This is a genomic window from Vibrio sinus, assembly GCF_023634645.1.
GTDB classification, from domain to species: domain Bacteria; phylum Pseudomonadota; class Gammaproteobacteria; order Enterobacterales; family Vibrionaceae; genus Vibrio; species Vibrio sinus.
This window is the reverse complement of record NZ_JAMKMR010000008.1, coordinates 1-203,739: the sequence shown is the minus strand read 5'-3', so window position 1 is coordinate 203,739 and position 203,739 is coordinate 1. Positions and strand designations below refer to the sequence as shown.

Annotated in this window: 144 protein-coding genes, 5 tRNA genes and 1 other RNA gene; 111 read left to right on the top strand and 39 right to left on the bottom strand. The window is 44.3% G+C overall.

What is annotated here, in order from left to right:
- Window positions 1-92 precede the first annotated feature (92 nt).
- The 10 genes from M9194_RS10830 to lolB form a co-directional block, all read right to left on the bottom strand.
- Window positions 93-177 (bottom strand) — tRNA-Leu (locus tag M9194_RS10830).
- A gap of 55 nt (window positions 178-232) precedes the next feature.
- Window positions 233-309, bottom strand: a tRNA-Met gene (locus M9194_RS10825).
- A gap of 92 nt (window positions 310-401) precedes the next feature.
- A tRNA-Gln gene (locus tag M9194_RS10820) sits at window positions 402-476 on the bottom strand.
- Between the two features lie 60 nt (window positions 477-536).
- Window positions 537-621: transfer RNA gene (locus M9194_RS10815), tRNA-Leu, on the bottom strand.
- Between the two features lie 33 nt (window positions 622-654).
- Window positions 655-731, bottom strand: a tRNA-Met gene (locus M9194_RS10810).
- A 274-nt stretch (window positions 732-1,005) separates the two neighbouring features.
- Complete coding sequence (gene ychF, locus M9194_RS10805; protein ID WP_250612653.1) at window positions 1,006-2,097, bottom strand: redox-regulated ATPase YchF; 1,092 nt, start codon at window positions 2,095-2,097, stop codon at window positions 1,006-1,008.
- A gap of 10 nt (window positions 2,098-2,107) precedes the next feature.
- The gene (pth, locus tag M9194_RS10800) at window positions 2,108-2,698 is read right to left on the bottom strand and encodes an aminoacyl-tRNA hydrolase (RefSeq protein ID WP_250612657.1); all 591 of its coding nucleotides are present in this window, start codon (window positions 2,696-2,698) and stop codon (window positions 2,108-2,110) included.
- A gap of 139 nt (window positions 2,699-2,837) precedes the next feature.
- On the bottom strand, window positions 2,838-3,782 hold the full coding sequence (locus tag M9194_RS10795; RefSeq protein WP_250612652.1) for a ribose-phosphate pyrophosphokinase: 945 nt from the start codon (window positions 3,780-3,782) through the stop codon (window positions 2,838-2,840).
- Window positions 3,783-3,792: 10 nt separating this feature from the next.
- Entirely contained in the window at window positions 3,793-4,683 is an 891-nt protein-coding gene (gene ispE / locus M9194_RS10790; protein ID WP_250612651.1) for a 4-(cytidine 5'-diphospho)-2-C-methyl-D-erythritol kinase, read from the bottom strand.
- Window positions 4,680-5,294 (bottom strand): lipoprotein insertase outer membrane protein LolB, encoded by a 615-nt coding sequence (lolB, locus tag M9194_RS10785; protein WP_250612650.1) that lies wholly within the window; start codon window positions 5,292-5,294, stop codon window positions 4,680-4,682. Before lolB ends, ispE begins: the two co-directional genes overlap by 4 nt.
- Before the next feature lie 180 nt (window positions 5,295-5,474).
- On the opposite strand from lolB, the gene hemA reads away from it, so the two are divergent.
- From hemA to M9194_RS10740, 9 genes are all read left to right on the top strand, one after another.
- The gene (gene hemA, locus M9194_RS10780) at window positions 5,475-6,734 is read left to right on the top strand and encodes a glutamyl-tRNA reductase (RefSeq protein WP_250612649.1); all 1,260 of its coding nucleotides are present in this window, start codon (window positions 5,475-5,477) and stop codon (window positions 6,732-6,734) included.
- A gap of 33 nt (window positions 6,735-6,767) precedes the next feature.
- Complete coding sequence (gene prfA / locus M9194_RS10775; RefSeq protein WP_250612648.1) at window positions 6,768-7,856, top strand: peptide chain release factor 1; 1,089 nt, start codon at window positions 6,768-6,770, stop codon at window positions 7,854-7,856.
- Window positions 7,856-8,716 (top strand): peptide chain release factor N(5)-glutamine methyltransferase, encoded by an 861-nt coding sequence (gene prmC / locus M9194_RS10770; protein WP_250612647.1) that lies wholly within the window; start codon window positions 7,856-7,858, stop codon window positions 8,714-8,716. The genes prfA and prmC overlap by 1 nt, the downstream gene beginning before the upstream one ends.
- 55 nt (window positions 8,717-8,771) lie before the next feature.
- Window positions 8,772-9,152: a SirB2 family protein gene (locus tag M9194_RS10765; RefSeq protein ID WP_250612646.1), complete on the top strand. Its 381-nt coding sequence runs from the start codon at window positions 8,772-8,774 to the stop codon at window positions 9,150-9,152.
- A gap of 22 nt (window positions 9,153-9,174) precedes the next feature.
- Window positions 9,175-9,984, top strand: a complete 810-nt coding sequence (locus tag M9194_RS10760; protein ID WP_250612645.1) for a SirB1 family protein — start codon at window positions 9,175-9,177, stop codon at window positions 9,982-9,984.
- Between the two features lie 19 nt (window positions 9,985-10,003).
- The gene (kdsA, locus tag M9194_RS10755) at window positions 10,004-10,855 is read left to right on the top strand and encodes a 3-deoxy-8-phosphooctulonate synthase (RefSeq protein WP_250612644.1); all 852 of its coding nucleotides are present in this window, start codon (window positions 10,004-10,006) and stop codon (window positions 10,853-10,855) included.
- A 356-nt stretch (window positions 10,856-11,211) separates the two neighbouring features.
- A complete protein-coding gene (ushA, locus tag M9194_RS10750) occupies window positions 11,212-12,873 on the top strand; it encodes a bifunctional UDP-sugar hydrolase/5'-nucleotidase UshA (protein WP_250612643.1) in 1,662 nt (553 codons plus the stop codon).
- Window positions 12,874-12,988: 115 nt separating this feature from the next.
- A complete protein-coding gene (gene ybaK, locus M9194_RS10745; protein WP_250612642.1) occupies window positions 12,989-13,462 on the top strand; it encodes a Cys-tRNA(Pro) deacylase in 474 nt (157 codons plus the stop codon).
- 160 nt (window positions 13,463-13,622) lie between these two features.
- Window positions 13,623-15,251, top strand: coding sequence for a methyl-accepting chemotaxis protein (locus M9194_RS10740; RefSeq protein ID WP_250612641.1), 1,629 nt, complete (start codon window positions 13,623-13,625; stop codon window positions 15,249-15,251).
- 75 nt (window positions 15,252-15,326) lie between these two features.
- Here the strand turns inward: M9194_RS10740 and M9194_RS10735 are convergent, their stop codons facing one another.
- Both M9194_RS10735 and M9194_RS10730 read right to left on the bottom strand, forming a co-directional pair.
- Window positions 15,327-17,342 (bottom strand): hypothetical protein, encoded by a 2,016-nt coding sequence (locus M9194_RS10735; RefSeq protein WP_250612640.1) that lies wholly within the window; start codon window positions 17,340-17,342, stop codon window positions 15,327-15,329.
- 139 nt (window positions 17,343-17,481) lie between these two features.
- Window positions 17,482-18,876 (bottom strand): aminotransferase-like domain-containing protein, encoded by a 1,395-nt coding sequence (locus M9194_RS10730; RefSeq protein ID WP_250612639.1) that lies wholly within the window; start codon window positions 18,874-18,876, stop codon window positions 17,482-17,484.
- Window positions 18,877-19,003: 127 nt separating this feature from the next.
- Here M9194_RS10730 and M9194_RS10725 point away from each other — a divergent pair, with 127 nt between their 5' ends.
- On the top strand, window positions 19,004-19,903 hold the full coding sequence (locus tag M9194_RS10725) for a DMT family transporter (RefSeq protein WP_250612638.1): 900 nt from the start codon (window positions 19,004-19,006) through the stop codon (window positions 19,901-19,903).
- 87 nt (window positions 19,904-19,990) lie between these two features.
- Here M9194_RS10725 and M9194_RS10720 read toward each other — a convergent pair whose 3' ends face one another.
- From M9194_RS10720 to M9194_RS10710, 3 genes are all read right to left on the bottom strand, one after another.
- Window positions 19,991-20,575, bottom strand: coding sequence for a hypothetical protein (locus tag M9194_RS10720; protein ID WP_250612637.1), 585 nt, complete (start codon window positions 20,573-20,575; stop codon window positions 19,991-19,993).
- 263 nt (window positions 20,576-20,838) lie between these two features.
- Window positions 20,839-22,095 carry a uracil-xanthine permease family protein gene (locus M9194_RS10715; protein WP_250612636.1) on the bottom strand — a complete coding sequence of 419 codons (1,257 nt, stop codon included), beginning with the start codon at window positions 22,093-22,095 and terminating at the stop codon, window positions 20,839-20,841.
- A gap of 117 nt (window positions 22,096-22,212) precedes the next feature.
- Window positions 22,213-22,857: a DUF998 domain-containing protein gene (locus tag M9194_RS10710; RefSeq protein WP_250612635.1), complete on the bottom strand. Its 645-nt coding sequence runs from the start codon at window positions 22,855-22,857 to the stop codon at window positions 22,213-22,215.
- Window positions 22,858-23,094: 237 nt separating this feature from the next.
- Between M9194_RS10710 and betB the strand changes: the two genes are divergently transcribed.
- The 21 genes from betB to M9194_RS10605 all read left to right on the top strand — a co-directional run bounded on the left by betB (window position 23,095) and on the right by M9194_RS10605 (window position 45,037).
- Window positions 23,095-24,552 (top strand): betaine-aldehyde dehydrogenase, encoded by a 1,458-nt coding sequence (gene betB, locus M9194_RS10705; RefSeq protein WP_250612634.1) that lies wholly within the window; start codon window positions 23,095-23,097, stop codon window positions 24,550-24,552.
- An 8-nt stretch (window positions 24,553-24,560) separates the two neighbouring features.
- Complete coding sequence (gene betA / locus M9194_RS10700; RefSeq protein ID WP_250612633.1) at window positions 24,561-26,234, top strand: choline dehydrogenase; 1,674 nt, start codon at window positions 24,561-24,563, stop codon at window positions 26,232-26,234.
- A 131-nt stretch (window positions 26,235-26,365) separates the two neighbouring features.
- A complete protein-coding gene (locus tag M9194_RS10695) occupies window positions 26,366-27,577 on the top strand; it encodes a BCCT family transporter (protein ID WP_250612632.1) in 1,212 nt (403 codons plus the stop codon).
- A gap of 146 nt (window positions 27,578-27,723) precedes the next feature.
- Window positions 27,724-28,785 carry a sensor histidine kinase gene (locus M9194_RS10690; RefSeq protein ID WP_250612631.1) on the top strand — a complete coding sequence of 354 codons (1,062 nt, stop codon included), beginning with the start codon at window positions 27,724-27,726 and terminating at the stop codon, window positions 28,783-28,785.
- Window positions 28,785-30,197 (top strand): sigma-54-dependent transcriptional regulator, encoded by a 1,413-nt coding sequence (locus M9194_RS10685; protein ID WP_250612630.1) that lies wholly within the window; start codon window positions 28,785-28,787, stop codon window positions 30,195-30,197. Before M9194_RS10690 ends, M9194_RS10685 begins: the two co-directional genes overlap by 1 nt.
- A gap of 104 nt (window positions 30,198-30,301) precedes the next feature.
- Window positions 30,302-30,613 carry a flagellar hook-basal body complex protein FliE gene (gene fliE, locus M9194_RS10680; RefSeq protein WP_250612629.1) on the top strand — a complete coding sequence of 104 codons (312 nt, stop codon included), beginning with the start codon at window positions 30,302-30,304 and terminating at the stop codon, window positions 30,611-30,613.
- Window positions 30,614-30,628: 15 nt separating this feature from the next.
- On the top strand, window positions 30,629-32,386 hold the full coding sequence (gene fliF / locus M9194_RS10675; RefSeq protein WP_250612628.1) for a flagellar basal-body MS-ring/collar protein FliF: 1,758 nt from the start codon (window positions 30,629-30,631) through the stop codon (window positions 32,384-32,386).
- Window positions 32,379-33,440 carry a flagellar motor switch protein FliG gene (fliG, locus tag M9194_RS10670; RefSeq protein ID WP_250612627.1) on the top strand — a complete coding sequence of 354 codons (1,062 nt, stop codon included), beginning with the start codon at window positions 32,379-32,381 and terminating at the stop codon, window positions 33,438-33,440. Before fliF ends, fliG begins: the two co-directional genes overlap by 8 nt.
- 65 nt (window positions 33,441-33,505) lie before the next feature.
- Window positions 33,506-34,306 carry a flagellar assembly protein FliH gene (gene fliH / locus M9194_RS10665; RefSeq protein ID WP_250612626.1) on the top strand — a complete coding sequence of 267 codons (801 nt, stop codon included), beginning with the start codon at window positions 33,506-33,508 and terminating at the stop codon, window positions 34,304-34,306.
- Window positions 34,306-35,631, top strand: a complete 1,326-nt coding sequence (gene fliI / locus M9194_RS10660) for a flagellar protein export ATPase FliI (protein WP_250612625.1) — start codon at window positions 34,306-34,308, stop codon at window positions 35,629-35,631. Before fliH ends, fliI begins: the two co-directional genes overlap by 1 nt.
- 7 nt (window positions 35,632-35,638) lie before the next feature.
- Window positions 35,639-36,091, top strand: coding sequence for a flagellar export protein FliJ (gene fliJ, locus M9194_RS10655; RefSeq protein WP_250612624.1), 453 nt, complete (start codon window positions 35,639-35,641; stop codon window positions 36,089-36,091).
- A gap of 131 nt (window positions 36,092-36,222) precedes the next feature.
- The gene (locus tag M9194_RS10650; protein WP_250612623.1) at window positions 36,223-38,223 is read left to right on the top strand and encodes a flagellar hook-length control protein FliK; all 2,001 of its coding nucleotides are present in this window, start codon (window positions 36,223-36,225) and stop codon (window positions 38,221-38,223) included.
- Between the two features lie 31 nt (window positions 38,224-38,254).
- A complete protein-coding gene (gene fliL, locus M9194_RS10645; protein WP_250612622.1) occupies window positions 38,255-38,755 on the top strand; it encodes a flagellar basal body-associated protein FliL in 501 nt (166 codons plus the stop codon).
- Between the two features lie 7 nt (window positions 38,756-38,762).
- On the top strand, window positions 38,763-39,812 hold the full coding sequence (gene fliM / locus M9194_RS10640; protein WP_250612621.1) for a flagellar motor switch protein FliM: 1,050 nt from the start codon (window positions 38,763-38,765) through the stop codon (window positions 39,810-39,812).
- Between the two features lie 12 nt (window positions 39,813-39,824).
- The gene (gene fliN / locus M9194_RS10635; RefSeq protein ID WP_250612620.1) at window positions 39,825-40,244 is read left to right on the top strand and encodes a flagellar motor switch protein FliN; all 420 of its coding nucleotides are present in this window, start codon (window positions 39,825-39,827) and stop codon (window positions 40,242-40,244) included.
- 3 nt (window positions 40,245-40,247) lie between these two features.
- On the top strand, window positions 40,248-40,649 hold the full coding sequence (gene fliO, locus M9194_RS10630) for a flagellar biosynthetic protein FliO (protein ID WP_250612619.1): 402 nt from the start codon (window positions 40,248-40,250) through the stop codon (window positions 40,647-40,649).
- Window positions 40,636-41,478 (top strand): flagellar type III secretion system pore protein FliP, encoded by an 843-nt coding sequence (gene fliP, locus M9194_RS10625; RefSeq protein WP_250612618.1) that lies wholly within the window; start codon window positions 40,636-40,638, stop codon window positions 41,476-41,478. Before fliO ends, fliP begins: the two co-directional genes overlap by 14 nt.
- Before the next feature lie 12 nt (window positions 41,479-41,490).
- Window positions 41,491-41,760 carry a flagellar biosynthesis protein FliQ gene (gene fliQ, locus M9194_RS10620; protein ID WP_250612617.1) on the top strand — a complete coding sequence of 90 codons (270 nt, stop codon included), beginning with the start codon at window positions 41,491-41,493 and terminating at the stop codon, window positions 41,758-41,760.
- 9 nt (window positions 41,761-41,769) lie between these two features.
- Window positions 41,770-42,558: a flagellar biosynthetic protein FliR gene (gene fliR / locus M9194_RS10615; protein ID WP_250612616.1), complete on the top strand. Its 789-nt coding sequence runs from the start codon at window positions 41,770-41,772 to the stop codon at window positions 42,556-42,558.
- Window positions 42,559-42,582: 24 nt separating this feature from the next.
- Entirely contained in the window at window positions 42,583-43,713 is a 1,131-nt protein-coding gene (gene flhB, locus M9194_RS10610; RefSeq protein ID WP_250612615.1) for a flagellar biosynthesis protein FlhB, read from the top strand.
- A 703-nt stretch (window positions 43,714-44,416) separates the two neighbouring features.
- A complete protein-coding gene (locus M9194_RS10605) occupies window positions 44,417-45,037 on the top strand; it encodes a DUF4303 domain-containing protein (RefSeq protein WP_250612614.1) in 621 nt (206 codons plus the stop codon).
- 170 nt (window positions 45,038-45,207) lie between these two features.
- On the opposite strand, the gene M9194_RS10600 is transcribed toward M9194_RS10605, so the two are convergent.
- Together M9194_RS10600 and M9194_RS10595 are read right to left on the bottom strand one after the other, a co-directional pair.
- Window positions 45,208-46,551 carry a hypothetical protein gene (locus tag M9194_RS10600; RefSeq protein WP_250612613.1) on the bottom strand — a complete coding sequence of 448 codons (1,344 nt, stop codon included), beginning with the start codon at window positions 46,549-46,551 and terminating at the stop codon, window positions 45,208-45,210.
- A 302-nt stretch (window positions 46,552-46,853) separates the two neighbouring features.
- The gene (locus tag M9194_RS10595; RefSeq protein ID WP_250612612.1) at window positions 46,854-47,324 is read right to left on the bottom strand and encodes a GNAT family N-acetyltransferase; all 471 of its coding nucleotides are present in this window, start codon (window positions 47,322-47,324) and stop codon (window positions 46,854-46,856) included.
- A gap of 131 nt (window positions 47,325-47,455) precedes the next feature.
- Between M9194_RS10595 and M9194_RS10590 the strand changes: the two genes are divergently transcribed.
- Complete coding sequence (locus M9194_RS10590; RefSeq protein ID WP_250612611.1) at window positions 47,456-47,860, top strand: hypothetical protein; 405 nt, start codon at window positions 47,456-47,458, stop codon at window positions 47,858-47,860.
- A gap of 68 nt (window positions 47,861-47,928) precedes the next feature.
- On the opposite strand, the gene M9194_RS10585 is transcribed toward M9194_RS10590, so the two are convergent.
- The gene (locus tag M9194_RS10585; RefSeq protein ID WP_250612610.1) at window positions 47,929-48,645 is read right to left on the bottom strand and encodes a riboflavin synthase subunit alpha; all 717 of its coding nucleotides are present in this window, start codon (window positions 48,643-48,645) and stop codon (window positions 47,929-47,931) included.
- Window positions 48,646-49,051: 406 nt separating this feature from the next.
- Here M9194_RS10585 and M9194_RS10580 point away from each other — a divergent pair, with 406 nt between their 5' ends.
- Window positions 49,052-49,477 (top strand): hypothetical protein, encoded by a 426-nt coding sequence (locus M9194_RS10580; protein ID WP_250612609.1) that lies wholly within the window; start codon window positions 49,052-49,054, stop codon window positions 49,475-49,477.
- A 28-nt stretch (window positions 49,478-49,505) separates the two neighbouring features.
- On the opposite strand, the gene M9194_RS10575 is transcribed toward M9194_RS10580, so the two are convergent.
- From M9194_RS10575 to smrB, 4 genes are all read right to left on the bottom strand, one after another.
- Window positions 49,506-50,195: a response regulator gene (locus M9194_RS10575; RefSeq protein ID WP_250612608.1), complete on the bottom strand. Its 690-nt coding sequence runs from the start codon at window positions 50,193-50,195 to the stop codon at window positions 49,506-49,508.
- Complete coding sequence (locus M9194_RS10570) at window positions 50,188-51,657, bottom strand: sensor histidine kinase (protein ID WP_250612607.1); 1,470 nt, start codon at window positions 51,655-51,657, stop codon at window positions 50,188-50,190. The genes M9194_RS10575 and M9194_RS10570 overlap by 8 nt, the downstream gene beginning before the upstream one ends.
- Before the next feature lie 82 nt (window positions 51,658-51,739).
- Window positions 51,740-53,602 carry a potassium transporter Kup gene (locus M9194_RS10565; protein WP_250612606.1) on the bottom strand — a complete coding sequence of 621 codons (1,863 nt, stop codon included), beginning with the start codon at window positions 53,600-53,602 and terminating at the stop codon, window positions 51,740-51,742.
- A 187-nt stretch (window positions 53,603-53,789) separates the two neighbouring features.
- A complete protein-coding gene (gene smrB, locus M9194_RS10560; protein ID WP_250612605.1) occupies window positions 53,790-54,317 on the bottom strand; it encodes an endonuclease SmrB in 528 nt (175 codons plus the stop codon).
- Between the two features lie 59 nt (window positions 54,318-54,376).
- Between smrB and prmB the strand changes: the two genes are divergently transcribed.
- Complete coding sequence (gene prmB / locus M9194_RS10555; protein ID WP_250612604.1) at window positions 54,377-55,309, top strand: 50S ribosomal protein L3 N(5)-glutamine methyltransferase; 933 nt, start codon at window positions 54,377-54,379, stop codon at window positions 55,307-55,309.
- Between the two features lie 226 nt (window positions 55,310-55,535).
- Window positions 55,536-56,621 carry a chorismate synthase gene (gene aroC / locus M9194_RS10550; protein WP_250612603.1) on the top strand — a complete coding sequence of 362 codons (1,086 nt, stop codon included), beginning with the start codon at window positions 55,536-55,538 and terminating at the stop codon, window positions 56,619-56,621.
- A 59-nt stretch (window positions 56,622-56,680) separates the two neighbouring features.
- Here aroC and M9194_RS10545 read toward each other — a convergent pair whose 3' ends face one another.
- Window positions 56,681-57,304: a trimeric intracellular cation channel family protein gene (locus M9194_RS10545; protein WP_250612602.1), complete on the bottom strand. Its 624-nt coding sequence runs from the start codon at window positions 57,302-57,304 to the stop codon at window positions 56,681-56,683.
- Between the two features lie 232 nt (window positions 57,305-57,536).
- On the opposite strand from M9194_RS10545, the gene M9194_RS10540 reads away from it, so the two are divergent.
- The 3 genes from M9194_RS10540 to M9194_RS10530 all read left to right on the top strand — a co-directional run bounded on the left by M9194_RS10540 (window position 57,537) and on the right by M9194_RS10530 (window position 58,984).
- Complete coding sequence (locus M9194_RS10540) at window positions 57,537-58,070, top strand: elongation factor P hydroxylase (protein ID WP_250612656.1); 534 nt, start codon at window positions 57,537-57,539, stop codon at window positions 58,068-58,070.
- Window positions 58,071-58,078: 8 nt separating this feature from the next.
- The gene (locus tag M9194_RS10535; protein WP_250612601.1) at window positions 58,079-58,342 is read left to right on the top strand and encodes a YfcL family protein; all 264 of its coding nucleotides are present in this window, start codon (window positions 58,079-58,081) and stop codon (window positions 58,340-58,342) included.
- Between the two features lie 117 nt (window positions 58,343-58,459).
- Window positions 58,460-58,984 carry an NADPH-dependent FMN reductase gene (locus M9194_RS10530; RefSeq protein ID WP_250612600.1) on the top strand — a complete coding sequence of 175 codons (525 nt, stop codon included), beginning with the start codon at window positions 58,460-58,462 and terminating at the stop codon, window positions 58,982-58,984.
- Window positions 58,985-59,048: 64 nt separating this feature from the next.
- Here the strand turns inward: M9194_RS10530 and mnmC are convergent, their stop codons facing one another.
- Window positions 59,049-61,073: a bifunctional tRNA (5-methylaminomethyl-2-thiouridine)(34)-methyltransferase MnmC2/FAD-dependent 5-carboxymethylaminomethyl-2-thiouridine(34) oxidoreductase MnmC1 gene (gene mnmC, locus M9194_RS10525; protein WP_250612599.1), complete on the bottom strand. Its 2,025-nt coding sequence runs from the start codon at window positions 61,071-61,073 to the stop codon at window positions 59,049-59,051.
- Between the two features lie 240 nt (window positions 61,074-61,313).
- On the opposite strand from mnmC, the gene fabB reads away from it, so the two are divergent.
- The 13 genes from fabB (at window position 61,314) to M9194_RS10460 (ending at window position 79,829) form a co-directional block, all read left to right on the top strand.
- Window positions 61,314-62,525, top strand: a complete 1,212-nt coding sequence (gene fabB, locus M9194_RS10520; protein WP_250612598.1) for a beta-ketoacyl-ACP synthase I — start codon at window positions 61,314-61,316, stop codon at window positions 62,523-62,525.
- Between the two features lie 168 nt (window positions 62,526-62,693).
- Window positions 62,694-63,827, top strand: a complete 1,134-nt coding sequence (locus tag M9194_RS10515; RefSeq protein WP_250612597.1) for a 4-phosphoerythronate dehydrogenase — start codon at window positions 62,694-62,696, stop codon at window positions 63,825-63,827.
- The gene (locus M9194_RS10510) at window positions 63,824-64,837 is read left to right on the top strand and encodes an aspartate-semialdehyde dehydrogenase (RefSeq protein ID WP_250612596.1); all 1,014 of its coding nucleotides are present in this window, start codon (window positions 63,824-63,826) and stop codon (window positions 64,835-64,837) included. The genes M9194_RS10515 and M9194_RS10510 overlap by 4 nt, the downstream gene beginning before the upstream one ends.
- A 218-nt stretch (window positions 64,838-65,055) precedes the next feature.
- Window positions 65,056-70,230: a FimV/HubP family polar landmark protein gene (locus M9194_RS10505; RefSeq protein ID WP_250612595.1), complete on the top strand. Its 5,175-nt coding sequence runs from the start codon at window positions 65,056-65,058 to the stop codon at window positions 70,228-70,230.
- A 275-nt stretch (window positions 70,231-70,505) separates the two neighbouring features.
- Window positions 70,506-71,306: a tRNA pseudouridine(38-40) synthase TruA gene (truA, locus tag M9194_RS10500; protein WP_250612594.1), complete on the top strand. Its 801-nt coding sequence runs from the start codon at window positions 70,506-70,508 to the stop codon at window positions 71,304-71,306.
- 202 nt (window positions 71,307-71,508) lie between these two features.
- Entirely contained in the window at window positions 71,509-72,435 is a 927-nt protein-coding gene (accD, locus tag M9194_RS10495) for an acetyl-CoA carboxylase, carboxyltransferase subunit beta (protein WP_250612593.1), read from the top strand.
- Window positions 72,436-72,480: 45 nt separating this feature from the next.
- Window positions 72,481-73,746 (top strand): bifunctional tetrahydrofolate synthase/dihydrofolate synthase, encoded by a 1,266-nt coding sequence (gene folC, locus M9194_RS10490; RefSeq protein ID WP_250612592.1) that lies wholly within the window; start codon window positions 72,481-72,483, stop codon window positions 73,744-73,746.
- Window positions 73,747-74,295 carry an SPOR domain-containing protein gene (locus M9194_RS10485; RefSeq protein ID WP_250612591.1) on the top strand — a complete coding sequence of 183 codons (549 nt, stop codon included), beginning with the start codon at window positions 73,747-73,749 and terminating at the stop codon, window positions 74,293-74,295.
- Between the two features lie 61 nt (window positions 74,296-74,356).
- Window positions 74,357-74,848 (top strand): CvpA family protein, encoded by a 492-nt coding sequence (locus M9194_RS10480; RefSeq protein WP_250612590.1) that lies wholly within the window; start codon window positions 74,357-74,359, stop codon window positions 74,846-74,848.
- Between the two features lie 33 nt (window positions 74,849-74,881).
- Window positions 74,882-76,396 (top strand): amidophosphoribosyltransferase, encoded by a 1,515-nt coding sequence (gene purF, locus M9194_RS10475; protein ID WP_250612589.1) that lies wholly within the window; start codon window positions 74,882-74,884, stop codon window positions 76,394-76,396.
- Between the two features lie 603 nt (window positions 76,397-76,999).
- A complete protein-coding gene (locus M9194_RS10470) occupies window positions 77,000-77,230 on the top strand; it encodes a FeoA domain-containing protein (RefSeq protein WP_250612588.1) in 231 nt (76 codons plus the stop codon).
- A 2-nt stretch (window positions 77,231-77,232) separates the two neighbouring features.
- Window positions 77,233-79,557 (top strand): Fe(2+) transporter permease subunit FeoB, encoded by a 2,325-nt coding sequence (gene feoB, locus M9194_RS10465; protein ID WP_250612587.1) that lies wholly within the window; start codon window positions 77,233-77,235, stop codon window positions 79,555-79,557.
- An 11-nt stretch (window positions 79,558-79,568) separates the two neighbouring features.
- Entirely contained in the window at window positions 79,569-79,829 is a 261-nt protein-coding gene (locus M9194_RS10460) for a FeoC-like transcriptional regulator (protein WP_250612586.1), read from the top strand.
- Window positions 79,830-79,895: 66 nt separating this feature from the next.
- Here the strand turns inward: M9194_RS10460 and M9194_RS10455 are convergent, their stop codons facing one another.
- Window positions 79,896-80,060: a hypothetical protein gene (locus tag M9194_RS10455; protein ID WP_250612585.1), complete on the bottom strand. Its 165-nt coding sequence runs from the start codon at window positions 80,058-80,060 to the stop codon at window positions 79,896-79,898.
- Window positions 80,061-80,264: 204 nt separating this feature from the next.
- Between M9194_RS10455 and M9194_RS10450 the strand changes: the two genes are divergently transcribed.
- The 7 genes from M9194_RS10450 to trpS all read left to right on the top strand — a co-directional run bounded on the left by M9194_RS10450 (window position 80,265) and on the right by trpS (window position 86,738).
- The gene (locus M9194_RS10450; protein ID WP_250612584.1) at window positions 80,265-81,137 is read left to right on the top strand and encodes a hypothetical protein; all 873 of its coding nucleotides are present in this window, start codon (window positions 80,265-80,267) and stop codon (window positions 81,135-81,137) included.
- 77 nt (window positions 81,138-81,214) lie between these two features.
- The gene (locus M9194_RS10445; RefSeq protein WP_250612583.1) at window positions 81,215-81,688 is read left to right on the top strand and encodes a type III secretion system chaperone; all 474 of its coding nucleotides are present in this window, start codon (window positions 81,215-81,217) and stop codon (window positions 81,686-81,688) included.
- Between the two features lie 376 nt (window positions 81,689-82,064).
- Window positions 82,065-82,559, top strand: coding sequence for a hypothetical protein (locus M9194_RS10440; protein WP_250612582.1), 495 nt, complete (start codon window positions 82,065-82,067; stop codon window positions 82,557-82,559).
- Window positions 82,560-82,571: 12 nt separating this feature from the next.
- The gene (locus tag M9194_RS10435; RefSeq protein ID WP_250612581.1) at window positions 82,572-83,366 is read left to right on the top strand and encodes an FTR1 family protein; all 795 of its coding nucleotides are present in this window, start codon (window positions 82,572-82,574) and stop codon (window positions 83,364-83,366) included.
- Window positions 83,367-83,375: 9 nt separating this feature from the next.
- Window positions 83,376-84,857: a 4Fe-4S binding protein gene (locus tag M9194_RS10430; protein WP_348772047.1), complete on the top strand. Its 1,482-nt coding sequence runs from the start codon at window positions 83,376-83,378 to the stop codon at window positions 84,855-84,857.
- A gap of 23 nt (window positions 84,858-84,880) precedes the next feature.
- Window positions 84,881-85,417, top strand: coding sequence for an iron transporter (locus M9194_RS10425; RefSeq protein WP_250612579.1), 537 nt, complete (start codon window positions 84,881-84,883; stop codon window positions 85,415-85,417).
- Between the two features lie 295 nt (window positions 85,418-85,712).
- Window positions 85,713-86,738 carry a tryptophan--tRNA ligase gene (gene trpS / locus M9194_RS10420; protein ID WP_250612578.1) on the top strand — a complete coding sequence of 342 codons (1,026 nt, stop codon included), beginning with the start codon at window positions 85,713-85,715 and terminating at the stop codon, window positions 86,736-86,738.
- A 51-nt stretch (window positions 86,739-86,789) separates the two neighbouring features.
- Here trpS and argS read toward each other — a convergent pair whose 3' ends face one another.
- The gene (gene argS / locus M9194_RS10415; protein WP_250612577.1) at window positions 86,790-88,523 is read right to left on the bottom strand and encodes an arginine--tRNA ligase; all 1,734 of its coding nucleotides are present in this window, start codon (window positions 88,521-88,523) and stop codon (window positions 86,790-86,792) included.
- 215 nt (window positions 88,524-88,738) lie between these two features.
- Here argS and M9194_RS10410 point away from each other — a divergent pair, with 215 nt between their 5' ends.
- Window positions 88,739-89,338, top strand: coding sequence for a VOC family protein (locus tag M9194_RS10410; RefSeq protein ID WP_250612576.1), 600 nt, complete (start codon window positions 88,739-88,741; stop codon window positions 89,336-89,338).
- A gap of 34 nt (window positions 89,339-89,372) precedes the next feature.
- Here the strand turns inward: M9194_RS10410 and M9194_RS10405 are convergent, their stop codons facing one another.
- Window positions 89,373-92,147, bottom strand: coding sequence for an insulinase family protein (locus tag M9194_RS10405; protein ID WP_250612575.1), 2,775 nt, complete (start codon window positions 92,145-92,147; stop codon window positions 89,373-89,375).
- A 296-nt stretch (window positions 92,148-92,443) separates the two neighbouring features.
- Between M9194_RS10405 and sixA the strand changes: the two genes are divergently transcribed.
- From sixA to M9194_RS10290, 23 genes are all read left to right on the top strand, one after another.
- Window positions 92,444-92,908 (top strand): phosphohistidine phosphatase SixA, encoded by a 465-nt coding sequence (gene sixA, locus M9194_RS10400; RefSeq protein WP_250612574.1) that lies wholly within the window; start codon window positions 92,444-92,446, stop codon window positions 92,906-92,908.
- Window positions 92,909-93,029: 121 nt separating this feature from the next.
- Window positions 93,030-95,123: a flagellar biosynthesis protein FlhA gene (flhA, locus tag M9194_RS10395; RefSeq protein WP_250612573.1), complete on the top strand. Its 2,094-nt coding sequence runs from the start codon at window positions 93,030-93,032 to the stop codon at window positions 95,121-95,123.
- A 53-nt stretch (window positions 95,124-95,176) separates the two neighbouring features.
- Window positions 95,177-96,688, top strand: coding sequence for a flagellar biosynthesis GTPase FlhF (gene flhF / locus M9194_RS10390; protein ID WP_250612572.1), 1,512 nt, complete (start codon window positions 95,177-95,179; stop codon window positions 96,686-96,688).
- A 13-nt stretch (window positions 96,689-96,701) separates the two neighbouring features.
- Window positions 96,702-97,589, top strand: coding sequence for a MinD/ParA family protein (locus M9194_RS10385; protein WP_250612571.1), 888 nt, complete (start codon window positions 96,702-96,704; stop codon window positions 97,587-97,589).
- Entirely contained in the window at window positions 97,582-98,316 is a 735-nt protein-coding gene (locus tag M9194_RS10380; RefSeq protein ID WP_250612570.1) for an RNA polymerase sigma factor FliA, read from the top strand. The genes M9194_RS10385 and M9194_RS10380 overlap by 8 nt, the downstream gene beginning before the upstream one ends.
- Before the next feature lie 44 nt (window positions 98,317-98,360).
- Complete coding sequence (gene cheY, locus M9194_RS10375) at window positions 98,361-98,729, top strand: chemotaxis response regulator CheY (protein ID WP_139281707.1); 369 nt, start codon at window positions 98,361-98,363, stop codon at window positions 98,727-98,729.
- A gap of 51 nt (window positions 98,730-98,780) precedes the next feature.
- Window positions 98,781-99,503, top strand: a complete 723-nt coding sequence (locus tag M9194_RS10370; RefSeq protein WP_250612569.1) for a protein phosphatase CheZ — start codon at window positions 98,781-98,783, stop codon at window positions 99,501-99,503.
- A gap of 9 nt (window positions 99,504-99,512) precedes the next feature.
- Window positions 99,513-101,804 carry a chemotaxis protein CheA gene (locus tag M9194_RS10365; RefSeq protein WP_250612568.1) on the top strand — a complete coding sequence of 764 codons (2,292 nt, stop codon included), beginning with the start codon at window positions 99,513-99,515 and terminating at the stop codon, window positions 101,802-101,804.
- Between the two features lie 26 nt (window positions 101,805-101,830).
- A complete protein-coding gene (locus tag M9194_RS10360; protein WP_250612567.1) occupies window positions 101,831-102,943 on the top strand; it encodes a protein-glutamate methylesterase/protein-glutamine glutaminase in 1,113 nt (370 codons plus the stop codon).
- Window positions 102,944-102,953: 10 nt separating this feature from the next.
- On the top strand, window positions 102,954-103,733 hold the full coding sequence (locus tag M9194_RS10355) for a ParA family protein (protein ID WP_250612566.1): 780 nt from the start codon (window positions 102,954-102,956) through the stop codon (window positions 103,731-103,733).
- Window positions 103,723-104,745, top strand: a complete 1,023-nt coding sequence (locus M9194_RS10350; protein ID WP_250612565.1) for a chemotaxis protein CheW — start codon at window positions 103,723-103,725, stop codon at window positions 104,743-104,745. The genes M9194_RS10355 and M9194_RS10350 overlap by 11 nt, the downstream gene beginning before the upstream one ends.
- A gap of 34 nt (window positions 104,746-104,779) precedes the next feature.
- Window positions 104,780-105,274 carry a chemotaxis protein CheW gene (locus tag M9194_RS10345; protein WP_250612564.1) on the top strand — a complete coding sequence of 165 codons (495 nt, stop codon included), beginning with the start codon at window positions 104,780-104,782 and terminating at the stop codon, window positions 105,272-105,274.
- Window positions 105,274-105,768, top strand: a complete 495-nt coding sequence (locus tag M9194_RS10340; protein WP_250612563.1) for a DUF2802 domain-containing protein — start codon at window positions 105,274-105,276, stop codon at window positions 105,766-105,768. The genes M9194_RS10345 and M9194_RS10340 overlap by 1 nt, the downstream gene beginning before the upstream one ends.
- Window positions 105,769-106,060: 292 nt before the next feature.
- A complete protein-coding gene (ccmA, locus tag M9194_RS10335) occupies window positions 106,061-106,681 on the top strand; it encodes a cytochrome c biogenesis heme-transporting ATPase CcmA (protein WP_250612562.1) in 621 nt (206 codons plus the stop codon).
- Between the two features lies 1 nt (window position 106,682).
- Complete coding sequence (gene ccmB, locus M9194_RS10330; RefSeq protein WP_250612561.1) at window positions 106,683-107,351, top strand: heme exporter protein CcmB; 669 nt, start codon at window positions 106,683-106,685, stop codon at window positions 107,349-107,351.
- A 151-nt stretch (window positions 107,352-107,502) separates the two neighbouring features.
- Window positions 107,503-108,258 carry a heme ABC transporter permease gene (locus M9194_RS10325; RefSeq protein ID WP_250612560.1) on the top strand — a complete coding sequence of 252 codons (756 nt, stop codon included), beginning with the start codon at window positions 107,503-107,505 and terminating at the stop codon, window positions 108,256-108,258.
- The gene (ccmD, locus tag M9194_RS10320) at window positions 108,258-108,464 is read left to right on the top strand and encodes a heme exporter protein CcmD (protein ID WP_250612559.1); all 207 of its coding nucleotides are present in this window, start codon (window positions 108,258-108,260) and stop codon (window positions 108,462-108,464) included. The genes M9194_RS10325 and ccmD overlap by 1 nt, the downstream gene beginning before the upstream one ends.
- The gene (ccmE, locus tag M9194_RS10315) at window positions 108,461-108,946 is read left to right on the top strand and encodes a cytochrome c maturation protein CcmE (RefSeq protein WP_250612558.1); all 486 of its coding nucleotides are present in this window, start codon (window positions 108,461-108,463) and stop codon (window positions 108,944-108,946) included. The genes ccmD and ccmE overlap by 4 nt, the downstream gene beginning before the upstream one ends.
- Complete coding sequence (locus M9194_RS10310; protein ID WP_250612557.1) at window positions 108,943-110,916, top strand: heme lyase CcmF/NrfE family subunit; 1,974 nt, start codon at window positions 108,943-108,945, stop codon at window positions 110,914-110,916. The genes ccmE and M9194_RS10310 overlap by 4 nt, the downstream gene beginning before the upstream one ends.
- Window positions 110,917-110,918: 2 nt before the next feature.
- Window positions 110,919-111,473, top strand: a complete 555-nt coding sequence (locus M9194_RS10305) for a DsbE family thiol:disulfide interchange protein (RefSeq protein WP_250612556.1) — start codon at window positions 110,919-110,921, stop codon at window positions 111,471-111,473.
- Entirely contained in the window at window positions 111,470-111,946 is a 477-nt protein-coding gene (locus M9194_RS10300; RefSeq protein WP_250612555.1) for a cytochrome c-type biogenesis protein, read from the top strand. The genes M9194_RS10305 and M9194_RS10300 overlap by 4 nt, the downstream gene beginning before the upstream one ends.
- Window positions 111,946-113,169, top strand: a complete 1,224-nt coding sequence (gene ccmI / locus M9194_RS10295; protein WP_250612554.1) for a c-type cytochrome biogenesis protein CcmI — start codon at window positions 111,946-111,948, stop codon at window positions 113,167-113,169. Before M9194_RS10300 ends, ccmI begins: the two co-directional genes overlap by 1 nt.
- Before the next feature lie 105 nt (window positions 113,170-113,274).
- On the top strand, window positions 113,275-114,060 hold the full coding sequence (locus M9194_RS10290) for an MlaA family lipoprotein (protein WP_250612553.1): 786 nt from the start codon (window positions 113,275-113,277) through the stop codon (window positions 114,058-114,060).
- 62 nt (window positions 114,061-114,122) lie between these two features.
- On the opposite strand, the gene M9194_RS10285 is transcribed toward M9194_RS10290, so the two are convergent.
- From M9194_RS10285 to M9194_RS10275, 3 genes are all read right to left on the bottom strand, one after another.
- A complete protein-coding gene (locus M9194_RS10285) occupies window positions 114,123-114,854 on the bottom strand; it encodes a DUF3379 domain-containing protein (RefSeq protein ID WP_250612552.1) in 732 nt (243 codons plus the stop codon).
- Entirely contained in the window at window positions 114,847-115,350 is a 504-nt protein-coding gene (locus M9194_RS10280; protein ID WP_284676564.1) for a sigma-70 family RNA polymerase sigma factor, read from the bottom strand. The genes M9194_RS10285 and M9194_RS10280 overlap by 8 nt, the downstream gene beginning before the upstream one ends.
- Before the next feature lie 509 nt (window positions 115,351-115,859).
- Window positions 115,860-116,396 (bottom strand): hypothetical protein, encoded by a 537-nt coding sequence (locus M9194_RS10275; protein ID WP_250612551.1) that lies wholly within the window; start codon window positions 116,394-116,396, stop codon window positions 115,860-115,862.
- Between the two features lie 269 nt (window positions 116,397-116,665).
- Here M9194_RS10275 and fadI point away from each other — a divergent pair, with 269 nt between their 5' ends.
- The 3 genes from fadI (at window position 116,666) to M9194_RS10260 (ending at window position 120,764) form a co-directional block, all read left to right on the top strand.
- Window positions 116,666-117,976: an acetyl-CoA C-acyltransferase FadI gene (gene fadI / locus M9194_RS10270; protein ID WP_250612550.1), complete on the top strand. Its 1,311-nt coding sequence runs from the start codon at window positions 116,666-116,668 to the stop codon at window positions 117,974-117,976.
- Window positions 117,973-120,093 carry a fatty acid oxidation complex subunit alpha FadJ gene (fadJ, locus tag M9194_RS10265; RefSeq protein WP_250612549.1) on the top strand — a complete coding sequence of 707 codons (2,121 nt, stop codon included), beginning with the start codon at window positions 117,973-117,975 and terminating at the stop codon, window positions 120,091-120,093. The genes fadI and fadJ overlap by 4 nt, the downstream gene beginning before the upstream one ends.
- 122 nt (window positions 120,094-120,215) lie before the next feature.
- The gene (locus tag M9194_RS10260) at window positions 120,216-120,764 is read left to right on the top strand and encodes an NAD(P)H nitroreductase (RefSeq protein ID WP_250612548.1); all 549 of its coding nucleotides are present in this window, start codon (window positions 120,216-120,218) and stop codon (window positions 120,762-120,764) included.
- A 75-nt stretch (window positions 120,765-120,839) separates the two neighbouring features.
- On the opposite strand, the gene M9194_RS10255 is transcribed toward M9194_RS10260, so the two are convergent.
- Window positions 120,840-121,715 carry a LysR family transcriptional regulator gene (locus tag M9194_RS10255; RefSeq protein WP_250612547.1) on the bottom strand — a complete coding sequence of 292 codons (876 nt, stop codon included), beginning with the start codon at window positions 121,713-121,715 and terminating at the stop codon, window positions 120,840-120,842.
- 245 nt (window positions 121,716-121,960) lie between these two features.
- On the opposite strand from M9194_RS10255, the gene M9194_RS10250 reads away from it, so the two are divergent.
- The 6 genes from M9194_RS10250 (at window position 121,961) to recR (ending at window position 127,355) form a co-directional block, all read left to right on the top strand.
- Window positions 121,961-123,061, top strand: coding sequence for a response regulator (locus M9194_RS10250; RefSeq protein ID WP_250612546.1), 1,101 nt, complete (start codon window positions 121,961-121,963; stop codon window positions 123,059-123,061).
- A 94-nt stretch (window positions 123,062-123,155) separates the two neighbouring features.
- The gene (locus M9194_RS10245) at window positions 123,156-123,542 is read left to right on the top strand and encodes a YbaN family protein (RefSeq protein WP_250612545.1); all 387 of its coding nucleotides are present in this window, start codon (window positions 123,156-123,158) and stop codon (window positions 123,540-123,542) included.
- Between the two features lie 32 nt (window positions 123,543-123,574).
- On the top strand, window positions 123,575-124,120 hold the full coding sequence (gene apt, locus M9194_RS10240) for an adenine phosphoribosyltransferase (RefSeq protein ID WP_250612544.1): 546 nt from the start codon (window positions 123,575-123,577) through the stop codon (window positions 124,118-124,120).
- A 22-nt stretch (window positions 124,121-124,142) separates the two neighbouring features.
- Entirely contained in the window at window positions 124,143-126,338 is a 2,196-nt protein-coding gene (gene dnaX, locus M9194_RS10235; RefSeq protein WP_250612543.1) for a DNA polymerase III subunit gamma/tau, read from the top strand.
- Window positions 126,339-126,412: 74 nt separating this feature from the next.
- Window positions 126,413-126,742, top strand: coding sequence for a YbaB/EbfC family nucleoid-associated protein (locus M9194_RS10230; RefSeq protein WP_250612542.1), 330 nt, complete (start codon window positions 126,413-126,415; stop codon window positions 126,740-126,742).
- A gap of 13 nt (window positions 126,743-126,755) precedes the next feature.
- Window positions 126,756-127,355, top strand: a complete 600-nt coding sequence (gene recR, locus M9194_RS10225) for a recombination mediator RecR (protein WP_250612541.1) — start codon at window positions 126,756-126,758, stop codon at window positions 127,353-127,355.
- A gap of 34 nt (window positions 127,356-127,389) precedes the next feature.
- On the opposite strand, the gene M9194_RS10220 is transcribed toward recR, so the two are convergent.
- Window positions 127,390-127,647 carry a YkgJ family cysteine cluster protein gene (locus M9194_RS10220; RefSeq protein WP_250612540.1) on the bottom strand — a complete coding sequence of 86 codons (258 nt, stop codon included), beginning with the start codon at window positions 127,645-127,647 and terminating at the stop codon, window positions 127,390-127,392.
- Between the two features lie 127 nt (window positions 127,648-127,774).
- On the opposite strand from M9194_RS10220, the gene M9194_RS10215 reads away from it, so the two are divergent.
- Entirely contained in the window at window positions 127,775-128,227 is a 453-nt protein-coding gene (locus M9194_RS10215; RefSeq protein ID WP_250612539.1) for a YcgN family cysteine cluster protein, read from the top strand.
- Between the two features lie 3 nt (window positions 128,228-128,230).
- Here M9194_RS10215 and M9194_RS10210 read toward each other — a convergent pair whose 3' ends face one another.
- A complete protein-coding gene (locus tag M9194_RS10210) occupies window positions 128,231-128,710 on the bottom strand; it encodes an Lrp/AsnC family transcriptional regulator (protein WP_250612538.1) in 480 nt (159 codons plus the stop codon).
- 137 nt (window positions 128,711-128,847) lie between these two features.
- Between M9194_RS10210 and M9194_RS10205 the strand changes: the two genes are divergently transcribed.
- Together M9194_RS10205 and M9194_RS10200 are read left to right on the top strand one after the other, a co-directional pair.
- On the top strand, window positions 128,848-129,828 hold the full coding sequence (locus tag M9194_RS10205; protein ID WP_431769402.1) for a hypothetical protein: 981 nt from the start codon (window positions 128,848-128,850) through the stop codon (window positions 129,826-129,828).
- Window positions 129,829-130,016: 188 nt separating this feature from the next.
- On the top strand, window positions 130,017-130,511 hold the full coding sequence (locus tag M9194_RS10200; RefSeq protein ID WP_250612536.1) for a porin family protein: 495 nt from the start codon (window positions 130,017-130,019) through the stop codon (window positions 130,509-130,511).
- Between the two features lie 21 nt (window positions 130,512-130,532).
- On the opposite strand, the gene M9194_RS10195 is transcribed toward M9194_RS10200, so the two are convergent.
- On the bottom strand, window positions 130,533-131,405 hold the full coding sequence (locus tag M9194_RS10195; protein ID WP_250612535.1) for a PilZ domain-containing protein: 873 nt from the start codon (window positions 131,403-131,405) through the stop codon (window positions 130,533-130,535).
- Window positions 131,406-131,531: 126 nt separating this feature from the next.
- Window positions 131,532-131,837: an MGMT family protein gene (locus tag M9194_RS10190; protein WP_250612534.1), complete on the bottom strand. Its 306-nt coding sequence runs from the start codon at window positions 131,835-131,837 to the stop codon at window positions 131,532-131,534.
- Window positions 131,838-131,891: 54 nt separating this feature from the next.
- Between M9194_RS10190 and M9194_RS10185 the strand changes: the two genes are divergently transcribed.
- The 13 genes from M9194_RS10185 to M9194_RS21830 all read left to right on the top strand — a co-directional run bounded on the left by M9194_RS10185 (window position 131,892) and on the right by M9194_RS21830 (window position 193,932).
- On the top strand, window positions 131,892-132,632 hold the full coding sequence (locus M9194_RS10185) for a VP0952 family biofilm-associated protein (RefSeq protein WP_250612533.1): 741 nt from the start codon (window positions 131,892-131,894) through the stop codon (window positions 132,630-132,632).
- A 194-nt stretch (window positions 132,633-132,826) separates the two neighbouring features.
- Window positions 132,827-132,923: signal recognition particle sRNA small type (gene ffs, locus M9194_RS10180), an RNA gene on the top strand.
- A gap of 718 nt (window positions 132,924-133,641) precedes the next feature.
- Entirely contained in the window at window positions 133,642-134,778 is a 1,137-nt protein-coding gene (locus M9194_RS10175; RefSeq protein WP_250612532.1) for a ParB family protein, read from the top strand.
- A 1,259-nt stretch (window positions 134,779-136,037) separates the two neighbouring features.
- Window positions 136,038-137,972 (top strand): ACP S-malonyltransferase, encoded by a 1,935-nt coding sequence (gene fabD, locus M9194_RS10170; RefSeq protein ID WP_250612531.1) that lies wholly within the window; start codon window positions 136,038-136,040, stop codon window positions 137,970-137,972.
- Window positions 137,973-138,012: 40 nt separating this feature from the next.
- Complete coding sequence (locus M9194_RS10165) at window positions 138,013-143,394, top strand: amino acid adenylation domain-containing protein (RefSeq protein WP_250612530.1); 5,382 nt, start codon at window positions 138,013-138,015, stop codon at window positions 143,392-143,394.
- Window positions 143,391-147,308: a beta-ketoacyl synthase N-terminal-like domain-containing protein gene (locus M9194_RS10160; protein WP_250612529.1), complete on the top strand. Its 3,918-nt coding sequence runs from the start codon at window positions 143,391-143,393 to the stop codon at window positions 147,306-147,308. The genes M9194_RS10165 and M9194_RS10160 overlap by 4 nt, the downstream gene beginning before the upstream one ends.
- A 56-nt stretch (window positions 147,309-147,364) precedes the next feature.
- Window positions 147,365-155,848 carry a non-ribosomal peptide synthetase gene (locus M9194_RS10155; protein ID WP_250612528.1) on the top strand — a complete coding sequence of 2,828 codons (8,484 nt, stop codon included), beginning with the start codon at window positions 147,365-147,367 and terminating at the stop codon, window positions 155,846-155,848.
- Window positions 155,849-155,850: 2 nt separating this feature from the next.
- Window positions 155,851-176,364, top strand: a complete 20,514-nt coding sequence (locus tag M9194_RS10150) for an SDR family NAD(P)-dependent oxidoreductase (protein ID WP_250612527.1) — start codon at window positions 155,851-155,853, stop codon at window positions 176,362-176,364.
- Window positions 176,361-188,513 (top strand): SDR family NAD(P)-dependent oxidoreductase, encoded by a 12,153-nt coding sequence (locus M9194_RS10145; RefSeq protein ID WP_250612526.1) that lies wholly within the window; start codon window positions 176,361-176,363, stop codon window positions 188,511-188,513. Before M9194_RS10150 ends, M9194_RS10145 begins: the two co-directional genes overlap by 4 nt.
- An 8-nt stretch (window positions 188,514-188,521) precedes the next feature.
- Complete coding sequence (locus M9194_RS10140; RefSeq protein WP_250612525.1) at window positions 188,522-192,010, top strand: alpha/beta fold hydrolase; 3,489 nt, start codon at window positions 188,522-188,524, stop codon at window positions 192,008-192,010.
- The gene (locus M9194_RS10135) at window positions 192,003-192,761 is read left to right on the top strand and encodes a 4'-phosphopantetheinyl transferase family protein (protein WP_250612524.1); all 759 of its coding nucleotides are present in this window, start codon (window positions 192,003-192,005) and stop codon (window positions 192,759-192,761) included. The genes M9194_RS10140 and M9194_RS10135 overlap by 8 nt, the downstream gene beginning before the upstream one ends.
- Before the next feature lie 2 nt (window positions 192,762-192,763).
- On the top strand, window positions 192,764-193,528 hold the full coding sequence (locus M9194_RS10130) for a metallophosphoesterase (RefSeq protein WP_250612523.1): 765 nt from the start codon (window positions 192,764-192,766) through the stop codon (window positions 193,526-193,528).
- A gap of 143 nt (window positions 193,529-193,671) precedes the next feature.
- Window positions 193,672-193,932, top strand: a complete 261-nt coding sequence (locus tag M9194_RS21830) for a phosphopantetheine-binding protein (RefSeq protein WP_431769401.1) — start codon at window positions 193,672-193,674, stop codon at window positions 193,930-193,932.
- A gap of 339 nt (window positions 193,933-194,271) precedes the next feature.
- Here the strand turns inward: M9194_RS21830 and M9194_RS10120 are convergent, their stop codons facing one another.
- The gene (locus M9194_RS10120) at window positions 194,272-194,751 is read right to left on the bottom strand and encodes a helix-turn-helix domain-containing protein (RefSeq protein ID WP_250612521.1); all 480 of its coding nucleotides are present in this window, start codon (window positions 194,749-194,751) and stop codon (window positions 194,272-194,274) included.
- A gap of 327 nt (window positions 194,752-195,078) precedes the next feature.
- Between M9194_RS10120 and M9194_RS10115 the strand changes: the two genes are divergently transcribed.
- On the top strand, window positions 195,079-195,744 hold the full coding sequence (locus tag M9194_RS10115; RefSeq protein ID WP_250612520.1) for a helix-turn-helix transcriptional regulator: 666 nt from the start codon (window positions 195,079-195,081) through the stop codon (window positions 195,742-195,744).
- A 466-nt stretch (window positions 195,745-196,210) separates the two neighbouring features.
- Here the strand turns inward: M9194_RS10115 and M9194_RS10110 are convergent, their stop codons facing one another.
- Window positions 196,211-196,609 (bottom strand): GFA family protein, encoded by a 399-nt coding sequence (locus M9194_RS10110; protein WP_284676561.1) that lies wholly within the window; start codon window positions 196,607-196,609, stop codon window positions 196,211-196,213.
- A 77-nt stretch (window positions 196,610-196,686) separates the two neighbouring features.
- Window positions 196,687-197,442, bottom strand: coding sequence for a substrate-binding periplasmic protein (locus tag M9194_RS10105; RefSeq protein WP_250612519.1), 756 nt, complete (start codon window positions 197,440-197,442; stop codon window positions 196,687-196,689).
- A 158-nt stretch (window positions 197,443-197,600) separates the two neighbouring features.
- Between M9194_RS10105 and M9194_RS10100 the strand changes: the two genes are divergently transcribed.
- Entirely contained in the window at window positions 197,601-198,599 is a 999-nt protein-coding gene (locus tag M9194_RS10100; protein ID WP_250612518.1) for a Gfo/Idh/MocA family protein, read from the top strand.
- Window positions 198,600-198,648: 49 nt separating this feature from the next.
- On the opposite strand, the gene M9194_RS10095 is transcribed toward M9194_RS10100, so the two are convergent.
- Window positions 198,649-199,863 carry a multidrug effflux MFS transporter gene (locus tag M9194_RS10095; RefSeq protein WP_284676560.1) on the bottom strand — a complete coding sequence of 405 codons (1,215 nt, stop codon included), beginning with the start codon at window positions 199,861-199,863 and terminating at the stop codon, window positions 198,649-198,651.
- A 241-nt stretch (window positions 199,864-200,104) separates the two neighbouring features.
- On the opposite strand from M9194_RS10095, the gene M9194_RS10090 reads away from it, so the two are divergent.
- Both M9194_RS10090 and M9194_RS10085 read left to right on the top strand, forming a co-directional pair.
- On the top strand, window positions 200,105-202,597 hold the full coding sequence (locus M9194_RS10090; protein WP_250612516.1) for a bifunctional diguanylate cyclase/phosphodiesterase: 2,493 nt from the start codon (window positions 200,105-200,107) through the stop codon (window positions 202,595-202,597).
- A gap of 109 nt (window positions 202,598-202,706) precedes the next feature.
- Window positions 202,707-203,705 (top strand): substrate-binding domain-containing protein, encoded by a 999-nt coding sequence (locus tag M9194_RS10085; protein WP_250612515.1) that lies wholly within the window; start codon window positions 202,707-202,709, stop codon window positions 203,703-203,705.
- Window positions 203,706-203,739 lie beyond the last annotated feature (34 nt).

The following is a 203,739-nucleotide window of genomic DNA, read 5'->3' as shown; positions in this document are numbered from 1 at the left end:
ACTCTCACACCTTGCGGCGCCAGAACCTAAATCTGGTGCGTCTACCAATTCCGCCACTTCCGCAGATTCATTTTTGACATTTTAGTTCGATATGGTGCGGAAGGAGAGACTTGAACTCTCACACCTTGCGGCGCCAGAACCTAAATCTGGTGCGTCTACCAATTCCGCCACTTCCGCGTATCGAAATGTCAATCAACCAGTTAATTGGTAAAAACTCGTTGACTTAAATTTATGGTGGCTACGACGGGATTCGAACCTGTGACCCCATCATTATGAGTGATGTGCTCTAACCAGCTGAGCTACGTAGCCATCTTTTTTGAGCGAGACAATATAATATAATCTCACTTTTAACGCCAATACTTTTTCAATCTTAGCGCTGTAATTTTTACTCTTTAAAAGAGTGGCTGGGCTACCTGGATTCGAACCAGGGAATGGCGGCATCAAAAGCCGCTGCCTTACCGCTTGGCGATAGCCCAACAAAGGACAGCTTAATTCAGCTTGTCGATTTCCAAACTATACGATGACATTTTAAAATATGGTGCGGAAGGAGAGACTTGAACTCTCACACCTTGCGGCGCCAGAACCTAAATCTGGTGCGTCTACCAATTCCGCCACTTCCGCGTATTTCAATAATGCTTTCGCATAGCTAAGAAATGGTGGCTACGACGGGATTCGAACCTGTGACCCCATCATTATGAGTGATGTGCTCTAACCAGCTGAGCTACGTAGCCATTTCTTAGCCCCAGAAGATGATTGCTCATCTCGTTGGGAACGGGCCGCATTATGCGGAGTTGAACGAAACCCGTCAACATTTTTTTTTAATAAATCTTGATATATCTACTGTTCGGTTTCTTTTTAAACAAAGAGCGGTGTTTATGATCGAAAACTGATAATAAATTGTCAGGATAAATTGTCGGTTATTTACTGAACTCTGTTGAGTGGTAGGCTGCAAAAACAACAAAGCCAGCATCTTAGCTGGCTTTGACATCGGTTAAACGCTTTTTGTTACACGTTAAAGCGGAAGTGAACTACGTCGCCATCTTTGACAATGTAATCTTTCCCTTCTAAACGCCATTTACCTGCTTCTTTCGCGCCACTTTCACCATTGAATTGGATGAAATCATCATAAGCAACGACTTCAGCTCTAATGAAGCCTTTCTCAAAATCGGTATGGATTTTACCTGCTGCTTGAGGGGCAGTCGCACCGACAGGAATTGTCCATGCTCTCACTTCTTTCACGCCAGCGGTGAAATAAGTCTGTAGCGTTAGTAGCTCGTAACCAGAACGGATCACTCGGTTTAACCCAGGCTCTTCAATACCCATATCGGCAAGAAATTCTTCTCTGTCTTCATCGTCGAGTTCAGATAACTCCGATTCAATGGATGCGCATACTGGCACCACCACATTGTTTTCTTTCGCAGCGAACTCTCGAACGGCATCAAGGTATGGGTTATCTTCAAAGCCATCTTCGTTGACGTTAGCGATATACATGGTTGGCTTTAATGTTAAGAAGTTAAGATATGCGATGGCGGCTAGCTCTTCTTTAGCAAGTTCGACCGTGCGAACCATGCCACCTTCAGTCAATACAGGAAGCAGCTTCTCTAGTACGGTTAGCTCGAACTTCGCGTCCTTATCACCACCCTTGGCTTTTTTGGTGTTACGTTGGATCGCTCTTTCGCAAGAATCAAGGTCGGCCAACGCAAGCTCTAAGTTAATCACTTCGATGTCTTCAATGGGGGATACTTTGCCAGCAACGTGGACAATATTTTCATTTTCGAAACAGCGAACAACGTGGCCAATAGCATCAGTTTCACGGATGTTGGCTAGGAATTTGTTGCCTAATCCTTCCCCTTTCGATGCGCCTGCTACCAAGCCAGCAATATCTACAAATTCCATTGTGGTAGGTAGAATTTTTTGCGGATTAACGATTTTTGCCAATGCATCTAGTCGTAAATCCGGCACAGGAACAATGCCTGTGTTTGGCTCGATAGTACAAAAAGGGAAGTTGGCAGCTTCAATACCTGCCTTTGTTAATGCGTTAAACAACGTTGATTTACCTACGTTTGGTAGGCCAACAATGCCACATTTAAAACCCATGATAATAACCTTATTCAGCTTTGAACGTGTGTAATCGATTTTGTGCTTTAGTTAAGCCATCTTTTAGTAAGATGTCTAGGCTGCGTACGGATTCATCCACAACGGCATTTAAGCACTCTTGTTCTTTTGCTGGGGCCTTGCCCAGCACGTAGCCTGACACTCTATCTTTGTGTCCCGGATGGCCGATGCCAATCCTTAGGCGATAAAATTCTTTATTGTTGCCAAGTTTGCTAATGGTATCTTTCAAGCCATTATGACCACCATGGCCGCCACCTTTTTTGAATTTGGCGACGCCTGGGGGTAAATCAAGCTCATCGTGGGCCACCATGATCTCTTCTGGCGCTATTTGATAAAACTTAGCCATGGCTGAAATTGCTTTACCAGATAGGTTCATGAATGTGCTTGGAATCAGCAGTCTAAGGTCGTGGCCGTTTAGCAGTATACGTCCAGTTAGACCAAAAAACTTGGCTTCTTGTTTTAGCGTAATGTTGTGGTTTCTAGCTAACTCTTCAACCACCCAAGCGCCAGCATTGTGCCTGGTATGCTTGTACTCTGGTCCCGGATTGGCTAATCCGACGAGAAGTTTGATGTGTTGACTCAAGATTATATTCTCTCTAGAAACTAAAAAGCGCGCCATAATAGCACACCGAGGTGATTGGGTATATATCAGTCCAAATAAGCAAAAAGCACTCTATGGTGATAGAGTGCTTTGAATTTGAAATCGACTCGAAGTGTAGTCGTTACTTAAACATTGCCGAGATGGACTCTTCGTTGCTGATGCGGCGAATGGCTTCAGCAAGCATGCGTGATAGGCTTAACGTTGTCACTTTGCCCGTCTTCTCCATTTCTGGCCTGATAGAGATAGAATCAGTAACGATGACTTGATCAAGCACTGAGTTTTTGATGTTTTGTTCAGCATTGCCCGAGAAGACGGCGTGTGTTGCATAAGCAAACACGCGTTTTGCACCTTGAGCTTTTAACGCTTCCGCCGCTTTACACAATGTGCCGCCTGTATCGATCATGTCATCAACGATGACGCAATCACGTCCTTCTACTTCACCGATAAGGTTCATGACTTCAGAAACGTTGGCACGTGGACGGCGCTTATCTACGATTGCGATATCAATATCATCAAGTGCTTTGGCGGTTGCACGAGCACGAACGACACCGCCCAAGTCAGGCGAAACCACAACAGGATTTTCTAGTCCGCGGTTTTTCATATCTTCTAGAAGCACAGGTGTACCAAAGATGTTATCCACTGGTACATCGAAGAAACCTTGAATCTGCTCAGCGTGAAGATCGATGGTAAGCACTCGGTCTACGCCGACATTGGAGAGAAAGTCAGCGACAACTTTAGCCGTAATAGGCACACGTGCTGAACGCACACGTCTATCTTGGCGAGCGTAACCAAAATAAGGAATAACGGCGGTAATACGGCCAGCAGAAGCGCGGCGCATTGCATCAATCATTACCACTAATTCCATTAGGTTGTCATTAGTTGGTGCACAGGTTGATTGAATAATAAATACATCACTACCACGAACATTTTCGTTGATTTGTACAGCGACTTCTCCATCGGAGAAACGGTCGACAGTAGCATCACCAAGAGAGATGTATAGACGGTCAGCAATACGTTGGGCTAGTTCAGGTGTTGCGTTACCAGCAAATAGCTTCATATCAGGCACGGTAAAAACCTCAGGGTTGCGTCCAGTTTTTAATTGAATGGTTATTAGCCGATTGGTAGTCGGCCAGTCTCGTTTTCAATGGCGATAGATTACGCCCTTGAGCGATAAACGCAGAGACATCGTCAGAGAGCTCGGCAAGAGCGGCATCTGCATCGAATTTACTATTAAATTCTGCAAAAACGCACGACCCGGTTCCCGTCAATCTTGACGGCGCATATTGTAGCAGCCATGAAAGTTGCTTATCAACCTCTGGGTAAAGCATTCGTACAATTTTTTCGCAATCGTTTACGTAAGGCTCAGACAAGAGAGAGGCTAGGGGGCGTTTCGGAGTGTTACGTGTCAAATTTGGGTGGGTAAATATGTCTGCGGTAGCAATGCTCACGTTGGGGCGTACTACCAAATACCACTTTTCTTCGGGACTCACTGGGGTAAGTTTCTCGCCAACGCCCTCAGCAAATGCGGCAAAACCACGAACAAAGACCGGTACATCGGCCCCCAGTTGGAGACCAATGTCAGCGAGTTCGTCATCGGTTAAACCCGTTTGCCAAAGATAGTTTAACGCGACCAATGTTGTTGCAGCATTGGAAGAGCCGCCACCGATACCTCCTCCCATAGGCAGTATCTTTTCTAAGTGGATATCCGCGCCAAAATCACATCCAGTGGCGTTTTTAAGCGCCATTGCCGCTTTATAAATAAGGTTATCTTCGACAGAGACACCTGCAATGGCTGGGCTAAGTAGGACCTCATCACAAGATGTTGCAGCGATGGTGAGCGTGTCTCCATAGTCAACGAATTGAAACAGAGTTTGCAAATCGTGATAACCTGATTCGCGTTGCCCAGTGATGTATAAGAACAAATTGAGCTTTGCTGGAGATGGCCAATGAGTTTGTCCAGTTATCATGGGTTTAACTTCCATTTAGATACCGTTATGTTCAACCTTGTATCGCCTTGTTTTAAGCTGAATTTGCTGGGTAGAGGTACGGTGTTTCCGTCAACAGTCTCATCGGTGTACGCTTGATACAGCAATGTCCAATGTGCGCCATCCACCACTTTGTCTAGTGAAGCCACGGTGTTGGTTGGGTTTAGCTGGTAGTTATCTGCGCCAGTTGGTTTACCTAGTAACCAATCTTGCAGTTGCTTGATCGGAAGTTCTAATCCGGTGAGTTTATACACCAAACGGCTTGGGTTGGTGTCTTTGTATACCGTATTGTTATAGGTAGTGACAGAAGACTCTTTAGGGGTAATGACAAGGTTGAGTACACTTTGCCCTAGGAAAGTTGTCAGCCTTAATTGACTTTTGCTATCAGAGTGCTTCCATTGAAAATACAGCGACTCTCTTTGTTTGGGTGAGATATAATTTAATTTTCCAATGGCTTGATAGCTTTTGATGGACGTTAATCTTGCTTGCTGTTGTTGCCATTGAACATTGGTGGAGCTCTTGGGAAGTGAGCTACAGCCAGATATCACCGTCAATGTAATGAGGAAAAAAAGTATTTTTTTTAGCTGTTTCATATTAGCTCGAAATTTATACTATCGAATATCGAAAATAAGTGCCACTATATCATTGATATCACGAAGTGGTGAAAACAAATTGCCGTTGCCCTTTTAATACACAAGGGCATAAAGTAAAATTCCCAACTTGTAAAAATAAACCAGGGTCGTGAGACCCGAATATCAGAGAACACTATATACATGTCCTTGCTTGCCATCGGAGTTAATCACAATACGGCGTCAGTAGAGTTGCGTGAAAAGGTGGCGTTTGGTCCAGAGAAGTTATCCGAGGCGTTAAATCAATTAGCAGCGGATTCTAACGTGAATGGCAGCGTCATTGTATCCACATGTAATCGAACGGAAGTGTATTGCGAAGTTAGCCCACAAAGTAAGAACAAGTTAATCGACTGGCTTATCGACTTTCATCAAGTCAACCCAGAAGATATTAAGCCATGTCTGTATATTCATGAAGATCAAGCAGCGATTCGTCACCTAATGCGGGTGTCGAGCGGCTTGGACTCTTTGGTATTAGGTGAACCGCAAATACTTGGCCAGGTAAAACAAGCTTATTCAGAGTCGAGAACACATAGTGCGCTAAATACTTCTGTTGAGAAGCTTTTTCAAAAGGCGTTCTCGGTCGCCAAACGTGTGAGAACCGAAACCGAAATTGGTGGTAGCGCCGTATCGGTCGCCTACGCGGCTTGTATACTGGCCAAGCAAATATTTGAGTCCTTGGACAATCTCACCGTTATGTTAGTCGGGGCTGGTGAGACCATAGAGTTGGTGGCTAAGCACCTTTCAGGTCATGGTAATTGCAAAATTATCGTCGCAAACAGAACCCGAGAAAGGGCGCAAAAGCTGGCTGGCGGTTTTGGTGGCCATGTTATTACTTTAAACGAGATTCCCGATCACTTGCAGCAAGCGGATATCGTGATTAGCTCGACTGCAAGCCCGCTACCTATTATTGGTAAAGGCATGGTGGAATGTGCGTTAAAAGCTCGCAAACACCAGCCTATGTTTTTAGTAGATATTGCTGTACCACGTGACATTGAAGCTCAGGTGGCTGAGCTCAGTGATGCGTATCTTTACAGCGTGGATGATTTACAATCGATCGTCGATAGTAATATGGCCCAACGTAAAGTAGAAGCGATACAAGCCGAAGCGATCGTCACTGAAGAAAGTGCGTCCTTCATGAGCTGGTTGCGCTCATTGCATGCCGTTGACAGTATTCGAGAATATCGAAAAGCATCGAATGATGTGCGTGAAGAGCTGTTAAGTAAAAGTTTACAAGCTTTAGCGCTCGGCAATGATCCAGAAAAAGTGTTGCTAGAGCTGAGTAATAAGCTCACCAACAAGTTGATTCATGCGCCGACTCGAGCACTGCAAAATGCGGCCGAACAAGGTGAACCTACAAAACTGAGTGTCATTCGGCAAAGCCTAGGCCTTGATGATCTCAACTAAATTTTCCCTAAATTTCCTAAATTAAGAAGTAATATGAAAGCGTCAATTTTAGCAAAGCTTGAAACCCTAGTTGAACGTTACGAAGAAGTTCAGCATTTACTTGGCGATCCAGATGTTATCGGTGATCAAGACAAGTTTCGTTCTCTGTCTAAAGAGTATTCTCAGCTCGAAGAAGTCACCAAGTGTTTTCAAGCTTATCAGCAAGCTCAGGAAGACCTTGTTGCTGCGGAAGAAATGGCCAAAGAAGATGACGCTGAAATGCGTGAAATGGCGCTTGAAGAGATCGATGAAGCGAAATCATCCATCACTCGACTTAATGAAGAGCTGCAAATTCTACTGCTACCTAAAGACCCTAATGATGAGCGTAACTGTTTCTTGGAAATTCGCGCCGGTGCTGGTGGTGATGAAGCCGGTATTTTCGCAGGTGATCTGTTCCGAATGTACAGCCGCTTCGCTGAGAAAAATGGCTGGCGTATCGAAGTGATGTCTGCCAACGAAGCAGAGCATGGTGGCTATAAAGAGATGATTGCTAAGGTCAGTGGTGACGCGGTCTATGGCGTACTGAAGTTTGAATCTGGCGGTCATCGTGTACAACGTGTCCCAGCTACAGAGTCGCAAGGTCGAGTGCATACTTCAGCCTGTACGGTCGCTATCATGCCAGAAATTCCAGAAGCTGAAATTCCTGAAATCAAGGCAAGCGATCTAAAAATTGACACTTTCCGTGCATCTGGAGCCGGTGGTCAGCACGTCAACACGACAGATTCTGCGATCCGTATTACTCACTTACCAACCGGTACCGTGGTTGAGTGTCAAGATGAGCGCTCTCAGCATAAAAATAAGGCCAAGGCGATGTCAGTCTTGGCAGCGCGTATTATCCAGGCTGAAGAGGCAAAACGTGCAGCAGAAGTGTCTGATACACGTAGAAACCTTCTTGGCTCGGGTGATCGTAGCGACCGTATTAGAACCTATAACTACCCACAAGGGCGAGTTTCCGATCACCGTATTAACTTGACGCTTTACCGCTTAGCAGAAGTCATGGAAGGTGACTTACAAAGCTTGGTCGATCCGGTTATCCAAGAGTATCAAGCCGATCAACTTGCTGCGTTGGCTGAAAACAACTAATGAAACCAGTGACCATTGAGGACAACCTCAAGTCTGCCACTCAGCAGCTAAGAGAGGCGAATAGCGACTCTCCTTGTATTGATGCGTCAGTATTGTTGTGCCACGCACTAGATAAACCGAGGTCGTATCTGCTGACATGGCCCGAGAAAACGTTGACTCAAGAAGAACAAGATAAGTTCTCCCGAGCAATGGAACTTAGGTTAGCGGGGCAACCTATAGCTTACATAACGGGCGAGAGAGAGTTTTGGTCACTGCCTCTCGAAGTGTCTAAGTCAACGTTAATTCCTCGTCCTGATACCGAGCGCCTGGTTGAGGTGTCTTTGGATCTGCTTTCGAATTACAACGGCTCTGTGCTTGATTTAGGAACGGGAACGGGGGCAATAGCGCTAGCGATTGCTTCTGAAAGGCCGGACCTTAACGTGCTAGGCGTTGATATGCAGCCAGAAGCCGCATCACTGGCAACTCGCAATGCGCAAAAGCTTACTATTCACAATGCTACTTTTCTTTGTGGTAGCTGGTTTGAGCCCATTGTGCAGTCAGAACATAAAACCTTCGCCCTGATTGTGTCGAATCCACCGTATATCGATGAAAAAGATCCTCACTTACAACAGGGTGATGTAAGATTTGAACCTTCCTCTGCATTGGTGGCCGGGGAAAATGGATTAGCCGACATTCGTTATATTGCGTCACAAGCAAAAGCGTATTTACAGCCAGAAGGCTGGATTGCTTTTGAGCATGGATATGACCAAGGAGAGGCAGTAAGGCAGCTTCTTTTGCAGTTTGGCTATCAAGATGTCAAAACCGAAAAAGATTACGCTGGAAATGATCGCGTTTCTATTGGTCAGAAACCATTGGAATAGCGGATTTTCAGTCAACTTACAGCGAAAGCGTTACTTATGTGCTAGGAAGGGATTTATGTATGAGGCCATAAAGCATTTTCACCTGATGACGGTAGCAATCAGTGCCGTTATGCTTACGATTCGATACGTCATGATCATGGTTAATTCGCCAATGATTGAACGTAAGTTTATTAAAATTTTCCCTCATGTGAATGATACGTGTCTACTTTTGTCTGGAGTCGCGTTAATTTTCATCACAGGGTTTATTCCATTCACGCCTGCCGCCCCTTGGCTGACGGAAAAGTTAATGTGTGTGCTTGCTTATATCGCGCTTGGCTTTTTTGCGATAAAGTTGGGCAAAAATAAATTTATCCGCTCAATCGCGTTTTTTGGTGCTCTTGGGTGGTTGGCGATGGCAGGTAAATTAGCGGTGACGAAAACACCGATGTTCTTTTAATTGTTTCTATTGGTCGCAATACATGCTTAATTTAATTGATGAAGACTTTGATGCAATGGATCTTGCCCATGGTGCACTGGCTTTGAATAAAGCAGTTAACCCAGAAACAAATTCAAAATGGGCTAGGGAAGAGCTCAAACGCTTACTTGAAGAAGCCGAGTTGGCATTAGCTCACGAAGCTGATGACAAACGGAGGTTCAGCGCACTCATAAGACTGTTTTATGGAGAGTGGAACTTCCAAGGTGATAAAGACGCCTATTATGACTCTAGCAACGCTTTTTTGGATAAAGTGTTGCAATCTCGTAAAGGTATACCTGTTAGCTTAGGATCCATTTTATTGTATTTGGGCGGTAAACTCGGTTTGCCAATGGAAGCCGTTTCCTTTCCAACTCAATTGCTTATCAAGCTCACTTGGCCAGGGGAAAAACCACAGTACATCAACCCTTTCGACGGTGAAGTGGTGACTAAGCGCACACTGCAGGCTTGGCTTATTGGCCACCGCGGACCATTGGCGTCGATTGAAACAGCTGATCTTGAATGTGCGGATAACCCGACGATCATTGGCCGTTGGTTAGCCTTGATAAAGACAGCTCTCCTGCGTGAAGAGCGATACACGTTAGCATTACGTTGCACCGATCTGGCGCTGACCTTTGTACCCGATGATCCTTACGAGATTCGAGATCGTGGCTTTATATACCAACAGCTCGATTGCCATCAGATCGCTTTGACCGATTATCAATACTTTATTGACCAATGCCCTGATGACCCGGCTGCTGAACTGCTCAAAAGCCAAGTGAACGTTATGAGCGAAACAAGCATTACAGTACATTAAGACGAAAAGAGAATTTATCATGCAACAAAAAGTCGTGCATATTGGAGACATGCCAGTCTCAAACGACAAGCCTTTTACACTATTCGCTGGCATGAATGTGCTGGAGTCACGCGATTTGGCTATGCAAATTTGCGAGCACTACGTAAAAGTTACCGACAAATTAAACATTCCTTATGTTTTTAAAGCGTCTTTTGATAAAGCGAACCGCAGCTCGGTGCATTCCTACCGCGGCCCGGGTATGGAAGAAGGGATGAAAATCTTTGAAGAGCTTAAACAGACCTTCGGCGTAAAAATTATTACCGATGTTCATACTGAGGAACAAGCGAAACCCGTCGCCGATGTGGTTGATGTGATTCAACTTCCTGCTTTTTTAGCAAGACAAACTGATTTAGTCGAAGCAATGGCGCGAACTGGCGCAGTGATCAACGTGAAAAAGCCCCAGTTCATGAGCCCAGGTCAAGTGGGTAACATCGTTGAAAAATTCGCTGAATGTGGCAATGAGAACGTGATCTTATGTGAGCGTGGTTCCTGCCATGGTTACGATAACCTAGTGGTTGATATGCTTGGTTTTGGCGTAATGAAAAAAGTGTCTAAGGGAAGCCCGATCATCTTTGATGTCACTCACTCATTGCAAATGCGTGACCCATCTGGTGCTGCATCAGGTGGCCGAAGAGAGCAAACCGTGGAGCTTGCGAAAGCTGGCTTAGCAACGGGAATTGCAGGTTTGTTTATTGAAGCTCACCCGAACCCAGATAAAGCACGCTGTGATGGCCCTTCTGCATTACCACTTGATAAGCTAGAGCCATTTTTAGCGCAGATGAAGTCACTCGATGATTTGATCAAAGGTTTTGAACCGATCGATATAAAATAGCAGTCACTATCCAAATACTTGAATACTTGCCAATGTTAGCCAGCCTGTAGTGCTGGCTTTTCTGTTCTTATGCAACCGCAACACCGTGCTTAAACGAATGAGCGTCACGTGTTTTTGAGTTTGCTTTGTCTCTACTTTTCTTCGCTCACCGTGTGACCGTTACGACAAATTTATCAATTATACCGAATGTTAGCTAGGTGGATAATTTAGACTTAGCCCGTCGCTATGAATCATTGACAATGCATTACATCACTTCTGACTATCAAAACCTTGTCTGTTTTGCTGGGAATTGCATTTTGAAGTGGCAAGGTATTGAGCAATGAATAAGCACTAGATTTAATGTTAAGGATTTCACCATGAAACAGGGTCGTTGGCTAAAGTTAGCCGTTAGCTCTGCTGTATTCGCAGCACTCGTCGGATGTTCACCTGAACCAAGCCATGACTGGCAAAAAGACAAAACCTACCATATCACCGTACTTCATACTAACGATCACCATGGCCGATTCTGGCAAAACAAATATGGCGAATATGGTATGGCTGCACGAAAGACGTTGGTTGATAATATTCGCCAAGAAGTTGAACAACAAGGTGGCACGGTTCTACTTTTATCCGGTGGCGATATTAATACTGGCGTACCTGAGTCCGACCTACAAGATGCTGAGCCAGACTTCAAAGGAATGAATAGGATTGGCTATGATGCGATGGCCATAGGCAACCACGAATTCGATAATCCACTTGATGTATTGAAGAAGCAGGAAGGTTGGGCCACATTCCCTCTTCTTTCCGCCAATATCTATGATAAAACGACAGGTAAACGGCTATTTGAACCCTACAAAGTGTTTGATAAACAAGGGGTAAAGATTGCCGTGATTGGTCTGACAACCGAAGATACGGCAAAAATTGGTAATCCAGAGTACTTAGGTAACGTTGAGTTTCGCGACCCGAAAGAAGAAGCAAAAATCTTAATTGAAGAAATTGAGCAAAAAGAGAAGCCTGATCTGATTTTTGCAGTTACCCATATGGGGCATTATGAAGACGGCAAACATGGTATCAATGCGCCAGGCGATGTTGCATTGGCTCGCTATCTTGATGAAGGCTCTCTTGACATGATCGTCGGTGGTCACTCGCAAGAGCCGGTCTGCATGGAATCTGCGAATCATGTTAACACGGCATTTAAACCTGGCGATGAGTGTCAGCCAGACATTCAAAACGGCACTTATATTGTTCAAGCTCATGAATGGGGCAAGTATGTAGGCCGCGCCGACTACACCTTTAAAAATGGTGAGTTGAATATGGTGAGCTACAACTTGATTCCAGTAAATCTGAAGAAAAAAGTGAAAGTAAATGGTGAAAGCCAACGCGTCTTTATCGAGGAAGAAATTCCGCAAAATAAAGAAATGGTTGAATTCCTGACACCTTATCAAGAAAAAGGCCAAGAGCAACTCAATGTAAAAATTGCTCAATCAGATGGTAAATTGGAAGGCGACAGAAATGTCGTAAGATTTAAGCAAACCAACCTTGGGCGTTTGATCGCTCAAGCGCAGATGGAGCGAGGCAAAGCCGATTTTGGTGTCATGAACTCGGGTGGTGTGCGCGACTCTATTGAAGGTGGTGACATTACTTATAAAGATGTGCTCAAAGTACAACCTTTTGGCAACATCATCACTTATGTTGATATGAATGGTAAAGAGGTGCTGGATTACCTCAATGTGGTGGCAACCAAGCCTGTGGACTCTGGTGCATACGCCCAATTTGCTGGCATATCCATGCAAGTTGCCAACGGCAAAGTATCGGATGTGAAAATCAATGGGAAGCCACTAGACGAAAGCCAAACCTATCGCTTCACGATACCAAGTTATAACGCGGCTGGTGGTGACGGTTACCCTAAACTGACTGAACACCCAGGTTACGTCAATACCGGCTTTGTTGATGCAGAGGTGCTTAAGGAGTACTTGCAGTCCCATAGCCCAATTAAGGTCGATACGTACAACCCATCTGGCCAGATCGTCTATAAATAATCTTATCTCACCCCTTACAGTGCGTCCCTAGAAAACAAGTGGACGCACTGCCTTTTCTGCCTCAAGATTGGCTGTATGGAGCTTTGTTTCGGTAGGTGACGATTAGGACAGTACAATGACGCCCGCAATAAATTTAGCCAAAAAGAAAAAAATACCTCATACCATCCATCAATATGACCATGATCCAAGATCAGAGAGCTACGGTTTGGAAGCGGTGCAGCGACTTGGTTTGGATGCCAACACCGTGTTTAAGACTTTGCTGTATTCCACTGATGGCAAGGAGAAAGAACTTGCTGTTGCTGTGATTCCAGTAAACTGTAAACTCAATTTGAAGTTTGCTGCAAAAGCGGCAGGAAAAAAGAAAGCTGAAATGGCAAACCCAGATATTGCGCAAAAAATAACAGGGTATGTAGTGGGAGGCATTAGCCCACTGGGCCAGAAAAAACGATTGCCCACTTTCATTCATGAATCTGCGCTGCAATATGACACCATACACGTAAGCGCTGGAAGAAGGGGCGTGGAAATTGAACTGTCTGCCAACGATCTAGCCAGTATCGCACAAGCGAGTTTTTATTGTTTATGTGATTAATCTAACACTGAGTATCTCAACTTACGCTTGCATTTTCATTATTAATTTTAACTGACTTAATTATCATTTACATGAATGTTTTCATCGCCTAGTATTGCCGCTCTTTGAACAATAAGCCATCAGAATGTAAGCCTGAGGCATGTTTAGTTGAGGCAGAGACGTGCGTACATCACTTAAGAGTTTATCTATTCGTAAACAGATACTGGTTCCCGTTGCGATTACGGCAATAGCGCTACTTGTTGCACTTTGGATGACTGAAAATGCTCTTGAAAAACAACAAATTAAAGTTGAAACGAACAGTAACTCATTGATGTATTATAAAGATGCATTAGCTGAAGTCGATGACTTAATTTATCCTTTGCGTATCAACGCAGTATACGCAATATATGATGCCTCACGACGTCAAGCGTTTGTCGATCAGCTGGACAGCGTAATGGAAAAAGTACATAGCATTCTAGATGATATGGCTGGTCGTAAGACCTTTGCAACTGATGTTAATGAGGTTAGGAAAAGGGTGGATAGTTACTACCAATTCTCACAGCGTGCGAGTCACATTTTTAGTGGTCATGAAAAGGGGCAAATTTCAGAGCAAGAGTATCAGCAGTTTGTCTCCAACTATAGATTGGCGGGCAATGCTATGGTTAACCAGTTGCAACAATTGTCTAAGAAGGTCAGTACTTTTTCAGATAACGCGGTTGCTCAGACGGCAAGTGAGGGCAGAGATGTCCGAACAAAGGCTTTGATTGTCATTAGTTCTGTGTTGATCGTAGCGCTAGTGATTGCGTGGTATATTGCTGGTTATATCGTTACCCCTATTCAACATCTTCAACAGGTGATGCGCAGACTTGCTAATGGCCACTTATCCATTCGTGCACAGCTTGATGGGAATAACGAGCTAGGTATGCTGGCTGGAGATATCAACACAACCGCAGATCGCCTTCACAACACGGTCGAGCAACTCATCGTTATCACCGATGAAGTGGCTTCAGCATCCAACCAACTCATGGGAGCAATGCAGCAATCAGAGCAGAATGCTCAACAAGAACTGGTGGAAATTGAGCAGGTAGCTTCGGCAGTGAATGAATTGGCATGTACAGCAAACAATGTCAGTGACAACGCCGTTCAAGCTGACTCTATCGCGCGAGATACCGACGCGTTGGCGAACTCCGGACGTGCCATCTTCGATGAAAATAGTAAAGCCAGTGAAAAAGTATCCATCGCGATCAATAAGGCGGCTCAAATTATTGTTCAGCTAAAGGAACGATCTGAAGAAATTAATCAAGCTGTAGAAGTCATTAAGGGTGTATCAGAGCAAACAAACTTACTGGCTTTGAATGCCGCAATTGAAGCTGCACGAGCTGGTGAATATGGCCGTGGGTTTGCTGTGGTCGCCAATGAAGTCCGTACGCTAGCCTCTCAGGCGCAAGAATCTACGGTAGAAATCCAAACAGTGATTGACGGTTTACAAGTGCAAGCTGGCCTTGCCAATGATGGGATGCAAGAGAGTTTAGAGCGACTGGCTCAAAATAATGCGCTATCTAGCCAGATGAACGATGTATTAAGCAATATCAATGACGCTGTCACTAATATCACCGATTCAAACGCTCAGGTGGCCACAGCTGCAGAAGAGCAATCTCAAGTGACTCAAGATATTAATCGAAATGTATCCAATATCTCAAATTTGGTGCATGAAAACGTGTCGGGTATCAGCCAGAGTGCTGCAGCAAGTGCGCAACTATCTAAGCTGGCTGAGAAACAAAAGCTGCAACTATCTTTCTTTAAGTTGTAAAGGTTCTTCAAACTGATGACAGCATCGCTGTTTCTAGATTCAGGCCCTTTTCAGGGCCTTTAAAATGTGAAATTTTTATATTTTATACAAAAAATCTTCAATCCAATGTAAATAAGCGAACAAGATACTTTGATAGCCAGATTGTAGTGATTTATACAGATAATGGCTTTTATTCAATTGGAAGTTCTTAATGTTTTTATTGAACAATATTTTACTGCTTTCTTCTATTTTTGAAGCAAATGTTGGGTGAGACAGTTTGCTATTATACCAATTCTCAGAAAAAATATCTCTTAACGTATTGGTTAATACTTTTTGTTGCTTCAGTAAAATCTCCGAAAATGGCGTTATGATTATTTCTAGATCTTTATAGTTTGTTATTTTTTCGTTGAAGTAATCATGTTTGTATTCACTTTTTAAAAGAATGGACATGATATTGATAGCCATCTTTCTTGATTTGGTGCCTAGCTTGTTCAAATGATGATGTATTGCATGAACAACTGGCTTGATTAGATAACAATCGATAAATATATAGCCCTGTGTTCTCAATGATTTTTCGTTCTCTCTAATATCATTTAGCTTTCGATGAAAATCAGGTCCAACCTTGCTATTCATGCTGCCGTGGATAGTTTTATTTAACCCTGTATAGAGGTAATTATTGTCTTTGAGCAAAGCAGTTTTTTCTTGATAAGGCCTGCTTTTTACGCTCTCTAGCAATTTTTTATTACTAACCAGATAAAGAAAGTAACTCGCCTCTTTTTTTATACAGCTAATAAGAAGTTTTAGCGGAAAATCGAAGAATATATTCTTGTCACGTCTTTGCATATCATATGTGTAACCTAGTTTATCCATTGCTTGATTAAACTGGAACTCTCTGTACGGCTCGAACATTTCATAATAGGAATGATAGCCATGCTTTACGTATACAGACGCAAAAAATGTGTTGACGCAGCGAATGAAATTTTTGGAAAAATAGGCAGATTTGGTCGTTTTACGTTGCTCTTCAAGGGTTGCTTTCATCATTGAGAAGATTTTAAAGCATGTTCCTGAATAACCTGCGGTGGGATACTCAAAGCCACTTTTGTGCAATCTCATCTCAGAAGAGTTAAATTGAAACCGATCCGGTCCTCGGTTCCACATAGGTTCATCAGAAAGTTCATCGTAATATACTCGATCGGTCGACTTCATTAGTCCACGATGGCGACTATAGATAAGTCCAGACGGCGTAGAGCACACATCATTTAGTCCAGGATAAAATTTAGTAATCAAAGGATTACCAAAAAAGTCACCCTTTTTGCTTACCACAATATCTTTTTTGTAGTCTCTATTCTTGTGCGTCTCGAAAAGTCTGTGCGAACCTTGTTGCATGCTTTCAAACTCTTTAGAGAATAAATGGGCATAATTCAGGATATATCTGCCAACAAATGCCTCTGCTTCGTTGCGAGATAAAACATTATTGACGCTTCTCGACTTTACCTTATTAGGAAAAAGCTCTTGGTTTAAGGATAAGTCGATATTGTCCGTCATCTTTTTGGTTAGCATTTTTTTTTCGTGCAGAATATTCATCAACCCGGACACATCGTTGAGGCCAGAGAGTACGTCACTGCTATGCTGGTCAATAAAGTCTTTATTCTTATTTAAATCATCAATCCCCTTGTTACAGAAGTTATGGCATATCGTTAGCAGCTGTAAAACTGGAAGAGAGCAGGACTCGATATAAGACATAGACAGTTGAGATTCAAAATAGCGCCTTGACTGTCTATCTAATGAGATGATTTTTGATGCCTTCGTTTTTCTATGTTTAAAGAAATCCCGTGCGCAATTTAACTTCTGATTCAAGTCTTTTTGTCCACTCTTGAGCGTGGTCTTAAAGTATATGGTTTTGTCGCTTTCTTTAAAGATTTTTGATAACTGACTAGTTAATACAGAGTTAGAGTTTTTTACGTAAAGGTCTATTAAGTACTTACACTCACTCTCCTTGAGGTGGTTTTCCAGTAAGCATATGGTAAAAACCACGTACGCTTTAAGGTTTATTTTTCCGCTGTCAAACTTCTGCAGGTTATTAATGATTAACTTGTATTCGTTGATATCCATTTAATAGCTGTTCCTAGCTTCCCAATATAATTAACATTTCATATGAATATATGAGGTGTGGGATTGTGTACATATGGAATTAAATATCAATGAATAAGTTTATAGATAAGATCTATTAACTCTGTTGGCTAACTCTGAGTTACTTCGAGATGCGTTGCTCGAGTATAAGATCACTCAGTGTCTTTATTCCATGAACAAAAGCGTTAGAATTAATGTAGTGGGCATAGTTTAGCCTTACAAAATGCTGGTAATGTTGAGTGGTACTAAACAGGCGACCAGGAAACACACTCACTCCTGCGCTCTTTGCGTTTTGATAGAGCTCGAAAGCATCAAGGTGTTTGGGCAGTTGGAGCCAGGATAAAAATCCACCTCTGGACCTAGTTATATCCACATTAGATCCTAAGTTTTCACTTAGTGCTTCTAGAAGACTAGCTTGGCGAGTACGATATGCTCGACGTATTTTGCTTATATGTTTTTTGTACTGGCCTGATGCCATAAAGTTGGCGACGGCCTGTTGATGTAGATTGTTACCACCGAGGTGGCGGACCAACATGTGCCGACGAATTTGTTCGTTGTATAGGCGGGAGACTAGCCAGCCCAACCTTAGTCTAGAGTCCAACGATTTGGAAAACGAGCCGCAATACACCACTCGTCCTTGCTCATCCAAAGAATGCAAGCTGCACATTTTTCCATCGAACGCTAACTCCCCAGATACATCGTCTTCTATGATGGGTATGCTCCCAGTTAATTTAAGCAATTCAATGCGGTTTTCTATTGGCATAAACGCGCCAGAGGGGTTAGTAAAGCTAGGATTGATAAGTAGGGCACTGATGGGCCATTTCTTTAACGCTTGGGAAAGCGAATCTAAGTCCATTCCTGATATTGGGTGACTTGGTATTTCTAACACTTTCAAGCCTAGTGACTCTAGCAGCAAGAGATTGCCAAAGTAGCAAGGTGAGTCTACAGCGACGATGTCACCGGGTTTACACAATACCTCCAACGCACAAGAAATTGCGTGTTGAGCGCCATATGTGATGTAAGTATGTTCAACCGAGATATGATGCCCATAGGATGCAGCATTGATAGCGATTTGCTTACGTAGTGCTAGGTTACCTGGAGGAAGCTGGTAGTGGCTAGTTTGTAGTCCCTGATATCGGCTGACTCGACCGATCTCTGCATACAAGCTTTTGATGGCAGGAAAATCAACACATGGGTGAGCCGATCCTAGAGGCAAAAGGGATTGGTTTGCGGCTTCTTCCATGCCATCCAAGCTAAGAGAGTAAAGGTTTACTTCGCTGGGGGCTGGCTCTTTGAAAGATAATTTGGGAGCAATACAAAAACGATACCCTGAGCGAGGTTCAGATTTAATGTGGCCGGAAGCTTCAAGTAATTCATAGCCGTGAATCACCGTATTGAGGCTTAGTTTTAGAGATCGACTAACACTTCTTAAAGATGGGACTTTATCACCGTCAGACACTTGCATGTTGTTAGCAAGGGACAGTACGTAGTCAGCCACTTGTTGGTATTTGGTCATCACTCCTCCCGCCTTACTAAACGAATCTTGATTTTAACTGTACCCATTTAAATGGCACTTTCTGTATCTTTTCTCTTAAATTGTACCCAAGTACATTGCCCTAAATTTATCAATAAAGGAAGTAGCTATGCTTCGTCGATTATCTCCTATGCTATTTGTGTTGCTTTGGAGTACCGGGTTTGTCGGTGCAAAATATGGGCTGCCGTATGCACCTCCTGCAACGTTTCTATCTTTACGAGTACTCATTAACCTAGTGATATTTATGTTTTTGATTAGCCTGTTTGGCCGTGGCCTGACGACGCGTTCACAAAAGTTAAAATCCATATGGGTGGGCATGTTAGTGCATGGGTTGTATTTAGGAGGCGTTTACTATGCAATCTGGTATGGCTTTCCAGCGGGCTTAGCGGCATTGATAGTGGGTTTGCAACCCATACTGACGGCAGTGATACAATCTGTGCTCTACAAAAAGACACTCAATAAACTACAGTACCTCGGCTTGTATTTAGGCTTGTTCGGCGTCTATTTAGTCCTGCAAGGCAATATCTCTTTTACGGGCAATATTCATTGGGGGGCTGGATTAGCATTTATTATTGCAGCTTTGCTAGGGATCACTTGCGGCACGTTATATCAAAAAAAGCACTGTAGTGAGTTTGATTTAATTTCGGCGACCACTTGGCAATATTTGGGTGCGCTGATAGTGTTTGCGCCAGCCTCATTTTTATTTGAAAATCAAACTATTACTTGGAATCCAACGTTTGTTCTAACCATGGCTTGGCTGGTGATTATGGTGTCAGTTGTCGCGGTATTGCTGCTGCTCTATCTGATTCGATGTGGCGATACAGAAAAAGTCACGTCACTATTTTATTTGGTGCCAGTGGTGACGGCGCTAGAGGCCCATTTATTATTTGGTGAACCCTTCAGTTTAACCGCTGTGGTTGGTTTTGTTGTAACCGCGATAGGTGTATATATCGTCAACAAAGGAATCGCTTTACCTTCAGTGATTCTAAAATTACGAAAGTCACAATGATATCGTCGATTTACAAATAAGTTTGATCGCTTTGTGGCGTCAAAGGCGTGATTAGCTAGACGCTAGCTATCTAATTTCTGTCCAAACCTACTGATTTATAATCTCCCAATCTAAAGCTTTGGATGTTATTTGACTTGATCCGCTGTTTTTCGTTTCTTGTTCGTAAAATTTCCAAGAATTGTTTTCAGATACGCCAATGATTGTTTTTGTGAACCCCTTTTTAGATTTGACTTCTATCATCCCATCGATCAGCTGTGATATTAAATTGGTGTGCGCAATGTTACCCAAGATCGGCTGTGTGACGTCTAACATTGAGTTGAGACATGAATATCCTGTTTGAAATGGTTGGAGGTGTACCATTGAGTATTTGTGTCCTTTTTTCACAATACTCAAATAACACCCAGTTAAAGGTGGAGTAATCCAAATGTCAGCAATACCAGGAGTAAAGGTTTTGGTTCGTTCTATTTTATCGTCGTACCCTTTTCGCATCGGTGTTGTGATCGTCTTTACTTTTCCGCCTTTCATCAAACAAAAATTCGGCTCCGTACTCGTTCCACCTTTGGTTAATTTGAGGCCCTCAATTTTTGACTCAATGGGATGATATGAACTAAATAAGTTTATGCATTTATTTTTGCTCAAAAACTTCAATGGGTTAGATTGTAGCTCTGCCAATACATTACACATGATATCTTATCTCACTAGCCTGTTTGTTTTCTGTTCGACATAATGCATCTGTTTACATAATAAAAAGCAGGTAAGCAATAAAGTTTTATGAATGTTATGAAGGAAAGCGCCATTAACTGGCTTAAATGCAACCAATGGTTTTTAGAGTACCTCCCAGTCTGATCTCACTGCCAAAATTTGGCCGTTTTAAGGACAAAAGCGACCAAACCTTATTGTCATCGGACAGACACTGATTAACTAGTGTATTGGTTTTATTTCTGGTCAGGGTCCTTTTCCATTTGTGCGTTATCAACGATGTGACTTTCCCCTATATCTTTGGGCAATACAAGGTTGAGTATGATAGCGACGATACCGGCAAGGCTTACGCCTTGCAGACTGAAATCACCAATGCCGAAAGCCATGCCACCAATACCAAAAACCAGTGTGACGGCTACGATGACCAAGTTTCTAGACTGGTGTAGGTCAACCTGGTTTCTAATCAAGGTGTTTAATCCAACTGTCGCTATGGAGCCAAACAATAAGATCATGATACCACCCATGACGGGGACTGGGATGGTCTGCAGCAACGCGCCTAGCTTACCGACGAGTGCCAGTATGATGGCAGTCACTGCAGCCCAAGTCATGACGATGGGGTTGAATGCTTTTGTCAGCATTACCGCTCCAGTGACTTCACTATAGGTGGTATTGGGTGGTGCGCCGACCATGGTTGCTGCCATGGTCGCAATGCCATCTCCTGAGATGGTTCGATGTAGGCCTGGTTTTTTGAGATAGTCTTTCCCCGTAACATTAGAAATCGCCAAGATGTCTCCAACATGTTCAACGGCTGGGGCAATAGCGACGGGAATCATAAATAAGATGGCATTGAGGTTAAACTCGGGAAAGGTGAAATTTGGTAGTGCAAACCATGGCGCAGTCGCTAGCGCTGAGAAGTCCACCACGCCAGTAAATAAGCTGGTGACGTAGCCAACGACAATTCCACCGAGAATTGGGATGAGTTTAAAAAAGCCTTTTGAAAACACGCTAAAAATGATGGTGGCAAGCAGTGAAAGGCAGGAAATTAACATGGCGAGATTGGTATCAATGAGCTGGGTGCCACCATCGCCCGTTTTGCCTAAAGCCATGTTGACGGCAACCGGAGCTAAACCAAGACCAATGACAATAATAACAGGGCCGACAACAACGGGAGGAAGCAGGTTATGAATAAACTCATTGCCGCGAATTTTTATGAGCACGCCGAGTAATACGTACATTGCGCCTGCAGCCATTAGGCCACCAAGCGTAGCGGGCACGCCCCAAGCTTGCACGCCATACATAATTGGCGCGATGAAGGCGAACGACGAAGCCAAAAAAATGGGCACTGAACGGCGAGTCACCAGTTGGAATAACAATGTCCCCACACCCGCACCGAACAATGCCACGCTAGGATCAAGCCCGGTTAATAAAGGGACTAGCACCAATGCACCAAACGCGACAAATAGCATTTGCATGCCCTGAACCATGTTTTTCATCCCTAAGCCCCTGTTATCTGAAAAATCCTTTGTGCGAAATAGTAGACGCAATAGGGTATGGAATAAACGACATGTCGCGACATCTGTGATATTGCCATCGTCTGGCCACAACAAGCTCTAAATAAGTGATAGGCGTTCGTTGGGCGCAGTGATAATAGGCAGCTTTCGACTTGCAACTAGCCAGGCGATACCAAATGACATTAATCCAATGGTTTCCCAGCAAAATACAAATCGAGAAAATTTTTCTGGATGACTGGGTTTGTCGATTAGCCCATTGATAGCCAGCGCAATGAGCGAAGCGATTATTCCTAACGAACAAGCCGCATAGATGAAGGCGCGCACTTTGGCTTGATACGTATGTTTGCTTGAGGCCCGTTTGTAGAAGGATATACAGAAATAGGCCAAGATTACGAACATGATAGTAGCAGAAACATAGTGAACATAAGGCAGTGTTTCTCCGCCTACATTACAGTCACAGGGGAAAATAGCGATGCCAAGGGCACTGATGCCAGCCAGTTTGCTTAGTACCGATTCAACGTGCGAGTATCCGTTGTACGAGAGTAAAAACGCAGAGATAGCAAACAGGCAACCAACAAAAATATCACGGCTAATCCCTCCACGTTGATAAGCTTCACTTATTGAGGCTATCGGCGGATTTCCTGAGAAATAACTTACGATTGCAGGTAAAGACACAGCGATTATCCCAACGATCAACTTGAGGGTGTGTTGGTCGATTTCATTTCTATGTATTTGGCCGGTCACATTTCCTCCACAAGCTCTGGTTCCTGCATTTTGACATAACCCGAATATACTACGGTATTCATATTGAGCGGAGGCAAGGGATATTTGATCCATTTTGTCAGTCGCGGTTTGGATTCTTGGAATAGATCACTTTCTATTGGTTTTTTATTTTCAGTTTTGAAAATAAGAGTGTCATATTTGAATGTTTATAAGTGCTAGCATAGAATGAGTTCATTTTATGAATTGATAGGGTCATTCATGCAACGCTATAAAAATTATGTTCATGGTCAACCTCTTAGTAACCAGTCTGGCGAAGTTTTTGAAGTGATTAACCCGGCTACGGCAGAAGTCATTTATCAAGTTGAAGTGGCGGATGAGTTTATTCAAAACGCTGCTATTCAAAGTGCCAAGCAAGGTTTTGCCAAATGGTCGGCAATGAGTGGTATGGAACGCCAAAGAGTTCTTAATAAAGCGGTGCAGCTGCTTCGCGAGCATAATGATGAACTGGCTAAAATAGAGGTTTTAGATACAGGGAAACCTTGGCAAGAGGCATCCGTTGTCGATGTAGTGACAGGCGCAGATTCCATTGAATTTTTTGCAGGTTTGGCCCCGAGTATTGAGGGAACACAGCAAGATTTAGCGGGTGATTTTTACTATACACGTAAAGAGCCATTGGGTATTTGTGCCGGTATCGGAGCTTGGAATTATCCTTTACAAATAGCTTGCTGGAAGTCAGCCCCGGCTCTTGCTTGCGGTAATGCGATGATATTTAAGCCTTCTGAAGAAACGCCGCTTGGCGCGATTAAGCTAGCTGAAATTTTTACCCAAGCAGGTTTGCCTGATGGCGTGTTCAACGTTGTTCAAGGTGATGCGAATGTCGGTCAATGGCTTACTCACAATCCAGAGATTGCAAAAGTATCCTTTACCGGTGAAGTGTCAACCGGAAAGAAAGTCATGCAAGCATCGGCAAGTAGCCTTAAATCGGTTACGATGGAGCTCGGTGGGAAATCGCCACTGATCATCTTTGATGATGCCGATATCGAACAAGCAGTTTCGGCGGCCATGTTAGGTAACTTTTACACTCAAGGCGAGATTTGCACTAATGCGACTCGCGTCTTTGTCCATCAAGATGTTTACCCGGTGTTTGTAAAGCGTTTACTTGAGCGCATTGAAAATAACATCATCGCTGGTGACCCTATGGATCCTAAGGTGAATTTTGGCGCGCTTATTTCTAAAAAGCATCACCAGTTAGTCCTTGATTACATTCGTTCAGGGCTTGAAGAGGGTGCTTCTTTGCTAACGGGTGGTGAAGCAATACAGCCACACAGCGCACCCCACGGCTATTTTGTTGCGCCAACGGTGTTCGCAGATTGTCGCGATCAGATGAAAATTGTTCGCGAAGAGATATTTGGTCCGGTCATGTGCTTGCTAACCTTTTCCGACGAACAAGAAGTCATTGAACGAGCAAACAATACCGATTATGGCTTAGCCGCGGGTGTGTTTACCCAAAACATCCAAACGGCACACCGTGTGATTCATCAGCTCCAAGCTGGGATTTGTTGGATTAATGCTTACGGCGCATCGCCAGCAGAAATGCCAGTCGGAGGTTACAAGCTCTCTGGTATTGGGCGAGAAAATGGCATGGAAACTTTGCAAGCCTATACGCAGACTAAATCTGTGTATGTTGGACTCAACCCTCTAGAAAGCCCGTTTTAGGATCAATCATGACGCCTGATTATATTATCGTTGGTGCGGGCTCTGCTGGGTGTGTCTTAGCCAATCGCTTAACTGCTAACCCAGAGAATAAAGTGGTGCTGTTAGAAACGGGCGGTAGCGATAAAAGCATATTTATCCAAATGCCTACCGCACTCTCTATTCCTATGAACAGCAGCAAATACGCTTGGCAGTTTCACTCCGAGCCTGAGCCTTATCTCAATCATCGCCGCATGCATTGCCCAAGAGGAAAAGTTTTGGGTGGTTCATCGTCGATTAACGGCATGGTCTATGTAAGAGGTCATGCAAAGGATTTTGATGAATGGGAGCAGCACGGTGCGAAAGGTTGGGGATATGCCCATTGCTTACCGTATTTTAAAAAGGCCGAAACTTGGTTTCATGGTGGTGACGACTATCGCGGAAGTGAGGGGCCTTTGAAGGTCAATAATGGCAACCAAATGAAGAACCCTCTTTACCAGACTTTTATCGATGCTGGTGAACAGGCGGGATACTTTAAAACCGAAGATTATAATGGTCGTCGCCAAGAGGGATTTGGCGCTATGCATATGACGGTCCATCAAGGACGTCGTTGGTCGACCGCAAATGCCTATCTAAAACCTATTAAGAGTCGCCCAAATCTTACGATTATTACGCATGCTTTGGTTCATAAAGTATTGCTAGAAGACAAGAAAGCAGTCGGTATCGTATATGAAAAAGAGGGTGAAAAGCATACATTGAACTGCGCTCGAGAAGTGATCCTTAGCGCGGGCTCCATTGGTTCGCCACATTTGTTACAGTTATCAGGAATTGGGCATCCAGAAGTACTAAAAAAGGCGGGAATCCCGATTGAACATGAGTTACCTGGTGTTGGGGAAAACTTACAAGATCATCTTGAATTTTACTTCCAGTACAAATGCAAACAGAAGATCACCCTCAATGGAAAGCTCGACCCTTGGAATAAGTTTAAAATTGGTCTGAATTGGGCACTATTTAAAAAAGGTCTGGGGGCTACTAACCATTTCGAATCTTGTGGCTTTATTCGCTCCAAAGCAGGAGTAGAGTGGCCTGATCTACAATATCACTTTTTGCCCGCCGCTATGCGTTATGATGGACGCAGTGCTTTCGACGGTCACGGTTTCCAAGTTCATATTGGTCACAATAAACCGAAAAGTCGTGGATTTGTCCATGTTGTGAGTTCTGATCCTCATCAAGCACCTAAAATTCAATTCAACTATTTGCAGCACCAAGATGATATTGAAGGTTTTAGGCAATGCGTCCGCTTAACTCGTGAAATTATTGAACAAAAAGCGTTTGATGAATACCGCGGAGATGAAATCCAACCGGGCGAACAAGTACGAACTGACGAGCAAATAGATGCTTTTGTCCGCGAAACGGTAGAGAGTGCTTATCACCCAAGTTGTTCATGCAAGATGGGAACCGACGAGATGTCAGTGGTGGACCCTGAAACTCGGGTACATGGGATCGCGAATTTACGAGTGGTTGATTCATCTATTTTCCCAACGATTACTAACGGAAACCTCAATGCCCCCACCATTATGCTGGCAGAAAAAGCCGCAGATATGATCTTGAATCAACCCCCTTTACCCCCGTTACATAATGTGGAAGTGTCCACGTCAACTGTCTGGTCAGAGAGCCAGCGATCTACTTTAGTAGCCGAGAGTTAATCTCGGCTTTATTTTTGCCTCTGGAACTAGTCTAGAGGCTTTTATTACAAGGTTTACTGATTTCCAGATAAGCGATCTGAAATTCATTAAGCTTTGTTCCGATTTAAGTTCGGTTACAAGGAGAAATAACCATGAACTTATGGCTGAGTCTTGGTCTTATTTTCACGTTTACTGCTATTGTGTTTATTCTGCTGCGTTGGGGAAATCTCACCTGTATCGGTGTTACGCCAGCGAGGACCTTCACTTTTATCACCATACTCTTCACCTCTGGGCTGGATGTCGGCCTGATTATGTTTCCACTGACCGAGTTTGGTAGCTACGCAAACCTTGTCTCGCACCCTGAATATGGCTTTACCAACCCGTTAGCGATTGAATTTGGATTTTGGGGTTTTTTGATCTGGGGTTTTTATTTTTTGACTTGCTTTTATTTTTGTATCATTGAGCCGAAGGTAAAGTTTTTCGAGATACCCATCATCAAGTGGATAAACAATGTCGTTATCATAGGCACTTGTGCGTTTACGGCTTATTTGCTGCTAGCCAATCTCCCTTGGTATATGCCAGAGATTGGTGATGGCAAAACCATCATCCCGACCTTCTATCTGATTGTATTTATCGCTATCGCAATCTCTGTCTACTCCAGTACCAGCCTGCGTTACGTCAAATACCTTAGTTTAGGCTCCACTTGGTTATTTATCGCGTTGATTGCATTTATGTGGATCAGCGCTTTCGGCCATCAAGGGGGAACGGAAGAGTTTTTCCAGACGCTGTCACTAATAGGCGGCTATTTTACCCACATTAACCATTTTATCTTGCCAATGAACGATAACCATGCCTTTTATCTACTTTGGTGGTTTTCATGGAGCTTGATGATTGGTCAATTTACGTCACGGTTTGTTGGCGGGCTAAAAACGTGGCAACTATTTATCGCCATGTTGGTATTCCCATCTATTCCAATCGCTGTTTGGTTTGCCATTTTGTACTATTACCACCTGCATGATCTCAACGCGACGGGTATCTACAATATCGCTATGATTACAGTAGGTATCTTGTTTGTTATCAACTCTTTGGATTCTCTGGTTCGCCTTTATACCGACAACTTAAACATTACGATTACGCGCTTAGGTAAGGTGCCTTATGTCTTGTTTAACATAGTCTCACTGTCACTTCTGACTTTACTGTTTAAGCTGAACTTTTTGCAAATTCAGTGGGTTGGGGCGCTTGTCATTGGGTTATTTTTTGCCTGCTTTATTTATATTTTGCGTTTTAAAAGGCGTGAAGTCATGCGGATACAGTCGTCACCCAAAGAGAATACCCTCGATTACAGTAAGATTGAGCTGGCTTAAATGTTGGACTTCGCGTTCCGATACAAACGTCAAAAATCTAGGGTCAAAATTTTGTCTGTCCATTAACATCATGAAATAAATGGATAAATACTGTGGCCTGCTTTTTGCAGCTCCGGTGTTTATCTATTCATTGACGAAATGATGACATGGAATTAGCACAGACAACGGAAAGTCAGTCTCACCTTGGTTCTTTGCAAGAACAAGTCGAGCGCTACAAGCAGGTGTTAGATGTAATGCCTGCCGGTGTCATTTTATTGGATACGCAAGGGATTGTGCGCGAAGTAAACCCAGAAGCGGAGCGCATTCTTGAAGTCCCATTGATGGGCGAAAAGTGGCTGACGGTGATTCAATGTGCTTTCGCCCCACGCGAAGATGATGGCCATGAGATTTCTCTGCGCAATGGCAGGAAAGTTCGCTTAGCGATTTCTGCATCTGTAACGGGTCAGCTGATACTGGTTACCGACTTAACCGAAACTCGATTGCTTCAATCCCGAGTCAGTGATTTACAACGCCTTTCTTCATTAGGAAGAATGGTCGCGTCTTTAGCGCATCAAGTTCGTACGCCGCTTTCGAGTGCCTTGCTTTACGCATCCAACCTTACCGCTGCCAATTTACCAAACGCGACCAAACAACGTTTTCAGGGTAAATTGGTCGATCGGTTGAAAGATTTAGAAAAGCAAGTCAATGACATGCTGCTATTCGCCAAAGGTGGCGATAACAAAGTGGTACAGCACTTCTGCTTAAAAGAGCTGGTCAATGAGTTTACCCCTATGGTCGAAACGGCATTGAAAAGTAATGCGATCGACTTTGCGTTAGAAGTTGAACAAGAAGACACCACTTTGCTAGGCAATCCTAATGCCATCGCATCGGCGTTGAGCAATCTAGTCTTAAACGCTATCCAAATCGCGGGAAAACAGTCGCAAATTGACGTCTTTTTCCGCCCTGTGAATAGCGAACTCAAAATTTCTGTCCAGGACAATGGCCCTGGCGTAGCCAAACACTTACAAAGCAAAATCTTAGAACCATTTTTTACCACGCGCTCTCAAGGTACTGGTCTTGGTCTAGCGGTGGTTCAGATGGTTTGTCGAGCCCACGATGGTCGGTTAGAACTCGTATCAGAGCAAGGTGAAGGTGCGTGTTTCACCATGTGTTTACCTCTTAACCGAGAGAAACCAAGCAACAACCATCCGAACATTGGAGAAGAATAATGGCCCAAAGCAAAGTATTGATCGTTGAAGATGACGAAGGTTTACGTGAAGCCCTTGTGGATACCCTTGCTCTGGCAGGTTATGAGTGGTTGGAAGCCGATTGTGCCGAAGATGCGATTGTGAAGTTAAAGACCAACAGCGTGGATATCGTTGTGTCAGATGTACAAATGGCAGGGATGGGCGGATTAGCGTTGCTGCGTAATATTAAGCAGCATTGGCCAAATCTACCGGTTTTATTGATGACTGCGTACGCCAACATTGAAGATGCGGTGTCGGCAATGAAAGAAGGAGCCATCGACTATATGGCTAAACCCTTTGCGCCAGAAGTGTTGCTCAATATGGTAAGCCGATACGCCCCAGTAAAATCAGAGGATAACGGCGATGCGGTGGTGGCTGATGACAAGAGCATTAAGTTGCTCGCATTAGCAGACAAAGTCGCGAAAACCGATGCTAACGTGATGGTATTAGGGCCAAGTGGCTCGGGTAAAGAAGTCATGTCTCGTTATATCCACAATGCTTCTAATCGAAAAGACGGGCCTTTCGTGGCGATTAACTGCGCCGCTATCCCAGACAATATGTTGGAAGCGACGCTATTTGGATATGAAAAGGGGGCCTTTACGGGGGCCGTACAAGCATGCCCTGGTAAATTTGAACAGGCGCAAGGTGGCACGATTCTTCTCGATGAAATCAGTGAAATGGACCTTAACCTACAAGCTAAGCTACTGCGGGTCTTACAAGAAAGGGAAGTAGAACGGCTGGGCAGTCGCAAGAGCATTAAGTTAGATGTTCGTGTGTTAGCGACCAGCAACCGGGACCTGAAACAATATGTTCAAGAAGGCAATTTCCGTGAAGATTTATATTACCGCCTAAATGTTTTCCCAATTGCTTGGCCAGCCCTGTGTGACAGAAAAAATGACATTGAACCCTTGTCCTTGCACCTCGTTGAGCGAAATTGCAAAAAACTGGGCATGCCAGTGCCAAAAGTTAGTGCACAAGCGGTTGAAAAGTTAAAGAGTTACCAATGGCCCGGCAATGTACGTGAGCTTGATAACGTGGTGCAGCGAGCCCTTATTTTAAGTGACAACAATACCATCATGGGTGAGCATATTTTGCTGGAAGGGGTAGATTGGCAAGATGCTAGCAGTTTACAGCATGTTGTCCAAACAGGTGATGCCGTTGTTCCTAACGTTGCTCCAGTTGCTGCCGAGGCAATAGCGAGCGTAGAAAATTCTCCAAGTTCGTATTGCTTAGGCGGTGAGCTTAGAGACCAAGAATTTGCCATTATTCTCGAGACCTTAACCGAGTGTGGCGGCAGACGGAAAGATATGGCGGAGCGGTTAGGCATTAGCCCCAGAACGCTGCGCTATAAGCTCGCCAGAATGCGCGATGCAGGTATAGACATTCCAGGTTAGCTCTGGCCTAGCCAGTTGTTAGTAGGGAATATTTGCATGGCATATTACTTGCTTTATTAGGAATAAATGGACGAAATGTCAGAGAGTTGACAGCAGGAGCAGATATGAATGTTGGAGAGATTCAAGGCGATATGCAGACGATGATGTTGGAAGCGGCCAACACCAAGCCTGCTGCAACTGGCCATACTGTCAGCTCAGACTTTGGTGATATGCTCAGCAAAGCGATTCAAACCGTGAACGGCTTACAAAAAACCTCTGGTGATCTTCAAACTCGTTTTGATCGCGGTGATGAGAACGTTTCCCTGTCAGACGTCATGATCGCTCGTAATAAGTCCAGTGTGGCTTTTGAAGCGACCATTCAGGTGCGTAATAAGCTTGTCGAAGCTTATAAAGAGCTGATGAACATGCCAGTGTAAATTTAGGGATGAATTGTGGCGGACGATAATCATTCAACCGATCTTGCTGTATCGGATATGGGTTCAGACAGTGGTGCATTGATGGCGGATGCGGGTGCCGATATGGATACCTCGACGCAGAACCCTGATGCAGGTGAAAAGAGCTCTTCCAAGTTTGATATGGCAGTGGGCGATTTAGACTTACTTCGACAAGTGGTTTTAGTCTTATCCATATCTATCTGTGTTGCACTTATTGTCATGTTGTTTTTCTGGGTCAGAGAACCAGACATGCGTCCACTGGGCACTTATGAAACCGAGGAGTTGATTAAAGTTCTCGATTATCTTGACCAGCAAAAAACGGACTACAAGTTAGAAGGGAACACCATCTTAGTCCCCGCTTCGGAATATGGCAGCATGAAGCTGGATATGGTGAGAGCGGGTCTGAATCAAGGCTCGCAAGCTGGTGATGATATTTTGATGCAGGACATGGGTTTTGGTGTGTCACAGCGGCTTGAGTTGGAAAGGTTGAAGTTAAGCCGAGAACGCCAGCTATCAAAAGCCATTGAACAGCTTAGTCAAGTCAATAAGGCGCGAGTGTTACTCGCACTTCCCAAGCAAAGCGTTTTTGTCAGGCACAACCAAGAAGCGTCCGCCTCCGTATTTCTAACGCTTAGAACAGGAGCCAGTTTAGATCAGGAAGAAATAGACTCGGTAGTGGATATGGTCGCCAGCGCCGTCCCCGGAATGAAACCGACTCGCGTTACCGTAACTGATCAATATGGCCGGTTGTTAAGTTCTGGTTCACAAGATGCAGCGTCCACTGCTCGTAGAAAAGAGCAAGAGATTGAGCGCAAGCAGGAGCAGCAGCTACTAGAAAAAATTGATTCGGTACTTATTCCTATCCTAGGCCTTGGCAATTACACCGCCCAAGTTGATGTTCAGCTCGACTTTAGCACCATAGAACAAACCCAAAAACGATTTGATCCTAATACCCCTTCAACACGCAGTGAATATACGCTGGAGGACTATAATAATAGTAATGTGGTTGCGGGTGTTCCGGGAGCATTGAGTAACCAACCTCCGGCTGATGCGTCAATCCCTCAGGATGTCGCACAAATGAAAGACGGTTCTATGCTCGGTCAAGGTTCGTCACATAAAGAAGCGACGCGAAATTTTGAGTTGGACACCACGATTAGCCACGAGCGTAAGCAAACAGGTGTGGTGACAAGGCAAACAGTCGCGGTAGCGATTAAAGATAAAGCGGTCGTCAACCCCGAAACAGGAGAAACCACCTATACGCCAATACCGGAGAGCCAGCTTAACGCGATTCGTCAGGTATTGATTGGCGCTGTAGGCTTTGACGCGAAGCGTGGTGATTTGCTCAATGTGCTAAGTATGCAATTTGCCAAGCCTGAAATTGAAACTCTGGCTGACGTACCGGTTTGGGAGCATCCATCATTTAACGACTGGATACGCTGGGGAGCAAGTGCGCTGGTCATTATTGTTGTGATTTTAGTGCTAGTGCGCCCAGCGTTGAAGAAACTGCTCAACCCAGCGGCTCAAGAAGAGGAAGATTCCATGTATGGGCCGGATGGTATGCCAATTGGCAGTGATGGAGAAACCAGCTTAATTGGTGGTGATATTGATACCAGCGAACTATTTGAATTTGGCTCTGGTATTGATTTACCGAACTTGAACAAAGATGAAGATGTGCTGAAAGCGGTACGGGCGTTGGTGGCTAACGAGCCTGAACTATCGGCACAAGTTGTGAAGAATTGGATGGAAGATGCCTGATGATATTGTCCCTCAACAAGAGGGTGGTGACATTGCTGAGCAAGGTGCTGAGGTCGATATTTCCGATATTCCCGGAGAAGAGCGCGCCGCAATATTATTGCTTAGTTTAAACGAAGAAGATGCTGCTGGAATTGTACGCCACTTAGAGCCGAAACAGGTTCAGCGAGTGGGTAGTGCCATGGCACGAGCTGCGGATTTAAGCCAAGACAAGGTGAGTGCGGTTCACCGTGCGTTTCTTGAAGATATCCAGAAATACACCAACATTGGTATGGGCAGTGAAGACTTCATGCGTAACACCTTGGTGGCTGCATTAGGTGAAGATAAGGCGAATAATTTAGTTGACCAGATATTGTTGGGCACAGGCTCAAAAGGTCTGGATTCGCTGAAATGGATGGACCCACGCCAAGTTGCCAATATCATCATTAATGAGCACCCTCAGATCCAAACCATAGTACTTTCCTACCTTGAAGCCGATCAGTCAGCTGAAATACTCACTCAGTTTGCAGAGCGTGACAGGCTGGACTTAATGATGCGTATCGCCAATTTAGAAGAAGTACAGCCTTCGGCTTTGGCTGAGTTAAACGAAATCATGGAGAAACAGTTTGCCGGTCAAGCTGGTTCACAGGCAGCAAAAATTGGTGGTTTGAAAGCCGCAGCCGAAATTATGAACTACATGGACAACAGCATGGAAGGTGTGCTGATGGACCAAATTCGAGATCAAGACGAGGACTTGGCCACGTCTATCGAAGATCTGATGTTTGTGTTTGAGAACCTCATCGAGGTGGACGATCAAGGCATTCAAAAACTCTTGCGCGATGTACCTCAAGATGTGTTGCAACGTGCGCTTAAAGGTGCCGATGAAGATTTGCGAGAGAAAATATTCAAGAATATGTCCAAACGTGCGGCAGAGCTTATGCGTGATGACTTAGAAGCTATGCCACCAGTGAAAGTTTCGGACGTTGAAGCCGCTCAAAAAGAAGTGCTGGCCATTGCACGACGTATGGCTGACGCGGGAGAAATTATGTTGTCTGGCGGCGCAGACGAATTCTTGTAAGCGATAAATGTTTAGCGGTGTGGAGATGATAAAGCCACGGGTTTGCATGAGAATTGGGGAATAGGATGTCAGGGAAGAGGAAACGCGGCTACTTACGCTTAAATGAAGATGACGCGGTGAAAGAAGCAACGGTTTGGGGTCTGCCTGATTATGGCGCAGAGGAAGCCAAAATTGCCAAAGATACGGCAATGAATTATGACCCCGGGTGGGTGCCCAATTTCGAAACTGAAGCACCTGAAGAGCCTAAAGAACTCACCGAAGAAGACATTGAGGCAATCAAGCAAAATGCATTTCAAGAGGGGTTGCATCAAGGACAAGAAGCTGGCTTTAAACAAGGCTACGATAAGGGCAAAGAAAAAGGTCTCGAAGAAGGGCAAAAGGAAGGTTTTGAAATTGGTCATAAAGAAGGACTGGATGCTTCACAAGAGCTAATTCAACAGCAAGTGCAAAACTTCGTCTCCATTGCCAATCAGTTTGCGCAACCTCTAGAGCTGATGAATGCGCAAGTTGAAAAACAGCTTGTCGACATGGTACTGACGTTAACTCGTGAAGTCGTCCATGTAGAAGTTCAAACTAACCCCCAGATCATATTAGATACCGTGAAACAGTCGGTTGAGTCACTACCCATTACGGGCCACCAAATCACCATTAAGCTGCACCCCCAGGACGTAGAGATTGTGGAGCAAGCTTTTCCTCAGGACCAGCTCGAACTCCGCAACTGGACGCTACTTTCAGACCCAGCTTTGAATGTCGGCGATGTACAAATCGAAGCGGGTGAGTCGAGTGTTAACTATCAAATGGAAGAAAGAATTCGCACCGTCTTGAGCAATTTCTGTGGCACTAATCGCCATCAAGGGGACAGCTGATGCTGGCGTTAGCGGATAGACTCGGTCAATACAAAATCCAAGGATTGAAAGGGCGGCCTGTTGCCTCAGGAAAGCTGGTGAGAGTGGTGGGGTTGACGCTTGAAGCTACGGGGTGCAGAGCACCTATTGGCAGCCTTTGTTTAGTTGAGACTATGTCCGGTGAAATGGAAGCTGAGGTGGTTGGCTTTTCAGGCGATAATTTGTTTCTTATGCCGAGTGAGCAAATTACTGGTGTACTTCCTGGCGCAAAAGTTACTCCATTAACAACGGAAGCTGGCTTACCTGTGGGTATGGAGTTACTCGGAAGGGTCATTGATGGGGTCGGTAATCCACTTGATGATCTCGGTCCTATTTACACCGATCATCACGCTACCTTCAACTCTGAGCCGATTAACCCATTAATGCGAAAACCCATCTCTGAGCCCTTGGATGTGGGTTTAAAAGCGATGAATGGATTACTGAGTGTCGGTAAAGGCCAACGTATAGGTTTGTTTGCAGGGTCTGGAGTGGGTAAGTCCGTTACGTTAGGCATGATGACTCGTGGTACAACCGCGCAAGTAGTGGTGGTTGGATTAGTGGGTGAGCGTGGCCGAGAGGTAAAAGAGTTCATCGAGGAAATTTTAGGTGTTGATGGTCGCCAGCGCTCTGTGGTGGTTGCCGCTCCAGCAGACTCCTCTCCGCTTATGAGATTGAAAGGATGCCAAACCGCATTAACGATAGCGGAATACTTCCGTGATCAGGGCTTGGATGTTTTATTGCTAATGGATTCATTAACCAGATTTGCCCAAGCACAACGTGAAATCGCCTTGTCTGTTGGCGAGCCTCCAGCAACCAAAGGTTATCCACCTTCCGTGTTTGCTAAGTTACCCGCATTGGTTGAGCGAGCAGGCAATGGTGGAGAAGGCAAAGGCTCGATTACGGCATTTTTCACCGTATTAACCGAAGGTGACGATCTGCAAGACCCTATCGCAGATGCCGCAAGAGCGATACTTGATGGTCACGTAGTGCTATCGAGAGAGCTTGCCGATGCGGGCCATTATCCCGCAATTGATGTAGAGAAGTCCGTCAGTCGGGTGATGCCTCAAATTGTATCTGAAGAGCATATGTTGATGTCTAAGGCAGTAAGACAAGTCTTGTCGATATGCCGTAAGAATCAGGATTTGGTGTCTATTGGTGCGTATAAACTAGGCACGGACCCAGCTATCGATAGCGCATTCACCCTCAAACCCAAAATCGACCAATATTTGCAGCAGCATATGCAAGAAAGTGTTCCCTATGATATGTGCGTAAACATGTTGAAAAGCATCTTACAGCCAGAAGAGTAGCTAACTTATGGAAAATACGCTCGAATTTTTGCTAGGTCAGGCGCAAGAATGTGAAAAAGACGCCGTGCTTTCACTGAGCAAAGCACGCAATGAGCTGGAAGATTACTATGTGCAATTGTCTCAAATTGAACAGTACCGATTAGATTATTGCGCCCAGTTAGTACAGAGAGGAATGGATGGACTCACCGCAAGTCAATATTCCCACCTTAATCGCTTTTTGACTCAGTTAGATGAAACACTGAAGAAGCAGAAAGAAGCAGAAGAGCATTTTAAAAACCAAGTCGACAACTGCGAATCTCATTGGTTGGAGATGCGAAAACAGCGCCGCTCATATCAATGGTTAATAGAAAAAAGGCAGAAAGAAAAGAGCCAACAAATTGAACGGCAAGAGCAGAAACAACTGGACGAATTTTCCACCATTATGTACGCCAGGCGCACCATTCAGGCATCTAAACGATAATTCAAACTAGTGCATACCTTAAATATGGTTCACTTTTTGCATTGATTCGGCTAACGGTCGTTGAAATCTGTAGTTGGAGCATAGAGACAGTAAAGGCGGCGAACTTCACTATTTGAATGAGTGTTATCAGTATGAACGTTAACTTAACCACTGCTACCGATAGTCCGAAAGCCAGCAAAGTCATTGGAGAGGTTGGGGAAATCTCAGCAGAGTCCACCGAGGTTGGGGAAGCTGAAGAAGGCTTTTTCTCCAAACTAGCCGCATTCATCCTTGGTGAGAGCAAATCCAATAAGGTCTCGCCAGAATCTGAAGTTGATGCAAGTGATCAAATTGCCGCTACTACAGGAGAGGATTCGGTTGATGCGTTGCTAAAAAGCGAACTGCTCTCAGATGAGGGAGTATCGGACGTCGAAGTGGATGATGTCAATACGGAAACCTTGTCAGATTCACTACTTAGTAAAGTCCAGAGTGACGATGCATCCGAAGAGCCACTTGCTTCATTATCCAAAGGCACAGAATTTTACTCCTCTCAGGTGATGAATGATGGTGATGAAATACTGGCAAAACTAAATGATGCGACAGAGTCTCTTAAAACGAAAAACGGCAATAACTTGCCTATGGAAGATATCCAGCCTCACGCGACGATGCAGGATAAAAATCAGGGAACGTCTGCCCAGCTGGTGGTTCAGGCTGAAGAAGACTCATCACCTAAACCACCGTTAACCACGCAAATCGCCGATGCAGAAACAGTGGAACAAAACTCCCAGTCTTTGTCTAATCAAGGTGCAAAGGCAACTGATGTTGCCAGTGGAATTGATCAAGCTACTGCGCAAAAAAGTGATACGGTTCCAGAACATATTGCTTGGCGCTCTATGCAAGAATCTAGTACAGATGCACAAACTAAAGACAATCTTCATGTTATCAAGGCAGTCACTGAGCTGGACGAACAAAGCGGAAAAAACAAACCATCAACACAGGCAAGTGATATTGCCGTATCAGAAAACATGGTTTCTAATTTCGCTCCGCAGGCTACTTTGCAGGCAGGTGTGACCTCATTAACTGATGAACTCGTAGATGAACACGCGCTTATCGCCGCAAAACAACAGCAAGTATTAAATAGTGCCAAAGCAGAACAGGCGTCAAGGTTAAGTAAAGACATGCTGAACATGTCTCAGCCTATTGTTACTCAATCGGAAATGAAGCCAGAAGCGGCCAAACAAGTCTCTCCAGAGATGTTTGCACCTGTGCAAGGGCAACCCACAACGCTGAAATCGGATTTTTTGCCCGACGCTATGCTGAATAATGTCCAGCATCATTCGAAAGCTCAGCAAGTTCATTTGGCGCAATCCGTGCAACAAGCGCTAAATGCACAGCCTATGGCACACATGAACTTAGACAAAGCCATCACGCCAGCAATCCCCCATAATGCAGAAATAAACCCGACACAGCTACAGCATTTAGCGGCATTAGCTGCGACGCCTGCCGCTGTTAATGTCGCTCATCAGCAAATGGGTAGTCAAGCGGCGTTGAGAACGGCGTTGTCTGCGAAATCGGGAGACAACTTGCTTGATGGGCAAATGGTTCGAGACGGCAAAGACTCATCGGGCCTTGCTAATCAAATAGCGGGTGCTAGCGGCCAACAAGGTGGTGGAGGTGTTAATAGCTTGCGTGCTGATTCAAGCCAAGCTGTGAACAGCCCCCTTCAGCTGACACGTGACAATGTGAGCGATCAGATGGCAGAAAAAGTCCATATGATGATGTCGAAGAATTTAAAGAATATCGACATTCGCTTGGACCCACCCGAGCTAGGTCGACTGCAAATACGGCTGCACATGAATGGTGAGGGAGCGGGTGTACACTTTACCGTTGCCAACCATCAAGCCCGTGATGCTATTGAACAATCTTTACCTAGGCTACGGGAGATGTTGTCTCAACAAGGCGTTCAACTTGGTGATACGTCGGTTCAACAGCAAAGTGCTGGTCAGCAGCAACGCTATACGGCGTCTAGTGAGGGAGGTTTCTCTCAGGGAATCGAAGGCAATGGTGGCGCTGAAGATGAAAATCTTGAAGCAGGCGTCAATCTTGATCTGAATGTAACCTCAAAACGTGATGGAATCAGTTATTACGCTTAAACTATGAAAAAACCAAAAGATAGAGATGGTTATGGCGGACGAAGAAAATGAAGCAGCGGAAGCTGGTGGTGGAAAAAGTAAACTCATTCTAATTATTGTGGTTGTGGTGGTGCTAATAGCGGGAGGTGCGGGTGCCTTCTTTATGTTGGGATCGTCAGACGAATCACCGGAAGCGGCAGAAGCGGAGCAAGAGAAAGCTGCGGTACCTGTTAACCCGGTTGCTTATGTGAACATACCTCAGCCTTTTTTATTCAACGTTACCGGGGATAAAAGAGATCGGTTGGTGCAAATTAAGGTTCAACTTATGGTTCGGGGTATTGAGAACGAAGATTTAGCCAGATATCACTCTCCGTTGATTGAAAGTTCGCTGCTCGGTACTTTTGCTTCCGCGACCGTAGAGCAGCTAAGAACCGCGACCGGACGTGTCGAGCTTAGAGATAAAGCGACGGAAGATATTAAAGCGAGTTTGAACCGGGCTGTCGGTAAGCCGGTGATTGAAAGAGTATTATTTACCGACTTTGTCATTCAATAGGTGATTCGTGACTGATTTATTAAGCCAAGACGAAATTGATGCTCTGCTTCATGGAGTCGATGATGTTGAGGACGGCGAAGAAGAAACTGAGGTAGTCAATGACGATGCCACTAATTTTGACTTCTCCTCGCAAGACAGAATCGTCCGTGGTCGCATGCCGACCCTGGAGCTTATCAATGAACGTTTTGCACGGCACCTACGAATTAGCTTGTTTAACATGCTTCGTAAGCAAGCTGAGGTGTCCATCAATGGCGTACAAATGATGAAATTTGGTGAATACCAAAACACCCTGTATGTCCCAACCAGTCTTAACATGGTGAGATTTAGGCCGTTAAAAGGCACCGCGCTAATTACCATGGAAGCCAGGCTGGTGTTTATTTTGGTGGAGAACTTTTTTGGTGGCGACGGCCGGTTTCATGCCCGGATTGAAGGGCGAGAATTCACGCCCACTGAACGAAGAATTGTTCAGTTATTGCTTAAAATCGTATTTGAGGACTACAAAGAAGCATGGTCACCCGTCATGGGGGTTGAGTTTGAGTACTTAGATTCAGAAGTTAACCCAAGTATGGCCAATATTGTTAGCCCGACTGAAGTGATAGTAGTGAGTTCATTTCACATTGAAGTGGATGGTGGCGGCGGGGACTTCCACGTTGTCATGCCATATTCCATGGTCGAGCCTATTCGTGAATTATTGGATGCGGGTGTGCAATCGGACAAGATGGAAACCGATGTTCGTTGGAGCTCGGCGTTACGTGAAGAAATCATGGATGTTCCCGTCGATTTTCGAGTTAACTTGCTTGAACATGACATGTCACTACGAGATTTGATGGAGTTGCAATCAGGAGACGTTATTCCCGTTGCTATGCCAGAGCATGCGACCATGTTTGTAGAAGAATTACCGACGTTTAGAGTAAAAATGGGGCGTTCAGGCGAGAACCTAGCGGTTCAAGTGTCAGAAAAAATCAAACGTCCTGATGTTGTAAAAACCGACATTGCCTTCCTAGGCAAAGACATCATGTCTGAGTTCGAGGAAGATCAAGGTGATGACGAAGAATAAAAGGTGTAAGGAATGGAACCGACCGATGAAAATGATGATCAAAAGCTAGCGGACGAATGGGCTGCGGCTTTAGGGGAAGACCCAGATGCACCTGAAGTGGACGTTGATGAAGTATTAGCTGCACCTTTAGATGAGCTTAAAGATACCGCGTCGCCAATTTCAGAAGATGAGCGGCAAAAGCTCGATACCATACTCGATATCCCAGTAACGATTTCGATGGAAGTGGGGCGTTCGCAGATCAGCATTAGGAACCTATTGCAGCTCAACCAAGGCTCAGTGGTAGAGCTAGAGCGCGTCGCTGGTGAATCGTTAGATGTTCTCGTCAACGGTACATTGATTGCTCACGGCGAAGTGGTTGTGGTAAATGATAAATTCGGGATACGCTTAACCGATGTGATTAGCCAAACTGAACGTATTAAAAAGCTTAGGTAAACCATGAAGTATTCTTTATCGGGGCTGTTGTTTGTCCCGGCTCTTGCCCAAGCCTCAGAAGCAGCCACTGAGACAACAGGTAAACAACTCGATTTAGCGACCACATTAGGGTCGCTTTTGTTCGTTATCGTTTTCATACTAGTGTTAGCTTGGCTGCTTAAGCGTATGAAAGTACCGAATTTAGTCAACCAAAAAGGATTATGCGTAGTTCGTCAACTTCCGGTGGGGGCGAAAGAGCGTATTATGATTATTCAGGCTGGAGATGAGCAATATCTTGTTGGTGTCACGACCCAATCTATTCAGCTCATATCTAAATTGGACAAGCCACTTACTCAGGAGGAGTTGGAGAGTAGCTCGTTTTCTACTCAGTTTTCCCAGCTATTTAAAAAGAATGATCAAACCTAGCCATGCCTTAAGTTTTATCGTATTTTTGACGCTGTGCCTTTTCTCCATCGTGAGCTTCGCCGCTGACGACCTAGCCAATCAAACATCCACAACCGTTGCCATGCAAAGTGACACTGGCGCAAGCAAAACAGTAGCATCGGGATCTTCGTTTGGAGCTGGGATCCCAGCACTGACGCTCACCACTAACCCGGATGGTAGCGAAGAATATTCCATCAACCTGCAAATACTTGCCTTGATGACCATGCTGGGCTTTTTGCCGGCTTTGGTCATTCTCATGACCTCATTTACACGTATTGTAATCGTCATGTCGATTTTGCGACAGGCGATGGGCTTACAACAAACTCCTTCAAACCAAGTGATTGTTGGTATTGCCCTGTTTCTCACCTTTTTCATCATGTCGCCTGTGTTTAGCAAAATCAACGAGCGGGCAATCCAGCCTTATATTCAAGAAAAAATTTCGGCCAAAGCTGCTTTTGATCAGGCTCAGCAGCCGATGAAAGCCTTCATGCTCAAGCAAACACGCTTGAAGGATTTAGAAACGTTTGTGAATATTTCTGGCTCTAAGGCGAAAGATCCATCAGAGGTGTCCTTGGCGGTGCTGATTCCCGCGTTTATTACCTCAGAGCTAAAAACGGCTTTCCAAATTGGCTTTATGCTGTTCTTACCGTTTCTCATCATTGATTTAGTAGTAGCATCCGTTCTGATGGCTATGGGTATGATGATGCTGTCACCCATGATTGTTTCATTGCCGTTTAAGTTAATGCTGTTTGTGTTAGTGGATGGATGGAACTTGATTCTATCTACCCTTGCAGGCAGTTTTGCGTTGTAGTGAGGAGGGCTCATGACACCAGAAATGTTTGTTGAGTTATTCCGAGAAGCCTTGTGGATAGTGCTCATTATGGTGTGCGCCATTATTATCCCAAGCTTGCTGGTGGGTTTGATTGTCGCTGTTTTTCAAGCGGCCACCTCAATCAACGAACAAACATTGAGCTTTTTGCCCCGTCTTGTCGTCACTTTATTGGCGCTTATGTTGTTTGGCCACTGGATGACGCGAATGTTGATGGAGTTCTTTTTTTCTTTGGTTGAGCGACTGCCTCAGGTGTTGTACTAAGGGTAGTCTATGGAATATCCAACATCGGTAATACTCGATTGGATCGCTAACTATTTTTGGCCCTACACCAGAATCGCTGCGATGTTGATGGTGATGTCGGTAACCGGTGCTCGCTTTGTTTCCAATCGGATTCGGTTGTATTTGGGATTGGCGATTACTTTTGCCGTTATGCCGGCAATCCCAGCTGTTCCACAACACCTTGAGCTGTTGTCGTTCAATGGTTTTCTAGTTCTGCTTGAACAGATCATTATTGGTGTGGCGATGGGTACGGTGACCCAATTTATTATCCAAACCTTTGTCATACTTGGTCAAATTCTCGGTATGCAGTCGAGTTTGGGCTTTGCTTCCATGGTCGACCCAGCCAATGGGCAAAACACGCCCTTGTTAGGTCAACTGTTTATGTTCTTAGCCACAATGTTTTTTTTATCTACCGATGGGCATTTAAAAATGCTGCACTTGGTCGTGATGAGCTTTAAAACGTTACCGATTGGTTCCGGAGCGCTCAATGCCATTGATTTTCGCGAACTTGCTCTGTGGTTAGGTATTATGTTTAAAGTGGCGTTGAGTATGTCACTATCGGGCATTATTGCCCTGCTGACTATCAATTTGTCATTTGGTGTTATGACCCGAGCCGCTCCACAATTGAATATCTTCTCCCTAGGTTTTGCGTTTGCATTGTTGGTCGGGATCTTGCTTTGTTGGTATATCGTGGCTGGCTTATATAGCCAGTATGATACTTTCTGGAATCAAGGGCAGGAGCAGGTATGCCGATTTATTCGTATCAACTGTGTACCTTAAGTGCTAAGTGGATGGTGAGTGCTAATGGCTGAATCCGATGGTCAAGAGCGCACCGAAGCTGCGACCCCCCGACGGCTTCAACAAGCAAAAGAAAAGGGGCAAGTCGCACGCTCTAAAGAGTTAGCTTCGGTATCGGTATTGGTCGCTGGTGCCGTTGCGCTGATGTGGTTTGGCACTATGCTAGCCAAGGCACTTTATAGCGTGATGGGTCGGCTTTTTAGTTTGAGTCGTGAGGAGATATTTGATTCAAGTAAGCTCTTCGACATCATTGGCGGCTCGCTTGGGCATCTTGTTTTACCTCTAATATTGATTTTGGTTATGCTGTTTATCGCCGCGACTTTAGGCAATGCGGCTGTTGGTGGGATCAGCTTTTCCGCTGAAGCTGCTAGGCCTAAATGGTCTAAAATGAACCCACTGAGCGGATTAAAACGAATGTTTGGTTTGCAAAGCTGGGTTGAGCTGGTTAAGTCTATTCTCAAGGTCACCTTAGTGGCGGGTATGGCGTTTTACCTTATCAATTCTGCGACCGCTGACTTGTTTCAATTGAGCTTCGACGTTTTTCCGCAAAATATTTTTCATGCGCTTGATATATTGCTCGACTTTATTTTGCTCATCAGCTGCTCGCTACTTATTGTCGTAGCCATCGATATCCCGTTTCAAATTTGGCAACATGCGAATCAGCTAAAAATGACTAAGCAAGAAGTGAAAGACGAATACAAAGATACTGAAGGTAAACCAGAAGTCAAAGGCCGAATTCGTATGTTGCAAAGGGAAGCGGCTCAACGTCGTATGATGGCCGAAGTGCCACAAGCCGATGTGATCGTCACCAACCCAGAGCACTTCTCGGTGGCCTTGCGCTACAACCAAAGTACTGATAAAGCCCCTGTCGTCATCGCAAAAGGCATCGATCATATGGCACTGAAAATTCGTGAAGTGGCACGTGAGCATGATATCTATGTGATCCCAGCTCCGGCTCTGGCGCGGGCTCTATACCATACCACCGAGCTAGAGCAAGAAATTCCCGACGGCCTTTTTACCGCAGTTGCGCAAATACTGGCTTATGTATTCCAGCTCAAACAGTACAGAAAACAAGGGGGTAAGCGACCAATTCTAAAACAAGAAAACATCCCGATTCCGGCGAATTATCGCTACTAGAATTTGATGTTGGTTATTAGAATCCCTTAATTAAGTGTCCTGAAGTAGTTGCGTCAGATATGCTCGATAACGAGCTGACTGGAGTATCTATTGCTCAAATGCCGCTATATTATTTCCTTAAACTGATGTATTTCGCTGAGTGGCAATGCGCGAGTACCATTAAGAATGCCCACAGACGTTCCACTCCAAATATACTATACCCAAATAGGTGTTGATTCTGAGCTAGTATCATATACCCCCCTCCCAAATTTATGGTTATAAGTGCATACAAAATCACTGTCCAATTTGGATATGAATGAAGTATGCGACCCGCTTTTAGGGTCACATACGTAGTAATCAGTGATGCTGGAAAAAATATATGGAAAGGAATATGGGTCATTTTTTGTCTCTTGACTTAGCCTTATCAACAACATCTTAAAGCGCAGGAAAATCAGCAAGTGGCTCGAATGTAAGTGACTTCTTGGGCATTTGCGTGGTTTTACGCATGATGCACAATCGGAGTGAGCATCTCTATTCTTTAGTGTTCAGTTGCTTACCGGGTGCGCTGATGAATGATTACAGTCACTAGCGCGTGTTGATGGGGTGTGCTCGAGTTAGAGTTCAGGCTACTTTAGAAACTGAACAAAGTTAAAGGCGATAGAAAAGAGATCACTGGTGTATCAAAAGAATAGGCAAAAATCTGTCAGGAAAAGGTCGAAGAAGAATGAAAATAAACGACATGCAATCTAAATTGGCTGATGTCTTATATCAAGAATGCTTGTTGCATGTAGAAAAATTAAAAATTGATTTAAAGGAATATACCGTTTTTTCGTATACTTTTTATTGCTCCTCTGGTTGCGAAGATATTGGAGCTGCGGCCTGTACTCGTGAGTACTTAGATAGACATGGAAAAGAGAAATACGCTCCACCTCTGTGGTTTTCTGAAGTGAATGCTTGTGAGTGGGACTACATCAACAAACACTATAATCTATTTGGAAAATCTGGTGAGTATGTGGAAAAAATACATTATCTAATTGATAATGAACCAGAAGATGGAGAAGAAGAAATCGAAGAAGTAGATTTAGATGAATTTACCGTTGAGGAACTTTCTCAGTTTACATACGACTTTTTTAGTGCAGTAATGATTAAAGTACAAGAAAGGTTGCTTCAAGACGGTATCCTGTCAGCGGCACCATTTGAAGAATCGTTACTCTTGGGAATTCAATTTAGTGACCCTAGCGAAGAAGCGGAAAGGGCTGTTAAGCGCGCATCTAAACAACTGAATAATGAGAAGTGGCATAGAAAAATAGTATCCAACTATAATGCTGTCTACACACATCTTTAGCCTATGATCTACATAAATGTGTGATTCATGAAATTAAAATGAAAGGGACAGCGGCTTTAAGCGAGAACACCTCTATGTTGGGGCAAACTGACTTTGCCCCAACTTATTGTAGCCACTTGGGCTAAATCAAACCATTTGTGGTGTGTGTCTGAGTAGGTGAAGCCACTATTTTAGTACTCAAAATCTTGTGGTTTGGTTCCGAGTTTACGGTGATACCATCTTTTAATCTGATTGTGGTTATACCAGTGCCTGTCCTTACGATCTGGTGCCCGAATAACTAAATTATCGTCGGCAAAGACCATTTTATTTAGTACCGTACACCGGTGTTTTCCGCTAAAAGCACGATAGATTTCATGATCGGTTACGTGATCAGGGTTTGGTCGATTGACAGGGTCATTGTATGTTGCTTTTCGGCCTTTGCTGCCAGACAAGTAGGCGTAGATAAAGTCATCATGATTCTTGATATATTGGTTCTTCATTAACACTGCTGGAGCATGCTTGACTCTGAGGCCTGACGTTTCGTGAATATCTTCTAAACGTGCTTGCTTGCGTACACTACCACTTCTTTTTCCCCACACACTAATGCCATTGTCACTGATGATCTTGCCCATAAAATCTTCTCTTTCAGGATGCAGCATTACTCGACGTTGGTTATATTTTTCTTTCTTTTGTAACCATGACGCTTCTTTTTCAATTGCTTTTCTTGATTGAAAGCCGTACTTTTCGGGGTATATCCTATAGTTGTCGTGTTTAGTACCGAACACGACCATCCTTTCATGTTCACCATGTGGCCTTATGGTAATACTGGTGATTCGTCTTTGCTCAAGCCAATTATACATCGTTATGTCTGGGATTAAGATATCTCGTCCTTTGTAATCCTTGATGTCGAATACTTGCATGTTCCAACGTATTTTGTTGCCAAAGACGGCAAGTGGGTGACTACCCAACTGAAAGTTTTGACCATTCCGAAATACATTATTGTTGTATACTCTTACCGCTGGCACCGTATACAACTCGGCATTGAACCGATATTTCCATTTCACGTTGCAGTTAAACTTATGATCAGATCTCAGTCTCGCATCTTGCTCAGTTCGTGCAGTTGAATCTTTTACCCATTTGAGTGCTTGATGTAGATGTTCTCCGCGTAATACGCCGTAGTTGTTAACGATATTGCGGCTTTCTCTATTTATTTGGTAAAAGAATAACTGTTCTAGTTTGTGCCGTAGGTCTGAATGCTCTTTAGGGATTAACTTTGATATTCCTTCGTACACAAGCTGGGTAGCTAGATCATATTTGCTCTGTCGTAAATGGTATTTAGAGTGCAGGGTAGTGGCTGAAGTATCTGTAATTCGCGTTTTACTGTAGAATAAAAATTCATCTTCTCTATGACTAGTGAACCAACTTGAGTTGGCCATATGTTTTGCTCTAATTTCTACATTTCCATGAAACCTACCACACATTGTGGCTAATGTTTCAATAGTGAAATCATCATTCTTATAATAGGTGAACTTCATACATAGGTAACCTAAGATTAGTGAATTTATGACGTTGAATTATTGTTTAACTGAAGTAAATATTATTGATCAGTTGATTAATAATGGCCAATTTCTTCTAATTTTAAGTAATTGAAATATAAGCTATTCCTTGTTTTTTTGAATATATTCCTACATTTTCCAGTATATGAACCCACTTAAAAGAAATTAAAAGGACATACATCGCAAACATAGAGCCAACCATTTGTCGTGCATGTCTAAGTTGATGCTAGTCGCCGTGCTCTAAAACAAGAAAATACTCCTATCCTGGAGAGCTATCGGTACTAATTATTTTTAATAATAAGCTGTTTTTCCCAGTGCAGGATATTTTCATTCTTCGTGGACAGATCACTGAAACCACAGGAATGATATAGATTTTGGGCCGCGGTATTCTTTTCGTTTACTTCTAAAGTGATTTTTCCATAATCATGTTCACGGCAAAAGTTCTCGATATGTTCTAAGAGATATTGGCCCAATTTCTGATTGCGACAATGCAGAGTGATCATGAAGTCGTGGATATTGAGTACTTTCTTTCCGGTATAGGTAGAAAATGATTCATAGCAGATAGCGAACCCGGCTGGTCTGTTATCTGAATAACAAACAAAGCCGTGGAAATAGGGTAAAGCAAGTAGTTGTTCGACCATTAACTCTATTGCAGCATCGCTGAGTTTAGAGTTGTACTCTTGAAAAAGAGTACGAAAATGTGTGCATTGCGCTGGATTTTCAATGTGTATCTTGAGTACTTTCTTTGTCATAACTTCTCTCTTAGTCAAGGTTTGTCGGGCATTTGAAATACTATTGCTAACAAATCATTAAGCCTACCCAAAACGATTTGTGCTTTACTACAATTGAACAAGAATACACATTGTGCGGGTGAAAGAGTGAAATGGCTAACCGTAATATTCACGGCAATTGGACAATGAGTTTTGAAGATCGGCTGTTACAATCCAAAGTGGATGGAGCCTTCAATATAGAAGGGAACCTAGCTTGGCTGGAAGAGGTAAAATCTTTGGTTGGCTCTTCGAAAGGAGGAAATACCAAGCCTTGGGTTGCATTTGTTGATGGTAGAGGCTGGGACATGAGTCCCGATGACGCCACTGAGTCAACAAACGAAATGATTAATTGGATGGCAGACAATAATTGTGCCTTATTAGCCATCCTTCACAGTAACAGAGTTCAACGATATGCGGCAAAACAAAGAACGAGCGGTCAGGGTATCATCCAGTTTTTCTTTGATTACGACGAAGCTTATCAAGCCAGCATCGATAAGCTTCAGGAACTTCAAAACTAGTAATGGCCGTTTTAGCTCTGACACAGACGAAGTTATGACGCCTTATTCTCCTTATCTGCCGCTAAATATTACAGAGTTTTAGATAACGATTTCGTCGTATTGTGTGCTATTGAATCGACGTCTGTTCCATTTTCAATGAGAAACTGTTCAAACAAAGGCATTAAAGGGCCAAGTGTTTCTTTTATTGTGTCTCTGACGGTGTCTACCACCACCTGAGTGCCTCGTTCGATCTCGATATTGACTTTGTCTTCAATGGATTTGAGTTCGAACGTTGTGGCTCGTCTGGTTTCTGGAATTAACCACACTTCAAACCAGCCCTCACTTTTGCTGACGTCTGAAACGGTCAAGCTTGCACCATTGATCGCAATATAGCCTTTCGCAAAGACGTAACTTTTCCACATGTGAGGCAATTCAAAGCGTATGCAGTAGTTGCTCTCATGCTGGCTGATAGCACTTATTTTTGTACTGAAATCAATATGACCTGATAGCGGATGTCCGCCAATCTCGGCACCATCTTTTGCCGCCCTTTCCACATTCACTTTTTTGCCAACGGTCAGCTCGTTCAGCGTTGTAATTATTAAGCTCTGTAGCATCACATCGAATTTTACTAGTCTGGCTGAGAGTATTTCTGTGACGGTTAGGCACACACCATCGACAGCTACACTGGCACCGATCTCTAAATGTTCAGTGAAGCCTTCTTCAAAGCAGATTTCGAACGTTTTAATCCCACCAGACTCTCGCACACTTTTTATCACGGCAATAGAAGAAACGATTCCAGTAAACATAAATCCCCTTTAGTAGTTAATACTTTCAAATAACCACTAGCCTATGGATTGATTTGATAAAATCAATAAGTTTCATCACTGACTCGTATACCTAATGAGAGCCCGTTTACTTTTGGCTTCATCAGATGGCTTGGTCATGAGCGGTCAGCTAGCACCCGAGTGAACCTACACAATACGCCGCCAATATACGAATTTGGTTGAAATGCAATGACATTCATTTTCTAATATGTTGCATAGGTTTAGAGCTAAATGATAATGAGTTAATTTCTAAATAAGGCTTGGGTGTTTAATTTCGGCACCCTGAGAAGTAAGAAAGGCCTGAGTCGTCTTTGCGGCTCGGGCCATGACAACATTACAAATAAAAAATACAAATAGTTAGTAAGAAGCGTTTCAGTTGGTGGTTGATATGAAAATGGAAGGTTATGAGCTTAAAGCCAAAGTAAGGGCAGGGTGCCTAGTGCTTGTCGGGTTTTTTATTATCGATATCGTGATGAAAAGCCTCAACCCAGACTCCTTACCGATGGTGATAGATAATTTAGCGTATATTCTTGTTTATCCATCGGTGACGTTGTTATGTATTCAGTTTTTGCCCCTCTGGCAAAAAAAGCAAAGTACTTCAAAATCGACGTTCAACTATGAGGTATCAAAAGGGCTAAAAGCGGGCTTACTTATCTTGGCGTATGCTGCTGCGATCATTTTAATTGCCAGCTTGTTTTTTGATGTCCCGCCATTGATGGGAGCGATTAGCGCTAGCACTGTTATCGTCGTTTTTACCGTTATAACAAGCCCTGATTTTTCAATCTGGCATCAAAGTAAAGGTGGGCGGCACTAGGCAGACTTTTGATAGCCCTATTGATGTTCTAGCTTATTAAACGATATCCAACGCCATTTTCGGTAATTAAATGTTCTGGCTGAGCAGGAGTGTACTCAATTTTGTGCCTGAGTTGGGCGATATGAATGCGGACATAATGGGCGTGTTCGGTGTAATTCGCACCCCATACTTCTTTCAGGATTTGTTTGTGTGTCAGTACCTTGCCCATATTTTTCGACAGCAGAGCCAGTATTTTGTATTCCTTTGGGGTCAGTTTGATGCTTTTTCCCTGACGAGTGACGGTTTGCATGGCTAAATCGACTATCACATCGCCAAATCGATAGCTGCTGGCCTCGGTATGTTGTTGCTGGCTGGTTATTCTGAGTGCGACTCTCATGCGAGCGAGAAGCTCTTCGCTGCCAAAAGGCTTTGTCAGGTAATCATTGGCACCAGCATCAAGTGCTAACACTTTATCGGCTTCTTTATCACGTGCTGAAATGACGATAATAGGCGTGTCCGTCCACGTTCTTAATTCACGCGTTAAATCTAAGCCATCGATATCAGGCAGCCCAAGGTCGAGTAGAATCAAGTTAGGACACCAACGGGTTATCGCTTTGATGCCATCACTAGCATTGGTGACGCTTTTCACTTGATGGCCATGTCCGGTCGCTAAAATTTCTAAAAAACGCCGAATTGGCGGTTCATCTTCGATAATTAGTACTTTGATGTCACTATTCATAAATATCTTTTAAGTAATACTTTTTACATGGAATTTCGACGGTAAAAGTTGAGCCGCCACCTTGCCTGTCCGTCACAAAGATGATCCCGCTATGGGCACTAATGATAAGCTTACAGATGGCCAAGCCAAGTCCTGTTCCTTTAATATTATGATGGTCAGAGCGGTAAAAGCGTTCAAAAATACGCTGTTTTTCATCTTGAGCAACTCCGCATCCCCTATCAGACACTTGGAGAATAAAGTGATTGTTTCTATAGCTTGTCTGAACATCAATAGCGGTATCTTTTGAGCTATATTTAGCCGCATTTTCAATGAGGTTGGTGACCACCTGCTCCATTAATGAGTAATCCATAGAGACCAACATGGGATCTCCAGATAGCTCTACCGAATGATGTTGTAACAGTCGTTCGATGCGCTTTAGAGCACTGCCAATCATTTCTTCTGGCTCCACCCACTCCCTTTTAGGCGTCAGTGTTTTGATGCTAAAGCGGCTAATATCCAACAGTTTGGTTAAACTTCGGTTGAGGTTGTAACCTTCCTCAGCAATCGATGACAACAATTCTCGACGCATCTTATCCGGTAGCTGGATTTGCGGGTCATTAAGGGTAGTCGCTGAGCCGATGATAGAGCCTAGGGGCGTTTTTAAGTCGTGAGATACCGCAGCCAGCAAGGTGTTTCTCATCTTTTCTACTTGGTTGGTCTCAATCGCTTGAGTGAGTGCACGGTTTGCCTCTGAGCGAGCTAAAGATAAACTAATCAATGAGCTAAGGATTGGGTTGAAAGCGTCAAGGTTAGCTGACTCTACCACCAATACACCAAGAAGATCAGTATGTCTCGCCAAAGGGTGCAGCTCTAAAGTATCGCTGATTTTCTTTGCCGCTAGGCCATTTTCAGCAATAAAGTTGTTGACCTCTGTTTGGTACTGTTCTAACCAAACCTCTGGGTGGTAATTCAAGCAATATAGCTCGGGTTGCGCCAGCCAGACTTGAGCTTTGATTTGGTAGTGATTGGCTAAATGCTGTATCGCTGCTTGGGCGATCTCTAGGCTTTCATTTTTGGAAGCAAGCACAGAAGCCAGACTATAGTGATTCTTCAGTTCTCCTCTTAGCCTACGGTTCTTTTTTAGTTCAGCTTGCTGAGATTGGGTTATCCGCACCGCAGCTAGACCATTAAACGCCATCACAATAAAGGTAATGAGGTGTTGGTAGTCCTTAAACTCAAATGAGTTGTGCTCTGGCAAGACGAAGAAATAAAAGGCCACAATACTTGCCACTGCAAGAATGTAGGCATTTCTTTCTTTGAGCCAAAAGCCCCCCACAATATTGAGTAGCATAACGAGTAGCGCTGTATCCGTTTCAACTATCACCGCGTTAAACCCAACGCCGATGTAGATAACCGTGGTGTACAAGGCTAACAGACAAAGAAGTTTACTGGACTCGGTCCAACCCAAGAGTAACGTATTCATGACTTATTGATACTGCCTATTTGTCGCAAATCCTATCAGCGATACTGAACGCTTGTGTTGGTCGAGTGTCAGAATCATTGGACTAGATTTCGTGATGTACGCCAATCTCAATCAATTTATCTTGAGGAACAGACAAACGTTCTGAGGTACGTAAAGCGTTGCGACTAAGCAGAATAAATACTCTAGCCTTTAAATCATGCCACAGGTTTTTAGGCTTAACTTTAATGCGCTCGGCGGACATGAAAAATACCGTGTCAGCAGGGCAAAGGCACAACTCTTTTGTGCAACATGCATCGAAGATTTGCTCAATATCGAGTGACTCTTTATAGCCCACATGAGCGATCATTTGCCAGAATGTTTCGGAAAGCTGTTTGAACTCTACGCGTTTCAGCGGATGAACGTATGGCGCATCTGAGTATTTAAAGGTCAGCAAAATATTCCGATCATGTAATGTTTCGTTGTATTTTAAATTGTTGATCAGAGACGAAGGCGCTTGATGCTCATTACGTGCTAGATAGACGGCGGTCCCAGATGCTCTTGTCCATCGTTTCTTCTCTAACCCTTTAACCATGGCATCCACCGCTAACGGGTGTTTGCTGAGCAAGCTTAAGCGTTGTTTCTCTTGGTACCAGTTGACCATTAACATGAATACTATCGTACCTATGGTCAGTGGTAGCCAACCCCCATCGGTGAATTTGAGTGAGGTCGATGTAAACATGAGAGCGTCGTAAGTCACCACAATGCTCGCGTAACAAATAACCTGAACGCTTGACCAGCGCCAGTGGTATAAGGCAACCACCATCAAGAGTAGCGATGAAATAAGAATCACGGAAGTTACGGCAATACCATAAGCGGCGGCCAGTCGAGCTGAGCTGCCGAATGCAGCCACAACCATGATCACCAACGCAAGCAAAAGAAAGTTGGCGATTGGCACGTAAATCTGCCCTTGCTCTTTCGCGGAGGTGTGAAAGATGCGTACCGGTGGCAAGAAGCCTAAGTTAATGGCTTGGCGCGTCAATGAGAAAATCCCAGAAATAACCGCTTGTGAGGCAATGACCGTAGCAAAGGTGGCCAAAAGCACTAAGGGTAGTCGTAAGTCAGATGGCACCAGCAAGAAAAACGAATTGCTGATAGCAGCGTGATCGTTTAGCACCAGTGCACCTTGTCCAAAATAATTGAGAACAAGGCAGGGAAGAACTAGGAAGAACCATGCCAGCCGAATAGGGGTAATACCAAAATGTCCCATATCGGCGTAAAGCGCTTCGACACCGGTTACTGCTAACACAACCACACCAAGGGTAAAGAGGGAAGCAATACCATGAGCCAAAATAAACCGCAGCGCAAAGATTGGATTGAGGGCATGCAATACGAAAGGACTATGGTAAATGGACGCCAGCCCACTAAGACCAATGCATACAAACCACGTTAGCATGACGGGTGCGAAAAATTGCCCAATTTTGCCAGAACCATATTTTTGAATTGCAAACAAGGCAACAATAATGGTGATAGAAATCGGAATGATAAACGAGTGCAAGCTTGGATTGACGACATCAATCCCTTCCACCGCGGATAACACAGACATGGCGGGCGTGATTATGGCTTCACCAAAGAAAAAGCCAGCAGACAGCATTCCTAAATATAGTACGGCTTTTTTTAGCGTATTTGGCGCCACACGATGCGCTAAGGAGGCAAGAGTCAATATTCCGCCTTCGCCATTACTCGAGGCTCGCGTCACCAAGGATAAATACTTGATTGAGACAGTAATGATGAACGTCCAAAAAACTAAGGATAAGGTGCCGAGAATGTTGGTGTGAGTAATGGCCAGCGAGTGCTCTCCATCAAACATAGCTTTAAAGGCATATAAAGGACTGGTTCCAATATCGCCATACACAACCCCAATACATAGGTAGGTTAACACCAGTAAAGATTGCTTTTTCTTTTGCATTGTATGCCAAATCTGTGCCTTAACTTAATGGTCGGCACATTACCTCATAACATGATTATCGGCAGGTAGGGTAACAAGGAGAATGTAAAGTAGGAGTAAATTCCTGAGGTGAAGATATAAAGAAAATATAAAGTTTTTGCTAAAACGCGCCCGTTATTCAGGCAAATTCGGGCGCTAAGTGAGCGGACTATTTTTCAGGGATTGACAGCAAAACCAGCAACGCGCCATCTCCTCCAAACTCTAGCGGCGCTTGGTGAAATGCCATCACGTCTGGGTGTTGGGCGAGCCACAATGGTGCTTTTTGTTTAAGAATATGTTTACCTATACCATGTTGGACGCATGCGCAATGCACATCATTTTTCACGCAATAAGCGATCATCGCCCCTAGCTCTTTTTTGGCTTCTTTTTGTGTCATGCCGTGCATGTCTAAAAATACATCCGGTACATATACTCCGCGGCGTAAGCGCTTGACTTCGTAGTGGGAAACATCATCTCTGGCATATCGTGTTGGCCCCTCTTCATTGAGTAAGGGAACAAACTCGTCGGAGAAATAAAACTCGCTATCACTGGCTTCTCTCGCCGATTTGATTGCCTGATTTTGTTTAACATTTTTTTTTGGTTGCTGGATTATGGTATCCTGACGCAACTTTTTTACGCCCTTTACTGCGTCTCTAAACAAGTCGAAGTCGTCGTTATCGTTGTCGTTTTGGCTCATAAGGATAAAATTAATAAGAGATCGAATTAACAGTATTGTAGCGCTTTTGGGAGGAAAATTTGGATAAGATTTTTATAGAAGAAGCGGTATCGGAATTACACACGCTTCAGGATATGGTTCGTTGGACGGTAAGTCGTTTTAATGCGGCGAATTTATTTTATGGACACGGTACAGATAACGCTTGGGACGAAGCCATTCAGTTAATTTTGCCCACATTGTACTTACCCATTGACGTGCCAACGCATGTCATGAATTCACGCTTAACCAGCAGTGAACGGCTGCGCATTGTCGAGCGTGTCATCGAGCGCATTAACGATCGCACGCCTACGGCTTATCTGACGAACAAAGCGTGGTTTTGTGGCTTAGAATTTTTTGTTGATGAGCGAGTATTGGTGCCACGCTCTCCTATTGGCGAGTTGATTGAAGCACAATTTCAACCTTGGCTTGTTGAAGAGCCTGTTCGTATCATGGATATGTGTACGGGCAGCGGATGCATTGCCATCGCTTGTGCGCACGCTTTCCAGAATGCGGAAGTGGATGCTATCGATATTTCTGCTGATGCGTTGCAAGTGGCCGAGCAAAATATTCAAGACCATGGTATGGAACAGCAAGTGTTCCCAATTCGTTCTGACTTGTTCCGTGATCTACCAGTAGAAAAATACAACTTGATTGTGTCGAATCCACCATATGTGGATGAAGAGGACATGAACAGCTTGCCTGACGAGTTCACTCATGAGCCAGAACTTGGCCTTGCCGCAGGCACTGATGGATTGAAAATTGTTCGTCGAATGCTTGCTAATGCGCCGAACTACCTCACAGACAAAGGCATTTTAATTTGTGAGGTGGGTAATTCTATGGTTCATATGATGGAGCAATATCCACATATCCCATTTACTTGGTTAGAGTTTGAAAATGGTGGACACGGCGTCTTCATGCTAACTCGTGATCAGCTTCTAGAGCACGCAGAAGAGTTCTCACTTTACAAAGACTGATCGTAACAAAACTTTCAAAAGGTCAACATCCTAATAATGAACGCCAAGTTATCGATGACTTGGCGTTTTTCGTACTGGCGAACGAAGCCTTTCTCCCCCACCTTTGCCTGACTTGTGCATAAACGCTTTACATCAAATGTTAATAACGCCACTATGTGGGCACGAAGAATAGAAAACAGACACTCTGAATTCACTTAATTCAGGAGAATATGTAACAGAGGACATAATGGCAGGAAATAGTATCGGACAACATTTTCGAGTGACGACATTTGGTGAGAGCCACGGAATCGCACTTGGATGTATTGTAGATGGCTGTCCTCCAGGACTGAGTATTACCGAAGCAGATCTGCAAAAAGACCTCGATCGTCGCCGACCTGGCACCTCAAGATACACCACTCAACGCCGTGAGCCAGATGAAGTGAAAATTTTATCTGGGGTATTTGAAGGGGTTACAACGGGTACTTCGATTGGCCTTTTGATTGAAAATACGGATCAACGCTCGAAAGATTACTCTGAAATCAAAGATAAGTTTCGTCCAGGCCATGCTGATTATACTTATCACCAAAAATACGGCGTAAGGGACTATCGTGGCGGTGGTCGATCTTCGGCGCGTGAAACCGCAATGCGAGTAGCAGCGGGCGCGATTGCTAAGAAATATCTTAAGCAAGAATTCGATGTTGAAATCCGTGCGTATTTGTCGCAAATGGGCGATGTATCTATTGAGAAAGTAGACTGGCAAGAGATCGAAAATAACGCATTCTTCTGCCCCGATGTGGATAAAGTCGACGATCTTGATCAATTGATTCGCGATCTTAAAAAACAAGGCGATTCGATTGGTGCCAAGCTGCAAGTGGTCGCAACTAATGTGCCTGTTGGTTTAGGTGAGCCTATTTTCGACCGATTGGATGCTGATATTGCTCATGCACTGATGAGCATCAACGCGGTAAAAGGGGTTGAAATCGGAGACGGGTTTGATGTGGTTTCACAAAAAGGCAGTGACCACCGCGATCCACTCACGCCTTCTGGCTTTGCGAGTAATCACGCTGGCGGCATTTTAGGCGGCATTTCAACTGGGCAAGATATCGTTGCTAATCTTGCATTGAAACCAACATCCAGTATCACCGTACCTGGTGAAACGATTGATAAAACGGGTGAGCCGACTCAGGTAGTGACCAAAGGGCGTCATGACCCATGTGTTGGGATTCGAGCCGTACCTATTGCAGAAGCCATGTTAGCCATTGTGCTATTGGATCATCTATTGCGTCATCGTGGACAAAACCATGGTGTTGTAACCGAGACGCCAAAAATTTGATTGGTACAGAAAACCGTTGAAATGAGTACAAGCCCTTGATATGCGTCAAGGGCTTGTTTTTAATGTAGGGATTCTTCCACATCGAGGTGGAAAGTGGGTAGGCGCCAGTGAAAATTAAGCGCAGACATTCTAACGGTGTAGCCAATAACCAGTGTTACTATCGTGGCGTAGACATCTGCAACATTTAAAGCCAGTAAGCCCATATAGAGCCCAGAGGATAAAAAAGCCACCGAAGCGTACAATTCCTTATGCAAAATCAAAGGAGTGCGTCTGCAAATTAAGTCTCTTAGTAAGCCACCGAATACACCAGTGACCACCGCTGATACCAAACAAATGAGCACTGGATGGCCCGTGGTCATGGCGACTTTGGTTCCGATAATACTAAATACCACCAAGCCTAACGCATCAAGCCTAAGAAATAGCCCTTTCATTTTGATGACCCACTTTGCCAGCACAGTCGTGGTAATACCTGCCACACAGGTGATAGCGAGATATTCCGGGTGCGCAACCCATGACACAGGAAAGTGTCCTAAGAGGATGTCACGAGCTGTGCCTCCACCAATCGCAGTGACACTGGCTACTAACATAACGCCAAACCAATCCATTTTTTTCTGGCCTGCATTTAAAGCACCAGTCATGGCTTCTGCCGTAATTCCAATAATATATAAAATACTCAAAAGCATATTGGCTTCCCCACAGTGAAAGGTTTACCTGGAGGTAATAAGGTATAAAAAATGAAGCGAGAGTGTATTCGCTAATGGTGTATTTGACGAATGATATTTTATAAGGGAAAAGGCCAATTTCGCATAAGAATAGCTAATCAATAGCGGTATCTCGCTGAGGCTTGAGCATATAGGTTTACCTAATGGGAGAAAAAAGAGAGAATACTTGCCGGAAAAGGTAACTGACACGACTATGATTCACCAATATCAAGACCTCATCGCGCTTTTTAACGATACGTTTTTTGGCCAATACAATACCAAGCTGGAGCTCGGTGGCGAAGAGCCCGTTTATTTACCGGCCGATGAAGCAACGCCTTATCATCGAATCGTGTTTGCACGTGGGTTTTATGCATCGGCTCTCCATGAAATATCACACTGGTGTGTCGCTGGACCGCAAAGAAGGCTATTAGAAGACTTTGGTTATTGGTATGAGCCAGATGGGCGAGATGAAGCAAAACAGCGACAGTTTGAACAGGTTGAAATTCGTCCTCAGGCCTATGAATGGATATTATCCCAAAGTGCTGGATTTCAATTTAACGTCAGTTGCGATAATTTACATGGCGAATTTGAGCCTGACCGAGTGTCTTTTATGCATAAAGTACATCAGGAAGTTTTAAAGATACTTAAAGCGGGTTTACCGACAAGAGTTCAGATGCTGTCTGATGCCTTGAGGCAGTTTTACTCAGTCCCGAATCTGACCATCAACAATTTTAAAGTAAGTGAATAAGAGTCCACATGATCATTGAGTTCGAAGAAAAATTATTAGATTTAATTGATGCAAGAATAGACAGTGCCTCAGACGATGAGTTATTTGCTGGGGGCTACCTAAGAGGGCATATTTCGCTGTCGGCTGCTACCTGTGAAGAAGAAGGCATCGGGGATTTGGATGAGCTAAAACTCCGTATCGTGCAAAGCTTAGAAGGTGCCCGAAGCGAGCTTACGCCTGCCGATCAGCAAATCGTACATGATCTTTGGCAGGAACTGGCAAGTCAAGTTTAGCTCGCTGAAAGCTAATTGTTCGAAATTATTGAACATGATTGTGGAATTTCTTTGATTGTCGCGTGTTATGATTTTGCTATTCTAACAAGCAAATAATCAGTGTGTAGGAGTAACATCATGAAAGTCGTCGCATTTGGAACCAGTACCAGTTCAACATCTATCAACAAAACTTTAGCTAGTTATGCAGCTAACTTAATCGAAGGAGCTGAAGTTACTGTTCTTGATTTGAACAAGTATAACGTTCCTATGTTCAGTGAAGACTTAGAAAAAGAGATCGGTCAAGCTGAAGGTGCTAAAAGCTTTTTAGATGATTTATCATCTGCAGATGTGTTTGTCATCTCGCATGCAGAGCATAATGGTCACCACCCAGCCGCTTACAAGAACCTGTTCGACTGGGCGACCAGAATCGAAAGAAATGTTTTCAATGATAAGCCAGCTATCTTTCTAGCGACATCTCCAGGTCCAGGCGGAGCACAATCTGTGTTGTCAGCAGCGGCTCAGTCCGCACCTTATTTTGGTGCACAGGTGAAAGCGTCTGTTTCTGTTCCTAGTTTTTATGACAACTACGACTTTGAGCAAGGCGAAATCACTAACGAAGAAATCCGTGAGAAAGTGAAACAAGCGACTAACTTGATTGCTTAGAATTAGATTGATTCGCTAAAACTTAACTATTTCAACGCCAGCGCAATCGCTGGCGTTGTTATTTTCAATGACTTAAAGACTTTCGAATGGGTTTGCCCTTCATTAGTTTTCGTATCCACATTTTACTTGGGTGAATGCTTTCTAATACGTCTGCTGGAAGTGGCAGTGGGTTACCGCAGATTTGTGAGGCAAGCACTTCTGCCATGAGTGGTGAAGAGCTAAGCCCTCTTGAGCCAAGTCCTAGTAGGCAAAACAGATTGGTATATTGTGGCAGAGTTGCACCTGACTTCGACGCTTCGCCATCCGCCTCAAAATATTTGACGATATGTTCGAAATCACCCACATTGCCGACGAAAGGCAAATGATCACGGCTCACGCAGCGTATTCCTTGCCTCGATTCATTATCAGAAATATCCACTTCTTTTGGCCAGCTTTGATCAGGCAAACAAGCCATCAGTTTATCGGCGTTGTCCAGTTGAGCTTGAGGGTCAAATAGTTGATCGATATGGGTTCTGTCGTAGCTAGCACCGATGCAATGTTGATTCGATGTAGGGTTGCGTGGCGTCATATAACCGTCGTAGCACAACACAGATTTTAGTTGCGATAGAGTCTTTGTGGATGGAATATGACTCACTTGGCCTTTGACTTTGCCAAGTGGCAGAAATCGTGTTTGCTCAAAGGTGTCAAATTGATGTCCATTGGCAATCACCACCGCCTGATGTTGGAAATGCTTTCCATCCGCTTCGAGTGACCAAGATTGTTGGTCACTATGCCAGTTCAATGTCTCTATATGGGTGTTCCAATGCACAGAAAGACAACCACTTTCAGTGAGAGAATGGATAAGATTACGCGTAAATTCGGCCGGACATAGCCATCCGCCCTGGGGAAAGTGAAGGCTTTCCATATTAACAGGTAAACCCACTGCTGAGTTGGTCTCTTCGGCCGATAGCTTGCGGACAAAGGCTTCAGGTAATTGACAGTCAGCAACTTTGCTGAGTTTTTGTCTGCTTTTCTCATCCCACATCAATTGAGTCACACCACACCAGTCATAATCAAATGGCAACTGGTGTGCACATTGATTAACAAACTGTTTTGCGAATAACATACCAGGCGCGAACACCCGAGCTACGCCTGTGTGAGACTCATTTAATAACGGATAAATAGCACCTTGTTTGTTGCCAGAGGCACCCAAAGCGGGCTCTGAATCCGAACAATAAAGAGTGACATGTATTCCTCTTCGACTGAGCGCTTTGGCTAAGGTAGCACTGGCAATGCCACCTCCTATAATGGCAACGTCTTTTACATTGTCGACTTTGGCGCGATGAAATTGTGGGCGAATGGTTCGAGTTTGCGAAGGTTGGTTAATTTCGCCTGCTATCATTTCTCGTTTGGTACCAAACCCTTTGACTTTTTTCATAGAAAAGCCCGCATCTATCAGGCCGCGGCGAACAAAGCCAGCGGCGGTGAAGGTTGCACAGGTGCCATTCGGTTTGGCCAGTCTGGCCATATTATTAAATAAGGCTTGATTCCACATTTCAGGGTTCTTACTTGGCGCGAATCCATCTAAAAACCACGCATCAACAACGCCGTTTTCTAATGTTGGTACCATTGGCATGCAATCTTTAATATCACCAAACCACAGATCCAGTGTTACCGCGCCGTCGTCAAAAATAAGACGATGACATTCTGGAATGGCCAGTGGGTAGCAATCATGCAGCTTTTTCGCATACGAACTAAGCTCTGGCCACATTTCATGCGCTTTTTTCAAGTCCTCTTGACTCAGTGGGAATTTCTCAAAGCTGATAAAGTGCAGCTCTTGAGTTTGAGCTGAAGGGTTTGTGTTACGAAATGCATCAAACGCTTGCCAAGCGGCAAGAAAGTTTAGCCCGGTTCCAAAACCCGTCTCGCCAATCACAAACCGACGTAGGTTACCTTGAGACCAACGCTCTGGTAGGCGATTTTGTTGCAAGAAGACGTATCGAGTTTCTTCTAAACCGTTTACATTAGAAAAGTAAACATCATCGAACTCATCTGAGACCGGTGTCCCAGAATCATTCCAATCTAGTTTGGCATTATGAATAGACGTCATTATGAATTGTGTTTTGTCGATAGAGGCGATATAAGGTGTGATTGTATACCCAAACGACCTGAAGGTGCGAGTTTCGGTGAAATGAGTAGGCCTCTACTAAAAAGATAACTCAAGGCGATAAGGTTCAGGATAGCATTCTGTGCTGAGCATCGGTAGTATACGAGTTAATAGGAAAGCTGACCACTTGAGTTGGTCTTCTTCGTTATCATTTAGCAGAATTTAGAATAATAGGATTGTCACATGAAACGTGTCGTAATCACCGGTATGGGTATAGTGTCGAGTATCGGTAACAACGTCGAAGAGGTTTTAGCGTCTCTAAAAGCAGGTAAATCAGGCATTAACGCTTCAGAGCAGTTTAAAGAAAATGGTTTACGCTCTCAAGTTTGGGGTGACCTAAAAATGAATCCTGCTGACCATATCGATCGCAAAAAAATGCGTTTTATGGGTGATGCGGCGGCGTTTGCATATTTGTCGATGGAACAGGCTATCGCTGATTCAGGCCTAACTGAAGAGCAAGTTTCCAATGATCGTACTGGCCTGGTTGCAGGCTCTGGCGGTGCATCATCAATCAACCAAGTCAATGCGGTTGATATCCTAAGAGAAAAAGGTGTTAAGCGTGTCGGTCCATACATGGTGACACGTACGATGGCGTCTACGGTTTCCGCATGTCTAGCGACACCATTTAAAATTCGCGGCGTGAACTACTCAATGAGTTCTGCCTGTGCAACATCCGCGCACTGTATCGGCCACGCCATGGAGCTGATTCAACTTGGCAAGCAAGACGTAGTGTTTGCCGGTGGCGCGGAAGAGCTAGATTGGACGATGTCCATGATGTTTGATGCGATGGGTGCACTATCAACCAAATACAACGACACGCCAGACAAAGCCTCACGTACTTATGATGCAGATCGTGATGGTTTTGTTATCTCTGGCGGTGGCGGCATGGTTGTGGTCGAAGAGCTGGAACACGCCTTGGCGCGTGGTGCCAAAATCTATGGCGAAATAGTAGGTTATGGTGCGACGTCTGACGGTTACGATATGGTAGCACCTTCTGGTGAAGGTGCCGTTCGCTGCATGAAGATGGCGATGCAAGATGTTGACGGTGTTGATTATGTGAATACTCATGGCACATCAACACCAGTAGGTGACGTAAAAGAGTTAGGTGCGATTCAGGAAGTCTTTGGCGACAACAGCCCTGCAATTTCAGCAACTAAAGCGATGACGGGGCACGCTCTTGGCGCAGCTGGCGTACACGAAGCGATTTATACTGCCTTGATGCTAGACAATAACTTTGTCGCGCCAAGTATTAATGTCGAAAATCTAGATGAAGCCGCTGCTGGTCTAGATATTGTGACGGAAACTCGCGAACAAGAATTGACAACTGTCATGTCAAATAGCTTTGGTTTTGGTGGGACCAACGCCACCTTAGTGCTTAAAAAATATAAAGGTTAAGGACGGTTGAGTTTATACAAGCGATTGTAAGCTTGCCAAACTAGCTGAGTATATGCCCACTTTCTTCTGAAGGTGGGCATTTTTAGTTGTTATGATAGGCAAGCTTTTACTCGACAGGCCCAGCGCTTTTTAGCACAATCCCTTTATTCCCACTCTTTGAGCACCGAAATGAAAATTCTAGTCGACGAAAATATGCCCTATGCGGAGCAGCTTTTTAGCCAGCTTGGCGACGTTATCCTAAAACCCGGACGTTCACTCACTAGCGACGATTTAATAGATATTGATGCCTTGATGATTCGCTCTGTGACGAAAGTGAATCGAGTACTATTGGAGAAAGCCAATAAGTTGAAATTTGTCGGTACAGCAACGGCGGGAATGGACCACGTTGACCAAGCATTGCTGAGAGATAAAGGGGTACATTTTACCGCGGCTCCAGGTTGTAACAAAGTGGGGGTGGCAGAGTATGCGCTAAGCGTGATGATGGTACTGTCCCAACAACAGGGCTTTTCTGTGTTTGATAAGACGGTGGGCATTATTGGCGCAGGGCAAGTAGGCAGTTATCTATACGACTGCTTGACAGGCCTTGGACTAAATGTACTGCTCAATGATCCACCTAAACAGCAGGCAGGCGATACACGACAATTTACCGAGCTTGAGTCGCTATTGCAGCAATCAGATATCATTACCTTGCACGTCCCTATGACTAAAGACGGTGAACATCCGACTCATCATCTTATTGATGAAGAGAAATTGAATAGCTTGCGTGCCGATCAGATTTTAATCAATGCCGCTCGTGGTCCAGTCGTCGACAACTTGGCATTGAAAAAGAGATTGGAGAAACATGACGGTTTTACAGCAGCGTTAGATGTTTTTGAGCACGAGCCAGAAGTCGATATGACGCTCTTGCCTTTGTTGGCTTTCGCCACACCTCATATTGCAGGTTATGGATTAGAAGGTAAGGCTCGTGGGACCACTATTATATTCAATCGTTTTTGTGAATTTCTTGGTAAAGATTTGAGTGCTAGCGCGAACGATTTACTTCCTACGGCTCCCGTCCCACAGGTGAAACTGGATAGAGCATGGGATGAAGATACGTTACACAAACTGACACAGCTAATTTACGATGTGAGAAAGGACGATGCACTTTTTAGGCGTGAAATAGATAAGCCGGGTGCATTTGATAGTATGAGAAAAAATTACTGGGATCGCAGGGAATTTGGTGCGGTGACATTGCAAGGCAATGAAGAATGCAACTTACTTCCGTTACAAAAGCTGGGATTCCAAATAGAGGTAGACAAATGAGCCAACAATTTAATATTGCCATCTTAGGTGCAACAGGTGCCGTTGGAGAAACACTCATCGAAGTGCTTCAGGAAAGAGATTTTCCGGTCGGTGAATTATTTCTGCTTGCGAGTGAACGAAGTGAAGGTAAGAGCTATCGCTTTAACGGCAAAAGTGTCGCAGTACAAAACGTAGAAGACTTTGACTGGTCTCAAGCGCATATTGCGCTATTTTCTGCGGGTGGCGCTTTGTCTGAGAAGTGGGCACCTATCGCAGCTGATGAAGGTGTGGTCGTCATAGATAACACGTCACATTTCCGCTATGAGTATGATGTTCCTCTGGTCGTGCCTGAGGTAAACCCAGAAGCGATTGCAGAGTTTCGTAACCGAAATATCATTGCTAACCCGAATTGTTCAACAATCCAAATGCTTGTGGCGCTAAAGCCTATTCATGATGCAGTGGGCATTGACCGTATCAACGTATCTACTTATCAATCGGTCGCGGGCGCAGGCAAGTCAGGTATCGATGAGCTAGCGGGTCAAACGGCTAAGCTACTCAATGGTAAACCTGCTGAGCCAGAAGCTTTTTCGCAACAAATAGCGTTTAACTGCATTCCTCAAATCGACAAGTTTATGGACAACGGCTATACCAAAGAAGAAATGAAGATGGTTTGGGAAACCCAGAAAATCTTCAATGATGCTTCTATCATGGTGAACCCAACGTGTGTACGAGTGCCTGTTTTTTATGGTCATGCTGAGTCTGTTCATATTGAAACTCGTAGTCCGATTGATGCTGAAGAAGTGACACAGTTGCTTGAAAACTTTGACGGTGTTGAAGTTTTTTATGGTGAAGATTTCCCAACTCAGGTTCGAGATGCTGGTGGCAAAGATCATGTGCTTGTCGGTCGTATTCGCAATGACATTAGCCATCATAGTGGCGTTAATCTCTGGGTTGTTGCTGATAACGTGAGAAAAGGCGCGGCCACTAATGCGGTGCAAATTGCGGAAGTGCTAATCCGTGATTACTTTTAGTTAATCAAACAATCTAGTCGATAAATCTGGCCTCGCTCGAAAAGCGGGGCTTTTTTGCAACTGTGCAGCGTTATGCGCCTAAAATGTGTGAGATTGCCGAGGTAATTGCTTTTGTCCAATAAAATTTGCCAAGCATCCTATAGTTTTAACAAGTTTATCCGATATATTTAACAGTTCATATTATTATTAATTATATAGAGCACATAGCTGAGCCTTATATGCGTCGACTTTTTAAGCGTCTACTGTTATTACTTACTGTCATCGCCGTTACTCCAGTATCTCTCGTTCAAGCAGAAGGAATTCGCGTCACGGGACCAAGCGGTGAAATTCAGTCGTCCCCTCAGTATTACGAGCCAATCAATAGAAATAACCAAAATCTTGGACCTTCTCGATTCTATGGCCCGACTGGTCAGAATGAGACGCTTTGGAGTATCGCTTCTCGTATAAGACCAAATACCAGTGTGACCGTTCAGCAGACCTTGCTCGCTATTTATCGATTGAACCCTCAGGCTTTTGAAGACCAAAATATTCATGATTTGATACCTGGTAGTAACCTTCGGATTCCATCTTTGGCCCAAATTCGCTCGGTGTCTACACAGCAGGCGGTCAACATCATGCGCTCGCATCAAGAAAGGTTAACCGGTCGAGTTCAAACGAATACAGTACCTAGGCAGCAAGAAAATCAAGCCACAACTACCACCCAGCCGCCAGCATCGACTCAAGCAGTAGCGACACCGGTTACTCAGCCTGCAACTAAACCTCAAGTTCAGCAGACTACGCCTAGCCCTACAACGAAACCTTCACAAGTGGTTAAGTTAGAAGAGCAGCTGGAGCTTTCTGAAAGTGAATTGTTAGCACTTGAAGAAAGGAACCATAAACTGCACTTAATGCTGGATAATGTGCAGTCTGAAGTAGACACCTTAAAGTCCGAACTTTCTGATGAAGGTCGTATTCGCTCTGAGGTTGAAAAGCTATTAGAGCAAGAACGATCTCGAATAGAAAAACAGCAAAAACTTGCCCCAACTCTTGCAGACAACTTGTTGTCGAACTTTTGGTTTGTGGCGGCATTGGCCATTATTCCGGGTATTCTTATCCTTATCATCATTCTATTGCTACTAAGTAAACGGCCTGCTAAAGAAGCGCCGGCAGCCGAGCCTGAGCCAGAAGCTGAGAAGATGGTGGATATTGCACCTGAGTCGCAGCTTGATGACGATGATATCCAATTAGGGGATGACTTATTCGGTGAGTCAGACGATGACACTGACCAACTGTTTGACGAAGACTTTGATTTAGAGGAAGAACAAGAAGAAAACGATGTCTTTGCTGACCTGGATGACAAAGATCTCGACTTTAATTTAGAAGGCGATGATGGAGAAGACCCATTTGCCAGTATCGGTGACGACGGAGATCTAGACACTGGGCTAGCTGATATTGATAGTGCCAATGGCAATAGTGTCAATGCCGATGACGAAGCGCTTGGCCTAGATGATATGGAAAGAGCGCTAGATGAAGTGGCCAATGGTGATAGCGCTTCTGAGTCGCTTGGATTAGATGGAGAACTAGATTCGCTACTTGCTGAAGACGGCGACGGTGAGCCTCTACCAGACGGCGGCTTAGATCAGTCTATGCTGGACGACTTGCTTGATGACTCAGAGCAAGGCGATGGTTTAGATTTGGATTCATTGCTTGATGATGGTGAAGGATTTGATTTAAGTGATGAAACTCCGGAGAGCGATAAAGGTTCAGAGTCGTCGGCTCCCGAGCCAGAGCTGGCTTCTGATAGTGAGTTAGATGATCTCTTTGCTCATGTTGAAGCGCAAGCCGACTTAGAGACGTTAGAGGCAGAAGCGCAAGATGAAACTGCCTTGCTGGATGAAATGGTTGATTCAAGTGATGTCACCGTTGACGATGACAGTACAGAATTACTTGACGAATTGCTTGAAGAGGTCGAAAACCTGGTTAACGACCAACCAGACTCAGAGAAAATTGAGTTAGGTAATACTGACCAGTTCGATGAGTTAATCTCAGCAGACGATGACTCACCTATTGATGAAGGCGATGTTGATTTACTCGATGACATTGTAGAGAGTGAAGGTGTTGGCGATGAACTGCCTGATCTGTCTGATGATGCAACAGAAACTCTTGATGAACTATTGGATGGTGCGCAAGAAGAATCAGAACTCGATATCACAGATGATAGTACGGAATTACTTGACGACTTAATTGATACTGATTCTGAAGAAGAGCAAGAAGAAATAGAGCTGACTCAAGATCCCGAATTGGAAACAGCACTCGACATTGACCCAGATGGTACTGATCTGTTTGATGAGTTAGCTGAAATAGAAAATCAATCGACGCAGGAAGCACAAGATCAACTTGCAGAAACTGCAGACGAAGCTAATGCTTTACCAGAACCAGAACCAGAACCAGAACCAGAACCAGAACCAGAACCTTTAGTTGATGTTGTCGATGAACAACAAGAGATAGAGCATCAGGACTTTGATCGTGATGACTTCATTGAGGATCTTGCCAACGCAGCACCTAATGCAGATCCTTTGCTTGATAGTGAGCTAGACCTTGAGCCGGAAACTGTTGACGATGTAACGTCTCAACTGGACACTGAAGAGCCAGAGCCAGAGCCAGAGCCAGAGCCAGAGCCAGAGCCAGAGCCAGAGCCAGAGCCAGAGCCAGAGCCAGAGCCAGAGCCAGAGCCAGAGCCAGAGCCAGAGCCAGAGCCAGAGCCAGAGCCAAATGAATTTGGTGTGCCGCAAGATTCGGATTGGGACGTTGACGTATTATCGGATTCGCCTCAAGGAGAAGAATTAAGCACGCAAACTCAGGTTTCCTCTGATACACAACTGGATGAGGCGGATAAAACTAGTGATGAAGATACAGAAGAAGAATCCCAACTAGCAAGCCTTGAAGGTGAACAAGATACCGACGAATTAGACTTAGGACATTTACCTACTTCGGACGCTGAAACCGAGCAACCCGACACCGAGCCTTCCATTGAGGAAGAAAGTTTATACATTGACTCTGAACTTGCCGATACCGAGAATGCGCTCGAGCCTGAAGATATCAGCGAAGCACCAGACGAAGCGGACTTCGACTTACCAGACTTAGATGATTCTGCTGTGATAGAAGATGAGCAGCCAGAGCTCTCAATGGATGCTCCTTCTCTTGATGAACTCACTGAAGCAGAAGAATTTTCCGAACCATCTGACCCCGATCTTGATGTAGCGCCTACTGATGACACTGAAATAGAATTACCTGAAGCTGAAACTTCAATCGAGGAAGCGAGTTTAGACGCTGAAGCTGAACCTTCTGATACTGATGAGGTTCCAGAGCCTGAAGATATAAGCGAAGCGCCAGACGAAGCGGACTTCGAAGTGCCAGATTTAGTTGATTCTTCTGCGATAGAAGACGAGCAGCCAGAACTATCAATGGATGCGCCTTCTCTTGATGAACTCACTGAAACAGAAGAACTTGCCGAGTTATCAGAGCATGCCCTTGATGAAGCGCCTACTGAAGACACTGAAATAGAATTACCTGAAGCTGAACCTTCAATCGAGGACGAAAGCTTAGACGCTGAAGCTGAACTTGCCGATACCGAGGATGAGCTGGAGCCTGAAGATATCAGTGAAGTTCCAGAGCTTGGTGACATTGATATCGATGACCTGTCTGAACCAGAAGTTGGCGACATTGAGTTAGACGAATCGGATGAGTTAGATATTGACGAGGCGGAGATATCCATAGAAGAAACACCACTAGATGATGTGTCTGCTCAGGATGAGTCTTTAACTGAGTTTATTGAACATGATATCGATGACTCTATTGACGCATTAGCAGACGTAGATGAAGGGTTAGATCTGGGAGATATCGATGTCGACGATCTGCAATTGCCAGATGTGGGAGACGTTGAATTAGAAGAGGACGATTTTGATCTGCCAGAGCTAGATGACATAGGCGAGGCTGGGGCGGAATCTCAACATGATGAACCGATTGTTGAAGATGTTGCCGATGAAGAAATATTGACAGATGAGTTGGCAGCGGAGTCAGGTGCAGAGACGGTTAATGAGAATTCTGAACATTCAGGTATCGAAGTCGATGATCTGGCTGTCCCTGAAGTGGGAGAAGTAGAGCTTGATGATACCGATTTTGATTTGCCTGATATCGGAGAGGAAGAAACACTTAGCACAGAGGTAGATTCACCAGTCAACGAGGCGTCATTGGAGGAGACAGCGCAGGAAGAACCAATAGAAGAACTCGATGACTCAGACTTACCCGAGTATAACGAAGAAGACGCACTTGCCGACGCGTTTTCAGATGATGATCTGCTTGACGCAGGTGATATTGATGCACAGAGCCTGTCTATACCTGAGCCAGAAACTCATGCTGAAGCGGGCCCAATTGAACTGTCAGAAACTGAGCTGCCAGAATACAGTGAAGAAGATGCCCTTGCTGACTCGGAACCACACAGTGTAGAAGAGGAAGGTGGTGACGTTGAGGCGGACTTTAAACTGGAAAGTATCGACCTGCCAGATATGGAGGAAATAGAACCTCCAACATCATCCTATTCCAGCGAAAGTGAATTTGAGTCTGATGTGTCGGCACTGCTTGATGAATCTGAAAGTAACGCTCACCCCATGTCAGATCAGGACATAGAAGCCATTGCGGAGAGCTCGATAGAAGACTCAATTCGCACGGCTTTGTCTCCCGAGAGTGATAGTGATATTCCTGAAGTGCGGGACGAAGATATCTTGGATGTTGCTACCGCTAATGAGATGGATGAGAGCCGTCTACATGAACTGTTGGCTGAGCCTGAAACGCAACAACCGCAAAGCTTTTCCATTGACCCAGTCGATGACGATACATCTCATAGTGCTGGTCTCGATCTCGATGCGATGCTAGAGGTAGGTGGAGAAGATTGGAACGGTTTTAATTTATCTCAAGAACAGCAAGCAACCATCCCAGATGACATTCCCGATGAAGAGAGAGGTGTTTGGGATGAACAAAATCAACCGGAAGAAGCCAAAGCTCTAGACGAAAACTGGGAAAATCAAAGCGACTTAGATGAGCTTGAACCTGAGTCGGGAGAGTACAAAACCATCGATGAGTTAATGGCTGAAATGGATGATGGTGAAGGTGATGATGCAGAAGAAGATATCGATTTAAATGTGGGGCTGAATGAGTTCCCCGATGTGATTGGTGAGATAGACGAGACTGATGTAGATTCGAACTCTGAAGCCGCGGGCAAGCTCGATCTTGCCAAGATTTATATCGAAATGAATGATCTCGATGGTGCAAGAAGTTTGCTAGAAGAAGCTATTGTGGATGGAAATGATGAGATTCGTCGTGAAGCGAAAAACCTAATTGATTCATTAAAAAAATAGTATAAATTGGGCTCGTGCTCGTGTGCGGTATAAAGCTAAGGTATCTGACGGAAATTTTTCTTAATTAAAACAAGCTGCTTTTAAACATAGATACAATACGTTAGCTCTAATTCAAGATGCCAGATTAAGAGTGAACTTGGAGGCTCAAATTCAAGAAAATTGCTGCCTCCACCGTGATTTTTTAATTACGCAATTTTACGTATATACATAAGCAAAATTGGCATCTTATACTGGTTTAGGTATACTTCTCGCCCTGTTTTTAAAGAGTACTCGGAATGAGAATTGCGTTAGGTATTGAGTACGACGGTACTCGTTACTTTGGCTGGCAGAGGCAAAAGGACGTATGCAGTGTACAGCAAGAGCTCGAGAAAGCGCTGAGTGTTGTTGCAAATCAAGATATTGAAGTGTTGTGTGCGGGAAGAACAGACGCGGGTGTACACGGCACAGGGCAAGTTGTTCACTTTGAGACTACAGCGGTTAGAAAGCCCGTCGCATGGACAATGGGAGTCAACGCCAACTTGCCACGAGACATCGCGGTTCGCTGGAGCAAAGAAGTTCCTGAAGAGTTTCACGCTCGCTTTTCAGCAACAGCTCGTCGCTATCGGTATATTATACACAATAGTAATCTCCGCCCCGCGATACTAGGGAGTGGAGTCAGTCACTATCATGGTGACTTGGATGCAGAAAAAATGCACATCGCTGGTCAATACCTATTGGGTGAGAATGACTTTACCTCTTTTCGAGCGGTGCATTGCCAGTCGCATAGTCCCTGGCGTAATATTATGCATCTGGAAGTGACTAGGCATGGACAATATATAGTCATCGATATAAAAGCGAATGCTTTTGTACATCATATGGTTCGAAATATCGCTGGTAGCTTAATTGTTGTTGGCAAAGGGGAGCAAGCTCCCGAATGGATTGAATGGTTGCTTCAACAAAAAGACCGAAAGCTGGCTGGTGCGACGGCCAAAGCGGAAGGGCTTTATCTGGTTGATGTTGATTATCCAGAAGAATTTTGTTTGCCAAGGGTGCCAATTGGACCACTGTTTTTGTCAGACAATTTGCTGGCTAGGTGAACTAGCCTGTAATATATCGCTCAGTAATACACTGGGCGATTTACTCCTTAAGAGTTAAGGTTGGTGCGAGAGAATAAGTGTCACATATAGGTACAACCAGTTTTTTGTCTACAGGTTGCTCTATATATGATTTAATCCTGCGCATTAATGTCGAATGAATTTCTCCCGCATTGCGCGTGAGATGAGAAAGAAAAGGTCTTCCATGAGTTGGCTTGAGAAAATTTTAGAGAAAAGCAATATTGTTAGTTCACGCAAAGCGTCGATTCCTGAAGGAATTTGGACCAAATGTACTTCGTGTGAACAGGTTCTATACCACGCTGAGTTAGAGCGTAACCTAGAAGTATGTCCGAAATGTGACCATCATATGAGAATGAAAGCGCGTCGCCGTTTAGAAACGTTCTTAGATGAAGGTAATCGTACAGAAATCGCCAATGAACTTGAGCCAGTAGATAAGCTTAAGTTTAAGGACTCAAAACGATACAAAGATCGTATCTCAGCTGCGCAAAAGAACAGCGGCGAGAAAGACGCACTCGTTGTTATGAAAGGTGAGCTTCTTGGTTTACCTGTTGTTGCATGTGCCTTTGAATTCTCCTTTATGGGCGGCTCAATGGGTTCAGTGGTTGGTGCGCGCTTTGTTCGTGCCGTTGAAGCTGCAATCGAAAAGAATTGTGGCTTGGTTTGTTTTTCTGCAAGTGGTGGCGCGAGAATGCAAGAAGCATTAATGTCATTGATGCAAATGGCTAAAACCAGTGCTGCGCTTGAACGCTTATCCAACAAAGGCCTGCCGTTTATTTCTGTTATGACTGACCCAACTATGGGTGGTGTATCGGCAAGTTTAGCCATGCTTGGCGATGTGAATATCGGTGAACCGAACGCTTTGATTGGTTTTGCTGGACGTCGTGTTATCGAGCAAACCGTTCGTGAAGACCTGCCAGAAGGCTTCCAACGCAGTGAGTTCTTACTAGAGCACGGTGCAATCGATATGATTGTCGATCGTCGTGAGATGCGTCAAAGAGTGGGTAGCCTATTGGCAAAATTGACGAATAATAAGTCACCTTTGGTGGTTTCTATGAACGATGCACCAAATGAACCCTCTTATTCTGTACCAGAACCTGACGAAAAAGGGTAAAGTAGACACTAACGTATAACCTACTAAAATTTTGGTTAAAGTTAGATGACGGACTCTTCTATTCCCAATGCCACATCCAGTCTACCGATGTGGCTTGATTACTTATCAAACATTCATTCCAGTGCTATCGATCTCGGCTTAGAACGCGTTGAGATTGTGGCGAAAAAAGCCCAACTTACCCATCCAGGAAAAAAAGTAATTACCGTAGCCGGGACGAACGGTAAAGGTTCGACTTGCGCGCTAATGGAATCCATTTTGCTTGAAGCGGGTTACAAGGTTGGGGTTTACAGTTCTCCCCATTTGATTCGTTATAACGAACGTGTACGCATTAATGGTAAAGAGCTGCCTGATGAAGAACACACCCAGGCTTTCGACTTCATTGAAACTCAGCGTGAAGATGTGAGCTTAAGCTTTTTCGAATATGGTACGTTAGCAGCACTAGCGCTGTGTAAAAATCACGATGTTGATGTTGTTTTGCTTGAAGTTGGTTTGGGTGGGCGACTTGATGCAACCAATGTGGTGGAACACGATGTGTCTGTGGTGACCAGTCTCGCGATTGACCATGTGGATTGGCTAGGTGATGACATTAACGTTATCGGCTTTGAAAAAGCGGGCATTTTCCGATCAGGGCGTCCTGCAATCTGCGGACAGCCTAAACCTCCAAGCACAGTTCCTGCTCACGCGGATGATATAGGCGCAGAGTTCTATCAAGTTGGAATTCAGTATGATTATCAACTGATTGGCGACAACAAATGGCGATGGAACAGTGGCTCATTTATTATTGATGACCTGCCTTTACCCAACTTACCACTACAAAATGCTGCAACCGCGCTGATGGCATTGGGTGCTTCAGAGTTGGAAATAAGCGACTTGGATGTGGTGAATGGCTTATCAAAAGCTCAGTTACCTGGGCGAATGCAAGTGCTTAGCCAAGCGCCTACCGTGATACTGGACGTAGCGCATAATCCGCATTCTGCACAATACCTGAGTCAAGAGATCCAGGCTCGTTATCCCGGCAAGGTTGTTCATACGGTGGTTGCGATGCTTGATGACAAAGACATTGCATCTACATTACAAGAGCTTACACCCATTACAACCCATTGGTACCCTGCAAGCTTGAGTGGACCACGTGCTGCAAGCCACCAAGAGTTATGCCAGTATCTTCCAAGTAATGTGGAAGGACATACTGATCCTGTTATTGCATTTCAATCTGCGTTGACACAAGCACATGAAGATGACGTCATTATTGTTGTAGGTTCATTTTTTACCGTTGGTATGGTTTTAGAGTATTGGGAATCGAAAGGAAGTTAGATGGCGAGTAAGTTTCAAAACCGCCTGGTGGGCACAATTATTTTGGTTGCGATTGGGGTGATTGTGCTGCCTGATTTTTTAGACGGAAAGAAAACGCACTATCAAGATAGTATCGCGAGCATCCCGATCAAGCCAGCGACAACTGTAGATAGTGAAAGCTATAAGGTGGTCAACCCTGTGCAGGATAACGCGACCTTACCCAAGCAGCCTGTGAAAGTGGTTGACGTACCGACAAGCCAAGCTGGGAACACCTCGAGCTCGGATAAAGTTGAAGTGGGTGTAAGGCAAACCGCAGAGAATCCAAAGTTAAAGGAAAGCGGCTGGATCATTCAACTGATGGCTCTCAAGAATGCAGATAATGCAACGAATTTAGTAAAGGACTTACAAAAACGGGGATATCAAGCCCATACTAAGAAGGAAAATGGGTTTACTCGAGTCATTGTGGGGCCGAACCTTTCCAAGAAAAAGTTAGAGCGTGAGATTGTCGAATTACAGAAAATCACTGGCTCTAAAGGTCGTTTACTCAAATTTAATCCGTTAAATCCATAAGAAAACGTTTGCGTCGCGCGTTTTTCTGTTAAAATGCGCGCCAACTTAAGATGAAGAACTCATGAATTGGTTAGATATTGTCATTTTAAGTGTGATCGGCTTGTCCGCTGTGATCAGTTTAATACGTGGTTTCGCGAAGGAAGCGTTATCACTTGTCATTTGGATTGGTGCGTTTTTCATTGCTAGTGAATACTACGCTAAGTTAGCGGTCTATTTCACTCACATTGAAGATAACACTATCCGCAATGGCGCAGCGATAGCGGCACTGTTTATCGCGACTTTGATTGTCGGTGCCATCGTTAACTACGTGATCAGCCAGTTGGTTCAGAAAACTGGGCTGTCAGGGACAGATCGAGTACTAGGTGTTGTGTTTGGTGCAGCAAGAGGGGTGTTGGTCGTCTCGGCTATTCTCTTCTTTATGGATGCGTTTACCAACGCTGCCAATACAACCTGGTGGAGTCATTCTGTTCTCGTGCCCGAATTTAGTCGCATTATTGCGCCATTTTTTGAACATCTACAAGCATCATCAAGTTTTTTATCTGGCGCTGCTTAGCGCCAGCCATTATCGAATATCGAGGGTTAGCACATGTGTGGTATTGTTGGAATCGTGGGTACATCGCCTGTAAACCAGTCAATTTATGACGCCTTAACGGTATTACAGCATCGTGGCCAAGATGCCGCTGGTATTTGTACCATAGAAAGCAATCGTTTTCGTTTGCGTAAAGCGAATGGTTTAGTGAAAGATGTGTTTGAAGCACGACACATGCAACGCCTTCAAGGTACTGCCGGAATAGGGCATGTCCGTTACCCAACCGCAGGGAGCTCAAGCGCTTCAGAAGCCCAACCCTTCTATGTAAATTCCCCATTTGGTATCACACTTGCGCACAATGGCAATTTAACTAATGCTCATGAAGTGCGTGAGAAATTAATCGAAAAGGACCGACGCCACCTCAACACCACGTCGGATTCAGAAGTGCTTCTCAATGTGCTTGCACATGAAATAGACACAGTGAAAGGGAACGTTAACTCGGAAGATGTATTTAGAGCCGTAACCAATGTTCACCATGCCATCAATGGCGCTTACGCTGTTGTGGCGATGATCATCGACCACGGACTTATCGCTTTTCGTGATCCAAATGGTATTCGTCCACTGTGTTTGGGTAAACGTGAAGTTGACGGCCGCACAGAGTATATGGTGGCATCGGAGTCTGTGGCTCTGGATGCTGTCGGTTTTGATTTTGTACGTGATGTAGCCCCGGGAGAAGCGGTTTATGTGACGTTTGAAGGCGAACTCTTTACTAAGCAGTGTGCGGATAACCCCAAGCTGAACCCATGCATCTTTGAATTTGTTTACTTTGCTAGACCAGATTCCTTTATCGATAAAATCTCAGTCTATAGCGCTCGGGTTGAAATGGGCAAAAAGCTTGGCCAACGGATTCGTGATGACTTCAGCCATCTAGATATCGATGTTGTTATCCCAATCCCTGAAACCTCTTGTGATATTGCGCTGCAAATCGCTCAGATGATTGATAAACCTTACCGACAAGGGTTCGTCAAAAACCGATATGTTGGTCGCACCTTCATTATGCCTGGGCAACAACAACGGAAAAAATCGGTGCGACGTAAGCTCAATGCCATTCGCTCAGAATTCAAAGGGAAGAACGTACTTTTGATTGATGACTCTATTGTGCGCGGAACCACTTCTGAGCAGATTATTGAAATGGCAAGAGACTCGGGGGCAGAGAAAGTCTTTATGGTGTCAGCAGCGCCTGAGATCCGTTTTCCGAATGTTTATGGTATTGATATGCCAAGTGCAAATGAGTTGATTGCACATGGTCGTGACAATGAAGAAATTCGTAAGCAGATTGGTGCGGATGAACTCATTTTCCAATCTTTGGCTGATCTGGTAGACGCAGTTGGTATGGGTAACCCAGATATTGCCAAATTCGAAACATCCGTATTCAGCGGAGAATATGTGACTGGTGATATAGACCAAAAGTACTTGGAGTTTATTGAGTCGATGCGCAATGATGATGCGAAGACACAAAGGGAAATTCAACAAGACTTAGCCAACTTAGAGCTTCATAACGAAGGCGCTTAGGCTGCTCTACACCATACACTACCATTAAAGCTCCCATCGGGAGCTTTTTAGTATGTGTGTCATTAACATCAACAGCCAGTACTAGATCTTTTGGGCCAGTTAAACCCGCATTGATTGATGTGGCTCAATAGATAGAGTCATCACTAAGGGTATAAGTAACCAAAATATTAACGTTTCTCATTACTACTCTAGTTAAGGCTAGAAGCCTTACCATTCATTGGTGAACCTTAGCTATTTACTAAACGAATGAGTGAAATTTTAATCCATCAACCTTAATTGTACGGTAATCATTTATATGTCAGGAAAGGGTTAAAAGAGGAATTTTTTTCGTGACAGAGGCTTATTGATAAGTAGAATGAGAACCGTTCTTATTTTTAGTCTTTTTGAGACTAGCATTAACTATTGACACACGTGATGTTCCATAAGGTATCTGGCAGTTAAGGCTAAGCATTTAGATTGCTGGCAACGGGAATGGCCCGCTATCAATACGATTTGGTATATCTAGTGTAATTATTAATAAACATGTATTTGTTTCTTCAAGCACGTTTCACGCAATGCATCGATTGCATAACAAGTACGTTGCCTGCTATTTAAGAGGTTGATATGTCTTCACTACAGCCCGGTCAATGTTACGTCGTTGACAAGTATTCAAAAGAGATGAGCCTCGATTTTCGCCAGCGCCTTATGGCCATGGGCATGATTCCTGGCTCTACATTCCAAGTCGTTCGTAGTGCTCCTCTTGGCGATCCGATAGAAATAGAGGTGAAAGGCTTTTTGCTTAGCTTAAGAAAAAAAGAACTTTCTCTTCTCAATATCTCGCCGAGGAACAACTGACCATGTCTTCACCTTGCAAAATTGCCTTACTAGGTAACCCGAATTGCGGTAAAACCACTTTATTCAATCTTCTTACTGGCGCTAAGCAACGAACAGGGAACTGGTCTGGTGTCACTGTTGATCGCAAAGAGGGGAGTTTTCATGTCGGTGAGCAACCTGTCACCGTGGTCGATCTACCAGGCACTTACTCTTTATCTTCTGTTACCGCCAAAGGTGGTATAGATGAGAGGATCGCTTGCCAATACATATTGAGTGAAGATGCGGATGTCATCGTCAATATCATTGATGCAGCCAACTTGGAAAGAAATTTATATCTCACCATGCAGCTTTTGGAAATGAAAGTGCCCGTTGTCGTTGCATTAAACATGGTGGACTCTGCCAAGAAGAAGAACATTCATATTGACGCAGACAAGCTATCTCAATTATTAGGTTGTCCTGTTATTCCTATGATTACAACGCGTAAGAAGGGGATTCAAGAGCTTAAACAAGCGGCTGTTACGCAATTTACTTCACCAAAAACGAGCGATTTCAATGTAGATTATTCACGCAATATTGAATCATTTCGTGAAGAGCTGTGTAATCAGATAACGAGTCACGCACCCAATATCAAGCGCGCGAATTGGTTAAGCTTACGCTTGATGGAGAACGATCTGCTAAGTCGTGATCTAGTTTTAGAAGCAGATCAAAGTGGTCAATTAGAGGAATTCTTGTCTCAAACCACGCGCAACCTTGATGATATGGACCTAGAAATCGCAGATGCGCGTTATCAGGCGATCAGTCGTTTATATCAGCAAGTGGTTGAGAATAGAGTAGCGACAAAAGATAAGCTGACCCATGTTATTGATAGCATTGTTCTAAACAAATATTTGGGTTTGCCGATCTTCCTTTTCGTCATGTACCTGATGTTTGTTGTATCCATTAACATCGGTGGGGGGCTACAGCCCATCTTTGATGAGGGCTCAGCGGCAATCTTCATTGATGGTACAACTTGGCTTGGGCACTTTATTGGATTACCAGCGTGGTTAACTGCGATTCTTGCGCAGGGAATTGGTGGCGGTATCAATACGATTCTGCCGTTTGTTCCGCAGATCGGTTTGATGTTTCTGTATCTGTCTCTATTGGAAGACTCAGGCTATATGGCTCGAGCAGCCTTCGTTATTGACCGCTTTATGCAAGCTATCGGCTTACCTGGGAAATCTTTTGTGCCACTGATTGTTGGCTTTGGTTGTAATATCCCGACTGTGATGGCGACTCGTACACTGGATACGCCAAGAGACAGGATCATGACAAGCATGATGGCACCCTTTATGACATGTGGTGCAAGATTGGCAATCTTTGGTGTTTTTGCCGCCGCCTTTTTCCAAGGTGTTGGCAGCTTTGTGGTCTTTTCGCTTTACTTGCTTGGTATAGTGGTTGCCGTGCTAACAGGGTTGATTTTAAAGAAAACACTATTGGCGGGCGAACCTCATCCGTTTGTTATGGAAATGCCGGTGTACCATCTGCCAAACCCATTTACTGCCCTTATCTTGACCTGGAGCAGACTAAAAAGATTCCTATTTAAAGCTGGTAAAATCATCATTCCAGTGTGTGCGATTGTTCTTGGTCTGAACAGCATTACCTTCTCTGGCCAAGTGATTAACCCAGGTGATCAGCAGCAATCGGCATTGGCACAAATTGGTAAAACGGTAACGCCAATTTTTGAACCAATGGGTGTCCATAAAGATAACTGGCCAGCGACTGTAGGCTTATTTACTGGTTTCTTAGCCAAAGAAGTGGTTGTCGGAACGCTCAACTCACTATATACCGCTCAAGCGGCAAGCGAGCAGCCTTTTGACTATAAGAACTTTGACCTTGGTGCAGAGTTAAAACAAGCACTTGAAGATACTTGGAGTGGTCTAAAAGACAGTGTGTCAATTCAAACTTGGATTAACCCGATCAAAGCTGGCCAAGCGGACGCCTCTATGGAAGGCTCTGCAATGGGGCACATGCGTTTATTGTTTGGCACCTCATTTGCGGCTTACGCTTACTTGATATTCGTTTTACTCTATGTGCCTTGTGTTGCCACGGTAGGGGCAATAGCCCGAGAAGTGGGGCGTAACTGGGCGAATTTATCTACAGCATGGGGTTTGTTGGTGGCATACGCGGTCGCGGTTATCTTCTATCAGCTTGTGACTATTATGTCTCACCCACTATCAAGTGTGAGTTGGATTGTGGCGATGCTGGTTCTGATTTTTGCTTTCCTTTATGGCTTACGACGATACAGCAAAACAGGTGTTGACTGGGAGCTGCCAGAAGTATCAGCCAGTAATAAAGGCTGCTGTGGATAATTGGAGGATATATGAATTCTTTGTTAGGGCTACGTAACTATATTCGCAAGCAGCATCAAGCAACATTAGCGGATTTACAACGTCAATTTGATGGCAGTGCTCAAATGCTAGATGCGCTGTTAGATGAATTGGAAGTACGCGGAAAAATCATCAAGTCAGACACCGCAGTAGGATCTTGCAGCCAAAAAACGTGCAAAGGATGTGTTGAAGGACAAAGTGATGTTCTATATAGATGGTACGAAGCTGAATTAGCGGTTTGCCTCGTGAGCTAGGCATAAAACCTTCCACCTGAATCGCTCAAGCTGGCCTTAAGCCACTTGGGCGTTTTTTATGTTTGGTTAAGACAACTGCGCATTAGGCACTAAAATCCATTTCCCTGCTTCTACAGAGGCAGCCCTTCCTGACTGAGTATGCAGTCGATATTCTTCTCCCTCACTCTTCTCAATCAACTCAAATCGTTCTATCTCTGTTTCACTAAGTGGTCTTACTAATACTTGATCCATTTTCGTTTGTCCCTACGCACATTTGATAACAATTATCATTATCAAATGTGCGTAGGTTAGTGTAAAGAGGGTGATGTTGAAACTTTAAGCCAGTTCAAAATCCTTCGTGAATTGCCAAATTCTATAGCGATATCTTTTTTTGATAGAGAGATAAGGGCGAATCTCTTATTGTTAGTTTTGTTAATTTTATTGGTCGGTAAATAAATGGATAATGTTTTTGACAAGCTTTCGTCGTTAAAAAGCCATAGCTATTCAATGCCACAGTTAGAAAGCATGGATAGTATACAGGTAGGAACTAGCACTTATTCTGTATCTAAAACAGATAATGGCTTTGAGGTAGAGCGTGACAATATACCTGAAGGGCCATCAGGCATTTCCGATTGGAGAGGTGCTAGAGACTCTGTGAAAAATGCAGTTTCAACTTTCTTTACTCATAAAGTCTCGCATGGAACGTGGAAGTCACAAGCGAATCAGATTAAGGAAGTATTGACTGATAAATACCAGGCTAAGCAGGTTGAAAATCAAAAAATAGCCAACGTCATGCGCGAATTTGAAGATTTTACTTCCATGACTATGCTAGCGTTTAAGCATGGTTATATGTATCACACAGGCAATCAAATTGAGTTTATGACCGCGCCAAAACATATGAGGTCAATACTTGCTCTGGAAGATGACGACGAAGTCTCTTCTAAGGTAGAAAAATACATCGGTGACAACCCAGGCGGGGACACTCCTGAAGATGCATGGAATACTATTCGTGAGGACAAAGTAGCCAATTGTCTCTCTCAAGCTCGTGGCATGAAGTATTTGCTCGAGCAACAAGGAGTCACAGGGTTTGAAGAAGTGAAACTTGAAGGAATCGACCACGGATTATTGGTCAAAGGAGATAAAGTGGTTGATCCTTGGTTGGGGGTCGTGGCAGATAGCAAGGAAGAATATCTTGAAATCTTAAAAAATAAAGTTAGACAGAAAGCGCTAGACACTTACATAAGCAGTGGTTCTGGTAGCGGTTCGGTGGCTAAGAAAATGCACATGACAAATATTATCAAGAAGATAGATAACATTCGCTTTCCCTAACGAAATAACGATAGTGGACTATTAGCTGTGCTAATAAAAACTTCAAGCAAACGTTAAGTGTAATCCTTGGGTGTTTCATGAATATATATGAAGAGTTATTAAGCGGCTTAGGCAAAGATATATCTTTTAACGAAGAAGGTATTTTTAGCCGTGAGCTCAAGAAAGAAGGTGCAGAGAATTTGCCACTTTTACTAACCATTTATAACGATATGCAAGATATGAGCTTTCGCATTTCAGTTATGTCTTTGAGGGCTCTCTCAAACAACCTGTCGCCACAGCTTATGCAAGCATTTATTGAAAAATCGCTAGAACCATTGCGAGGTGGCATAGGTATCGGTGTTTATCCAGACACAAGGTATTTAACAGTTTACCAAACGCTTCCGCTTGCCGGGTCTAACAAGGATGTGGTGATGGAGGTCATTACATCGCTTGTTGATGAAGCTGAATCTTGGCTGATAAAGCTACGAGAGAATGAAATGAACATGGGGTGTGAATTAGTCGAATATGGTAGTGAAGCTAAATTTGGTGGCGTAATGAATTTGTGCGTATAGTCAGTGGTCTCCTCGCTCTGATGATGCAGACATTCCACTTAGAGGCCTAATGTAGCGTCCGGTATTATCAATTGCCACCTGATTAATAACATACTTAACCAAGGAAAATTGCCAACTAATTATCCAGAAGTCGGAATATAAGTAAATTTATCCATAGTAAGGTATCCCACACTAGTTCCCCATATATGGAATCAAAGATTCCGATTGAATTTCATCAAGATCTGTAACGACTTTCATTGTAATAAATAATTTAAATATCAATATGTTAAATGTCATCATATTCCACCTGTGGCACTTTTTCTGATTGTCAAATAAAAATTGTAATGAGAATTATAGTCATTTAGAATCTTGATCTCGAACTAGGGCGGGATTCATAATGATAAAAAAAATAGTGTTATTTTTCGTGGTGTTGCTTGTTATTTTTGCAGTAGCAAGCTTTTTTATAATGCACGGGAACAAAAAGAGTAATTTAAGCAATCAACCTTCAAATCAGCAAGAAATATCAAAAACTTCTCAAACACATAAAGTTAACGATAACGACTCAATTTATACACAAAAAGCAAAACAAATATGCAATATGATGGACCAGTCCTATGCGTTGTTGGAAAACGGCAAGGTTAAAGAGGCCAAGAGCATTGCATCGAGCGCGTATTGGGACGTTTATGATGGGGTAATAGAGATCAAGTATCGTTCTTATGCATCTCCAGCTCAAATCTATGACGTAGAACAAAAGTTCCATACGCTTGCCAATCTAATTGAGCCACCCGTGTCAAAGCAAGAAGAACAGAAAATCAAAAGCAAAATGGACGATGTGTGCAATGAAGTGATCAGGGAAGCCAATCTACTTAATAAAGAACTCAATAATAATTAAAAGGTAGCCCAGATGTTTGATGTAAACTTTATTTCTGCAATGTCATCTTCTTTCTGGATTATTCCGAGAGAAGGAACAGAAGCTCTACTGGTTGTAATTATGCTCATCTCTGCTCTGAATAAATCAGGTAGAGAAGAAAAAGTGGGAGTGATTTACAAAAACTGCATCGCCGCACTGGTCGCTGGGTTATTATTAGCATTCGGCTGTATTTATTTAAGTTCGATATTTACTGGGCAAGCGAGAGAAATTAGTGAAGGTGTCGCCAGCTTGCTTGCCATGAGTATGCTTTTGTATGTCAATTTTGAAACTTTTTCTAAGCGAGAGAACTTACATCAGCTCAGTTTGTTTGGTCTGGGTGCGCTGGCCTTTGTCAGTGTGTTTCGAGAGCTAGCCGAAACCATTTTGTTCTACTATGGGCTATTTCAAGGTAATGCATCTCAACAATTTGGCACCCTATCTGGCTTGATGTTAGGCATCGTCCTTTTCTCCTTATTACTGCTTCTCTACAAGTACTCGTCAGATAGATATAGAAAAGTAAACCGAGTGATATTTTCCCTGACACCATGGTTCATCTTTATTCTTGCGGTGATGTGTGTAGGAAATGCAGTCAATGCTTTCCAAGAAGCGAACTTGCTCGGATTCACACCAACAAAATGGATGTTTAATAACTCAATATTAAAAACTCAGTCAAGTGTTGAGTATTTGTTGAGTATCAGCATGTTCTTGGTTTCAACTGGATTTTTGTTTTTAAAACAGTTTGGTAAGTCAGTCAAAGACTTCACTTTATATCTGGCAAAAAGCCATTAGGTTGAAAATATGCCATCCAGTGAAAGAATAGAAATAAGGGACATAACCAATCAGGGATTTCAGAAGCACCGATTAATTGGATTAGAAAGACTTTATATAAAAACCAGAAAGTACTTTTACCTAGTACAAGCAGTCATGTTCCTTCTATTTTTATACTTAAGCATTGGACCACTGTATGCTCCAATTCCAAAGTCACACGATACGATATTTTCCAATTTGACATTACTGAGTCAGTTTGCATTTTGGGGTATCTGGTATGGATTTACACTTCTTTCCGTCATTTTCGTCGGGAGGTTGTGGTGTGGTTTGTTATGCCCTTTGGGTGCATTGTCTGAGTGGGTAGGAAAATTTGGCTTAAAGAAAGCTACGCCTTCTTGGGTGAAATGGAATGGCTGGCTGGTCATTATGTTTGTGGTGGTTACCATCCTCGGTCAAACCATGGATGTAAGGGATGATCCAAAAGGGCTAGCACTTTTATTTTTGTATATTTTTGCGCTTGCGGCGTTAATTGGATTCGTATTTGGCAAAAAAGGTAGCCGGCCATGGTGCCGATACTTTTGTCCCATTGGTAAAATTCTTGGGGTGGTATCTCGTATTGGTATGTTGGACTTTCGGCCAAACAAGCAACGCACCAATGCTGACAAACTGCCTGAATATATAGAAAGTGGTTTATGTCCGACGGATTATAACTTATCGATTAAGTCGTCGACGTTAAATTGCATTGCTTGTGGCAAATGTGTGCATGCCAAACCCAAGGCCATGTTAGGTTTATATTTGAGGAAACCTGGTGAAGAAGTTAAACAAATAAAGTCGCGTGGAGCAAATTGGTCGGAAATATTATTTATTTTACTTGCACCTGGATTAGCTGCTGGTGGTTTTTTATGGACAATTCTGAATAACTATACTGATTATCGAAATGCAGTCGGTGGGTATTTTCTAGATAACAATATGCTATCGTGGTTCAACCATGCATCACAATTAGTGTCATCACAAACGTGGAATCAACATTACAGCTGGCTGGATGTAACCACAATAACAACATATATGTTGTTCTATGGAGTTGTTATCGCTCTATTTTTGTCTTTATCAAATTCAGTGGTCGCTAAACTTCTTACTTACAATAGAGCTGACTTTATCGATTGTTTTAAAGGATTGGCCTACCAATTCATACCGATTGCTATTTTATCCATCATCATCGGGCTGTGCGGTAAGTTTTTCCAAGTCTTAAACTCAGACTTTCATGTGCCGAATAACGTTGACGTTTGGATTAAAGCAATCATGCTTCTTGCGAGTATGATTTGGAGCTTAATTTTAAGTTACCAGTTTATTAAAAATTATAAGGAAGTAAGCGTAGCAACTAAATTTATTGCTTACTTGATAATTATATTGAACGTTGGTGTTCTGTTATATCTTTGGTGGCCCGCCATATTAGGTCAAGGTCCCATGTCAGAAGTAGAAATGATTAGGAAACATCTGATTGTTCCTAGTTAATAATTAAATAAAAAGGTTTCAAGATGAAAAAGCTTATTAAGCCAGTGACCTGGACTGTTCCACTATTAGCTCTTGCTTCAACCGCAGCGTATGCCGATCACCCAATCGCTCCGCCAAAAGTGTATCAAAATAAAATTGAGACGGCGCTAATTTGGGTTGAGCCTGTTTCTATGGCACCTAAACCAACCATGGATAACGAGAAGTGGGACATCCACAATGAAGTGGATATGCATGAGATCAAAGGCTCGACGATGGGCTTTGGCGCTGGAGGCTGGATACCTTATGCGAACGTTGCCTGTACTATCGGTAAAAAGAATTCTGACTGGCGCATTGTGTTCGATATGATGCCAATGGTGGCTAATGATGGTCCTCACTATGGACGCAATATTAAGCTTGATGGCCCTGGAGTGTACGACGAAATGTGCCACATTGATCCGCCAGATTGGAATGGCTTCTTCAGACACACCGATAAAGAAACGGGTACGTCGCCATACTTTAAGCCTTATACCATTAAAGGCAGCTTTAAATGGTTAGGTAGCGGTAAAGCGGGCGGATACTAATTCTGCCCTTAGCCCAAGGTAACCAATAAAGGTGAAGTGAGGTTTACTTCACCTTTACTCTTCTTGCTACAGCTATCTCTTTGATTATTAAATGCTATGCTTGAATCACATTACTAGTCTTGATATGGTTTGCCACATGAACCTATTTAACACCTTTACATTCACATCTACATTTTTCTGGTGGTGCTCTCAATAGAGCGGCACAGAATTCTCACATTCTTTAGCTGCTGGTTGGGTAGCAAAGAATAGACAACTTTTTTATCTCCAGCAGCAATCTATTTTAGGAGATAAATAAGTGATACCGAACAATCTAGCAAATCCACAAGAAGTCATACTCACAGGCGACAGAGCGACAGGTCCACTGCATTTAGGCCACTATGTAGGCTCTTTAAAGCAACGAGTAGCGTTACAAAAGGATCATGAGCAAACCATTCTTGTAGCGGATATGCAAGGCTTAACTGACAACGCATTCAACCCTGCTAAGGTTTCTTCTAATATCCTTAATGTCGTCGCCGACTATTTGGCGGTTGGCATAGACCCTAAACAAACAACCTTATGTCTCCAATCGCAACTTCCAGCGCTTGCCGAGCTTACCATGTACTACAGCAATTTAGTGTCGGTTGCTCGCTTGCAAAGAAACCCGACGGTTAAAGCAGAAGTGAAAGACAAGAATTTTGAGCGGGGTATTCCAGCTGGCTTTCTCACCTATCCAATCTCGCAAGCAGCGGACATCACTGGGTTTAACGCAACGATAGTTCCAGTTGGTGAAGACCAAATTCCGATGTTGGAACAAACCAACGAAATTGTACGAAAAATTAATGCGTTGGCGGGAGGTGAAATATTAAAAGAATGTCGTCCAATGCTCAGCAAAGTGCCACGATTACCTAGTACGGATGGCAAAGCTAAAATGTCAAAATCGCTGGGGAATGCAATAAACCTAGGCGCATCTGAGCAAGAGATCCGCGTGGCGGTGAAATCTATGTATACCGATCCGAGTCACTTGAGAGTAGAAGATCCGGGACAAACAGAAGGTAATGTCGTATTCACCTACCTAGAAGCGTTTCACCCAGATCAGGGCTATGTTGACAGATTGAAAGTTCAGTACCGGCAAGGTGGGTTAGGAGATGGTACGACAAAAACAATATTGGAAGAGTGTTTACAAGAAGTGCTAAGGCCAATTCGTCAAAAACGAGCAGAGTTTTTAGACGACAAAGGTCAGTTAATCGAGCTTTTAAAAGCAGGAAGCGACATCGCGAGAGAAAAAACAGAACAGGTAATGTTTGATGTTCGAGGTGTGTTTGGTTTGAATATCTTTAGTTAACGAACAAACCAGCACCGGGAGGGTGCTGGTTTAACCATAACTGAAAGGTGATTACATACGCTCTAGTGTTTCAATACCTAGTAGCGATAGACCTAGTTTGATGGTCTTGGCCGTCAATGCTGCCATCTTCAAGCGACTGTTTTTCACAGACTCAGTGTCTGCATTCAGGATAGGACAAGCTTCATAGAAGCTAGAGAACTGGCCTGCAAGCTCAAATAGGTAAGTGCACAGTAGGTGAGGTTGACCTTCGCGAGCGACCGATTGAACGGCTTCTTCAAATTGCAGTAGCTTAGCGACCAGTGCTTTTTCCTTCTCTTCGCTAATGATTAACTCACCTTGGATATCGTCCATCGATACACCAGCTTTAGCAAATATAGAAGCGACACGAGTGTATGCATATTGCATATATGGCGCCGTGTTACCTTCAAATGCCAGCATGTTATCCCAGTCGAACACGTAGTCTGTGGTACGGTGTTTAGATAGGTCAGCGTATTTGACGGCAGCAGTGGCAACTGCTTTGGCAATTTGAGACTTTTCGCTGTCGCTTAACTCTGGGTTCTTAGACTCAATCAGCTTGCTTGCACGCTCGTCAGCTTCATCAAGCAAGTCTGCTAATCGTACGGTTCCACCAGCGCGAGTTTTAAATGGGCGGCCATCTTTGCCCAGCATCATACCGAATGCATGGTGCTCTAGCGTCACGTTCTCTGGCACGTAACCAGCTTTACGTACAATTGTCCAAGCTTGCATTAGGTGCTGATGCTGACGTGAGTCAATAAAATACAAGACACGATCCGCGCCCAGTTTTTCGTAGCGGTATTTGGCGCAGGCGATATCGGTTGTCGTGTACAAGTAGCCACCATCGCGTTTTTGGATGATGACTCCCATTGGCTCACCGTCTTTGTTTTTGTACTCGTCTAAGAAGACAACCAATGCGCCATCATCTTCTTTGGCTAAGCCTTTATCTTTAAGGTCGGCAACAATGCCGGGTAGCATGTCGTTGTACATGCTTTCACCCATAATGTTGTCGTTAGACAAAGACACATTGAGGCGATCGTAATTACGCTGGTTTTGTACCATGGTGATTTCGACCAGCTTTTTCCACATGTCGACGCAATATTCGTCGCCACTTTGCAGCTTCACCACATAGTTTCGGGCTTTCGCTGCAAACTCTTCATCTTCATCGTATAGGACTTTTGATTCGCGGTAAAAGCCTTCTAAGTCAGACAGTTCCATTGAAATTTCACTACCAGACTTTTGTTTGCGCTCAAGGTTTGCGATCAGCATACCAAACTGAGTACCCCAGTCACCGATATGATTAGCACGGACAACGTTATGGCCTAAAAATTCCAGTGTTCTAACCACTGCGTCACCGATGATGGTCGAGCGAAGGTGGCCTACGTGCATCTCTTTGGCTACGTTAGGAGCGGAATAATCGGCCACTATGGTCTTGGTTTGTTCTTGCGCGACACTGAGGCGAGGATCGGCGAGCGCTTGCTCTGCTTGTTCTGCTACGAACTTTGTATCTAGAAAAATATTAATAAAGCCAGGGCCCGCAATTTCTGTTTTGCTTGCAATACCATCAAGATCCAAAGCATCAATCACTTTTTGCGCAAATTCTCGAGGGTTAGTACCCAGTTTTTTTGCTGCGCCCATTACACCGTTGGCTTGGTAATCACCGAATTGAGGTTTCGCCGATTGTCTAACTGCCGCAGGTGTTCCCGCTGGTGCACCAGCGGCTTCTAAAGCTTGTGAGACTTTGTCATTAATTAATGCTTGGATATTCACGCATATTTCTCCGAATTCTTTGCAATGCGATAGGGAACTGCCCTATATCAGAGTAATTTTCACCTTTACTCTGATGTATTGATAAACTGTGGCCAATAATATCAACTTTAATGATTAGCTTGTAGGGAATTCACAGGAATTTTTTCGCCAATCTACTTATAAATACTGGCAAGTTTGCTAGTATTGCGCCAAATCAGCATGTTGGAACCGTCACTATGTTAACGTCATTGTCCGATTTGGAGCTTTTACCTGAGCAACTTAAATCCAAATTCCCCATGTTTATGGAACAAATCCTACAACTTGGCGCATTGCTAAAAGTTGATTTGACTCAATATCAAGCGGATCATATTGCATTTAGAGTGAATGATGAAAATTTGGCCATGCAAGCAAAAGAGGCATGGAGCAAAGAAGCCAATGTCATTTCCGAAGCGACAATAAATGGTCGCCCGATTTATGTATTGCAGTTTGCTGAGCCAATGATATTTGGTTCTTGGCAAATAGAGTGCTTAGAATTGCCATTTCCTGCAGTCAATAATAAAGTCCATCCGGTTCAAAGTTGGGAACACGTGGAATTTGTGGTTCCTTCAGAAGCAAACAGCGCGCAAGAGTACTTACAAGACGTGACATCGAAATGGCCAGATTTTGCAGCACAATTTCCTTATTTAGAAAATTTAGGCGTAAAAATAAAACTCTCCAGTCCCAAAGGGGAAGGAGAGAGGCTGAATAACCCAACAATCTCCTTTAAGTGGGAGAATATTTGCATTAAATTTCACCCACATTCTATCAAAAAGATTGTCGAGTCAGAGCGTCAGTAAGGGCGCTCTAGAGCCTTCTATTAGTGAACGATATTTAACCGAGGTCGTAGTCTTTCGGCCGAAGTTGAAATTCTTCAATTGAGCCAATTTCATTACCAATGTTGAGTTTTTCTGCATCGACATGAGCTTGTCCCTGCGTATGCAGAACAAGTCGATTTGCCGTTCTGGGCTTAAGCTCGTTGACGACAAAGCGGATCATGTCACTACGACTGAGGTTTTTGAGCTCCTCAAGTACTTTATCTCGATAATCAAAATGTGAGTCCTTATTACCAATCGCCACCCAGAGCCTTTGAGCTCGGCTTCGTAGGGTTTTATCTGGGATAGAAATCTGGTTCCATAAGCCTCGCTTACTGCTGTGCCATTCATATTCATTGAGTTCGAGCAGCACCATGTAGAAGGCGTTGAGAAACTCATCAATCGAACGAATAAGGTCAACAGGTGCCGCGTTGGGAGATTGTACGTATAAAACGATGCCGGGATGTCTATTCAACGGCATATTTCCTGTGCCTACCATGTAACCCAATTGCTGCTTAGTTCGGATTTCATGAAAAAACGTAGCTGACATGAGGTGGTTAGCAAGGGAATACAAAGCAACGTTGTGCGGATCAATGTGCTCAGACTGGTAGTAGACCACAATCGCAGAGTCATTTTGATTGCATGTCACTTCATGTTGAAAGGTTCCGTTTTTGCCCAGCATTACTAGAGGGCGGAATGATTCTTCATATTTTTGGTTGGCGACTCTTAACGCATCTTTTAGGTCGTTTCCAAGCTCAAGCGCGCCGTCTTTCGTCCAATCGCCATAAACGAACATTTCTACTTGGAGTTCCGCCAGAATATAGTCAACAAAAGGGGGAAGCTCGGCCATATCGATGCTTTCACACTCCCTAATTAAAGTGTGAAATGGTGGGTTATTGGGTTGCAAAATTCCCGTCATGGCATTGAACAGTTGGGATACCGGGCGGTCTTTTTGGGCATTGCTCCATCGGCGTAGCATTTGCTCTTTGATGAGATTAAATCGGTTTTCTTTAAAGTTGCGTATGCTGAAGCGGCGAAGAATCAACGTTAACAGCTCTGCCTGTTTTTGTGCAAATCCAGAAATGATCAGAGTGACCCCGCCTTGGTGGGCATACAAGTTATACCCCATTCCCGCGATTTCTGCCTGATAAGTGTCATCACTCAAAGCGTCCAAAAACATTTCGACACATAGGCGCGTTTTCACAATATTACGTGGATTTGCGACCGCGACCGGGCTATCGATAGCGATGTAAATCACGCCTTTTGGGACTTGAAATTTATCATCTTGCTGGTGCCATAATCGAAACCCGGGAAGATCTTCGATGACTTCTGGATGATCGGTTATTTTTTCTACTGCTTTGGGTTCGAAATCATACGCAATAAAAGGGTTTTTATCTGGTAATGAAAAATTAAGGTGGCTAGCTTGGCTAAAAAAGCTTTTGCTTTCATCAGATAACTTCTGTATGGAGTATCGTGTGAAATACCATTTAGCCGTTCTATCAAAATCTTGGTCTTTGGCGATGACGGTCATTCTTAAGTTGTCAGGAACAAAGTATTTCGCGCTTTCAATTAACTGAGCCTGCTGATATTCCTCCATCATGTAGTCGCCATAGAGAAAGTACTCGGCATCGTAGTGCTGCATATTCACTGAAAGATGACTCGCTAACTCAATAGGGCGAAATGCTTCTTGATATCGAAATGCAGATTCGAGAACGGCGCTTTTTTCTTGGTAACGCCATTGGTCCATACCTTGTTGTACGATCATGCGGATATAATCAAAAATCGCCTGAGCAATATCATTAATATGATTTAAACCACGAGGCTCCAGAGTGCAGCTAACGGTAAATTCACGATAATTGCTGCCGCTTGCCCCACCACCTGCTGAAAGTGAGGTTACCCAACCTTTGCTTTTTAGCGCTGCGGTGAGGCTGCCTTTTCCTTCATAACCCACCAAATGAGCAAAATATGATAAAGGCTTGGTTCGATAGCTTTGGTCAAAATTATCAAGGGGAAAGGTTAATATGAGCTTGCGTATCTCCTTGATAGGCTCAACGTGAATCACGACGCCCGTATGTTCTGAATTGACATATGGCGCGTTTACCTTTTTCCCTCGCAAATTATGGTTTTGTATAGCGCTGAACTTTTCTTTTGCCCAGCTTTGCAAGTCATCTAAAGAATGATTTCCCACAAGGGTGAGGGTCATGAGATCGGCAGAATACTGCTGAAAATAAAAATCAACGATTTCATCGCGAATGGATACGCCATCACGATCGCTAAGTGTTTCTGTATTACCTACAGAAAATTTGGCGTATGGGTGCGCTTGATTTATGGTTTCTTTGTGTACCTGATAGAGCCTGCGCGAATCGTCATTTAACTTCAGCTTGTACTCTGATTCTATGGCTTGACGCTCTTTTTCTAGAGATTCAGGGTTAAAAAGAGGTGCGATAAAAAACTGACTAAATCTATCCAAGGATCGTTCAAAGGCATTTGCTGAGACATCGAAGAAAAAGCTGGAATGTTCTGTGCCTGTCCAAGCGTTGTTGGTGCCACCTTGTTGGTTTATGTAGGATTGAAATTCACCAGATTGTGGGTACTTGTCTGTGCCGAGAAACAACATATGCTCGACAAAGTGAGCTAAACCTTCTCTGTCATTCGGGTCGTCAAAATGGCCAACGTTTACCGTTAAGGCCGCGGCGGATTTTCTTGCAGCACCATCGGAGACCAGCAATACTTGTAGATTATTGTCTAACGTTATGTATCTATAGCTGTTTTTATCATTTGGGCTTATGTGCACTGTGTATCTCCGAAGAAAATCATTTATATGTAAGACGGTGAAGTATTTCGCTGCGAATATTCCGTGTAGAATCAGGAGCAGCAAACCCGAGTAGATAAGATAGATTTTACTTGGTTTGTAGTCTTTAGTATTAGTAGATTGTTATTAAACTCTGAACCTTTATCAAGACGGATTGCTATTATCGTGTCTATATGAGAGCTCAAACCTATATGACGAGTTAATTTTTCTTGGTATAACGACGTAAAGACGTTGGACCCAGCGTGACTAACTTAGTCATAAGCATTTAGGATTGTACAATGAAAATTTATATTATGCGTCACGGGGAAGCAGAAAATCGAGCGCCAAGTGATGCGGAGCGTGCATTGACTGGACGAGGTAAGCAAGACTCAGTGTCAGTGATGACTGATGGAGTAAAACATGGACTTCGTCATGTCGATTTGGCCTTAGTAAGCCCTTACCTTCGTGCTCAGCAGACTTTTCAAGCGATTTCTCATTTGTTTGATTATACAAAGCAAGAAACTTGCAAAGGTATTACGCCCTATGGTGAATCTGGCGATGTGTTCGAGTATGTTCAAGCCCTAGTAGAAGTACAAAAACTTGAAAGCCTACTCCTTGTTTCTCATCTGCCACTAGTGGGCTTTTTGACCTCTGAATTTGTACCGACGATTGCTCCCCCAATGTTTACTACATCTGGGTTGGTGTGTATTGAATTTGATCCAGCAACGCGATCCGGTGAGGTATTGTGGCATTTGCACCGGTGACGCTAGCTAGACACTGAAGAGATCAATGTAGAAGAGCCAGTAATTTGACATATAGGCTGGACTAATAATTGCATTCATAAGCTAACCTATTCAAAGCTGAAGAATTTATTTAAATTCGCTTATGAAGTTCTCTTTACCGTTTGCAGACAAGTTACCACCACTCCCGCAGAGAGCAATGCCTGCGATTGGTGCGCCTATTATGGTATTGGCAACCCTAGCTATGGTGGTATTGCCAATTCCTGCGTTTCTTCTCGATTTGTTTTTCTCTTTCAACATCGCTCTGGCCATGGTGATTCTTTTAGTCACTGTTTATACAAGACGTCCATTAGATTTTGCCGCCTTTCCAACCGTTCTCTTGATTTCTACCTTACTTCGCTTGGCCTTGAATGTAGCTTCTACTCGTGTGGTTTTGTTGTATGGTCACGAAGGGCCAGGAGCTGCGGGTAAAGTCATTGAATCATTCGGTAGTGTGGTTATCGGTGGCAACTACGCCGTGGGCCTAGTCGTCTTCTTAATTTTGATGATCATCAACTTCATGGTGGTGACGAAAGGTGCGGGAAGAATCTCTGAGGTGAGTGCAAGATTTACTTTGGATGCCTTACCGGGCAAGCAAATGGCTATCGATGCTGATCTCAATGCTGGACTTATCGATCAAGAGCAAGCACGAACCCGGCGTTTCGAAGTGACTAAAGAGGCAGATTTTTACGGCTCGATGGACGGTGCCTCCAAGTTCGTTAAAGGGGATGCAATTGCAGGTATTCTAATCCTATTTATTAATATTATCGGTGGGCTTTCCATCGGTATGTTGCAATACAATTTGAATTTCAATGAAGCGATACGCATATATACCTTATTGACCATTGGTGATGGATTGGTGGCACAAATACCATCGCTACTCTTGTCCATCGGCGCTGCCATCATGGTGACTAGGCAGAATACTGAAGAAGACATGGGGCAGCAGGTCGCTTTTCAGATGTTTGATAACCCGAGAGCGCTCGTTATTACGGCATGCATTTTGGGTGTATTAGGCTTAGTGCCAGGGATGCCTCATTTTGCATTTTTGCTGCTGGCTGCCATTGCCGGAGGGCTTTCTTACTGGCTGATTCGCAAACAGAAGAAAGCCAAAGAAGAGCCCGCAACCCCGGCGACTACTGAGTCAGAAACCGCGCCACAGAAAGAGCTATCATGGGACGATGTCCAGCCGGTTGATATTATCGGCTTGGAAGTAGGTTATCGACTGATTCCTCTAGTGGACAGAGAGCAGGGTGGTGAGCTTTTAGAAAGGGTGAAAGGGGTGCGTAAGAAGCTCTCTCAAGATTTTGGCTTTCTTATTCCAGCCGTGCACATTCGAGATAATTTGGAGCTGACACCAAATAGTTATCGAATCACCTTAATGGGAGTGGCGGTCGGTGAAGCTGAAATTCGACCCGATCAAGAGCTTGCCATCAACCCTGGGCAAGTCTACGGAATGATTGAAGGAGAACAAACGGTCGATCCGGCGTTTGGATTAGAAGCGGTGTGGATTCGGGAAGAACAACGAGAGCACGCGCAAGCGTTAGGCTATACCGTGGTGGACTCTTCGACAGTACTTGCGACTCACTTAAGCCAACTGCTGACCAACAACGCTTCACAGCTATTAGGTCATGAAGAAGTACAAAATCTACTGGAGATGCTGGGTCGCAGTGCTCCTAAATTGATTGAGAACTTTGTACCAGACCAATTATCACTTGGGGTAGTCGTGAAAGTGTTACAAAACTTGCTCAATGAAGCTATCCCCATTCGAGATATTCGAACCATCATCCAAACGCTGTCGGAATACGCCAGTAAAAGTCAAGAACCTGACATCTTAACCGCGGCCGCTAGAATTTCTCTAAAACGATTAATTGTACAAGAAATCAATGGTATAGAGCCTGAGTTGCCAGTAATTACGCTGATACCTGAGCTGGAACAAATATTGCATCAGACTATGCAGGCAGCAGGAGGTGAATCGGCTGGAATCGAACCCGGTCTCGCAGAAAGGTTACAGGCTTCTCTCAGTCAGGCGACTCAGGAGCAAGAGCTAAAAGGCGAACCCGCGGTATTGTTAACATCAGGTGTATTGCGCTCAACATTAGCCAAATTTGTCAAAAATACGATTCCTTCGCTGCGAGTACTATCCTATCAAGAGATACCTGATGAAAAGCAGATTCGGATAGTGCAGGCGGTGGGTAACTAGTTTTTAAACAATCTAGACTCTCCTATCGATCAACGTAGAAATGGATATTTATTTTGAAAATCAAACGCTTTTTTGCCAAGGATACGCGAACAGTACTACTTCAGGTTAAAGAGGAGTTGGGCTCTGACGCGGTCATAATGTCGAATAAAAAAGTTGCTGGTGGCGTTGAAGTCGTTGCGGCGATAGATGGAGAGCAGGTAGCTAGCAATGCGTCTGGGGCCACTAAACGAGCGGCAACATCGGCAAATACCTCTAAGTCTCACCAAGCAAACAGTAAGCAAAATACCAGCGCAGTGACGGCCTCTCGTCCTCGACAGCTCGAAGGGGATCGAGTGAGCTTACAAGGGAAATCGCAAGCGGCACCCTCAATGACAAAACGCTTTGCGTCTATGCTTCAGCAGTATACGCAAAATGGACAAGAATCTGAGGCGGAAAGCCAATTTGACGAACAAGATTCGTTGGCGGCGCTAATGGAGCGACAGTCCAACGCTAGAAATGGCTCAGACAACGCCATGAAAGTAAAAGAAGGCTCGCCATTGGCTCGATTAATCGCTGAAGATAGAAAGAGCGACTCTCGTCCATTTACCCCCAAACTTGATCCGACACGCTATGACCGCAAACAGCCACCTGAACCAACCATCGGTAATGATGAATTGGAGGAGATGCGAGAAGAAATGACATCCATACGTCGGCTGTTAGAACATCAGGTATCGGGACTGATGTGGCAGGAAGTTGAACGTCGTGAACCTCTGCGTGCTATGCTGATCAAACGATTGGAAAGAATGGGCGTATCCCTCGATTTAGCTGACCAATTAGCCTGCTATATTCCAGAAGATACGCCGCCGCCCAAAGCATGGAAGGCGTTGCTGGGCTTAGTCTCTGATCAAATCCCAATAACGAAACAAGATATTTTAAAACGAGGTGGTGTGGTTGCTCTACTAGGGCCAACAGGCGTCGGCAAAACTACAACTATCGCAAAACTGGCGGCGAGAGCCGCAATGGAGTATGGCTCGGATAATGTCGCTTTAGTGACAACCGATACCTATCGTATTGGGGCGCATGAACAGTTATCAATTTACGGAAGAATTATGGGTTGCCCGGTAAGAGTTGCTAAAGATTCCAAAGAGTTAGCCGATGTAATTTATCAATTACGCAATCGCCGTCTCGTGCTGGTGGATACGGCAGGTATGGGGCAGCGAGATGTTCGCTTGTCAGAGCAACTAGATACCTTAATGCAGGAAAGTGGAGAAGTGATTCACAGTTATTTAGTGTTGCCTGCGACGGCACAACGTAAAGTTTTGCAAGAAACAATCGAACATTTTCGAAGAATTCCGTTATCCGGATGCATTATGACCAAGTTAGACGAATCGCTCAGCCTTGGAGAATTTCTCAGTGTCGTTGTGCAAAATGCACTGCCCGTGGCTTATGTGGCCAATGGACAGCGAGTCCCAGAGGATATTGTGATTGCACAGCCGAAATATATGGTGGCTAAAGCAAATGAGTTGCTAGAAAAGTCGACTGAAAACGAACCTCATTATTGGAACAGTGAAGTAGAAGGGTTCTAACCGGCATATAATTATGACAAACGATATGATACATGACCAAGCAAGCGGCTTACGTCGTTTAACTCAACCCTCTCTTACCAAAGTCATTTCTGTTACAGGTGGCAAAGGTGGTGTTGGAAAATCGAACGTTACACTAGGGCTAGCAATTTGCATGGCTAAGCAAGGTAAGAAAGTGATGGTCCTTGACGCAGACCTAGGGCTTGCCAATATTGATGTTATGTTAGGTATTCGACCCAAAAAGAATCTAGGCCACGTACTAGAAGGTGAGTGTGAACTAAGCGATGCCATTGTTGAGGGGCCATTTGGCATTAAAATTATCCCGGCAACTTCTGGCACACAAGCGATGACAGAACTGAGTCATGCACAGCATGTTGGATTGATACGGGCATTTGGTAGCTTAGAAGACGAAATGGATGTCTTATTGGTTGATACTGCAGCAGGGATTTCTGACATGGTGGTGAGTTTTTCTCGAGCCGCTCAAGATGTGGTTGTGGTGGTGTGTGATGAGCCAACATCCATCACAGATGCCTATGCCTTGATTAAATTATTGAGTAAGGACCATCAAGTTCAGAGATTTAAAATTGTAGCAAATATGGTTAGGAGCTATCGTGAAGGTAGGGAATTGTTCGCAAAATTGACATTGGTCACAGAGCGATTCTTGAATGTAAGTTTAGAACTCGTAGCATGTATTCCATTGGATGATAAAGTACGCCAAGCTGTTAAAAAACAAAAGATTGTCGTGGATGCTTTTCCTCGCTCGCCCGCTTCTCTCGCGATAGGATCATTGGCGAATAAGGCCTTAACATGGCCAATTCCTAAAACACCGAGTGGACATCTTGAGTTCTTTGTAGAACGCTTACTTAATAGGACTGAGACCTTAGAGGAACCTTTTGGTGAATAAAGCGCTGACATATGACCAGTATGCAAAACAAACGAACCAAAGAGCATTTTTAGAAAAATACTCGGTGTTAGTAAGGCGTATTGCGCACCATTTACTGGGTCGTTTGCCACCAAGTGTTCAAGTTGATGATTTGATTCAAGCAGGCATGATAGGCCTGCTTGAAGCGCAAAAGAACTATGATAGTACCAAAGGGGCGAGTTTTGATACCTATGCGGGTATTCGGATTCGAGGTGCTATGCTTGATGATATACGTCGTGGAGATTGGGTTCCTAGATCAGTTCACAAAAACAATCGGGAAATAAGCCAAGCAATCTCTATACTTGAAGGAGAGCTCAATAGAGACCCAACAGATGCTGAAGTGGCGGCGCATCTAGAAATGACCTTGGAGCAGTACCATAATGCATTGACGGATATCAATTGCTCAAGGCTTGTAGGTATCGAAGATTTAGGTATTTCTGATGATGCTATTTCACCGGTGGATGAGGAAGAGGATAGCTCTCCTTTCCGTGGGGTCGCAGATGAGTCTTTTCGTACCTCTTTGATTGAGGCGATAAAAACGTTACCAGAGCGAGAAGCATTAGTACTTTCGCTTTATTACGATGAAGAGTTAAACTTAAAGGAAATTGGTGAGGTAATCGGGGTTAGCGAGTCTCGCGTTAGTCAGATACTAAGCCAATCAATGCAGCGTCTACGCGCTAAACTTAGTGCATGGACTGAACATGAATAAAAACACTGACATCGAACTCAGTGGAGGCAATTTTGAATAAAAACATGAAGATCCTTATTGTTGATGACTTTTCAACAATGCGCCGTATTGTGAAAAACCTACTTCGTGATTTGGGCTTTAATAATACCCAAGAGGCCGATGATGGTTTAACGGCATTGCCAATGCTCAAAAAAGGTGACTTCGAGTTTGTGGTCACAGACTGGAATATGCCAGGTATGCAAGGAATTGACTTGCTGAAAAATATTCGCGCAGATGATGAGCTGAAACACTTGCCCGTCTTAATGATTACGGCCGAGGCAAAGCGAGAGCAGATCATAGAGGCGGCTCAAGCTGGTGTTAACGGTTATATCGTGAAGCCTTTTACTGCGGCTACTCTTAAAGAAAAATTAGATAAAATCTTTGAGCGTTTATAGCCCGAGGTGATAGTCGGATTAATTTAATACGCGCGGAAAGGCCAATTAAGGATGATTTCATTAGAACAGGCAAAACAGCTGGTTGAGCTGTTAGAAAATGAAAAACAAAAAGAAGCGGACTCTTTTGTAACGGAAATTTATGAGGGCTCAGTTTCTAGCCCTATGCTTCAAGAAATAGGGACGTTGACTCGCGACTTACACGAATCTCTCAAACAGTTCAGCCTTGATGACAGGATGAACGAAATCGCCAACGACGAAATTCCCGACGCTCGAGATCGCCTTCAATATGTTATAGATAAAACGGAGAAAGCAGCGAACAAAACCATGGACGCGGTTGATCGTTGTATGCCCATTGCAGATAACCTGCATGAGGGTTTATTAAAAGTACGCCCACAATGGAATCAGCTGATGAAAGGGCGTATAGAATTAGCGGAATTTAAAGCATTATGTCACCGAATAGACGGGCTACTGGGGCAAGTAGAAGGAGATAGCTCGGAGCTACGAGGACAGTTAACAGAAATTCTGATGGCTCAAGACTTCCAGGATTTGACTGGGCAAATTATTAGCCGAGTTATCACTCTGGTCAATGAAGTCGAAGGACGGTTAGTAGAAATACTCACCGTATTTGGAGCGAGCCAACTGGAAGAATCGGCAGGGAAGAAACAGAAAAGTTCGATTGATGCAGAAGGACCTATTCTCAATCCTCAAGAAAGAGCCGATGCGGTTTCATCACAAGACGAAGTCGATGACTTGTTGTCAAGTCTTGGTTTTTAGGGGAAGTGTATGAGCTACGATTTAGACGAAGATATTCTTCAGGATTTTTTAGTAGAAGCTGGTGAAATTCTTGAGCTGTTATCTGAGCAGCTGGTGGAACTAGAAAATAATCCCGAAGATAAAGACTTATTGAACGCTATATTTCGCGGATTCCACACGGTAAAAGGTGGAGCAGGGTTTTTAGCCTTAACTGAGCTAGTTGATACCTGTCATGGCGCGGAAAACGTGTTCGATATTCTTCGTAATGGACAAAGATCGGTGACGGCAGGTTTGATGGATACCATGCTACAAGCATTGGACACCGTTAATGAGCAATTCCAAGCAGTTCAAGATAGAGAAGAGCTGACGCCAGCAGACCCAGCGTTGTTAGAAGAGTTGCATCGACTATGTAAACCAGAGTCTGAAGACGAGGCTGAGCCTGAAACTAGCGCTGAAGTTGAAGAAGAGCCAGCGCCTGAGCCTGTAGCTGAAGCCCCCGTTGTGGAAGAGCCGCCAGAAGAACCCGCACAGCCCGCGGCTGAATCGGCCGATGTCGATCCCAATTCCATCGATGAAATTAGCCAAGATGAATTCGAGCAGTTGCTCGATGAATTGCATGGGCAAGGTGCCGCGCCAGGTACAGAAACGGAGGCGCCATCCCCAGCCGCTTCTACCGCAGCTGCTCCTGATCCAGACAGTGATATTACCGATGATGAATTTGAGAAACTCCTTGATGATCTTCATGGCTCAGGGAAAGGCCCATCGGTAGATACTCCTCCCTCACCCCCTTCGGAGGAATCGAAACCCGCTGAAGCGTCAAGTAAACCAGCACCTGCCCCTACTGGTGGTGACGATGGGCTGATGACCGATGATGAGTTCGAATCATTATTAGACAATTTACACGGTTCAGGAAAAGGGCCGTCTGTTGAAGAGCTGGAAGCGGCCACTAAGCCCGTTGAAAGCCCAGCAAAAGAAAGCAAAAAAGCACAGCCCGCAGCGGCAAAAGAAACCAAACCGAAAGACAAGCCAGCCGCCGCTAAACCCGCTGCAAAAGCACCGGCTAAAGCGCCAGCGAAAGACAGTGCGAAGCCTCCTGCAAAAAGTGCCGAAGCGTCACCACCCGCCCAAGCGAAAAAACCACAAGCTGAAGCAACCGTTCGTGTCGATACGTCTACATTAGACATTATCATGAATATGGTCGGTGAATTGGTTCTGGTTAGAAACCGTTTACTCAGCCTTGGCCTTAATAGTAATGATGAAGAGATGGCGAAGGCGGTATCAAACTTAGATGTTGTTACAGCGGACCTTCAAGGCGCGGTGATGAAAACTCGAATGCAGCCAATCAAGAAAGTATTTGGTCGCTTCCCTCGAGTGGTACGGGATCTTGCAAGAAGCTTAAACAAAGAAATTAACCTTGAAATGCGTGGTGAGGACACTGACCTTGATAAAAACTTGGTTGAAGCTCTAGCGGATCCGCTGATTCACTTGGTCCGCAACTCGGTAGACCATGGTATAGAAATGCCAGCAGATCGAGTAGCGGCGGGTAAACCAAGAGGCGGTAAAGTTATTCTTTCAGCTTCGCAAGAAGGTGACCACATTGAATTGTCCATTGTCGACGATGGCGGCGGTATGGATCCAAACAAGCTACGTGGTATTGCCGTCAAGCGTGGCATTATGGATGAAGATGCGGCGTCTAGGCTGACCGATAAAGAGTGTTTTAACCTCATCTTTATGCCCGGCTTCTCCAGTAAAGAACAGATATCTGATATCTCAGGGCGGGGTGTAGGTATGGACGTGGTGAAAACGGCCATCAATACACTTAACGGTTCAATCGATATTGATTCTGAGTTGACCAAAGGCACTAAGATCACCATCAAAGTGCCATTGACACTGGCTATTTTGCCTACCTTGATGGTAGGAGTAGCGGGCAACCCATTTGCTTTGCCACTTGCGAGTGTTAACGAAATTTTCCACCTTGACCTAAGTCGAACTAACGTGGTTGATGGCCAGCTCACCATTATTGTACGAGAGAAATCTATCCCATTATTTTATTTACAGAACTGGTTAGCACCGCAAGCAGGTGTTGTTGAGGCACGAAAAGGTCATGGTCATGTAGTGATTGTTCAGTTAGGAAGTCAGCGCGTTGGTTTTGTGGTTGATACCTTGATTGGGCAAGAAGAAGTGGTGATTAAGCCTCTTGACAATTTGTTGCAAGGCACACCAGGCATGGCTGGTGCGACGATTACGAGTGATGGTCATATTGCTCTAATTTTGGATGTACCAGATCTACTTAAGCAGTACGCTGCAGCGTCTAGAGTCTAACTTGGACTGTATTGAAAAGGACATATATGGCGATTAAGGTATTAGTAGTTGATGATTCAAGTTTTTTCCGTCGTCGTGTGAGTGAAATCATTAACTCTGAATCGCGTCTAGAAGTTATTGGTGTCGCCACCAACGGCAAAGAAGCGGTCGATAAGGCTATTGAGTTAGAGCCTGATGTCATTACCATGGATATTGAGATGCCAGTGATGGATGGCATTACTGCGGTAAAGAAAATCATGGCGCAATCTCCTGTGCCAATTCTGATGTTTTCGTCTCTTACCCATGAAGGCGCAAAGGCCACATTAGATGCCCTGGATGCTGGGGCATTAGACTTCCTACCGAAAAAGTTTGAAGACATTTCAAGAAACCGAGATGAAGCGGTCACTCTATTGCAGCAGAGAGTGATTCAAATTGCCAGTAAACGCCGCTCAATAAGGCGTCCTGTTTCAGCACCTCAAGCCACTCGTCAGCAACCCACTCCGCCTCCGAAGCCAGCTAGCAGCCCGGCAAAACCGAACAAGTTTAACGCGTCCTCTGCTCAGCGTTTTCGTTCTAGTGGCAAAAGCTACAAATTAACCGCAATCGGAACCTCGACAGGTGGACCGGTCGCTTTACAAAAGATTCTAACTAAATTACCCGCCAATTACCCCCATCCCATTGTTCTTGTTCAGCATATGCCAGCCGCATTTACCGCAGCATTTGCGAGCAGGTTAAATACGCTATGCAAGATCGAAGTCAAGGAAGCTCAAGATGGTGATGTATTACGTCCCGGAGTGGCGTACTTAGCACCTGGTGGTAAACAAATGATGTTTGATGGTAGGCCAGGCTCTACCAAACTCAAAGTCATTGATGGCGGTGAGAAAATGAACTACAAACCGTGTGTCGATGTGACATTCGGTTCAGCCGCGAAAATATTCTCGGATAAGGTACTGTCGATGATTTTAACAGGCATGGGAGCAGACGGAAGAGAAGGTGCTCGCATGTTAAAGTCGGCAGGCGCAACCATTTGGGCTCAGGATGAGGAGAGCTGTGTTGTCTATGGTATGCCACAAGCGGTCGCTAAAGCGGGAATTTCTACTGAGGATCTCCCGTTAGATCGTATCGCAGAGCGTATGTTGGTTGAAGTTGGCCTAACATAGAGGTACAGCAATGATTGTATGGAGTGTAGCAAACCAAAAGGGTGGTGTGGGAAAAACGACAACAACCATCACGCTTGCGGGTTTACTAAGTAAGCAAGGAAAGAGGGTATTGTTGGTTGATACCGATCCCCATGGTTCATTAACCACCTATTTGGGATATGACCCTGACAGTGTGCCAGCAAGTTTATTCGATTTATTTCAGCTCCGAGATTTTACCACGGAGCTAATCACCCCTTTGATTAGCGAAACCAATGTCGAGGGAATTGATATTATTCCCGCCCATATGTCACTTGCTACGCTAGATAGAGTGATGGGCAATCGAAGTGGAATGGGGCTCATTTTGAAACGCTCTTTAGAGTGTTTAAGTGAGATGTACGATTACGTACTTATCGATTGCCCACCGATCTTGGGGGTCATGATGGTCAATGCGCTTGCAGCAAGCGATCGAATTTTAGTCCCGGTTCAAACTGAGTTTCTGGCGATGAAAGGCTTAGAGCGAATGATTCGCACGTTAGCTATCATGCAAAAATCTCGACATCAGCCTTTCAGGGTGACTATTGTTCCGACCATGTATGACAAGCGAACCAACGCTTCGCTTAAAACCCTGACACAGCTTAAAAAAGATTATCCTGAACAGGTCTGGAAATCTGCGGTACCTATTGATACTAAATTTCGCGATGCCAGCTTAAAACATTTGCCAGTGTCACACTTTGCGGCGGGTAGCCGAGGTGTGTTTGCCTATAAGCAATTACTTATATTCTTAGAGAGGTCAGCATTTGATGAGCAATGACTCTTGGTTATCAAGTGAACAAGCTCTGGATGATTATTTCTCATCCTTATTGGACGAGGAGACCGTTGTTAACATTAAAGAAAGGCCAGTAGAAGCGGTAACACCTGCAGAAAATTATGAGTTAAAACCGCAACCTATAGAAGAGAGTCAATCTTCTTTTAATGAGCCAGATGATGACGCGGATGTACCAAACCTTCAAGATGTGGAGAGGTTACTCGAACAGTTAGAAACGGAAAACATAGTTGATAAGTTAAACCTAGAAGAAATTTTAGAACAAAACACGGATCAGATAGCAGCCAGCAAACCGCAAGTAGATACAATTGTAGAAACGGTAGTTGACGAGCAGGTTAAAGAGGAAAAACAGTTAGAGTCTGAGGCATCTGACAGTGCAATTGAGCAAACGTTAGAAGCGTTACAAGTTGATATTACAGAAGATGATGTCGTTGCTGTTGAAGAGGTTGTAGTCGAAACCGTCGACGTTGAACTAGAGACTGAAGTTGTTTCGGAGCCGCAGACTCAGGCTGGAGATGGAACGGAACAGGAATGGCACAATACAGTCAGGTCGGAAGACTTTCAGGTGTTATATTTTGAAGTGAATGCCATTACCTTTGCTGTTCCACTAGATGAACTGGGTGGCATCCATAAAATGGGAGAGCTCAACCATCTTATTGGTCGTCCAGAATGGTATTTAGGTTTGCTGACAAACAATGAAAACCAACTAGATGTAGTGGATACCGCTCGTTGGGTCATGGCAGAGAAACTGCATGATGAAAGCTATAAAGACAACTATCAATATATTGTAATGCTTGGTAGTAGCCTTTGGGGGTTAGCGAGCACTCAGCTTAAAGGTACTGAAATACTTAACTCAGACAAGGTTCGTTGGCGTGAGCAAGCAGGAAAACGCCCATGGCTTGCGGGTATGGTAAAAGAAAAAATGTGCGCTTTAATACATGTTGAAGCATTGATAGCTATGCTTAATGCAGGGCTCGATGTAAAAGCGCTCGAAGAATAGGGAATAGGTCGGCAACGACGAGAGAGGAAAAGGTATGTCTCAAACAAGCGAAGTAGAAGTAAGGAAAGACCAGTCTAACGACGAAGTGCTTCAGTGGGTGACGTTCCAACTAGAGGAAGAGACTTACGGAATTAACGTAATGCAGGTTCGTGAAGTCTTACGTTACACTGAGATTGCACCCGTACCAGGTGCACCAAACTACGTTCTGGGAATTATCAACCTTCGGGGTAATGTGGTTACCGTTATTGATACTCGTTCACGGTTTGGCCTGACTGATGGGGAGATCACTGACAATACGAGGATTATCGTCATTGAATCTGAACGTCAAGTCATTGGTATCTTAGTCGATAGCGTTGCCGAAGTTGTGTATCTACGCTCTTCAGAAATCGATACGACGCCAAGTGTGGGTACTGATGAAAGTGCGAAATTTATCCAAGGGGTCAGTAACCGCGAGGGCAAGTTATTGATATTGGTTGACCTGAATAAACTTCTATCTGATGAAGAGTGGGATGAAATGGCTCACCTGTAATGATTATGTCGTTTATAACAAGTGCTCCAGGTTTGGCTGGAGTTGCAGTCTTGGTTGTTTTGCTACTGGTGTTAGCAATTTATAAACTGAAAAGAAAACTTGTGTCAGTGGCTGACGCAAGTCGGCAGCAAGTACGTTCGCTAGATAGAGAGCTTAAGAAGTCCAACAAACAGTTGCTCGAGGTGCGTTCTGTCGTCGTTGGTCTTGGGCAAAAGGTGACTGAGCAACAAGAAATCATCCAACATCTAAATGAACGTATTGTGGAGCTTGAGCAAGACGACAACGATGGTCGGCTATACTCAAGAGCGACCAAAATGGTTCGTCTGGGTGCCGATGTCGAGGAGCTTATCGAAGAGTGTGAGCTTCCTAAAGCGGAAGCTGAGCTGATGATGTCGCTGCAAAAAAAAATTGCTGGCAAAGAACACATCCCACCATTGGAAAGTAGTCCAGAGAAAACATCAAAAATCAGAAAAAGGGCGGCCGGTAGAAAATAACGCTATATATTTTGAGTGGTATCAAATCGCAGAACCCCTTCCCCTATATAATCGAAACCCGGCGGACTTAGAGTTACGCGTGGTTGTTTCATGTTCAATATGCTCTGAATCCTGCATCTAAAAGTAACTTGGGTATAAACGTTAATATATTCTTACTAAGTTTCGTGATTGAGAATGGTTGTGACTCACTGTAGTCACAACTTGTTTGTGATAGACTAGGGCGGACATTCGAGGGCAAGAAATTGCCAACGTGCTGCCACAAAATACTCTCAAATTATCAACGTAATGGAATATGTTAGACGTAAATCAACTCACTGCGATTCGAGATGACAGAGTTCTATTTGAAGCATTGACATTTCAAATCGATGCTGGAGAAATAGTTCAAGTTGAAGGCCGCAATGGTGCCGGAAAAACGACACTATTGAGGATCATCGCAGGTCTAGCTGACTATGAGTCTGGTGATGTCTATTGGAATGGAGAGTCAATCAAATCCTCGCGAGACGATTATTACTCGCAATTGATTTTCTTAGGCCATCATACTGGCATTAAGAAAGAGCTTACGGCGTATGAAAACTTACGCTTTTTCCTTGCTATCCACTCATCGCACAAAACCAGCAAACAAGATATTTATCACGCCTTGACCAAAGTTGGATTGGCTGGACGAGAAGACATGCACGTATCACAGTTGTCTGCAGGTCAGCAGCGCAGAGTTGCCCTTGCTCGGCTTTGGTTGAGCAATCAAAAAATTTGGATTCTAGACGAGCCACTTACTGCTATCGATAAACAGGGAGTAAAAGTTCTAGAGTCTTTATTTTTGTCTCATGCCGAAAATGGAGGGATGGTATTGCTGACGACTCATCAAGACATGTTTGCCCAATATGACAACCTCAGAAGAATAAAATTAGGGGCCTAACATGATATCTGCAATGATGACGGTAGTGCACAGAGAGTTATTAATTGCTTATCGAAGACAAGCAGATATTTTTAACCCTCTTTGGTTCTTCATTATTGTTATTACCTTATTTCCTTTAGGAATTGGACCTGAACCCAGTTTACTTGCCCGAATTGCACCTGGCATTATTTGGGTGGCAGCATTGTTGTCCTCACTCCTATCTCTGGAACGACTGTTTCGTGATGACTTCCAAGATGGCTCTCTGGAGCAAATGATGTTAACGCCACTTCCCATCCCAATGGTTGCCATTGCAAAGGTGATTGCCCACTGGGTTTTGACGGGGTTGCCTTTGCTATTGATTAGCCCATTACTGTCCATATTCCTCTCTCTTGATTTTAATACCTGGTTGGCGGCTTTTTGGACCTTATTAATTGGAACGCCAACATTAAGTTTTATTGGAGCAATAGGTGTGGCTCTAACGGTAGGGTTGCAAAAAGGCGGAGTCTTGCTGAGTTTATTAGTGCTTCCATTGTATGTGCCGATTTTGATATTCGCCACATCGGCTATTGAAGCGGGTTCTCTAGGTATCGCCTACAACGGTCAGATAGCCATACTCGGAGCCATGCTAGTGGGATCTATCACGCTGACACCCTTCGCCATTGCTGCGGCGTTAAAAGTTAATGTGAACTAGCAAAGATTCTAGACGCTTAATGAGCGTGCTTTCTAAGGGATAACGTATTTTTAAACTAAGTAAATAAAAACAAAACGGATAGTCTGCCTAATAACAAGATCATGCTAAATGCCAAAGGCAGAATGTTCTAACACAATAGTGAGTACGAGCAATGTGGAAATGGTTACACCCTTACGCTAAACCCGAGTCGGCTTATCGACTTTGTGGCAAGCTCTTGCCATGGTTTGCCATGTTGGCAATAGCGTGTTTATTAATAGGAACAATATGGGGCCTTGCGTTCGCCCCTGCTGATTACCAGCAAGGTGATAGTTTTAGAATCATCTATATACATGTACCTGCGGCCATTTGGTCGATGGGGGTGTACATGTCGATGGCGATTGCGGCATTCATAGGGATGGTGTGGCAAATTAGAACCTCCGACCTAGCAGCATCGGCTATGGCACCAATTGGCGCAGTTTTTACATTTATTGCTCTCGTCACTGGGGCTATTTGGGGAAAACCCATGTGGGGAACTTGGTGGGTTTGGGATGCTAGGCTGACCTCAGAGCTCATCTTGTTGTTTCTATATCTTGGTGTTATTGCTTTGTATCACGCCTTTGACGATCAGAAAACGGCAGCAAAAGCGGCAGGTATTCTCGCCTTAGTTGGTGTTGTTAATATTCCGATTATTCACTATTCCGTAGAGTGGTGGAACACGCTTCATCAAGGCGCAACCATTACTAAATTTGATAAACCTTCCATCGCAACTGGTATGTTGTGGCCACTTTTGCTCAATATCTTGGGGTTTGCTTTCTTTTTTGCCACGGTCACCATGATTCGTCTTCGGAGTGAAATTTTAACGCAAGACAGTCATCGTCCTTGGGTAGAGAAATTGGCAATGGATAAGCTTGGTGAGGGAGTCGAATAATGTATTTTCAGACATTGAATGATTTTATCAACATGGGCGGGTATGCCATTTACGTATGGAGTGCATTTGCCATCACATTTGGTGCCTTGTTGCTTCTTCTTATCGTGAGTATTTGTCATCAAAATAGTGTCCTGAAGCACGTGAAAAAAAGGAAAGATCGCTTGGCTCGAATTGAAGCGGCGAAGGATTTGGAGAACACCTTATGAATCCACGGAGAAAAAAACGGTTAGGGATTGTGTTGTCTCTGATAATCGGTGTCGGAGTGACGGTTGGTTTAATATTGTACGCATTAAGTCAAAATATGGATTTGTTTTATACGCCAACTGAGCTTGTAGACGGAAAGCCAGATGGAACTAAGCCAGAAGTAGGCCAGAGATTACGAATTGGTGGGATGGTGGTAGCAGGTTCAGTTAAGAGAGATCCGAACTCTTTGTTGGTCAGTTTTCAGCTTCGTGATGTTGGCCCCACAGTGATTGTGACATACAACGGCATCCTACCTGATCTGTTTCGCGAGGGGCAAGGTATTGTGGCCCAAGGTGTACTGAAAAACGACAATACGGTTGAGGCATTTGAAGTGTTGGCGAAGCACGATGAAGAGTACATGCCACCAGAGATTGCCGAAGCAATGAAAAAGAACCACCAACCGCTCAAATACACAACACAACAAACACAAGGAAGCGTTCAATGATTGCTGAAGTAGGTCAATTTGCATTGATTGTTGCGCTTTCAATGGCGTTGCTACTAAGTGTGTTACCTTTAGTTGGAGCGTCAAAGAACAATCGAATGCTAATGGCTACCGCAAGGCCGTTATCATTTGGAATGTTTACTTTGATTCTTTTGTCTTTTTGTATATTACTTTGGTCGTTTTACACCAATGATTTTACGCTGCAATATGTTGCGAGTAACTCCAACAGCCAATTGCCTTGGTACTACCGATTAACGGCAGTGTGGGGAGCACATGAAGGCTCGTTACTTTTATGGGTATTAATTCAAGCGGCCTGGACAATAGCCGTCGCGACATTTAGTCGCGGAATGCCACAAGAGTCGGTCGCGCGAGTGCTCGCCATTATGGGTTTGATTAGTGTTGGCTTTTTACTTTTTATCATTGTTACCTCCAATCCATTCGTACGCACTTTGCCTTTCTTCCCTGTTGATGGCAGAGATCTCAACCCACTTCTTCAAGATCCGGGGCTTATCATACATCCGCCAATGTTGTATATGGGCTACGTAGGCTTTTCTGTTGCTTTCTCTTTTGCTATAGCATCACTTATGACCGGACGACTAGATACCGCCTGGGCTCGTTGGTCTCGTCCGTGGACAACAGCCGCGTGGCTGTTTTTAACTCTAGGTATTGCGCTCGGCTCTTGGTGGGCATATTACGAATTAGGCTGGGGGGGCTGGTGGTTTTGGGATCCGGTAGAAAACGCATCTTTCATGCCCTGGTTGGCAGGGACCGCTCTAATGCATTCTTTGGCGGTGACTGAAAAACGTGGCACCTTCAAGGCTTGGACCGTGCTGCTTGCCATCTCCGCATTTTCACTGAGTTTATTGGGTACATTCCTAGTGCGTTCCGGCATTTTGGTGTCCGTACATGCGTTTGCTTCGGATCCCGCAAGAGGAATGTTTATTTTGGCGTTCTTGGTTGTGGTTATTGGCGGGTCACTATTGTTGTTCGCCCTCAAGGGTGGCGCGGTCCGGGCGCAAAGTAACTTTGAGCTAGTATCCAGAGAAAATGCCCTGCTAGGTAACAATGTCATACTTATTGCCGCCCTTGTGGTGGTACTCATCGGTACACTGCTACCTCTAGTTCATAAACAACTCGGGCTTGGCTCCGTCTCTATTGGTGCTCCGTTTTTCAACATGTTATTTGCCTGGTTGATGGTGCCCTTTACACTTCTATTAGGAATAGGTCCGCTGATTCGTTGGAAAAAAGATAATCTCAGTAAGCTTGTTAAACCGTCTATTGTATCTGCGGCCATTGCTCTTTTAGGCGGTGCTCTGTTTGTCTTTTTATTGGCGGACAGCTTTACGTTTATGGCTTATCTAGGCTGGATCATGGCATTGTGGATTATTAGCATGCATGGCTTTGAGTTATATGAAAGGGCGACGCATCGGCATTCATTTTGGCAGGGTGTGAGAAAACTTCAGCGTAGTCATTGGTCAATGATGCTGGGGCACATCGGCTTGGCGGTAAGCGTCATTGGTATTGCTATGGTGCAAAACTATAGCATTGAAAGAGACGTTAGATTGGCACCGGGTGAACATTTCCAAATCGAAGGTTATGACTTCTATTTTGCTGGCTTACGTAATCATGATGGGCCTAATTATGATGGCTACATCGCAGACTTTAATGTCACTCATAATGGTAAACCTGTGAATACGCTGCATGCTGAAAAACGCTTCTATCGCACTGCGCGATCCATGATGACAGAAGCGGCAATCGATCGTGGTTTTACTCGAGATCTGTATGTTGCGATGGGGGAGCGGCTAGACGATGGAAAATCTTGGGCGGTGCGCATTTACTATAAGCCATTTGTACGCTGGATATGGGCTGGCGCGTTACTCATGGCTATTGGTGGAGGATTGGCGATAAGTGATAAACGTTACCGGTTTAGAAAGGCTTCCGCTAACATCGCAGCCCAAGAGCAGGAGGCGTAACCATGAATAAGAAAATACTCTTTATCCCCTTAGCGGCTTTCTTAATCCTTTTTGCTGTGTTCGCTGTTCAACTGGTCCGAAATTCAGAAGGGGATGACCCCACCAAGCTTGAGTCTGTGCTAATAGGTAAACCTGTTCCTAACTTTCGTTTAGAGGATTTGGCCGAGCCAGGAAAGTTGTATGATCAGAGTATATTTAAAGGTGAGCCACTTCTTCTTAATGTTTGGGCAACCTGGTGCCCAACGTGTTACTCAGAGCATCAATATCTCAATGAACTGGCAGGCCAAGGGGTGAAAATTATTGGTCTGGACTATAAAGATCAGCGGGAGAAAGCGGTCAATTGGTTAAATAAACTGGGTAACCCTTATTTAATCAGCCTTTATGACGGGAACGGAATGCTTGGCCTAGATCTTGGTGTATATGGTGCACCCGAAACCTTCTTCATAGATGCTAACGGGATTATTCGTTATCGACATATTGGCGATGTAAACCCGAAAAACTGGAATGGCACGTTAAAGCAAATATACGAACAAATGAAGGCAGAGGCGCAGTCATGAAAAAATTTCTGTTGGCGATATTAGTGTGGGTCTCTTTTAGCTCAATCTCATACGCTGCAATTGAAGTGTATGACTTTGATTCTCAGCAGCAACAAAAACAGTTTCAAGAGTTAAGCAATACATTGCGTTGTCCGAAATGTCAAAACAACACCATTGCTGATTCCAACGCACCTCTTGCACAAGACTTACGCCAAAAAGTCTACCAAATGACAAAAGAAGGCCAGTCTAAACAGCAAATTGTCGATTACATGGTTGCCCGTTACGGCAATTTTGTCACTTACAATCCTCCTTTTAATTGGTCCACGGCAATCTTATGGGTTGGTCCTGGGTTGGTGCTCATTATAGGGTTTGGTTTGATATTGTTACGTAGCCGAAAAATGTCCAAAGCGACTCAGGTGGGCGGTTGGGATGAGGATAAGGAGTCCAAACTCAACGAACTTCTCGATAAAAAGCAAAAAGGAGAAGAGGAGTAATGGCTATATTTTGGTTTGCGACTGTCGCTATCGTTTTATTTGGCTGCCTAATTGTCGCTTTTCCTTTGTTTAAGAGAAGCGATGTAAGAGATCAGGCGGCACGAGACGAGTTAAATAAAGCTTTCTATAAAGATCGCCTTGGCGAGTTGGCTCAAGAAGCCGACGCTGGTTTGGTGGGAAACAATCAGGAAATGGTGAATGACTTAAAGCAGTCATTATTGGATGATATTCCGGAAACATATTCTGTTGGCAAAGCACCCAATGCAGCACCCAAAGCCATTATTGTATTGTCAATGGTGTTTGTTGTCGTTGTGTCATACAGCCTGTATTTGGTTTATGGCGGTCTCAAGCAAGTACAGGATTGGCATCAGGTATCCGCACGGTTACCAGAATTGTCGAAAAAATTGATGACAGAATCTAGTCAGCCAATGACAGAGCAAGAGCTAAATGATCTCACTCTAGCCCTTCGAACTCGATTGTTTTATCAGCCTGGTGACGCAATGGGATGGCTACTGTTGGGTAAAATTGGTATTGCTAGTAGAGATAGCAATACGGCCGTTGATGCCATGCAGCGTGCTTACAAAATGAACCCTAACAGTCCAACCATACAGTTGGGATACGCTCAGGCATTAATGACATCGCAAGAAGAGAGCGATCATAACTTGGCGCGTAAGCTATTACAGGGGTTAATTGAGCAAGGTTACGCAAATTTGCAGGTGTTATCGATGATTGCCTTTGATGCGTTTGAAGGCCAGCAATATCAAAGAGCAATTGAGTATTGGCAGCAAATGCAGCGATTGATTAGCCCAGAAGATGAGCGTTACGCGATGCTAGAAAAAAGCATTGCGCTTGCCAAGCAAGAGATATCCGGTAAGACTAAGGACATAAGCCAATCGGTTCCCGTGACGGTGTCTCTTGGGCAGGGTGTAGTCGTCAAGCCTAATTCCGTGTTGATTGTTTCTGTCCATACACCCGATGGGGCGCCCATGCCAGTAGCAGCTGCTCGCTATCCAGCTAGTCAGTTTCCGGTGAAAATGGTTCTTGATGATAGCAATAGCATGATTCAAGGCCGGAAAATATCAGATCTTAGCGCTGTGATAGTAAAAGCCAGAATCGATACCGATGGGAATGTGTCGACCAAGAAAGGGGATTGGTATGGTGAGAGCTCTGTTGTAAAATTAGGGCAACCTATTAATATAATAATAGATAAACAGTTTAGGTAACCTAATAACTTCTGATTACCACAGTAGATTTTTAGGTTGTTTAGGTATATATCTTAAATAAGTAGGCCGGTTTAATAACCGGTCTTTATTTTATGGAAAAGTGTAATGAAGACTCGACGAACCAAGGTATGGCTGCTGCTACTCTTTGCATTCACACTCTCTGGTTGCGCCAGCGGCCCAGATAAAACAGCAGACGATTCTACTAACCAAGCTTCATCAGGGACTCATGTGAGTGACCCATTTGAAGGCTTTAACCGCGAAATGTGGGACATTAACTACAATTATCTCGACCCATATTTTGTCAGGCCAGTTTCTTTAGCCTACGTGAATCATGTTCCTTCACCAGTTCGTACTGGCATCTCAAATTTCTTGTCTAACTTAGATGAGCCATCAAGCATGATAAATAGCTTGCTGATGGGTAACGGCAAGCAAGCACTGGCGCATTTCAACCGCTTTTGGATCAACACCACACTTGGGCTACTTGGCTTTATTGATGTGGCTGGCGAAGCTGGCATCACCAATTATGGCGACAGAAGTTTTGGCGATGTGGTAGGCCACTATGACGTTGGTAATGGCCCTTATGTGATGGTTCCGGGATACGGGCCGTGGACAGTAAGAGAATCAACCGATTATGTTGACGATTTATACGCACCTTTGTCGCTACTCAATATTTGGGCAGCCGTTGGCAAATGGGCGCTGCAAGGTATGGAGTCTAGAGCCGCATTAGTATCCCAAGAGCCGATGATCAACAATTCGCCTGATCCATATGCATTGACTCGGGATATGTTTATTCAACATCAAAACTTTAAAGCGGAAGTTACCCCGCCAAAACCAAAAGAGAGTACTGAAGACGACGCGCTTATCGATCAGTATATGGATGGTAGCTATTAGCAAGAGGCGGGACCAATACAAAGGGCTGAATGTTCAGCCCTTTGAGTTTTGGATCAATAGCATCAACTAGGCATAGGAAATAGCATAGCGGAAAGTTGCTTCGCGATTTTGTTTACGTTTTCGCCTTGTTCACCAACTAAAATTAAGCTGCTTGAGCCAATGGGTTCGACAATGCCAGACATACCGTCTTTATTAAAATCGATGGCTTGCTTTGATTCTATATTGGTGATGAATAAGGTGACCTTACCTTTCTCTCCTTGAAACACCATATGTAAAGCATTGGAAGTGCCAAAACCGCAATGATTTAGGTAGTACACATGGTAGGGGAAAGCTTTATCAAACTGATAGGCAAACGGCTGCAATTTAGCATTGATTTGCTGTGAACTGACTTTTTCGTCTAATTTATTCACAAATGGCTTTTCATCAATCACGTGTTTCATAGCGGTGGTTTGCAGGCTCGCTTGAGCGGGAGTAACGAATACGCCGCTCCATTTGACCTGACCGACAACAAGCCCGACTACAAACGCGACAGAGGCCGCTGTTGCCATTGCTCGTTTGGTAAAATTAGCCTTAACAACGTTGTTACTGCCAGATGAGCTTTGGTTGAACAATATGCGATCGGCGAGATCGTCAGGCACATCCACATTCATTGCGTTTGCTACTAGGCTATCAAGCTCTAGTATGTCATCTGCAAATTTAGTGTTTGCGTCACTTCTTTTGAGCGCCTCCAAAACTTCATTATCCCGATATTTGGGATCTGACATTATTTGGCGGCGAAATTCTAAATCATCCATTTTGCTGCCCTCGGTTGTCTTGTGAATCTAACATTTCCTTTAGCTGGTTACGTGCTCGAAAAAGTCGAGTCATCACGGTATTTTTGTTTAAGCCCAAGATGTCACTGATTTCTTCACCACTAAATCCACCAACGACTTGCAAAAATAATGGTTCACGATAATCGACATCGAGCTTCATAATCTGAGCTTGAACCCATTCTGACTGATGGTGTGGCTCATCGCTCACTTTGGCATCGTTGCCATGTTCATCAATATCCACTAAATCAAACTGCTTTCTTTCAAATCGTCTCGCGTTTTCTCGCCTGAGTATGGTGATTAACCAAGACTTCGCGGCCTTTTCATCCTGCAAACTATCAAGAGATTTCCATGCTCTCAGGCACGTCTCTTGGACCAAATCCTCCGAGATACTTTTATCTTTACACAGCCAAAAAGCGTAACGAAAAAGGTCTCGATGATAAGCCCTGACGAGGGCTTCGTATTTTCTTTGTCTGTCCATATCTAACCGGACCGGACCATTTGGGTTTTTCTTTCCAAATATTTTTCCAAATGCCACGTGAGCCTCCGTTTTGCTCTAGAGAGAACGAGTAACAACTAGATTGACTAACTATATCCTAGCTCAACTCGAAGGGTTTATAGGGGGATAAATATGCAAGCGACAGCGTCTCACATTTAACAGAACAAGGAGAAATTGATCCTTCTCAAAGTCATCATGTGATAGCAAACTTAATTACATGCAAAATTGATCTATTTCAAAATTTATTCATGGCGACAGGTTATAGTAGCTCCTGTCATCTGGTCAGTTGTTATGACTGGCACGTTGAGCAAGATGACACTTCCTTTTGAAGGCTGACTTTACTTTCTCCTAATCAGGAAACTGATTTTTCAATTGGCGTAAGTTAATTGCTTTATATTTCTGACCACACTTTCTAGTGTGGTTTTTTTTGTTTGAAACACGAGACCGATAAGAAGAAAAGCGCCTATGACAGGATAGGCGTTGTACAGTTTTTACCATGATGCTTGGCCATAATGAACATCGGTAAGTAATCGGTTGATGCCTTTCACTTCGCTAATCGTCTTAGTTTCAACAAGCAACGTATGTTTGCCGCCTTGCAGGTAGGGAGCATCATGGCCGAAAGTGATGACCTCGTCATCGTTTCCAGTTGCAACCGCAACATGGGCAAAATACTTATTACCATTGCCTTTGGCAGAAAAAAATACAATATCTCCTCTGTTCGGTGGGTCTGAAAACATACCTTTTTTAGTTAATCCTCCTTGCACCCAAGCATCGGGAGTACCGCCTGACATGCCACTTTGCATCTGCGCGATAATTAAATCGCCCGCTTGATCTTTGGTTAAGCGTCCGGTTTCGATCCCAGCGGCGATTGGCAGGTGAAAACAGCACAGCCCACATGTCATAAATTCAGGTTGCTGGTTATTTCTGGAGTCGGTTACCCAATGGTGGAACCCTCCAGTGCCAGCAGCAATCCATTTGAAACCAAAATTCTCAAACTGTTCGAGCTTTCTAGTGACGACCTCACTCATATAAAATCTCCGATGTTATAACCTTGTTATAATGTCGTTTAAAACGTTTGCTATGTGCTTACACGCGCCTTTCAATTCTATTAATCAACTGGATAAAAATAAAAGTATAATCATTTTAAAAAGATAAGCAGGTTACACTTTGCGTGGTATTTAGTGTTGAGCATCAACAAACTGTGCGCTGAAACCACGTTTTTTTAAACGGTTGTTTGAATGATGTAACAAATCCTCTACAATGTGACCAGGTCAGACCTCTATAACAAGGAGATTTCATGAGCACGCTGGATGTAAAAACGCGCTCAGGTGAGCGAGTGGCGATTGTCGCGGGTCTTAGAACGCCATTTGCGCGCCAAAGTACAGAATTCATACAAGTTCCGGCTGTGGATCTTGGAAAAATGGTAGTCAGTGAACTAATGGCTCAAACCGATCTATCCCCAGAACTCGTCGATCAAGTCGTGTTTGGTCAAGTGGTACAAATGCCTGAAGCTCCAAATATCGCACGAGAAATTGTGTTGGGAACGGGAATGAATGTCGCGACAGATGCATACAGTGTTACGCGAGCATGTGCAACAAGCTTCCAATCTGTGGTTAATGTTGCTGAAAGTATTATGGCCGGCTCAGTGGATATTGGTATTGCTGGTGGTGCAGACTCTTCTTCGGTGTTACCCATTGGAGTATCAAAAAAATTGGCTGCAGGGCTCCTTGCGTTAAGCAAAACCAAAACGCTGACTCAAAAATTAAAAGTCCTTAAAACGCTATCATTCAAAGATTTGGCACCTGTACCCCCCGCGGTTGCTGAGTATTCAACTGGATTATCGATGGGCCAAACCGCAGAGCAAATGGCCAAATCTCATACTATTACTCGTCAAGAACAAGATGCGCTGGCGCATCGCTCTCATACTCTAGCGGCTGAAGCTTGGGAGAGTGGAAAGATCTCTGGAGAGGTGATGACGGCATTCCCTGAGCCGTATAAGAAATGGCTAGAGAAAGACAATAACATCCGTTATGACTCTACCTTAGAAGGGTATGCCAAGCTTCGTCCAGCATTTGACCGTCAGTATGGTAGTGTAACGGCGGCCAATAGTACGCCCCTGACGGATGGGGCTGCCGCTATCATGTTGATGCGAGAAGGGAGAGCGAAAGAGCTAGGTTATACTCCATTGGGATATTTACGCTCTTACGCATTCTCGGCTATTGGCGTTGAGCACGATATGTTAATGGGACCATCGTATGCGACACCTATTGCGTTAGATAGGGCGGGCCTTGCTCTCTCTGATCTTGATTTAATTGATATGCATGAAGCGTTTGCCGCTCAAACTCTGTCCAACGTCAAAATGTTTGCCAGCAAATCTTTTGCCAAAGAAAAGCTGGGCCGCTCAAAACCAATTGGTGACATTGATATGGACAAGTTTAACGTTTTAGGCGGCTCGATTGCTTATGGTCATCCATTTGCTGCCACTGGTGCAAGAATGATCACTCAGACATTACGCGAGCTCAAACGTAGAGGCGGAGGTTTGGCATTAAACACCGCTTGTGCAGCGGGAGGGTTAGGTGCTGCAATGGTATTGGAGGCAGAAGCATGAGCACGAAAACAGCGTTTAGCTTAACCATTGATGACACTGATATAGCTTGGCTTGCGATAGATGTGCCGGGTGAAAAAATGAATACCTTGCAAGCTGAGTTTGTTGATCAGATGCAAAACATTTTTCAGCAGTTGGATGAAAAGTCTTCAGTGCTAAAGGGGATGATCGTCCACTCCAATAAACCCGATAATTTTGTGGCTGGTGCTGATGTTCGAATGCTGGAATCATGCAAAAGTGCAGCAGAAGCTGAAAATTTAGCTAAACAGGGTCAGACACTCTTTCAGCAATTGTCAGACTTACCTTATCCAGTTGTGGCTGCCATTCATGGCCCATGTTTAGGTGGTGGATTGGAACTTGCCTTAGCGTGCGACCACCGTGTTTGCAGTGATTCAGATATTACTCGTTTAGGGTTGCCCGAGGTACAACTTGGCATTTTGCCGGGCTCAGGTGGAACGCAACGTTTACCGAGGCTGATTGGTTTACTGCCCGCTCTAGACTTAGTCCTCACTGGCAAGCAATTAAGGGCGAAGAAAGCCAAGAAGTTGGGTCTGGTCGATGCCAGTGTACCGGAGAGTGTTTTACTCGAGGTAGCCAAAAAGCTTGTAGAGAAACACTCAGCCAAAAAAAGAAAGCCGAAAAAAGTCCCATTAAAAGAAAACCTAATGACCAATACCAACTTGGGACGAAAGGTCATTTTTGAACAGGCTGCGAAAAAAAGCAGCAAAAAGACACGTGGTAACTATCCTGCTGTGCCTGCCATCTTAGAAGTAATGCGTACGGGCTTTGAATCGGGAATGAACAAAGGCTTAAACATAGAAGCTAAACGTTTCGGTGAGCTTGTGATGTCCTCTGAATCTAAAGCGCTGCGTTCGATTTTCTTTTCAACCACTGAGATGAAAAAAGATAAAGGGGCAGACGCCGATCCTGTCAAGGTGATAAAGGCTGGAGTTCTCGGTGGTGGTTTGATGGGAGCGGGCATTAGTTATGTGAGTGTGAACAAAGCTGGTGTACCTGTACGAGTGAAAGACGTATCCAGTGATGGGGTGCTGAACGCCTTATCGTATAGTTATAAACTGCTTGAAAAGCAAAGAAAACGTCGAATCCTGTCTAAATCACAGCTGCAAAAGAAAATGTCGATGTTGACTGGTGGTACCGACTTTACTAGCTATAAAAACACCAACATTGTGGTTGAAGCGGTGTTTGAAGATCTGGCGTTAAAAAAACAGATGATTGCAGACATTGAAAGCCATACCAACAAAAATACCATTTTTGCCACCAACACGTCTTCGTTACCCATTCACCAGATAGCTGAAGGGGCGAAAAGGCCGGAAAATATTGTCGGTTTACACTATTTCAGCCCAGTTGAAAAAATGCCCCTGGTTGAAGTGATTCCTCACGAAACTACATCGCCACAGACCATTGCAACAACGGTCGAGTTTGCCCGAAAGCAAGGGAAAACGCCTATCGTAGTCAAAGATAAAGCCGGATTCTACGTCAATAGGATTTTAGCACCTTATATGAATCAGGCAGCATTTGCCTTACTGGAAGGGGAAGAGATAGAACGTCTCGATTCAGCTTTGCTTAACTTTGGTTTTCCGGTTGGTCCTATCACCTTACTCGATGAGGTAGGCATTGATATTGGTGCCAAAATCACGCCTATCCTAGTTAAGGAGCTTGGAGTGAGATTTCAGGGCCCAGATGTATTTGACCAACTACTAAACGACGGCAGGAAAGGGCGTAAGAGTGGCAAAGGATTTTATCTGTACAAAGGGAAAAAGAAGCAGGTTGATAAATCCGTATATAAATTATTGTCACTGAGTCCACAATCTAAATTGTCGGAAGAAGAAATCTCGATGCGATGTGTACTTCCCATGCTAAACGAAGCGGTTCGTTGTTTAGATGAAGGGATTATTGCAAGCGCAAGAGATGGTGATATTGGTGCTATTTTTGGGATTGGTTTTCCCCCTTTCCTAGGAGGCCCATTCAAATATATGGATAAGATTGGGGCGAAAAAGTTGGTGGAGATAATGAACGAGCACGCGCAAAAATATGGCGACGTATTTGCCCCTTGCGACGGTCTGTTAACTCGAGCTGGAAAAGAGGAGTCATTCTACTAACGCTGAGGTAGGGCTCACTATTTATCCGATGGACAGGTAACGTAGGCGAACGTATTAGCGTTCGCCTTTTTTCTTTTGTGGCGTTACTATTCTGAAAAACTAAGTAGAAAGAAGGATTGAAAATGGAAGCGTTAGATTTGCTTTTAAATCGCCGCTCAATTGCTAAGTTAATCGCGCCCGCTCCAGAGGGAAAAGCCTTGGAGAATATCATTCGAGCAGGTTTAAGAGCGCCTGATCATGCGGGACTTACGCCTTGGAAGTTTGTTATTTCCCAAGGTGAAGGGCTACAAAAGTTAGCAGATATTCTTGTCAACGCTGCTCAATCAGAAAGTCGTGAAGAAGCGGTTATAGAAAAGCTGAAAAAGGCACCATTTAGAGCTCCGATGGTGGTTACCGTCATTGCTAAAGTTAAGCAGCACGAGAAAGTTCCACCTCTTGAACAGTATTTGTCTGCGGGCTGTGCTGCCCAAGCGATGCAGCTGGCAGCGTGTGCGCAAGGCTTTCAGGGCTTTTGGCGCTCGGGTGAGTGGATGTTTCATCCACAGGTGCATAAAGCCTTTGGGTTAGAAGCTGGTGATGAAATCGTTGGCTTCCTGTATTTAGGTACGCCAGATTGTTCGCCAATGAAAGTACCGGATAGGGATCTCAGCCAATTCGTTGAGTTTATGTAATGTTGCTTTTGAAGTTGTTGAAAACTCGTTAAAAGAAAAAGACCCAGCTCGGGTCTTTTTCAGTGTGTGTGCCGGTTAGTGAATCTTATAAGCGATGACAAAGTCGATGAATAAGCGCACTTTCTCTGGTAAATGATCTTTGTGGTTATACAGCATATAGATATCGCGCGGGTTAGCACTCCAGTCTTCCAATACTCGTACTAGATCGCCTGCCTCAATATATTCCTTCAACATGACGTCTGGCATAAGAGTAATGCCTAGCCCTTCTGAGCAGGCGATTCTGACCACATCCAAGGTATTGGCTTGGAAGCGTCCTTTGTCGTTATTAACGATGGTCTCACCAGAAGAGTTAGTCAGTTGCCACTTCAATAACGGGTGGCCTTTTAGCAAAGAGTGGCTAGAAAGATCTTCGGCGTGTTTTGGCACTGGGCTGTTCGCCAAATAATCTGGGCTAGCGACTAGGATATCTTTGACTTCACTGATTTTTCGAGCAATTAAACTTGAATCTCGTTGCGGGCCAACACGGAATATGACATCCCACTCTGTTGGGTCAAGCTGATCGGCGTGGTTACTCGTTGTAAGCTCAATATTAATGTCTGGATATTGACGCATAAACTCGTTATACATCGGCATCATAGTGCGCTTGGTTAAGTTCGATGGCGCAGATATTTTTATCTTTCCTGCCGCGCCACGGCATTCATCAGTGAGCTCTTCCGCTGTCACCGATAAACGCTGAAGCAAAGGTGAACACTCTTGAAAAAAGCGCTCTCCGGCTTCCGTCAACGACAATTTGCGAGCATGTCGATTGAGTAGTCTAAGGTTTAACGAATCTTCTAGCGCCTGAACTCTCCGTGTAATAGTTGCTACTGGAATCATTGTTTTTCGGGACGTCGCGGTATAACTACCATTTTCCACAACCAGCCTAAATAAGTTCAGATCGTCTAATTTCATTTTTCCTGACACATTTTATTGCAAATTGACATAATTTATATGTATATCAGAACTCGAGGCTTGAGTCACTTGAAGTAGCTATAATTATCGCGTATCTGTACATATGATCGTACATATAGTATTTCACGCTGAGCAAAAGCGGAATATTTGTATAATTTCCATTTCAGGACTACTTTTAAATGAGTGCTCTAAAAAAATTAAAACCATAATAATTAACATGAAATGAGAACTAGAGGCGAAAGCTTATGTACGGAACTCATAAAATGGCTACTGTGGACTCGGTAAAAACTTCTGAAAATCAGAAACTTATAATGTTGGTTGATGATGACCCTATTTTCCGTCGAGTAACGAGCGGGTACTTAACTGCTCAGGGTTATGAAGTATTGGAAGCAGAAAATGGCTTGGACGGACTTCAGAAACTGCGTACGGCAGAACCTGATTTAATATTATGTGACATCGCAATGCCTGTACTTGACGGTATTGAGTTTGTCGAAGAAGTGAGTTTGGAATACCCCTCACTCCCCTTAATCGTCGTATCCGCGACAGAGGATATGTCTGATGTTGCTAAAGCTCTTAGATTTGGCATTAAAGACTTCCTACCTAAACCTATAGGAAACCATGAACACTTAACCAGTGCGATAGAAAACACCTTGGATGACACTTTCAATCATATTGCAGATCAACGCGATTTTTCTAGTCAATGGTTCCGCGTCGATGCTGGTGATATGCCGGAAGAGCAAGAGTTGCACTGGCACCTAGACTTTTTGCAGAAAAACCCAAGTGCGGCACGGGATTTACTGCATGCTCTGTTGCCTGAAAAAGACACATCTCAAGGCGCATGGAAATGTAGCTACCGATTACTTCAATCGACTGATATCATGCCGTTGGTGTTTGATTATGCGTGGTTGATGAATGGTCAGTTTGCGTTCTATTTGGTTGACTCCGCCAATGAAGACGGGCACGGAGTAGCGACTACACTTCTAGTGCGCGCTTTGTTCCACGATTATCTACGCAATTTAAAAAGCTTTAACGCTGATTTAAAAGATATGACGTATCTTTTGGAGAAAGGCATTGAATGCTCCGATTGTGCAAGCCCAGTAAAAGCACTATTTGGTATTGCTGACCTTTCTGAGGGCACAGTATCAATCTTACCTGCAGGGTTAGATGCACAGTGGTCGAACGGATATATTTCTCAGCACATTAGCGCTGGGACGTTACTGGGAGAAAACTGTACTAAGAACTTTATTGTGTCTGATTTGCCAGTTAATAGCGCAGGCCAACTATCCTTAAATCGGTTAGGCTCAAGCAGCTTTAGCATGGATATCCATCAAGCAAATAGCGCATAAATGCTCTGAGAATCTCTTTAACAATCACACTAGGGGCCAAATTTTCAATGGCTCCTTTTTATTGGAGAACAGTTGTATTGGAGACAAAGCTTTGGTGAAACGTTGGCTGTATACCAGTCTCGGTGTTTTCTTTGTTATCTTAGGTGGTATTGGTATCATTCTTCCGCTTTTACCTACGACGCCATTTCTGTTGCTGGCAAGTGCCTGCTTTTTGCGTGGTAGCGATAAATTTAGCCGCTGGTTACACTCTCATTCGCTATTTGGTCCCATGATTTCCGATTGGCACGAGCATCGGGCGGTGGCACGTTCGACAAAAAGATGGGGATTGGTTGTCATCACTGTATCATTTGCGGTATCCATTTGGCTGGTAGCGAATCTTTGGCTACAAGCATTTCTCGTATTGCTGTATCTTGTGCTGATTTGTGGATTTATCCGCTTACCGACTCTTGAGTTTGTTGCGAACAAACGCGAGAATATCTAGCACTACCTTTTCAGAGCGACTCGTCCAATATTATGACAACAGACAACATATCATTAATCAAATCTAGCATTAAAAGCATTCCAGATTATCCCAAGCCGGGCATCTTGTTTCGCGACGTGACTAGCCTTCTTGAAGATGCCGACGCGTATAAAGCTACGATTCAACTGTTGGTTGAGAAATATAAACAGTTTGGATTCACCAAAGTGGTCGGAACGGAAGCGCGTGGTTTCCTCTTTGGCGCGCCGTTGGCACTGGAGCTTGGTATTGGTTTTGTGCCCGTGCGTAAACCTGGCAAGCTACCAAGAAAAACGATTGGCCAATCTTATGACTTGGAGTATGGCACGGACGAGTTACACATCCATGTTGATTCAATTTCGTCACAGGATAAAGTGTTGGTTATCGATGATTTGCTTGCAACCGGAGGCACGATTGAAGCGACGGTCAAATTGATTCGCCAACTGGGTGGTCAAGTAGAGCATGCTGCGTTCGTTATCAATTTACCTGAGTTAGGTGGAGACAAACGCGTTGAAGCCTTGGGCATAGACGTATTCAGTATTTGTGAGTTTGAAGGTCATTGATGTCGATGAATTGGAAGCGTTCATGAGTTACCTTGCTTTAGCACGAAAGTGGCGACCGACAACATTCCAACAGGTTGTTGGTCAAACCCATGTTTTGACTGCACTGGAAAATGCGCTAGCGCATAATCGTTTGCACCATGCCTATTTATTTAGTGGGACGCGTGGCGTAGGAAAAACCACCATTGGTCGGTTGTTGGCGAAAGGTTTGAATTGTGAGACTGGCATCACTGCCACGCCGTGTGGTCAATGTGATACCTGTATGGAGATCGATCAGGGCCGATATGTTGACTTGTTAGAAATCGATGCGGCGTCACGTACCAAAGTTGAGGACACACGAGATCTACTGGATAACGTTCAGTACAAGCCAGCTCGTGGACGGTTTAAAGTTTATCTTATCGATGAAGTACACATGCTCTCGCGGCACAGCTTTAACGCTTTGCTTAAAACGTTAGAAGAGCCGCCCGAGTATGTGAAATTCTTATTGGCAACAACCGATCCACAAAAGTTACCAGTAACGATTCTATCTCGTTGTCTACAGTTCCACTTGAAACCGATTAGTGTTGATGACATACATCAACAGTTGGAATCAATTTTAAGCAAAGAGTCGGTGCCGTTTGAGCAAAGAGCGCTTGGGCTTCTTTCTCACGCTGCTGATGGCAGTATGCGAGATGCGCTTAGTTTAACGGACCAAGCGATAGCACTTGGCAATGGGCATATCAAAGCTGCGCTCGTTGCCGACATGCTAGGCACATTAGATACAGCACAAGCGATTCACTTGCTTGAAGCGATCAGCCAAAAGCAACCGCAAGCTGTAATGGAACAGATCCAACACTTTGCGGAAAACGGTGTGGATTGGGATGGCCTTCTTCAGCAGTTAGCAGCTCAGCTGCACCGAATAGCCATGTATCAAGCCCTGCCTACAACACTAGACTCGTCCCAACCAGACGCGGAAAAAGTGGCATTGCTCAGTCGGGCGTTAAACCCGCAAGACGTTCAACTGTTTTATCAGATCGCGATAAAGGGCAGAGACGACCTACCACGCTCACCCACAGAGCGCGCTGGCATCGAAATGATCGTGCTTAGGATGATGGCATTTCGGCCAGCAAAGACGATAAGTGCTAATGTTATCAGCACGGCTACTACCGAATCTGTGGCTATCAATGAATCTCAACCGATTCATGTTGAGAGGCCTGAAGCCGCCAGTTCATCTCTATCTCAAGTTTCGTCTCCATCTCAAAGTTCAACTGAGCTTGGGCATAGTCAGGCTTCATCAATGGAGCAAAATCAGTCCATGCCCGAGCCTTCTTATCCACTAGATGAGCAGCCCCCACTGGATAGTTATCATGACATTGACACCCAGGATACTGAGGTCAATGCATCTTCTTACACACCAGAGTCTTACGCCGTTGAATCAAATCAAGGTATCGCGGAAGAGATTCCAAGGTCACAGTCAACGACGGAACAGCCTAATGAGGATGGAGAATCACAAGCTTCGTCGATTGGTAGCCTAAGGCACCAGCTACGCTCTCGGAGAAAGGGGCTTAACACAGGGGATAAAAAAGGCGGAACTGGCGGAAAAAAGTTTGAGGCGGCACGGCCTTCGCGAGATTCTGTTCTACAAAGAGTCTCACAAAAGCATGACGGAACTTCTGTCGTGTCGCAAGTGTCAACAGAACAGCAGGTTGTTGAAATTGAAACACCTGTGGAGCCATATCAGTGGAAACCCTCTCAAGTTGTAGAGGATCTCCAATCTAAAGATTCTGATCTGACTCCGAGTCAGATTAAATCCGCATTGGAGCACATCAAAACGCCAGAAATGATGGAAAAACTTGTGCAAGAGTCGGTAGAGAAAGATGAATGGGCAGCGATTATTAGCCAGTTGAATACATCTAAGCTAGTAGAGCAGTTGGCACTCAATTCTTCTTTTTCCAAGTCAGGAACGTCAATAGCGCTGGCACTAAGGCAGAGCCATGCACATTTGAATACGGATAAAGCGAAACAGGAGCTGGTTGAAGCGATTGAAAAAGTGACAGGCAATCAGCATCAGTTGACCATCGAAGTAGGAGATACAGGTCTTACACCGTTTGAGCTTCGAGAAGAAATTTATCAACACAAATTGAAGTCTGCAATCCATACTTTAGAGAATGACGAAAACGTTCGATTTTTAAAGCAACGGTTTGTAGCGAACTTAGACACAGATAGCGTACGACCTATCTAATTAGTCTGTGGGGTTGAAAATGTGATGTTTCTCCCCCATAAACAGGATGTAACCATTAAATCAGAGAGATAAACATGTTTGGTAAAGGTGGCATGGGCAATTTAATGAAGCAAGCCCAGCAGATGCAAGAGCAAATGCAAAAGCTTCAAGAAGAAATCGCAAATATGGAAGTGACTGGTGAGTCAGGCGCTGGACTTGTAAAAGTCACCATTACAGGTAGCCACAGCGTTCGTCGTGTAAACATCGACGAAAGCCTAATGGAAGACGACAAAGAAATGCTTGAAGATCTTATCGCTGCAGCATTCAACGATGCAGCTCGTCGCGTCGAAGAGACACAAAAAGAGAGAATGTCTTCACTAACAGGTGGCATGCAATTACCACCTGGTATGAAAATGCCATTCTAACGACGGTTGTTTAATGCGTACCAGTCATATGCTGGAGCAATTGATGGAGGCCTTGCGTTGCTTACCTGGGGTTGGCCCCAAGTCAGCCCAACGCATGGCCTTTCATTTGTTACAGCGAGATAGAAAAGGTGGTTTACAATTGGCCGAGGCGTTAAGCCAAGCCATGACGGAAATCGGCCATTGTTCAGAGTGTCGAACTTTTACCGAACAAGATACTTGCCACATTTGCACCAACCCTAAGCGACAAGAAAACGGTCAAATCTGTGTGGTTGAAAGCCCTGCGGATATTTCAGCAGTGGAAGCAACAGGGCAGTATTCGGGTCGATATTTTGTACTCATGGGGCACCTATCGCCACTTGATGGAATTGGCCCAAGTGATATCGGACTCGATGTATTGGATTACCGATTGGGCCGAGGCGATGTTTCGGAAGTTATTCTGGCAACCAATCCCACGGTAGAAGGTGAGGCAACGGCTTACTATATCGCAGATTTATGTAAGGCTCACGAGGTGCACGCGACGCGTATCGCTCATGGTGTGCCGGTTGGGGGAGAGTTAGAGTTGGTAGATGGTACCACACTGTCTCATTCGCTATTAGGCCGTCAGAAATTGTAAGTTCTACATGAGCGGGTGGCAAAAATGATATCAATTAATCTTCTTTTGTCACCGATTCCAGCTCAATCAATGTCAGATACGCGTCGTCATTCGAACTCCCACAAATATCCGCACAAGGTGTAAATTCTAAGCAGACTTTAGGCCGCTCTGCCTTGCCAAATAGCCTGCACAAGTTTTCTTCGTTAAGCTGAATACAACGCTGCCCAGCTGGTTTACCATTCGGCATGCCGGGTATCGGAGATGAAATGCTTGGGGCAATACAACATGCGCCACAACCTAGCCGACAATTCATAATTAGCCTCACTTATTAAGGGGAGGCGGATAGTAACAAAAATTGTTCTCGATCACACGCGACTTGCACTTTTATTCATAGAGAGTTATAAAGCCAGGCAGAATCAACCGATACAAGCAACAGTCTTATGAGTAAACCATTTTGGCAGTCTAAATCCCTCGAGCAAATGAATGAGAAAGAGTGGGAGTCACTTTGCGATGGCTGTGGAAAATGTTGCCTACATAAGCTTGTCGATGAAGATACGGAAGAGCTGTATTACACCAATGTGGCTTGCAGTTGGTTAAATAGCGACACCTGCTCTTGTAAAGACTATCCAAATCGCTTTCAATCTGGAGAAGAGTGTTTAAAACTCACTCGTGAAAGTATCCCGCAATTTAATTGGCTACCAGATACCTGTGCTTATCGATTGCTTGCTGAAAATAAGCCATTACCCGTTTGGCATCCGTTGATCACTGGTTCCAAAGATGCGATGCATAAAGCCGGAGAAAGTGTAAAAAACAAAGTGGTGTACGAAATTGAGGTAGTGGATTGGGAGCAGCACATCGTAAACCATCCTTCAAAAAATCACAGCGCGAAATAATGGCTACCGATCCTTTGTTAGCCCCTTCAAGTCCACCTCTGTGGAGAACTTAACGGTACGCAGTGATACCGAGGTGTGAAATTTTCTAATGTTAAGCTGCGTGTGTAATACACGATCGACAAACTCTTCATACGCTTGAATGTCTTTCACGCATACGACGAGCAGGAAATCATAGTTGCCAGAGACTTGATAGCACTGGGTAATTTCTGGTGCCTGATCCATGGATCTTCGAAAGCGCTGGTAAATATCGGCCTGGTCTCTATCCATTTCCACTGACACAATCATGGTCAGTGTGTTACCGACCAACTTCGGGTTGATAATCGATACATCATCCACAATAACCTTTTCTTTCCTCAAGCGCTGAACTCTTTTAAGGCATGCTGGGGCAGAAAGGCCCACTTGATCAGCCAGTTCTATGTTAGAAAGTCGGTTGTTTTTTTGCAAAATCGCTAGAATTCGCAAATCCAGTCGGTCGATATCCATAAATTCCCTTCTTGGCTAATATCACCATAAATATTTCTTAGAATGATGAAAATAAGAAATAATGATAATTAAAAACTAACATTAAGAAATTTTGTAATCCACTCCAATAGTAGAATTTCAGCATGATTTGAAATGAAATGGAGTCCGCTATGGTGAAGTTTAATCAATTTTTCTACGAGCTAGGTTGTGAAATTGTCGAGGTTACCTTAACGCTGTTTAAGATCATGATTCCCGTTATGTTGATCATGAAAGTCGTGGAGGAAATGGGTGGCATTGACGTGATTAGCCGTGTACTTAGCCCCGTGATGAATATGGTGGGTTTACCAAGTGAGACCGGGATTGTTTGGGCGACGGCCCTACTCACAAATAACTATGCAGGCGTTGCGGTTTTGCTCAATCTGGGTATTTCTCTGACCATAGCTCAAGCTTCGGTGCTTGGAAGTATGATTCTTATTGCTCACTCATTACCGATTGAAGGTGCCATTGCTAAAAAAGCAGGGGTGAGCCTTTGGAGCACCGCTTTGCTTCGTTTAGGAGGTAGCGTGCTTTTTGGCTGGATACTGAGTCAGATATATTTATATTCAGGTGCCTTGAGTCAGCCTGCTGAACTGATTTGGCAGCCAGAAGTGGTAGCGGATCCCAGTTGGTCGGTATGGCTTGTTGAACAGGCAAAAAGCTTTGCTCTTATTGCTGCGGTGATTTCAGTGCTTATGTTGGTGTTAAAACTGCTTAAAATGATGGGTGTTGAAGCGCTAATTGCCGTACTGCTGAGGCCATTGTTTCGTATTCTTGGTATCAGTACAGAATCTACGAATTTAACAATGATAGGAGTGACATTGGGGATATCTTTTGGTGGCGGTTTGCTGATAAACGAAGCCGAGAAAGGGCATATTCCAGCAAGAGAGGTATTTACATCGGTTATGTTGTTAAATTTACTCCATAGCTTAATTGAAGATACACTGCTTATCCTTCTGATTGGTGCTGATTTTTACGCAATTTTTTGGGGCAGGATAGTATTTTCGGTACTCTTGGTTGCCATTATCTCTGCCGTGGTCCGAAATTTAGACACTAAATTTTGTGAAAAATACATTTATCGCAGTGTTTCCAACACGATTTAACTCGGTTGTAAAGCGCAAGCGGTTCCTTCTAATAAGCGGGTCGAGTTTAGCTCTCCAATGGGCTAAATTTGACCATAACTTGACTTTTAATGGGAGGTCATCTCCCTATTCAGCACTTTTTTCGATCAATAAAATACCCTTCTTATTTTGCCGGACTAAGGCATATTATTTATTTATGAAGGTTTACAATGAAAAAAGCCCTACTTGCGATGACGCTAGTGGCAGCCTCCACAGCGGCATGCGCAGATACTACATTTTTTGGTGGCTCGCAGCTTGGCGTAGCGAAGTTAGGAGATAACTCCTCGGCAACTTATGGCTTTCACCTTGGGGCTAGCTTGACTCGCTATTTGGGTGTTGAAGCGGGCTATCAATTTAATGGAAAGTTTGATCAATCGGGCTACAACAATACTTCTGACGACATTAAAGTAAAAGCGAGATATTTGGCTTTACGGCCAAACGTGGACATCGGTCGGATGAATATCTATCTTATTGCTGGTATGGATGATTATCAGATAACAGGTGCTCAAAACTACACTGAGACTCACACTGATCCTATGTATGGTGCTGGTGCTGAATATCACTTTACGCCAAGATTCTCACTTGGTTTGGGCTATACAACCTATCAGATGGAGCACGATGACATCCACGCTTTGACAATGAACTCTAGTTTCCATTTTGGTTAATGGAACATGAGTCAAGGTGATTTAAAGTTGATAGCGACTTAGGCTTTCATCGAACGATAATCGATTTAACAGCTCACAGGATGTCTCACAGCTTTCTTCTTTGAATTGGACGCCGTACTTCCAATAGTGGTTGCTGCGTTTCTTATTTTTGATGGTGCCGTGTAGAACAGTTTCATTTTCCTCTTCGTCATCGAGTTTGATTTCAATGCTGTCGCCAAGTTTATAACTCTTGTTTTCAAGGTCGATGACTACCTGGCAGCCACTGGCGGAAAAGTCACGGATGACACAAGCATGCTTATCCTCTTCAGGATTGATAATGCCGGGTATCAAAATTTCTAGACGTGCTTCAGCTCGTAAACCGAATACAGCGTCTGCTTCGGTAGGCAGGGTGATGAAAACGATGCTCTTGCCTGAACCCTCTAATGGCATAATAAATTCAAGTTGGCTCTTGAAATATATCCGAGCACCTTCTCCCTTCTGAGAAAGGGCACAAGCTTTGATCGGATTACCTTTTTGAAAATACAATTGAAATTGCTCTTGAGTGATATCTGGCGTTTCAAAAAGCACGTAGTTGTGAGAATGCATGCCGACGTACTTAGAGCGGCATTTAAGCGGTTTTTGGTTTGCGGTTGCGATGTAAAAAGCTAAGTCGCTTAAAGGTGAGACCAGTGACAGTGCATCTTCTCCTTTCATGACGGAGTTTTCTTTTGGGCCTTGATCGGCCGAAGTTTTTTCTTGTTCTGTTTCAGTCTCTTGGTCTTGTGCCTTTTCGGCTTCTTCTGCTTGGTTGCTTTCAGGTGCCGAGTCCGCCTCCTGCTTTGTTTCAGTCACAGGTTCCCCTGCCTCTGGTGCGGTTTCTATCTCTTGATCTGATTCATTAGCTAACTGAGTCATCTTTCATTCTTATTCTTGGCAAGCCATGTATAGTAAAGATACGACAATTTAACAAAATTTGGTGAAAAATAACTCAATTTGTGAGCTATTTTGGCTGGCTGCGAAACGAGTTTACCGAATTTCGTTTTACTCGGGATGCCATCGATATTGCTTGAGTCGAATTCGGCCATTTTCACTGATATTGACCTCTTCTTGTTCTAATAATTTTCTTTGCCTAGACGCAGCCTCACCTTTTAAGGAGATTTTCCCTTGGCTATTAATGACTCTAAACCAGGGTAATTTCGAGTCCCTTGGCATTTTGCTGAGGGCTTTTCCAACATGTCGTGCATAGCCCGGATAGCCTGCCATACGAGCCACTTCCCCGTAAGTGGTTACTTTCCCTTGAGGAATTTGAGAGATCACAAGCATGATCTGCTGTAAAAACTGGTCCATACTAAAAAAGTCCTAATTCAAAAAAGCTGCCAAGGATAGGTATAAGGAGAGGGCATGGTATTATCGATGTTTCAATTTGTATTCACCACTTTTCTTGCTGTTGTATGTGCTCGAGCTATCAGTTTAGGCGAAGGGGATATCCCAGTGTTAGCCATGCTTATTCCCGCATTGTGGATAATGCCTGAGCGAAAAATTGCTGGCGCGGTAATGATAGTAGCAATGACTGCCTACGGATTTACTTTGCCCAATCAGCCCGCCTCTGTATCGATTGCTGTCTGGATTATAATGCCATTATTAATGGTCATTTTCTCGAAAAGAAGCAGTGTGGGTGTGGTTTGGACCGCAGCACTTATTGTCGTCACGTTGCAAATTGGTCTAATGGTAACTCAGTCTTCAGGCAAAGTGTCTGGCAGTGCAATGATGACGGCTATCCAGACCTTTTCTATTGTCGCCATTTGGTGGGCAGCGAATAATTGGAAACCGACCAAACAACGCAGGTGGTGGTCTCTGATTTTAATTTTACCGCTATGGGTAGCTGGTTTATCCTTTGCAGCCGTTTTGTCTATTGCCCTGATCGGTATTATGGCTTCAATGGAAAGCTACATTAAGCCCAAATTCGAAGGATGGAATGAGCTGCTGTGCTGGGTCTTGCCGACCATCGCATTTGCATCCATGGTCGTGTCACTGGACATTGATGTACCGAGCCCAGTATTTGTTGTGTGGATCTGCTTGCTAGCCACTGCATGGATGACAGACTATATCCTGCGTGCAGAAGAAGAAAATGAAGAATTGTAAGTTAAAGTCGGTTGGTAGTGCGGTGTGCATGGCGTCATTTGGCGATAATCCATCCCGGTTTGCACATTTGCTAGTCAGTCGTACATAATTAGAAGAATTTTCTTTGTTTTAGTCTTGATTTGAGCTTACGTATGCTTGATAATCCTCACCACTTGCTAAGCGTTAAAGCGCTATCAAAACAGAATCTATGGAGGCTCTGGTCCTCCCGCAACAATAGCTCGTGAACTCGGTCAGGACCGGAAGGTAGCAGCCGCAGCGTGTGACTTGTGTGCCGGGATGTGGCTGGAGCTTCCACCCTTTCTATTATCGCCATGCTACATATCTATAATAATGGCGACTTTCGTTTATAGCTCTACGTATCAACCAGTACATAGTCTCTTCTTTTGGGTATTATTTACCTCGATAAAATTTTATTATTAAATTAATCAAAAAAGATTCATTCATCTAGTTTATTGCGTGACTGTCTGAATACAAATTGTTCAGTTTATTATTAGACTTTTCTTGACTTCACTCCCTTTCACACTCATCATACCAGTTAATAACTCATTGTACTGACACCATTATCCGATCGAAACAGTTGGTATGGTTCAAACAACAAATGCTCTTAACGTGATTTTCTACGTATAATTAATATGCGCCACTTATTGCATATTTGACCAAAACTGTCTGTCCTATGTATTCTAAATTGCATATGGCAAATTAAATTGGGTGAGTAAGCTTAATAACACCCAAGTCTAAGCCAAGAAGAGCGTGTTTTTACTGAAAACCAACCTGAACCCATCGCTACTACTCGACTATTTCGATTCCGTGAGCTTGAACGTTTACTGTTAGGTGGCAGGAAGGTGATGCCAATTATTACTCTGACGAGTATGAAGTTGCCCAGTAGAGCCTCTTCGGCTTCTTACAACGAAGCGCATGGAAGCCTTAGTATGCGCAGTTAGCTCGATGATATCTTTTTATCGTGAAGCTAATGCTCAAATTTCTACACGTGAAATTCAAGGTTAACATTATGGTTAATTTATTTACCAAATCCAAAGATGACCAAGCCAACGCCGCCTCAAAACAATCTGAAGAACAACTAAGGGTGAATAACCTTATTTCAGAAAACGATAGCCTCTTCAAAAATGTTCAAAAGGTGATTAGTCAGCTTGGTGAAGGCGTAACCAAAGATAAGCTGTCGAAACTTCTTGGAATTTCTGTAGAAAATGCGGGAATTGAGTTTCCGATGAAGGATGGACGTATGGTCGTTTTCGATTTAGTGACGGTGGATCCAGAATCAATTCTTAAACGTACCCATGTTCATGGTTCCAATGATCGGGAGCAAGAAGCTCTACACAATCCAGAATCGCTAAGTGATTTGATGTCAAGCATCGGCCATACGGGAAACTTTCTACCTGGTGTAGCCAATTTGCGGGATGACGGTGATTTTGATGTTATGGATGGTTCACGACGCCGATTGTCTACTTATTATAAACGGGTACCTTACCGCCTATATGTTCCTCGCGAGCAAATTAGTATGGCTGATGCAAAGTACGTTGCGGACTTATCGCTGTTGCAAAAAGCTCTATCTTATCGGGAAAAGGGTAGGGCTAATGCTAAAGTGATGCAAAACAATGGGTTCACAGAGGTAAAAGAACTGGCCGTCTATCTTTATGGAAATGGCTACGATAGAAGTGAGTATGAGACATTACGTGTACAGATAAGTGCCGCACAAATACCACTGTCCTTGTGTGAGTTGATCCCCGACTACAACAACTTGACGGTTAGGCAGTATAAAGTACTCATCAAAGTTAACGACACTTTCCAAGAAAAGCCCAACGATTTACTTGAGTTTATACATAGTTTGAAAAGTCGCTTAGATGGGGTCGATCCTGGAAAAGCCTTAACGGTGAAAAAGCGCAAAGCGGCGTTAGTTTCAGAAATTGAGACGGCAAGGCTAGAGTTTCTAAACAAGAGTAAATCTGGAGAGAATACTACGGGCACGGTTGTCACGACTTTGGCTAAATTCAAAGACAAGAATAAAAGTATCAAAAAGGTTACCAAAGGAGAAAGTACTACATTTCAGTTTAAGCGAGGCGATAAGGCGCTGATTGAAGAAATTGAACAGCTTATCGAACAAAGAACGAAATTCAACCGCTATACATAATATTTTTGTATCTTTTTGTTCTTTGTGATTGTCCGTATGAATACAAACTGTTTGTATCCCATACGGTTTCATTAAAACCAGTAATATTTATGAATCGATATTATAAAACTCGCTATTTTAGCCAAGGCGCTCGCAAAGTTTGAATTTTTATTTTTGAGTAAAGTTGAGTGATTGTCACGTTTATCGTTAGGACTGTTCATATACTAAATATCTGCGTTATCAGGACGTTTTGATGACGCATTTTATTAGCTAGATAAGCAACTTGATTCTTTGCAATAGAGTTCACTGTTGGGTATCCAATTTAGGCGTAATTCCTATTTTTTATTGTGATAATTTTTTGACGGACTTTGCCCTACGAAAGAGTTGTTAGGTATATAGACCAGATATATCTAAATATTGAAGTTGAGCCAATACATTAAAATGTAAAATAGTTAGAGAATGTAAATACAGTATACTATTTCTGGAACTGGTTTAACGAAAATCAAGTGTTCTACTATTTATCCAGGCTCTATAGAGCTCTTTATCGAAGTAAAAAATAAAAAACCATGTAATGCTTATGTTAACTTTTGGAGTGATTTTGATATTAGTTATGACAAGTATACTAGATATTATTTTCTGGATTTTATTTTAAGGAACAGTCAATGCACTCATATAATAATTTTATTCTATTGTTATAAACTTATACTGATTATATAGCGTTGTATATATCGCTATGGAAACATTTCTCCTGGGCATAGCTTATTCTACTTGTCCTGCGTTATGAGTCGAGGATATGAGATTAAATTGAGTATTATGACTAAGGTTTTCCAGAAAGGTTCAGCTCGTTCTGTATGTTTTTTATGAATTTTTGTAAAAATAATATAAAGGTAATTATGCCATAAAGCTAATGATTAAATATTATTATGATGATTGATTTATCTTATCATTAAAACTGGCATCTTTGCTGGCTCTATTATTTGTTAGCTTTCAGTTATTTTAATGTGATTTTGGTTTGGTGTTAGTTGATAATTCTCGTATTTGGAATTTAAAATACTATTATTGTTCACTTACTTTTTTGTTATTAATTCATATAGAATAAAATTAAAGTAAACGTTAACCTTATTAAACCGTAAGGTTCGTCTTATTTTTACTCATTAAAAAACACTAGGTTGTGATCCAGCAATCTTGCTCTGTGTTTGTATTGCTTCAGTGCAATTATCAAAAAGTATTGTCAACTATCAGTTGAGACATAATTCATTCATTATGAGGATACAGCTATTATGACCAAAGCCATTGTATTCCCCGGGCAGGGATCTCAAGTACTCGGTATGGGAAGAGAGCTATTTGAGTTATTTCCTGAATTAATAAAATCCGCCGACTCGATACTTGGGTATTCCATTGTGGATTTATGTCTCAGAGACCAAGATGGGCTGTTAAATAAAACTGAATACACTCAACCCGCACTATATGTAGTTAACATATTAAATTACCTAAGAAAATGTCGATTACAAGGTGAGGATGAGTTAGTTACGTATTTGGCTGGACATTCTCTAGGAGAGTATTGTGCACTCTTTGCTGCTGGAGCATTCGACTTTGATGTTGGCTTACGACTGGTTCAACGTCGAGGTGCTCTAATGAGTCAGGCTCCTAAGGGAGGAATGGCAGCAGTATTAGGGCTATCCGTTGATGCTATAAAAGACATTCTCTCACAAAATCAAATTGATAGCATTGACCTGGCCAATATTAATTCCTCAGAGCAAATCATTTTGTCTGGCCTTAAAGATGATATAGAGAGCCCGTTAATTAATCGTCTCTTTACTGCAGCGGGAGCGAGTTACTTCCCTCTGAATGTTAGTGCGGCCTTCCACTCTCGATACATGAAAGGAGTAGAGAAAACATTTGCCGACTTCCTTGCAAGCTTTGAACTGCGCCCTTTACAAAAAAAGGTCGTCGCCAACGTTACGGCAAGGCCATATCCTCAACAAGGATACGCAGACCTGCTTTGTAAGCAGATCTCTAGCCCAGTTAAATGGTATGAATCGTTATCCTGGATGCTGAAGCAGGGTGTGAACAAGTATGAAGAAATGGGGCCAGGTACAGTATTAACCAAGCTAACCGATCACATCCTCAAATCACCACTGCAGATAAAAGAAACGCCGGTTAAAGATTCACGAACCCCAGATTTACACCAATCTCAACGACCGCAAAACCTGCCTATAGAAAGAGGGATCGTGTTCATGTTTGGTGGCCAGGGAATGCAATATTTTCAGATGGGTAACGAGCTATATCAAAAGAATGAAGTTTTTCGCCGTCAAATGGTCGCTTGCGATGCACTCGTTAGGAGTGAGATGGGTTACTCAGTCATTGACGTTATTTATAACCCGTCAAGTACGATGGACGAGTCGTTTGACAACATACTTCATACCCATCCAGCGCTTTTCTGTGTGGGATATAGTTTGCACGCCATGATGCAGAGTCTAGGCGTCCATCCAGACAGTATTTTGGGCTACAGCTTGGGAGAGTTTGTTGGCTTAGTGGTATCTGGATGCTTGTCTTGGCAAGAAGGCCTAATGGCAACTATTCGGCAAGCTCAGCTGTTAGTAGAACGTGCTCCTGATGGCGGCATGATGAGTATTCTAACCCCAGTTTCTCACTATGAACAACGACCAGATCTCTACGGAAGAGCAGAGGTGGCTGGCGTGAACTTCTCTGATAACTTTTGTATTTCTGGCACCACTGATGAATTGCAATGGGTTAAGCAAAACCTGGACAGGGAAGGAATCACCTCCTTGATGCTTCCAGTGCGCTATCCCTTTCATTCAAGTCAAATGGAACAGCTTAAGCCTAAGTGGCACACCATATTTGACGGGATTACTGCCTCTGCTCCTAGGATTCCCTGTTTTTCTTCGGCTCATCGGCGTGCGGTTACTGCTGAGGACATGCAGGATATTACAAGTTTTGCTTGGAATATTATGCGCCAAAGTGTGTCTTTTTATCAGTCCATCAATCAAAACTTTAGTGATAGCGCGGATATCACCTACATCGATCTGTCACCCAGCGGGACACTGAATAATTTCATTAAATACTCGAACAAAAAGCACAGCCACAGTTGCGCAACCATTAACCCGTATGGGAGAGATGTGGCAAGTGTTGAAAAGGTTGTTTCAAGTCTGGCTAACCTTGTCGCTACAAAACCTGATCCAGCAGTACTTTGATAAGCAAACCACCTGGAAGCAATAGAGAGGCTCTACGACAATGAAATCATTTTATCAGCTTTTCAGCGAACACGTTTTACGTTGCCCGGATGCGATAGCAGTTCAAGATGAACATGAAAGCTTAACTTATATACAGCTTGACCGTCGAAGTATTCAATTGGCCAGTTATTTGCAATCTCACTTGATCACAAAGGGTTCCAGAGTTGCATTGTTGATGAATAGATCCGTTGACCTCGTTGTCAGCATGTTAGCCGTTGCCAGAATGGGAGCCGCGTATATTCCGCTGGACCCAACGTTTCCCGCTGAACGGCTTATAAGGATGCTAACAGATAGTCAGGCTGACCTAGTTATTACCAAAGACGACTTTACTGGAATTGATATTGAGCGCCTGAAGCAAACCAATCAGCACTTAGACCTTCGCCAATATAGTGCTGAGGCTTTCAAACACGAGCATCAATTTCAAGAAGTGGAGAGCTTTGCTAATCAGCTTGCTTATATCATATACACATCTGGTAGTACTGGGCAGCCTAAAGGGGTGATGATATCTCATGGTTCCCTAAGTAACTTTTTGCTTTCTATGGCAAAAGAGCCAGGTCTTGTACAAGGTGACTTGCTGCTCTCTGTGACCACTCATAGCTTCGATATTTTTGGCCTTGAAATATGGTTGCCTTTAATCACAGGTGGGCAATGCTATTTGTGCCCAGATAAATCGGTCAATGATGCTCAAAGGCTTGTTGCGCTAATTCGTGACCTTAGCCCGGCATTAATACAAGCGACACCAGCGACTTGGTCGATGTTATTTCAAGCTGGTTGGACTAATGAAGAAAAGGTGAAAGTCTTGTGTGGCGGCGATGTAATGCCACGTACTTTGAAAGAGCATTTTGACCGTCATGGCTGCAATGTTTGGAATATGTATGGCCCGACAGAAACAACGATATGGTCAACAATATGCCAGCTACCATCAGGCAAAGACATTTCTATCGGTAAACCTATCGACAATACTCAGGTCTATGTGGTTCGAGATGATATCAGTTTGTGCGATACAGAAGAGCCAGGTGAGCTTTGTATCTCGGGGATGGGGCTTGCGATGGGGTACTGGAACAATCCTGAGCTGACGGCAGAGAAGTTTATCGATAACCCATTTGAACCTGGTGAGCGATTGTATAAAACCGGCGATCTGGCTTATTGGGATAAGCAGGGCGATCTTATGCACTTAGGACGTTTGGACCATCAAGTGAAAGTGCAGGGCTATCGCATTGAGCTAGGCGACATTGAAGCGAGCCTCGATCAACACTTAAGTATTGAAAGTGCTGTTGTGGTTGCAAGGAAAAATAGTACTTCAACCCAACTGGTTGCTTATTTGGTCTCTGCAGATGGCACAGAAGCGGTGAACAGGCCTGATGCTAAGGCACTTAAGCAATATTTGTTGGATCGCTTGCCAGCTTATATGGTACCAATGTTCTTTCAGTACATAGATTCAATCCCACTCACACCTAACGGCAAAGTGGATAGAAAAGATCTCTCACAACGCTCAATTTCTTTGCGAGAGAATGATGTCCCGTCTGTCTCAAACATTACACAGTTCATCGTATCTGAATGGTCATCACTTCTGGATTTGGAAGGCATTGATGATGAAGCAGTATTTACTGAAATTGGCGGAAATTCTATCGCTGCCAATGCTTTTATTATCAGGTTAAATTCCCAATTCGCGATCGAGATGACGCTCGAGGGTCTTGTTAGGTATGAGACACCGAAATCGATTGCCAATCAAGTTCAGCTGATGATTCGTAACGGTGCTAACAAGTGTGACAAGAGATCTAAAAATACCGGGTCTACCTCTTTGGATGCATCTCAATCGGAAGCTGAGTCCATCGGAAGTAAAGACGTCGCTATCATAGGTATGGCAGGCCGTTTCCCAGGAGCTTCCTCGTTAGATGAATTCTGGAACAATATAGCGACAGGAAGGAGTGTCATTACTGAAGCCCCTGAGGATAGACTCTTTTGGTTGAAAAAGGACACGACCGACAACTCGACTCCTTTTTGGGGAGGGTTTATCTCTAATGCATTTGATTTTGATCCCGGCCATTTTCACATATCACCCAAAGAAGCTGCCATCATGGACCCCCAACAGCGTCTTATGTTGACATGTGTTTGGCATGCCCTCGAAGATGCGCGAATTGCTCCAGCCGAATTTTCTAAAAACAAAACAGGGGTTTTTATTGCAGCGGCGCCAAATGCTTACGCTGAACGTGCAATACGTAATTCGGACAATGTCGGCTATTTTGCGACCTCTCATCTCTCCTCTATGATCCCGGGTCGAGTATCCTATGTATTTGATCTTATTGGGCCTAGTGAAGTGGTTGAAGCGACGTGTTCATCATCGTTGCTTGCCGTTCATCGAGCCGTTAAATCCATTCGAGAAGGCGAATGTGAACAGGCTATTGTTGGCGGTGTTAACCTGCTTTTGTCAGCTGACTATCACAACAGTTATGATACAATGGGATTGCTGAGCCATGACGGAATGACTCGATCTTTTCAGCAGGATGGCCGTGGATACGTACGATCCGAAGCTGTCGCGGCTATCATACTTAAACCTTTGCACAAAGCGATTGAAGATGGTGACGAAATTCATGCGGTGATTAAAGGGACAGGAGTGAGTCATGGAGGCAAGGCGAGCTCTTTGGCTGCCCCTAACCCAAGAGCGATTAACATGGCGTTATCAAGTGCGCTTCAAGACAGTGGGCTTCCCGCGGAAAGTATCGATTATCTTGAAATGCATGGTACAGGTTCAGTCATTGGGGACAACGTTGAGTTTGAGGCGACCAATAATGCTTATGTACGCCAGTCTAACAATACTGAATATCACACTCTAGGTAGCCTTAAACCCGTTATGGGGCACGCGGAAGTTGCATCTGGTATGGCCGCTTTATTTAAGGTCATACTCGCTATGCGTCATGGTGTCATGCCAGCTATTCCAGGGCTGGCGAACAGTGCAAAATCTGTTTCTGGTGCTGACTTCCATCTTTCAGATGAAAATAAAGCTTGGAATAAAAACCTTAGACGTGCAGGGATAACCAGTTATGGTTTTGGCGCCGCCGCCCACCTCATTCTGCAAAATGCTTCTACTCCGCATTCTCAAAATGCTAAACCAATAAGTACTCTTAAGTCGGATATAAATTCCTATCTATTTGTGTTTTCTGCTCGCACAGAGACTCAGCTTGAAGTTCTTCTTGATGATATACTGAGCTTTTTTAAAGCTAGCCAGGATTTACGTGCTTTGGATTTGGCTTATAGCTTAGCGGTTGCACGCCAGCCTATGAAGATGAGATTTGCAGTACTTGCTTCTTCCGTCAAAGAGTTAGAAGAACAAATACGTTGCTACCTACACATATTGCGTGCTCAATCCGATCCTGATCATTTCAATCTTCCTAAATTCTTATTCTGTTCGAAAGGATTACCCGGCGCTATGGGCGCGTATGTTAATGCATCTGGACAAGAGGCAAGCTTGGCTATTGATTGGGTGGGTGGTGGAGATGCGTCATTTTCTTCCCTGTATCAGGATAAAGGCGCGGCTCGGATTGCATTACCGCCATATCCGCTACAGCAGAAAACATACCGTCTTACTCAACACCATCAAGTCCACGTATCGCGCAGCAGCGCTTTAGATACGCAAGACAATCAGAACAAAGCCAAGAGAATTTGTGTTATTGGCGCTGGCCCTGGTGGACTGGTCATGGCGAAATCATTACTAGAAGAAGGCCAACTGCCTACGATTTATGAGAGCCAAGTGCAATTAGGTGGGGTCTGGAATCTCTATCAACACAAAAACAGCGGCGTTTACAAAACGACTCGATTCCAAAATTCTAAAGACACTAGCTTCTTTTCTGACTTCTATCCTGAGATGGCAAAAGACATGTTTCCTGGAGTCTCCGATGTTCGTGCTTATCTTGAAGCGTATGCCGAGCATTTTGATTTAAAGCGTTATATCACACTCGATACTCGAGTTGTTTCAGTCAAACAGCAAGGTGAAAAGTGGAAGGTAGTGGTTGAAAGCGGCGGTAGCCAGAGGACAGAAACTTATGATGGTGTGGCACTTTGTGCGGGACGTTACCACACTCCACGTAAGGCTAGGATACCGGGTTTAGATAATTTCAAAGGTCAGGTCATCCACGCTGGGCAATATTATGACAACGATCTGTTCAAAGGGAAGCGTGTTCTTGTTGTAGGTAATGGTGTAAGTGGGATGGATATTGCTGGTGAAGCCAGCAAAGTTGCGGATAAAGTGTTTTGGAGTATCCGGTCCAAAAAATTCATTTTGCCACGTATGGTCGGTTTTTTACCCAATGATTTTGTTTCACCGGCCTACCTATTGATGCCTGAAAGAGATAGAGCGCAACGAAACTTAGATAGGCTGGAGCAAGCCGTTCCTGACTACCATAGCTCTATGCAGGGTAGCGGTATGATGCCTAGCCTAGAAGAATTTCGCGTGCACCCTTTTATCCATATCAATGAAGAAGTCGCCGGGTTGGTTGATTCTGGGCGCATTACTACGCTCTACGGGCAGGTAGAGCAGTTTAATGAAACATCTTGTATTCATGAAGATCGCTCTCAAGTGATTGCTGACATTGATATTGTTGTTTTATGCACAGGTTACGATACCCGCGGTGGTATGCGTTGCCTTGAAGGCATCGATCCGGCTAAGGACTTTGCGATGGGACTGTTTTACCGAGAAGAGCCCATGCTGTTTAACCAGAGCGCATTGCAGGAAATAGGCGTCATTGGCACATTTCCTTATCTAGAAATCGTCTCTCGTTGGTATGCGCAGGTAGCGTCTGGAAACTATCGCTTGAGCCAAACGGAGCTTTCAAATCAAGTGGATCCCAATGCCATCATCATGGTGCCAGTCACTTGTCTTATTATCGGTATCAAACTGGGCTTGGTACCTGATCCAAGAAAGGCGTTTAAATCCTTCTGGTCTTATCTCGCCTCGCCTTGTTTCCCCGCTCAGTATCGGTTGTACGGTGCACACACCAGTGCCAAAGCGACTGATGTACTAGAGAGAAGTCGCAAACGAGCATTTATTGATGACGAAGCTCGTGAACCCGAAATCCTCAACGTAAAACTCCGGATTATCGCGGGTTTAGGCGATGAGGCTATGGGGTACCTACATGAAATTGGCGAGATATCCGCTGAAGAATACTCTGAGGCTAAGGCTTTGGCTTCGGAGGCAATCACCCTTGATTGGGATAGTCAGTTTTTGCACCCAATTGCTCCGTCAAAAGGGCAGCTTGGGCAACCCAACGCCATAGACCCTTCAACTATCCGATTTCATGAATTGGCACGACGCCTGGCGAACAAGGAGTTGTCTGCTCAGGACTTTGTAAAAGAACTGGAGCTTCAAGTAACAGAGGCAACACTATGACATATATAGACACTTTCGTAGCAGATGTTCAAAACGGTTTGATAAATTTTGAAGATTCGGTTTCCATCATCGCCAATATCTCTCAGGCAATGGATAAGGTTACAAGAGAGGAACAACCAGAACCGGGGTTGGATATGGAAGCCATTGTCGATGATGTTATGGCAATATTATGCATGACATTAGGCATCACCGACGAGGATGTTAGTCCAGATTCTAGTTTGTCAGACTTTGGTTTTAACTCTATTTCTCTCACTGAGTTTTCCAAGCTGCTCTCGCTGCGATATGGGCAACTCAACCTACCGCCATCTTTCTTCCTAGAAAATCCATCCATAGAAGCGGTTGCTGGTTTTATAGCGCAGTCATGTGGAGCTAAACTCAACGCCAATGAATCCACTCACAGTGAGTCGGTACACGACCTTATTAGTGACAAGATTAAAGAGCACTATGAGTATCGAGCTGCTCATCAGAACATAGAGCTAGATCTTGAACCGAACGAGGCGTTTCATCCGGTTAGTGAAAAGAAGAAAGGCATCAGTGATATAGCCATTATCGGTATGGGCGGACGCTTCCCTCAATCCAACGATATTGCAGACTTTTGGCAAGGCCTATTAGACAACCGCTCTTTTATTTCGGAGATCCCGAAACAAAGATGGGATTGGCAAGCCATATTTGGTGAGCCTGAATCGCCCAACAAAACCGACTGCCACCACGGTGCTTTTATAGATGGCATTGACGAGTTTGATCCGCTTCATTTTAATATCGCGCCAAGCGACGCAGCCCTGATGGATCCTCAACATCGGCTAGCCATGGAAGTGGTGTGGGAAACGTTGGAAAATGCAGGCTATAACCCTGATCAGTTGCGCCGTGAGAAAATCGGCGTATTTCTGGGTATTGAGCGTAAAGATTATGCTGACCGTATCCGGGAGCAAGGGATTGAGGTCGACGGATATCTCAATACCGGAAATGCCCATGCGATGTTGGTTAATCGTATTGCCCATTTTTTTGATTGGACGGGGCCTGCTCAAGCGGTAGATGCCGCATGCTCTAGTTCGTTTGTCGCTCTCGATGAAGCGATACATGCTGTACGTTCAGGAAGAGCCAATGTGGCGTTGGCAGGAGGGGTTCACCTTACGTTGTCTCCAGATGTGAACATCTATAACCGCAAGCTTGGGCTTTTTACGGGTGAAGGGGTGGTTCGTCCGTTTGATAAGCATGCAGACGGACATTTCTTCAGTGATGGCCTTGGCGCAGTGTTGATAAAGCCATTGGCTGATGCTGAGCGGGACGGTGATGAAATATACGGTGTGATTCGTGGCATGTCTGTTCGTCATGGTGGGCAAAGCCTGTTCCTCACTGCACCTAACAGTGAAATTCATGAAACGGTTATCAAAGATGCGTTAACGGAAGCCCGTTTAGAAGCTCGAGACATCGACTATATTGAAGCTCAGGGGACGGCAAACCCTATTGGTGATGAAATTGAGCTCAAGGCGTTTAGCTCTGTTTATACTCAAGAAAGTGCCCCTCACTTGGGCTCCATCAAAGGTCACGTAGGCCATTTTTCTGGTGCTTCTGGGATCATCTCTCTCATAAAAAGCATCTTATGTTTGAAAAACGATACGTTGGTGAAAACGGCCAACTTCACTGCTTTGAACTGGAATGATGAACAGGGAACCTTTCCTTGCCAAATAGTGACAGAAACCACGCAGTGGTCACCCAAGCTAAGTAATGGTAAACGTGTTCCTCGTCATATTGGCGTTCACAATTATGGATTTGGTGGTATCACCGGACACGCAATCTTGGCTGAGTACCTAGGCGATAAAAATCAAGCTGCCACTGAGAAAGGGAGCAAAGAAGAGCATGCTGTCGTTTTATCTGCTAAAAGCAAAGCACAGTTAAGCACTCAAGCCAAACAACTGTACGCGTATTTAAAAAATGGAACCAGTAACATCTTTGGTCAGAACGATACTGACCTTCGAGATCTTGCGTTCACCCTTCAAACAGGGCGCAAAGCCTATGAATACAGGTTGGTTATTTTTGCCGTATCAACAGAAGAGCTTCAACAGCGACTGGAACGTTATTGCGAAAATCATATCGACGAGCGCTATGTTTTAGAGCGTTCGGCTAGCACAGGTAAAGACGTGCGAGCACTGTTTGGTTCAAAAGAAATGGTAGCAACGCTTGCGACTTGGGTTACCGATAGAAATATTCGCGGCTTAGGCCAAGTATGGTCACTTGGGGTATCGGTAGATTGGAGCGGTCTTTATTCTCATGCGCCTAAGCCAAGGAGAGTGGCACTTCCAACCCATCCTTTTGAGCGTAAGAAGCTTTGGTTTACTCAAGTTGAAAGCGAGATAAATCGGCGTACAGACATCAAAACAGAAAGTGCTTCAGTCACTCCCATGTTGCATGTCAATACTTCAAGCTTCTTCGGTCAGTCTTATCTATCACATTTTTCTAGCTACGATAGCTGCTTTGATCAAACCAATCATAATGGGACGACTGGCTTTCACTCACTGTGTTATTTGCAGATGGCCGCAGAGGCTGTGAGCCATGCTCTTCAAGTCAATGGTGAGTTAGTCAATTTGTCTGTTTTAGATGTGACTTTTGCTGAGCCTCTTGAATTAGAACAGGGTAATCAGGTTTCGCTCATTACTCGTGTGGAGCCAAATGCTGATCAGTCAGTGAATTGCCGCATTCTCCGTCATCAGCCAATGGATTCACCCATAGATGAAGAAGAGATGTTTAGTGCTACCCTAGTGCTGGAAGAGACATTGGCCCCCCCTCAAGTAGATAGAGACAAATTAGCGGCTGGTTTCGAACAGTGTGAAATCAAGCTTTATGAAATTGATCAGCCGGGCTGTGTTGATACAACAGACGCTTGGATATCCAAGGTTTTGCTTCCAGCACTCGCGTTGCCGAACACTCACATACAATCTCTTAACAACGCGGTTTTCTATGTACCTGTGGGTCAATTGACCAAGTCGGCCGCTTTTGTCATCAGTGTGATTGATACCGATAATGGCAATTGGTTGAACGTGAATGTTTGCGATAAGGAGGACCATTTACTCTTAAGCCTTCATGGCTTATTGGTTATTGAAGATTCGGCTCAAAAAGCGATAACACAAGAGCCGACTCTAGAACGCATGCCTGAGGAGTTCCGGGGCATGATCCCTACGTTAAACGGGACTGGTGCCATGACAACGCGCTTACCTGCCTGCTCAGGTATGTTTGTTGATTACGCCGCTTCTACGGGAGACGAAGTGTTGGATATGGGTTGCGCCTATGGCGTCGCTTCTATTGCTGCGCTTGAACGTGGTGCGCGAGTTTTAGCTGTGGACATTGAACAACAGCACCTATCCATCTTATCAAACCTAGTCGAGCCGAAATTACAAGACCGTCTAGAGCTGCTATGCGGCAAACTTCCAGGGCTGAACTTACCACAGAATCGTTTCTCAGCGATCCATGCCGCGAGAGTACTTCATTTTTTATCACCGGATGATTTCTCTGCTTCCATTCGCAAAATGGCGACTTGGTTAAAGCCAGGGGGCAAGTTGTTCATTGTTTGCGATTCTCCCTATTTCCCACATTGGGCCGCAAGGGTGAGCGAGTATGAAAACCTCAAAGAAGCGGGTCATTCTTGGCCAGGCTACATCGACGATATCGCTGCCTTTTTTGCTCAGCAAGTTCATGTGGATGGCCTTTCTTCATCAGAAGGCGATCATGCTGAAGATGCCTTGAAGGGTACCCCATTCATAAACCTCGTTGACCCAGATGTTCTTGCCCGGGAGTGTGAGGCTGCAGGCCTTCTTGTTGAAATGGCGGGCTATGAAGGTTTGGCGTTAGATGTGGACGGTACTCAATCTGACAGCGGTTTAGAGCACGCTAGTATCATTGCGGTCAAGCCACTTTCATGACATCTGAAAAACTAGCAATGCTACAAGAAATAACAAGCTAAATTAAGGGGATAGGAATGAAAGAACATTTTGATCTGCAGTCCATTCGTCACACAGTTCGCGAGCTTCTTGCACAAGCACTTGGTACTTCAGTAGATGAAATTGCCGAAGATAAATCATTCTTTGAGTTGGGGCTAACATCGAGAATAGGAGTGCAATGGATGGCACGAGTGAATGAGCAATATCAATTGCTTATTCCTGCTGTGCGGGTCTACAACTATCCTACTTTGGAAAAGTTGTCTGAACTTATCTACCAACAACTGAATGAACAGGCAGGTGAGCCTGTATCGAAGGCTAATAGACCTCCAACGACCAAGTTCAAGCTATTTGGCCAACCTGAATCCACAAACGGCTCTGAAAAACGCATTTCCAATATAGCCGCCTCTTCAGGAATATCATCAGAACGTCCCCAAAGTGGCAGCATTAGCGGGAGAAGCACTGCTAATAAGAGTAAGGTTAGTCAGGCGATACGTAGTGCCGCCAATAGAAAAGCCTTCACCCAGAAGACTCAAGGCTTAAGCATCTCGCCACAAGAAAAACATACCGATGAGGCGATTGCCGTTGTCGGTCTTTCTGGGCGTTTCCCCGGCGCTCGAAATACAGCAGAATTTTGGCATGGTATTGTCGAAGGTCGAGACAGCATAAGCCGGGTAAACCGGGAATACTGGTCAATGGATAGTATTTTTGACCCCAAAATGCATGCTGGAAAAACCTATTCAAATTGGATTGGGGCCGTCGATGGTATCGACGAATTTGATCCTTTGTTTTTTAATATCTCGCCTGCTGATGCTGGTGCAATGGATCCTCAGCAGCGTCTATTTCTTGAAGAGTCTTGGCATTGTCTTGAAGACGCAGGGTATCGTGGCGATAGATTATCTGGGGAGCGTTGCGGAGTATTTGTTGGTTGTGGCTCATATGGTCAAAGTCAAAATGGTTTCGATTTGTCTGCGGCAGGTTTCCTTGGCGCTAGCCCATCAATTTTGGCTGCACGTATTGCTTATTTGCTTGATCTTCGAGGGCCTTGTCTGACCATAGACACGGCATGTTCTTCGTCTTTGGTCGCGCTGGCGAAAGCGTGCGACAGCATCAACGCACGCGAATGTGACTTGGCATTGGTTGGCGGGGTGTCTGTGTTAGCCGATCCAAGTATTCATATTATGGCGAGTCAAGCCGGAATGCTGTCTGCAGATGGTCGCTGTTTCAGTTTTGATCAAAGAGCGAATGGCTTTGTGCCAGCAGAAGGGGTTGGCGTTGTGGCTCTTAAGCGTTTAAGTGATGCGTTGAGAGATGGTGACCATATCTATGCCAGCGTTATTGGTTGGGGTATCAATCAAGATGGGCGTACTAACGGCATTACAGCGCCGAGCCAAACTGCCCAAGCAGAACTGCAGAAGTCTGTGTTTGAACGGTTTGGCATTAATCCTCGCTCTATTGAATTGGTAGAGGCTCATGGTTCTGGAACTAAATTAGGTGATCCTCTCGAAGTTGAAGCTCTCCAAGATGCTTTCACCTCTTATACCTCTGATGCCAGATTTTGTGCGTTGGGCTCGGTGAAGAGCAATGTCGGGCACCTTTTGGCAGCAGCTGGCAGTGCTGGTTTTTTTAAAGCCGCTCTATCGCTAGCAAACAAAACTTTGCCGCCAAGTATCCACTTCCAACAGCTCAATGAGCATATTGATCTTAACGGCTCCCCCTTTTATATCAGTGAACAAGCCCAAGAGTGGAAAGCAAAGCAGGGACAGTTACGTCGTGCTGCGGTTAGCTCTTTTGGATTTAGCGGCACTAACGCCTATCTCGTCCTGGAGGAAGTAAAAGCACCGCGCATTGCTAACGGTAAGGTAGCAGTACCGTCAGAGGAAGTCGTCGTACTGTCTGCAAAAAGCGAAGAGCGTCTCCAAGCTTATGCGTCACAGTTGCTTAATTTTCTGGTGAATAATGAGCCAAAACCGGCATTGTCTGATATCGCGTATACCTTGCAGTCTGGCCGAGTGCCCATGGATTGGCGTGTGGGATTGGTTGTGTCTTCACTAGATTCGCTGATTGGTATGCTTGAAGGGTTTGTCCAAGGCCGAACTCAGGAAGGGGTTTTCAGTGGTTGTGTTGAAAAACAAAACGCCCCGTTTATCGTAGAAAAAGGTAACCAATACCTAGCCAAAGAGCTCGCCAAGCTTTGGATTGAGAGTAAGCCATTTGACTGGTCTGCTATACATCATGAAAAACGCCGCAATCACCAAGGTAGACATTGGGCAAAACTGATAAGCCTGCCGGGATATCCTTTCGAACAAAGACAATTTGCAATGCCCGTGTTCAAGCCTCAAGGCGCAGACGGCTATCAGACATTGACGCCTTTGGTCCATCACAATGTATCGACGCTTGATTACGTGGCGTTTCGCTCGGAATTCCACGGCTCAGAATTCTTTTTCTCAGAACATGTTATTGCTGGTCGCAAAACACTACCTGGTGTCGCCGTTATTGAAAGTGCCTTAATGGCGGCAGTATTAGCCAACGCTGGAGTGCCACTTGGCCTGCGCAAACTAATCTGGATTCAGCCAGTGTTAGTAGAAAATGGGCCAGTTATTACAGAAATTCGCATCATAAAAACGGTACAAGCCGTTCGGTTTGAGCTCTATCAAATCGAAAAAGGGGCCGACAAGCTTTGCGCGCAAGGCGAGCTGATCGATTCAGAGGTTAGTCAAGCTGCTCCGATTTATGACAATGTCGTTTTAGATGATGCATTACATGTTGATGAACTCGCCTCTTGTTATGAAAAGTTTGATAGGCAGGGGTTTGCTTACGGGCGTAGGTTCCGGAATTTGAAAGCGCTCTACCGACGTGATCGACAAATAATAGGGAAGGTGGAGTTTGATGATAGCGCTCGTGCGCCAAAGCAAAGTTGGCCTTGGCCTGTGACTCGCGCGGATGGCTTTTATCTACACCCGGGAATACTAGATAGTGCATTCCAACCTTGTATTCGATTTTGCGAAGATCATGATACGACTAAAACCTATATCCCTTTCTCGTTGGAAGAAATTCATGTTTATGCGGGTCTGCCGGATAAATTCTATAGTGTGGCTACGCTGAAATCGATTACAGACGATAGCGCGAGTTTCTCACTGCATATGGTGGATGAATCTGGTCGCTGCCTTGTTCATATCAGCGATCTGACATTGCGACCAGTCACTTTGAAGAACGCTGAGACTGATGATTGCTATTTTTACGGCCTTAATTGGCAGCCAATAATTCAGCATGAAGCAGCTCCTGTCATTGCCAATGAATCAAGACTATTTTTTCTTCCCCAAGCCAGTGAGTGCATCGTCGAGCCTCGTGGCGTCAAAGATATCGTGGTTTATCCAGGGGAAGGGTTTGCACAGCACAGCACTCGCTGTTTCACCATTAGAGCTGACAAGCCAGAGGATTACATTCGCCTTTGGCAACAAGCCTCTCTTCAGGACAAAGAGGTGCATATCGGGCATTTTTGGAGTCTGTTGGCAACAAACACGGCAAATGATAGTAAACAGGAAGTTCAGCAGCTGGAATATGGGATCTATGCATTAACCACCTTACTACAGCACTTGAACCGAGAGAAACAAGCGGACAAAGCTCGCTTATTTGTATTTCATTCTTTAAGTGAGCAACAAGAAAATCCAGCCTATGTAGGACTAGCAGGTTTTCTTCGTAGTTTTACGGCTGAAACACCGGAGCTTATCGCACGATTGATTGGTCTTGATGACACTGATTTGCAAGGTTCGGTTTCAGTCGCTTCGTTTTTAGAGCGTGAGCAAACAGTGTTAGCTTGTGATGCGGTTGAAACACGTTACCTAAATGGTCACCGTCAGATTCTTGTACCTAGTCGCTTAGCCTTGCCACGTCGAGAGGTGACATCCACCTCTTCAGACATTAATGAGATAGGATTCAGACACCAAGGCATCTATATCATCTCTGGAGGTTCAGGAGAATTAGGTAAGGTGCTTGCCAACAAACTTCATCGAGACTTTCAGGCGAGAGTGGTATTACTTGGGCGTCGCCAGCTGGATGACAGTTTGCAAGGCTTTGATTACCACCAAGTCGATGTGACAGATGGTGATGCGGTGCAGAATACCGTTGCCAATATTAGGCAACGATATGGTCAACTTAACGGTGTCATCCATTGTGCTGGTGTAATGGATAACGCTTATCTTGCGGACAGGTCAAAGGAGCGCATTGCCTCAGTCATTGGGGTGAAAGTTCTGGGTGCTCGCCACCTAGATCAAGCAACAAAAGACGATAGAATGGATTTCTTTCTATTGTACTCATCGATCTCTTCTATCATGCCTTTTGTTGGGCAAACCGATTATGCGTTTGCTAACCGATATTTAGACTCCTTTGCATCATTACGTAACAAGCAAGTTTCTGCTGGCACTCGTTATGGGACAACCCTGTCGATAAATTGGAGCCTTTGGCGAGATGGTGGTATGGAGCTTGATGAGCAAAGTCGATTGTTCTTAAAGCGGAATTTAGGGCTAGAGCCTTTAAACACAGAACACGCCTTAAGCGCACTGCAAACGGCATTGAGTTTCGCCAGTTCTCACACACTAAACCAGGTCGCCATTTTATCAGGTGATCCTAAAGTGATAGAGGAGAACTGGCACGATCGTCCAATGTTAAACCGTTATAGTGATGACAATGGCTCTGCGCCGACATTGGAGGCGACTGATCTGCAACAACTGACGGTTTATAACAAAATCCATACAGAGCTGGCATCTTTGTTAAAGCTAGATACATCAGAGATTGAACCCGATCAGAACCTAATGAGTTATGGTTTAGACTCCATTGGCGCCATGATGCTCATTAATCAAATTAATGATTTGCTTGGTTTGTCCGTACAACCCACAGCATTATTGCAGCAGCCTACATTAAACCGCTTTGTTCATCATATTGTGACTGAGCATTTAGACGAACTTCCCCAAGAGCCGTCCGCTAAATCAATAACCGATGGAGTGACAGCCGCCGACACAAGTACCTTAGCGGTAGCAACCAAATATACAGACAGTACGCCTGAGGTTGAATCCTCTAATATGTTTGACGGAGTTGGTCACGGTGAGAGAGGTGGGGAGAGACACGATCCATTCTTAGGAGAGTTGAAACATCTGGCCGAACTTAGCCAAGAAAATGATCTCAGTGTGCGACCAGACACCGGTTCATCGGTTAATTTTCCACTGACATGTGGTCAGAAGGCCTTATGGTTTATCAACAAATTAAATCCTACTAGCTCGGCCTACCATATCGCGATTACCTTTCGAATCCGTGATGCTGTGGATCATGGCGCATTGGCCGCTGCGTATTATGACGTTTTAGCACGCCATGAAGTGCTGCGTATGAGATTCGATGAGGATCAAGGTGCGCCAGTACAAGTACTGAGGGAGGGTCCGGCATCCGATCTTAAATTTTCTGAACTACCTGAACATTTGTCTGACGACGAATTACGACAAATCTTGCGTGGCCACTATAACCAGCCGTTCAATCTCAACAGCGATGCGCTTAGTCGAATGCATGTCATCACGGCCAAAGACCAAGGTACGGTCATACTTTGGATCGTACATCATATCGTTGCCGATGCATGGAGTGTTTGGGTAATGTTAGATGAACTGCTGTCTTCTTATCACGCCAGATTAACAGGCAGTGAGCCCGATCTTACTCCTGTAACGGCCACTCTTGCTGATTCTGCGAGAGAAGAAGCTACTTTCTTATCATCTGAAGTGGGGGCAAAAGAGCTGGCTTTTTGGCAGCAACAATTACAAGGTGAGCCACCTGTTCTCAACTTACCCGCTGATTATCCAAGGCCTAAAGTTCAATCCTTTGAAGGAAAAAGCCTGCCTTTCATCTGTGATCAGGTACTCAGCACGAAAATTCTCAATCTCGCCTTACAACATGGTGTGACACCATTTACCTTACTTCTGTCAAGTTATCAGGCGTTTCTTTGTCGTTGGTCCGACAGTACAAAGGTCTGGGTTGGTAGTCCGGTGTCAGGACGCCTGGATCAAAGTTACGTATCATCTGTTGGTAATTTTATTAACTCAGTCGTGCTTACTGCAGATATCCGTGATACTCAAACTTTTTCAATGCTATTGGAGCAACAGAAGGAGGTCGTCGCCTCAGCACTGGAACATCAAAAATACCCATTTTCTCGTTTAGTCGAGCACCTCAATCCCAATAGAGAAGGGGGTAGAACACCGCTATTTCAGGCTGAGTTTGTTTATCAAAAATCTCACCAAGCCAATGACTTAATTCGAATTTTGTCGCCTGTAGAACCAGCTGAAATCGTACACAAAGGTATCCGCCTTGAATCAGTGCCGTTTACCCAACAAGAAGGTCAATTCGACATTGCGTTAGAAATGATGGAGATGGATGGGCATCTTGTTGGTACGTTCAAGTTCAATGCGAGTTTGTTCTCATCCGACACCATGGCGCAGATACAACAATCCTTTATGCGTTTTATTGCCCAGTGTGTGGACTCGCCTGATGCACCAATACCAGCGCTAAACCCACGAAAAGTACCCGAAGGCGGGTCCGTTTTGAGTGGTAGTGAATTTGCTTTGCCTTCTCAGAATGTCACTGAACTGTTCGAGCAGCAGGTCATTGTAAACCGTACAAAACAGGCGGTAGTTTGCGCAGGGCATACGGCGACGTATGAATCTCTAAATTATCGTGCCAACCAAATTGCACGTTACCTACGTCAAGCTGGACTTAAACCAGGTCAGCATGTAGCTGTGTTTTTACCACGCTCTATCGACCTTGTCGCGGCCTTGCTGGCTGTGATTAAAGCAGGCGGTACCTATATCCCCATCGATCCAGCCTTTCCAACTGAACGAATCGGTATGATGCTGCAAGACTCTTCGCCAGCACTGTTGCTCACACACCGTAGCTTAACGCTGGCTGAAAAGTGTATTCCTCAGCAAACGCAAAGCATCGATCTCGCTGAGAAACACGCAGAGATTGATCGCTGCGACGGGTCCAACCTTGATGTGGCGTTAAGCGACGACAGTTCGGCCTACGTGATCTTTACCTCAGGTTCCACCGGGCGACCAAAAGGTGTCCAAATACCACATCGTGCACTGACGAATTTCTTGCTGTCGATGCAAGATAAACCAGGCATGGACTCAAACGACCGCTTGCTGGCAGTGACCACCATATCTTTTGATATCGCTGGGCTGGAACTGTTTCTCCCTTTAGTTAGTGGAGCGACAACGATTATCGCCACCAAAGACGAGTCTCGTGATGGCTTAGCTCTTAAGCAGCTGCTAACGCGTTATGATATCACCGTAATGCAGGCGACACCTGTCACCTGGAACATGCTGATGGAAGCTGGCTGGGAAGGAAAGGAAAATCTCAATGCCTTGTGCGGTGGGGAAGCGATGCCGGGTAGATTGGCCGCCGATTTACAAAAGCGTACCGCTTCGGTATGGAACTTATACGGGCCAACAGAAACCACGATCTGGTCATGTATTCATTCGGTTCAGGGTGACTATGCAGAACATGCTGTCCCCATAGGTACACCGATTGGCAATACCAAGGTTCGTATTCTTAATGCTGAGCTAACTCCCGTTCCTGTTGGTGATATTGGGCAACTTTACATTGGTGGTGTAGGGGTTGCCGATGGCTATCTTGGTCGAGATGATTTAACACAAGAGCGCTTTATTGAAATGGGTGGCGAAATTTTTTATCGCACTGGTGATTGTGTTCGCCTGACTCATGACGGAGTGATGACGTTTCATGGACGTGAAGATCAGCAAGTCAAGATCAATGGTTTTCGGATAGAAACGGGGGAAATCGAACACCATCTTGGGAAGTTGGATGAAGTGTCAGACTGCGTAGTATGCGTTGAAAACGATCAACTCAATGCTTGCTCGGAATTCATGTTAGTGGCGTATGTTATACCGTCCCAGAGAGTGGTTTCCTTATCAACCGAGATTCAGGATGTATTGCGCAATAAGCTGAACGAGGTTCTGCCAAGTTATATGGTGCCTAGTATTTACAAAAGTGTTAGCGCCTTCCCATTAACACCGAATAACAAGATAGATCGCAAACGTTTATCGAAGTTGGCACTTATGGGTACCAAAGAGACGATTGAACCCCTAAATGACGATGTAGCCTACCCGAAACGTCTTCAGAAACTGTGGTGCGATGTGTTACGCATGCAGGCAGCAGGCTCAAGCAGTCATTTCTTTCACTCTGGTGGCTCATCATTGACAGCGACTCGACTTATTTATCGTATCAGTGAGGAGTTTAGTGTGGCGCCGCCAGTAAGCCTGTTGTTTGAACACCCGGTGTTAGGTGACTTTACCAACGCACTCGCAGAGTACTTGCCAGAGGACAGTAAAAGCAAAAACACGGCCGCGTTACCACCTCAAGAAACAGTTTCTGAGGCTAACGAAGAACACGATCAACACCTATTAGATATTCTCTCTTTACTTAGTGATGGCACTATTTCAATAGGGCAAGCACAGCAGATGATGGAAGACTAAATATGACACATCATATTACTACCAACGACATTTTGGCCCTAGTGAAGGGTGGACATGTTTCTCCTATGCAGGGAATGGATCTGCTGCATTTAGTCACAAGTTCAGAGAAGAGCGATACAAATACCCAGGTAAACTCAACCAATAGCGATATTGCCGTCATCGGGATGTCTGGACGTTTCCCTGGAGCAAATGATGTCGATGGTTTTTGGGAAAACCTCAAAGAAGGGCGGGACAGCGTTTCAGAAATCCCATCATCTCGATGGCCTTTAAATCAGTTTTACGATCCTAAGAGGGATAAAAAAGATAGAAGCTACAGCAAGTGGGCAGGTCTGCTGGATGACATCCGTTCATTTGATGCGGATTTCTTTCAGGTGAGTCCACGAGAAGCCATACTGATGGACCCGCAGCAAAGACTGTTTTTGCAAGAATCTTGGAGCGCAATAGAACATGCTGGTTATGCGCCTGATTCATGGTCTGGACAAAAATGCGGTGTGTTTGTCGGATGTGCCAGTGGCGATTATCTTACTCATTTACGCCAACAAAATGTGGGTGAAGATGTCTATAGCTTGACGGGCAATACATCGTCTATTTTAGCCTCACGTTTGTCCTATTTGATGAATTTTAAAGGCCCAGCTGTCGCTGTTGATACCGCTTGTTCATCTTCTTTAGTCGCCGTACACATGGCATGCGAGAGCCTACGCGGTGGAAGCTGTGATATGGCGCTCGCCGGTGGTGTGATGGTCTTCAACACGCCTGAGTTGTTCGTCCTTACCAGCCGGTTGAATATGCTATCTCCTGATGGTCGCTGTAGAACATTTGATGATGCGGCAAACGGCATTGTTTTGTCTGAGTGTGTGGGTGTCTTGGCATTGAAGCGACTCTCCGATGCAGTACGTGATGGTGATAATATCCAGGCCGTGATCCGAGGCTCAGGTATCAATCAGGATGGCAAAACCCCGGGCATCACCGTCCCTAGTGCTTACGCGCAGACCGAGCTTTTTGCCGATATTTATAGCCGGTTCGATATTGATCCTGCGACGATTGGTTATGTAGAGGCCCATGGCACAGGAACGAAATTAGGCGACCCCATTGAACTTGAAGCCTTGACTGCCGCTTTCAGGAAGTACACGGATAAGAAAAGATTTTGTGCCATTGGATCGTCGAAAACCAATATCGGCCATGCTCAGATAGCAGCGGGAATGCCAGGCTTAATGAAAGCCATTATGTGTTTGGAAAAAAAACAAATGCCACCGTCTTTGCATATGTCGACTCCCAATAAACATATCAACTTTGAAGACAGCCCATTTTATACCCTATCAGAGCTAACATCCTGGGAATCGCCACAGGATTATCCGCGTCGTGCTAGTGTGACTTCGTTAGGCTTTAGTGGCACCAATGCCCATTTGGTTGTAGAAGAATATCGTCCAGAACCACATAGTGCTGTGCAAAGTGTCACCTCAGCGAAGAACATAGATTCAGTCGCGGTTATATCGGCTCGTACGCGGGAAAGGCTAACAACGTATGCCCAGAGACTAATCCATTGGCTGAGCAACAAATCAGTGGATATTGAATTTGCAGACGTGATTCATACGCTACAGGTAGGCCGATCTCAAATGGAATACCGATTAGCTATCGTTTGTCGCACTTTTTCAGAATTCAGTGAGGGATTGACGCGATATCTTGAAAGCGGTGCAGACGCAGAGTCTATTTATGAAGGTATCGCTGCGTCAAAGGGAACCTCGATTGAAGACGCGAGTGCAGAAAAGACTCCGCACGTAGATGAGCCGATTCGTAGAGCGGCTGATTTGGCTCGGCGTTGGGTATTGGGGCAAAACATCAATTGGCAAGAGTACTATGATAAGCGTTCAGCGCGTCGGGTCTCATTACCAGGTTATCCTTTTGCCAGCGAAGTCTATTGGCCTGAGCCAGAGATATCGCCTGACTCTAGCGAAGATACAAGCCATCAGCTTCAGCATCCAATTTTAACCTTATCTCATGTCGGGGAGAGCGGCACTTTATATGGACATAGATTTACCAGTGAGCAGGTGTTTTTAGCCGATCACCTTGTTTCCGGTGCACCAACACTTCTTGGTGTGTCGCACTTGGAGTTGGCGATCGGCGCTAGTGCGTTACAAGGGTTATTCTTAACGCAGGAATCTGGCCGTTTAAGTCAATCTCACGTATTCCACCTTAAGAATGTTAGTTGGCTCAAACCTGTTATTAGCATAGATGAGCCACAAGATGTTTTTGTTTCATTTGAAGAGACACGCCGTGGCCTCCGCTATAGTATTCAAGGCGCAAATAAAGGCACAAGTGCTGACCCACTTTACTCTCAAGGCTATATCGAACAACTTACAATCGACAGTAAGCCACAGGATAGAAACCTTAACGCCATCATAAGTCGATCTGATGTTATCTGGCAGGCTGAAGAATGCTATCGGCTTTTTGATAGTAAGGACCTGATTTATGGCGCTGGGCTAAAAACACTGCAACGTTTGTATTTTAACCAAAGCGAATCACTTGCCCATCTTAGCCTACCTGAGTTTCTACGCGCTGAGGCCAACGCCTACACGCTACATCCTTCTTTAATGGATGGTGCATTACAGAGTCTATTAGGACTACTCACCGACCCACAGAGCGATGATCGACTATACATTCCTTATGCGTTAAAGAGTATCTACGTCTATGCCCCTTTGGAAGCCGATTGCTATGCGTACGCGCGTGTATCGGGCAATGCCAACGCCAGCGAGTTTGCTGAAAAGCGGTTTGATATCGATATCTTATCAATGGACGGTCGGGTATTGGCATCCATGGAAAGCTTGTCTTATCGCCCCTATTCGTTGCGTCGTGTGAACCACCTACACCACTTTTCACCCGTTTGGCTGAACTGTGAGGAAGCCGTCACTGATGGTGAAATGGAGACTCTAATTATTGGTTGTGATGAAGCAAAGGTTGACCGAGTTGAAAACAAGCTGGGATATAAAGTATTCCATGCTTTACCAGCTCCTCAATCTAGTGCTCTCGAGCAAGCAGGTAAGGCATTTCATTTTTGTCCAGAGAATGAAAGCCACATCGATGAGCTACTTGCTAAACTCCCATCGGCGCAAAATTTCAAACTGGTATTGTTGCTGGATGAAGACACTCGGGCGCTCGGTTTTGACACCTATGCTTTCTTGCATCTCTTAGTACAAAGAATGGTTGTAAAAGGGCGCACTCAAGCCACCCTATTGATTGCTTCTGAACCTGCTACTGGAGTACAACGCAATGCTGAACTAGCGTTGACAGGGTTTGCTCGCGTGCTGCACAAAGAACACTCGGGTTTGTATCTGAGAGTGATGCAAGGCACGGATACTTACTCAACTTTGGGCTTGGAAAACTTAGTTGCGGAAATTCGTTGTAACCCACGCTTCTTAGACGACTTAGTTCGTTACCGAGATGGTAAGCGAGAAGTGCATCGTATACAGGTTGAGCAAGCTAAGTCTGATGGCCAGACAACGAGTTTATTTCGCACTGGTGGCGTGTATTTGATAACGGGTGGAAATGGCGCGTTAGGTATGCAGTTGGCGCAAGAGTTAAGACGCCGATATGCCGCGAGGGTGGTATTGGCTGGCCGCTCAGCTGAAAGCGATGTGGCGCCTCGTATTGCAGATGATAGCTCGCTAGTTGGCTCTGTGACTTACTTGCGTGCTGATGTGTGCGATAAAGAGGAGGTGACTCACCTTTACAACCAGATCAAAGCCCAGTTTGGTGAATTAAATGGCATCATCCATGCGGCTGGCGTGCTAAAAGATGCCATGATCGTCAATCAATCGATTGCTGATGCCCAAGCGGTTATTGCACCTAAAGTGAGTGGCGCACATCACTTGGATGCCATTTCTAGCCAAGAAACCAATCTGGATTTCTTTGTACTATTTTCCTCAATTTCAGCGCTGTCTGGTACCTTAGGGCAAGCGGCTTATGCCTATGCTAACGCTTACTTAAATCGGTTTGCTGAGCAACGTGAGTCCTTGAGAATAAAAGGTGAAAGGCAGGGTAAAACCTTGGCGATTAACTGGCCTTACTGGCGAGATGGTGGCATGAAGATAGACGCATCAGGGCTGGCTCTAATGAACCGAGTCATGGGCGTTGAGCCATTGACCTCTACTCAAGGAATGGACTATTTGTTCAACCTTGATGAACAAAGTCCAACGGTTGTTTGCCCTGTACCAGGTAATGTAGAAACCATCCGTAAGGCGATTGGTGTGGCAGAACAATCACCAGACAAACCATCTGTTCGCTCTAACAATTTCGTAATCGATAGCCTCTCTGCTGGAGTGGCGGCTTGTATTGGACGAATTCTCAAGCGTAAAGCGGATGAAATAAAACCAGATCGCCTATTTATGGAGTACGGGTTTGATTCTGTGACGTTGGTTGAGCTGGCGAATGATCTTAACAACACCTACGAAATAGATGTCACCCCAGCGATATTCTTTGAACACCAAACGTTGGCAGCTCTGACTGAGCACTTGAAACAAAACTATGACTTTGATTGGGTTAAAGAGGAGAGCCAATCAACCTCTAGCACTCAGAACCAAACCGATAAGTCGCTGGCTGTCATGCGCATTCTCACAGAGTCGATAGGTGAGGTTCTAAAAAAAGAACCGACGTCACTGAACACAACGGCAGAGCTTAGTGGGTTTGGCTTTAACTCGATTACATTCGTTGAACTGGCCAACAAACTTAATGAGACGTTAGATGTTGATATCACCCCAGCACTGTTCTTCGAATACAGAACGATAGCGTCCTTATCGGAATACCTTCTCACTCATTATTCTGATGCCATTGGTGCTACTTTAGCATTGCAGAACGGCAAGCCCGCAGAGCTACTGGGTAAAAATAAACCATCGGGTGTGTTGACTGCTCGTCGCGAAGCAGAGAGCGAAAAAGCCATGAATAACGAGCCACTGGCTATTATTGGTATGGCAGGCACCTTGCCTGGCTCTCCCGATCTTGAATCCTTCTGGTCACACCTTGAGCAAGGAGATGATCTTATCTCAGAAGTGCCTATGCAGCGCTGGGATTGGCGTAAGTTGGCTGAAAAAGCAGCGGCCGCAAGCGATGACAGACCGATAAGCAAATGGGGAGGTTTTATCGATGGTATTGATTTATTTGATAGTCTCTATTTCGGTATTTCCCCTCGTGAAGCTCGCTTTATGGACCCAGCGCAGCGCCTTATGTTGGAAACGGTGTATAAAGCGATTGGTCATGCAGGATACGCTAGCGATGACTTGATGGGTTCCAAGACATCCGTTTATATCGGTGTTGGTGCGCCAGATTATTTGCTTCGTCTTGCTGAATTAGGCGTTGAGGCAAACGCTTACTCCTCAACAGGACAGGCCCACTCTGTATTGGCGAATCGTATTTCTTATCTACTTGGTTTGCATGGTCCTAGCCTTGCTATCGATACCGCTTGCTCAAGCTCGCTCATCGCTTTGCATAGGGCTGCGGAGTCTATTCATAACGGTGGTTGTGAGATGGCTATCGTGGGCGGTGTGAACCTAATGCTAAACCCTTTCCTAACCCTGTCGTTTAGCGATGCGGGCATGTTAAGTGAAGATGGACGCTGCAAAACGTTTAGTAAAAACGCAAATGGTTATGTACGTGGTGAAGGTGTTGGCGCGGTATTGATAAAGCCGTTATCACGAGCGGAAGCTGATGGCGACAACATTCATGCTGTCATCCGTGCTACCGCCGAAAACCACGGCGGACGCTCGTCGTCTCTTACTGCGCCAAATCCTGTGGCACAATCCATGCTTCTTGTCGATGCATACACAAAAGCCAACGTTGACCCATCCACCATCACTTACATCGAAGCGCATGGTACAGGAACATCGCTGGGTGATCCTGTTGAAGTCAATGGTCTTAAAACGGCGTTTGCTCAGTTGTACGAGCAGTCTGAGTCGCTGCAACAGGGTCATAGTTGTGGCATTGGCTCCGTTAAAACCAATATCGGCCATTTGGAAGCGGCAGCGGGTATGGCTGGTCTCTTTAAGGTCATCTTGGCTATGCAGCACAAAACCTTACCGGCCAGTCTACATGCGGATGAGTTAAACCCTTACCTTAAGCTAGACGATAGTCCATTCTATGTTGTGAATAGCAAGCAGCCATGGGTGGCGCTAACAGATCAAAATGGGCAACAAATTCCACGTAGAGCGGGCATTTCGAGTCTAAGTTTTGCGGGCTCTAACGCTCATGCGGTCCTTGAAGAGTACGTGGGCGCTGAAGAGGAAGTCGAACTGAACTCAGTGCCGCAACTGTTTCTGTTGTCCGCTAAGACAGATAGCCGTCTTGACGAATCCGCTCGGCGGTTACTGGATTATGTGCAGGCCAATAGACATGTTTCTTTGCAAGATATGGCTTATACACTGCAAGTGGGGAGGGACCAGATGCCCGCTCGCCTTGCGATCATTGCTGCTTCTCGCAACGAGCTGATTGAGTGCCTTTCTTCTCTATTAAATGGCAGTCACGCAAACGACGATCGTATCTATAAGGTGTCTGATTCCTCTATGATGCATGATGGTGTCCCTGAGCGTCACACTTTGCATAGATGGTTTTCATTGTCGGATTGGCAGTCTTTGGCAAAAACATGGATTGGGACTCCAGATAGCAATATTGACTGGCGCACTATGCCTAGAGACGGACGCATGCGTCGAATTCCGTTGCCAACGTATCCCTTTGCCCGTACTCGCCATTGGGTGGATGCACCAGCAGCGAACCGCAACAATGACATGGCCAACATCGATAAACACGCTGATCTTGTCTTTGTGAAGGAAACTTGGCAATCAGTGCAACCACTTCCAGACCCTCAACCCTTAACCAGCCATGGGCGAGAGGTGATCCTGTGCTTCCTCACCGACTTAGGTCAACAAGAGGAACTTAGAAAAGCATTAGCAAAAGTGTCTCCAGCGTTAGTACCGGCTTTCGCAGTTCGTCAGCCTAGCACTGAAGCAAGCGATGCTACACCATTAAATGTATACACTCTCCTTCAAAGTACGGTGCGTAATGTAATTCGTGAGTACGGGCCTATAGCAGGTGTTATGTATTTATGGCCTGTTGAAAGTCGTCAATTAGTGCGACGAGTCAATTACTTTGTCTCTGCCCTACAAGTGTTACTGAAAGAAAAGCAGCCTATTCAACGCATGATAATTGCGGGGCAAGCGTATCAGTTAGAAGACCATTGTCACCTTGACTCTTGGGGAGCGCTGGCAAAATCGGCCTCCGCCACTCTAGATGCTTGTACCGTGACCAGCATTACTTTGGAAAGTGACGGGATGTCTCAGAAGCAGCTTGCGGATCTATGGGTACGTGAGTGGTTCGCGTGCACGGTAAGCGGTGTGCTATATCGCCAGGGCTCTCGATACTTACCCAAAATGGCTCAAATGCCAGTCGCTCTATTTCCTTTGCATACTCAAAGCCAAAAATTGCCTTCTGCAGCAGCTAGAACCTGGCTGATAACTGGAGGGGGTGGTGCTCTAGGCCTGATGTTGGCGGAGTATCTTGCTAATCAACATGGCGAGAGTATCAATATAGCCCTAGTTGGTCGAACTTCGCCTGATAACAATACTCAGCAACGTATACAGGGCATGATAAAGCAAGGCTCGACGGTGCAATTTGTTATCGCTGATGTCACCGATCACAGTCAGTTAAAGGCCGCCATTGATGTAATTCGTCAGCAGATGGGACCTATAGAAGCGTTGGTGCATGCAGCTGGTGTCGCAGAAAGCAATTCAATACAAGATGTTGATGTCGATGAATTCGCAAATGATTTGCAGGTTAAGTCTTCAGCCACTGAGATATTAGATACATTAACATCGAAAGATCCCTTGGTTTATGTGTGTTACTTTTCTTCTATTTCTGCACTTATCGGTGATATGGGTGGGTGCAGTTATAGCATGGGAAATCGCTTCCTAAATGCGTATGCGCAACATCGCAACAGTCTGGTGTCTCAAGGTAAACGCAATGGAAAAACCATTGCCATTGACTGGCCTTTGTGGGAAGAAGGAGCGATGGGGCCAGCAGGTGAAACTGGCACAGCGCAACAACAGGCCCTTGAACTTTACTTATCTAGTACTGGGCAAACTATGTTGCAATCGGCGCTAGGTTTTCGTTTGTTTGAAGCCGCGCTCGCTGCAGATAAATCGCATTTAGGGGTGTTCGTTGGCGATGAGAAGCGACTTCGCAAAGTACTGCGTCTCGATGAGCCATCGGTGTTGACCGATAAGTACGTCGAAACCTCTGAAAAAGTCGAGTATACGAACTCAAATCACGACTCTGCAGCTATTGCCTTAAATAATAAGGCGGTACAGAGCTCCTACGGTGAAGATGTCTCTCTTGCACTTGTAGAAAAACTGTTGAACATTTGCAGTAACTTGTCTGATATTCCAGAATCTGAGCTGGATCCCGACGCTGTTCTCAGTGAGTTTGGTTTTGATTCTATAGGGCTTGCGCGTTTATCCCGTCGCCTTGAAGAAAGCTTCTCAATCAAAGTTCCACCTTCGGCGTTTTTTTCCCATCCAACAATTAATAAGCTCGCTCGACACCTATTTGAGCGAGATGCCAGCGTATTTAAAACTATGGTCAGTACGCAGAGTGGAGAAACCGCTACTTCAGTGCCAAGTCAGTCAGAGTCTCCGTTGAACTCTGTGATTGAAACCAAAGGTAAAACGGAAATCGGCCCTATTGCTATTGTCGGCGTATCTGGTCGTTTCCCCCAGGCAGATTCAGTAGACGAATTTTGGTCTTTACTTGTCGAAGGTAAGCATGCCATTACCGAGGTGCCAGATGCACGTTGGAATTGGCGAGACTTTTTCACTGCTCCTGGAAACACGAGCAATCAAATTGCGACAAATAAAGGTGGTTTTATCAAGGATATTGAAGCGTTTGATGCTCTGTTCTTTGATGTCTCACCTCGAGAAGCGCAAAGTATGGACCCAGCTCAGCGGCTATTACTGATGGAGTGCTACCGAGCCATTGAAAATGCCGGCCTATCTCCACAGTCTATTAGAGGGTCCAATACCGCCGTATTTGTTGGCATGGAAGAAAGCCAGTACGACATGCGCCATGGTTGGAGAGGCATCACCACTGGTGGTAGTGCAATGATAGCTTCACGACTATCGTATTTCCTAGATCTACAAGGCCCGGCCATCGTGACCAATACGGCTTGTTCATCTGGATTGGTGGCTTTCCATCAGGCCATCACTAGTCTACAGCAGGGTGAATGTGAAATGGCGTTGGTTGCGGGGATCTCCTTGTCATTACTCGCAGATAGTTTTGTCACCATGAGTCAGGCGGGTATGTTATCGGCTGATGGTCAGTGCCAAAGCTTTTCCGAGCACGCGGATGGCATTGTCGTGGGTGAGGCAGTGGTCGCTTTGCTGCTTACACCACTCTCAATTGCAACTGCTCACAAATATCCAGTTCGCGGTGTAGTGAAAGCCAGCGGTGTGAATTTTGATGGTAAAACCAATGGTGTCACTGCGCCTAATGGGGCAAGACAAGCTGCCCTTATCGAACAAATTTATACGCAACATCAGATAAACGTGGCAGATATCGGCCATATTGTTGCACATGGTACTGGCACTAAGTTGGGCGACCCAATTGAAATTAATGCATTGCACCAAGCTTTTAGCTCGATGAGTAAGCAGCAAAGTAGTCAGTCTGCGGACAACTCTCAATGTGCTATCACAAGCAATAAGAGTAATGTAGGGCATACCATGGCCGCTTCAGGCCTAGTCAGCGTGGTCAGCTTGCTTGAAAGCATTCGCCACAGCCAGATTCCAGCAAGCTTACACTGTGAAAATGAAAATCCACATTTTGAGCAGACATATCAGTCGCTATACATCAATAAGACGCTCACTGAGTGGAAAAGAAGAACCGACAAGCCGCTAACTGGGGCGGTGAGCTCATTTGGCCGTAGTGGCACCAATGCTCATGTGGTCATTGAGGAACACCTTCCAAGTAAAGTGTTTGATGCTTCGCCCTTGCCAGCTAAGAATCGTCAACCAGCGGCCATCTTATTATCGGCCTCTACGCAGGAACAATTGCGTATCAAGGCTGAAGAGTTACGGCAGTTTGTCCAAAGCTTAAATACAAGTACATCCGATGATGTTTGCACTCTAGAAGAGATTGCTTTCACCCTGCAAATCGGTAGGGCTCCTTTGGCCTATCGTCTGGGGTTGGTCGTGGAATCTGTTCAGGAATTGGAACGGAAGCTAAGTGCATGGATTGAAAGTAAGGCAGGCAATGCGGAGCTTTTCCTAGGTGTAGTGAAACGGAAAAACACACGACAAGATTCGCTAGACCAAAGTTCGAAGATGCGTATCGAACAATGGCTAGACAAGAAATCATGGCCTGAGCTTGTTGGTGCTTGGGTGATGGGATCTAACGTTCCCTGGGCCCAGGCTTATGGGGCTGACTTGCCGAAGCGAGTTAGTCTACCGACCTATCCGTTTAAGGGCGAAACGTATCCCTTGCTACAGGATGGTTTTGAGAAAAAACCAATGAAAACTTCAAAACAAGCGCCTTTGGTGGTGATTGGCGGAGCAGGTCTATTTGGTATATGCATGGCCGTGTCTCTAAAAAAAGCGGGTATCCCATTTAGAATTATTGAAAAAAATGAAGATGTTGGTGGTGTTTGGCTGGTTAACCGTTGGCCGGGCTGCGGCTGCGATATCCCAATGTTGGCTTACGCTTACTCTTTCGAACACTTTAAAGGTGATATGTGGGCGAAGCAGCCTGAGATCTTAGCTTACCTGCAATCGATCGCGACAAAATATAATTTGTATTCCCATATTAGCTTCAACACCAAGATTCAAGAGGCGACCTGGCGGGAAGACGAGAAACATTGGCAAATTGCTTTGGATACTGGGGAGAGCATAGAAACAAAATACTACATTCATGCGGCAAATGAGGGTCTTGGTCACAGCAGAAACATTCCAAATATTCCAGGAATGGATAACTTTGAGGGGCCCCTAATGCACGTACTGGATTGTGATGCAGAAAAATGGGACTTCACTGGTAAACGGGTTGCTGTGATCGGGAATGGCACAACCCAGATCCAGCTTGTGGAAACGCTACAGCCGTTGGCTGATAAGCTAGTGGTCTACGCCCGCTCGCCTAAATTTATTTACCCTAGAGCCAAATATGCGCCACAGACTCAGAAGAAACTCAGCGGTGACTATCAATTTTGGCTAAAGCAAAGAAATGAATACCTATCTTTGGCCGATGATTTTTATTGGGTATCCAATGACCCTGTGGAGTTAAATCCTTTTCATCCGGACTCTCAGCTGGACAAATATTTCACTCATAATCTGGATGAAGAATGGCTATCTTTCTATCAGTGGCTACGTGACATCGATATGGTGCCGGATTATTCACCTGGTTGTAGTCGTCCTTGCATGTCACATGACTATCATCGTCAGATCCGCGCCCAAAATGTGGAGTTAAAAACCGCCGCTATTACTGGTTTCACAAAAACTGGAGTAGCCACCGCTGAAGAGGTTGAAGAATTCGACATCATATTGTTAGCGACAGGCTATGATTTGAATGACTTTAGACCAACCATTCCTATTTGTGGGCGTAAGCGATTGACTCTAGAAGAATATTATGGAGAATTTCCGAAAAACTACGCTGGGCATTTTGTTGCACAATTCCCGAATTTGTTCCTAGCGTCAGCGGCCAACTCAGGCACCAATGCTACGTCAATTACAGCAATTTACGAACATAGCTGTGAACTGTTTGTAGAGATGATCCAGTACTGTGAGAACAATCAAATTGCTGCTTTTGAAGTGAAAGAAGCGGAAGTTGAAAAATTTCGCGCATTTGTTCAGGAGAGAAATCAAACCAGCTCGTTTTCGACGGGGTGTTCGGCCTGGTATCAAACAAAGCAAGGGGAAAATGCCGCTATTTTCCCAGGTACATTAGCGGAGCTAAATCAATGGCGAGCGTTTAACCCCATTCAATTTCACTTTGAGTATGAGCCAATGACAGGCCTCATGGACAGCAAACAGGATGCTGATGCTCGTTCATCCATAGCATTAGAGAGTACTAAGAATATGGCGAACACATTACACAGTCAGTTTCCTAACCATGGTCGCTTGCAAGAGGAGTTGTCGCAATTTCAAGATCGGAAGGTATCACAACATCTAGAACCTAATTCTACGGCGATGTCACCGACGTCGTTTGGTGAACAGAGAGTGGTAGAGCATGTACAAAAAGTAATTGTTGAGAAGTTGTCCTCAACATTAGACATCGAACAACACCGTATTGATTACGATGCGTCCTTTGCTGATTTTGGTATAGATTCAATTCTTGGCGTCGAGTTGGTGCAGACCATCAATACTCTGCTGCAGATAAAACTTGTCACGAATGATCTGTTTAATTACAGCTCGATTGCAAAGCTTAGCGAGTACGTTTGTACCACTTGGGGCGAACATATCAGCGCTTGGCTCCAACTTGCTGACGAGCAATCTTCGCTGACAACGTCATCCAACCATAGTCAATCCAAAGGTGAGATGGAACCTCAACAATCCGATGACGTTGAGTCAGCTAGCCTTGCCTCAGATGGCAACACGAGCCGTGAGCCAATTGCGATTGTTGGTATGAGTGGACGCTTTGCTGAATCGGAGTCTTTAGATGCTTTTTGGGAGAATTTGAAAAATTCTAAGGATCTCACTCGAGAATCGACTCGGTGGGACAGAAAGGATTGTGTAGATCCTGACAGCACACTGAGTGATTATTGCACCAAGGGCAGCTTTGTCGATTCATTCGATCTGTTTGATCCAGAATTCTTCCGTATTTCGCCTTTGGAAGCTATGTATATGGATCCCCAGCAGCGACTTTTCTTAGAAGAGTGCTGGGCCGCCCTTGAGCATGCCGGTTATGCTGGAAAGGAAATGGATGAAAAGCGTTGTGGGGTCTTTGCTGGTTGTAGTAGCTCGGATTATACCGAGTTCTTTTCAGGTAACTTGCCTGCTCAGTCTTTCTGGGGCAATGCAGGCTCTGTGATTCCGGCAAGAATCGCTTACTATCTCAATCTACGTGGGCCTGCAATGGCTGTAGATACTGCTTGCTCCAGCTCTCTGGTTTCAATTCACTTAGCTTGCCAAAGCCTTTGGTCTGGGGAAACAGAAATGGCTCTAGCGGGTGGAGTGTTCATGATGTTCACACCTCTGTTATACCAGGCCTCTAACCGTGCTGGCATTCTATCGCCAGATGGGGTTTGTCGAGCCTTTGATTCCCAAGCAAATGGGACAGTGCCAGGAGAAGGCGTTGGTGTTGTGGTGCTAAAGCGCCTTAAAGATGCGTTACGTGAAGGCGACACCATACACGGAGTGATTGCTGGTAGTGGAACTAACCAAGACGGGCGTACTAACGGAATCACTGCGCCTAGTGGACAATCTCAGCAAAATTTAGAAAGCTCGGTTTATGAAAAATTTGGCATTAACCCTGAGACTATCCAGTTAATCGAAGCTCATGGTACTGGTACGCCTCTGGGCGACCCAGTTGAGTTCAGCGCTTTGACTCAATCTTTCCGCCGATATACCGACAAGAAGCAATTTTGTGCGATAGGTTCAGTGAAGACCAATATTGGTCACGCAACGTTGGCAGCGGGTATTGCAGGCGTGCTAAAAACCCTGATGGCTCTGAAAGAAAAGCAAATTCCCGCATCGCTGAATTTTAAACAGGCTAACCCAGGGATAGATTTCCCGTCGAGTCCTTTTTACCCAGCAACTGAGCTTGAACCATGGCCTAGTGTAAAAGGTCAACCTCGCCGTGGCGCAGTGAGCTCATTTGGTATTAGCGGAACCAATGCTCACCTTGTTCTCGAAGAAGGTCCGAATCAACAAGCTACTGCCGATGAAGCCCCTTATTATTTGCAGGTACTGTCTGCGCGTACAAAAGATCAGCTAACACAACAAGTCACTAACTTATTGGATTTTTGTAAGCGATCATTGCACGTGTCTATGAATGATATGAGCTTTACATTATTTGTCGGCCGTATGCACCTTGAGCACCGCGTTGCCTTCATTGCCACTGACCGAGATAATCTGATAGAGCTGATGGAAAACTGGTTGAATAAGATTGAGAGTCAGGTATTTACCAACCGTATCTATAATGGCGAGCTGCCGGAAGGCAAGGTGCGTGAACAAACTGCACTTAAGAATTATGGCAATCAGTGCATTAAAGATTGCAATGTTGCCAGCCCTAACTCGACTTATTTCGAACATTTGGGCGTTGTTGCAGATCTTTATACACAAGGGTACGAGCTTAATTTCCGAGACTTGTTGATTGGTAAATCTCGCCGTATTCCACTGCCATCCTATCCTTTTGCTCGTGAGCGTCATTGGGTCGAAGCAATCGAAGCCCCTCAGCACAACAAAGTTTCAGTTGTGCCTCAGCTGCAGAGCTCTGCGCTTCACCCGCTGTTACATCGTAATGTATCCACATTGGCTCAGGCTCGCTTTACCACGACCTTAACTGGTGAAGAATTCTTCTTAAAAGACCATATAGTAAAAGGGCAAAAAATCCTTCCTGCGGTGGCGTATTTGGAAATGATGCGAGAGGCAGTGAGGCAGGCACTACCGGAGGAGTGCATGTCTGCTGCGATAGAACTACAGGGTATCGTTTGGTCCAAGCCGTTGATGGTGGATACACCAAAGGATGTATCTATCTCCCTGTATCCTGTTGAGGCCGCAGAAAACCGAAGCCAATTTGGCTGTGATGTGTTTAGTTTCGATGCTGAGGAGAAGGTAATACATTGCCAGGGTAATGTGGTTTTCATCGAGCCTACGGATGCGTTGGCGCAGAATGTAGCTCCATCTCAACACTTATCACAGAGCAGTTCTGTCGATGTAGACCAATTGTATGCTGGCTTTGCAAATGCTGGAGTGGTTTACGGGCCTGCGCATAGAGGTATCGTTTCGCTACAAACTGGCCAAAGTGATGGCTTGGCCCAGTTATCTGTACCGTCTGTCGTGGCTACAGGTCAAGAGGCATTTGAGCTTCACCCTAGCCTGATGGACAGTGCGATACAATCATGCATCAGTTTGATTTCGGATATGTCTGAGGTATCGGCTAAAACGTCATTACCTTTCTCTTTGGAAGCACTAAGAATTTTATCACCGTGCAGCCCGACAATGAGGGCTTGGGTTAAGTATTCACCGAATAACTCCGCAACGAGCACTGTACAAAAGTTGGATATCGACTTGTTCGATAAAGATGATAAGGTTTGCGTGCAGATCCAAGGGCTGTCTTTTAGGACGTTTTCTGAAAATACAGCTAGCACCAATACGGACCAAACCAATCACTTGATAGCGGTGCCAGTCTGGGAATCTCATCCAGCTCCAGATAACTCTTTCGTACCAGATGAGCATTATGTGCTGGTGTGTGGAGAGAATGAAACTGGCTGTGCCATGCTAGAGGCGAAGATGTCCGGCAGCCAATGCCGACATATCCCAGCGGTAGGTAGAGATTTGGCTGAACAATACAACCATTGTTCTGTGGCATGCTTTGAGTTTATTCAAACTCTTTTCATGGGGCAATCGAAGAGCCGGGCGTTAGTTCAGCTAGTGGTGTCAGATAAGCTAGCCGATAGCCTCACTATTGGACTCTCTGGTTTGCTGAAATCTGTAAACCTAGAGAAGCCTTCTATCGAAACTCAACTCATCGTGTCTGATGCGATAAATAACACGAGTCGTCTTGCTAGTCAGCTCAAGGAAAACCTTGGTTTGTCTGGCCAGTCTGTGATTCGCTACCAAGGCAATAACCGACAGCTATTGCGTTGGCAGGAGCGCACCACTGAATTATCCAATCAAGCGATGCACTTTAAAGAGGATGGAGTTTATCTTATCACGGGTGGCCTTGGAGCTATTGGTACGATATTCGCCAAGGATATTGTTAGCAAAGCGCCTAACGCGAGGGTGGTCCTCACTGGGCGGTCTGAGCTTGGAGCACGTGCAGGGTTAGAGCTTCTGTCAGCAGGTAATGTTGATTATCTACCGCTAGATATTAGAGATGAACCACAGGTTGCTAATTTGATACAACACATTGAGCAAAACTATGGTCGATTGGATGGGGTTCTGCACTGTGCTGGCATCACAGATGACAAGTTTTTACTGCATAAAACCGGACCGGAGTTTTTAGATGTGTTGGCGCCAAAGATTGCCGGTACTTGGAACTTAGACAAAGCTAGCCGTCATCTTGAACTGGACTTTATGGTGTTGTTTTCTTCACAAGTCTCGGTAATCGGTAGCATTGGTCAGGTTGATTATGCGGCGGCGAATGGTTTTATGGACCAGTTTGCGATTTACCGAAATCAGATGGTTGAGACTGGTAAACGGTACGGAAGAACCATGTCGATTAACTGGCCTTTATGGTCGGAAGGGGGCATGAAAGCAGAGCAATCGGTACAAGATAGCTTACGTCAAGCGACGGGCTTATCTGCTTTGCAGACAGAAGTGGGATTGAATGCCTTTCAGCAAGCACTTGCACTGAAAGAAAGCCAAGTTTGGGTTATGGCTGGCGATGTACAAAAGATGCGTAGCACTTTGTTATCTGAGTATGTGCCGTCACAAAGTGTGATTGAGACAAACGAAAAGACCTTGCCAACGTCAGAGACATCGAATGACTGGTTACAAATGACGCAAGACTTACTGCGTAAAGAATTCTCTTCCTTACTAAAGTTACCACCGCACCGAATCGACGCTAAGGCGTCTATGGAGCAGTTTGGTATTGACTCTATACTCGCGGTGAACTTGACCAACCAACTAGAGAAAACCTTTGGTCCCTTGTCAAAAACACTGCTGTTTGAGTATCAAACTCTGAATGAACTGGCAGAGTATTTTATTGCCTCTCATCTCGACAAATTATCGGAGTTATTAACGCCTGTGGAGCAAGACCAGGTGAAAGAAACGACGCCAGAGAAAAAGCCTTCAACCATGGGGTTATCGGACACTAGAGTTGAGTCCGCATCATCAGTGAAGCTCAATAATACCGCGTTCAAGTCGCCAAATGTGTCCCGCTCTGCCTCGGTTATCGAAGATGAGCCTATTGCCATTGTTGGATTAAGCGGTAGATATCCTCAGGCTTACAATCTCGATGATTTCTGGAGCAATTTAAGTCAGGGCAAAGACTGCATTACTCAAGTTCCGGAATCACGTTGGGACTGGCGTGATTATTACGTCGAAAACAACAATGAGATCGGCAACCATCGCAGTAAGTGGGGTGGGTTTATCGATGGTGTGGATGAATTTGACCCATTATTTTTCAATATTTCACCGAGGGAAGCTGAGTATACCGATCCTCAAGAACGTCTATTTCTCCAACACGCTTGGATGGCAGTAGAAGATGCAGGTTACACTCGTGCTGGGTTGCAGACGGCCGATGAGCTAGATCTTCCTGGGCAGGTTGGCGTGTATGCAGGCGTTATGTATGGTGAATATCAGTTGTTTGGTGCTGAAGCCAGTATGCGAGGTAATAGAATGGGCTTTTCTGGCAGTCTTGCCAGCATCGCTAACCGCGTGTCGTACACGTTTAACCTGCACGGTCCTAGCATGACATTAGATACCATGTGCTCATCTTCGCTCACTGCGATTCACTTGGCCTGTCAGGACTTAAAACTGAAGCGTACCCATATGGCCATTGCAGGTGGGGTTAATGTGACTATTCATCCAAACAAATACCTGATGCTCAGTGCCGCGCAATTTATTTCAACTGACGGTCGTTGCCAAAGTTTTGGTGAAGGGGGAGATGGTTATATCCCGGGTGAAGGAGTAGGCGTGGTGATATTGAAGCGACTCTCTGATGCTCAAAGAGACAAAGACCATATCTACGGCGTTATCAAAGGTAGTGCCTTAAATCACGGCGGTAAAACGAATGGTTATACGGTGCCAAATCCACAAGCCCAAGCTGCGGTGATAAATAGGGTTTTGGCCGACTCAGTCATCCAACCGCGCCACATCAGCTATGTTGAAGCTCATGGAACTGGAACCAAACTGGGCGATCCCATAGAAATTGCGGGCTTAAGTAAGGCGTTCGGCGGTGCTAATCAGGATACAGGTTTTTGCGCGATTGGCTCTGTAAAGTCGAATATTGGTCATGGTGAATCGGCCGCAGGTATTGCAGGGTTGACCAAGGTTCTGCTGCAAATGAAGCATAAGAAACTTGCGCCATCATTACATTCAGAGGTCCTTAATCCGAATATCAACTTTGAGCGCACTCCGTTTGTGGTCAATCAAACCTTAACTGATTGGGACAACCCTATCGTAGATGGTGAGGCTATTCCTCGCATAGCTGGATTATCCTCTTTCGGTGCTGGTGGTTCCAATGCCCACCTGATTGTTGAAGAATACGTCGATCATTCGCGAGAGCTTCAAGCTCACGCGACAGCTGAGAGCACTGAGCATGTGTTCCTACTGTCGGCTAAGAACCCAATTCGGTTGCGCGAACTTGCTGACAATCTTTTAGCGTTCACTGACCGTACACCGATGGCTTCAATGCGGGACATGGCGTATACGCTCCAAGTAGGCAGAGAGGAAATGGAAGTACGGCTTGGTATTCTAGCCAATTCGCTTGAACAACTATCACAGAAGCTGAAAGCGTGGTTGGCGGAAGAAGCTGATATAGAAGGTCTGTGGCAGGGGCAAGCGAAAAGGAATGATGAGACGGTAGCCCTGTTTGTTAGCGATGCCGATCTACAGACAACCATCAATCAATGGCTATTGAATAAGAAATACCCTCAATTACTCGATCTATGGGTGAAAGGCTTAGAGTTGGATTGGCGTAAACTCTATGCCGATGACATACCTTATCGAATGAGTTTGCCAGTCTATCCGTTTGCTCGTGATCGTTATTGGACACCAGAAGGTGAGGTGAAGGAACCTAAGCATTTGTTACCAGCGGTACAAGAGTCAGTCTCTGAACCTGTTGTCGTACCATTTAAGGCGAAAACGTCTTGGGATGAAGCCACCTATCGTATGGTGTGGAATGAAGCACCTGAGTTACAAGCCAATTCGCCAACTCATGCATTTAAACGCGCTCTGATCCTTTATCCGGAAGCTGAACAAGTACTCGCACAAGACATGGCTGCCCAATGTGAGAAGACCTACCCGGGTGCTAGCGTCGTGCAAGTACGTTTGGGGCAGGTAACCAAGAAGCACTCCGCAACGCAATGGGTTCTAGATAGCAATGATTCTAATGCGCTTCAGCGGTTTCTTGAGGAGAACCCGACTCCAGATTGTCTTTTCTTTATTGCTGGTGATTCGGCACGAGTCATGCGGGAGGATGAAAAGCAGATTAATGAACTTGCACAAAACGAAATTCAACTGCTGCGTTTGGTTAAAACCATTCAAAACCATAGCCAAGGTTCGGTGGATTGTTTTGTTCTCATTCAAGACGATAACTTGCCCACAGTTAATTCTAACGCCAATAGAGGCGGCGGCCTAGCAGGCGTTGGTTATGCTTTGGCGCAAGCCGATCATAGGTTTAGAGTTCGAGTGATTCAGCTGTCTTCCAAGGATCTTAGCCATAAACTCGGGCGTCATCGAGCCCTGTCCATGATACTCGATGAGCCAGCTTCGGATAGGGGCGCTGTGATTAAGTACAGCGCCGGACGTCGATACCAGCAGTCTTATACGAAATGGCTTTGGAAACCTCAAGAAGGCTCAGGTGGTTTGAAAACCGGTGGTGTTTATCTTATCGCTGGAGGTTCTGGGACAGTGGGTCAGATCATGACTCGCTATTTAATCGACGCCTACCAAGCTCAAGTGGTGTGGTTAGGGCGTTCAGCGGAAAATGATCCGAGCGTTTTGAATAAGTTAAACCAATATAAGACTAACGCGCCTTGGTATGTACAAGCGGATGTCACTGATCAGGCATCACTTGGTAAAGCGATTGCCAGAGTGAAGGCGAAATACTCGGCGATCAATGGTGCTATTTTCTCTAGCTTGGTGTTTCACCCCGAGAACTCTATTACCAGTACCACAGAACAAGATTTCGTGGATATCATCGATGTGAAGATCTCTGGTAGCCATAATTTCTATCTCGCTCTGCAAGACGAATCTCTAGATTTCCTTTGCTATTTCTCGTCGGTGCAGGCCTTCTCATTTCTCTCTGCGAAAGACAGTGTTGGCTACGCGGCTGGAATCACCGCGGCTGACTCTATTGCCATTGAACAAGGTCGTCAGAGTCGTTTTCCTATCGGTATCATCAACTGGGGCTATTGGCTACAAACAGTGAAAGGTACACCTTTCGAAGCCGCTTTAGCAGCTAGGTTTGGTCTGATTGAGGATACGGTCGGCGTTCAGTTTTTTGATCAATTTATTCAACAACTACAGCAAGGTGGTGAACAACGTTTGCTTTGCATGCCTGCATCTCAGGCTTTACATGAAATGATGGGGATAAATGAGTCCGAGACCAGTTATCTTTCGTCGCACACTAACCCATCTCTCTTTGCTCATTTGAAGGAAAAAACATCATGAAGACGTTTCCATCTGATATTCTTTTAAAAGCCAACCCCCTTGAGGAGTTGGAACAATGGGCATCCAAGTATCTGTTGCTTCAAGTTCGACGCCTTGGCATATTCACGTCCTCTAGTAATTCATCCGGTCAGGTTGAAGAACTGCGCCTCAAAGCTGGGGTGCATGACAGGTACGCTAGGTGGTGGGAGGAATGTTGTCTCTCAGTTCTGCAACAGTGGAATTTCGTACAACATCAAAATGGTTATGTCCGCCTTTCTGATAATCTCATATTTGACGGTATTGAGTCAGAACAAGCCTATCTAGAAGCATGGGAAACACGTAAATCGGCCTACCTGGACAATCCTCAAACGAAAGCCGTAGTGCACTTGATTGATGAGTGTCTGAGACATTTGCCAGATATCTTACGTGGTAGCCGTGCTGCGACAGACGTGATGTTTCCCAACGGCTCTATGGAAAAAGTTGAAAACCTCTACAAACATAACGAGCGAGCGGACTATTTTAATTCGCAGGTAGCAGAAACCGCGAGAGCCTACATAGAGCTGCTTATAGAACAGCGTCCCCATACTAAGGTGCGAATTATAGAGATCGGAGCGGGGACGGGTGGCACGACGTCCTTTGTGTTATCACACCTTGCTGATCTTAAAGAAAATATCCAAGAGTATTGTTATACAGACATTTCTAATGCGTTTCTTATTCATGGCAAGACAGAATACGGTCAGCAGTATCCGTTCCTAACGACTCGGTTGTGGAATATTGAGCACCCAACAGAGTCACAAGATATAGAGAGTGGGTGCTACGATATTGTCATAGCAACCAACGTTCTCCATGCGACCAAAAATATTCGAGATACGTTGAGAAATGCTAAGGTTGCGATGAAGAAAAATGGCATTCTTCTTATCAATGAATTGATTGAAAAAACCTTGTTAGGCACTCTTACATTTGGCTTGCTTGATGGGTGGTGGCGTTTTGAAGACGATGCACTTCGAATTCCAGGTTCACCACTTATTGATACTGATACTTGGCGTTCAGTTCTTAATCAGGAAGGCTTCGGTGAGGCGTATATCCCAGAGCCTAAAGCCGAACGTTTGGGTCAGCAGGTATTAGTGGCGGAAAGTGACGGGATTATTCGCCAGCAGTCAGAGGTTCAATTATCCGCGAAAAAGGTAGATATCACCTTAGAGGTTGGTGTTGAAAGTCAGCCTAAGCGTGAACCTGAAAGCACTGCGTCAGCTAGCCAAGTTGATGTCTCTATTTCAGATGTAGAAGCCTATGTAAAGAGCGCTCTGGCTGAAGCATTGAAAGTGGAAGTGGACACTATTCAGAAAGATGTCCCTTTTGCTGACTATGGGGTGGATTCTATCTTGGGTGTGAATTTTATTAATCGTCTCAAGGAGTCATTGGCGATTTCTCTTAACACGGCAATTATCTTTGACCACTCTACCGTTGAACGACTTTCCACGCATATTTTGCAAAATCATAGCGCTGAGGTTAATGCTCTGCTGGTTACTTCTACACTTGTTCCAGTAGACGCAAGTCCAGTGCAGCCAGTCAACGAGCTGGTTAAACCGGAGCAGCAAGCTCCTCTTACTCAAGCTCCTGAGCCTACTCCTGCACTTATCGACAAGGGTGAACACCAGACGCCGATCACCGAAAAATCGCCGAAGACTTTGAGTCGAGATACTGATATTGCGGTTATCGGTATTTCTGGGCAATTCCCGGAAGCAGAGGATGTCCATCAGTTTTGGCAAAACCTGATCGATGGGCATGATGGGGTGACGGAGCTGCCACATGAATATCTTGATCGTGAGAGGGACTACAGCGAAACCAAACAACCAGGAAAATCTTACTGTAAATGGGGTGGGGTACTGAAAGATCGCGCGTGTTTTGATCCTTTGTTTTTCTCTCTTTCGCCAAAAGATGCGGAGTCTATGAATCAGAACCAACGTCTTATTCTTCAGGAAAGTTGGAAAAGCCTGGAAGATGCAGGTTATAACCCTAAAACCTTATCAGATAGGAAAGTGGGTATTTTTGTTGGGGCCGAGCCTGTACGGTATGGCGCAACCAATTTCACTGGAGCGTCAGAAGCCCTAACCGCATCACGCCTGTCCTATTATTTAAATCTGAAAGGACCAGCGTTTGTGGTCAATACGGGTTGCTCTTCATCTGGTGTGGCGCTACATCTTGCCTGTGAAAGTTTGCGAAATCGAGAATCTGATATGGCACTTGCTGGTGGGGTTCATGCTGGCTTGGATCGTGAAGCGCTCGTGAGCACATCGGCGATAGAGATGCTCTCTCCCAGAGGACGTTGTCACACACTCGATGCATCGGGCGACGGCACTGTGTTATCGGAAGGGGTGGGTATGGTGGTCCTTAAACGGCTAGAAGACGCGATTACTAACCGAGACAATATCTATGGTGTGATAAAAGCCTCTGGTATCAACCAAGATGGGGCCAGTAATGGCATCATCGCGCCAAATGGTGCTTCCCAGGAAGAGCTGATCACTAATATCTACCAAAACTACAATATTGATCCGGCAGATATTAGCTATGCTGAGTTGCATGGTACAGGGACACGCCTTGGCGATCCGGTAGAAGCCAATGCGTTAGTCCGAGCTTTTAGCCAATTTACCGATACCCAGAACTTTTGTGGCTTAGGCAGTGCCAAAGACCATATCGGGCATACTTCTGCTGCGGCCGGAGTGATTGGTCTTATAAAGGTACTGTTGTCTATGAAGCACAATCAGCTTCCTGGACTGATACACTTCGATACTCTCAATCCATTAATTGAATTGGAAGGTTCGGCGTTTAATGTGGTGGATAAAACAAGATCTTGGGTAGCTGAGCCTGGCAAGCCTCGGATGGCGGCAATCAATTCCTTCGGGCATAGTGGCACCAATGTCCACTTAGTGGTCGAAGATTATCCCCAGCCCTCTTTCGTGCATGAAACATTCAACCCACATCAAGAGGTTCTCTTTGTACTTTCGGCGGCAAATGATGAACGTTTAAAAGAGTATGGGCAAAGGATGTTGGAGTTTGTCCGTCGTGGAGAAGTGCACAATGATAACCTGCAGAGATTTGCCCACACACTGCAAATAGGACGTGAAGCTTTGCGTTACCGAATAGCCTTTGCGGTGGGTAGTGCAGAAGAGTTGATTGAAAAATTGACTCGCTTTGTTGAGTCAAACTCTAGCGATTATCCAGTAGCTGATAGTAAACATCCATCGGAGCATATGGCACTGTTTCTAGCCGAAGACGATGCACAAGACATGATGCAAAAATGGTTACTTAAACAGCAGTGGAAAAAACTAGCACAGCTCTGGTTATCTGGAGGTCATGTCGATTGGTCCTTACTTTATCAAGACTACGCTCCATTGCGCATGTCAGTGCCAACCTACCCATTTGCCAAAGAGCGTTATTGGCGTCAGGCGGAAGATGTCCGGTCTCATGTGGTACCTCAGCCTAAACCTCAAGTTGAAACTCATTCAAACGCGCAGCTAACCCATTTGCATCCACTTCTTCATAGTGCCGTCAGTGCAGAGGGTGCGTATAGTTACAACTCTAACTTTACCGGTCAGGAATTCTTTCTTTCTGATCATCGAGTTGAGGGACACATTACCCTGCCTGGTGTCGCACATCTTGAGTGGGTTCGCGCCGCATTTGAACACGCATGTCAGGATAAAAATGGTGCCATTAAACTAGAAAATGTAGTGTGGATTCAGCCTGTGATTGTTGATGCCGCAATGCAACTTAACGTAACACTAAAGCCAGTTCAAAATGAAGAGCACGTTTTTCACTTTGAAATTTCCAGTCTGAGTCACGACACTAAAACCCTCCACTGTCAGGGGCGAGTTTTAATCACTACTGAGCGTCAGCCAGATATGCTGAATGTGGTAGAGAAATTGGCAACATTGACGCCACTAGACCTTGATATGGAAGCATTCTACGAGTCTTTCAGGCAAGTGGGTATTGTCCATGGTTCGAGCTATAGAGGCGTGACAGCGTTGAGCCGAGGTCAAAATGAAATTCTGGCCGCGCTGGCTTTACCCAATGTCGTGTCCTCCAGCCAACACGAATACGTCCTGCATCCAAGTATGATGGAGAGCGCACTACAAGCGGCTTGCCTACTTATCGTTGATCATAAAGCACACTCAGGTGTGGCTTCACTTCCTTTTGCACTCGAGTCGATTTGTATCTACGGCCCGTGTACCCAGCACATGTACGCCCGAGTTCGTTATGCGAAGAATAATCGCAATGGTGGAAATGTGGTTAAGTTGGATGTGGACCTGATAGATGCAGACGGCCATATCAGTGTCGTCTTGGAAGGCTTCTCTTTCAGGCGACTTCACTCCGATGCACCTGACAGTGTCTCGCAAGGACTGTCTTCACAAGGCCAGGGTGAGAATCTGTTACTCACTACGTTATGGCGAGAAGCTAGTTTTTCTTCTCAAGTACAAACCTTTGATCATAAGGATGTTTTCCTTTTTGACCGATCACCGGCAGCTGCCTCGGACCTCATGGCTCAATTGCCAGGAACGCTGTGCTTAGCTCAATCCTTACCCGAAAGGGATATAGCGCTGAGATACGAGCATTACACTTTGGCTTGCTTAGATCATGTGCAATCCATGATTAATCAACGCCCCGATCGCAAAGTGTTATTGCAAGTGGTGGTTCCAGACACATCCGAAGGGCAGATCCTTGAAGGGATAGCCGCTTTTCTTAAAACCGTTTCTTTGGAGCATCCACAGATTAGTGGTCAAATCATAGTCACATCACCCCATACAGGTGCGATAGCGTTAGCGCAACAACTTGTAGAGGCCAGCAAATCTTTACCCGCTAAGATAGTGAAGTTCCATCACGGAAGTAAGCGAGTACTAGAGTGGCAGCAAGTGCTGACTCAGCAGGACGCGCCTCAGTCTCCCTTTAAACATCACGGAACTTATGTGATTACTGGTGGTTCTGGAGGCCTTGGGTTGATTTTTGCTCGAGAAATTTTGCAAAGGACTTCCGATGCCAGAGTGATAGTCATTGGTAGGTCAACAAAAGACGCTTGGGATAGTGAGCAAAATAGTTTACCGCAAGCGTGGCGTCATAGAGTGACTTATGTTCAAGCCGATGTGGCAGACAGGGAACAGTTGAGTTCAGTGTTCAGTCAGCTCCCCAGCTTGGACGGAATTATTCATAGTGCAGGGATGAACTCGGATCAAGCCATTGGTAAAAAAACACCATGCGGCCTGCAACAAGTATTAGCGGCGAAAGTAGCGGGTACCTACAATCTCGATCTACTGACGAAAACCTATAAATTGGATTTTATCGTTCTATTTTCTTCCGTGAGTGCGGTTTTCGGTAACCCTGGTCAAGCAGACTATGCCGCTGGCAATGCTTTTATGGACTCTTTTTCGCGTTGGCGCAATGCGTTGGTAGAAGAAGGCAATCGCTGTGGCCGTACATTGTCAATTAACTGGCCATTATGGAAAGAAGGAGGCATGCGACTTAGTGATACTCAACAAGATTTGATGAGACAAACACTAGGAGGGATGCCTATGCCAACACTAGATGGGCTGTCCGCTTTCTATCAAAGCTTCTACTCAGGACATGACCAAGTGGTAGTTCTGCATGGTAATAAAGATAAAATGAAAACATTTGTCGGAATTAACCAGCCTTTGGCAAACGTGTCTGAGAAGGTACCTGAAAACCTAGCTAAGCCATCGAATTTGGCCATTGAGCGCCAGAGAAATCCGCAATCCAGTATGCCTATCGAAATCAGTTTGCACGACATACGAAAACTTTTGCTAGAAGAGGTCTCGACAACCATAGGTCTTGAGCAAGACAAGATCGAGTTAGATGCAGAGCTTAGCCAGTATGGGTTTGACTCTATCGTATTAATGGACTTTATTCGCGATTTGAATCAAAAGTATCAGCTGGATCTAATGCCAACGGTATTTTTTGAATACCCAACTATAGTGGCACTTGCGGAATATCTCGATCAGAACCATTTAGACACGCTCAGCAGGTACTTTTCGGCGCAAAGTTCAGATCCCAATATTGAGTCGCCGACCGTTCATCCTAAGTCTGAATTGATTAAGGACGAAGTGCAGGTCGAGGTACCACAACAAAACCTTGCAGCGCAAGGAGGCAAGAAGAGCAAGCCAGGCCAATATCAGGATATTGCGATCATCGGGATGGATGGCACTTTTCCCCAATCTGATTCAGTAGAGGGGTTTTGGGAGATGATCCGCACGGGAAAAGATTTAATGGAAGAAATTCCCAAAGATCACTGGGATTATCGCCCTTGGTTTAGTGAAGACCGAGATGTTGAGGATAAAACCTATTGTAAATGGGGCAGCTTTATCGACGATGTTGATCGGTTTGATGCGGAGTTTTTCAATATCTCCCCTAAAGAAGCAGAATGGATGGATCCTCAGATGCGTTTGCTATTGCAAAGTGTGTATCGTTGTGGAGAAGATGCTGGTCGTATCAAAGATATTCGCGGTAGCAAAACAGGGATTTTTGTTGGTGTTTGTTCTCATGACTATATGGATGTGATCGCTGAGCAAAGTGGACCTATAAACCCCCATCAAGGCGTGGGTACAGCACTAACGGTGATTGCAAACCGAGTGTCTTTCTTGCTCAATCTAACCGGGCCAAGTTTGTCGTTTAATACGGCATGTTCTGCTTCGCTTGTTGCCTTACATGAAGCCTGTCATGCACTACAACGAAATGAGTGTGAAATGGCGTTTGTTGGCGGTGTGAATGTACTGCTGTCTTCTCATCATTATCGCTATTTCTCAAGCATAGGAGCGCTTTCTCCAACAGGACGTAGCCACAGTTTCGATTCTAGAGCAGATGGCTATGCGCCTGGTGAAGCAATTGCTAGCCTTCTGCTTAAGCCACTTGATAAAGCGATAAAAGATGGCGATCAAGTTTATGCGGTTATTAAAGGGTCAGCGGCATTACACGGAGGATTCACCCCTTCAATTACGGCACCTAGCGTTTCTGGTGAGAAAAATGTGATTACCAGCGCTTGGAAAAACGCCGACATTGATCCTGCCACGATTGGTTATATCGAAGCTCACGGTACAGGCACCAAATTAGGTGATCCTATTGAAGTGTCTGCGTTAACCCAAGCGTTTCAGGAGTTTACTTCGAATACAGGTTTCTGTGCTCTGGGCTCAGCTAAGGCGCATGTCGGGCATACAGAAGGCTCTGCAGGTATATTGGGTGTTATCAAGGCTGTGCAGCAGTTGCGCCATCAGGTCATTCCTGCCATGCCAGCGTTTAGGGAAAAGAACCCTTATATTGAGTTAGACAATTCAGCGCTCTACATCAACCGTGAGACAATTCCATGGCCTGCGGTAGCTTCTCATCCTAGGCGAGCAGGGGTAAGCTCGTTTGGATTTTCTGGTGTTTATGCCCACGTTGTACTAGAAGAGCATACCGTCACTGAGGCGGAAATACGTCAAGAGTTTGATACCCAATCTGGTGTTCAACTTATTGCCTTATCAGCAAAAACAGAAAATAGCCTTAACGCAAGAATCCAAGACCTTTTACACTTTGTGCAAACAGATACTAAGGCATCGTTGGCTGAGATAGCGTATACCCTTCAGGTAGGCCGAGAGTCGATGAAATATCGTTTAGGGTTTGTGACGTACTCTAAAACCGAATTAATACGTACTTTGCAATCGTGCCTTATAGGTCAACCTGTTGAGGTTTATCGTGGAGAGGCGCAGGGCAAACTCGACGATTATCGTTACGATGCGAATGACGCTAGTATGCAACAGTGGTTGGAAAAATGGCGCGAGCCTGAAGTTGGCGCGCAACTCATAGAACGTTGGACTCTAGGTCAACCAGTGGAATGGGGCCAGCTGCATCGCTCTATTACCCCACATCGTGTGCGTTTGCCTACCTATCCATTTTCTGGAGAGCGCTATTGGTTTATGTCGCGAACAGAGGATAACCTCAATGTGGTGAAGGAGGAAAGTATCTCTTCGCCAATTGCAGCGAAATCAAAGCCTACTGAGGTGACTCAGGTCGATAAAAACTTGTACAAGAATACATTGGACGTTTTGAGAGAAATGATCTCAGAAGAGACCAAAATTCCACTACACCGGATTGAACCTGAAAAAGACTTTGAGGAGTTAGGCTTAGATTCAATCATTATCGCGACGTTAAATAAGCGAATCGCAGCCATAACAGGGAACACAGACAGTACCTTGTTCTTCAAACACAAACACTTATCTTCTCTGGCTAAAAGCCTCAGTCATGACTTTTCGAAACCCAAGGAAGCGCCAGCGCAGTCAGAGCTAAAAATGGACCAGATAAAAACTGAGCCTGAGGTTGTACAAGAGCACACTGTTTCAGAAAGTTCATCGTTGCCAAAAGATGATGATATCGCCATTATCGGGATGAGCGGCCGATATCCACAAGCAAGCAACTTAGATACGTTTTGGCAGAATTTACTTGAGGGAAGGGATGCAATTCAGGAGATCCCAAAAGAGAGGTTTGACTACTCTGAGTTCTATGATGCTGAAAAGGGAGCGCCAGGTAAAATCTACTGTAAATGGGGAGGGTTTATAGACAACGCAGATAAATTTGATGCTGCGTTTTTCAAACTGTCGCCACAGGATGCTCGTTATATGGATCCTCAGGAGCGCATCTTTCTTGAAGCGGCTTGGGAATGCATGGAGAGTGCTGGGCAAATTGGGCCCAATTGGCAACGTGATGCGAGAAATGTCGGTGTATTTGCTGGCGCAACATTCAATAATTACCAGTTAATTATGGCTGAAGCCGCTGATTCTCAGGCTTATTTGGCCAACTCTCAGACGTTCTCAATTGCAAACCGAGTGTCCTATTTCCTGAACTTCACTGGCCCTAGCTTTACTCTAGATACCGCTTGTTCATCGTCTTTACTCGCCATTCATCAAGCTTGTGAGAGCCTTAAACGTGGGGAATGTGAAATGGCGCTTGCTGGTGGTGTTAATCTGTCTTTGCACCCCAGTAAGTACATTACATTGTGTGCGACGGGCTTTGCAGCAAGTGATGGACGCTGTCATGCTTTTGCGGCCAACGGTGACGGTTATGTACCCAGTGAGGGGGTCGGTGCAGTATTGCTTAAGCCATATGCCAGGGCGGTGTCTGACGGTGATGAGGTTCTAGCCGTTATCAAGGGGACTGGCATTAGCCACGATGGGAAGACACAGGGTTATACGGTGCCTAACCCAATTGCCCAGTCGAAAGCCATCGAGGCTGCTCTTGGACAAGCTGGAATCAGTGCAGATCAAATCAGTTATGTTGAAGCCCATGGCACGGGCACTGAACTGGGTGATCCAGTGGAAATTCAAGGGTTAATGGATGTCTATTCCCGTGATACGGACAAACTGCAATATTGTGCTATTGGCTCAGTAAAATCTAATATTGGCCACGGTGAAGCGGCTGCTGGGATTGCGCAACTAAGCAAAACGGTTTTGCAACTTCAACACAAAACTCTTGTACCATCTTTATTGCATGACAGACCAAATCCAAATATTGACTTTAACAACACCGCGTTTGTCGTGCAGTCCTCTTCTTCTCACTGGGCACAACCTAAATCGGCGCAAGGTGAACCATGTCCTCGTTACGCCGGTATCAGTTCATTTGGCGCTGGTGGAGTGAATGTACATGTGATTGTTGGCGAGGCACCTGAATGCCATGCCATAGAGTCTCATCCTAGTGCTGAGGGTGGCTTACTTATTCCCCTTTCAGCTCAAACTAGAGAGTCGTTGTTAAAGATGGCAGACAACTTATCCAATTGGTTGGACGATCAAACGAATAGTCGTTGGAGCCTCGAAAGCATCGCCCATACCTTACAAACTCGTAGGGCGCCTTTTGTATATCGGTTGGCAGTCATCGCGGAGAGTAAAGCGCAAGCCTGTGCCATATTGAAGGCATTTGCCAAGCAAGAAGAATCCTTATCGGCTGATTGGTTCGAGTCTTCGGCGAATAAAAAGCAAGGTTTTCGTCTTGATTTAAGTGGCGAAGAAGACAGGGGCTATGTTAACACCTTGATAAACAAGGGTCGATTCGACAAGCTCGCCCAACTGTGGGTCAATGGTGCCGATATTCCCTGGGCTCAGTTTTACACACAGAATATTGGCTGCGCACCTCTACCAACTTACCCATTTGATAGAAAGCGTTATTGGGCTGGAAGTCCTTCCTCTAAAAGTGCCGAGGTTCATAAGCTCCCGGATGTACAACGCATCAGCGCAGAAACAGTATTGAGAGAAGGCATGTTCGATGTGCAGTGGCAAGAAATGGCACAGTCCTCTTCAATATTGCCCAATCGGTTAAGGCGGCTGTTGGTTGTGTCGGAGTCAACAACAGTCCTTGAGCAGGCGAAATGGGCTGACACGGAGCTTTGTCGTTGTTTGATTACAGGTGATGTTAGTCCGTCTGATAGTGGAGATGGAGATATCATAATATCAAAAGATCGCTTGAACTTTGACCTCTTGCGGGAACAAATCTGTGAGGGGGCATGGGATGGGCTTGTATACGTGCCATCGGCAATTGATTTTGAGAATTGTGACAGTACCACTTTGGTGGAGCATGTGGCTTGGGAAACCCATAAGCTGCATCGTTGGGTCGAGTTTTTAACCAATGAATTAGTTGATGCTCCTATTCAGGCTACGTTTTTGTCCGTAGTGAATAAGCAGGGAGTAGATCCAGTTCAAACGTTGCTCGCCAAGTATTTCAGTTTTCTTCGCTATGAATTCCCAGAATTTCAAGTATCTATCATTCAGGTAGACAGCTTAGATAAGAACATGCAACAGCGAGTTATTAATGAAATGGCTGCGCAAAGCAATGAAACACACGTCCAATTCGAAGGGAATAAGCGCCTTGTTCAACGTTTAATGCCAATTGAAATTGACCAAACTCTAGCAAACTTTGATGCATCTGGTTGTATGGTGATTACTGGCGGCTTTGGCGGGCTTGGCCTTAAGCTTATCCACTGGTTGATGGATAAGGGTGTGACAGAACTCGCTGTGATTGGCAGGAAACCGAGCACCTCAAGGCTACATCACCCTGCTCTTGAAAGCCCCATTACTATTGAAAAGTTGATTCAGAAATATCAGCAACGTGGTATTAAGCTGCATTATATACAGGCGGATCTGCATCAGGTCGAGTTGTGTATGGCGAGCTTTGCAAGTGCTAGAGCACATTTCAACAATCCGATTACTGGGATATTCCATCTAGCAGGCGTTACTACTGAGGCGATTCCGCTCAACCAAATGCGCGAAGAAACGCTCATTGATGTACTAGGTTCTAAATTCTTCGGTGGATACGCGCTCGACAGAATAACGGCGAAAGATCCAGTGCGTTATTTTTGCATGTTTTCATCTACATCTGCGATAGAAGGTATGCAGGTTAATGGCTTAAGTGCTTATGCCACTTCCAACGCTGCGCTAGATGCATTGGCCGAAGCTCGTCGTTTGAGAAAGCAGCCTATTCAGCTGATTCATTGGAGCGATTGGGATGAAGTGGGTATGGCTGTAGAGCATGATCACAAGGCCTTTATGGATGCCGTAGGTATTCATATGTTGCCAACTGAAACAGGGCTTAGCGTTTTAGAGGCGATACTCTCGCGGTCGATTAGCTCCAGTACGGTGTTTCATGTTAATTGGGATACGTTTTCTCAGGTTAATGAACTGATACATAAACTGCCGTTTTTCAATGATTATGTTCAGTTTATGCGCCACCAAACGGGGAGCGAAGACATGGTTAACACAAACGGTAATGAACAAATAGCAAGTAAAGTGAACAGCAAGCCGCAGATAGCGCAAAACAGAGAGAGGATGGTTGCACATCTTAGTGAGAAATTGGCAGACATCATCGAACTGGACGTCATTCCTGTCGATGAAAGCCTTGCTAGTTTGGGATTGGACTCCATCAATTCAATACAGTATTTCAAGGGGTTATCGACTGAACTGACTATGGACATTTCGCCTTCTATTATCTTTCGCTACCCAACGATTGCTAAATTGTCTGAATACTTGTGGTCGCAACTTTCTAGTGATGCATATCACGGTGACAGACGCGAGGACGATGATTTGTCTTTAGTGGAAGAATTGAATGCAGCTTTGAAGAAATCAGAGCACCTTCTCAACATAACAGCGTAGTGAATGGCATGAATAAAGATGAACTATTGAGAGATGCTCTGATTACTATCAGGCACCTTAACGAAAGGTTAGAAAATACGGCATCCACAGTGATGCCGAATGAACCAGCTATCGCTGTCATTGGTATGGCTTGTCAGTTCCCAGGAGCTGGCAGTTTACCCGTGTTTTGGAATCAATTATTCCAGCGATTTGATGGTGTTAGTCATTACCCGAGCTCTAGGCTGGGCCTACTAGGATTAGAGGAGAGCCACCTCGACGGAGATATAGAGAACATCTACGGTGGGTATCTAGAAAATATCGATTTGTTCGATCCCGAGCTGTTTAATATTTCGCCCAGAGAGGCGAAATGCATGGATCCTCAACAGAGGTTGCTGATGATGAATGTGCATCAGGCTTTGCAAGATTCGGATATTCAAAGCAATTCGAATTTTAAAAATACAGGCGTATTTATGTCCCACTATGCCAGTCAATATCTAGCGCTGGACGGTCAACGTACACCTGAGAATAGTTTGTTTATGGCAACGGGAAATGCAGCGTCCATTTCTGCGAATCGAATCTCTTATCACTATGACCTACAGGGACCCAGCCTTGTGATTGATACCGCGTGTTCCTCATCTTTAGCGGGGTTAGATGTCGCTTGTCGTTACCTTAAAGAAGGAAGAATTGATTACGCATTGGTTGGGGCAGTAAGCCTTAATTTAAATATGGACGCCACCAAAATGTTGCAGCATGCGAATATGCTATCTGAGGATGGGAAGTGTAAGACATTTGATGAGCGAGCCGATGGGTATGTGCCGGGAGAGGGAGTGGGGGTTGTCGTTCTGCAGCGACTGGCCGATGACCTCCCTAGTCCAGGAAAGGTTTACTCAGTGATCAAGGGTTGCAATGTAAATCATGACGGCAAGAGCAATGGCTTGGCTGCGCCAAACGGTTTAGCTCAAGAGGCCTTGATCCGAGACACTTGTCATAGCGCGAATATCGAGCCAGGGTCTTTAGGTTATGTGGAAACCCATGGCACAGGGACTTATTTGGGTGATCCAGTAGAAATTGAGGGGTTGAATAACGTTGTCGGTAAAAACCGAGCTCCGAATACACCTTGTGTGCTTGGCTGTTTGAAAACTAATATTGGCCACCTAGAACCCGCGGCTGGGATTGCTAGTCTAATTAAGGCGTCACTGTGTGTCTCTCAAGGTATGATCCCAGGTAATAATCACCTGAATAAGGTTAACCCTTTGCTGAATCTAGACCATCAGTCGTTTGTACTACCTGATCGAGCAGTACCATGGATGGGAGAAACTCTACGTGCAGGGGTGAGCTCATTTGGTTTTGGTGGATTGAATGGATTTGCAGTATTGGAGAATGCGCCTAATACATTGGACACTACGCAGCAAATCCATTTGGCAGACTATCCGAAGGTTGAATTTAACCTAGAATCATACTGGTTAGATAAACCTAAGTTTTCGACTGGTTATAATGATAACTATGATAATGCACCAGGCTTCTTAACTTATCATTTAATCGATTCGCCCACCGATCTGTTTCGAGCGAACCTCTCAATTCAACCCGGGCAACTGACGGGAATTGAAGATACAGGAAACTTTCATATAGGCTTTTACATTGAGCTACTTTATAAGATATTTTCTGACTATTTAGCTAAAGATGCGCTGCATATAGAAGAGTTGATGTTTCTCCAGCCTCTTCAGGTATCTCAGAAGACAACAACGGATATCCATCTGGTCGTAAAACTGGTCGACAGTAATGCTTATCATGTAGACATCTATTTCAAATATGGAACGGCTAGTAAAGATTGGACGTTGGCTGCCGAGGCGTCAATTACTTCACAGGCATTACAGACTCCCCAACCTATAGATATGAGTCTCACACGCAAGCTAGTAGAGCGTAAACTAGACGCTGAGGACTTTTACCAACGTTATCAAGCTATGGGTATGCCGGGTAAAGGATATGTTCGTGCGATTGAAACTTGTCGTATTTATGTAGACCAAACTCGGTCTAATTTGTCACTCAGTTTCGATCCCGCAAGTTATAAGTTAGGTGCACACCCCGGGTTTCTTGACGCTGTCGTACAGCCAGCTTTTCACATGCTTGAAGTAAGTGATCAAGCTCCATATATGACTACAACGCTCAAAGATCTCATCATCCATAAGCCACTGAATGAAGGAAATGTATATAAGTTACATAATAGATTGTTGTCTCAAGACAACATCTCAAACGGTCGTTTTTCGGCTTCTTGGGCTATATGCTCCACAGAGGGTGAGCCGTTTATAGCGTGTGGTGAAATTCAGCTACAAAAGATAGCGGAAAAACCTGATACACATTCGATTCAGATCGATGAGTCGAGTGAGTGTGGTGCTGACACCTTGCTCCAGTTTATTGCTGACAGACTGGATACTCAGCCCGAAAAGATAAAAAGGGATATTCCTTTACCTGAGCTTGGAATGGACTCATTAATGTTAATGCGCATCCGAAATATGATGGATAAATTAGATGCTCCTGTTCAAAGCCTGTTCGACGCGACGATTAATGACCTTATAGGCAAGCTAAGTACAATAGGGACCGATAATACATCTATAGGTAGTGAGAGCAGCCATGCCTATGATCAGTCTGTAGCTCAGGTGCGTCGAATATTACAACCGTATTCTTTGCAGACAAATAGCTGGCTAGGTCATCAGGTAACAGCGACAGCTCGGCTGCGTGTTTATTGTTTTGCCTATGGGCACCTTTCTTCTTCGATTATATTTAAAAATTGGTTGGGACAATTGTCACCCCAAATAGAAGTGGTTCCGATAGAGCTTCCTGGGCATGGTCCCCGAATAAGTGAGCGGCCGATTGAACATGTTAATGAGATGGTCGAAAGCTTGGCGAATGCACTCGAGAGCGAATTACATCAACCCTTCGTACTATTTGGTCACAGTTCTGGTGCACTTGTCGCGTACGCACTGGCATTACATTTACAGAAAACAGGCCGGCCAATGCCTCAACAGTTGATCGTTAGCGCATTTACGGCTCCTACGTGCGAGCCCAACCCAGTTATTGAATCTGCAAAGAAAGAATATAAAAGTGTGGGCATTGATAAGCTTCCTAGCTTGAGCGATGTGATAAATCCGCATAACAAGGAATTGGTGAGCAAAATCATCCGTGTTTATCACAAGAAAACTCAGGCTATGGGGCTAGTTGATTTGGCGCCAGATCTTATAGCAGGACAATTGCATGCGATTGTTTCTATTATGCAGGTGGTAGACAGCTTTGACCCATCGTCCATCGTCCCTCTGTCCATACCCATCATTGCATTTCATGGTGAAGAGGACAGTCAGGTAACGCTTGAGGAAATGCAGGCTTGGGAGCCGCTGAGTAACGAAGGCTTTTTACTGCGTGTTTTTCCTGGAGACCACTTGTTTATTGATCCGTCTCAGAGCGAAAAACTCGTTATAGAGGAAATAGCAGAGTTATTGCGAGAAAAGGAGGTGCTTCATGGATAGGTTTTTCTATGAATCTGGCCCAGTGTTTTACTTTGAAACTCCAGAGATTTCCGTCTATCACACCAGCTTCGATGTGGGCTGTTTTTCAGAAAAGCTAATTTCTGATTTAAACAGAGATTATTTCGGCTTTGTAAAAAATGCGGTAATAAAACGTAAGTCTGAGTTTGTCGCTGGGCGCTATTGTGCCCATCAATCCCTGGCGCTCATAGGTGGAGATAGTAGTTTCATTAACGTAGGAGAAGGGCGCTGTCCAATGTGGCCCTCAGGCTTTTTAGGATCTATCAGTCACTGTGATTCTTATGCCCTAGCAGCAAGCGCGAAGTCTGCTGATTTATTTGCGCTAGGCTTAGATGTCGAAAATATAGTAGATGACAATATGCGTTCGAACCTACTGACATCCATAGTCAATCAGGACGAAATGTTCTTGCTAGAGGAGTCTATTACACCGAATGCTATCTTTACGTTGATTTTTTCAATGAAAGAAAGCTTTTTCAAGGCCGTTTATCCTCACGTAAAAACCTACTTCGATTTTTCAGCTATTTCTATCTTGCAAGTTGACCAACACCTTGGAAGACTTGAATTTAGAGTGAATGATACAGTAGGTTCGATTTTTACAGCAGGGGCAGTTTTTTCAGGTCAGTTTAAGTTTATCGATAACAGAAAAGTCATCACTTTTTTCCAGCTTAAGAACCAGAGAATTTCATCCTCTGCTTCACAGGCTGTGTCTGATCGATATGGGGAAGCTTTTTAAATATGCGTTTATTTGCGGTGTCAGATCTCCATCTTGATTATGAAGAAAATAGAAATTGGTTGGCAGGTTTGTCGAATGCCGATTTTCAGTCGGACATTTTAATTCTAGCGGGAGATATATCGGACGATACTAAGCTTATCCAGTGGTGTTTTACCACATTGCAGTCGAAATTCAGACAGGTGTTTTTTGTTCCGGGAAATCATGACCTTTGGGTTCGCCGCAATCCAGAGATGACCTCGTTGGAAAAATTTGAGCTGTTACAGAAGCTTGCAGCCGAGCATCAAATCTCCATGCAAACGTATCACTTCGGCTCATTATCGGTTGTTCCTCTCTTGGGGTGGTACGATTATACATTTGGTTCACCTAGTGAGAAATTACAGCAATCTTGGACGGACTTTTATGCATGCAGCTGGCCTAAGGATATGCAAGCAGAAGATATCACTCGTTACTTCCTTTCCCATAATCAACATCAGTTACCAGTACAAAATGAAGTTGTGATTTCTTTCTCGCATTTTCTTCCTCGGATTGATTTGATTCCATCAGCCGTTCCAGCTCAATTTCACTATTTGTTTCCAGTGTTAGGCAGCTCGGAACTCGATAAACAGATCCGAACGATCCAAGCAAGTAAACATCTGCATGTATATGGTCACAGTCATTTGAATCGGAGTATTCAACTCGATAACGTTGAATACATTAATAATGCTTTTGGCTATCCGTCAGAGACCCACATCGCACGCAAACAATTAGTGCAAATTTACGAGACATAATAGGTTTGAGTTTACGAATATCCCAAAATTCCCATTAATAAATGAGGAGAACATGATGACGCATCACTAAAAATATCCAAAGCTACAACATGGTTTGGCCCGAAAAGAAGTAAATTTAGACGAATAAGTTGAGAAGGATAGTAATGATGAAAAACTTAGTACAAGAAATCACCCTTTCAGCAACTAAAGAAATGGCTTCAATCCTTGGCGTTTCACCCCAAGCGGATGTGTCCACCGCAAGCCACTTCATTGACTTGGGAATCAATTCCATTGATAGAACTGAACTACTATCGACGATTACAGAGCGCTTATCTTTAAGCCATGTGCCCGTAGACATTGCTCTTTCTGATACTGTTGGCAGTATGATTAATAAAATCTTGCCTTTATTCCTTGAGAGTAGGTAAGTATCGAAAGCTCACTATGAAGAAGAGTGGGTATATGCTTTCATATATAAAATTTAAGACGAGTGTGCATATGTGCAAGGCTCATGTGCATTTTCTCGGAATGTACACGCAATCTTGGGCAGCTTACAATGATGGCCAATAGAAACTAAGTGTTTCTATTGCGATACTTTGGTTCACTTGAAAGTATTGCGCTATAGCCTACACACATTTTGTCCGCCTCTAATATTGGACATATTTTGTGCCTGCGGTTGATTCGCAGGCATTTTTTCTGTTCGAAGCCTTTAGATTTAGGTTTTAAGTTCACGGAAATTAGGAGGGACAATTTATAAATATTGACACTTAGGAAGGCTTTATTTCAGATTTCAGCTCGGTTAAATGATCGACTATTATTTTAAACAAACCTACGCTGGACCCGTTACAAGTGTTAAAAGAGTTATATATCTGACAACTAACTTTTAGTTGATTCAAGCTTTCCTTATCTATACCCATGACCTCTGACATTCTCTGGACCTGATCATAAATATCCAGTAACAGATTAGTATCGATCGCGTAATTTTCAGTGTTTGAGAAAGAAGCCGAACTATGAGATTGCCCAGTAATTAGCCATTCTACGGAAACATCTAAAACCTCGGCATAATTAACTAAAGCTTCCGGTTTTATAGACCTTTTTCCCTTTTCGTGCTGGCTGTAGGTGGTGTAGGATATGGAGTTCTCACTAGCAAAGTCTTTTGTAAATTTATACCCTGCATTAACTCTAGCCTCACATAGTCGGTCTGCTATTAATTGCTTGCTAGTTTTCATAAAGTGTAATTGGTTCATCTGTCCAAGCTAACGTTAACCTTTCATCCCTCAATAGTAACGTCATCAGGCTTTAGATTTTCTTTAATATGCAACAAGAACACTTAAATTTCAATAGCATATTGATTTTGCTCCGCGGCAGTTATAGTATTCTTTGAATAATATTACTCAAGTTGAGTATTGATTGAGCTCGGTTTTCTTGCTTAACACTGGGGCCCGATAAGTAGACTGTTTATTGGCATAGTTAGCCTTTAGGTCTGCTTTTTAATTTTAACGTGGATAATCTGGCTCGAGCTATTCCGATTTTATCATTCAACATTTGAATCGTGCACACTAAAAAGGGCATCTATGAAATTGTCTTCTGACCTGATCAACTTCTGGGAGAGCTATGATAAACCTGGAGGATTAAAAGATCTTCAATCCAGGTATGTATACGTAAACTCAGCTTATCGGCGATTGCAAAACCTGTCTAAATCTTACGATATAGAAGGTCGCTACGATGGCGAACTTCCAACAGAAACATATGAATATGAACCCGAGTTTCAGAGGCATGATCGGCTAGTACTTGATACTAAAGACGTCCATAGCTCTATAGAAATTCATCCATTTGGTAAACATAAGGTGCTTGAGGGGTGGATTTTCCACAAAAGGACATTCTTTTATAATAATAAGCTAAGCGGTGTATTTTTTTGGGCTGATCCTGCCAGAAAGATAGATATAAATATATATACGACTTTTGGTACTAAAGCATCATCTATCATTCTTAACCCTCCTACCACAGCACTAACAGAAAGGGAATGGGAAGTTTTATATTTCTTAATGAAAGGTGAGAGTCTTAAGAGCGTCTCTCTTATGTTGTCCCTGCAAGTGAATACTGTTAGGAAGTATCTGGAGAATATTAGAACTAAACTTGGAACCTTTTCTCAGGCACAGACTATAGATTTCTGTAAGTCAAAGGGTTGGGACCGTTATGTGCCAAAGAAGTACATTATTAGACACAAAATAATCAGTTAGAAGTGATGAACAGATATAGGCTTAGTCTTAGGGGGGGAATAAAAAAGACTGAATGTTTAGGTTTAACTTAATGTGAATTAAGTCAAAAAATTGGACTTTTTAACTGTTAATTATATCGGGCTATAACATTTTATTATCACATTGTAAATGGTAATTATTGTGGTAGCTTGCGAATCACTATCTAGATATACTTAATCTATATTAACGATTAGACAAAATAGTCTACGTAATACCGGGTTATGGGCTTTTTCGAGAGCCCATAACGCAATATTTTTAGATGAAAGTATTGCAATATAGCCAACTAATATTTTGTCCGCCTCTTCATCTAGGACATGTTTTTCGCCTGCAGTTTATCTGCAGGCATTTTTTATTGTGCTTTAATAAAGGTGCTTATCTAAACAATAAAAACCAAGCTTTAATCGATTGTTTCTTGATCATTACACACTTGGTGTGTTGAAGCTATTGGTCACTGTATTGAGGTACAATAGCTGGGTAAACTATCCAATACATTCACCCAATCGAGTTTGGAGCGAGTGTAAATATTCACGCTTGGTTTGAAATCTTGATGATTATCTAAACAACCATAATGCAGGATAGTAAAGTCAGGATATTTAGTTGGGTTTGAGTTGAAAATAGGTGTACCACATTGCCTACAAAAATGTTTTCTAGCAAACTCAGAGACAGCGAAAGAGTGTAAAACCCCTGTTAGAAGCTCGAAATTAGGCTGATGGATAACAGCGTATGTAGAAAAGGCTGATCCGTTCATTTTTCGGCAAAGGCGACAGTGGCAATTTACAACATCTAGAATGTTACCTTTGATGCTAAATTGAACCGATTGACAGTTACAGCTACCAGTAATCTTCATTATATTATACGTATATTAATTGGTAAAAATTCCACTTAATCTTAACGTATTTCTTTGCGATTTTCTTGGCCTAATACTCAAGGTATATTATGTTTTTCTTTTAATCTATTATATTGACCAGAAGATTTAATTCGCTCTAAATATTTATTAAACTGCTTGATATATTGTTTAGAGCCTGGGTGTTGTTTAGACACCATTAAATGTAAATATCCTTTTGAGATAGGCTCAGGAAGATGCTTAAAATGAGCCGCATTCAAGGTGCTGTGAGAGTGAAGGAACTCATTGCCCACCATGTCGTTTATCGGTATGAAATCGACGCGTCCAGCTTTCATCATTTGGAAACAATTTTCCAACTGAGTAGGTCGTTGCAAAGTGACTATTTTTCGTTCAACAAGATCTTTTATTGCCTTATCCGTATATCCTAGTGGAAGGCATGCTTTAGCCCCTTCAAGTGTAGCCAATGTTAAGGTTGAATTGTGGTTGATAAAGACAACGGTATTGATGGATACGATAGGGTCGCTATACAGAAAATCCTTTTCTCTGTCAGCCGTTTTTCGGTAAGGGAAAGTAGCGAGAAACTTGCCAATTTTTGTATTGTCATATCCTCTTTTCCATGGCTCGAAAGCTAATGAAACTCGCCCGACATTATCCATGCTGCTAAATACCGTCACCACAAGGTCACTGGCAAACCCTCCGTTGGGTAGGTTTTTATCTGCATACGGAGGATAGTCATATCCAGTTACTAAATATATGTCTTTAGCAATACTCGGAAAGCCAACAAGTAGCGTTATAGCGATAAGAGTAAAATTGCGAATATAGCCTTTAATAAACATTGTGTTTCCGTACTGTCGGTAATACAGGTAGTGTTTGTTCGCGCCCTCTTCATTCAAGGAACCCATCACTATCTTATCTCATAGCATAGCTCAACAAAGATTGACTTGGTGTCCCAATGCTAGTTAGCATTTGTCCGAAAAATTAAATAGGGATATATATGCCAAATAATATAGTACGTTGGGGGATCGCAGGGCTGGGGAACATAGCACATCGTTTTGTTTCAGACCTCACCCAGCACGTTGAAAACGTTGAACTCCGTGCGGTAGCTGCTAGGGATGAGAAACGGGCAAAAGACTTTGCGGATACATATGGATGTCCAAGCAGTTATGGCTCTTATCGGCAGCTTGCGGAAGATGCAAACGTTGATGTTGTTTATATTTCGACCATTCACCCATATCACAAAAATTTAGTAGAGCTCTGTCTATTAAATGGCAAGCATGTGCTGGTAGAAAAGCCTGCTTTTACCAATGAAAGGGACTGGTTAGAAATGTCTGCACTGGCTAAAAAGAATGGGCTGATATTACTTGAGGCCATGAAGTCCGTTGCTTTTCCTGCTTACCAAGCCTTAACGGAATTTATCCTTAACAATGAAGTCGTTATTGATTTTGTCGAGGCGGCGTTTGGAAACTGGCATAAATTCGATCCCACGGAAAATATATTCAATCCTAATCTAAGCGGAGGAGCAACCTTGGATGTGGGCGTTTACCCGCTCTGGTTGTATGTCGACTTGTGTCGCTTAACTAAAACGCCCATCGTAACGCCTTCAATCAAATACGCACAAGACAATCCAGGCTCTGGGGTTGATGAAAATGTGGAGTTCTTATTTGATGGCAAAATAAAGGGAAAAATCAGCGCATCGATTACTCGCGATCTCAAGCGTGAGGCTATTATTACTGGGCCGGATCTGAAGATTACGATCGCTGAAAAATGGTGGAACCCCACGCATATTCATATTTTATACAAAGACAAAGTTCATGAGATATCTATTCCTCCGGTTGGAGGAGGCTTTGAGTATGAAATTGAACATGTTTCAAACTTAATTCGTGATAACCAACAAAAGTCGCATATTTTGCATTCACAATCCAGCCAGCGTGTCGCAGCCATCATGGAAAGCGCTTTAACAAGTAATGGGTACAATCATTTGGTGAAACTTTAAGCTTTGAATTCCGCATATCGAAGTAACTTGGTATCACCCACCATCTGATTCAGTCATTTTGGGCGATGAGTTCTGGATCAGAACAGGATTGACGCACTAAGTAAAACCAAGTGATGAGGACAAGAGCACCGACGGTACTAATGCTCAACATGACAGGCTTTATTGAGTGTTGCGAGAAATGACTCACAATAAAACTGGCGATAGACGCCAACGTAAATTCAACAGCCATACCAATGGCTGTTGCTAAACCAATAAGTTGTGGGAAAGGGCGAACCATGGCAACAGCAGCCGTGGTAATAATAAAGCCAGAGCCAAACATATATAAGAACATAGTACCCGCAAGCAGTATCCCTGAACTGATGTTAAGCAAGGACGCAATCCCTAACGCAAGGGCAGAGATAAATAGCAGTGTTGATCCGAAAGACATTAATCGATCAATACCTAAGCGAATGACCAGCCAGCCACATAACACAACTCCAGCCAAATGAGCGAACCATAGCGTACTTAACAAATAGCCAAAATTGACTTTGCTGTAATGCAGAGTATCGATAAAGGTATAGGATGCGCTGGTTGTGAACACTTTTTCTCCAGCTGTCATTAAAGCGATCAGTAATACTACTCCCCAGAAGGATTTATTCTTAATAATTTGCCAGTAGTTATGTTTAATTTGCTTCAACTCTAGATTTTTTACACTTGCGCCAGGGTTAGTTTCTGGAATAAAGGAAATGACGAGCGTGGTAAGTACTAAACCATAAACAAAAAAACTATAAAAAATTGCACGCCAACCCCAATATGTTGCGATATAACCAGCAATAATAGGTAGTGCCATCAACAAAATCGCATTACCAGTAAAAATATAACTAAATAGGCTAGCGGCCTTACGGTGGGGGTATTGGTCGTTGATGACCGCTCGTCCCATTAATATGCACAAACTGCAACCAATACCTTGAATAAGACGTCCGATTAGTACCCAGTCAATATTATTGGCCATTGCACACAGTGCACTGCCGAATGTAAACAATGAAATACCAATGACGAGGTATAGCTTACGTCCAAATGCCTCAACAAATGGCCCGTAAATAAACATGCTGACGGCTTTGCCAATAATGTAAAAAGTGATAGTGAGTTTTACTAAGGACGCGGATGCGGACAGCTGGCTCCCTAATAGTGGCATAGCAGGTAGATAGAAAGACACACCTGCAAGCCCTAGCAGCCAAAGGCTCATTAAGATAGCTACAAAATACTGAGTTTTGAGTTGATTCATTATTATTGATGGAAATGATAATTATTTTCAAATGTGGCGCTACATTAACACGCTTTGTATTGAATGCAACAGATGGGAGTAATATTTTTAATTGAACGATAGACGGTAAAAGGTAATAAAAGCAAAGCGTTAATTCATTGTTAGCATCATATTTCAAGCGAAATAACTGGGCGCACTATACTCAATGTATGAAAGTGAGTATTGGCGGCCAGCCTAGATAGCTAAGAAATAACAAAAGTTCATGAATCAGAAAATTAACTCAAGTACAGAGCGTTGGATATTAAGAAGCATTCAGGTGCTGCCTGTGGCCTTAATGTTGGTTTTTATTTTGGTTATCGCGGTGGTTCTAGTGACGGAGGAAAACCGTCGTACGCAGGATTTAGTTAATGGTTTGAGAGATGACTTTGTGGCTAATCAGCAAGCTATTATTAAGAACCAGATCAACAATGTTTATCAGCAAATAGAATATGAGAAAAGCTTAACAATTAAGCTGCTTAAACGGGATATAGAGTCTCGTGTTGAAGAAGCCTATCAAGTGGTGGAAGGGATTTACAATGCTAACCCCGGACTAGAAAAACAGCAGATCATTCGTTTAATACACCAGGCGCTTTTTAACGTCCGGTTTAACGAAGGAAGAGGATATTATTTTATCTTTCAAATGGATGGCGTTAATGTCATGCATCCATTACTGCCTCACATAGAAGGTACCTCAAAAATTGGCGTACAAGATCTCAGAGGGACATTCATTGTTAAAGAGCATATTGATTTAATTAAGGCGTCGAAAGATGGTAGCGCGTTTTATCGCTGGTGGTTCAAAAAGCCGGGAGAAGGCGATAAGGAATTTGAAAAGATAGGTTATGCCAAACATTTCAAGCCTTACGATTGGTTTATTGGTACGGGTGAATATGTAGCGGACGTAGAAGCCGAGATAAAACGACGGATGCTATTATGGCTAACAAAATTGCGCTACGGCAATGACAATTATGTATTTGTCGTGGACCTAGAAGGTAAAACATTGGCACATAAGGACGAGACACGTATTGGTAATACAGAGATGCCGTTGTTTAATCTTTTTATGGCTTCACTTAACAAAAGTTTAGCTGGTTTAGAAGGGTATGTTCGATATGACAGCCCTTATGTTCCAGAGAGCATTAACAGCCCTGATAAGATTAGCTACATCCGACTAATAGAATCTTGGGGCTGGATCATTGGTACCGGTGTGTTTACTTCTGACATTGAAACACTGATCGCACCACAATTGACTGAATTGGAAAAGCAACACAAGCATCAGCTGTATCGCATTCTCGTGATTTTGTTTACGCTTTCAGGCATTCTCCTCTTATTTTCTTTGGCAGTCAGTCGCTTTTTACGCCGACGTTTTGTTTTGTATCAGATGAATATTAGCGACAATATTCGCGCTCTTGAGGACAGTCAGGAGCAGTTACGTAAATTGGCTACCATTGACTCTCTCACCTCTATTCCAAATCGCACTATGCTTGAAGAAAACTTGAAGAAAGGGTTGGAGCATAGTCGTCAGTCTGGCGACTTTTTTGCGCTGATGTTTGTTGATCTTGATGACTTTAAGCGAATCAATGATACCTATGGGCATCATGTTGGTGATGAGTTACTTAAAGCGGTGGGAAAGCGGTTTGAAATATTGTGTGGTGAGCAAGATGTATTAGCACGTTTCGGTGGAGATGAGTTTGTATTTGGCTATCAAGTCAGTTCTAAGCAAGAAGCGAAAGATAAAGCTGATGCGATTCGTAGAGTATTTGATGAATCGTTTTCTCTGAGCAGAGCAACCATCATAGTGTCTTGTAGTATCGGAGTTTCAATATCTCCTGATGACGGAAGCAGCTTCTCTAGTTTACTGTCTAAATCAGATATCGCTTTATATCGTTCTAAAGAGCAAAGCAAAGGGCAAATACTATTTTACGATCACAAGCTCGATGATGAGGTTCATTATCATTTTCAGGTGGAGGAAAGCCTGCGAAATGCGCTTAAAAATGAAGAAATCTCTGTCCATTATCAACCTAAACTGAGTGCAGAAACGGGTGACATACTTGGCGTTGAGGCCTTATGTCGTTGGAACTCAGAAAAGCTGGGTATGGTTCGCCCAGATGTGTTTATACAAATTGCGGAGAAAACGGGGCTCATTATTGCTATAGGAGAATTTGTGTTGCAAAAAGCTTGTGATGACATCAACGCGCTCAATAGGCAAATGGGTGGTGCTGTCAAACTTGCTATCAATATTTCTCCGATTCAGCTTTTGGATGGCAACTTTTATAATATGGCGACAGATATCGTAAAGAGTCGAAACATTGAACCTAGTAATATTACTTTTGAATTGACTGAAAACGTATTGCTAGAAGATTTGGATAAAGTGCTGCCAATTCTTACCCAATTAAACGCGATGGGATTTGGCATCTCTCTAGACGATTTTGGTACTGGATATTCCTCACTTCGTTATCTCAATTCTCTGCCCATTACAGAAATAAAAATTGACCGCGAATTTGTGATGAAGATGGAGGTAGACAACCGTAATGCGACCGTTGTTAAAACCATCGTCTTGATTGGGCTGTCAATGGGGTTAAATGTAGTGGCTGAAGGTGTGGAAACTCACGAACAACAAAAACATTTGAAAACACTGGGATGTCATGAACTTCAAGGTTATTTATTTGACCCTGCCTTACCGCTTGCTGAGCTTATAGATAAATATAGCAATACGCCCTAGTCTATAATTAAATTCGAGACCCGAGTTCAGCGAGATAAGCTTAGCTTCAACGTTAGGTATAGGGGCGAGACAACGTCATGATACGCTGAATGTATACAAAGGAACATGTATGAAGAAGTGTTTTTTGACGGCCATGCTACTTGCTTATTCTTATTCATTTTTAGCTCATGCGAAAGAATATACTTTTGCTGTAGTACCTAAGTTTTACGGCACTTTTTTCGATCAAAGTAAGTATGGTTGTGTAGATGCTGCAAAACAGTTACCAAGTGTCAAATGCATTTATCGAGGACCGGAAAAAGCCAATGTAAGAGTGCAAGATAAAATTGTTAAACAGCTCATTTCTGAAGGTGTTGATGGAATTGCAATAGCCGTTACTCAGTCAGCATTTCTTGCAGAAAATAGTGTTGAGCTGGCGAAGAAGGCTGGTATTCCCATTGTTACCTATGATGCGGACTTCGATGCTGAAACGTTAAAGAAATATCAAGATTTACGTTCTTCCTATATAGGAACGAATAACTTTGAGTTAGGCAAAGCACTCGGAGAACAGTTAAAAAGGCTGCGACCTAATGGGGGAACGCTCATTATTCAATCTGGACGGCCAGATTCGCCAAATTTGAATTTGAGAATTATGGGAGTCCGCTCGGTTTTATCTGGTAAAACGTATCAGAACCCGCCCGGTGAAATGTTAAAAGATGACAATGGATGGACGGAAGTGAGAAAACCTTTTTACAATTTTGACCAGCTAGACAGAGCGCTTAAGCAAATGGACTCAATGTTAAAAGGAAAAAGAATCATTGCAGATTCCTTTGTCGCTGTAGGTGGTTGGCCACAAAATGATGAGGCAGCCTACAGGAAAATGATAGAGCCATACAAGGATAAAGTGCGAACAAACGAGGTGGCCATTGTTATCTCGGATGCCTCTGCTTCTCAATTAGCAATGCTCAAAGATCATCTGGCCAGCGCAAATATTGGGCAAAACCCTTATGAAATGGGTAAGCAAGCCATTTTTACTCTACTTAAAATTGTCCAAAAAGAGCACTATCAAAAAGTGATTTATACCCCGCTAAAGGTCTGTACGCCAGACAATTATCAAACATGTAGCCGCTAAATGTAGGGTTAGTGGTAATGGCTAACCCTGAACA

Excerpts from the sequence above, each read along its gene's own strand:
- ychF (WP_250612653.1), bottom strand. The coding sequence starts at position 2,097 with ATGGGTTTTAAATGTGGCATTGTTGGCCTACCAAACGTAGGTAAATCA.
- ispE (WP_250612651.1), bottom strand. The coding sequence starts at position 4,683 with ATGATAACTGGACAAACTCATTGGCCATCTCCAGCAAAGCTCAATTTG.
- lolB (WP_250612650.1), bottom strand. The coding sequence starts at position 5,294 with ATGAAACAGCTAAAAAAAATACTTTTTTTCCTCATTACATTGACGGTG.
- hemA (WP_250612649.1), top strand. The coding sequence starts at position 5,475 with ATGTCCTTGCTTGCCATCGGAGTTAATCACAATACGGCGTCAGTAGAG.
- prfA (WP_250612648.1), top strand. The coding sequence starts at position 6,768 with ATGAAAGCGTCAATTTTAGCAAAGCTTGAAACCCTAGTTGAACGTTAC.
- prmC (WP_250612647.1), top strand. The coding sequence starts at position 7,856 with ATGAAACCAGTGACCATTGAGGACAACCTCAAGTCTGCCACTCAGCAG.
- M9194_RS10765 (WP_250612646.1), top strand. The coding sequence starts at position 8,772 with ATGTATGAGGCCATAAAGCATTTTCACCTGATGACGGTAGCAATCAGT.
- M9194_RS10760 (WP_250612645.1), top strand. The coding sequence starts at position 9,175 with ATGCTTAATTTAATTGATGAAGACTTTGATGCAATGGATCTTGCCCAT.
- kdsA (WP_250612644.1), top strand. The coding sequence starts at position 10,004 with ATGCAACAAAAAGTCGTGCATATTGGAGACATGCCAGTCTCAAACGAC.
- ushA (WP_250612643.1), top strand. The coding sequence starts at position 11,212 with ATGAAACAGGGTCGTTGGCTAAAGTTAGCCGTTAGCTCTGCTGTATTC.
- ybaK (WP_250612642.1), top strand. The coding sequence starts at position 12,989 with ATGACGCCCGCAATAAATTTAGCCAAAAAGAAAAAAATACCTCATACC.
- M9194_RS10735 (WP_250612640.1), bottom strand. The coding sequence starts at position 17,342 with ATGGATATCAACGAATACAAGTTAATCATTAATAACCTGCAGAAGTTT.
- M9194_RS10730 (WP_250612639.1), bottom strand. The coding sequence starts at position 18,876 with ATGACCAAATACCAACAAGTGGCTGACTACGTACTGTCCCTTGCTAAC.
- M9194_RS10725 (WP_250612638.1), top strand. The coding sequence starts at position 19,004 with ATGCTTCGTCGATTATCTCCTATGCTATTTGTGTTGCTTTGGAGTACC.
- M9194_RS10715 (WP_250612636.1), bottom strand. The coding sequence starts at position 22,095 with ATGAAAAACATGGTTCAGGGCATGCAAATGCTATTTGTCGCGTTTGGT.
- betB (WP_250612634.1), top strand. The coding sequence starts at position 23,095 with ATGCAACGCTATAAAAATTATGTTCATGGTCAACCTCTTAGTAACCAG.
- betA (WP_250612633.1), top strand. The coding sequence starts at position 24,561 with ATGACGCCTGATTATATTATCGTTGGTGCGGGCTCTGCTGGGTGTGTC.
- M9194_RS10695 (WP_250612632.1), top strand. The coding sequence starts at position 26,366 with ATGAACTTATGGCTGAGTCTTGGTCTTATTTTCACGTTTACTGCTATT.
- M9194_RS10690 (WP_250612631.1), top strand. The coding sequence starts at position 27,724 with ATGGAATTAGCACAGACAACGGAAAGTCAGTCTCACCTTGGTTCTTTG.
- M9194_RS10685 (WP_250612630.1), top strand. The coding sequence starts at position 28,785 with ATGGCCCAAAGCAAAGTATTGATCGTTGAAGATGACGAAGGTTTACGT.
- fliE (WP_250612629.1), top strand. The coding sequence starts at position 30,302 with ATGAATGTTGGAGAGATTCAAGGCGATATGCAGACGATGATGTTGGAA.
- fliG (WP_250612627.1), top strand. The coding sequence starts at position 32,379 with ATGCCTGATGATATTGTCCCTCAACAAGAGGGTGGTGACATTGCTGAG.
- fliH (WP_250612626.1), top strand. The coding sequence starts at position 33,506 with ATGTCAGGGAAGAGGAAACGCGGCTACTTACGCTTAAATGAAGATGAC.
- fliI (WP_250612625.1), top strand. The coding sequence starts at position 34,306 with ATGCTGGCGTTAGCGGATAGACTCGGTCAATACAAAATCCAAGGATTG.
- fliJ (WP_250612624.1), top strand. The coding sequence starts at position 35,639 with ATGGAAAATACGCTCGAATTTTTGCTAGGTCAGGCGCAAGAATGTGAA.
- M9194_RS10650 (WP_250612623.1), top strand. The coding sequence starts at position 36,223 with ATGAACGTTAACTTAACCACTGCTACCGATAGTCCGAAAGCCAGCAAA.
- fliL (WP_250612622.1), top strand. The coding sequence starts at position 38,255 with ATGGCGGACGAAGAAAATGAAGCAGCGGAAGCTGGTGGTGGAAAAAGT.
- fliN (WP_250612620.1), top strand. The coding sequence starts at position 39,825 with ATGGAACCGACCGATGAAAATGATGATCAAAAGCTAGCGGACGAATGG.
- fliO (WP_250612619.1), top strand. The coding sequence starts at position 40,248 with ATGAAGTATTCTTTATCGGGGCTGTTGTTTGTCCCGGCTCTTGCCCAA.
- fliP (WP_250612618.1), top strand. The coding sequence starts at position 40,636 with ATGATCAAACCTAGCCATGCCTTAAGTTTTATCGTATTTTTGACGCTG.
- fliQ (WP_250612617.1), top strand. The coding sequence starts at position 41,491 with ATGACACCAGAAATGTTTGTTGAGTTATTCCGAGAAGCCTTGTGGATA.
- fliR (WP_250612616.1), top strand. The coding sequence starts at position 41,770 with ATGGAATATCCAACATCGGTAATACTCGATTGGATCGCTAACTATTTT.
- flhB (WP_250612615.1), top strand. The coding sequence starts at position 42,583 with ATGGCTGAATCCGATGGTCAAGAGCGCACCGAAGCTGCGACCCCCCGA.
- M9194_RS10605 (WP_250612614.1), top strand. The coding sequence starts at position 44,417 with ATGAAAATAAACGACATGCAATCTAAATTGGCTGATGTCTTATATCAA.
- M9194_RS10600 (WP_250612613.1), bottom strand. The coding sequence starts at position 46,551 with ATGAAGTTCACCTATTATAAGAATGATGATTTCACTATTGAAACATTA.
- M9194_RS10595 (WP_250612612.1), bottom strand. The coding sequence starts at position 47,324 with ATGACAAAGAAAGTACTCAAGATACACATTGAAAATCCAGCGCAATGC.
- M9194_RS10590 (WP_250612611.1), top strand. The coding sequence starts at position 47,456 with ATGGCTAACCGTAATATTCACGGCAATTGGACAATGAGTTTTGAAGAT.
- M9194_RS10585 (WP_250612610.1), bottom strand. The coding sequence starts at position 48,645 with ATGTTTACTGGAATCGTTTCTTCTATTGCCGTGATAAAAAGTGTGCGA.
- M9194_RS10580 (WP_250612609.1), top strand. The coding sequence starts at position 49,052 with ATGAAAATGGAAGGTTATGAGCTTAAAGCCAAAGTAAGGGCAGGGTGC.
- M9194_RS10575 (WP_250612608.1), bottom strand. The coding sequence starts at position 50,195 with ATGAATAGTGACATCAAAGTACTAATTATCGAAGATGAACCGCCAATT.
- M9194_RS10570 (WP_250612607.1), bottom strand. The coding sequence starts at position 51,657 with ATGAATACGTTACTCTTGGGTTGGACCGAGTCCAGTAAACTTCTTTGT.
- M9194_RS10565 (WP_250612606.1), bottom strand. The coding sequence starts at position 53,602 with ATGCAAAAGAAAAAGCAATCTTTACTGGTGTTAACCTACCTATGTATT.
- smrB (WP_250612605.1), bottom strand. The coding sequence starts at position 54,317 with ATGAGCCAAAACGACAACGATAACGACGACTTCGACTTGTTTAGAGAC.
- aroC (WP_250612603.1), top strand. The coding sequence starts at position 55,536 with ATGGCAGGAAATAGTATCGGACAACATTTTCGAGTGACGACATTTGGT.
- M9194_RS10545 (WP_250612602.1), bottom strand. The coding sequence starts at position 57,304 with ATGCTTTTGAGTATTTTATATATTATTGGAATTACGGCAGAAGCCATG.
- M9194_RS10540 (WP_250612656.1), top strand. The coding sequence starts at position 57,537 with ATGATTCACCAATATCAAGACCTCATCGCGCTTTTTAACGATACGTTT.
- M9194_RS10535 (WP_250612601.1), top strand. The coding sequence starts at position 58,079 with ATGATCATTGAGTTCGAAGAAAAATTATTAGATTTAATTGATGCAAGA.
- M9194_RS10530 (WP_250612600.1), top strand. The coding sequence starts at position 58,460 with ATGAAAGTCGTCGCATTTGGAACCAGTACCAGTTCAACATCTATCAAC.
- mnmC (WP_250612599.1), bottom strand. The coding sequence starts at position 61,073 with ATGACGTCTATTCATAATGCCAAACTAGATTGGAATGATTCTGGGACA.
- fabB (WP_250612598.1), top strand. The coding sequence starts at position 61,314 with ATGAAACGTGTCGTAATCACCGGTATGGGTATAGTGTCGAGTATCGGT.
- M9194_RS10515 (WP_250612597.1), top strand. The coding sequence starts at position 62,694 with ATGAAAATTCTAGTCGACGAAAATATGCCCTATGCGGAGCAGCTTTTT.
- M9194_RS10510 (WP_250612596.1), top strand. The coding sequence starts at position 63,824 with ATGAGCCAACAATTTAATATTGCCATCTTAGGTGCAACAGGTGCCGTT.
- M9194_RS10505 (WP_250612595.1), top strand. The coding sequence starts at position 65,056 with ATGCGTCGACTTTTTAAGCGTCTACTGTTATTACTTACTGTCATCGCC.
- truA (WP_250612594.1), top strand. The coding sequence starts at position 70,506 with ATGAGAATTGCGTTAGGTATTGAGTACGACGGTACTCGTTACTTTGGC.
- accD (WP_250612593.1), top strand. The coding sequence starts at position 71,509 with ATGAGTTGGCTTGAGAAAATTTTAGAGAAAAGCAATATTGTTAGTTCA.
- folC (WP_250612592.1), top strand. The coding sequence starts at position 72,481 with ATGACGGACTCTTCTATTCCCAATGCCACATCCAGTCTACCGATGTGG.
- M9194_RS10485 (WP_250612591.1), top strand. The coding sequence starts at position 73,747 with ATGGCGAGTAAGTTTCAAAACCGCCTGGTGGGCACAATTATTTTGGTT.
- M9194_RS10480 (WP_250612590.1), top strand. The coding sequence starts at position 74,357 with ATGAATTGGTTAGATATTGTCATTTTAAGTGTGATCGGCTTGTCCGCT.
- purF (WP_250612589.1), top strand. The coding sequence starts at position 74,882 with ATGTGTGGTATTGTTGGAATCGTGGGTACATCGCCTGTAAACCAGTCA.
- M9194_RS10470 (WP_250612588.1), top strand. The coding sequence starts at position 77,000 with ATGTCTTCACTACAGCCCGGTCAATGTTACGTCGTTGACAAGTATTCA.
- feoB (WP_250612587.1), top strand. The coding sequence starts at position 77,233 with ATGTCTTCACCTTGCAAAATTGCCTTACTAGGTAACCCGAATTGCGGT.
- M9194_RS10460 (WP_250612586.1), top strand. The coding sequence starts at position 79,569 with ATGAATTCTTTGTTAGGGCTACGTAACTATATTCGCAAGCAGCATCAA.
- M9194_RS10455 (WP_250612585.1), bottom strand. The coding sequence starts at position 80,060 with ATGGATCAAGTATTAGTAAGACCACTTAGTGAAACAGAGATAGAACGA.
- M9194_RS10450 (WP_250612584.1), top strand. The coding sequence starts at position 80,265 with ATGGATAATGTTTTTGACAAGCTTTCGTCGTTAAAAAGCCATAGCTAT.
- M9194_RS10445 (WP_250612583.1), top strand. The coding sequence starts at position 81,215 with ATGAATATATATGAAGAGTTATTAAGCGGCTTAGGCAAAGATATATCT.
- M9194_RS10440 (WP_250612582.1), top strand. The coding sequence starts at position 82,065 with ATGATAAAAAAAATAGTGTTATTTTTCGTGGTGTTGCTTGTTATTTTT.
- M9194_RS10435 (WP_250612581.1), top strand. The coding sequence starts at position 82,572 with ATGTTTGATGTAAACTTTATTTCTGCAATGTCATCTTCTTTCTGGATT.
- M9194_RS10430 (WP_348772047.1), top strand. The coding sequence starts at position 83,376 with ATGCCATCCAGTGAAAGAATAGAAATAAGGGACATAACCAATCAGGGA.
- M9194_RS10425 (WP_250612579.1), top strand. The coding sequence starts at position 84,881 with ATGAAAAAGCTTATTAAGCCAGTGACCTGGACTGTTCCACTATTAGCT.
- M9194_RS10410 (WP_250612576.1), top strand. The coding sequence starts at position 88,739 with ATGTTAACGTCATTGTCCGATTTGGAGCTTTTACCTGAGCAACTTAAA.
- sixA (WP_250612574.1), top strand. The coding sequence starts at position 92,444 with ATGAAAATTTATATTATGCGTCACGGGGAAGCAGAAAATCGAGCGCCA.
- flhA (WP_250612573.1), top strand. The coding sequence starts at position 93,030 with ATGAAGTTCTCTTTACCGTTTGCAGACAAGTTACCACCACTCCCGCAG.
- M9194_RS10385 (WP_250612571.1), top strand. The coding sequence starts at position 96,702 with ATGACAAACGATATGATACATGACCAAGCAAGCGGCTTACGTCGTTTA.
- cheY (WP_139281707.1), top strand. The coding sequence starts at position 98,361 with ATGAAGATCCTTATTGTTGATGACTTTTCAACAATGCGCCGTATTGTG.
- M9194_RS10370 (WP_250612569.1), top strand. The coding sequence starts at position 98,781 with ATGATTTCATTAGAACAGGCAAAACAGCTGGTTGAGCTGTTAGAAAAT.
- M9194_RS10365 (WP_250612568.1), top strand. The coding sequence starts at position 99,513 with ATGAGCTACGATTTAGACGAAGATATTCTTCAGGATTTTTTAGTAGAA.
- M9194_RS10360 (WP_250612567.1), top strand. The coding sequence starts at position 101,831 with ATGGCGATTAAGGTATTAGTAGTTGATGATTCAAGTTTTTTCCGTCGT.
- M9194_RS10355 (WP_250612566.1), top strand. The coding sequence starts at position 102,954 with ATGATTGTATGGAGTGTAGCAAACCAAAAGGGTGGTGTGGGAAAAACG.
- M9194_RS10350 (WP_250612565.1), top strand. The coding sequence starts at position 103,723 with ATGAGCAATGACTCTTGGTTATCAAGTGAACAAGCTCTGGATGATTAT.
- M9194_RS10345 (WP_250612564.1), top strand. The coding sequence starts at position 104,780 with ATGTCTCAAACAAGCGAAGTAGAAGTAAGGAAAGACCAGTCTAACGAC.
- M9194_RS10340 (WP_250612563.1), top strand. The coding sequence starts at position 105,274 with ATGATTATGTCGTTTATAACAAGTGCTCCAGGTTTGGCTGGAGTTGCA.
- ccmA (WP_250612562.1), top strand. The coding sequence starts at position 106,061 with ATGTTAGACGTAAATCAACTCACTGCGATTCGAGATGACAGAGTTCTA.
- ccmB (WP_250612561.1), top strand. The coding sequence starts at position 106,683 with ATGATATCTGCAATGATGACGGTAGTGCACAGAGAGTTATTAATTGCT.
- M9194_RS10325 (WP_250612560.1), top strand. The coding sequence starts at position 107,503 with ATGTGGAAATGGTTACACCCTTACGCTAAACCCGAGTCGGCTTATCGA.
- ccmD (WP_250612559.1), top strand. The coding sequence starts at position 108,258 with ATGTATTTTCAGACATTGAATGATTTTATCAACATGGGCGGGTATGCC.
- ccmE (WP_250612558.1), top strand. The coding sequence starts at position 108,461 with ATGAATCCACGGAGAAAAAAACGGTTAGGGATTGTGTTGTCTCTGATA.
- M9194_RS10310 (WP_250612557.1), top strand. The coding sequence starts at position 108,943 with ATGATTGCTGAAGTAGGTCAATTTGCATTGATTGTTGCGCTTTCAATG.
- M9194_RS10305 (WP_250612556.1), top strand. The coding sequence starts at position 110,919 with ATGAATAAGAAAATACTCTTTATCCCCTTAGCGGCTTTCTTAATCCTT.
- M9194_RS10300 (WP_250612555.1), top strand. The coding sequence starts at position 111,470 with ATGAAAAAATTTCTGTTGGCGATATTAGTGTGGGTCTCTTTTAGCTCA.
- ccmI (WP_250612554.1), top strand. The coding sequence starts at position 111,946 with ATGGCTATATTTTGGTTTGCGACTGTCGCTATCGTTTTATTTGGCTGC.
- M9194_RS10290 (WP_250612553.1), top strand. The coding sequence starts at position 113,275 with ATGAAGACTCGACGAACCAAGGTATGGCTGCTGCTACTCTTTGCATTC.
- M9194_RS10285 (WP_250612552.1), bottom strand. The coding sequence starts at position 114,854 with ATGGATGATTTAGAATTTCGCCGCCAAATAATGTCAGATCCCAAATAT.
- M9194_RS10280 (WP_284676564.1), bottom strand. The coding sequence starts at position 115,350 with ATGGACAGACAAAGAAAATACGAAGCCCTCGTCAGGGCTTATCATCGA.
- M9194_RS10275 (WP_250612551.1), bottom strand. The coding sequence starts at position 116,396 with ATGAGTGAGGTCGTCACTAGAAAGCTCGAACAGTTTGAGAATTTTGGT.
- fadI (WP_250612550.1), top strand. The coding sequence starts at position 116,666 with ATGAGCACGCTGGATGTAAAAACGCGCTCAGGTGAGCGAGTGGCGATT.
- fadJ (WP_250612549.1), top strand. The coding sequence starts at position 117,973 with ATGAGCACGAAAACAGCGTTTAGCTTAACCATTGATGACACTGATATA.
- M9194_RS10260 (WP_250612548.1), top strand. The coding sequence starts at position 120,216 with ATGGAAGCGTTAGATTTGCTTTTAAATCGCCGCTCAATTGCTAAGTTA.
- M9194_RS10255 (WP_250612547.1), bottom strand. The coding sequence starts at position 121,715 with ATGAAATTAGACGATCTGAACTTATTTAGGCTGGTTGTGGAAAATGGT.
- M9194_RS10250 (WP_250612546.1), top strand. The coding sequence starts at position 121,961 with ATGTACGGAACTCATAAAATGGCTACTGTGGACTCGGTAAAAACTTCT.
- apt (WP_250612544.1), top strand. The coding sequence starts at position 123,575 with ATGACAACAGACAACATATCATTAATCAAATCTAGCATTAAAAGCATT.
- dnaX (WP_250612543.1), top strand. The coding sequence starts at position 124,143 with ATGAGTTACCTTGCTTTAGCACGAAAGTGGCGACCGACAACATTCCAA.
- M9194_RS10230 (WP_250612542.1), top strand. The coding sequence starts at position 126,413 with ATGTTTGGTAAAGGTGGCATGGGCAATTTAATGAAGCAAGCCCAGCAG.
- recR (WP_250612541.1), top strand. The coding sequence starts at position 126,756 with ATGCGTACCAGTCATATGCTGGAGCAATTGATGGAGGCCTTGCGTTGC.
- M9194_RS10220 (WP_250612540.1), bottom strand. The coding sequence starts at position 127,647 with ATGAATTGTCGGCTAGGTTGTGGCGCATGTTGTATTGCCCCAAGCATT.
- M9194_RS10215 (WP_250612539.1), top strand. The coding sequence starts at position 127,775 with ATGAGTAAACCATTTTGGCAGTCTAAATCCCTCGAGCAAATGAATGAG.
- M9194_RS10210 (WP_250612538.1), bottom strand. The coding sequence starts at position 128,710 with ATGGATATCGACCGACTGGATTTGCGAATTCTAGCGATTTTGCAAAAA.
- M9194_RS10205 (WP_431769402.1), top strand. The coding sequence starts at position 128,848 with ATGGAGTCCGCTATGGTGAAGTTTAATCAATTTTTCTACGAGCTAGGT.
- M9194_RS10200 (WP_250612536.1), top strand. The coding sequence starts at position 130,017 with ATGAAAAAAGCCCTACTTGCGATGACGCTAGTGGCAGCCTCCACAGCG.
- M9194_RS10195 (WP_250612535.1), bottom strand. The coding sequence starts at position 131,405 with ATGACTCAGTTAGCTAATGAATCAGATCAAGAGATAGAAACCGCACCA.
- M9194_RS10190 (WP_250612534.1), bottom strand. The coding sequence starts at position 131,837 with ATGGACCAGTTTTTACAGCAGATCATGCTTGTGATCTCTCAAATTCCT.
- M9194_RS10185 (WP_250612533.1), top strand. The coding sequence starts at position 131,892 with ATGGTATTATCGATGTTTCAATTTGTATTCACCACTTTTCTTGCTGTT.
- M9194_RS10175 (WP_250612532.1), top strand. The coding sequence starts at position 133,642 with ATGGTTAATTTATTTACCAAATCCAAAGATGACCAAGCCAACGCCGCC.
- fabD (WP_250612531.1), top strand. The coding sequence starts at position 136,038 with ATGACCAAAGCCATTGTATTCCCCGGGCAGGGATCTCAAGTACTCGGT.
- M9194_RS10165 (WP_250612530.1), top strand. The coding sequence starts at position 138,013 with ATGAAATCATTTTATCAGCTTTTCAGCGAACACGTTTTACGTTGCCCG.
- M9194_RS10160 (WP_250612529.1), top strand. The coding sequence starts at position 143,391 with ATGACATATATAGACACTTTCGTAGCAGATGTTCAAAACGGTTTGATA.
- M9194_RS10155 (WP_250612528.1), top strand. The coding sequence starts at position 147,365 with ATGAAAGAACATTTTGATCTGCAGTCCATTCGTCACACAGTTCGCGAG.
- M9194_RS10150 (WP_250612527.1), top strand. The coding sequence starts at position 155,851 with ATGACACATCATATTACTACCAACGACATTTTGGCCCTAGTGAAGGGT.
- M9194_RS10145 (WP_250612526.1), top strand. The coding sequence starts at position 176,361 with ATGAAGACGTTTCCATCTGATATTCTTTTAAAAGCCAACCCCCTTGAG.
- M9194_RS10140 (WP_250612525.1), top strand. The coding sequence starts at position 188,522 with ATGAATAAAGATGAACTATTGAGAGATGCTCTGATTACTATCAGGCAC.
- M9194_RS10135 (WP_250612524.1), top strand. The coding sequence starts at position 192,003 with ATGGATAGGTTTTTCTATGAATCTGGCCCAGTGTTTTACTTTGAAACT.
- M9194_RS10130 (WP_250612523.1), top strand. The coding sequence starts at position 192,764 with ATGCGTTTATTTGCGGTGTCAGATCTCCATCTTGATTATGAAGAAAAT.
- M9194_RS21830 (WP_431769401.1), top strand. The coding sequence starts at position 193,672 with ATGATGAAAAACTTAGTACAAGAAATCACCCTTTCAGCAACTAAAGAA.
- M9194_RS10120 (WP_250612521.1), bottom strand. The coding sequence starts at position 194,751 with ATGAACCAATTACACTTTATGAAAACTAGCAAGCAATTAATAGCAGAC.
- M9194_RS10115 (WP_250612520.1), top strand. The coding sequence starts at position 195,079 with ATGAAATTGTCTTCTGACCTGATCAACTTCTGGGAGAGCTATGATAAA.
- M9194_RS10110 (WP_284676561.1), bottom strand. The coding sequence starts at position 196,609 with ATGAAGATTACTGGTAGCTGTAACTGTCAATCGGTTCAATTTAGCATC.
- M9194_RS10105 (WP_250612519.1), bottom strand. The coding sequence starts at position 197,442 with ATGTTTATTAAAGGCTATATTCGCAATTTTACTCTTATCGCTATAACG.
- M9194_RS10100 (WP_250612518.1), top strand. The coding sequence starts at position 197,601 with ATGCCAAATAATATAGTACGTTGGGGGATCGCAGGGCTGGGGAACATA.
- M9194_RS10095 (WP_284676560.1), bottom strand. The coding sequence starts at position 199,863 with ATGAATCAACTCAAAACTCAGTATTTTGTAGCTATCTTAATGAGCCTT.
- M9194_RS10090 (WP_250612516.1), top strand. The coding sequence starts at position 200,105 with ATGAATCAGAAAATTAACTCAAGTACAGAGCGTTGGATATTAAGAAGC.
- M9194_RS10085 (WP_250612515.1), top strand. The coding sequence starts at position 202,707 with ATGAAGAAGTGTTTTTTGACGGCCATGCTACTTGCTTATTCTTATTCA.